Source organism: Pseudomonas chlororaphis (assembly GCA_001023535.1).
In the GTDB taxonomy this organism is placed as follows: Bacteria; Pseudomonadota; Gammaproteobacteria; order Pseudomonadales; family Pseudomonadaceae; genus Aquipseudomonas; species Aquipseudomonas chlororaphis_E.
Genome location: CP011020.1, coordinates 1,142,289 through 1,372,974, shown reverse-complemented (window position 1 = coordinate 1,372,974; position 230,686 = coordinate 1,142,289). Strand labels below are relative to the sequence as shown.

General features: G+C 63.6%; 196 protein-coding genes and 2 tRNA genes (2 of these 198 only partly in view). 101 read left to right on the top strand and 97 right to left on the bottom strand.

The features are described from left to right. A protein-coding gene (locus VM99_05905) for a type II secretory protein pull (protein AKJ97614.1) crosses the window boundary here: on the top strand, positions 1–199 show its 3' portion. Its footprint begins 908 nt before the window's first position; 199 of the gene's 1,107 nt are visible here — the last part of the coding sequence; the start codon falls outside the window, past its left edge; it ends in the stop codon at positions 197–199. Beyond that, positions 196–645, top strand: a complete 450-nt coding sequence (locus VM99_05900) for a type II secretory protein PulM (protein ID AKJ97613.1) — start codon at positions 196–198, stop codon at positions 643–645. The genes VM99_05905 and VM99_05900 overlap by 4 nt, the downstream gene beginning before the upstream one ends. Before the next feature lie 162 nt (positions 646–807). On the opposite strand, the gene VM99_05895 is transcribed toward VM99_05900, so the two are convergent. Continuing rightward, on the bottom strand, positions 808–2,085 hold the full coding sequence (locus tag VM99_05895) for a membrane protein (protein ID AKJ97612.1): 1,278 nt from the start codon (positions 2,083–2,085) through the stop codon (positions 808–810). Between the two features lie 119 nt (positions 2,086–2,204). On the opposite strand from VM99_05895, the gene VM99_05890 reads away from it, so the two are divergent. Further along, on the top strand, positions 2,205–3,107 hold the full coding sequence (locus VM99_05890; protein ID AKJ97611.1) for a LysR family transcriptional regulator: 903 nt from the start codon (positions 2,205–2,207) through the stop codon (positions 3,105–3,107). A 126-nt stretch (positions 3,108–3,233) separates the two neighbouring features. On the opposite strand, the gene VM99_05885 is transcribed toward VM99_05890, so the two are convergent. The 3 genes from VM99_05885 to VM99_05875 form a co-directional block, all read right to left on the bottom strand. Continuing rightward, positions 3,234–3,440, bottom strand: a complete 207-nt coding sequence (locus VM99_05885; GenBank protein AKJ97610.1) for a hypothetical protein — start codon at positions 3,438–3,440, stop codon at positions 3,234–3,236. Positions 3,441–3,538: 98 nt separating this feature from the next. Beyond that, a complete protein-coding gene (locus VM99_05880; GenBank protein AKJ97609.1) occupies positions 3,539–3,793 on the bottom strand; it encodes a hypothetical protein in 255 nt (84 codons plus the stop codon). A gap of 37 nt (positions 3,794–3,830) precedes the next feature. Next, positions 3,831–4,208: a hypothetical protein gene (locus VM99_05875; GenBank protein ID AKJ97608.1), complete on the bottom strand. Its 378-nt coding sequence runs from the start codon at positions 4,206–4,208 to the stop codon at positions 3,831–3,833. Between the two features lie 434 nt (positions 4,209–4,642). Between VM99_05875 and VM99_05870 the strand changes: the two genes are divergently transcribed. Both VM99_05870 and VM99_05865 read left to right on the top strand, forming a co-directional pair. Next, positions 4,643–5,239 (top strand): DNA-binding protein, encoded by a 597-nt coding sequence (locus VM99_05870; GenBank protein ID AKJ97607.1) that lies wholly within the window; start codon positions 4,643–4,645, stop codon positions 5,237–5,239. Then, positions 5,232–6,110, top strand: coding sequence for a membrane protein (locus tag VM99_05865; protein ID AKJ97606.1), 879 nt, complete (start codon positions 5,232–5,234; stop codon positions 6,108–6,110). Before VM99_05870 ends, VM99_05865 begins: the two co-directional genes overlap by 8 nt. A gap of 48 nt (positions 6,111–6,158) precedes the next feature. Here VM99_05865 and VM99_05860 read toward each other — a convergent pair whose 3' ends face one another. The 23 genes from VM99_05860 to VM99_05750 form a co-directional block, all read right to left on the bottom strand. Continuing rightward, complete coding sequence (locus VM99_05860) at positions 6,159–6,863, bottom strand: queuosine biosynthesis protein QueC (protein AKJ97605.1); 705 nt, start codon at positions 6,861–6,863, stop codon at positions 6,159–6,161. A 194-nt stretch (positions 6,864–7,057) separates the two neighbouring features. Further along, the gene (locus tag VM99_05855; protein AKJ97604.1) at positions 7,058–11,056 is read right to left on the bottom strand and encodes a hypothetical protein; all 3,999 of its coding nucleotides are present in this window, start codon (positions 11,054–11,056) and stop codon (positions 7,058–7,060) included. 150 nt (positions 11,057–11,206) lie between these two features. Continuing rightward, positions 11,207–11,653, bottom strand: a complete 447-nt coding sequence (locus tag VM99_05850; GenBank protein AKJ97603.1) for an excinuclease — start codon at positions 11,651–11,653, stop codon at positions 11,207–11,209. A gap of 41 nt (positions 11,654–11,694) precedes the next feature. Beyond that, positions 11,695–12,921 (bottom strand): 3-oxoacyl-ACP synthase, encoded by a 1,227-nt coding sequence (locus VM99_05845; protein AKJ97602.1) that lies wholly within the window; start codon positions 12,919–12,921, stop codon positions 11,695–11,697. Further along, entirely contained in the window at positions 12,921–13,649 is a 729-nt protein-coding gene (fabG, locus tag VM99_05840; protein AKJ97601.1) for a 3-ketoacyl-ACP reductase, read from the bottom strand. Before fabG ends, VM99_05845 begins: the two co-directional genes overlap by 1 nt. Continuing rightward, positions 13,646–14,113, bottom strand: a complete 468-nt coding sequence (locus VM99_05835; protein ID AKJ97600.1) for a 3-hydroxylacyl-ACP dehydratase — start codon at positions 14,111–14,113, stop codon at positions 13,646–13,648. Before VM99_05835 ends, fabG begins: the two co-directional genes overlap by 4 nt. Next, complete coding sequence (locus tag VM99_05830) at positions 14,110–15,306, bottom strand: 3-oxoacyl-ACP synthase (GenBank protein AKJ97599.1); 1,197 nt, start codon at positions 15,304–15,306, stop codon at positions 14,110–14,112. Before VM99_05830 ends, VM99_05835 begins: the two co-directional genes overlap by 4 nt. Further along, positions 15,303–15,800 (bottom strand): lipoprotein, encoded by a 498-nt coding sequence (locus VM99_05825; GenBank protein ID AKJ97598.1) that lies wholly within the window; start codon positions 15,798–15,800, stop codon positions 15,303–15,305. Before VM99_05825 ends, VM99_05830 begins: the two co-directional genes overlap by 4 nt. Then, positions 15,797–16,525 carry a methyltransferase gene (locus VM99_05820; protein ID AKJ97597.1) on the bottom strand — a complete coding sequence of 243 codons (729 nt, stop codon included), beginning with the start codon at positions 16,523–16,525 and terminating at the stop codon, positions 15,797–15,799. Before VM99_05820 ends, VM99_05825 begins: the two co-directional genes overlap by 4 nt. After that, on the bottom strand, positions 16,522–17,769 hold the full coding sequence (locus VM99_05815; GenBank protein ID AKJ97596.1) for an FAD-dependent oxidoreductase: 1,248 nt from the start codon (positions 17,767–17,769) through the stop codon (positions 16,522–16,524). Before VM99_05815 ends, VM99_05820 begins: the two co-directional genes overlap by 4 nt. Beyond that, positions 17,756–18,913 carry a sodium:proton antiporter gene (locus tag VM99_05810; GenBank protein AKJ97595.1) on the bottom strand — a complete coding sequence of 386 codons (1,158 nt, stop codon included), beginning with the start codon at positions 18,911–18,913 and terminating at the stop codon, positions 17,756–17,758. The genes VM99_05815 and VM99_05810 overlap by 14 nt, the downstream gene beginning before the upstream one ends. Further along, positions 18,910–21,246: a membrane protein gene (locus tag VM99_05805; GenBank protein ID AKJ97594.1), complete on the bottom strand. Its 2,337-nt coding sequence runs from the start codon at positions 21,244–21,246 to the stop codon at positions 18,910–18,912. Before VM99_05805 ends, VM99_05810 begins: the two co-directional genes overlap by 4 nt. Further along, complete coding sequence (locus tag VM99_05800; protein ID AKJ97593.1) at positions 21,230–21,823, bottom strand: membrane protein; 594 nt, start codon at positions 21,821–21,823, stop codon at positions 21,230–21,232. The genes VM99_05805 and VM99_05800 overlap by 17 nt, the downstream gene beginning before the upstream one ends. Next, positions 21,820–22,245, bottom strand: coding sequence for a thioesterase (locus tag VM99_05795; GenBank protein ID AKJ97592.1), 426 nt, complete (start codon positions 22,243–22,245; stop codon positions 21,820–21,822). The genes VM99_05800 and VM99_05795 overlap by 4 nt, the downstream gene beginning before the upstream one ends. Then, positions 22,238–23,782 (bottom strand): histidine ammonia-lyase, encoded by a 1,545-nt coding sequence (locus VM99_05790; GenBank protein AKJ97591.1) that lies wholly within the window; start codon positions 23,780–23,782, stop codon positions 22,238–22,240. Before VM99_05790 ends, VM99_05795 begins: the two co-directional genes overlap by 8 nt. Further along, positions 23,763–24,707, bottom strand: a complete 945-nt coding sequence (locus tag VM99_05785) for a glycosyl transferase (protein AKJ97590.1) — start codon at positions 24,705–24,707, stop codon at positions 23,763–23,765. The genes VM99_05790 and VM99_05785 overlap by 20 nt, the downstream gene beginning before the upstream one ends. Beyond that, positions 24,704–25,438, bottom strand: coding sequence for a glycosyl transferase (locus VM99_05780; protein ID AKJ97589.1), 735 nt, complete (start codon positions 25,436–25,438; stop codon positions 24,704–24,706). The genes VM99_05785 and VM99_05780 overlap by 4 nt, the downstream gene beginning before the upstream one ends. A gap of 146 nt (positions 25,439–25,584) precedes the next feature. Then, the gene (locus VM99_05775) at positions 25,585–27,264 is read right to left on the bottom strand and encodes an AMP-binding protein (GenBank protein AKJ97588.1); all 1,680 of its coding nucleotides are present in this window, start codon (positions 27,262–27,264) and stop codon (positions 25,585–25,587) included. Next, positions 27,261–27,806, bottom strand: a complete 546-nt coding sequence (locus VM99_05770) for a membrane protein (GenBank protein ID AKJ97587.1) — start codon at positions 27,804–27,806, stop codon at positions 27,261–27,263. The genes VM99_05775 and VM99_05770 overlap by 4 nt, the downstream gene beginning before the upstream one ends. Continuing rightward, positions 27,803–28,057: an acyl carrier protein gene (locus VM99_05765; protein ID AKJ97586.1), complete on the bottom strand. Its 255-nt coding sequence runs from the start codon at positions 28,055–28,057 to the stop codon at positions 27,803–27,805. Before VM99_05765 ends, VM99_05770 begins: the two co-directional genes overlap by 4 nt. A 9-nt stretch (positions 28,058–28,066) precedes the next feature. Beyond that, a complete protein-coding gene (locus tag VM99_05760; GenBank protein ID AKJ97585.1) occupies positions 28,067–28,324 on the bottom strand; it encodes an acyl carrier protein in 258 nt (85 codons plus the stop codon). After that, positions 28,305–29,114, bottom strand: coding sequence for an acyltransferase (locus VM99_05755; GenBank protein ID AKJ97584.1), 810 nt, complete (start codon positions 29,112–29,114; stop codon positions 28,305–28,307). The genes VM99_05760 and VM99_05755 overlap by 20 nt, the downstream gene beginning before the upstream one ends. After that, the gene (locus tag VM99_05750; protein ID AKJ97583.1) at positions 29,090–29,809 is read right to left on the bottom strand and encodes a 3-oxoacyl-ACP synthase; all 720 of its coding nucleotides are present in this window, start codon (positions 29,807–29,809) and stop codon (positions 29,090–29,092) included. The genes VM99_05755 and VM99_05750 overlap by 25 nt, the downstream gene beginning before the upstream one ends. A 361-nt stretch (positions 29,810–30,170) precedes the next feature. On the opposite strand from VM99_05750, the gene VM99_05745 reads away from it, so the two are divergent. Next, on the top strand, positions 30,171–30,941 hold the full coding sequence (locus VM99_05745; protein ID AKJ97582.1) for a cobalamin biosynthesis protein CobQ: 771 nt from the start codon (positions 30,171–30,173) through the stop codon (positions 30,939–30,941). A 117-nt stretch (positions 30,942–31,058) separates the two neighbouring features. On the opposite strand, the gene VM99_05740 is transcribed toward VM99_05745, so the two are convergent. Then, positions 31,059–31,481 (bottom strand): thioredoxin, encoded by a 423-nt coding sequence (locus VM99_05740; GenBank protein ID AKJ97581.1) that lies wholly within the window; start codon positions 31,479–31,481, stop codon positions 31,059–31,061. A 173-nt stretch (positions 31,482–31,654) separates the two neighbouring features. Next, positions 31,655–32,281 (bottom strand): hypothetical protein, encoded by a 627-nt coding sequence (locus VM99_05735; protein AKJ97580.1) that lies wholly within the window; start codon positions 32,279–32,281, stop codon positions 31,655–31,657. A 146-nt stretch (positions 32,282–32,427) separates the two neighbouring features. Here VM99_05735 and VM99_05730 point away from each other — a divergent pair, with 146 nt between their 5' ends. The 3 genes from VM99_05730 (at position 32,428) to VM99_05720 (ending at position 34,234) form a co-directional block, all read left to right on the top strand. Continuing rightward, on the top strand, positions 32,428–33,336 hold the full coding sequence (locus VM99_05730; GenBank protein AKJ97579.1) for a LysR family transcriptional regulator: 909 nt from the start codon (positions 32,428–32,430) through the stop codon (positions 33,334–33,336). A 203-nt stretch (positions 33,337–33,539) separates the two neighbouring features. After that, positions 33,540–33,836 carry a hypothetical protein gene (locus tag VM99_05725; GenBank protein ID AKJ97578.1) on the top strand — a complete coding sequence of 99 codons (297 nt, stop codon included), beginning with the start codon at positions 33,540–33,542 and terminating at the stop codon, positions 33,834–33,836. After that, positions 33,833–34,234 carry a transcriptional regulator gene (locus VM99_05720; GenBank protein AKJ97577.1) on the top strand — a complete coding sequence of 134 codons (402 nt, stop codon included), beginning with the start codon at positions 33,833–33,835 and terminating at the stop codon, positions 34,232–34,234. The genes VM99_05725 and VM99_05720 overlap by 4 nt, the downstream gene beginning before the upstream one ends. Before the next feature lie 37 nt (positions 34,235–34,271). Here VM99_05720 and VM99_05715 read toward each other — a convergent pair whose 3' ends face one another. From VM99_05715 to VM99_05700, 4 genes are all read right to left on the bottom strand, one after another. After that, positions 34,272–35,735 carry a hypothetical protein gene (locus tag VM99_05715; GenBank protein ID AKJ97576.1) on the bottom strand — a complete coding sequence of 488 codons (1,464 nt, stop codon included), beginning with the start codon at positions 35,733–35,735 and terminating at the stop codon, positions 34,272–34,274. Positions 35,736–35,772: 37 nt separating this feature from the next. Next, on the bottom strand, positions 35,773–39,135 hold the full coding sequence (locus tag VM99_05710) for a potassium transporter KefA (protein ID AKJ97575.1): 3,363 nt from the start codon (positions 39,133–39,135) through the stop codon (positions 35,773–35,775). 34 nt (positions 39,136–39,169) lie between these two features. Beyond that, entirely contained in the window at positions 39,170–40,912 is a 1,743-nt protein-coding gene (cvrA, locus tag VM99_05705) for a potassium/proton antiporter (GenBank protein ID AKJ97574.1), read from the bottom strand. Between the two features lie 310 nt (positions 40,913–41,222). Further along, positions 41,223–42,848: a chemotaxis protein gene (locus VM99_05700; GenBank protein AKJ97573.1), complete on the bottom strand. Its 1,626-nt coding sequence runs from the start codon at positions 42,846–42,848 to the stop codon at positions 41,223–41,225. A 255-nt stretch (positions 42,849–43,103) separates the two neighbouring features. On the opposite strand from VM99_05700, the gene VM99_05695 reads away from it, so the two are divergent. Both VM99_05695 and VM99_05690 read left to right on the top strand, forming a co-directional pair. Beyond that, complete coding sequence (locus VM99_05695; GenBank protein ID AKJ97572.1) at positions 43,104–43,334, top strand: hypothetical protein; 231 nt, start codon at positions 43,104–43,106, stop codon at positions 43,332–43,334. Then, complete coding sequence (locus VM99_05690; GenBank protein ID AKJ97571.1) at positions 43,331–43,633, top strand: ZapA; 303 nt, start codon at positions 43,331–43,333, stop codon at positions 43,631–43,633. Before VM99_05695 ends, VM99_05690 begins: the two co-directional genes overlap by 4 nt. Positions 43,634–43,768: 135 nt before the next feature. Here the strand turns inward: VM99_05690 and VM99_05685 are convergent, their stop codons facing one another. Beyond that, positions 43,769–45,571, bottom strand: coding sequence for an acyl-CoA dehydrogenase (locus tag VM99_05685; GenBank protein AKJ97570.1), 1,803 nt, complete (start codon positions 45,569–45,571; stop codon positions 43,769–43,771). A gap of 243 nt (positions 45,572–45,814) precedes the next feature. Then, positions 45,815–49,768 carry a transcriptional regulator gene (gene putA, locus VM99_05680; protein AKJ97569.1) on the bottom strand — a complete coding sequence of 1,318 codons (3,954 nt, stop codon included), beginning with the start codon at positions 49,766–49,768 and terminating at the stop codon, positions 45,815–45,817. 460 nt (positions 49,769–50,228) lie between these two features. On the opposite strand from putA, the gene VM99_05675 reads away from it, so the two are divergent. From VM99_05675 to VM99_05660, 4 genes are all read left to right on the top strand, one after another. Beyond that, complete coding sequence (locus VM99_05675) at positions 50,229–51,713, top strand: proline:sodium symporter PutP (protein ID AKJ97568.1); 1,485 nt, start codon at positions 50,229–50,231, stop codon at positions 51,711–51,713. 306 nt (positions 51,714–52,019) lie between these two features. Beyond that, entirely contained in the window at positions 52,020–54,077 is a 2,058-nt protein-coding gene (locus VM99_05670; protein ID AKJ97567.1) for a type IV secretion protein Rhs, read from the top strand. Then, positions 54,074–54,811, top strand: a complete 738-nt coding sequence (locus VM99_05665; protein ID AKJ97566.1) for a hypothetical protein — start codon at positions 54,074–54,076, stop codon at positions 54,809–54,811. The genes VM99_05670 and VM99_05665 overlap by 4 nt, the downstream gene beginning before the upstream one ends. A gap of 48 nt (positions 54,812–54,859) precedes the next feature. Next, positions 54,860–55,699 (top strand): lactate dehydrogenase, encoded by an 840-nt coding sequence (locus VM99_05660; protein AKJ97565.1) that lies wholly within the window; start codon positions 54,860–54,862, stop codon positions 55,697–55,699. 75 nt (positions 55,700–55,774) lie between these two features. Here the strand turns inward: VM99_05660 and VM99_05655 are convergent, their stop codons facing one another. The 7 genes from VM99_05655 to aceE form a co-directional block, all read right to left on the bottom strand. Then, on the bottom strand, positions 55,775–56,467 hold the full coding sequence (locus VM99_05655; protein ID AKJ97564.1) for an RES domain-containing protein: 693 nt from the start codon (positions 56,465–56,467) through the stop codon (positions 55,775–55,777). Then, positions 56,461–56,865, bottom strand: coding sequence for a hypothetical protein (locus VM99_05650; protein ID AKJ97563.1), 405 nt, complete (start codon positions 56,863–56,865; stop codon positions 56,461–56,463). Before VM99_05650 ends, VM99_05655 begins: the two co-directional genes overlap by 7 nt. A 124-nt stretch (positions 56,866–56,989) precedes the next feature. Next, entirely contained in the window at positions 56,990–57,652 is a 663-nt protein-coding gene (locus VM99_05645; GenBank protein AKK01700.1) for a peptide methionine sulfoxide reductase, read from the bottom strand. 78 nt (positions 57,653–57,730) lie between these two features. Continuing rightward, positions 57,731–60,424, bottom strand: coding sequence for a diguanylate cyclase (locus tag VM99_05640; protein ID AKJ97562.1), 2,694 nt, complete (start codon positions 60,422–60,424; stop codon positions 57,731–57,733). Between the two features lie 194 nt (positions 60,425–60,618). Beyond that, positions 60,619–62,010, bottom strand: a complete 1,392-nt coding sequence (locus tag VM99_05635) for a phosphodiesterase (GenBank protein ID AKJ97561.1) — start codon at positions 62,008–62,010, stop codon at positions 60,619–60,621. A gap of 316 nt (positions 62,011–62,326) precedes the next feature. Then, a complete protein-coding gene (locus VM99_05630) occupies positions 62,327–63,970 on the bottom strand; it encodes a dihydrolipoamide acetyltransferase (protein AKJ97560.1) in 1,644 nt (547 codons plus the stop codon). 11 nt (positions 63,971–63,981) lie between these two features. Further along, a complete protein-coding gene (gene aceE / locus VM99_05625) occupies positions 63,982–66,627 on the bottom strand; it encodes a pyruvate dehydrogenase (protein AKJ97559.1) in 2,646 nt (881 codons plus the stop codon). A 382-nt stretch (positions 66,628–67,009) separates the two neighbouring features. Here aceE and VM99_05620 point away from each other — a divergent pair, with 382 nt between their 5' ends. The 14 genes from VM99_05620 to VM99_05555 all read left to right on the top strand — a co-directional run bounded on the left by VM99_05620 (position 67,010) and on the right by VM99_05555 (position 85,286). Continuing rightward, positions 67,010–69,949: a bifunctional glutamine-synthetase adenylyltransferase/deadenyltransferase gene (locus VM99_05620; GenBank protein ID AKJ97558.1), complete on the top strand. Its 2,940-nt coding sequence runs from the start codon at positions 67,010–67,012 to the stop codon at positions 69,947–69,949. Positions 69,950–70,249: 300 nt separating this feature from the next. After that, positions 70,250–71,284, top strand: coding sequence for an ADP-heptose--LPS heptosyltransferase (locus VM99_05615; GenBank protein AKJ97557.1), 1,035 nt, complete (start codon positions 70,250–70,252; stop codon positions 71,282–71,284). Between the two features lies 1 nt (position 71,285). Beyond that, the gene (locus VM99_05610) at positions 71,286–72,344 is read left to right on the top strand and encodes an ADP-heptose--LPS heptosyltransferase (protein ID AKJ97556.1); all 1,059 of its coding nucleotides are present in this window, start codon (positions 71,286–71,288) and stop codon (positions 72,342–72,344) included. After that, positions 72,344–73,468 carry a glucosyltransferase I RfaG gene (locus VM99_05605; protein AKJ97555.1) on the top strand — a complete coding sequence of 375 codons (1,125 nt, stop codon included), beginning with the start codon at positions 72,344–72,346 and terminating at the stop codon, positions 73,466–73,468. The genes VM99_05610 and VM99_05605 overlap by 1 nt, the downstream gene beginning before the upstream one ends. Beyond that, positions 73,465–74,271 carry a heptose kinase gene (locus VM99_05600; GenBank protein ID AKJ97554.1) on the top strand — a complete coding sequence of 269 codons (807 nt, stop codon included), beginning with the start codon at positions 73,465–73,467 and terminating at the stop codon, positions 74,269–74,271. Before VM99_05605 ends, VM99_05600 begins: the two co-directional genes overlap by 4 nt. Next, the gene (locus tag VM99_05595) at positions 74,271–75,005 is read left to right on the top strand and encodes a heptose kinase (GenBank protein AKJ97553.1); all 735 of its coding nucleotides are present in this window, start codon (positions 74,271–74,273) and stop codon (positions 75,003–75,005) included. The genes VM99_05600 and VM99_05595 overlap by 1 nt, the downstream gene beginning before the upstream one ends. After that, positions 75,002–75,754, top strand: a complete 753-nt coding sequence (locus VM99_05590; GenBank protein ID AKJ97552.1) for a lipopolysaccharide kinase — start codon at positions 75,002–75,004, stop codon at positions 75,752–75,754. The genes VM99_05595 and VM99_05590 overlap by 4 nt, the downstream gene beginning before the upstream one ends. Continuing rightward, positions 75,754–77,214 (top strand): serine/threonine protein kinase, encoded by a 1,461-nt coding sequence (locus VM99_05585; GenBank protein ID AKJ97551.1) that lies wholly within the window; start codon positions 75,754–75,756, stop codon positions 77,212–77,214. Before VM99_05590 ends, VM99_05585 begins: the two co-directional genes overlap by 1 nt. Positions 77,215–77,541: 327 nt before the next feature. Next, on the top strand, positions 77,542–79,299 hold the full coding sequence (locus tag VM99_05580; GenBank protein AKJ97550.1) for a carbamoyltransferase: 1,758 nt from the start codon (positions 77,542–77,544) through the stop codon (positions 79,297–79,299). Beyond that, on the top strand, positions 79,283–80,413 hold the full coding sequence (locus VM99_05575; GenBank protein AKJ97549.1) for a glycosyl transferase: 1,131 nt from the start codon (positions 79,283–79,285) through the stop codon (positions 80,411–80,413). The genes VM99_05580 and VM99_05575 overlap by 17 nt, the downstream gene beginning before the upstream one ends. Beyond that, positions 80,413–81,309: an acetyltransferase gene (locus VM99_05570; protein ID AKJ97548.1), complete on the top strand. Its 897-nt coding sequence runs from the start codon at positions 80,413–80,415 to the stop codon at positions 81,307–81,309. Before VM99_05575 ends, VM99_05570 begins: the two co-directional genes overlap by 1 nt. A gap of 8 nt (positions 81,310–81,317) precedes the next feature. After that, on the top strand, positions 81,318–82,721 hold the full coding sequence (locus VM99_05565; GenBank protein AKJ97547.1) for a GlcNAc-PI de-N-acetylase: 1,404 nt from the start codon (positions 81,318–81,320) through the stop codon (positions 82,719–82,721). An 84-nt stretch (positions 82,722–82,805) separates the two neighbouring features. Next, complete coding sequence (locus VM99_05560; protein AKJ97546.1) at positions 82,806–83,762, top strand: glycosyltransferase; 957 nt, start codon at positions 82,806–82,808, stop codon at positions 83,760–83,762. A gap of 420 nt (positions 83,763–84,182) precedes the next feature. Then, the gene (locus VM99_05555) at positions 84,183–85,286 is read left to right on the top strand and encodes a glycosyl transferase (GenBank protein ID AKJ97545.1); all 1,104 of its coding nucleotides are present in this window, start codon (positions 84,183–84,185) and stop codon (positions 85,284–85,286) included. Here the strand turns inward: VM99_05555 and VM99_05550 are convergent. Beyond that, positions 85,272–85,877 (bottom strand): toluene tolerance protein, encoded by a 606-nt coding sequence (locus tag VM99_05550; protein AKJ97544.1) that lies wholly within the window; start codon positions 85,875–85,877, stop codon positions 85,272–85,274. The two genes, VM99_05555 and VM99_05550, sit on opposite strands and share 15 nt — an antisense overlap. Positions 85,878–85,984: 107 nt before the next feature. Between VM99_05550 and VM99_05545 the strand changes: the two genes are divergently transcribed. From VM99_05545 to VM99_05525, 5 genes are all read left to right on the top strand, one after another. Next, entirely contained in the window at positions 85,985–87,157 is a 1,173-nt protein-coding gene (locus VM99_05545) for a polymerase (GenBank protein ID AKJ97543.1), read from the top strand. 15 nt (positions 87,158–87,172) lie between these two features. Beyond that, complete coding sequence (locus VM99_05540; GenBank protein AKJ97542.1) at positions 87,173–88,978, top strand: lipid transporter ATP-binding/permease; 1,806 nt, start codon at positions 87,173–87,175, stop codon at positions 88,976–88,978. A 210-nt stretch (positions 88,979–89,188) separates the two neighbouring features. Beyond that, entirely contained in the window at positions 89,189–89,893 is a 705-nt protein-coding gene (locus VM99_05535) for a sulfotransferase (GenBank protein ID AKJ97541.1), read from the top strand. After that, the gene (locus VM99_05530; GenBank protein ID AKJ97540.1) at positions 89,886–90,488 is read left to right on the top strand and encodes an adenylylsulfate kinase; all 603 of its coding nucleotides are present in this window, start codon (positions 89,886–89,888) and stop codon (positions 90,486–90,488) included. Before VM99_05535 ends, VM99_05530 begins: the two co-directional genes overlap by 8 nt. Positions 90,489–90,632: 144 nt before the next feature. Beyond that, entirely contained in the window at positions 90,633–92,054 is a 1,422-nt protein-coding gene (locus tag VM99_05525; GenBank protein ID AKJ97539.1) for a heptose 1-phosphate adenyltransferase, read from the top strand. 82 nt (positions 92,055–92,136) lie between these two features. Here VM99_05525 and VM99_05520 read toward each other — a convergent pair whose 3' ends face one another. The 4 genes from VM99_05520 to VM99_05505 form a co-directional block, all read right to left on the bottom strand. Continuing rightward, positions 92,137–93,102, bottom strand: a complete 966-nt coding sequence (locus tag VM99_05520) for a metal ABC transporter ATPase (GenBank protein ID AKJ97538.1) — start codon at positions 93,100–93,102, stop codon at positions 92,137–92,139. 33 nt (positions 93,103–93,135) lie between these two features. Further along, complete coding sequence (locus VM99_05515; protein AKJ97537.1) at positions 93,136–93,948, bottom strand: aldo/keto reductase; 813 nt, start codon at positions 93,946–93,948, stop codon at positions 93,136–93,138. Then, positions 93,945–95,120, bottom strand: a complete 1,176-nt coding sequence (locus VM99_05510; GenBank protein AKJ97536.1) for an FAD-dependent oxidoreductase — start codon at positions 95,118–95,120, stop codon at positions 93,945–93,947. The genes VM99_05515 and VM99_05510 overlap by 4 nt, the downstream gene beginning before the upstream one ends. Before the next feature lie 208 nt (positions 95,121–95,328). Next, positions 95,329–95,661 (bottom strand): multidrug DMT transporter, encoded by a 333-nt coding sequence (locus VM99_05505; protein ID AKJ97535.1) that lies wholly within the window; start codon positions 95,659–95,661, stop codon positions 95,329–95,331. A 102-nt stretch (positions 95,662–95,763) separates the two neighbouring features. Here VM99_05505 and VM99_05500 point away from each other — a divergent pair, with 102 nt between their 5' ends. After that, positions 95,764–96,654, top strand: a complete 891-nt coding sequence (locus VM99_05500; GenBank protein ID AKJ97534.1) for a LysR family transcriptional regulator — start codon at positions 95,764–95,766, stop codon at positions 96,652–96,654. Positions 96,655–96,676: 22 nt separating this feature from the next. Then, a complete protein-coding gene (locus VM99_05495; GenBank protein ID AKJ97533.1) occupies positions 96,677–97,957 on the top strand; it encodes a 3-deoxy-D-manno-octulosonic acid transferase in 1,281 nt (426 codons plus the stop codon). Positions 97,958–98,113: 156 nt separating this feature from the next. Here VM99_05495 and VM99_05490 read toward each other — a convergent pair whose 3' ends face one another. Further along, positions 98,114–99,553, bottom strand: coding sequence for a channel protein TolC (locus tag VM99_05490; protein ID AKJ97532.1), 1,440 nt, complete (start codon positions 99,551–99,553; stop codon positions 98,114–98,116). 436 nt (positions 99,554–99,989) lie between these two features. Here VM99_05490 and VM99_05485 point away from each other — a divergent pair, with 436 nt between their 5' ends. After that, positions 99,990–101,879 carry a thiamine biosynthesis protein ThiC gene (locus VM99_05485; GenBank protein ID AKJ97531.1) on the top strand — a complete coding sequence of 630 codons (1,890 nt, stop codon included), beginning with the start codon at positions 99,990–99,992 and terminating at the stop codon, positions 101,877–101,879. Between the two features lie 170 nt (positions 101,880–102,049). After that, a complete protein-coding gene (locus tag VM99_05480; protein AKJ97530.1) occupies positions 102,050–103,342 on the top strand; it encodes a nitrate reductase in 1,293 nt (430 codons plus the stop codon). On the opposite strand, the gene VM99_05475 is transcribed toward VM99_05480, so the two are convergent. Beyond that, the gene (locus tag VM99_05475) at positions 103,311–104,057 is read right to left on the bottom strand and encodes a lipoprotein (protein AKJ97529.1); all 747 of its coding nucleotides are present in this window, start codon (positions 104,055–104,057) and stop codon (positions 103,311–103,313) included. The two genes, VM99_05480 and VM99_05475, sit on opposite strands and share 32 nt — an antisense overlap. 213 nt (positions 104,058–104,270) lie before the next feature. Between VM99_05475 and nudF the strand changes: the two genes are divergently transcribed. From nudF to VM99_05420, 11 genes are all read left to right on the top strand, one after another. Beyond that, positions 104,271–104,888 carry an ADP-ribose pyrophosphatase gene (gene nudF, locus VM99_05470; GenBank protein AKJ97528.1) on the top strand — a complete coding sequence of 206 codons (618 nt, stop codon included), beginning with the start codon at positions 104,271–104,273 and terminating at the stop codon, positions 104,886–104,888. Continuing rightward, positions 104,879–105,331: a cytoplasmic protein gene (locus VM99_05465; protein ID AKJ97527.1), complete on the top strand. Its 453-nt coding sequence runs from the start codon at positions 104,879–104,881 to the stop codon at positions 105,329–105,331. Before nudF ends, VM99_05465 begins: the two co-directional genes overlap by 10 nt. A gap of 110 nt (positions 105,332–105,441) precedes the next feature. Next, the gene (locus VM99_05460) at positions 105,442–106,257 is read left to right on the top strand and encodes a serine/threonine protein phosphatase (protein AKJ97526.1); all 816 of its coding nucleotides are present in this window, start codon (positions 105,442–105,444) and stop codon (positions 106,255–106,257) included. Positions 106,258–106,536: 279 nt separating this feature from the next. Then, the gene (locus VM99_05455) at positions 106,537–106,797 is read left to right on the top strand and encodes a hypothetical protein (GenBank protein AKJ97525.1); all 261 of its coding nucleotides are present in this window, start codon (positions 106,537–106,539) and stop codon (positions 106,795–106,797) included. A 247-nt stretch (positions 106,798–107,044) separates the two neighbouring features. Next, on the top strand, positions 107,045–107,401 hold the full coding sequence (locus VM99_05450) for a hypothetical protein (GenBank protein AKJ97524.1): 357 nt from the start codon (positions 107,045–107,047) through the stop codon (positions 107,399–107,401). Positions 107,402–107,886: 485 nt separating this feature from the next. Beyond that, positions 107,887–108,495, top strand: coding sequence for an esterase (locus VM99_05445; GenBank protein AKJ97523.1), 609 nt, complete (start codon positions 107,887–107,889; stop codon positions 108,493–108,495). Positions 108,496–108,537: 42 nt separating this feature from the next. After that, positions 108,538–110,442 carry a DNA topoisomerase IV subunit B gene (locus VM99_05440; protein AKJ97522.1) on the top strand — a complete coding sequence of 635 codons (1,905 nt, stop codon included), beginning with the start codon at positions 108,538–108,540 and terminating at the stop codon, positions 110,440–110,442. Then, the gene (locus VM99_05435) at positions 110,442–111,428 is read left to right on the top strand and encodes a DNA topoisomerase IV subunit B (GenBank protein AKJ97521.1); all 987 of its coding nucleotides are present in this window, start codon (positions 110,442–110,444) and stop codon (positions 111,426–111,428) included. The genes VM99_05440 and VM99_05435 overlap by 1 nt, the downstream gene beginning before the upstream one ends. Then, positions 111,425–111,946 carry an aspartyl protease gene (locus VM99_05430; protein AKJ97520.1) on the top strand — a complete coding sequence of 174 codons (522 nt, stop codon included), beginning with the start codon at positions 111,425–111,427 and terminating at the stop codon, positions 111,944–111,946. The genes VM99_05435 and VM99_05430 overlap by 4 nt, the downstream gene beginning before the upstream one ends. Positions 111,947–111,956: 10 nt before the next feature. After that, positions 111,957–114,221 (top strand): DNA topoisomerase IV subunit A, encoded by a 2,265-nt coding sequence (locus VM99_05425; protein ID AKJ97519.1) that lies wholly within the window; start codon positions 111,957–111,959, stop codon positions 114,219–114,221. A 179-nt stretch (positions 114,222–114,400) separates the two neighbouring features. After that, the gene (locus tag VM99_05420; protein ID AKJ97518.1) at positions 114,401–115,108 is read left to right on the top strand and encodes a lipoprotein; all 708 of its coding nucleotides are present in this window, start codon (positions 114,401–114,403) and stop codon (positions 115,106–115,108) included. A gap of 252 nt (positions 115,109–115,360) precedes the next feature. Here VM99_05420 and VM99_05415 read toward each other — a convergent pair whose 3' ends face one another. Beyond that, a complete protein-coding gene (locus tag VM99_05415) occupies positions 115,361–116,878 on the bottom strand; it encodes a histidine kinase (GenBank protein ID AKJ97517.1) in 1,518 nt (505 codons plus the stop codon). Between the two features lie 133 nt (positions 116,879–117,011). Between VM99_05415 and VM99_05410 the strand changes: the two genes are divergently transcribed. Further along, positions 117,012–118,226, top strand: a complete 1,215-nt coding sequence (locus VM99_05410; protein AKJ97516.1) for a phosphoserine phosphatase — start codon at positions 117,012–117,014, stop codon at positions 118,224–118,226. 85 nt (positions 118,227–118,311) lie between these two features. On the opposite strand, the gene VM99_05405 is transcribed toward VM99_05410, so the two are convergent. The 4 genes from VM99_05405 to VM99_05390 all read right to left on the bottom strand — a co-directional run bounded on the left by VM99_05405 (position 118,312) and on the right by VM99_05390 (position 123,541). Beyond that, a complete protein-coding gene (locus VM99_05405) occupies positions 118,312–120,072 on the bottom strand; it encodes a molecular chaperone (protein ID AKJ97515.1) in 1,761 nt (586 codons plus the stop codon). A gap of 192 nt (positions 120,073–120,264) precedes the next feature. Next, on the bottom strand, positions 120,265–121,125 hold the full coding sequence (locus VM99_05400) for a phosphatidylserine decarboxylase (protein ID AKJ97514.1): 861 nt from the start codon (positions 121,123–121,125) through the stop codon (positions 120,265–120,267). A 19-nt stretch (positions 121,126–121,144) separates the two neighbouring features. Continuing rightward, the gene (locus tag VM99_05395) at positions 121,145–121,960 is read right to left on the bottom strand and encodes a thiosulfate sulfurtransferase (protein ID AKJ97513.1); all 816 of its coding nucleotides are present in this window, start codon (positions 121,958–121,960) and stop codon (positions 121,145–121,147) included. A gap of 42 nt (positions 121,961–122,002) precedes the next feature. Then, on the bottom strand, positions 122,003–123,541 hold the full coding sequence (locus VM99_05390) for a histidine kinase (protein AKJ97512.1): 1,539 nt from the start codon (positions 123,539–123,541) through the stop codon (positions 122,003–122,005). Positions 123,542–123,707: 166 nt separating this feature from the next. Here VM99_05390 and VM99_05385 point away from each other — a divergent pair, with 166 nt between their 5' ends. Together VM99_05385 and VM99_05380 are read left to right on the top strand one after the other, a co-directional pair. Beyond that, entirely contained in the window at positions 123,708–124,559 is an 852-nt protein-coding gene (locus tag VM99_05385) for a flagellar motor protein MotA (protein AKJ97511.1), read from the top strand. A 1-nt stretch (position 124,560) separates the two neighbouring features. Beyond that, positions 124,561–125,601 (top strand): flagellar motor protein MotB, encoded by a 1,041-nt coding sequence (locus VM99_05380; GenBank protein AKJ97510.1) that lies wholly within the window; start codon positions 124,561–124,563, stop codon positions 125,599–125,601. Between the two features lie 162 nt (positions 125,602–125,763). On the opposite strand, the gene VM99_05375 is transcribed toward VM99_05380, so the two are convergent. Next, entirely contained in the window at positions 125,764–126,795 is a 1,032-nt protein-coding gene (locus VM99_05375; protein ID AKJ97509.1) for a GTPase RsgA, read from the bottom strand. A 107-nt stretch (positions 126,796–126,902) separates the two neighbouring features. On the opposite strand from VM99_05375, the gene VM99_05370 reads away from it, so the two are divergent. Together VM99_05370 and VM99_05365 are read left to right on the top strand one after the other, a co-directional pair. Further along, entirely contained in the window at positions 126,903–127,445 is a 543-nt protein-coding gene (locus tag VM99_05370) for an oligoribonuclease (GenBank protein AKJ97508.1), read from the top strand. A gap of 269 nt (positions 127,446–127,714) precedes the next feature. Continuing rightward, complete coding sequence (locus VM99_05365) at positions 127,715–128,326, top strand: membrane protein (GenBank protein ID AKJ97507.1); 612 nt, start codon at positions 127,715–127,717, stop codon at positions 128,324–128,326. On the opposite strand, the gene VM99_05360 is transcribed toward VM99_05365, so the two are convergent. Continuing rightward, on the bottom strand, positions 128,308–129,387 hold the full coding sequence (locus VM99_05360) for an epoxyqueuosine reductase (protein ID AKJ97506.1): 1,080 nt from the start codon (positions 129,385–129,387) through the stop codon (positions 128,308–128,310). The genes VM99_05365 and VM99_05360 overlap by 19 nt on opposite strands. Before the next feature lie 63 nt (positions 129,388–129,450). Between VM99_05360 and VM99_05355 the strand changes: the two genes are divergently transcribed. The 12 genes from VM99_05355 (at position 129,451) to VM99_05300 (ending at position 144,538) form a co-directional block, all read left to right on the top strand. Further along, positions 129,451–130,950 carry a carbohydrate kinase gene (locus VM99_05355; protein ID AKJ97505.1) on the top strand — a complete coding sequence of 500 codons (1,500 nt, stop codon included), beginning with the start codon at positions 129,451–129,453 and terminating at the stop codon, positions 130,948–130,950. Continuing rightward, positions 130,938–131,408 (top strand): ATPase, encoded by a 471-nt coding sequence (locus VM99_05350; protein ID AKJ97504.1) that lies wholly within the window; start codon positions 130,938–130,940, stop codon positions 131,406–131,408. The genes VM99_05355 and VM99_05350 overlap by 13 nt, the downstream gene beginning before the upstream one ends. Continuing rightward, positions 131,408–132,838 carry an N-acetylmuramoyl-L-alanine amidase gene (locus VM99_05345; GenBank protein AKJ97503.1) on the top strand — a complete coding sequence of 477 codons (1,431 nt, stop codon included), beginning with the start codon at positions 131,408–131,410 and terminating at the stop codon, positions 132,836–132,838. The genes VM99_05350 and VM99_05345 overlap by 1 nt, the downstream gene beginning before the upstream one ends. Beyond that, the gene (gene mutL / locus VM99_05340) at positions 132,835–134,748 is read left to right on the top strand and encodes a DNA mismatch repair protein (GenBank protein AKJ97502.1); all 1,914 of its coding nucleotides are present in this window, start codon (positions 132,835–132,837) and stop codon (positions 134,746–134,748) included. The genes VM99_05345 and mutL overlap by 4 nt, the downstream gene beginning before the upstream one ends. After that, the gene (gene miaA, locus VM99_05335; protein ID AKJ97501.1) at positions 134,748–135,719 is read left to right on the top strand and encodes a tRNA delta(2)-isopentenylpyrophosphate transferase; all 972 of its coding nucleotides are present in this window, start codon (positions 134,748–134,750) and stop codon (positions 135,717–135,719) included. The genes mutL and miaA overlap by 1 nt, the downstream gene beginning before the upstream one ends. 91 nt (positions 135,720–135,810) lie before the next feature. Then, entirely contained in the window at positions 135,811–136,071 is a 261-nt protein-coding gene (locus VM99_05330) for an RNA-binding protein Hfq (GenBank protein AKJ97500.1), read from the top strand. Between the two features lie 12 nt (positions 136,072–136,083). Continuing rightward, positions 136,084–137,385: a GTPase HflX gene (locus VM99_05325; GenBank protein ID AKJ97499.1), complete on the top strand. Its 1,302-nt coding sequence runs from the start codon at positions 136,084–136,086 to the stop codon at positions 137,383–137,385. A gap of 85 nt (positions 137,386–137,470) precedes the next feature. After that, the gene (locus VM99_05320) at positions 137,471–138,649 is read left to right on the top strand and encodes a membrane protein (protein ID AKJ97498.1); all 1,179 of its coding nucleotides are present in this window, start codon (positions 137,471–137,473) and stop codon (positions 138,647–138,649) included. Next, a complete protein-coding gene (locus VM99_05315; protein ID AKJ97497.1) occupies positions 138,649–139,518 on the top strand; it encodes a membane protease HflC in 870 nt (289 codons plus the stop codon). The genes VM99_05320 and VM99_05315 overlap by 1 nt, the downstream gene beginning before the upstream one ends. A gap of 401 nt (positions 139,519–139,919) precedes the next feature. Then, the gene (hisZ, locus tag VM99_05310) at positions 139,920–141,107 is read left to right on the top strand and encodes an ATP phosphoribosyltransferase regulatory subunit (protein AKJ97496.1); all 1,188 of its coding nucleotides are present in this window, start codon (positions 139,920–139,922) and stop codon (positions 141,105–141,107) included. Positions 141,108–141,161: 54 nt separating this feature from the next. Continuing rightward, positions 141,162–142,454 (top strand): adenylosuccinate synthetase, encoded by a 1,293-nt coding sequence (locus VM99_05305; GenBank protein AKJ97495.1) that lies wholly within the window; start codon positions 141,162–141,164, stop codon positions 142,452–142,454. A gap of 149 nt (positions 142,455–142,603) precedes the next feature. Continuing rightward, positions 142,604–144,538, top strand: coding sequence for a chemotaxis protein (locus VM99_05300; protein ID AKJ97494.1), 1,935 nt, complete (start codon positions 142,604–142,606; stop codon positions 144,536–144,538). A 194-nt stretch (positions 144,539–144,732) separates the two neighbouring features. Here the strand turns inward: VM99_05300 and VM99_05295 are convergent. Together VM99_05295 and VM99_05290 are read right to left on the bottom strand one after the other, a co-directional pair. After that, positions 144,733–144,819, bottom strand: a tRNA-Leu gene (locus VM99_05295). Between the two features lie 177 nt (positions 144,820–144,996). After that, positions 144,997–145,083: transfer RNA gene (locus tag VM99_05290), tRNA-Leu, on the bottom strand. Between the two features lie 227 nt (positions 145,084–145,310). On the opposite strand from VM99_05290, the gene VM99_05285 reads away from it, so the two are divergent. The 14 genes from VM99_05285 (at position 145,311) to VM99_05220 (ending at position 164,277) form a co-directional block, all read left to right on the top strand. Then, complete coding sequence (locus tag VM99_05285) at positions 145,311–147,920, top strand: exoribonuclease R (protein AKJ97493.1); 2,610 nt, start codon at positions 145,311–145,313, stop codon at positions 147,918–147,920. Then, positions 147,917–148,678 carry a 23S rRNA methyltransferase gene (locus VM99_05280; GenBank protein AKJ97492.1) on the top strand — a complete coding sequence of 254 codons (762 nt, stop codon included), beginning with the start codon at positions 147,917–147,919 and terminating at the stop codon, positions 148,676–148,678. Before VM99_05285 ends, VM99_05280 begins: the two co-directional genes overlap by 4 nt. 291 nt (positions 148,679–148,969) lie before the next feature. Beyond that, entirely contained in the window at positions 148,970–149,398 is a 429-nt protein-coding gene (locus tag VM99_05275; GenBank protein AKJ97491.1) for a 30S ribosomal protein S6, read from the top strand. A gap of 28 nt (positions 149,399–149,426) precedes the next feature. Further along, positions 149,427–149,657, top strand: a complete 231-nt coding sequence (gene rpsR, locus VM99_05270) for a 30S ribosomal protein S18 (protein AKJ97490.1) — start codon at positions 149,427–149,429, stop codon at positions 149,655–149,657. Between the two features lie 37 nt (positions 149,658–149,694). Next, a complete protein-coding gene (locus VM99_05265) occupies positions 149,695–150,585 on the top strand; it encodes a membrane protein (protein AKJ97489.1) in 891 nt (296 codons plus the stop codon). Between the two features lie 18 nt (positions 150,586–150,603). Beyond that, the gene (gene rplI, locus VM99_05260; GenBank protein AKJ97488.1) at positions 150,604–151,050 is read left to right on the top strand and encodes a 50S ribosomal protein L9; all 447 of its coding nucleotides are present in this window, start codon (positions 150,604–150,606) and stop codon (positions 151,048–151,050) included. Between the two features lie 133 nt (positions 151,051–151,183). After that, on the top strand, positions 151,184–152,581 hold the full coding sequence (locus VM99_05255; GenBank protein ID AKJ97487.1) for a DNA helicase: 1,398 nt from the start codon (positions 151,184–151,186) through the stop codon (positions 152,579–152,581). A gap of 232 nt (positions 152,582–152,813) precedes the next feature. Then, positions 152,814–155,114 carry a hypothetical protein gene (locus tag VM99_05250; GenBank protein ID AKJ97486.1) on the top strand — a complete coding sequence of 767 codons (2,301 nt, stop codon included), beginning with the start codon at positions 152,814–152,816 and terminating at the stop codon, positions 155,112–155,114. A 202-nt stretch (positions 155,115–155,316) separates the two neighbouring features. Beyond that, positions 155,317–156,246 carry an NAD synthetase gene (locus tag VM99_05245; GenBank protein ID AKJ97485.1) on the top strand — a complete coding sequence of 310 codons (930 nt, stop codon included), beginning with the start codon at positions 155,317–155,319 and terminating at the stop codon, positions 156,244–156,246. Further along, positions 156,243–156,704 (top strand): lipoprotein, encoded by a 462-nt coding sequence (locus tag VM99_05240; protein AKJ97484.1) that lies wholly within the window; start codon positions 156,243–156,245, stop codon positions 156,702–156,704. The genes VM99_05245 and VM99_05240 overlap by 4 nt, the downstream gene beginning before the upstream one ends. A 167-nt stretch (positions 156,705–156,871) precedes the next feature. Further along, positions 156,872–160,165 (top strand): IMP dehydrogenase, encoded by a 3,294-nt coding sequence (locus tag VM99_05235; protein AKJ97483.1) that lies wholly within the window; start codon positions 156,872–156,874, stop codon positions 160,163–160,165. A gap of 224 nt (positions 160,166–160,389) precedes the next feature. Continuing rightward, entirely contained in the window at positions 160,390–162,876 is a 2,487-nt protein-coding gene (locus VM99_05230) for a molybdopterin oxidoreductase (protein AKJ97482.1), read from the top strand. Further along, a complete protein-coding gene (locus tag VM99_05225) occupies positions 162,876–163,769 on the top strand; it encodes a transglutaminase (GenBank protein AKJ97481.1) in 894 nt (297 codons plus the stop codon). Before VM99_05230 ends, VM99_05225 begins: the two co-directional genes overlap by 1 nt. Before the next feature lie 130 nt (positions 163,770–163,899). Continuing rightward, positions 163,900–164,277, top strand: coding sequence for an NUDIX hydrolase (locus tag VM99_05220; protein AKJ97480.1), 378 nt, complete (start codon positions 163,900–163,902; stop codon positions 164,275–164,277). Positions 164,278–164,330: 53 nt separating this feature from the next. On the opposite strand, the gene VM99_05215 is transcribed toward VM99_05220, so the two are convergent. After that, positions 164,331–164,513 (bottom strand): hypothetical protein, encoded by a 183-nt coding sequence (locus VM99_05215; GenBank protein ID AKJ97479.1) that lies wholly within the window; start codon positions 164,511–164,513, stop codon positions 164,331–164,333. A 67-nt stretch (positions 164,514–164,580) separates the two neighbouring features. After that, complete coding sequence (locus VM99_05210) at positions 164,581–165,168, bottom strand: LOG family protein (GenBank protein AKJ97478.1); 588 nt, start codon at positions 165,166–165,168, stop codon at positions 164,581–164,583. A gap of 350 nt (positions 165,169–165,518) precedes the next feature. Here VM99_05210 and VM99_05205 point away from each other — a divergent pair, with 350 nt between their 5' ends. Then, the gene (locus tag VM99_05205) at positions 165,519–165,965 is read left to right on the top strand and encodes an azurin (GenBank protein AKJ97477.1); all 447 of its coding nucleotides are present in this window, start codon (positions 165,519–165,521) and stop codon (positions 165,963–165,965) included. A 230-nt stretch (positions 165,966–166,195) separates the two neighbouring features. Here VM99_05205 and nadE read toward each other — a convergent pair whose 3' ends face one another. The 3 genes from nadE to VM99_05190 all read right to left on the bottom strand — a co-directional run bounded on the left by nadE (position 166,196) and on the right by VM99_05190 (position 169,296). Then, on the bottom strand, positions 166,196–167,023 hold the full coding sequence (gene nadE, locus VM99_05200; protein ID AKJ97476.1) for an NAD synthetase: 828 nt from the start codon (positions 167,021–167,023) through the stop codon (positions 166,196–166,198). A gap of 4 nt (positions 167,024–167,027) precedes the next feature. Continuing rightward, on the bottom strand, positions 167,028–168,254 hold the full coding sequence (locus VM99_05195; GenBank protein AKJ97475.1) for a nicotinate phosphoribosyltransferase: 1,227 nt from the start codon (positions 168,252–168,254) through the stop codon (positions 167,028–167,030). A 133-nt stretch (positions 168,255–168,387) separates the two neighbouring features. Beyond that, entirely contained in the window at positions 168,388–169,296 is a 909-nt protein-coding gene (locus VM99_05190) for a LysR family transcriptional regulator (protein ID AKK01699.1), read from the bottom strand. A gap of 166 nt (positions 169,297–169,462) precedes the next feature. Here VM99_05190 and VM99_05185 point away from each other — a divergent pair, with 166 nt between their 5' ends. From VM99_05185 to VM99_05150, 8 genes are all read left to right on the top strand, one after another. Further along, a complete protein-coding gene (locus VM99_05185; GenBank protein ID AKJ97474.1) occupies positions 169,463–170,953 on the top strand; it encodes an aldehyde dehydrogenase in 1,491 nt (496 codons plus the stop codon). A gap of 169 nt (positions 170,954–171,122) precedes the next feature. Further along, positions 171,123–172,406, top strand: a complete 1,284-nt coding sequence (locus VM99_05180; GenBank protein ID AKJ97473.1) for an FAD-dependent oxidoreductase — start codon at positions 171,123–171,125, stop codon at positions 172,404–172,406. A gap of 370 nt (positions 172,407–172,776) precedes the next feature. Continuing rightward, positions 172,777–173,913 (top strand): amino acid ABC transporter substrate-binding protein, encoded by a 1,137-nt coding sequence (locus tag VM99_05175; protein AKJ97472.1) that lies wholly within the window; start codon positions 172,777–172,779, stop codon positions 173,911–173,913. Between the two features lie 180 nt (positions 173,914–174,093). Then, positions 174,094–175,008 carry a branched-chain amino acid transporter permease subunit LivH gene (locus VM99_05170; protein AKJ97471.1) on the top strand — a complete coding sequence of 305 codons (915 nt, stop codon included), beginning with the start codon at positions 174,094–174,096 and terminating at the stop codon, positions 175,006–175,008. 2 nt (positions 175,009–175,010) lie between these two features. After that, the gene (locus tag VM99_05165; GenBank protein AKJ97470.1) at positions 175,011–176,291 is read left to right on the top strand and encodes a branched-chain amino acid ABC transporter permease; all 1,281 of its coding nucleotides are present in this window, start codon (positions 175,011–175,013) and stop codon (positions 176,289–176,291) included. Continuing rightward, positions 176,288–177,160 (top strand): ABC transporter, encoded by an 873-nt coding sequence (locus VM99_05160; GenBank protein ID AKJ97469.1) that lies wholly within the window; start codon positions 176,288–176,290, stop codon positions 177,158–177,160. The genes VM99_05165 and VM99_05160 overlap by 4 nt, the downstream gene beginning before the upstream one ends. Beyond that, a complete protein-coding gene (locus tag VM99_05155) occupies positions 177,157–177,873 on the top strand; it encodes an ABC transporter ATP-binding protein (protein ID AKJ97468.1) in 717 nt (238 codons plus the stop codon). The genes VM99_05160 and VM99_05155 overlap by 4 nt, the downstream gene beginning before the upstream one ends. An 856-nt stretch (positions 177,874–178,729) precedes the next feature. Continuing rightward, positions 178,730–179,494, top strand: a complete 765-nt coding sequence (locus tag VM99_05150) for a hypothetical protein (GenBank protein AKJ97467.1) — start codon at positions 178,730–178,732, stop codon at positions 179,492–179,494. Between the two features lie 133 nt (positions 179,495–179,627). Here the strand turns inward: VM99_05150 and VM99_05145 are convergent, their stop codons facing one another. The 7 genes from VM99_05145 to VM99_05115 all read right to left on the bottom strand — a co-directional run bounded on the left by VM99_05145 (position 179,628) and on the right by VM99_05115 (position 184,908). Continuing rightward, positions 179,628–180,761: an N-acylglucosamine 2-epimerase gene (locus VM99_05145; GenBank protein AKJ97466.1), complete on the bottom strand. Its 1,134-nt coding sequence runs from the start codon at positions 180,759–180,761 to the stop codon at positions 179,628–179,630. 179 nt (positions 180,762–180,940) lie between these two features. Next, positions 180,941–181,513, bottom strand: a complete 573-nt coding sequence (locus VM99_05140; GenBank protein ID AKJ97465.1) for a protein hupE — start codon at positions 181,511–181,513, stop codon at positions 180,941–180,943. 31 nt (positions 181,514–181,544) lie between these two features. After that, positions 181,545–182,159, bottom strand: coding sequence for an urease accessory protein UreG (locus VM99_05135; GenBank protein AKJ97464.1), 615 nt, complete (start codon positions 182,157–182,159; stop codon positions 181,545–181,547). Between the two features lie 9 nt (positions 182,160–182,168). Next, positions 182,169–182,843, bottom strand: a complete 675-nt coding sequence (locus VM99_05130; GenBank protein AKJ97463.1) for an urease accessory protein UreF — start codon at positions 182,841–182,843, stop codon at positions 182,169–182,171. Further along, complete coding sequence (locus VM99_05125; GenBank protein AKJ97462.1) at positions 182,840–183,340, bottom strand: urease accessory protein UreE; 501 nt, start codon at positions 183,338–183,340, stop codon at positions 182,840–182,842. Before VM99_05125 ends, VM99_05130 begins: the two co-directional genes overlap by 4 nt. 270 nt (positions 183,341–183,610) lie before the next feature. Further along, positions 183,611–184,243: a TetR family transcriptional regulator gene (locus VM99_05120; protein AKJ97461.1), complete on the bottom strand. Its 633-nt coding sequence runs from the start codon at positions 184,241–184,243 to the stop codon at positions 183,611–183,613. Between the two features lie 155 nt (positions 184,244–184,398). Further along, complete coding sequence (locus tag VM99_05115) at positions 184,399–184,908, bottom strand: hypothetical protein (protein ID AKK01698.1); 510 nt, start codon at positions 184,906–184,908, stop codon at positions 184,399–184,401. A 385-nt stretch (positions 184,909–185,293) separates the two neighbouring features. Between VM99_05115 and VM99_05110 the strand changes: the two genes are divergently transcribed. Further along, entirely contained in the window at positions 185,294–187,369 is a 2,076-nt protein-coding gene (locus VM99_05110; GenBank protein ID AKJ97460.1) for a hypothetical protein, read from the top strand. Between the two features lie 65 nt (positions 187,370–187,434). Here VM99_05110 and VM99_05105 read toward each other — a convergent pair whose 3' ends face one another. Then, positions 187,435–187,965 carry a bacterioferritin gene (locus VM99_05105; GenBank protein AKJ97459.1) on the bottom strand — a complete coding sequence of 177 codons (531 nt, stop codon included), beginning with the start codon at positions 187,963–187,965 and terminating at the stop codon, positions 187,435–187,437. 190 nt (positions 187,966–188,155) lie between these two features. Between VM99_05105 and VM99_05100 the strand changes: the two genes are divergently transcribed. The 3 genes from VM99_05100 to VM99_05090 all read left to right on the top strand — a co-directional run bounded on the left by VM99_05100 (position 188,156) and on the right by VM99_05090 (position 190,616). Beyond that, entirely contained in the window at positions 188,156–189,046 is an 891-nt protein-coding gene (locus tag VM99_05100; protein ID AKJ97458.1) for an alpha/beta hydrolase, read from the top strand. A 65-nt stretch (positions 189,047–189,111) separates the two neighbouring features. Further along, entirely contained in the window at positions 189,112–189,393 is a 282-nt protein-coding gene (locus tag VM99_05095; protein ID AKJ97457.1) for a phosphate starvation-inducible protein PsiF, read from the top strand. A gap of 209 nt (positions 189,394–189,602) precedes the next feature. Continuing rightward, a complete protein-coding gene (locus VM99_05090; protein AKJ97456.1) occupies positions 189,603–190,616 on the top strand; it encodes a membrane protein in 1,014 nt (337 codons plus the stop codon). A gap of 102 nt (positions 190,617–190,718) precedes the next feature. Here the strand turns inward: VM99_05090 and VM99_05085 are convergent, their stop codons facing one another. After that, complete coding sequence (locus tag VM99_05085) at positions 190,719–191,984, bottom strand: heat-shock protein (GenBank protein ID AKJ97455.1); 1,266 nt, start codon at positions 191,982–191,984, stop codon at positions 190,719–190,721. 295 nt (positions 191,985–192,279) lie between these two features. Between VM99_05085 and VM99_05080 the strand changes: the two genes are divergently transcribed. Beyond that, positions 192,280–193,218 carry a DNA-binding protein gene (locus tag VM99_05080; protein ID AKJ97454.1) on the top strand — a complete coding sequence of 313 codons (939 nt, stop codon included), beginning with the start codon at positions 192,280–192,282 and terminating at the stop codon, positions 193,216–193,218. A gap of 107 nt (positions 193,219–193,325) precedes the next feature. Continuing rightward, a complete protein-coding gene (locus VM99_05075; GenBank protein ID AKJ97453.1) occupies positions 193,326–193,625 on the top strand; it encodes a chaperone modulatory protein CbpM in 300 nt (99 codons plus the stop codon). A 157-nt stretch (positions 193,626–193,782) separates the two neighbouring features. Here the strand turns inward: VM99_05075 and ureC are convergent, their stop codons facing one another. From ureC to VM99_04965, 22 genes are all read right to left on the bottom strand, one after another. Continuing rightward, positions 193,783–195,483, bottom strand: coding sequence for an urease subunit alpha (gene ureC / locus VM99_05070; protein AKJ97452.1), 1,701 nt, complete (start codon positions 195,481–195,483; stop codon positions 193,783–193,785). Between the two features lie 124 nt (positions 195,484–195,607). Next, complete coding sequence (gene ureB / locus VM99_05065; protein ID AKJ97451.1) at positions 195,608–195,913, bottom strand: urease subunit beta; 306 nt, start codon at positions 195,911–195,913, stop codon at positions 195,608–195,610. Then, a complete protein-coding gene (locus VM99_05060; protein ID AKJ97450.1) occupies positions 195,910–196,443 on the bottom strand; it encodes an acetyltransferase in 534 nt (177 codons plus the stop codon). Before VM99_05060 ends, ureB begins: the two co-directional genes overlap by 4 nt. Before the next feature lie 6 nt (positions 196,444–196,449). Further along, the gene (locus tag VM99_05055) at positions 196,450–196,983 is read right to left on the bottom strand and encodes an acetyltransferase (GenBank protein ID AKJ97449.1); all 534 of its coding nucleotides are present in this window, start codon (positions 196,981–196,983) and stop codon (positions 196,450–196,452) included. Positions 196,984–196,991: 8 nt separating this feature from the next. Beyond that, positions 196,992–197,294 (bottom strand): urease subunit gamma, encoded by a 303-nt coding sequence (ureA, locus tag VM99_05050; GenBank protein ID AKJ97448.1) that lies wholly within the window; start codon positions 197,292–197,294, stop codon positions 196,992–196,994. 145 nt (positions 197,295–197,439) lie between these two features. Continuing rightward, positions 197,440–198,282, bottom strand: a complete 843-nt coding sequence (locus VM99_05045; protein AKJ97447.1) for an urease accessory protein UreD — start codon at positions 198,280–198,282, stop codon at positions 197,440–197,442. Positions 198,283–198,312: 30 nt separating this feature from the next. Beyond that, on the bottom strand, positions 198,313–199,011 hold the full coding sequence (locus VM99_05040; GenBank protein ID AKJ97446.1) for an urea ABC transporter ATP-binding protein: 699 nt from the start codon (positions 199,009–199,011) through the stop codon (positions 198,313–198,315). A gap of 115 nt (positions 199,012–199,126) precedes the next feature. Further along, entirely contained in the window at positions 199,127–199,999 is an 873-nt protein-coding gene (locus VM99_05035) for an urea ABC transporter ATP-binding protein (GenBank protein AKJ97445.1), read from the bottom strand. Next, positions 199,996–201,075, bottom strand: a complete 1,080-nt coding sequence (locus VM99_05030; protein ID AKJ97444.1) for an amino acid ABC transporter permease — start codon at positions 201,073–201,075, stop codon at positions 199,996–199,998. Before VM99_05030 ends, VM99_05035 begins: the two co-directional genes overlap by 4 nt. After that, the gene (locus VM99_05025) at positions 201,075–202,577 is read right to left on the bottom strand and encodes an urea ABC transporter permease (protein AKJ97443.1); all 1,503 of its coding nucleotides are present in this window, start codon (positions 202,575–202,577) and stop codon (positions 201,075–201,077) included. The genes VM99_05030 and VM99_05025 overlap by 1 nt, the downstream gene beginning before the upstream one ends. A gap of 158 nt (positions 202,578–202,735) precedes the next feature. Beyond that, positions 202,736–204,001: a branched-chain amino acid ABC transporter substrate-binding protein gene (locus tag VM99_05020; protein AKJ97442.1), complete on the bottom strand. Its 1,266-nt coding sequence runs from the start codon at positions 203,999–204,001 to the stop codon at positions 202,736–202,738. Positions 204,002–204,328: 327 nt separating this feature from the next. Beyond that, the gene (locus VM99_05015; protein AKJ97441.1) at positions 204,329–205,339 is read right to left on the bottom strand and encodes an ABC transporter permease; all 1,011 of its coding nucleotides are present in this window, start codon (positions 205,337–205,339) and stop codon (positions 204,329–204,331) included. Next, entirely contained in the window at positions 205,336–206,283 is a 948-nt protein-coding gene (locus tag VM99_05010) for an iron ABC transporter substrate-binding protein (GenBank protein ID AKJ97440.1), read from the bottom strand. Before VM99_05010 ends, VM99_05015 begins: the two co-directional genes overlap by 4 nt. Further along, positions 206,280–207,068 carry a histidinol phosphatase gene (locus VM99_05005; protein AKJ97439.1) on the bottom strand — a complete coding sequence of 263 codons (789 nt, stop codon included), beginning with the start codon at positions 207,066–207,068 and terminating at the stop codon, positions 206,280–206,282. The genes VM99_05010 and VM99_05005 overlap by 4 nt, the downstream gene beginning before the upstream one ends. A 200-nt stretch (positions 207,069–207,268) precedes the next feature. After that, positions 207,269–208,648, bottom strand: a complete 1,380-nt coding sequence (locus tag VM99_05000; protein AKJ97438.1) for a peptidase — start codon at positions 208,646–208,648, stop codon at positions 207,269–207,271. A gap of 191 nt (positions 208,649–208,839) precedes the next feature. Then, entirely contained in the window at positions 208,840–210,966 is a 2,127-nt protein-coding gene (locus VM99_04995) for a TonB-dependent receptor (protein AKJ97437.1), read from the bottom strand. A gap of 80 nt (positions 210,967–211,046) precedes the next feature. Beyond that, positions 211,047–211,439: a hypothetical protein gene (locus VM99_04990; protein AKJ97436.1), complete on the bottom strand. Its 393-nt coding sequence runs from the start codon at positions 211,437–211,439 to the stop codon at positions 211,047–211,049. Between the two features lie 56 nt (positions 211,440–211,495). Continuing rightward, positions 211,496–211,975, bottom strand: coding sequence for a copper chaperone (locus VM99_04985; GenBank protein ID AKJ97435.1), 480 nt, complete (start codon positions 211,973–211,975; stop codon positions 211,496–211,498). Positions 211,976–212,023: 48 nt separating this feature from the next. Continuing rightward, the gene (locus VM99_04980) at positions 212,024–212,422 is read right to left on the bottom strand and encodes a hypothetical protein (protein AKJ97434.1); all 399 of its coding nucleotides are present in this window, start codon (positions 212,420–212,422) and stop codon (positions 212,024–212,026) included. 403 nt (positions 212,423–212,825) lie between these two features. Continuing rightward, positions 212,826–213,554 (bottom strand): cobalt-precorrin-6X reductase, encoded by a 729-nt coding sequence (locus tag VM99_04975; protein ID AKJ97433.1) that lies wholly within the window; start codon positions 213,552–213,554, stop codon positions 212,826–212,828. Continuing rightward, positions 213,551–214,648: a cobalt-precorrin-6A synthase gene (locus VM99_04970; protein ID AKJ97432.1), complete on the bottom strand. Its 1,098-nt coding sequence runs from the start codon at positions 214,646–214,648 to the stop codon at positions 213,551–213,553. Before VM99_04970 ends, VM99_04975 begins: the two co-directional genes overlap by 4 nt. Then, positions 214,641–215,852 (bottom strand): precorrin-6Y C5,15-methyltransferase, encoded by a 1,212-nt coding sequence (locus VM99_04965; GenBank protein ID AKJ97431.1) that lies wholly within the window; start codon positions 215,850–215,852, stop codon positions 214,641–214,643. Before VM99_04965 ends, VM99_04970 begins: the two co-directional genes overlap by 8 nt. Positions 215,853–216,217: 365 nt before the next feature. Between VM99_04965 and VM99_04960 the strand changes: the two genes are divergently transcribed. The 4 genes from VM99_04960 to VM99_04945 are packed head-to-tail and all read left to right on the top strand — an operon-like array spanning position 216,218 to position 220,611. Further along, positions 216,218–217,567, top strand: coding sequence for an oxidoreductase (locus VM99_04960; GenBank protein AKJ97430.1), 1,350 nt, complete (start codon positions 216,218–216,220; stop codon positions 217,565–217,567). Beyond that, the gene (locus tag VM99_04955) at positions 217,560–218,186 is read left to right on the top strand and encodes a precorrin isomerase (GenBank protein AKJ97429.1); all 627 of its coding nucleotides are present in this window, start codon (positions 217,560–217,562) and stop codon (positions 218,184–218,186) included. The genes VM99_04960 and VM99_04955 overlap by 8 nt, the downstream gene beginning before the upstream one ends. Next, positions 218,186–218,917, top strand: a complete 732-nt coding sequence (locus tag VM99_04950) for a precorrin-2 C20-methyltransferase (GenBank protein ID AKJ97428.1) — start codon at positions 218,186–218,188, stop codon at positions 218,915–218,917. The genes VM99_04955 and VM99_04950 overlap by 1 nt, the downstream gene beginning before the upstream one ends. Then, positions 218,917–220,611: a precorrin-3B C17-methyltransferase gene (locus tag VM99_04945; GenBank protein ID AKJ97427.1), complete on the top strand. Its 1,695-nt coding sequence runs from the start codon at positions 218,917–218,919 to the stop codon at positions 220,609–220,611. The genes VM99_04950 and VM99_04945 overlap by 1 nt, the downstream gene beginning before the upstream one ends. Before the next feature lie 37 nt (positions 220,612–220,648). Here VM99_04945 and VM99_04940 read toward each other — a convergent pair whose 3' ends face one another. Continuing rightward, on the bottom strand, positions 220,649–221,299 hold the full coding sequence (locus VM99_04940; GenBank protein AKJ97426.1) for a hypothetical protein: 651 nt from the start codon (positions 221,297–221,299) through the stop codon (positions 220,649–220,651). Positions 221,300–221,530: 231 nt separating this feature from the next. Here VM99_04940 and VM99_04935 point away from each other — a divergent pair, with 231 nt between their 5' ends. Continuing rightward, positions 221,531–222,355 (top strand): hypothetical protein, encoded by an 825-nt coding sequence (locus tag VM99_04935; protein AKJ97425.1) that lies wholly within the window; start codon positions 221,531–221,533, stop codon positions 222,353–222,355. A gap of 119 nt (positions 222,356–222,474) precedes the next feature. Next, positions 222,475–229,554, top strand: a complete 7,080-nt coding sequence (locus tag VM99_04930) for a toxin (protein AKJ97424.1) — start codon at positions 222,475–222,477, stop codon at positions 229,552–229,554. 21 nt (positions 229,555–229,575) lie between these two features. Here the strand turns inward: VM99_04930 and VM99_04925 are convergent, their stop codons facing one another. Together VM99_04925 and VM99_04920 are read right to left on the bottom strand one after the other, a co-directional pair. Further along, entirely contained in the window at positions 229,576–230,172 is a 597-nt protein-coding gene (locus VM99_04925; GenBank protein AKJ97423.1) for a membrane protein, read from the bottom strand. 61 nt (positions 230,173–230,233) lie between these two features. Continuing rightward, positions 230,234–230,686 carry the final stretch of a histidine kinase gene (locus VM99_04920; protein ID AKJ97422.1) on the bottom strand. The gene runs 2,322 nt beyond the window's last position, so only the last 453 of its 2,775 coding nucleotides appear in the window; the start codon falls outside the window, past its right edge — the gene reads right to left on this strand; it ends in the stop codon at positions 230,234–230,236.

Below are 230,686 nucleotides of genomic sequence, written 5' to 3'. Positions count from 1 at the left end.
CGCCAGTCATGTCGAGGTGCAGCGCATCGACTTTCGCGCAGGCGAGGGCTGGAAGCTCCAACTGACGGCCAACAGTTTTGTCGAGCTGGAACAACTGCGCGAACGCGGCCAACAGAACGGTCTGCCCCTGATCCTGGGCAGTGCGAGCAAACAAGGCAATCGCGTGCAGGCCATCCTGACGCTGGAGAACGGTGGATGAACGTCAAGGCACTACAGAGGCTGAAACAAGCCTGGGCAGGCGTGTCGCGCCGTGAGCAAGGGTTGTTGCTGGGGACGGCCGGGCTGGTGCTGGTGACCGTGGGCTACACCTCGATCGGGCGCCCCATGGCGCAACGGCTTGAAGTCGCCGAGCGGCAGTACCGCCAACAGGCCGAACTGAGCGTGCGGATCCAGCGCGCGGCACCGGCCCGGGACACCGCGGACCGACCCTTGTCGGTGCGCGTCAATGACAGCGCCACGGCGGCAGGGCTAGACATCGCCGAGATGGAGGTCGATGGCGATGCGCTGCGACTCATGGTCACCGGTGACGCCAACCCATTGCTGCACTGGCTGGACCGCCACGAACGCGACGGCGCGGTGCTGCACGCGCTGACCCTGGAGGTGCGGGGGAAGGTGTTGGAGGCGCGGGTGGTGTTGGCACAATGATTGGTTGGAAAGAGGCGCCTGTGGCGAGGGGATTTATCCCCGTTCGAGTGCGAAGCGCTCGCCATTGGACTGCACTGCGGCGTAGAAACCGAGGCCGCTTCGCAGCCTGACGGGGATAAATCCCCTCGCCACAGGGACTGGGCCGATCCTGGCGGTGTCTGTCTAAACCGCCAGGTTACCTGGCAACACCGGCAACTTCGCCAGCTTCACCGCCACCCACAAGGCCACCACCAGCAACGCGCCGATGAACAGGCCGACCCCGTTCCAACCCCCCACGTGCCAGGCCACGCCGCCCGCCGTGCCGGCCACGCTCGACCCGGCGTAATAGCTGAACAGGTAAAGCGAGGAGGCCTGCCCCTTGGCGGTGAGGGCGCGGCGGCCGATCCAACTGCTGGCGACCGAGTGGGCGCCGAAGAAGCCGAAGGTGAACACCAGCATGCCCGGGATCACCAGCATCAGCGACGTGGCCATCGTCAGTGCGAGGCCGGCCAGCATCAGCGCGATGGTTGCCCAGAGCATCTTGCGCCGCCCCAGCTTGTCCGCCAGCGCGCCGACTTTTGCCGAGCTGTAGATACCCGACAGGTACACCACCGACAGCAGTCCGACGAAGGCCTGGTCCAGATGATAAGGCTCGGCCAGCAGGCGGTAGCCGATGTAGTTGAACAGGGTCACGAAGGCGCCCATCAGGACGAAGGCTTCAAGGAACAGCAGCGGCAGGCCAGCGTCGCGAAAGTGCTGGGTAAAGCCGTCGAGCAGGCTGCGCGGGTGCAGCGAGCGGGGCCGGAAATTGCGCGACTCCGGCAGGATCCGCCAGAAGACCGCCGCGGCGATCAGGGCCAGGCCGCCAATCACCAGCATCGCGGTGTGCCAACTGACGAAGTCGATCAGCACGCCGGTGATCAAGCGTCCGCTCATGCCACCGATGGCATTGCCGGCGATGTACAGCCCCATCGCCAGGCCGATGTGCTTGGGGTGGATCTCTTCGCTCAGGTACGTCATCGTCACCGCGGCCAGCCCGCTCAGCGACAGCCCCACCAGCGCACGCAGCAGCAGGACGCCGTGCCAGGTCGGCATCATGGCGCTGGCTAGGGTGCACAGGGCGGCGGCGAACAGGGCGGCGACCATCACCGGCTTGCGGCCGATGCGGTCGGAAATCGGGCCGGTGATCAACAGGCCGATGGCGAGCAGGCCGGTCGCCACCGAAAGGATCAGGCTGCTTTGCGCCGCGTTGACGGCAAACTCCTTGGACAACAACGGCATCATCGGCTGCACGCAGTACAACAGGGCGAACGTCGCGAAGCCGCCGCAAAACAGCGCCAGCACCGTGCGCATGAACATCGGCGTGCCTTTCTCGATGTAGATGTCCTTCAGTTCAGTGACGACGTCATCCTGTACGCGGGGGGGAATTTCATGGGCCAGTGGCGCGACAGCAGTTTTCACGGTGGACCTCGCAGGAGCACGATCAGGCAGGCAGTGAAAAAAGCATATAGCCGGCTAATGTTTCTATCCAATATATTGTTCGACCTGTTTAAGACGTTTTGCGACTTGTTAGGTGGACCATGGAACTGCGTCACCTGCGTTACTTCATCGCCGTGGCCGAAGAACTGCATTTCGGCCGTGCCGCCTTGGCCCTCGGCATCTCCCAACCACCCCTGAGCCAGCAGATCCAGGCGCTGGAGCAGGAAGTCGGTGCGCGTTTGTTCGAGCGCACCAATCGCCGGGTCGAGTTGAGCGAGGCCGGCCGATTGTTCCTCGACGAGGCGCGGCGGGTGCTGGCCCAGGTCGACAAGGCCGCCGACGTGGCCCGTCGCGCGCAGTTAGGCGAGCTGGGCGAACTGAAGATCGGCTTCACCTCCTCGGCGCCGTTCAACTCGACGATCCCCCAGGCGCTGTTCACGTTCCGCCAGCGCTTTCCCGCCGTGCACCTGAACCTGCGGGAAATGAGCAGCACCCAGGTGGCCGACGGTTTGATGGAGGGGGAGATCGAGGTGGGCATCATGCGACCGTTGCCGCTGCCCGAGTCCCTGAGCGAGATCGAACTCAGCCGCGAGCCGCTGGTGGCCGTGCTCAGCTCCAAGCACCCGCTGGCCCAGGGCAGCGATGCCGGGCTGTTCCTGTCGGCGCTGGCCCAGGAGCCGTTCGTGTTCTTTCCTCGCAGCTACGGCAGCGGTCTCTACGCGCAATTGCTGAGCCTGGCCCGCGACGCCGGTTTCAGCCCGCACTTCGCCCAGGAAGCCGGCGAGGCGATGACCATCATCGGGCTGGTGGCAGCGGGGCTGGGTGTTTCGGTCTTGCCCGCCTCCTACCAGCGCATGCGCATCGACGGCGTCGTCTACCGCCCGCTGCTCGATCCGGCGGCGGTGTCGGCGGTGTGGCTGGTGCAACGCAAGGACCAGCGCTCGCCGATGGCGCGGGCGTTCGTGGCGTTGTTGACCGGTGGTGGGGATGGTTCTATTGCGTAGGGTGAGTGCTAACGGCTCCGTAAACAGACTGTGTGAAAACGCACTGACGGTGGTTCCAAGCAAACGCCCTTTTCGTGAGCATGACGTGTGACATATCGGCGCTTAGCCTCAGTGCAGCGCAGTCGCTCATTTTCGCCTGGTAAATGCGGTCGCCCTAGCATCGGCAGTGACCGTCAGTTCGTCTAGCGCTTTATCAAATTCCAATCGCACCAGATCCAGCTTGGCGACGTAGACATCGATAACGTGAACCAGGTGATCCTCGGATATCAACTCTTCCAGCGATACCGGAAACAGGCTCGTCTGACTGCGGGACTGTCCCTTGATGTAGGCCATAACGAAAAATGCTCCGTATCTTTCGATACGGAGCATTTTTTTGAGCACCGGGCAGATTGCTAGGTTTTCACACAGTCTGCAAAGGCGCGCTTTCTTTTTTATTCCATCATCTGCGTCTGCAATCGTCGCCCAACAACGTCCAGTAAATCACAGCCTTCGCGTAGCGAAACGACCAGCACGCGCGCCAATTCGCTGTAGGGGCCCTCTTCAAACGCCAGACTTTCAAGTAGCTGAGTCGCCACACGTACCCGGTCGGCCGCTGTTTCATGCAACACGTCCAGCGGTGCCTGCGTGTCGATCAGTAGCGAAGCGGACGTGCAATCGATGCCGGTGATGGGGATGTACCTGTCCATAACAACAAACCTCCATGGCCTGGATAAATGGCACGGCTTAGCGTTGGCCGGCTAAAGAAGCTTCTGATAATTCCTGGGGAGGATCCAAATCATCGAGTGCTCGATTCACCAATAACTCGCACAGGACGGTGAGTTGCTGCATAGCCAAGGCGACGTTACGGCGGGGGCCGTTCAATTGGTCTGCAAGATCGCTGGCCATGACGCTCAATGAGGCGAGATTTTCACTGGCGTGGCAGAGCAGGGATTCAGTGTCGACGTTCGCAATCACGGTGAACACGTTGTTCACCGGATCGGGGCGCTCTTGATCATGTAGGCGTGCGTTGGCGAGGGTGTCATGGCCTTTGTGGGTGGAGGAAATATTGATGGTGTTGATGGATTCCGGGGATTCGGGGTCCGTCGCGGTGACCTTTCTCATCACAGCAGCTCCTTGCAAGGTTAAGAAGACGTCAGTCTCACTACTCAATCGAGATCTTTGGCATCCATGCATGAACCGACGGTGTGAATTTTATTACCAGAAAATTTTAAGTAATTAATCAAAAAAATTAACATCAGTGTAAAAAAATGATTCTTTGGTGGGTCTTAGAAGCTGTGTTGATTTAGGCGGTCGAGCTGGGGTGGCGATTAATCGCGGCGTTGCATCCTTATGTCTGAAAGTGCATTCCGTAATCAGTGTAAGAAAGCTCTGTTGATTGTTTAATTGGAGTAAACAAGTGGGGTGGCGTGGAGGGATGGATTTCACATTCTGGTTTTTTCTCTTGGGCTGGATGTGTAGTATGCCGATCCTGGAAAATCGCCTCGTAGCCAGTCCAGTGAAGATTTCTGCGGCTATAGGGAAATGGTGAAGTTTATATGTACAGAAAAGACAGGACAGAGAAGTTAAAAAGTAATATTAGATATCTTATAAAGAGTCGTGGCGAAACGCAGCTCTCACTGTGCAATGCAAGCGGTCTGACTAGGACGACTATCTATAACATTCTCGAAGGGCGTGTGGTTAATGTGCAACAGTCTACTGTTCGCAAAATATCTGATTTTTTTGGAGTTTCTTATCACGAAATAGAAACTGTTGACTTCGAGGCTAGAGAGGTTATTGAAAGCACTATTTCTCTGCACGGGAACATGAATCCAGCAGCAGTGCCAGTGATCCGGGAGAGCTTGCTGTTGCAGAACCTTGACAAAAGAATTGGTGAGCTGGCTGTTTCGCACCCTTTAACGTATTACTTTGGCTCAGCCCGCAATTTGATAGCCGTCCTTTTGGAATCAGATATTGCCGGAAAAAACGAGGCAGGGAACCTGCTGATCATAAGCAAGGGGGGTGTTCATGGCGCGGGCGAAAAGTTGGTCTGCCATAAACTGACTAAAAAGTTGAATATCGTAAGCGAGCCGAGTTTTGAGTTAGATGGATTTTATGTCATTGGAGCCGTTATTGAGGAGAGATTCAATGGTTAGTGGTGGGGATGCTGGAAGTGCCAAGTATAAGCTTTTAGGGTATGAAAGCAGTAAAGGTTTGGCGGTCATCATGGTGATTACTACCGGGAGGGTAGTGAAGGTAAAACTCGACGAGCTCTTGGGAAGCCACTTGATTGATGAATTGAGCAAGTCTGAGATAAAAGACATCTACAGAAAGTTTTATTCTGGAGGGGCTGCTGTAACCGCTTATGAGATTAAGGATCGCCATGAGCGGTCTTGGTTAGCCTACGTCGCCCTGAACCTGATGCTGTTTGCGCTCTATGTCTTTACCAATGTGTCAGCAGCAAAGCTTGTTTATATAGAGCGTTTTGATGTGGTGGTGACACCTGGAGTATTTCTTTACCCGCTGACTTTTTTGGTGGTCGATGTATTGAATGAGTCATTTGGGCTCAGGTTGGCGCGTAAGGCAATTTTTTTTGCCTTTATCAATAATGCATTTATCCTGGTTTTGTTGAGTATCACCGGTTGGCTACCTGGATTGCCCGACTGGAAGTTAGAAGGAGCCTATGGTGAGGTGATTACGCATGTGTCGTCTGCGCTGATCGCATCTTCTGTCTCGTTTCTTTTTTCTGAATATGCCAACTCCTATCTGCTAAGCAAAATCAAAAATCTGACTCGATCAAGATTTCTTTTTTTTAGGGTGTTTTTCAGCACTTTTTTTGCGGCGATCATAGACAGCTTTATATTCTGCTTCATTGCATTCTACGGCACGATGAAGAACGAAGATATTTTGGCCATCGTTTACGTTCAGATAGTTATAAAAGTGGCTTTCGCCTTTTTTAATGTGTTGCCCGCCTATGGGGCCAGGAAATTATTCAGGCATTATGCGGTTGGAACTCAAGCGGCATGACGTCGAGGGGATGGGCGTTAGCCCAATCCCCTACGTACTCGGCACTCACTACAACGCTAGCTTGCTTTTCAAACTGTCCATCACCTTTTCTCCGTTCTTCAAGAACTGCTCCCGGCCGTTCGCGCGAAGGCTACAGGCGTCGCAACTGCCGCATCCGTGTCCCTTGATCCCGTTGTAGCAGGTCAGTGTTTCTTGATGGACCAGTTCCAGCTGGTTGTGATAATCGGCCAGCGCCCAGGTTTCTGCCTTGGTCAGCCACATCAGGGGTGTTTCGATGCGCAGTTTATAGTCCATGCCCAGCTCAACGGCCCTGTTCATAGCCTTGATGAACCCGTCACGGCAGTCTGGGTAGCCGGAGAAATCCGTTTCGCAGACACCTGTGATGACGGCCTGGGCGCCTACCTGATAAGCGTAGATGGACGCCAGTGTCAAAAACAGAATGTTTCGGCCGGGAACGAAGGTGGTGGGTAGGCCGTGAGGGGCACTGTTTGCTGGCGGGATGGGGATGTGGTCGCGGGTCAGGCTGCTGATGGCCAGGTCGTTGAGCAACGAGGTATCCAAGATTTTGTGTGCGGTGACGCGTAGTTTCTTGCAAAGCTGGCGAGCCACTTCGATCTCAGCGCGATGGCGCTGGCCGTAATCAAACGTTATGCAATGGATTTGTTCGTATCGCGGTAACGCATGAATGAGACAGGTGGTCGAATCTTGGCCGCCGCTGAAGACAATGACGGCTTTGGAGGTGAGTTCGTTCATCGGCTTGTCCCGATAGGGTTGAAGAAATGACCCTAGCTCGGAGGGTCAAAATCGTCCTGTAGGAAGTTTCTGAAAATACCCACTCCATATTCTGTATTTGAGTCCTCCTCTGCAGGCGATGCTGTTTGAAGCGAGGCCCCCGCGACGAAAGCCCTGACCAAAAGGACTTTTTTGCGGGGGCACGCTTGCAGGGGTCAACCTTCCCAGACCGTCGCAGGTCCGTTGACGTGGTAGTCGTAGAACCCCTGGAGTGTCCAGGTATCGCCCTTGCGTTCAAACGCGGCGCGCCAGGCGCCCTTGCCGCCGCCCGGGGTCAGTTGGGCCATGGTGTACCAGTAGTAGCGGTTGATCTTCTTGGTAGTGATCCGTCCCGCACGAATATCTTCCGTGATGACGTTCACCCTGGTTTGAGCGGCCTGCGAGAAGGTGGCGTACGCCATCTGGGCTTCAGCCAATGGGCTGTTGGTGACGGTGAACTTGTCCGGTGCCGGCGACGGGGCGGGCAAGGCCGTGGAGGGCTCGGCGGACGTTGTGCCTTCCACTTTGTGGCTTCGGGCCTGGGTCACGAGTTCGATGTCGAAGGGTTCGTAGTTGGCCAGTGTTCGGCTGAAGTTGGTGATGTCTTCCCCGGTGAGCAGTGTGACGTCGCGTTGTGCCTGGCCTTTGTTGGCGATGATGTAGGGCACTCGATTGTTGCGGATCTCGGTCAGCAGCCCGGGCTTGTGCCTACGCTGCTTTTCTTCGCGCAGGGCGGTGATCAGCTCGTTGTAGTATTGCGCCGAGTTCGTGTAGCTGTCCCGGGCCGACTGTGCTTCTGGATTATTGCCGGGCAATCGCGCCTGCACGTGGGCCTCCAGCCTGGCTTCCACGGCATTCAGCATCTCCCGGGTGTCGTTCGCGATCTTGTCCATGGCCGCTTTCTTCTTTCCGCCTTTGGAGGTGAACGTCATGAAGATGGCGCCGGTGATGTTGTCGGTGATGACCGTTGTATGGACCTGGATCCGGTCTTCGGTGAAGAAGATATTCTTGTGCGTCATTATCGTGTCGTAGATTTTTATTTTCTGGGCTTCGCTCAGGGTAACGCTGGAGACGTTGGTCTCGATGCTCTCGCAACTGAGCACGACGATGCTCCAGGTGTTCATCTTGTCCAGCAGGTCCCGCAGGCTGGCCCTGCGTTTGGCCAGATCACCCTGGCTGCGGGTCCAGTCGGTTATCTGGGTACGGTAAGCGTTGATGTCGGCGACACCGACGTCCGCCATGCTCTCGCGGAGTATGCGTTCGGCCAGCGCTTCGGGCATCGAGTCGAAAATGGCCTTTGCGGTGCTGACGGCTTCACGGGTGGGGTAGCGATTCATCACCAGTACGGCCTCCACCAAGGCGGCGCATGTACGCTGCTGCGGTGTTTCCGGCGGACGCCCGAACAGGCTCAGGAACGGGCCGCCGCCCCTGAGCCGATCGCGCTCCACCACGCGCCAGCGGTCATTTTCCCAAACGACCGTTCGCTGATTCGAGCGGTTGTCCGGCGCATAGATGATCCGTTCGCCGGCCTGGACCGCCGTTTTGTAATAGCCATCCCCCAGCATCAGGTAGCCCTGGCCATCAGCGCCCCTGTACCGGTGGCGCCCCTCGGCAATCAACCCGTGCCCGTCGAAGCCGTTGAGGCGGAAGGGTTCCAGCTCCGGATCCGGTAGCCGCGGCAGGGACGACAGCGTCGGGCGTGCCTGCCGACGGCGCCCGGCGCGGGCCATGATCAGGTCCTGGCCGGCTTCGGCGATGACCTCGCCCAGCCCCGCGATAAAGTCAGTGGTCCATTGGTGAACGCTACCGCCTTCGTCATCGATGGCCGACACCGCGGCACCGCCCACCATGGTTGGCAGGATCGCGCGACCCAACAGACCGCCGAGCCGTCCCACCGGGAACATCGACATGGCGCCGGTCAGCAGCATGACGGCGTTCCGACGCCCTTGCTGTGCAAACGCGCTGTCGCGCTCGGCATTGCTCACCGTCAGCATCTGCGTGGTCTTGATCGCGTGGGTGATCTGCGTTTCGTGCAGCACCTTGAACAGGTCGGCCTCCACCGTGGGGGCGGCGATTTTCTTCGCGAAGTCATTCTGTGCCCGGTCCTTCGTCCAGGCGAAGACAGAGCGCGTGACGGTCTTGATTTTTTGCTCGAACGTCAGGTTTTCCGACAGCGGCACCAGGCTGGCAAGCTGCTCGGCCTGTTCCAGTAACGGCAACTGCGCAATCAGCCAGCGGGTCATCTGCGGTGTGGCGGTGAGGGTCTGCACCACGCTCGCTTCCAGCGTCCGGCTGCTCGCCGCGTCGACGTCCCTGAACACCTTGCCGTCGGGAGCGCCCGGTGTGTAGAGCGTCAGCGAAGGGCGACTGGCGAGTGACTTGACCCCGAACGCCAGCACGTCTTTCAAGACGCTGTCGCCCCACTGCAGTTGACGAACCACCGCCTCATGCCCGCCGACCTTGCCACGGCCTTTCGCCGTGGGGCTGTCCAGCGCCGCCAGCACCAATTTGAGCCCGGTATTGTCGCGGTCATGCCGCAGGTCGCCGGAAATGTGTGCCGCCCACACCTGTGCGCGCATCTGCTGCGCTTTCAGGGCCATCCAGGGCGCTTGGCTCTGCCAGGCGGCCACTTGCACTTCGGTCGGCAGGCGGGCGCCCACATTGGCCCTTTCGATGACCTCGACAATCTGCGCGAAGCTCAGCGGCCCATCCACGGTGGTGTGAGGCGCATTGCGTTCTTCCAGCGTCAGGTTGGACATTGCCCATTGCGTCAAGGAGCGACGATCATCGACGACGCCCCTGACACTGCCTTGGGATACTCCGGACCCAAACGGTGAGCCGCCGGTCGGGGCGTGGGGGTCGATCACCTCTTTGCGGATGCTCAGCGACACGTCGTCGGGGTCGACCGGCGAGTATTTCTCGCGAATGAAACCGGCCAGCAGGGCGCGGGTGCGGGCGCGAAGGGCATCCGGAGTGGCCAGTGCCACCGGGTCTGGCGCGGGCGGTTTGTCCGCCAGGGTGGTTTGCACGGCTTGGGTCGCTTCCCACCACGCCAGGCGATCGCCGCCGGTGACGTGAGGGTTGCCGTGCAACCAGTCGTCGAGCTTGTTCAGCCCCAGCCGCAATTCGCGTTCGTCCATGGCCGCGGCCAGGTCCAGCCGATTGCCCAGTTGCGCGGCGGCGTCCAGCCTGCCCAACCAGGTGCCGATCTCCTGTGTTTGTTCCGGGCCGCCGAGGAACACGCTGGCGACGGCGCTCTTTTGCTCCGTCCGCAGTTCGCTGACCAGGCGGGCCAGGAAATTTTCGGTGATGGGGGCCATTTCGATCTCGTCTCCGGGGTTGCCGTCTTCCTTCAGGCTGGCCTTGAGCGCCGCCAGGTCGTCGTGGATGTGCAGCGGCTCGCCGGGACGGTACAGCAGCGCGCCGCCCGACTCGTTGGGGTCTGCATGTTGGGTCAGCACCACGGCCATGGGCACCGGCACGCTGACCGCCCACCCGGACGGGATCACGCTCAGACTGTGGACGCCGGGACGTTGGTGTTCCGGCATCCGTGCCCGCGACGCTGCGTCCGGTGCCGGCAGCGTGCGCTCCGTCAACGCCTTGTGCATCGAGGGGCGCAGTGTTGCGTCCAGCTGGTGCAGGTCTGCCTGGGCCCTGAGTTGCAGGGCCAGCTCGGTGGCCAGCCATTGGCTGATGCTCAGGCCCTGGCTGAAATCGGCGGAGCTGGCCCAGAAGTCGTCCAAGGCCTGGGTCAGCAGTTGAATGCACGACGCCGGGGGTAGGCTGATCAGGTGCTTGAGGTTGGCCAGGGCTTGGGAGGTGGGCCGGGTGTGATGCTGATCGATGACGAGTTCGATGTCGCTGGCTTCGTCGAAGAATGCGCGCGTATCCAAGCGCCCGGCGATCGCCCGCTCGAACAGCGTATCGAGGCGGACCGTGGTCTTGATCCCGTCCTGCTGCCGGCAGACGAACAGGTCCTGGGCGGTGAGGTGGTCGGACAGGTCGGGGAGGACGCGGCGCAGCCCGTCATTCAGGTGCCGGGCCAGCACTGTCGAGGAACGTGGCATGGCGCCGTTCAGGCGAATCATCCGCTGCTGCGAGGCCTCCAGCAGGTTTATCAGCGGGGCGCTCGGGTCTGTCGGGCTATCGGCCCGCGAGGGGGTGGTGTCCAGCATGTTGTTCTTCCTGGGAAAGTGTTCGGAAGAACAACCTATTGAAGCGCGGAGAGCGCCGGGCGGTAGATAGATACCGCCCGGCGCGGCGCCAGGCAAGCTAGCAAGGGCTGATCATTCCCACGCGGAGCGTGGGAGTGATCAACGCAGGGCTTACTGGACTTTTGCCAGGTCTCCTTTCAGCGCGACCCCGGCCATGATTGCGCCGGCGTGGCATTCGTAGGTGGTCGGGTCCTTGCGTTCGTTGCTCTTGTAGAAGCTGACGATGTTGGTCACGGCGTTGGCGCCAGCGTTCTTGGCCGCCTGGTGCAGGCTGATCAGGGCCGATTGCAGGACCCATTCGCACGCCACTTCGTCGGACTTGTTGAAGGCGTTGGTCTTCTTGTTGGTCACGGCACCGGGGCTGATCACGGTGACGTTGCCGGCCGGCTTGTTACCCGCCAGGTAGAACTTCACGCTGCCGTCGATCTTGCCGGTGCGGATGGCTTCGGCGACAACCTTGTCGAACGGCAGGAACAACGCGGTATCACGGGCCTGGCTGATGGCCGGCAGGGTGCTGAGCAACAGGGCGGCGGTAACGGCGATTTTCTTCAGCGACATCATGGTCTCCTTGACGGGGGTAACGGGAAGTTGAATCCGATTCAGCGCCAGCGGCGGAAAATCAGCGAAGTATTGACCCCGCCAAAGGCGAAGTTGTTGTTCATCACGTATTCATGGCTCATCGGCCGGAACGCGTCGCGCAGATAATCAAGCTTGCCGCATTCGGGATCAACCTCGTCGAGGTTGAAGGTGTGTACGTAGAGGTCGCGGTTGAGCATTTCGATGCTGAACCACGATTCCAGCGCGCCGCAGGCGCCCAGGGTGTGGCCGAGGAAGCTTTTCTGCGAGCTGATGGGCATGCGTTCGCCAAACAGGCTGCTGGTGGCCAGGGTTTCGGCGATGTCGCCCTGTTCGGTCGCGGTGCCGTGACCGTTGACGTAGCCGATGGCAGCAGGCGCCAGGCCCGCGTCTTCCAGGGCCAGTTCCATGGCCCGGCGCATGGTGCTCAGTTCGGGACGGGTGGCGTGCTGGCCGTCGGCGTTGCTGCCGAAGCCGACGATCTCGGCGTGGATCCGCGCGCCCCGGGCCAAGGCGTGCTCCAGTTCTTCGAGCACCAGCATGCCGGCGCCTTCGCCGATCACCAAACCATCGCGGCCCTTGTCGTAGGGGCGCGGGCTGGTTTGCGGCGCGTCGTTTTTCAGGCTGGTGGCGTAGAGCGCGTCGAAGACCATCGCTTCGGTCGGGCACAGTTCTTCGGCGCCGCCGGCGAGCATCAGTGGCAGGCGTCCGAACTTGATCGCCTCATAGGCATAGCCGATGCCATGGCTGCCACTGGTGCAGGCACTGGACGTGGGGATCAGGCGCCCGGTCAGGCCGAAGAAAATGCTGATGTTGGCCGCCGTGGTGTGGGGCATCATCCGCACGTAGGAGTTGGCATTCAGGCCTTCGGCCACGCTGTTGAGCAGCATGTTGCCAAACGCCTTGATCTCGTCGGTGCTGCCGGTGGACGAGCCGCAGGACACGCCCATGCGCCCGTCCTTGATCGACTCGTCGCCCAACAGGCCCGCATCGGCCAGGGCCTGTTCCGCCGCGGCCACCGCCAGGCGTGAAACCCGGCCCATGCTGCGCAGTTGCTTGCGCGTCCAGTGGGCCGGGACCTGGAAGTCGTCGATCGGCCCGGCCAGGCGGGTGTTCAGTTCGGTGAAGCGGTCCCACTCTTCCATGTGCCGGATGCCGCTGCGGTTGGCGGCGAAGTTGGCGGCGATGGTTTCCCAATCGCTGCCCACGGAGGTGATGCCGGCCATGCCGGTGACAACGACGCGCTTCATCAGCACAAGCCTCCGTTGACGGCCAGGACCTGCCGGGTGATGTAGCCGGCTTCGGCGGACATCAGGAAATTCACCGCGCCAGCCACTTCTTCCGGGGTGCCCATGCGCTGGGCGGGGATCATCTTCATCAGTTCTTCCACGGGTACGTTTTCATCGAGCATGGCCGTGTCGATCAGCCCGGGCGCGACGCAATTGACGGTGATCTTGCGCTTGGCCAGTTCGATTGCCAACGCCTTGGCCGCGCCGATCAAGCCGGCCTTGGAGGCGCTGTAGTTGACCTGGCCGCGATTGCCGATCAGCCCCGATACCGAGGTCATGCACACGATCCGCCCGGCAGCGCGCCGACGGATCATCGGCATCATCACCGGGTGCAGCACATTGTAGAAACCGTCGAGGTTGGTGCGCATCACCGTGTCCCAGTCGTCTTCGCTCAGGGCCGGGAAGGCGCCGTCGCGGGTCAGCCCGGCGTTGAGCACCACGCCGTAGTAGGCGCCGTGGGCCTCGACATCGGCCTCCAGGATGGCCTTGCAGGCGGCGCGGTCGCTGACGTCGAATTGCAGCACCCGCGCCTGGCGGCCCAGTGCCTGGATGTCGGCCTGGACGGCTTCGGCCTCGGCGCGGCCGCTGCGGCAATGCAGCACGATGTCGTGCCCGGCCTGGGCCAGGCGCAGGGCGATGGCGCGGCCGATGCCACGGCTGGAGCCGGTGACCAGTACGGATTCAGTCATGGCAGGTTTCCTGTTGCGGACGGTTCGTTGAGGTAATGGGCGGCCTGGGGTGGGCGGAACACGTTCAAGCGGGCGGTGGCATGGATGCCGGGCGCATGGATATGGCATTCGAACACGCCCATGCCGTTGTCGTCTTCCAGCGAGCGCACACCGTGGATGGCCAACTCGGTGCCGACTGGAAAGTGCTCGACGTTGCACTCGAACTTGCGGGTGCCGAGCAGGAAGCCCAGCGCCACGGCATCGCCGCGCTGGCGCGCATGGCAGCCGGCAAACGCGGCCACGCTCTGGGCCATCAGTTCGATGCCGACCCAGGCCGGCAAGGCGCCGTCGTCGCGACTGAACAGGCCGCCAGGCTTGACCAGGGTACGGGTATGGATCTGCTCGTCATCGAAGGCGACGACCCGGTCGATCAGGATCATGTCGCCGGCGTGGGGCAGCAGTTCGGCGAGCGGCCAGTCAATCATGGGGCGTCTCCGATAATCAGGCTGACGTTGTTGCCACCGAAGGCGAATGAGTTGCTCATCAGGCGGCGCGGGAAAGTCGGGTTGAGGCGGCTGTCGGCCTGGGTCAGGTCCAGCGCCGGCAGCTCGGGATCGGCCTGGCCGTCCCAGACGTGCGGTGGCAGGGCCTGGGCGGTGTTGTCGGCGCTCAGGGCCAGCCAGCAGAACGCCGCTTCCAGGGCCCCGGCGGCGCCGAGGGTGTGGCCGGTCAGGGGCTTGGTGGACGAGCAGGGCACGCCTGCCGGAAACAGCCCGGCCACGGCCTGGCTCTCCATGGCGTCGTTGTGTTGGGTGGCGGTGCCGTGCAGGTTCAGATAGTCGATCTGGCCGGCGTCGAGGCCGGCGCTGCGCAGGGCTTTTTCCATGGCCTGGCGGGCACCGCGGCCGCTGGGCTCCGGGGCGGAAATATGGTGGGCATCGGAACTGGCGCCATCGCCCAGCAGGGCAATCGAGGGGCCAGCGCCGGGCGTCCTGCTCATCAGGAACAGCACTGCCGCTTCGCCAATGTTGATGCCGCTGCGGTTCACCGAAAACGGATTGCAGCGCTCGCTCGACACCGCTTCGAGCGCCGAAAAGCCGTTGAGGGTCAGCTTGCACAAGCTGTCGACCCCGCCGCAGATCACCGCATCGCACAGGCCCAGGTCCAGCAGGCGGCGCGCGCTCATCAAGGCGCGAGCGCTGGAGGTGCAAGCGGTGGAAATCACGTAGGACGGACCGCCCAGGTCGAGCCAGTCGGACAGGAAATTGGCCGGCGCGCTGAGTTCCTGTTGCTGGTAGTCGTAGCCCTCTGGAAAGCGCTGCTCGCGCAGGTAATGGGCGATGCCCTGGCTGGCTTCGTCGATGCCCGAGGTGCTGGTGCCCAGCACAATGCCGATGCGCGCGCGACCGTAGGCCTCGATGGCCCGGTCGATGTCAGGGCGGATCTGCAAGCCAGCTTCCAGCAGCAGCTGATTGTTGCGGCTGTTTTGCGCGGCCAGTGCCGGGGGGATGGCCGCGAGCTCGCCCGTCACCGCGGCGACCGGCAATGCCCGTTCAGCGACCCAGCCGGCTTCGACGCGCACGCCCGAGCAGTCGCCGGCAAACAGGTTGCGCGCCACGGTGCGCTTGTCGCGGCCCAGGGCGCAGATCACGCCCAGGGCATTCAAATAGGCGGTCATGGCGCGTTCTCGGTCAACGGTGTGATGCGGTAGTGCAGGCCTTGGGGCAGGCTCAGGTCAAAAGCCTGCGGCTGCTGGTAGCGCACCTGCCAGCGAGGGTCGAGGCTGCGTTGCGCTCCCTGCTGCCGGGCGCTCGGGTAGTTGCCGGCCAACTCGGCGGCAGGCGTCAGGGCGAACAACAGGGCGGCGAACAGCTCGCGGGCCTCGGCGTTGGGCGGCAGCAGGCCGTCGGCTTGCCACGCGCCATCGACCAGGCGCTGACGGGCCACCGGAATGCCCAGCGGGTCCATCATCGACCATCGAATGCCGGTGCTTTCGCGCTGGATCACCAGCAACCAGTCCAGGCGTTGCCCGGCCAGTTGCCGTTCGATGTGCAATTGCATCGGGAGGGCCAGGGTTGGCGTCTGCTCGGGCAGCGGCACACGGCTGGCGCAGGCGCCGAGCAACAGCAGGCAGCCGACCAGCAGGGCGTTGCGAAAGGCGGTGCGGATCATTCGCCGGCCCCTTCGAGCGGCTTGCGGGCTACCACGTTGACTAGGGTTTCCTCACGTTCGCCGAACGGCTTGGGGCGGCGCAGGCCAAAGCGCTCCAGCAGGCCGAAGTCCTTGGCGCGACTCCACCACAGGTACGGGTAGGAGACGTTGGCTGGCTCGAACTGGAAACCCTGGTGGCGGATCATGTCCAGGTATTGCGCGGCGCTTTTCTGCACGTGCATGGGGTGCCGGAACAACCAGCGGATCACCCAGGTGTCGATGTAGGCTTCGGTGGATTCGGCGAACATCAGGTAGCCGCCGGGCTTGAGCACCCGATGGAACTCGGCGAGGGCCTTTTCCTGTTCCACCAGGTGGTGGAAGGTCTGGTGGCAGAACAGCAGGTCGACGCTGGCATCCGGCACCGCCAGTTGCGCGCAGTCGCTGCCGATCAGCTCCACGGCCATGCCCTGGCGCGCGGCTTCCTCGGCACTCAGTGCTAGGCTGTGGGGGTCGGCGTCGACGCCGATCAGGCGCTGCGGTGCGAACGCCTGGCGCAGGTACTGGAACGACTTGCCCTGGCCGCAGCCGGCGTCCAACAGCACCGGGGCGGTTGGCAGCGGACTGTTGAACAGGCCGCGCAGGTCATTGATCGCCACCCGCAGCACGTGGTGTTGCCAGGTGTGGCTGCGCAGGAACCAGAACCCGAAGCGGGTCTCTTCTACGTAGTTGTCGCTCAGGTAGTTCATGGTGTCGGGCTCGCGCAGATGTCCGAGAGCATGCGCAGGCGGCGCTTGGGCTCGCTGACGAACGGGTTGCGCTCATCCCAGGCGTAGCCGGCCAGGATCGAGCTGATCATGCGGCGAATGTCGGCCGAGCCTTCGGTGTAGAAAATCACGTCCTGGAAGGTGCCGGCGTACCAGCCCTCGACATAGCAGCGGAAGGTGTCGACGCCGCGCTTGAGGGGCTCGGCGAATTCGCCTTGCCAGTCCACGGTTTCGCCTTGCAACTGGCGATGCAGCACGTCGGCGGCCATGCTCGCCGAACGCATGGCGATGGTCACCCCTGAGGAAAACACCGGGTCGAGGAACTCCGCCGCGTTGCCCAGCAGGGCGAAGCCCGGGCCATGCAGGGCTTTGACATTGGCCGAGTAACCGCCGATGGTCCGCGCCGGGGTGTCCCACACCGCGTTGCGCAACACGCCGGCCAGGCTCGGGGTTTCGTCGATGAAACCGCGCAGGCAGGCATCGAGGTCGTCGGTGCGGCCGGCGAAATGCTCCGCGGCCGCCACCACGCCCACCGAGCAGCGTCCGTCGCTGAACGGAATGGTCCAGAACCACACGTCGCGCTGGGTGGGGTGGGTGGTGATCAGGATTTTTTCCCGGTCGAACGTCGGCGCGTCGATGCGATCCTCGATGTGAGTGAACACCGCTTGGCGCACCGGGAAGTTCGACGGCGCTTCCAGGTCCAGCAGACGTGGCAGGACCCGACCGTAGCCACTGGCATCGAGGACGAAATCGGCCTGCACCCGGTACTCGCTGCCGTCTTCGCGCTGCACCGCCAGTTGTGGCCGGTCGAGGCTGAAATCGGCCTGGGTGATGGCTTGGCCATAGCGGATCTCCACGCCTTGCAGCGCGGCCTGGTCGGCCAGCAACTTGTCGAAGTCGGCGCGTTGCACCTGGAAGGTCGTGGGTTTGCCGGCGCTGAACGTGTCACCGAAATCGAAGGCGCTGTAGCGCTCGCCCCAGGCGAATGCCGCGCCATTCTTGCGCTGGAACCCGGCGGCATTGACCGCCTCGAGCATGCCGGCTTCCTCGACGAAATCCAGGCAGTGGGACAGCAGGCTCTCGCCAATGGAGAAGCGTGGGAAATGCTGGCGCTCGATGACCAGCACGTCGTGGCCCTTGCGCTTGAGCAAGGCGCTGGCGATGGCGCCGGAAGGGCCTGCGCCGATGATGACGACCTGTCGACGTTCCATTTCAACTGTTGGCACGGGGGCTCCTGGCCGGGGCGGCAATCAAGGGTAGACGGTGGAAGCCGGCGACGGCCGGCAGCAATGTCGCGATCAGCCCCATCAGCATCAGCGTGAAGTACAACGCCGGGCTGATGAGCTGTTGTTGCAAGAGCAGGTTGAGGAACACGATTTCACTCAAGCCGCGGATATTCAGCAAGACGCTTTCACGCCAGCGACTGGCACCGGCGAACGACGCGCCGGCCCATCCCAGCCCCAGCCAGTTGCCCAACAGTTTGCTGGCAATCGGCAACAGCAGCAACGCCGCCAGTTGCAGGGCGCCGAGGCTGTCGAGGACGCTGTGGACGTTGATCTGGACGATGCCGAACGTAAGGATCAGCGGGATGGCCAGGTAGGTCTGCAAGCCCTGCATCCAGGCCGCGTTGAGCGGCAGCACCAGCGGCACCTTGAGCGCGGCCATGCACAGCAGGTAGCCGATGCCGACGATCAGCGCGTTGAGCCGGTAATGCTCAGCCACCACCAACAGCGCGAAGAACAGGCCGCTGTGCAGCAACGGCTGGCGCAAGCCCAGCAGGCGCAACACCAGCGGCAGGCAGGCACCGGCCAGAGGCAGCAACAGGCTGCCCAAGTGCAGGCTACCCTGGGCCAGGCCGAACAGGCTCCAGCAGGCCAGGTCGATGAGGATCGCCGTTTGCACCAGCCGCCGGGTAGCGGCAGGCGGGTAGTCGATGTGGCGCAGGTACAGGTACAGCACGGGGATCGCGGTAATTGCGAACAGCAGGCCCACGGCCAGGGAGCTGATCCAGGGTTGTGCTGGCAATAGCCAGAGCGCCGTCGCCAGGCCGCAGGCAAACGGCACGGCGAAGCTCGGCAGGGCGATCTTCACGCTCTGACGGTCCAGGCGCAGGTCGATCACGTCGCTGAGGATGTGCCCCAGCAACACGGCAAACGCGAGGCTGTAGAGGTTCTTCAGCCACAACGGCGACACCAGTTGTGCGCCGCTGAGTTGCCAGCCGGGCTCGACCCAGAAATACATCAGCAACGGCAGGCCAAGGCTTGCCAGCAGCAACTGGCTGACGATCGGGATCAGCCCGAACCGCCGGCCCAGGCGCGTGGCGGCGGCAAACAAACCCAGGGCCATGAGCCAGAACAGCAGGATCATCATGACGCGGGCTCCAGGACGGCATTGTGGGCCCGGTGCCCGGCCCATGGCGCGAGCATGAAGCTGAAGGCCAGCCCCAGGCTTACCGCCAGGCCGAAGTTGCTCACCGCCGGGGTGCTGGACAGCGCCAGCAGCCCGAACGACAGCCAGGTGGTGACCGCCGCCAGCAGGGTGCCCAGCAGGCTCACGGCGGCGCCACCGATCTGTTCGCGCATCAGGATCGCGTAGTCGACGCCGATGGCCGTCACCAGCAACAGGCCGAACAGGCTGAACAGGGTCAGCGGCTGCCCCAGCCAGCCGAGGCTCGCCAGGCTGCACAACGCCGCCAACAGCGGCAGGGCGACGATGCGCAAGGCTGCGCCAAGGCCGAAGGGCCAGATCAGTACCAGCACGATCAGCGCGCAGGAGGCCAGTTTCAGCTCGGCGGCGCTGATCTGCGTGGCGGCAAAGACCCTATTCAGGTCGTCCAGGCGATCCACCAGTTGCACGCCGGGCAGGTCCACGGCCTGTACCCGCAACAGCGCGGCGTCGTTCAAGCCTTGCAGGCTGATCATGGCCGCCACGCCCTGGGCGGTCGGGCCGAGCCAGAGGGTGCGGTACGGCTCGGCCAACGGTCCGGTCAGCGCGGCGTCGATGTCTTGCACTGGCAGCGCCTGCAATTGCGCCAGCTCCGCCTGCAGTGCCGCGACCGGCACGCCGAGGTCCAGCAACGGTTGCCAGAACGCCGGCAGCCGGGCCAGGGCCTCGCGGACTCTCTGCTGTTCGGCCGGCGGGCTGACCAGTTGGTTGAGCGACAGGTAGCCCTGGAGTTTTTCCAGGCCGACGAGCTGGTCCAGCCGTTCGTTGAGGGCGGTCTGGCGCTCCAGCAACTGGGCCTGGTTGTCGGCGCGAATCAGGAAGAACTGGCTGGTGGGTTGGAACCCGGTGATGCGCGCCACCTCGCGGGCCTCGTCAGTGAGGTGCTGGGGCGTACCGATCCACTGGCGAATGTCGTTTTTCGTCGACAGGTGCCAGAGGCCGCCGGCACAAAAGACCAGCAGCAGCCCCAGCAGAATGGGCGTGGCTACCCGCGCCAGCAAGGCTTCGCGGGCCTGGAGCAGGCACTCGCACAGCCGCAGCGGCCATTGGGCGGGGCGCAGGTCGGCGCCCTTGAGCAGCGCGGGCAGCAGGCACACCGCGCTCAAGTAGGCACCGAGCAGCCCGGCGGCGGAAAACAGGGCGATCTGGGTCAGGGCCGGGAACGGTGTCCAGGCCAGGGCCAGGTAGCCGATGCAGGTGGTGATCAGGCTCAGGCTCAACCCTGGCAGGGTCAGGCGCAGGGCCGGCCAACTGCGCCATGGCTTGAGGCTCCAGCTCTTGGACAGGTAGTGCAGCGGGTAGTCGACCGCCACGCCGATCAAGCTGGAACCCAGCACCAGGGTCATGACGTGCATGCGGCCGAACAGCGCCACGCACGCCACGGTGCCGAACAGCATGCCGACCAGCACCGGCACGAACGCCAGCCACACCCGCAGGCGTCCGAAGGCGAGCAACAGCAGCAACAGGATGCCCACCGTGGCGCCACCACCGACCCAGGTGATTTCCCGGGAGGCCTGTTGCTGGCCGGCGGCGGCATACAGCAGGCCGCTGGCCGCCAGCAGTTGGCCCTGGGCCTGGGTCGCCTGATCGCGGCTGCGTTGCAGCAGGTCGGCCACTTGCAACGGCAGGTTCATGTCGAAGGCGTTGCCGCGGGTGCGGGCCCGCAGCATCACCCAGCTTTTGCCGTCGGCATCGGCGACCAGCGCGCCGCTGCCCACGTCCAGTTGGATGGCGCCGCGCTGGGGTTGGCTGTTCTGGATACGGCCGGTCAGGCCCAGCCAATCGTCCTGGCTGGGCACCAGGCTGAAGCCGCTGAACGGGTCGAACAACGCCTGCACCCGTTGCTGGATGAACGCCTGGGGTTGGTCGATCAGTTGCTGCCGGTCCGCCGTCGACAGCATCGCCAGGCGTCCGTCCAGCAACTGTGTGCGCAGCGCAGGCAGGTCGGCCTGTAACGTCCACTGGACCTTGTCGAACAGGCCGCTGGCCTGCCACTGCTGGCCGAGCGCTTGCGCCAGGGCGATGGCGTGCGGGCGGTCAGCGTGACCGACCAGCACCAGCACTTCGCGGTTCAGCGGTTCTTGCATGCGTTGCTCGGCGACGAGCTCCAAGGCATCGGGCGAAACGCCCGGCACCAGTTCCATCAGGTTGGCCGACAGCGGCGCGCCGTGGCGCCATTGCCAACCGGCAAGCGCCAGCACCGCCAGCAGCAGGATCAGGAACAGCCTTGGAAGCCTGCGTTCACTTCGCAAAGTCATGTTGCTCCGCTTCGCTCAAGGGTTGCGTGGCGACGCTGTCCTGCATGCGCAGCACCGTGCGGTCGCCCTGGGTCTCCATCAGCTCGATGCGCTGTACCAGTTCGCCGCCTTCGATGTTGATCTGGTTGAACACCTGCTTGAGCAACACCGAACGCGGGGTCAGGGTGAGCTTCCATTGCTGCGGCTCGCCCGCCAGGCTCAGTTCGAAATCCCGTAGCAGGCCACTGCTGTCGCCCTGCAGGACCGCCAGGAACAGCCGGTTCTGTTCGGCGCCAGCGCTCTTGTTTGGCAGCATTTGCCAGGCATTGCCGTCTCGTCGGGCGATGCCTTGGGCGGTGATGCGGTAGTCCTGTTGCAGCGGGGTTTGCAGCAGCCAGAGCAGGCCGTGGTTTTTCGCCAGGACGAAGCGGCCCTTGCTGATCAGCGGCTGGGGCAGGGCGCGCAGGTGTTTTTCCTGGATGAACGGGCCGTGGATCACCTCCGGGCGGGCCAGTTGCTCGCTCAACTGTTGCAGGTCGAACGCCTGGGCCAAAGGCGACAGGCAGCACAGCAACAACCAGGTGCACAGGCGTTTCATGGCAGCATCCTTTCAACGGCTTCGACGAAGACCCGCGGCGAGGCCAGCAGCATTTCACGGCTGGCGATCTCCACCGCCACCTGCACCGAACTGGCCCGCGTCAGGCGTTCGCCGGTGCTGGCGTCGCTGATCAGGTAATTGATCTTCAGACGGTTTTCCCATTCCACCAGGCTGGCGCGTACGGTCAGCGTCTGGCCGAACACCGCGCTGCGCATGTAGCGCAGTTGCAGGTCGATCACCGGCCACGCGTGGCCGGATTCGAGCATGTCGTTGTAGTTGTGGCCGATCTGGTCGAGCAAGGCGCAGCGGGCCACTTCCAGGTATTTGACATAATGGCCGTGCCAGACCACGTTCATCGAGTCGACGTCGAAAAACGGCACGACGACCTGTGTCTCTACGTGCAACACACCCTGACTACGCATGCAGCCTCCAGTGTTGCTCGGCGATGCGTTGCAGGCACAGGCGCAGTTCGCCTTCCAGGGCACGGTCTTCGATCACCGGGGCGAAATCCTCGGCCAGTTCGGCGTGCATGGCGGCCAGGGCCGGCGGCAGCGGTCGTGCGTCTTCGGCACGGCTGCGCAGCCACACGCCCTGGTGGGCCGCCAGCAGCGTGGCGGCGGCGACCTGTTCGGTCAGTTCCAGTACCCGGATCGCGTCCCGGGCGGCGATGGTGCCCATGCTCACCTTGTCCTGGTTGTGGCATTCGGTGGAGCGCGAGAACACGCTGGCCGGCAGGGTGTTCTTCAAGGCTTCGGCGGTCCAGGCGCTGGTGCCGATCTGCACAGCCTTGAAGCCATGGTTGAGCATCGCCCGGTCGGCGCTGGCGCCCGACAGGTTGCTCGGCAGGCCATGGTTGTAGCGCTCGTCCACCAGCAGGGCGAGTTGCCGGTCGAGCAGGTCGGCGACGTTGGCCACCAGGTTCTTCAGGCTGTCCATGGCGAAGGCAATGTGACCGCCGTAGAAATGCCCGCCGTGCAGCACCCGTTCGGCTTCGGCGTCGATGATCGGGTTGTCGTTGGCGCTGTTGAGTTCGGTCTCGATGAACGCGCGCAGCCAGTTCAGACTGTCGGCCAGCACGCCGAGCACGTGGGGCGCGCAGCGCAGGGAGTAGCGGTCTTGCAGGCGATGTAGCGGCGCGGTCGGTGCGTCGATCGCCAGGTCCTGGCGCAGCCACGCGGCGACCTGCATCTGCCCCGGGTGCGGCTTGGCGGCGAACAGGCGTTCGTCGAAGTGCTCCGGGTTGCCTTGCAGGGCGACGACGTTCAACGCGGTGATGCGGGTGGCCAGTTGCAACAGGTAATCGGCCCGGGCGAAAGCCAGGCACGCCAGCCCGGTCATCACGGCGGTGCCGTTCATCAACGCCAGGGCTTCCTTGGGGCGCAACACCAGTGGGGTCCAGCCCAGTTCGCGGTGCACATCGGCGGCCTGCCGACGTTCGCCCCGGAACATCACCTCGCGTTCGCCGGAGAGCGTCGCTGCCACGTAGGACAGTGGCGTGAGGTCGCCGCTGGCACCGACCGAGCCCTCTTCCGGAATCAGCGGCAGGATGTCGTGTTCGAGAAAGGCCTGGAGGCGCTCCAGCAATTCGATCCGCACCCCGGACACACCGTGGCACAGCGACTGCAAGCGTGCGGCCAGCACCGCGCGGGTGGCCTGGGCGTCCAGCAGCTTGCCCAGGCCGCAGCCGTGGAACGTGTAGAGGTGACGCGGCAGGGCCTCGACATGGTGCAGCGGCACCGCCACTACGCAGGAATCGCCGTAGCCGGTGGTCACGCCATAAATCACGCCTTCCTTGTCCAGCAGGGAGTCGAGGAACTGCGCGCCCTTGGCGATGCGCTGGCGGAATGCCGGGTCGTCCTGCAACTGCGTCGGCGCCTGACGGTTGGCCAGGGCCAGCACCTCTTCGATGCGCAAGGGGCGTTCGCCAAAGATTACCGGCTCAAGAGTGGGCATCGTCATCGGTCTTCCAGAAAGGGTAAAAGTTGAACCACTGTTGGGGCCCCTGGAGGCAGAATTGCGCCAGGCGCTCGGCGTAGCGGCCGGCCCAGTGGGCGATCACTTGCTCGCGTTCGCTGCGTTTCCACACCACGGCTTCGGCAAAAGGCTCGAGGGTGACGCGGTAGCGCCCCTCGTGCTTGAGGCACATCAGCAGGTTGACCGGGCATTTGAGCAGGCCGGCCATCAGCCACGGTCCCTGGGGAAAGGCGGCCGGGTGGCCCATGAAGTCCACGGTCACGCTGCGTCCGCCGTGCAGGGGCACGCGGTCGCCGGCAATCGCCAGCCACTCGCCGCGCTCCAGGCGCTCGCTCAGTTGCAGCATCACGGCCGGGTCCAGCTCGCTGACCTGGATCAGGCGCAGGTGCGTGGCGCCGGCTTCGCCCAGCAAGCGGTTGAATTGCTCGGCGTGCTTGGTGTGCACCAGCACGTTCATGGTGACCTTCTCGCCCAGCTCGGCCAGGGCCCGGCACATTTCCAGGTTGCCCAGGTGCGCGCCCACCAGCATCTGCCCACGGGCGTCACGCAGGTGATTGCGCAGCAGCGCGGTGTCGACGATCTCGATCTGCTCGATGCTCAGCTTGCCGTTCCAGACATCGAGCTTGTCGAGCAGGGAGTCGGCGAACGCCATGAACTGCCCGAACACCCGCCGGCGGGTCGGACGCAGTTCGGGACGCGCGCTCCATTCGGCCAGGCGTTGCTGGTATTGCCAGGCGGCCTGGCGAGCGCTGCGGCCGAAAATGAAGAAGTACAGCACGATGCCGTAGAGCACCGGCGTCAGCAGGCGCCGGCCCAGGACCTTGGCGGCGAACGCGGTGAGTTTCATCAGCCAGAAGCTGCCGCGCTCCTGGCGGTCGGCCCAGTGTTGTTTGTCCGCGTCGAGGCTCATGCCCGCCACCGTCGCCAGAGAATCAGCGGCAGGCGCACCAGCATGCCGAAGAACAACCGGGTGTGCATGCTGGAGATCAGCACGTTGTCGTGGAACAGGCGAAAGTGCGAGACACCGTCCTGGGGGTAATGCACCCGGGTGTGCAGCCAGCGCATCGGTTGGTTGCGCCAGGCCAGGCGCACCAGGATGTCCGAATCGAAATCCATGCGCTTGCCGATGTTGGCCGAGCCGATCAGCGCCAGCGTCGGGGGCAGCGGGTAGACCCGGAAGCCGCACATGGAGTCGCGGATTTGCAGGGACAGGCTGTTGATCCAGACCATCACGTGGGTCAGGTAGCGTGCGTACAGCCGGCCTTTCGGCACGCTGGCATCGTAGTGCGGGTAACCGCAGATCAGGGCGTCGGGGTAGGCGCGGGACTGTTCGATGAAGGTGTTCACGTCGCCGAGGTCGTGCTGCCCGTCGGCATCCACCTGCAAGGCGTGGGTGAAGCCCAGGCGTGATGCTTCCCGCAGCCCGGTCATGACGGCGCCGCCCTTGCCCTGGTTGACCGCCAGCCTGACCAGATGCACCCGCTCATCCTCGGCCAGGCGTTCCAGCACCGCCGCACAGGACGGGCTGCTGGCGTCGTCCACCAGTACGCAGGGCAGGCCATGGGCGAGCAACGCCTGGACCACCGCCGTGATGGCGGTTTCGTGGTTGTAGACGGGGATGACGGCGCAGGGGTTATGCATGGTTCCTGGCCTCCGACGTTCCCCTGTGGCGAGGGAGCTTGCTCCCGCTGGGCTGCGTAGCAGCCCCCCGCTTTTCTGAAGTGAGCGCTGCGCACTCGAGCGGGAGCAAGCGCCCTCGCCACGGGGCAGTGATGCAGACATGCGAGTCAGTCATCAGCCGCCCCCAGCACAATCCGCCCGCTGGAGCACGCCGCCGTATCGTTGCGGTAGGCGAAGTACAGCTTGCCGCGTTCACCGTCGAAACGCAGGTGCAGCTGGAGTTCATCGCCGGGGCGCACCAGTTGCTGGAACTTGAGCACTTCCATGCCGGCGAACCGGGGTGGCAGGTCCAGCAGTTGCCGGCCCAGGCTCATGGCCCAATCGACCTGCACCACCCCCGGCAGTACCGGTGCGGTGGGGAAGTGGCCGCTGAAGTAGGCCAGGTCCGGCGGCACCCGCAGTTGCAGGTTCCACTCACCGTCGCTTTCGACCTGGGCCAGTACTTCCGGGGCCTTGGGACGGGGTGCCAGCAGCAACGCTTCGACTTCGGCCTGGGGCAGCTTGCCCTGGGCATTGAGCGGCATCTGCCGCAGCCAGCGCCAGCGCCGTGGCAAGGCCAGGGTTTCGCAATGTTCGCCCAGGTGGCGGCGCAAGCCTTCGGTCACGGCGCGGCGGCCCTGGTTGCGCAAGGTGCGCAGGCCGGTTTCGCTCAACACCACCAACGCGCCGAGGGAGGCACGATTTTCCTGCACCACCCCCAGCCGGGCTTCGCTGACCCAGTCGTGGGCCACCAGGGCCTGTTCCAGCATCGGCAGGGAGATGCGTTTTTCTTCGAGCTTGACGATCCGGTCCAGCCGCCCGAGCAGCTCGAAGCGTCCATCCTCGGCGATTCGCGCCGCGTCGGCGCTGTGTTCCACGTGCCCGGCCGGCAAGTAGGGCGAGGCGATCAGCAGCGCGCCGTCACTGTCCTGGCTCAGTTCGACGTCGGCGAAGGGTTGCCACAGCTCAGCGCCCTGGCGCCAGGCGATGCCGCCGGTTTCAGAACTGCCGAAGATTTCCGTCGGCCATTGTCCCAGGCGCTGCTGCAAGCTGTGCGCGGCGTCGGACGGCAGCGCGCCGCCGGAAGAAAACACCCGGCGCACGGCGCTCAGGGCTGTCCAGTCGAGGTTGTCGCCCATGCGCTTGAGCAGCGCCGGGCTGGCGACCCAGGCAAAAGCCGGATGCTCGCGGCTGGCGCGTTGCAGGTCTTCCGGGAACGCCAACTGTCGACGCACGAACGTGCGCCCGGCGCAAAGTGGCCACAACACGCGGAACAGCAAACCATAGATATGCTGGGCGGCGACGCTGCCGATCATGCAGGCCGGGCCGAGCTCGGCGCCCCACAGTTGCTCCAGGGCGTGGACCTCGTTGCTCAACTGGCGCAGGGTTTTCTCGATGCGCTTGGGCTCGCCGCTGGAGCCGGAGGTGCACAGGCTCAGCCAGCAGCGGTCCAGGTCCAGCGGGGCGGCGGTCATCGGCGCCTGTTGCACGTCATCGGGGTGAGTGTCGCCGGGCTGGTCGGTCAGCCACAGGTCGACCTCCGCCGCCCAACGCTGGCGGGTCTGCGCTTGCAGGTCGGCGGGCAACAGCACGCGCACTCCGGCGCGCCAGGCACCGAGCAGGGTGATGGCGAGGTCGGCGGCGTCCTCCAGGTGGACGGCCGCATGTCGCACGCCCCGGGCTTGCAGGCCAGCGGCCAGGCGCAGCGCGGCGTCGCGCAGTTGCGCATGATCCAGTGCCGGGGCGACCGCGACGGCACGCTCCGGCTGAGCCTCGAGCAGCATCTGCTCAAGTGTTATCCAATTCATGGGCGGCCTCTTACCCGTTGTCGTATGAGCCATTCAATGGCAAACAGCAGCCCCATCAATCCGTAGGAAATCAGGCCGGTGTACAACATCCACCAGCTCAGCGGCGCCCAGAGGGTCAGGGCAGCGGCGAGCAAACCGTTACACAGGAAAAACACGCACCAGGCCCACGTGACCTGACGCGTATACACCACGGCCCGGGCTGGCAACTGCGGCTCGCGCAGGCGGGCCAGGCGTTCGATCATCGGCGGACCGTACTTCAGGCTCAGGGCGAACAGCCCCAGCATGAACGCGCTGATCAGCACCGGGTACCAACGCAGCAGGGCCGGGCTGTCGAACCACGCGAGCAAGGCACAGAAGCCGATCGCCGTGGCCGCCATCCAATGGCTGCCGGGCCCGCCCCTGCCGAGCAGGGCCCGTGCCAACCACAAGCTACCCAGCAGCAGTCCGAACTGCCATGGGGCGAAGTGCTCCATGCCGAAATACACCGCAAAGGGGTACAGCAGGCCCGCCAGCAGCAGGCTGAGGCCAATCAGCCGGGTCATGCGGCCGGTTGGACCAGTCGATAGACCGCCTCGACCACGTCGTTGACGGTGCGCACCGACTTGAATTCCTCGGCGGCAATCTTCTTGCCGGTCTGGCGCTTGATGTGATCGATCAGGTCGACCGCGTCGATGCTGTCGATCTCCAGGTCCTGGTACAGGTTCGATTCCAGGGTCACGCGATCGGGGTCCAGCTCGAACAGCTCGACCAGAGCATCGCGAAGGGTGTTGAAAATGTCGTCACGAGTTTGCATGGTCCGGTCTCAGGGGCGTTTTGCAGTGACGAAGGCCGCAAGGCTTGCCACATTGCTGAAATGGTTACGGGTGTCCTTGGCGTCGGCGTCGATCTTGATGCCGTACTGTTTCTGGATCGCCAGGCCAAGCTCCAGGGCATCTACCGAGTCCAGGCCCAGGCCTTCGCCGAACAGGGTCTGGTGGTCGCCAATGTCGTCGATGCCGATGTCTTCCAGGCCGAGGGCGTCGATGATCAGCTGTTTGATGTCACGGTGCAGATCGCTCATCTTCGGCGAGCTCCTTGATGAAATAGTGATGCAGAAAATCGTTGAGCCTGCGCGACGCTTGCGGCGGCGGGCCGAGCGCGGCGAATGCCTGTGGGTCTATATCGGCACCGACCCGGAAACTGAAATGCACGCGGCGCGCGGGAATGCGATACCAGGGTTCGGCCTTGGTCAGGGTGGTGGGGCTGACCTTGATGGTCACGGGCGTGAGGATTTTCGCACCCCGCAGCGCGATGGCGGCCGCGCCCCGATGAAATGCCGGCGCTTCGCCTGGCTGGGTGCGGGTGCCTTCGGGGAAGACGATCAGGGTCTGGCCCTCTTGCAGGGCGTTGCTGGCGGCATCGAGCATGTCCATGCTGCCGTCGTTGCTGATGTACTGGGTCGAGCGCAGCGGGCCGCGGGTGAAAGGGTTGTCCCACAGACTTTGCTTGACCACGCAGTTGGTGTCGCGCACCAGCCCGATCAGGAACACCACGTCGATCAGCGACGGGTGATTGGCGATGATCATCTGCCCGGGCCGGCCGAGTCGTTCGGCTCCGTCGATCTGGTAGGTGAGCACCCCGGTGCGGGCCATGAAGCGGATAAAGCACCAGAACAATCGCCCGACCGTGCGGCGGGCTCTGTGCCGGTGGGCCTGGGCATCGCCGGGCAGGCAGGCGAGCAACGGGAACACTAGCAGGCGCAGGCACAACCCGCCAAACCCGAACAGGGCAAAGCTTGCGGCGGTCGCGACCAGGCGCCAATAGTAGGCGTCGCGTTGTTTACCGGTCACCGGTTGCGTTGCCAGGTCCATAGACGATTCTTCCAGGCATGTTGGCAGGTGGTTTGGTGGTTCAGCAGCGTACGCACCAGGTCCAGGGCATGGGGCCACTCGCTGCCCGGCGGTTGTCCGTCCTGGGCGGCGAGGTCCAGTTGCCAGTCGTCGCCGCGGGTCAGCAGCAGTGCCAGCGCGTAGGGGAACGGTACGTCGTCGACCCACGGCGCATAGACCTGCGGCGGTTGTTCTTCGGTGATCACCAGCAATACCGCCGGCGCCCCTTCGTTCAGCAACGCGGCGGCTTCCAGCACGCCGTGCTCCAGCCCGTCGCCAGTGGCGGCCAGGGCAGTCATTTCGCTGGTTTCGCCCCGCATGATCGACCACAGCCCGATCACGGCGTTGTGCACCGACAAGCTGAACTGGGTCGGCGACAAGGGTTGGTCGGCCGCCAGGTCCTTGAGAATCTCAAATGTGCGTGGGGTTTCGCCGTGGCGGGAAATAAAGACCAACGGCAGGTCCGGCCGGTCTTCGGCCAGGGGCCAGCCGACACTGAAGGCCATCCGCGCCAGGCGGCTGAGGCGCCGGCGCTGCATGGCGGGCAGGAACGACACGTCCGGGGCGGCATCGCTGGCGGCCAGCACGACCGGCTGTCGGCTCCACGCCTGCCAATCGTCCACGCTTTCGAGCCCAGGGGCCCACGCGCGCCATTGGGCGATGTTGAAGTTGATCAAAAGCGTTCACCCCACCCCTGCGGGCTTTTTATTTGTCACGGTCAGCGATCTGACCCGCGTCCAACCCTGCACGGTCCTGCGACCCAAGTGGCGCGCATTATCCCGGTGCGGTTGGCTTGTAGCAAATACTGGTTACATTTTGCCCAGCAAAATGTACCGGTTGGTCCGCTTAATGTGAGGGACGGCTCATTCTGGTGATCGGAGCCCGCCTGTCTGCCGGTGTTTTCTGTCATTCCCGGCGCTTATGGACGTCGCCTTGTTGGAAAAAGCCACTGATGCTGTAGTCCTTCTACGTAGAAGGTAGCGAAGCGGGGCTGCGGCCAACTACACTCGGGAATCTTTGATACACGGAGGTCTTGTCATGCGGCGTGTGGTGTTCAATCAGAAAGGTGGCGTGGGCAAGTCCAGCATCGCCTGCAATCTGGCGGCGGTCAGCGCCAGCGAGGGTTATCGCACGCTGTTGGTGGACCTGGATGCCCAGGCCAACTCCACCCAATACCTGACCGGCCTGACGGGCGACGACATTCCCATGGGCATCGCCGACTTCTTCAAGCAGACCCTGTCGTCCGGGCCCTTCTCGAAAAAGAACAAGGTGGACATCTACGAAACCCCGTTCGACAACCTGCACGTCATCACCGCCACCTCTGAGCTGACGGACTTGCAGCCCAAGCTCGAGGCGAAACACAAGATCAACAAGTTGCGCAAACTGCTCGAAGAGTTGGAGGAGGACTACGACCGGATTTACCTGGATACGCCGCCGGCGTTGAACTTCTATGCGGTTTCTGCGTTGATTGCCGCCGATCGTGTATTGATACCCTTCGACTGCGACAGCTTCTCCCGGCAGGCCTTGTATGGCCTGCTGGCGGAAATCGAAGAGCTCAAGGACGACCACAACGAGGGCTTGGAAGTCGAAGGCATCGTGGTGAACCAATTCCAGGCCCGCGCCAGCCTGCCCCAGCAGATCCTGGACGAACTGATTGCCGAGGGCCTGCCGGTGCTGCCGGTGTACCTGAGCAGTTCGGTGCGGATGCGCGAGTCCCACCAGGCCAGCCTGCCGCTGATCCACCTGGACCCACGGCACAAGCTGACCCAGCAGTTCGTCGAGTTGCATGGGATGCTGGAAAGCGCCTGAATCCGAGCATAACCCTCTGTGGGAGCGGGCTTGCTCGCGAATGCGGTGTATCAGCCACCCAAGCTTTGGATGACATAGCGTATTCGCGAGCAAGCCCGCTCCCACAATGAGGTGGCTTCAAATCCCCTGGCTGCGCAACCAGGCCATCAGTTGCGGCAACGGGAACGCCCCGCTCTGGCGCGCCACTTCCCGACCGTCCTTGAACAGAATCAGGCTGGGAATCGAGCGGATTCCCAATTGCGCCGATAACGCCTGGTTGGCCTCACTGTCGAGCTTGGCCAGCCGGCATTTGCCCACCAGTCGCGCGGCGGCTTGCTCGAACACGGGGGCGAAGGCCTTGCACGGCCCACACCAGTCGGCCCACACATCCACCAACAACGGCAGGTCGCCCTTGATCTGGCTGGCATAATCGCCTTGCTTGAGTTCGAACGGTTCGCTCGACAGCACGGGGGCCTTGCACCGCCCGCACTTGGGCTGGTCGCCGAGGCGTTCGGCGGGTATGCGGTTGAGCCCGTTGCAGTGGGGGCAGGGGATCAGCATCAGGTCAGTCTCCCGGAAAAATCATTGGCACAGATTGAACACTATATAGAAACCACCGAAAACCCATGTGGGAGCGGGCTTGCTCGCGAAGGCGATGTATCAGACACCTGGATGTCGACTGATACACCGCCTTCGCGAGCAAGCCCGCTCCCACATTGTGTACGACGTCGCTGTTATTTAGCGTTGGTCAGTGTGTTGTAGCTGGTCATCAGGTTGCGGTAGTCCGGGATGTGGTTGGAGAACAACGTCGCCAGCCCTTCCACGTCGTTGCGCCAGTCGCGATGCAGCTCGCAGGCCAGGCCGAACCAGGTCATCAATTGAGCGCCGGCGGTGGACATGCGGTCCCAGGCCGAGTCACGGGTCAGCTCGTTGAACGTGCCGGAGGCATCGGTGACCACGAACACCTCGAAACCTTCGGCCAGGGCCGACAGCGCCGGGAAGGCCACGCAGACTTCGGTGACGACGCCGGCGATGATCAGTTGTTTCTTGCCGGTGGCCTTGATCGCCTTGACGAAATCTTCGTTGTCCCAGGCGTTGATCTGGCCGGGGCGGGCGATGTACGGCGCATCCGGGAACAGGTTCTTGAGTTCAGGCATCAGCGGGCCGTTGGGGCCGGTTTCGAAGCTGGTGGTAAGGATGGTCGGCAGCTCGAAGTACTTCGCCAGGTCGGCCAGGGCCAGCACGTTGTTCTTGAAGCGGTCCGGGTCGATGTCGCGCACCAGCGACAGCAGGCCGGCCTGGTGGTCCACCAGCAGAACGGCGGCGTTGTCTTTGTCCAGGCGGTTGTAGGAAGTGGTCATGGTGAATCCTCTCAAGTTTGGGTGCCGATCGGTTCGGCGTGATTAACGGGTGTGAAGGTGTTCCTAAGCGATGGATATAGATTAAAAGCGACACCTTTGATGCGCTAGACTGCAAAAATCCGCCTTAGCGTTCTATTTGGAGAACGATCATCGAAGACCTCAACACGCTGTACTACTTCACCCAAGTGGTGGAGCACGGTGGTTTCGCCGCCGCTGGCCGGGCGCTGGACATGCCCAAGTCGAAGCTCAGCCGGCGTGTTGCCCAATTGGAGGAGCGGCTCGGCGTGCGGTTGATCCACCGCACCAGCCGCCACTGCACGCTGACGGAGATCGGCCAGGCCTATTACCAGCGTTGCCTGGCAATGCGGGTCGAGGCCGAGAGCGCGGCCGAAGTGATCGAGCGCAACCGCTCCGAGCCCCAGGGCCTGGTGCGCATCAGTTGCCCGACGGCGTTGCTCAACAGCTGGGTCGGGCCGATGCTGACCCGCTATATGCTCCAGTACCCGCGGGTGGAGCTGTTCATCGAGAGCACCAACCGCCGGGTCGACCTGATCCACGAAGGGTTCGACATTGCCCTGCGGGTGCGCTTCCCGCCGCTGGAAAACACTGACATGGTCATGAAGGTGCTGGGCAACAGCACCCAATGCCTGGTGGGCAGCCCGATGTACCGCGAGCGCTTGTCGTCACCCGCTTCCCCGGCGGACCTCAATGGGCTGCCCAGCGTGCATTGGGGCTCGGCGCAGCGGGAATACCAGTGGGAGCTGTTCGGCCCGGACGGCGCCAGTGCGTTGATTCGTCACGCACCGCGCATGGTCACCGACGACCTGCTGGCCCTGCGTCACGCCGTGCTGGCGGGCGTCGGCATCGCCCACCTGCCCAACGTGGTGGTGCGCGAGGACCTGGCGGCCGGTCGCCTGGTGGAACTGGTGCCGGGTTGGACGCCCAAATGCGGGATCGTCCACGCGATCTTCGCCTCACGGCGCGGGTTGCTGCCGTCGGTGCGTACGCTGATTGACTTCCTGGCCGAGGAATTCAGTCGCAGTGACATGGCCTAGCGCAGAACACAGGGCGTGTTCGATGGGTTGCAGGTGTGCGCAAGTCTCACACCTGCTCACATTTTCAGCCGGAGGGTGGCGTCTGCGGTCGCTAGGCTGAAGTTGCACTTTGGCAACCGCTTGTCTACTCGGGATTATCGCGATTTGCGATGAGCTCGATCTATGTTTAACTCCTCTATAGCAAAGTGCGATAAGGACATTGCATGCATGTGATAACTGAGAAGCGTATCTGGGAGGCCAAGGAGCGATGGCCACATTCAGCCAGCGCGTTGGATCAATGGTATCGGTTGATCAAGCGCAACAATCCGATCGATTTTGCAGCGATGAAGTCGATTTTTCCTGCCATCGACAAAGTCGGGCCGCTCCATGTGTTCGACATCGGTGGCAATAAATTGCGATTGATCGCCGTGGTTCGCTATCGGGCCCGGCGTTTGTACATCAAGAGCGTGTTGGACCATCAAGCGTACGATAAAGGTAAGTGGAAGGAGGAAAAGGGATGAGTGCACTGATTGAGCAAGTCGCCGCCCATTGGGAGTTTGTGTCGCCTCTGCTGCGCAAACCCAGGAGTGAAGACGATTACGATCGGCTGGCCGGGGCCTTGGATGAATTATTGGAGCGGATCGGCGAAGACGAAACCCATCCACTTATGAGCCTGGTGGACATCATCGGCGAATGGATCGAGGCATGGGATCATCAGCATCGTCCCATGCCCAAGGCCAGCGGCGTCGAGACGTTGCGTTATCTGATGCGTGAACATGGGCTGAACCAGAGCGACCTGCCTGGGGTAGGTACCCAATCGGTGGTGTCGGAGGTGCTGAGCGGCAAGCGCCAACTCAACGTGCGGCAGATCCGTTGGTTGGCCGAGCGTTTCGGCGTCTCGGTGGAAACCTTTATCTGACGGGGTTATGTGATGCCATTGCTACTGTGGAACGGCATCACGAAGAGCAACTGATCTCCAGGTGCTTGCCCCACTCCGGCGGACGTTGCGCGTAGCGGTCCATGCCCGGTTGTGCTTCGAACGGTTTGCTCAGCACCGTGTGCAGGCGGCGGACTTCGTCGTAGTCGCCGGCCTCGGCGGCATCGATGGCGTTTTGCGCCAGGTAGTTGCGCAGCACATACAGCGGGTTCATCGCGTGCATGCGGGCCTGGCGCTGGGCCTGGTCCGGCGCACCGTCACGGCCGACGCGGGCGACGTACAGTTCGCCCCAGGCGTCGAAGCCCTTGAGGTCGACAAAGTCATCACGCAGTTGCGCGATGGCCTGTTCGGGGTCGTGCTCACCCAGCCGGCGAAAGAACAGGCTGTAGTCGACGCCGCTGTTCTGCATCAATTGCAGCAGGCGCTCCACCAGTGCCTGGTCGTCCTCTTCGGCGCAGGTCAGGCCCAGGCGGCGGCGCATCAGGTCCAGGTAGTGGGCCTGGTACAGCGGCAGGAACAGGCTAAGGGTTTCGCGCAGGGCTTCGACGCTGATGAAAGGCGTCAGGGCCTGGGCCAGGGCGCTGAGGTTCCACTGGCCGATGGGCACCTGGTTGCTGAATGAATAGCGGCCCTGGTCATCGGAATGGTTGCAGATGAAGTGGGCGTCGAAGTCATCGAGGAAGGCGAACGGCCCGAAATCGAAGGTGATGCCCAGGATCGACATGTTGTCGGTGTTCATCACGCCATGGCAGAAGCCGTAGGCCTGCCATTTGGCAATCAGCTCGGCGTTGCGCTCGACGATTTCGCGGAACATCGCCAGGTACGGCTCCGGCTGTTCACGGCATTCGGCAAAGTGCAGGTTCAGCACGTGCTCGGCGAGGGCCGCCTGTAGCTCGGGCTTCTTGGTGTAGTAGAAATACTCGAAGTGACCAAAGCGCACATGGCTGGGGGCCAGGCGCAGGACCATGGCGGCGCGCTCCTGTTTTTCGCGCCAGACCGGGGTGTCCGAGCCAATCACGCACAGCGCGCGAGTGGTGGGGATGCCCAAGGCGTGCAGGGCTTCGGAAGCGAGGAATTCGCGGATCGACGAACGCAGCACCGCGCGGCCATCGCCCATCCGCGAGAAAGGGGTCTGGCCGGCGCCCTTGAGGTGCAGGTCCCAATGCTCGCCGGCTTCGTTGTACACCTCACCCAGCAGCAGCCCGCGGCCATCGCCCAGTTGCGGGTTGTAATGGCCGAACTGGTGCCCCGAATACACCATCGCCCGAGGCTCGGTCTCGGCCCACAGCTTGTGCCCGCCGAACAGCTCGGCGAACAACGATGACTGGGCTTCGGCCGGGTCCAGGTCGAGCAACGCCATGGCGGCCGGGCTGGCGACGACCAGCCGGGGATTGTCGATCGGCTCGGGCAGCACATGGGCCGAGAAACCGTCGCCCAGGCGGGCGAAGCGGTTGTCGAAGGTCAGGGTTTCCAGCGTTTTCATGGCCGTCTCCGGCGCGATGCCTCAAGGCACCCCGCGATCAGTCGAGTGTCTGTTGCGGTGGTTCGGGGACCGGCTTGATGCTGGCGACGGTCGAAGGCACGGGCGAGAGCGTCTTGTTGTCGGGCTCGGCCGGGACCAGCTTGTACTCCTGGCCGTGCAGGTTCTTCAGGTAGATCTCCATCTGCCGGAACGAAATGTTGATGTGCTCTTTCTTGAATTCGCGGTTGATGAAGCGGTTGATCTCGTCCAGCACCGGGTTGCGGTCACCGAGGTCGCGCACGTGCATGCGCAACTCGTGGTCCAGGGTGCTTTCACCGAAGTTCAGGAAGTACACGATCGGTTCCGGCTCCTTGAGCACCCGTGGGTTTTCGCGGGCGGCCTTGAGCAGCAGTTCGCGGACACGGTCCAGGTCCGAGCCGTAGTCGACGCCCAGTTTCAGGGTTACCCGGGTGACGGTGTCGGTCAGCGACCAGTTGATCAGTTGCCCGGTGATGAAGGTCTTGTTCGGGACAATGATGTCCTTGCGGTCGAAGTCGGTGATGGTGGTGGCGCGAATGCGGATCTTGCTGACCGTGCCCGACAGGTTGCCGATGGTGATGGTGTCGCCGATGCGCACCGGGCGCTCGAACAGGATCATGATCCCGGAAATGAAGTTGGCGAAGATTTCCTGCATGCCGAAGCCCAGGCCCACCGACAGCGCGGCCACCAGCCATTGCAGTTTGTCCCAGCTCACGCCGAGGGTGGAGAGGGTGGTGACGAAACCGACACCGGCGATCACATAGGACAGCAGCGTGGTGGTGGCATAGGCGCTGCCCTGGGCCAGGTTCAGCTTCGACAGCACGAAGACTTCCAACAGGCCCGGCAGGTTGCGGGCCAGGGCGAACGTGATGCCGATGATGATCAGGGCGCCGAGCATGTCGCCGATGCTGATGGGCACCATGCTCATGTTGGCGCCGGTGCCGCTGGTGTATTCGTAGAGGGTGATGTTGTCCAGGTACGAGAACACGCTGATCAGGTCCGACCAGACCCAGTACAGCGCGGCCATGAAACCGCCCAGCAGAGCCAGGCGAATCAGGCGCAGGGACTGTTCGTTGACCTTTTCGATGTCCAGCGTCGGTTCCTCGACCACCGCCTCGCCGTCGCCGGCTTCCTTGGCGGCCTGGCGCTTGGCCAGGGCGCGCTGGTAGGCCAGGCGCCGCGCCGCCACCGACAGGCCGCGCACGAACGTGGCTTCGATCACCAGCCAGAACATCAGCAGGTACAGGGTGTTGATCAAGCGGTCGCTGAGCTTCAGCGCGGTGTAGTAGTAGCCGAAGCACACGGCCACGAACAGCGCGATCGGCAAGGCCGTGAACATCACCCCGACGGCCTTGCGAAACAGCGAGGTGTTCTTGTGCGTCGGGCTGCTGAGCAGCAAGCGGCTGAGCAGCCACGCCATCAGCGCGTAGCAGGTCAGCACCACCGGCATGCCCAGCACGTCGTCGGCCAGGGCCGCCGGTTGCAACTCGGCCACCGCCACCACGGCCACCAGCGCCAGCACCACCAGCCCGAGGCGGCGGATCCAGCCTTGCAGGAATTCGACCTGGGGTTTCTCCCAGCGGAAATGCAGCTCGGCTACGCCGCCCGGCGCCAGCACTCGATAGGCGGTGTAGAACACCAGCCAGGCCTGGCCGATCTGCAACAGCGCCGCGCCAAGGTTGGCGTTCTGGCCGCGGGCGTCGATCTGCAGGGCGTAGCCGCACAGCGCCAGTGCCAGAGCCACCGGCATTGCCAGCAGAATGTTGATCAGGATCGCCTGGGGGGTATGCAGTTGGCTGTCGCGCTTGAAGTGGCCGACGTCCTGGTGAACCTTGTTCAGGCGCGCGTACAGGCTCTTGCGCCGCCACAGCAGGGCACCGATCAGCAACGCCAGGGGCAGGAACAGCAGCGGCCGTTGAGTCAGGCCGTCGGCCAGTTCGCTGAGGCTCGAGGCCCAGGGCAACGAATCGACCTGTTTTTCCAGCCGCGCCGGCACTGCGCGCAACCATTCCAGGTCCAGCGGCTTGTTGCTGGGGATCCAGAACATCTGCTCTTCGAGGGTGGCCCGCAGGTTCTGGGCGGTGCTGAGCAGTTGCTTCTGGTTGAGCTGCAAGGTGATGGATTCGTTGAGGACCGCGCTCAGCTCACGGTTCAGTCGCTCCAGCAGGTCCACGCGGGTCAGGGCCAGGTCCAGCAGGGTCTTGCGCAGTTGCGGCGTGACCTGCTCCGACGGTTGCGACGCCAGCAGGCTGTCGACATAGGCGCTGGGGTTATTCAGCAACTCGCGCTGCTGGCTGACTTCGAACTGGTACAGGCGGATGTCGGCGATCTGGTCGGCCAGGTTCTGATCCAGCTTCAGCCGGGGCAGGGTCTGGCGCTGCTTGTAGAGAATCTTGGAGAGCAGCAGGCTGCCCTTGAGCACGCTGATCTGCTCGTCCAGGGCCGCGTCGGTCTGGGTGACGCTGTCGAGCAGTTGCTTGGTTTGCAGGTTCTGCTGGGTGACTTCGTTGAGGCGGTCGGTGCTCTTGAGCAGGTAGTCGGAAAGCTTCAGGTTGGCGGCGCTTTCGGTGGCCAGCAGGCTGCTGCTCCCGGCTTTCTGGGCCTCGATGGATTGCTGGGTCACCGTCTCCTGGGATTGGGCCAGGCGCTTCTGGTTGATCAGGTTTTGCAGGTCCTGGATTTCCTGCTCCATGCGGTCGATCTTTTCCGTGAGCAAGTCATGCTGGCCGTTGCCCAGGTCCTGCAACTGGCTATTGCCGGCCAGTTCCTGGCGGCGCAACGGGATCAGGGCGTTGAGCGCGGCCAGTTCGGCATTGAGTTGGTCGCGCTGTTCGCCGCTCAGGGGCTTGCCGGCGTCCCGGCCGGCTTTGAGGATGGCGTTGATTTGCTGGATGCGGGTCTGGCTGCTGGAAATTTCAGCCTGGGCGCGCTCGGGGCGGGTCTGGGCGGTGATGATCAGGCTGTTGGCGTCGGCCAGGGCTTTTTGCAGATCGCCCTGCTGGGTGGAGCGCTCCGCGAGCATCTGTTCGAGCTGGGGGATCGGCAGGTTGGCGTAGCGTTGCGCCACCGGCACCACGCTGGTGCCCTTGAGCCGGGCCAGTTCGCGCTGGTTTTCGATGTTCTGTTTCGGCGCGTTGGCCAGTTGTTGCTTGAGGGCGTGCAGCTTCTGTTCGTAGTCCGCCTTGTTGTTCAGCTGGGTCAGGGTGCCTTGCAGCACCGCTTGCAAGGCCTTCTGGTCGGCTTCCGGCAGCTTGCGGTCGGCGATCTTGTCCAGGTTGGCCTGCACCGACTCACGGGCGGGCACTTCGGCAGCTTGCAGGGTGCAGACGGAGAGACTCAGGCCCAGCAGGGCGGCGGCGAAAAAGGAGCGCAGGGTAGGCATAGAGACCGGTCGAGCAAGTGAGAGTGGGAGCAGTTTAGAGGAACAAGCCGGGACCCGGGCGACTTCCTTCGGGGAATCTGACGCCCACTTTGCCGATCTTGTTCCCGTCCATGGCCGCGACGGTCCACAGGGTATTGTTCCAGTCCACCTGGTCGCCGACCACCGGCGCGCCGCCAACTTTCTGGGCAATGAAACGGCCCAGGGACATGTCCGGATCGATGCCGTCGAGCTTCAGCCCGTACAGCGCCGCAACCGCAGCCAACTGGGCATCTCCTTCCAGTACGAAGTCGCCGAAAAAGCGCAGATCCAGGCCCCGTTGCGGTGCCTGGCTGAACAGTTTGCCAAGGGCCGGCAAGTCGTGTTCGTGGCCGATGACACACAGCAAATCACCGACTTCCAACACCGTGCTACCCGACGGATGGAGCAGTTGCTGGCCGCGAAACAGCGCTGCGATGCGGGTGCCTTCGGGCATTTTCAGGTCTCGCAGGGGCGAGCCGATGCACCATTTTTCCTTGCCCAGGCGGTAGATGAACAGCTCCCACTCGCTGGTGACGTGGACTTCCAGTGCGGCCCGGGAAATCGGCAGCGGCTCGGGTGGGACAGTGACATGCAGCAACTTGGCGACCCATGGCAGGCTGGTGCCCTGCACCAGCAGCGACACCAGCACGATGAAGAACGCCAGGTTGAAGTACAGCTGGGCGTGGGGCAGGCCGGCCATCAATGGGAACACCGCCAGGATGATCGGCACCGCGCCGCGCAGGCCGACCCAGGAAATGAACGCTTTCTCGCGACCGTGGAACGCCCTGAACGGCAGCAGGCCCACCATCACCGACAACGGGCGGGCGAACAGGATCATCCACAGGGCCAGGCCCAGGGCGGGCAGGGCGATCGGCAGCAGGTCGTGGGGCGTGACCAGCAACCCCAGCACCAGGAACATGCCGATCTGGGCCAGCCAGGCCATGCCGTCGAGCATGTGCAGGATGCCGTGGCGGCTGCGCACCGGGCGGTTGCCCAGCACCAGGCCACACAGGTACACCGCGAGGAAACCGCTGCCGTGCAAGGCGTTGGTCAGGGCGAATACCGCCAGGCCGCCGCTGATCACCAGGATCGGGTAGAGACCGTTGGCCAGGTGGATACGGTTGACCAATTGCAGCATCAACCAGCCACCGCCCAGGCCGAGTACCGCACCGATGCCGAACTCGCGCACCAAGTGTCCGAGCAGGCTCCAGTGCAGGCCGGTTTCGCCGCTGGCGAGCATGCCGATCAGGGTGACGGTCAGGAACACCGCCATGGGGTCGTTGCTGCCAGACTCGATCTCGAGGGTGGCGCTGACCCGCTCGTTCAGGCCCTTGCCGCCCAGCAGCGAGAACACCGCCGCGGCGTCGGTCGAGCCGACGATGGCGCCGATCAGCAAGCCTTGGATCAGGTTGAGGTTGAACAGCCACGCCGCCGCCAGGCCGGTCAGCCCAGTGGTAATCAGCACGCCTACCGTGGCCAGCGACAACGCCGGCCAGAGCGCCACCCGAAAGCTCGAGACCCGCGTGCGCAAGCCGCCGTCCAGGAGAATGACAGCCAGGGCGAGGTTGCCGACCAGGTAGGCCGTGGCGTAGTTGTCGAACAGAATACCGGCGCCGTCGATACCGGCTGCCATGCCCACGGCCAGGATGATCACCAGGATCGGGATGCCCAGGCGGGACGAAAGAGAACTGACCAGAATGCTCGCACTCACCAGCAACGCGCCGATCAAGAACAGGCTGTTGATGGTCGTCGCAGTCAAAGGCAGTACTCCGGAAAAGCTTAAGGGCTGACACAGACTGACCATGCAGTCTGCGTGCCAGCGATTCTAACCTGTTGAAATGCGCTGCTGTCAAAAAAGCTTTTGAACGAGGGAGCGATGAAACCTTGGATAGCCATCTGCGGCCATGGGATTGGTACTGCCCTTTGTGGCGAGGGGATTTATCCCCGTTGGGCTGCGAAGCAGCCCCAAAATCTTTGCTGCCATACAAATCGATGGCGAGCGCTTCGCACTCGATCGGGGATAAATCCCCTCGCCACAGGAAGCTCTCGCCACAAAGGCAGATAGGGTCTTAAAGACTGAAGCGCCCCACCATGCTGTTCAGGTCGACGGCCAGGCGCGACAGTTCGGCACTGGCGGCGCTGGTCTGGTTGGCGCCGGTGGCCGATTGCACCGACAGGTCGCGGATGTTCACCAGGTTGCGGTCGACTTCACGAGCTACTTGCGCCTGTTCTTCGGCGGCGCTGGCGATCACCAGGTTGCGTTCGTTGATCTCGACGATGGCGGTGTTGATCGTGTCCAGGGACAGGCCGGCGCCGCGGGCGATGTTCAGGGTCGACTCGGCGCGCTCGGTGCTGTTGCGCATCGAATCCACGGCCTGTTCGGTGCCGTTCTGGATGCTGCCGATCATGCGTTCGATTTCGCTGGTCGACTGCTGGGTGCGATGCGCCAGGGCGCGCACTTCGTCCGCCACCACGGCGAAACCACGACCGGCTTCACCGGCACGGGCGGCTTCGATGGCCGCGTTGAGCGCCAGCAGGTTGGTCTGATCGGCCAGGCCGCGGATCACGTCCAGTACTTTGCCGATGTCCCGGGATTCGTCGGCCAGGTTGCCGATCAGCGTCGCGGTACTTTGCACATCGGCGCTCATGCGTTCGATGGCACCGACGGTTTCCTGCACCAGGTCGCGGCCATCGCCAGCGGAGGTGGTGGCATTCTTAGAGGCCTCGGAGGTGCTGACCGCATTGCGGGCCACTTCTTCCACGGCACTGGTCATCTCGTTGACCGCGGTCGCGGCCTGCTCGATTTCGTTGTTTTGCAGGGTCAGGCCACGGGCGCTTTCGTCGGTGACGCTGTTGAGTTCTTCCGCGGCGGAGGCCAGTTGCGTGGCCGAGCCGGAGATGCGCTGCAAGGTGTCGCGCAGTTTGTCCTGCATGGTCGCCATCGCCCGCAGCAGGCGACCGGCTTCGTCGCTGCCATCGACCAGCACGGGCCGGGTCAGGTTGCCCTTGGCGATTTCTTCGGCGGCTTGCAGCGCGCTGCCAATCGGCCGGGTGATGCTGTTGGTCAGCAGCCAGGCGAACAGCAGGGTCAGGCCGGTGGCGATGACCAGCAGCGCGACGACCCAGGTGAACGCCGTTGAATACTGTTGCACAGCGCTCTGGTTGAGGTGCTCGGCCTGCTGGTTGTTGATCTCCATCAGGCGGTTGATCACCACGTTGATGGCATCGGAATTGGTCAGCAGCTCAGTGTTGAGCAGCGTGCGCAGCTCATCGATCTGGTTATTGCGCGACAGGGTCTTCATCCGCTCTTCGAGCTGACGGTATTGCCCCAGCAGTTGCACGTATTGCTCGTAGGCGGCCCGTTCTTCCGGGGCGCTGATGAGCTTTTCATAGGTGGCCTGGGCGGCCCGGATCTGCTGGTTGCGTTGTTCGAACAGCTCGTAGGTTTTTTGCTGGATGTCCGGTTCGCGGTTCACCAGCAGACGATAGGACAGCACCCGCAGGCGCAAGGTGAGCTGGGTGAACTCGTCCAGGGCCTTGATGCTGGGCACGCTGTTCTGGACGATGTTCTCGCCGGACGTGCGGATCTTGCTCATCTGGGCCAGGGCAAACACCCCGAGGATCAGCATCAGGGCGCCGATCAGGGCAAACCCCAGGAACGCCCGCGGGGCGATATTCATATTACGTAGAGACATGGAAAGTACCGGATGGAAGCGCTTCCGTGCGGGCTGTGACGGATATACCGGACTTATCGGTCATGCACCTGAAGTCTTGAGGGCGCTGCGGGCTTTTGTCGCGGCTCAAGGGCGGTGGCGCGACGAAGGGTAGGAACCAGATCCCTGAATCGCAGTCTCTAAAACTCGTCAGCGAAGCACCGCTGCCCGTAACCGTGGCGTCGCCGATGACTTTTCTTTATCGTACGCGCCCCCTGAAAAACCCTGGAAATCAATATGTTGGAAACATCCCTCAGCCAGCTGGAGCAACTGGTCAATGACCTGGTGCAACAGAATCGCCACCTCACTGGCCTGAACGAAACCCTGAGCGCGGACCTCGCCAGGGCCAAGGATGAAAACGAGAGTCTGCAACTGAGCCTGATGGAGCAGGAAGAACTGCACGGCACCGCCGCCGCCCGCATCCAGGCCTTGATCGAGCGCGCCAGCGCCGGTCCTGTCAGCGCATGAGGCACGGCGCCGAGGGGGTGACGGTCATCTCGATCCTGGGAGAGGATTATTCGATCAAGGCTCCGGCCGGGCAGGAACAGGCCTTGCTGGACGCGGCCGCGATGCTCAAGGCTGCGCTGGCCGATACCAAGCGCAAATACCCGACGCTGATCGGTGATCGCTTGTTGGTCCTGGCGGCCATGAACCTGTGTTCGCAGCAGATCGATATGCAGAAGCAGCATCAGGCGGAGCTTGAGCGGTACCAGGAGCAGGTCAGCGCCACGGTGGATGTCATTTCCAAAACCATTCAGCAGGCCTGAAGGGTTCGATGATTCCTGTGGGAGCGGGCAAGCCCGCTCCCACAGGGGAAATGCGTTCACTCAAGAACAGGTCGGCTTTAAGGCCGCCTTCGTGAGCAGGCTCACTCCCCAGAGAATTGGAAAGCGCCCCCAGCCTCAGAACCACTCATCCCGCATTTCCAGGCAAGTCCCATCCCGCGCTTCAAGCAACGCCAATTCATGATGACAACCCGGCACCTCCCACGTCAGGAAGTAGCGCGCCGCCTGCAGCTTGCCTTTATAGAAGTCCTGGTCCACCGCAGTGCCTCTGGCGAGGCCTTCCTCGGCGCGAATCGCCTGTTCCAGCCAGCGCCAGCCAATCACCATATGGCCAAACACCTTGAGGTACAGCGCCGAGTTGGCCAGGCTGCTGTTGACCTTGCCCTGGGCCAGGTCTGTCAGCAGCCCGAGGGTGACGGTCTGCAGGCGCGCCACGAGGGCTTCCAGTGGTTGGCGCAACGGCGTCAGCGACGGGTGTGCCTGGGCGCGCTCGGTGGTGTCGGCCACCAGGCGGATCAGTTGCTTGAGACCGGCGCCGCCGTTCTGCGCCAGTTTGCGCCCCAGCAGGTCCAGGGACTGAATGCCGTGGGTGCCTTCGTGGATCGGGTTCAAGCGGTTGTCGCGGTAATACTGTTCCACCGGGTATTCGCGGGTGTAGCCATGGCCGCCGAGAATCTGGATCGCCAGTTCGTTGGCCTTCAGGCAAAACTCCGAGGGCCAGGATTTGACGATGGGCGTCAGCAGGTCCAGCAATTCATGGGCCTGCCGGCGCTCGACTTCGCTCTTGAGGGTGGTGGTGTCGTCGAACAGCCTCGCTGCGTACAGGCCGAGGTCGAACGAGCCTTCGACGTAGGCCTTCTGGGTCAGCAGCATGCGGCGCACGTCGGCGTGCTGGATGATCGCCACCGGGGCGGTGGTCGGGTCCTTGCTGTCGGGGACCCGGCCCTGCGGACGTTCGCGGGCGTATTCGAGGGAATACAGGTAACCGGCGTAGCCGAGCATGACCGCGCCCATGCCGACGCCGATCCGGGCCTCGTTCATCATCTGGAACATATAGCTCAGGCCGTGGTGCGGTTTCCCGACGAGGTAACCGACGCACTCGCCGTTGTCGCCGAAGTTCAGCGCCGTGGAGGTGGTGCCGCGCCAACCCATCTTGTGAAACAACCCGGCCAGCAGCACATCGTTGCGTTGGCCGAGGCTGCCGTCGTCATTGACCAGGAACTTGGGCACGATGAACAGCGAGATGCCCTTCACCCCCGGCGGGGCGTCCGGCAGTTTGGCCAGGACCATGTGCACGATGTTTTCCGACAACGGATGATCGCCGCCGGAAATGAAGATCTTGTTGCCTTTGAGCCGGTAGGTGCCGTCGGCTGCCGGCTCCGCTCGCGTGCGAATATCCGCCAGCGACGAGCCCGCATGGGGTTCGGTCAGGGCCATGGTGCCGAAGAAGCGGCCGTCGATCATCGGTTGCAGGAAGCGTTGCTTCTGCTCCTCGCTGCCGAAGCTCTCGATCAGGTTCGCCGCGCCCATGGTCAGGAACGGATAAGAAGTGGACGCGGCGTTGGCTGACTGGAAATGCGCGAAGCAGGCTTGCGAGAGCAACGTCGGCAATTGCATGCCGCCAGCGTCGAAGCTGCGTGCGGCGTTCAGAAAGCCCGCTTCCAGGAACGCGTCCACCGCCGGCTTCACCTCGGGAATCAGCACGGCCTGGCCGTTTTCGTAACGGGGTTCGTTTTCGTCGTTCTTGCGGTTGTGTGGCGCGAAGTACTTTTCGGCGATGCTGCGGGCCGTGCCGATGGCGGCGTCGAAGGTCTCGCGATTGTGTTCGGCGAACCGCTCGCGCTGGGTCAGGCCCTCGGCATCAAGGACTTCATACAGCTCGAAAGCCAGATTGCGGGAACTGAGCAACGTCTCGGACATGGCGGCCTACCTTGTTTGGAATGGGCCGAGTCTAGGTGTGGGAATAGAGGTTGAACAGGATGATTGATGACAGTGATGGAGGGGCGAGGGGGACACTAATCCCTGGTGGGAGCAGGCTAGCTCGTGAAGGTGGTGTATCAGACGGATAGATGTCGACTGATACACCGACTTCGCGAGCAAGCCCGCTCCCACAGGGGATTTCGATGGCCAGGCACCCATTGCGGGCGCCTGGCTTGCAGCGGCTTAACCGATGGTCATCAGGCTGGCGTTGCCGCCCGCCGCCGCGGTGTTGACGCTCAGGGCGCGTTCGATCACCAGGCGTTCCAGCGCGATGCCGGTTTCCCCTTGTGACAGGCCGTGGACCCCGACGATGGCGCCGGCACGCTTGGCCACTTGCTGGCAAACGCTGCGCAGTTGATCCGAGTCACCGTGGTGCAGGACGGCGTCGAACACCACGTCGTCTTTGGTCCAGTCGGAAACCCGCTGGATGCGCGCCTGAATGTCCTTCGGCAAGCGTGCGAACAAGGCCTTGCTCGTGTCGGTTTCCGGCCACACCACCGAGCCGCCCACCGCCAGCACGGCCGCCAGCTGCGTCAGCAGGTCGCCTTCCACGTCGGCCAGGCACAGCACGTGTTCGCGCGGCAGGATCGCGTAGCTGTTGCGTTCGCCGGTCGGGCCGGTCAGCTGGCGGGTAATGCCGCTTTGCGACTGGGCCGCGAACTGCACGCACAGGGCGCTCAGTTCGGCGAGCTTGTGGCTCTCGGCCCAGGCTTGCAGGGCGGTCAGCGGCTTGCTCATGGCGTCGCGCAGGCGCAGGTCCGGTGCATTGAGGGCATCGCTGCGTACGAAGGACTGTTGGATCGCGTCGGTAGGACGAGTCGACAACAGGCGGTACAGGTACAACGGACCACCGGCTTTCGGCCCAGTGCCCGACAGACCTTCGCCGCCGAACGGCTGCACGCCGACCACGGCACCGACGATGTTGCGGTTCACGTAGACGTTGCCGGCGTGGACGTTGTCGATCACCTTGGCGATGGTCTCGTCGATGCGGGTGTGCACGCCCAGGGTCAGGCCATAGCCGGAGGCGTTGATCTGGTTGATCAACTGGTCCAGCTCCTTGCGCTTGTAGCGCACCACGTGCAGCACTGGGCCAAAGATCTCGCGCTGCAATTCGTCGAAGCTTTCCAGCTCGATCAGGGTCGGCATGACAAAGGTGCCACGCTTGCACTCGTCGCTGTCGGCGAGTGCCATCTGGTACACCGTGCGGCCCTTGTCGCGCATGGCCTGGATGTGTTTCTCGATGCCGGCCTTGGCCTCGGCGTCGATCACCGGGCCGATATCCACGCACAGGCGCTCGGGGTTGCCCAGGCGCGACTCGGCCATCGCGCCCTTGAGCATTTCGATGACGCGGTCGGCGGAATCTTCCTGCAGGCACAGGACCCGCAGGGCCGAGCAGCGCTGGCCGGCGCTGTCGAAGGCCGAGGACACCACGTCGATGACCACTTGTTCGGTCAGGGCCGAGGAGTCGACGATCATCGCGTTCTGGCCGCCGGTTTCGGCGATCAGTGGAATCGGGCGACCCTGGTTGTCCAGGCGACCGGCAATGTTGCGTTGCAGCAGGCGAGCGACCTCGGTGGAACCGGTGAACATCACGCCTTTGACCCGCTCGTCGCCCACCAGGCCGGCGCCGACGGTTTCACCGCGGCCCGGCAGCAGTTGCAGGACGCCTTCGGGGATGCCGGCTTCGAGCAACAGGCGCACGGCCTGTGCCGCCACCAGCGGGGTTTGTTCGGCGGGCTTGGCCAGGACCGGGTTGCCCGCGGCCAAGGCGGCCGCCACCTGGCCGCTGAAGATGGCCAGGGGGAAGTTCCACGGGCTGATGCAGACCACCGGGCCCAATGGGCGGTGGGCGTCGTTGGTGAAGTCGTTGCGCGCCTGCACCGCGTAGTAACGCAGGAAGTCCACCGCTTCACGCACTTCGGCGATGGCGTTGGCGAAGGTCTTGCCGGCCTCGCGGGCCAGCAGGCCCATCAATGGCTGGATCTCACCTTCCATCAGGTCGGCGGCACGCTCCAGGATCGCGGCGCGTTCGGCCGGTGGCGTGGCCTGCCAGATCGGCGCGGCGTTGAGGGCGCATTGGATGGCGTTGTCGACATCGGCGACGGTGGCTTCCTGGACATGGCCAACCACGTCGCGATGATCGGACGGGTTCAGCACCGGTGCCGGGGTCTGCTCGCTGGCGGCGCAACCGAGCATCGGCGCGGCTTTCCAGTCGTTATGAGCGGTGGCCAGCAGCGCGCAGGACAGCGAAGCCAGGCGATGCTCGTTGGCCATGTCGATGCCACTGGAGTTGGCGCGTTCACTGCCGTACAAGTCACGCGGCAGGGGGATGCGCGGATGCGGCAGGCCGAAACCACCTTCCAGGGTCGCCATCTGCTCGATGCTGGCGACCGGGTCGGCCACCAGTTCCTGGATCGAGATGGACTGGTCGGCAATGCGGTTGACGAACGAGGTGTTGGCGCCGTTTTCCAGCAGGCGACGAACCAGGTAGGCCAGCAGTGTCTCGTGGGTGCCGACTGGAGCGTACACGCGGCACGGACGGTTCAGCTTGCCTTCGGAAACCTTGCCTACAACTTGCTCGTACAGCGGTTCACCCATGCCGTGCAGGCACTGGAACTCATACTGCCCCGGGTAATAGTTCTGTCCGGCGATGTGGTAGATGGCCGACAGGGTATGGGCGTTGTGGGTGGCGAACTGCGGGTAGATGACTTCCGGCACCGACAGCAGCTTGCGGGCACAGGCAATGTAGGAAACGTCGGTGTACACCTTGCGGGTGTACACCGGGTAGCCTTCCAGGCCTTCGACCTGGGCACGCTTGATCTCGCTGTCCCAGTAGGCGCCTTTTACCAGGCGGATCATCAGGCGGTGACGGCTGCGGCGGGCCAGGTCGATCACGTAGTCGATCACATACGGGCAGCGTTTCTGGTACGCCTGGATCACGAAGCCGATGCCGTTCCAGCCGGTCAGTTGCGGCTCGAAGCACAGGCGCTCGAGCAGGTCCAGGGACAGCTCCAGGCGGTCGGCTTCTTCGGCGTCGATGTTCAGGCCGATGTCGTATTGCTTGGCCAGCAGGGTCAGCGACAGCAGGCGCGGGTACAACTCGTCCATGACGCGTTCGTACTGGGCGCGGCTGTAGCGTGGGTGCAGGGCCGAGAGCTTGATGGAAATACCCGGGCCTTCATAAATCCCACGGCCGTGGGACGCCTTGCCGATCGAGTGGATGGCTTGTTCGTACGAGGCCAGGTACTTCTGGGCGTCGTGCTCGGTGAGTGCCGCTTCACCCAGCATGTCGTAGGAATAGCGGAAACCCTTGGTCTCGAACTTGTTGGCATTGGCCAGGGCTTCGGCAATGGTCTCGCCGGTGACGAACTGCTCGCCCATCAGGCGCATAGCCATGTCGACGCCCTTGCGGATCATCGGCTCGCCGCTTTTGCCAATGATGCGGCTCAGGGACGACGTCAGGCCTGCTTCATTATGGGTGGCGACCAGCTTGCCGGTCAGCAGCAAGCCCCAGGTGGCGGCGTTGACGAACAGCGAAGGACTGTTGCCCAGGTGCGGCTGCCAGTTGCCGGTGCTGATCTTGTCGCGGATCAGCGCGTCGCGGGTGCCTTTGTCGGGGATCCGCAACAGGGCTTCGGCCAGGCACATCAGTGCCACGCCTTCCTGGGACGACAGGGAAAATTCCTGCAGCAAGCCCTGAACAATCCCGGCACGTCCGCCGGCACTCTTCTGATTGCGCAGTTTTTCAGCAATCGACGCGGCCAGCTTGTTGGTGGCCTCGGCCATTTGCGCGGGGAGGCGGGCCTGCTCGATCAGCATGGGCACCACTTCCGGCTCGGGGCGACGGTAGGCTGCGGTGATGGACGCGCGCAGCACCGATTGCGGCAGGATGCTTTCGGCGAATTCGAGGAAGCATTGGTGGGCGTGGTCGGCCTGGACCTCACCGGCATCGTCGCTGTCGGCACGGGTCGAACCGTTCAGCTCGGTCAGGGTTGCACCACCCTCGAGTTTCTCCAGGTAATTGAAAATTGCCTGCTTGATCAGCCAATGGGGCGTGCGATCAATCGAGGTTGCGGCGGCCTTCAGGCGTTCGCGGGTCGGGTCGTCGAGTTTGACCCCGAGGGTAGTGGTAGCCATATTTTTATCCTCATGTTTGCCACGATCGCGTGGCATCAGCTGGCGGCAAGATTAGCTGCGCGCCGAATGAGGTGCAACCGGGTGCAACCCTTTTTTGGATGAAATACTCGGCAGCTCATCAGGAAAGAATCTCCGATTTGCTGGTGTTGCACTTTATTGGTGCCCGATGCTCCGATTGCGCCGTCGCCTTTGCACTAAAACGGCGCAAAACCTGGTGTTTTTCCGATAAAACCGATCAGGTGCAACTTATTCGAGCGAAACTGGTTGCACCTAATTTCGTTTCTTGAATAGGATTCGCCGCCAAGGTGCAACCGGTTTCGACCGAGGAGCATCCGCCGATGGCTTTCCTGGGGAAACATCGGTCATACATTCGCGGGCCTGCCAATCGTCGCCATACTGTTCGTGTGGTCGACGCCTGCCTCTGCCACCGCAACATAAAAACAAAGCCAGGGCGTTATTCATGAGTGTTAGCAATCCAACCCTGATCACGTTCGTGATCTATATCGCAGCCATGGTCCTGATCGGCCTGATGGCGTACCGCTCCACCAACAACCTTTCCGATTACATCCTGGGCGGTCGCAGCCTCGGCAGCGTAGTCACGGCCCTGTCTGCCGGTGCCTCCGACATGAGTGGCTGGTTGTTGATGGGCCTGCCGGGCGCCATCTACATGTCGGGCCTCTCGGAAAGCTGGATCGCCATCGGCCTGATCGTCGGTGCCTACCTGAACTGGCTGTTCGTGGCCGGGCGGCTGCGGGTACAGACCGAACACAACGGTGACGCGCTGACGCTGCCGGACTACTTCGCCAGCCGTTTCGAAGACAAGAGCGGCCTGCTGCGGATCATCTCCGCCGTGGTGATTCTGGTGTTCTTCACCATTTACTGCGCTTCCGGCATCGTCGCCGGTGCCCGTCTGTTCGAGAGCACCTTCGGCATGTCCTACGAGACCGCGCTGTGGGCCGGCGCTGCCGCGACCATTGCCTACACCTTCGTCGGCGGTTTCCTGGCCGTGAGCTGGACCGATACCGTCCAGGCCACCTTGATGATCTTCGCGTTGATCCTGACGCCGATCATCGTGCTGCTGGCCACCGGTGGCGTGGACACCACGTTCCTGGCCATCGAGGCGAAAGACCCTGCGTCTTTCGACATGCTGAAGAACACCACTTTCATCGGCATCATCTCGCTGATGGGCTGGGGCCTGGGTTACTTCGGCCAGCCGCACATCCTGGCGCGCTTCATGGCCGCTGATTCGGTCAAGTCGATCGCCAACGCCCGTCGCATCTCCATGACCTGGATGATCCTGTGCCTGGGCGGCACCGTGGCGGTCGGCTTCTTCGGGATTGCCTATTTCTCGGCTCACCCTGAGGTGGCAGGTCCTGTGACCGAGAACCACGAGCGCGTGTTCATCGAGCTGGCCAAGCTGCTGTTCAATCCATGGATCGCCGGTGTCCTGCTGTCCGCCATCCTGGCGGCGGTGATGAGTACCCTGAGCTGCCAGTTGCTGGTGTGCTCCAGCGCCCTGACCGAAGACTTCTACAAAACTTTCCTGCGCAAGGGCGCTTCCCAGCTGGAACTGGTCTGGGTCGGCCGGGCCATGGTGCTGTTGGTGGCGTTGGTCGCCATTGCCCTGGCGGCCAACCCGAATAACCGCGTGCTGGGCCTGGTGAGCTACGCCTGGGCCGGCTTCGGTGCCGCGTTCGGCCCGGTGGTGTTGATCTCGGTGATCTGGAAAAACATGACCCGTAACGGCGCATTGGCCGGCATCCTGGTGGGCGCGATTACCGTGATCGTCTGGAAGCACTTCGAGCTGCTGGGCCTGTACGAAATCATCCCGGGCTTCATTTTCGCCAGCCTGGCCATCTATTTCGTCAGCAAGATGGGCTCGCCTACCACCGGTATGCTGCAGCGCTTCGAAGCGGCCGAGAAAGATTTCCGCCTGAACCAGTAAGGTGTTCAGCGAAGCCTTGATGGCTGGCTGAAGGTTGTATCGCAAAACGGCCCGTCTCTTGTGGAGGCGGGCCGTTTTTTTATGGCGGGTGTCCAGGGGCGGTGCATGGAGCCGGGTTGAAGGGGGCGCCGCTTTCGCGAGCAGGCTCGCTCCCACCGTTGAAGAATGTCTATCGGAAAATACTGCCTGTCTCGCGGCTTTTTCTACGTCTAGGTCGTAGGGCAAATCTGTTTTTCCGGGTGAGGGGGTTGTTCACCCGATGGTTCGTGCAGAATCGCCAGCCTTCATTCAGCAGAGGGACATCGGATGGTCGCACCTGCCCACTTGCCCCGTTTCACCCTGACGCTCGACGGCGTGCCCCATGCGCTCAAGGTGCTGGAATTCACAGGCAAGGAAGCCATCAGCCAGCCCTATCGCGTTGACCTGGAGCTGGTTAGCGAGCGGCCCGACCTGGCCCTGGAAGAACTCCTGCACCGCCAGGCCTTCCTGGGGCTAGACGATCATGGCCGGGGTCTTCACGGCCAGGTCTACAGCGTGGCCCAGGGCGACTCGGGCAAGCGCCTGACCCGTTACCGGATCACGCTGGTGCCGCGCCTCGCCTACCTGCGTCACCGCATCAATCAACGGATTTTCCAGCACCTGAGCGTGCCGGCGATCGTCGCCCGGATCCTCGGTGAGCACGGTATCCAGGGCGATGCATTCCAGTTCAGCCTCGGTGGCCAGTACCCCGAGCGTGAGTATTGCGTGCAGTACGCCGAGAGCGACCTGGCCTTCATCGAACGGCTCTGTGCCGAGGTGGGCATCCATTATCACTTCCGGCACAGCCCCGGCGGCCATCTGCTGGTGTTTGGCGACGATCAGACGGTGTTTCCCCGTTTGCCCGAGCCGACGCGCTATCTGCCGGGCAATGGCATGGCGGCCAGCGAGCCGACGATCATGCGCCTGGCGGTGCGGCTCGAAGCCCGGACCACTGCCGTGACGTTGCGCGACCACGACTTTCGCAAGCCCGGGCTGGTGCTGCAGGCTGATGTCGACAGCCAGCAACTGCCGGCGCTGGAGGACTATCGCTACCCCGGCCAGTTTGCCGATCGCGAGCAGGGCCGGCACCTGGCCCAGCGTGCACTCGAGCGCCACGGCGCCGACTACCAACTGGCGCAAGGGCACAGTGACCAGCGAGCCCTGGCCAGCGGGCACTTCCTGCACATACAGGGCCATCCTCGCGCGCCGTGGAACGATCTCTGGTTGCTCACGGCCATCACCCATCATGGCCGCCAGCCACAGGTGCTGGAGGACGCGAGCGATGACGGCCTGGAGGATTTCCAAGGCTACCGCAACACCTTCCATGCCACGCCCTGGGATGTGCTCTACCGTCCGCCCCTGGCGCAGGAAAAGCCCCGTGCCCACGGTTACCAGTCAGCCGTGGTGACCGGGCCTGTCGACAGCGAGATCCATTGCGATGCGTTCGGGCGGGTCAAGGTGCAACTGGTCTGGGACCGCGACGGCCAGGGCGATGAGCATGCCAGTTGCTGGCTGCGCGTGGCCTCCGGCTGGGCCCATGATCGCTATGGCGGGGTGATGATCCCTCGGGTTGGCATGGAAGTGCTGGTCGGATTCATCGACGGTGACGTAGACAAGCCGTTGGTGGTGGGTTGCCTGCCCAACGGCGCCAACCCGGTGCCGCTGGACCTGCCGGCGGACAAGACCCGCAGCATCCTGCGCAGCCAGAGCAGCCCGGGAGGCGGTGGTTACAACGAATTGCGTATCGAAGACCGCAAGGGCGCCGAGGAAATCTATCTGCGCGCCCAGCGCGACTGGACCCAGCACGTCTTGCATGACCAGCGGGTGCAAGTCGATCACGAGCGCAGCATCGTGGTCACGGGGGCGTCGCGGCACGAGCTCAAGGCTGATGAGCTGCGCACGACCCACGGCCGGCGCCAGGTTGAAGTCCGTCAGGACGATCACTTGCGGGTGATCGGCGAACGGCATATCCACGTGACCAGCCAGGCCCTCAGTGCTGCCCAGCAATACCATGTCGGTGCCGGCCAGCAGGTGGTGCTGGATGCCGGCGTCAGTGCGACGATCCAGGCCGGTGGTCATTGGATCAATATCGGTGCCGGCGGGATATTCAGTAGCGTGCCCATCGAAGTGGGCGGCGCGCCGATGGCCGTGATGGGCGCGGCGCCTGGCGTTTCCCGCGGCCCTGAGAGCCCGCTCGCCGCCGCGGCTCCTCGGCTGAGTCTTGGGCAAATCCTGAGCTTGCAAGGCCAGGCGCCGTTCTGTGAAGAATGTGAGCGATGCCGGATGGGCGTTTGCAGCATGCCGCCGGACCTTCATGGGCCCGCTGTTTTCCAGGTGCGCCCATGACGCCCCGTGCCTGGCTCCGAGACCACCCGTTGCGGGCATCCGAGCAACTGTTCGCCGTCGTCAGCAACGCCAGCGGCGCAGGGCCGCTGTCTGCCTGGAAGCGCTCGATGACCACGCCGGCAAGCCCGATCTGGGCGGGCACGCCGTACGCCGAGTGGGAATCGGTCATGCCATATGTAGGGCTTGTCACTCCGGACAGTGAGTTTCTTGATTGGATAGCGACCACCGATGCGCTCGATTGGGGCTGGCTGGCGGTGTCTTCTGCCAGCCAGCAAAGGGTTGCCGAACATCTGTGCGGGTTGACACAGGTGTTGTTGCCCGACGCCAAGGCGGTATTTTTCCGCTTCTGGGATGGGCGCTTCGTGCGGCCGATCCTGCAATCGGCGCACGTTGATGCCGCCGTGTTGCTGCCGGTGCTCAGCCGCTGTCTGATCAATGGCCAGCCGCTGGCGCTGCAAGGCAATGCCCGGTGTGAGGCTCGGGCGTTCCCATGGTGGACGGTGCCGGAGGCGTTGCTCAGGTCATTGGCTGATGGGTCGAGCGATTGCCTGCTGGATAACCTGCTCAGGTGGCTGGATGAAGCGCACCCGGACCTGTTCGAGCAGGTTGACGAGCGCATCCTGCGGCGCAAGGTTGCGCATTTCCTCAAGGCGCCCGGGCAACCGCTGAAGGCGGCATTGCTGCAATTTTTGGCGCTCGAACTGGGGGACCGCCCACTCGGCTGCGAACCCTGACGTTCGGCGCACTTCAAGGTAAACTCGTCGCCCTTCGCAGGAGCCGCCATGAATTATCGCCATGCCTTCCACGCCGGCAATCACGCCGACGTGTTCAAACACCTGACCTTGACCCGCCTCATCGCGCTGATGTCGCGCAAGGAGCAGCCCTTCGCCTACCTCGACAGCCACGCGGGCATCGGGTTGTACGACTTGCAGGGCGACCAGGCCAATCGTACCGGTGAATACCTGGAAGGCATCGCGCGGTTATGGGGCCAGGATGACCTGCCGCCGCTGACCGCCGATTACATGAAAGTCCTGCACGACATGAACCCGGACGGGCAGTTGCGCTACTACCCCGGTTCCCCGGAATTGGCGCGGCGCCTGACCCGTGCGCAGGACCGCGTGCTGCTCAACGAGAAGCACCCCGAAGACGGCGTACTGCTCAAGGACAACATGAAGGGCGACCGTCGCGTGGCGGTGCACTTGGGTGAAGGTTGGCATGTGCCTCGGGCGTTGCTACCGGTCCCGCAGAAGCGCGCCCTGATGTTGATCGACCCGCCTTTCGAACAGCTTGACGATATGCAGCGCTGCGCCGCCTCCCTCAAGGAAGCCATCGGCCGGATGCGCCAGACGGTGGCGGCGATCTGGTACCCGGTGAAGGATCAGCGCCTGTTGCGCCGTTTCTACCAGGACCTGGCTGGCACCGGCGCGCCGAAATTGTTGCGCGTGGAGCTGTTGGTCCACCCGCTCGCCACTCCCAACAGCCTGAACGGCTCCGGCCTGGCCATTGCCAACCCGCCGTGGGGACTGGAGGAAGAGTTGCGCGATCTGCTGCCGTGGCTGTCGAAAAAGCTCGGGCAGACCCAGGGTGGCTGGCAGATGGATTGGTTGATCGCCGAGCATTGATTCGTGTTGACGAGGCGCCAGGGCGGGCGCTTTCGCGAGCAATCTCGCTCCCACAAAGCCCTCCTGAAGCCCGGCTCAAGCCCCGGTGATCAGGTTGACGCTGGTGATTCGGCCGTTCCAGATCATCTCGTAGTGAGCGGCCTGAAGAATCGATGACACCGGGCGCGGGGTCATCAGCGCCCAGCAATGGCTACCCGGGTTGCGTACCGATCGGTAGCGCAGCCCCGGACAACCTTCGCGCTTGACGGCCTTGCCCAGCAGATGGGCGGTGCTGTAGTCATCCGGGTCATAGATGGGGTCTGTCATGGGCAAGATCAGCGCATCTTTCATCGCTGCGTCCGTGAAGTGGCAGGAAAGCTCGCGGAAGACAAAGCGTTCATAGTTGAGGCCCTGCACCTTCGACCAGTAGTGGTTCTGGTGGTACTGCACTTCGGCCAGCGCCGTTTCGGCGGTGTCGGCCAGGTACAACACGCCGAAGCTGCCGTCGCTGAACCGCGAACCGGCGGGATTGACGTGGGTGAACGGCGCCGTCGCGTAGGCGCAGCCCGGAATGCCGAAGGGGATTTCCTGGCGGGCGATCAGTTCCAGGCGTCCCACTTCGTTCTGCAACCTGGGGTTGGTCAGGGCCTGGATCCGATAAAGGACTTCGAACTCATCAGCGTCGGCCACATCGTCGAACAGGGCGATGGGCGGGAATTTGGAGTTCACCAGCCTATGGGCCGTCAGGGGCTCGCCGGGCCGTTCGGGCAGATCGACGGCCTTCACCATTGCGCGCCTCGCAACGCGTCGATCCTGCGAAACGTCTCGTAGAGGGAAATCATGTCGCCCCGGGCCATGATCTCCAGCGGGGCGTGCCCATTGAAAAACTCGTTCTCATTGGGCATCGCCGCAAAACCATAGACGTTTTCGGGGTTGTCGAAAATGAGGCGCAAGGCGCCGTGGATATTCAGCACCAGGCTGATGCGTTGCAACTGGTCGGAGTCCAGGCTGACGGACCAGTTGGTTTCACGTTGCTTGGCGCGTGTATAGGTGCTGCGGGAAATACGCAGGATCCGACAGGCCTGGTCACTGGTTGCCTGCCATTTTTCCAGGATGCCCAGCACCGTCCGAAGACCGGTCACGCACTCGTCCTTGGTCAAGGCTTGGGCTGAAAGAGCAGGGGTCATGACGATTACCTTTTTGGTCTGTAGAGCCAAAAGTAGCAATATGCAGTCTGTAGATCAAGTTTGCGGTCAAGTGCAAGGGAAGGGCGATGACCGGACACCTTCTTCCCTTGCATCGGGCTGGGGCTCAGTTACCCGCGAGGCTCGGCGGCATGCAGACGCCTGTGCCGCCAATCCCGCAGTAGCCCTCGGGGTTCTTCGCCAGGTATTGCTGGTGATACGCCTCGGCGTAGTAGAACGTCGGCGCCTCGTCGATCTCGGTGGTGATGTCCCCCAGGCCAGCCTTGGCCAGCTCTGCCTGGAACACTTGCTTGCTCTTCTTCGCGGCTTCCAGTTGCTCGGGCGTGGTGCAGTAGATCACCGAGCGGTACTGGGTGCCGATGTCGTTGCCCTGGCGCATGCCCTGGGTCGGGTTGTGCAGTTCCCAGAACATCGCCAGCAGGGCTTCGTAGCTGACCTTCTCCGGCTCGTAGACCACCAGCACCACTTCGCTGTGGCCGGTCAGGCCGGAGCAGACTTCTTCGTAAGTCGGGTTGGGGGTAAAGCCGCCGGCGTAGCCCACCGACGTGCTGTAGACGCCTTCGCGTTGCCAGAAGCGGCGTTCCGCACCCCAGAAGCAACCCAGGCCGAAGATGGCGAATTCGACGTTGCCTGGGAATGGGCCGAGCAGCGGGTTGCCGTTGACGAAGTGCTCGTCCGGCACCTTGATCGGGGTTTCGCGGCCGGGCAGGGCTTGTTCTTGAGTAGGGAGCACGTTTTTGTTCACCAGGATTTCCGAGCGCAAGACCATCATCAGTCCTCTCAGTCAGATTGAGTTGAGCGAGTTCACGCAATAAGACTGTCAGTGTGCCCGAGTGTTACATCGCTGTCAGTCAATTGGTCCGCGCGGGTAGCGCTTGAGCTTCTCGATCAGCTCGGCGCCGGGGATCGGCCGGTCGAACAGGTAGCCCTGGCCGACGTCGCATCGGTGGCGCCGCAGGAAGGCCAGTTGCTGGGCGGTCTCGATGCCTTCGGCCACGACCTTGAGCTTGAGGTTGTGGGCCATGGCGATCACCGCCGAGGTGATTTCCATGTCGTCCTGGTTGTCCGGGATCTCATGGATGAAGCTGCGATCGATCTTGATGATGTCGATCGGGAATTTCTTCAGGTAACTCAGGGACGAATAACCGGTGCCGAAATCGTCCATCGCCAGGGTCAGGCCCAGGCGCTTGAGCTGGTCGAGCTGCAGGTGGGTGTCTTCGGTGGCTTCCAGCAGCAGGCCCTCGGTCAACTCCAGTTCCAGCAGCCGGGCGGGCAGTTGCTCCTCCTTGAGGATGCTGGCGATGGAGGCGACCAGGTCCGGGTCGGAGAACTGCTTGGGCGACAGGTTGATCGCCACTTGCAGGTTGCCCAGGCCGGCGGCGGTCAGTTGCTTGCTCATGCGGCAGGCCTGGCGGGCGATCCACTTGCCGATGGGGATGATCAGGCCGGTTTCTTCGGCCACGCTGATGAACTGGTCGGGACGGATCATGCCCTTTTCGGGATGGTTCCAACGCAGCAGCGCTTCCATGCCCAGCAGTCGACCGCTGCGCAGGCATAGCTTGGGCTGGTAGAACACGTCCAGTTCGTTCTGGGTCAGGGCCCGGCGCAGGTTGTTTTCCACGAACAGCTTGTAGCTGGCCTCGGCGTTCAAGGCCTCGGTGAAGATCTGCACCTGATGCTTGCCGTTGGCCTTGGCCTTGTGCAGGGCGAGCCCGGCGTTGCGCATCAGGGTCTGGGGATCGCGACCGTGCAACGGTGCGCAGGCCAGGCCCACGGAGCCGGTCACGCTGATCAACTGGTTGTCGACGAACATCGGTTTGTCGAGGGTCATCAGCAACTGGCTGGCGACCTGCTGGCCGGCTTCCAGGTCCGTGTCGTCCAGCAGCACGGCGAACTCGTTACTGGCGAACCGCGCCAGGCTGCCGCTGGGGCTCAGGCTGTTGCGCAAGCGCCGGGCCAGGCTGATCAGCAGCTTGTCGCCGGTCTGGTGGCCGAGGCTGTCGTTGATGCGCTTGAAGTTGTCGATGTCCACCAGCAGCAGGCTGATGGGCGAATCGCTGTCCCGGGCGAAGCGTTCATCGAGGTTGCGGATGAACGCCGGACGGTTGCCCAGGTTGGTCAGGTTGTCAGTGTAGGCCAGGCGCTCGATACGCTGCTGGGCCAGCTTGGTCTGGGTAATGTCTTCGTAGATGCCGATGTAATGGGTCAGTTCGCGATTGTCGCCATAGACCTTGGAAATCGACAGCTGGCCCCAGTAGGGTTCCAGGTTCTTGCGCCGGCTCTTGAACTCGCCTTGCCAGCTGTTGCTCTGGGCCAGGGCGGACGGTGCGTCGAACAGCAGCTCGCTGAGATTCTCCAGGGCCGGCAGCTCGGACAGGCGCTGGCCGTGGACTTCCTCGGTGGAGTACTGGGTGATCGCCGTGAAGCTCGGGTTGACGTATTCCACCACGCCGTCGCAATTGACCAGCAGGAAGGCGTTGGCGCTCTGTTCCACGGCGCGCTGGAACAGGTGCAGGGCGCTGGTGGCGGTGCGTCGGTTGTGGTTGTTGATCACCTGGGCGAACTGGTCCGCCAGCTCACCGGCAAAGGCGATTTCGTCGGACTGCCAGGCGCGGGTGACGCCGACCTGTTCCAGGCACAGCACGCCCACCACCTGGCCGTCGATGCGCACGCTGGCGTCGAGGATGGCGTTGACGTCGCGGGCGCGCAGGTTCTCCGCCAGTTCCCGGGTGCGCGGGTCGCGCATGGCGTTGTGGGCATCGATGGCACGACACGATTGCAGCGCTTCCATGTAGTTGGGGTAGTCGCTGGCGTCGATGGCCGCTGGCAGGAAGTGCGCTTGGGAGGCTCGGTTGAAGGCGGTGATCGGCACCAGCTTGCCGTCTTCAAGGTTCCAGAGGCTGGCGCTGTCGATCTGATAGATGTCACAGGCACTGCGGGTGATGAGTTCGGCGGCTTCGAGCAGGGAGTTGTTAGCGCTGTAGCGTTGTCGGGTCAGCAGCAGGATCAGGTCCTGCTGGGCGCGTACCCGGTCCAGGTGCTGGAGTTGCTCCTGCTGGGCGCGCTGGTTCAACTCCAAGGCAATCTGCAGGCGCGAGTTCTGGGTTTCCAGGTCGACGGCCGGCAGGGACGGCTCGTCTTGCAGCAGGCTGTCCACCACCAGCAGGTAGCCGCGCAACAACTGACGATTGTGCTGCTTATAGGCTTCGCCCGTTTCCAGCAGGTTCATCGGGCCCTTGGCGGTGTGCAGCGTATAGCGGATCTGGTAATGCGAGTCTTGAGCCAGTTGTTCCTGGATGGTGTCATGCAACTGGTAGCGCGCTTCGGGTTCCATCAGGCTGGCGTAGGGCGCGCTGACCAGCGAACAGAGCTCCACCGCCGGCAGGCCGAAGTAGCGCTCGCAATTGGGATCGAGGAACAGCAGCGCCCAGCTCGCTTCATTCAGCCGTTCGAAACGCAGCATACCGAGCCGCGAGGGCACCGGTAACTGCGTCACTACCTCGGCCGCCATACGGCTGGCGGCATCGGGTTGGCTTTTCATGGGGAAACTCGCTTCGAAAATGCTGATCGCGCCGGGCTGACGCCCTCGTTCTTACGGACTGCCGCAAGGTTGCATCATTGCGGCACTGGCTGACAAGAGACATGAAGGCCAAGTGCTATAAACCTTTTATCGGCCGACGAAGGGATTTCTCCAGTCGCCAGCCGATCAGAGGGCACGCCAGGTGATGCCGTCCGTCACCGCAAGGGAATATCGACGGTCTGCACCGGGTTGCCGTCACGGTCGTGGAACGTGGCCTGGACGCTCTGGGCCGTGATGTTCAGGCGTGCGAAGTTATCCTGGCTGAGGACTTTGCTGGTCAGTTCGTAGCGATATTCTCCGTCGCCCGTGCGGGCCATGGGCTGGTCGAAGATAAAATCCGTGGCCTTGGCATAAGGCAGCAGCTTGCTGTTGCAGAACGGCGAGGCCACCAGGGTGTTGACTTCGAAATCAGGATCCTCGCTGTGTCGCAGGCGGCTGGTCATGGCGCCATGGACATCGCCCGAGATGAAGATCACGTTCCTGACCCGATGCTTGCGCAGGGTTTCCAGCAGCCGCAGGCGCTGTTGCGGGAAGGCCTGCCAGGCATCTCCATCATTGCGCTTGCTGTCGGGGTAGAACAGCACGCTGGTCACCACGAACTTGACCCGGGCGGGGCTGCCAACGAGCCATTGGAGCAGGGCCTGCTCCTGCTCTTCATCCAGGAGGCGGCGGTCATCTGCCGACAGGTTGCGTTGGGTACGGCTGTCGGTGACGAACCATCCGACGTCGCCGTGGGCAAACCGGTACCAGTAGCGTTTGAGCGACTTATCCAGCGTGCCGTTGGCCAAGCGTTCATGGGCCGGGCCATGGCTGGCCTGGTAAAGCGCGTACGCACTCATGGCGTTGGCATAGAGCACCTCGTCGTTGCCGGACCTGTTGGCGGGCCAGTTGTCTTCGATTTCGTGGTCGTCGAGGATCATGTAGGTGGGCACCTGCGCCATCAGTCGCCGGATGTGCGGCTGGGAGAATGCCGTGCGGTACTTGAAGAGAATGTCCTTGTAGGTCCGGTCAGGGGCCACCACGTTCAGGTCGTCGAGGTAGACCTGGTCCCCGGTCATCAGGACCGCGCTGATCGGCGGGTCGGCCTGGGCCACGACGCGGTTGATGCCGGCAAAGGTGCGGTCCCCGAGCGCGGGCCGCGAAGGCACGCCGGCGGTGATCCGCAGGTAGCGGCAGGAGCCGACGATATAGGCGCGCGGCAGGCCGGGCTCGTTGGTTGGCGTGCGCAGGCGATAGGTGTTCCTGGGCCATTGCAGCGGCAGTTCCTCAACGGTCCCTATGGTGTGGGTCGGGCTTAGCGGGCTGAACCAGCCTGCCTGGTATTCATAGGCCGTACCGGGCTCAAGGCCATCGAGCACGATGACATCGGACATGTCGCGGTAGGCCTTCAACTGGACGAAATGGCCCTTCGACCAGTGGGCGTCGCCCAGGCGCCGGTAGCGAACACCGGCGAATACCAGGCTGTTGTCATGATCGCCGCGCAAGAATATCCGCGCGTGATCCGTCGTGGTGTGGCCAACGATCGGGCCGACGGTGGGTATGAACATATTCGAATCCATTCGAAATGCAGCGTTTCAGTTAAGGAGGGTACGAGCGCAAGGGTGTCGCGCTGTGCCGATGCTAAGGCGCGAGGCGGGACAAATATCGACAGGCGAGGGGACGCAGGATGTGGGCAATGACTAACAGAGGGCGTAGTCAGTCAGGCGGGGAAGGGTAGGAAAGTTTGCCGGTGTACGGCGTGGCGCTTCAGCCCTGACGGCCAGGCAAAAAAAGCCCCGTCAAATGGACGGGGTTGAGGTACGAGCGTGGCGCTCGGAAAACAGCGGTGCGAGTGGCCCTTCCCTGGGGAAGGGCCACTCGGCGTTACAGCAGGATGGTACGAATGTCGCCCAACAGATCGCTCAGACGCTTGGTGAAGCGTGCAGCAGCGGCACCGTTGATCACGCGGTGATCGTAGGACAGCGACAGCGGCAGCATCAGCTTCGGCTGGAAGGCCTTGCCGTCCCAGACCGGCTGGATGGTGGCCTTGGAAACACCCAGGATCGCCACTTCCGGCGCGTTGACGATCGGCGTGAAGCCGGTGCCGCCAATATGGCCGAGGCTGGAGATCGTGAAGCAGGCGCCCTGCATGTCGTCGGCGGTGAGCTTCTTGTTTCGGGCTTTTTCGGCCAGGGCAGCGGCTTCGCCAGCCAGTTGCAGCAGGCTCTTCTGGTCGACGTTGCGGATGACCGGTACCAGCAGGCCTTCCGGGGTGTCGACGGCGAAGCCGATGTGCACGTACTTCTTGCGGATCACAGCCTTGCCGCTTGGAGCCAGCGAACTGTTGAAGTCCGGCAGTTCCTTGAGCAGGTGCGCGCAAGCCTTGAGCAACAGGGGCAGCACGGTCAGCTTCACGCCGGCCTTTTCCGCCACGGCTTTCTGCGCCACGCGGAAAGCTTCCAGCTCGGTGATGTCGGCCTGGTCGAACTGGGTCACGTGCGGAATGTTCAGCCAGCTGCGGTGCAGGCTCGACGCGCCGATCTGCATCAGGCGGGTCATGGCTACTTCTTCGGTTTCGCCGAAGCGGCTGAAATCCACCGCCGGGATCGGCGGAATGCCCGCGCCACCCGAGGCGCCTTCGGCCGGTGCGTTCTTGGCCTTCTGCATCATGGCCTTGACGTACACCTGCACGTCTTCTTTCAGCACGCGGCCGTGTGGGCCGCTTGGGCTGACAGCCGACAGCTCGACGCCGAACTCACGGGCCAGTTGTCGCACTGCAGGGCCTGCGTGAACCTTGGCACCGCTTGGCGCAGGGGTCGCGGCAGGGGCCGGTGCTGGCGCAGCCTCGGCCTTAGCGGCAGGGGCGGCAGCGGGAGCGGCTTCGGCCTTGGCAGCCGGCGCGGCGGCTTGAGCAGGTGCTGGCGCGGCAGGAGCAGCAGCGCCGGCCACTTTCAGCTTCAGGATCAGGTCACCGGTTCCGACTTCGTCTTCCAGCTTGATCTCGACGCTCTCCACCACACCGGCGGCGGGCGATGGGATTTCCATGCTGGCTTTGTCGGATTCCAGGGTGATCAGCGACTGGTCGGCTTCGACGGTGTCGCCGACCTTGACCAGGACTTCGATGATCTTGGCCTTGCCCGACGAACCGATGTCCGGGACATGGATGTCCTGGACAGACGCTTCGGCTGGTGCGGCCGCCGGTGCTGGGGCTGCTTCGGCAGCCGGTGCGGCAGCAGGCTTTTCAGCGGCGGCCGGGGCCGCTGCCGGCGCGGCCGCTTCAGGCGCCGCGGCGGCGCCCTCGACTTCCAGCTCCAGCAGTTCGTCGCCTTCTTTCAGGCGATCGCCCAGCTTCACTTTCAGGCTCTTGATGACGCCGGCCTTCGGCGCAGGCACTTCCATGCTGGCCTTGTCCGACTCGAGCGTCAGGATGCTCTGGTCGGCTTCGATACGGTCGCCGACCTTCACAAACAGTTCGATTACTTCACCTTCACCGCTGCCGATGTCAGGTACGCGAATGAGTTCGCTCACGAAAATTCTCCTCAGCAGTCCAGTGGGTTGCGTTTTTCTGGATCGATGCCGAACTTGGCGATGGCTTCGGCCACCACTTTCGGTTCGATATCGCCGCGGTCAGCCAGGGCTTCCAGGGCTGCCAACACAACGAACTTACGGTCGACTTCGAAGAAGTGACGCAGCTTCTTGCGGCTGTCGCTACGGCCGAAACCGTCGGTGCCCAGCACTTTGAACTCCTTGGAAGGAACCCACTGGCGGATCTGCTCGGCGAACAGCTTCATGTAGTCGGTAGAGGCAATGACCGGACCCTTACGGCCGCTCAGGCACTCTTCGACATAGCTCAGCTTAGGCTTCTGGCCAGGGTGCAGACGATTGCTGCGCTCCACGGCCAGGCCGTCGCGACGCAGTTCGTTGAAGCTGGTGACGCTCCAGACATCGGCACCGATGTTGAATTCCTCGCGCAGGATCTTCGCCGCCTCACGCACTTCGCGCAGGATGGTGCCGGAGCCCATCAGCTGGACGTGGTGCGCGGCTTCGCGGGTGTCTTCCTCGAGCAGGTACATGCCCTTGACGATGCCTTCCTCCACGCCGGCCGGCATGGCTGGCTGCTGGTAGGACTCGTTCATCACGGTGATGTAGTAGAAGACGTCCTGTTGCTCTTCGGTCATCTTCTTCATGCCGTCCTGGATGATCACCGCCAGCTCGTAGCCGTAGGTTGGATCATAGGTGCGGCAGTTCGGGATGGTGCCGGCCAGCATGTGGCTGTGACCGTCTTCGTGCTGCAGGCCTTCACCGTTGAGGGTGGTACGGCCGGCGGTGCCGCCGATCAGGAAGCCACGGGTGCGGCTGTCGCCAGCGGCCCAGGCCAGGTCGCCGATCCGCTGGAAGCCGAACATCGAATAGAAGATGTAGAACGGCAGCATCGGCTGGTTGTGGCTGGAGTACGAGGTACCGGCGGCAATGAAGGAGCTCATGGCGCCCGCTTCGTTGATGCCTTCCTCGAGAATCTGGCCTTTCTTGTCCTCGCGGTAGAACATCACCTGGTCTTTATCGACTGGCTCGTAGAGCTGGCCGACGGACGAGTAGATGCCCAGTTGGCGGAACATGCCTTCCATACCGAAGGTACGGGCTTCGTCCGGGATGATCGGGACGATGCGCGAGCCGATTTCCTTGTCCTTGACCAGTTGCGCGAGGATCCGCACGAAGGCCATGGTGGTGGAGATTTCACGGTCGCCCGAGCCGTCCAGGATCGCCTTGAGGGTGTCCAGTGGCGGGGTCGGGACGCTGAAGCTCTTGGCGCGACGCTGTGGCACGAAACCACCCAGCGCGGCACGGCGCTCGGCCAGGTAACGGGCTTCGGCGCTGCCTTCTTCAGGCTTGAAGAACGGCAGGTTTTCCAGCTCGCTGTCCTTGACCGGGATGTCGAAGCGGTCGCGGAACAGCTTCAGGCTATCGACATCGACCTTCTTGGTGTTGTGCGCGGTGTTCTTCGCTTCGCCGGCGCCGGTGCCATAACCCTTGATGGTCTTGGCCAGGATGACGGTCGGCTGCTCTTTGTGGTTGACCGCTTCGTGGTACGCCGCGTAGACCTTGTACGGGTCGTGGCCGCCACGGTTGAGTTTCCAGATCTCGTCGTCGGACAGATCGGCAACCATCGCCTTGAGTTCAGGCGTGTTGAAGAAGTGCTCACGGACGAACGCGCCGTCCTTGGCCTTGTAGTTCTGGTACTCGCCGTCGATGACTTCGTCCATGCGGCGTTGCAGGATGCCGTCGACGTCCTTGGCCAGCAGTGGGTCCCAGAAACGGCCCCAGATGACTTTGTTGACGTTCCACTGGGCACCACGGAACACGCCTTCGAGTTCCTGGATGATCTTGCCGTTGCCGCGAACCGGGCCGTCGAGGCGCTGCAGGTTGCAGTTGATGACGAAGATCAGGTTGTCCAGCTTCTCGCGGCCGGCCAGGGAGATCGCGCCCAGGGATTCCGGCTCGTCGCACTCGCCGTCGCCCATGAAGCACCAGACTTTCTGCTTGCCCGGCTCGATGAAGCCACGGGCTTCCAGGTACTTCATGAAACGTGCCTGGTAGATCGCCTGGATCGGGCCCAGGCCCATGGAAACGGTCGGGAACTGCCAGAAGTCAGGCATCAGCCAAGGGTGCGGGTACGAGGACAGGCCGTTGCCGTCCACTTCCTGGCGGAAGTTGTTCATCTGGTCTTCGGAGATACGGCCTTCCATGAACGCACGGGCGTAGACGCCGGGCGATGCGTGACCCTGGAAGTAGATCAGGTCGCCGCCGTGTTCATCGGTCGGGGCCTGGAAGAAATAGTTGAAGCCGATGTCATACAGCGTCGCGCTGGAAGCGAAGCTGGAGATGTGACCGCCCAGGTCAGAATCTTTCAGGTTGGTGCGCATGACCATGGCCAACGCGTTCCAACGTACCAGCGAGCGAATGCGGCGTTCCATGAACAGGTCGCCAGGCATGCGTGCTTCGTGGGTCACGGGGATCGTGTTGCGGTACGGCGTGGTGATGGCGTAGGGCAGTTGCGAGCCGCTGCGGGTCGCGAGTTCACCCATACGGGTCATCAGATAATGAGCACGGTCTTCGCCTTCTTTGTCGAGAACCGATTCCAGGGCGTCCAGCCATTCCTGGGTTTCGACGGGATCGAGGTCTTGCATGGCTTGCTCCAGGGCGGAAAGGCTACCAGAATCGGTTGCCTGAGTTTGCGACTGGCCTTGTGGGCAGACGATATAAATTCTTGGATTGCCGAAGGTAGATTCGACGGCGTGTAGTTTTACTACAAATCGTTGGCCGTTTCAGCTTTTCGAATGTATAGACGAGTAGTAAAACTACACAAGAGCGGCTTATGGCCCCTCGTTTCGTTGTGAGAATAATCGTTACTGTTGGTCTTTACCCAACTCGAACAGGTAAAAACTTGATGTCGGCTGCCAATAAAATCAGATTTTCAGCTATTTATCATCTTTGTTCGACAGTCGATCAGGTAGTGGTTTTTGAAAAAACACTACATCCAGCCTTCCCCGCGCCGATCAAGGATAGACCATGAGCCTGCCCTCGCTTGCCGAAGTACCGGTCATTCTCCAGTCATTGGTCAGTCGGGCCGAGGAGTCGTTCCGTGCGGCGGTCGCTTCGCTCGACGACGACCACGGCCTGTCGAGCTGGACGCCGCAGCACTGGGAGGCATTCCGGCGCGTCGCTGCCGCCAGTGACTTTGTCATCGAGCAAAGTGTGCGTGACCCGGCGATGCTGTTGGCGCTGGTGCGCAGCGGCGAGCTGGACCGCGGCTTCGCCCCCGGCGAGATGCGTGCGCAGATTGGTGCCGCGGTCCAGGCTGCCGAGACCGAAGACGAACTGGGCCGCGTCCTGCGTCGCCAGCGCACGCGCCAGCAGGTGCGGATCATCTGGCGCGACCTGACCCGCCAGGCCGACCTGGTGCAAACCTGCCGCGATCTCTCCGACATGGCCGATACCTGCATCGACGAGGCCTACCATTGGTTGTACCAGCGCCTCGCCCAGCAGTTCGGCACCCCCACCGGGCGGCGCAGCGGCGAGCCGCAGCAGATGGTCATTCTCGGCATGGGCAAGCTGGGGGCGGTGGAGCTGAACCTGTCGTCGGACATCGACCTTATCTTTGCCTACCCGGAGGGGGGCGAAACCGTCGGCGTCAAGCGGCCGCTGGATAACCAGGAGTTCTTCATCCGGGTCGGCCAGCGCCTGATCAAGGCCCTGGACCCGATCACCGTCGACGGTTTCGTGTTCCGCGTGGACATGCGCCTGCGTCCTTATGGTTCGGCCGGCGCACTGGTGCTGAGCTTCAATGCCCTGGAGCAGTATTACCAGGACCAGGGGCGCGACTGGGAACGCTACGCCATGATCAAGGCGCGCGTGGTCGCGGGTGACCAGGTGGCCGGTGCGCAGTTGCTCGACATGCTGCGTCCGTTCGTTTATCGCCGTTACCTGGACTTTTCCGCCATCGAAGCGCTGCGCACCATGAAGCAGCTGATCCAGCAGGAAGTGCGGCGCAAGGGCATGGCCGACAACATCAAGCTCGGGTCGGGCGGGATTCGCGAGGTGGAGTTCATCGCCCAGGCGTTCCAGCTGATCCACGGCGGTCGCGACCTGAGCCTGCAGCAGCGCCCGCTGCTCAAAGTGCTGGGCACTCTCGAAGGCCAGGGGTATCTGCCGACCAAGGTGGTCGACGAGTTGCGCCAGGGTTATGAATTCCTGCGTTATACCGAGCACGCGATCCAGGCCATCGGCGATCGCCAGACCCAGATGCTGCCGGACAGCCCGCAGGACCAGGCGCGGATTGCCTTCATGCTGGGGTTTGCGCACTGGCCGGCGTTCCATGAGCGGTTGATGTATTGGCGCGAGCGGGTGGCCTGGCACTTCGGCCAGGTCATTGCTGACCCTGACGAAGACGAGGGCAGTGAGAGCGAAGTGGTGGTGGGCGGCGAATGGCTGCCGTTGTGGGAAGACAGCCAGGATGAGGAGGCGGCCTGCCGCCAGTTGGAGGCGGGCGGTTTCAGCGATGCGGCCAAGGCCCTCAAGGCCCTGGCTGTCTTGCGCGGCAGCCCGCAATTGCGAGCGATGCAACGCCTGGGGCGCGAGCGTCTGGACGCCTTCATTCCGCGCTTGCTGGCCCAGGCGGTGGAGCATGCCAACCCGGACCTGGTGCTGGAGCGCGTATTGCCGCTGGTCGAAGCGGTGGCGCGCCGCTCGGCTTACCTGGTGCTGTTGACGGAAAACCCCGGCGCCCTGCGGCGCTTGCTGACCTTGTGCGCAGCGAGCCCGTGGATCGCCGAGCAGATCACGCGTTTTCCTTTATTACTCGATGAGCTGCTCAACGAGGGGCGCTTGTTCAAGCCGCCGCTGGCGCCGGAGCTGGCCGCCGAGTTGCGCGAGCGCCTGACGCGGATTCCCGAGGATGATCTTGAACAGCAGATGGAGGCGCTGCGGCATTTCAAGCTGGCGCACCGCCTGCGGGTGGCTGCATCGGAAATCGCCGGCAGCCTGCCGCTGATGAAAGTCAGCGACTACCTGACCTGGTTGGCCGAGGCGATTCTCGAACAAGTGCTGGCCCTGGCCTGGCGCCAGACGACCGCCAAGCATGGCGTGCCGTTGCGCACCGACGGCAGCTTGTGCGATCCGGGCTTCATCATTGTCGGTTATGGGAAAGTCGGCGGCCTTGAATTGGGGCATGGTTCCGACCTGGACCTGGTCTTCATCCATGACGGCGATCCGCAGGCCGAAACCGACGGGCCGAAGCCGATCGATGGCGCCCAGTTCTTCACCCGGCTTGGCCAGCGGATCATTCACTTGCTAACGGCCCAGACCAACTCCGGGCAGCTCTATGAAGTGGACATGCGCTTGCGTCCGTCCGGGGCGTCGGGGTTACTGGTCAGCTCCCTCGGGGCGTTTGCCCGTTATCAGGAAAATGAAGCCTGGACGTGGGAGCATCAGGCACTGGTGCGGGCCCGGGTGCTGGTGGGCAGCCAGGACGTGGGCTTGGCATTTGAAAATGTCCGCGCCCAGGTCCTTGGGCGCAAGCGTGACTTGTCGATGTTGCGCCAGGAGGTCAGCGAGATGCGCGCCAAGATGCGCGATAACCTTGGCAGCAAGGCCACCGCTGCCGGAACCGCGGCAAATGCCTTCGAGGCCACGGCGCCGTTCGACCTCAAGCAGGACGCCGGAGGTATCGTCGATATTGAATTTATGGTGCAATACGCGGCCCTGGCGTGGTCCGAGGAACACCCGTCGTTGCTGCGCTACACCGATAACATCCGCATTCTGGAAGGGTTGCAGGAGGTCGGGTTGATGCCGGCCGAAGACGCCACCTTGTTGCGCGAGGCCTACAAAGCCTACCGCTCCGCCGCCCACCGCCAGGCCCTGCAGAAAGAGGCCGGGGTGATTGCAGGCGACCAGTTCGTGGATGAACGCCGGCAGGTGCTGCGGATCTGGCGGACGTTGGGGTTGAATTGAGTACTGATTGATGTGGGAGCGGGCTTGCTCGCGAAGGCGGAGTGTCAGGCGAAGTAGAGGCTGCATGTGCCAGCCTCTTCGCGGGCAAGCCCGCTCCCACAGTTGGATTGGCGGTGCTTCACCGCACTTGAGGCGAATGAAGACCCCTTGTGGGAGCGGGCTTGCTCGCGAAAGCGCAGTGTCAGGCGAAATAGATGTTGGATGTGCCGGCCCTTTCGCGAGCAAGCCCGCTCCCACGGTGGATTGCAGTGTCTTTAGGCGGGGAGGCGTAGGCCTCCCCGTAGCGTTTTTGGAAACCACATGAATATTCTGATCGTTGGGCCCAGTTGGGTCGGTGACATGGTGATGGCGCAGACACTGTTCCAGTGCCTGAAGCAGCGCCACCCGCAGTGCGAAATCGACGTCCTGGCCCCCGAGTGGAGTCGGCCGATCCTGGAGCGCATGCCACAGGTACGCAAGGCCTTGAGCTTCCCGCTCGGCCACGGCGCGCTGGAGCTGGCGACTCGGAGGCGCATCGGCAAGTCCCTGGCCGGCCAGTACGACCAGGCGATCCTGCTGCCCAACTCGCTGAAGTCGGCGCTGGTGCCATTCTTTGCCGGCATCCCCAAGCGCACCGGCTGGCGCGGCGAGTTCCGCTACGGCTTGCTCAATGACGTGCGCACGCTGGACAAAGAGCGTTATCCGCTGATGATCGAGCGCTTCATGGCCCTGGCCTACGAGCGCGGGGCCGAGTTGCCCACGCCGTATCCGCGCCCCAGCCTGGCCATTGACCCGGTGAGTCGCGCGCAAGCCCTGGCCAAGTTCGGCCTGAGCCTGGACCGCCCGGTGCTGGCCCTGTGTCCGGGCGCCGAATTCGGCGAATCCAAGCGCTGGCCGGCCGAGCACTACGCCCAGGTCGCCGAGGCGAAGATTCGGGAAGGCTGGCAGGTCTGGCTGTTCGGCTCGAAAAAGGATCATCCGGTGGGCGAGGACATCCGTTCGCGGCTGATCCCGGGGCTGCGCGAAGAGTCGGTGAACCTCAGCGGCGACACGTCCCTGGCCGAAGCCATCGACCTGCTGTCCTGTGCCGATTCGGTGGTCTCCAACGACTCCGGCCTGATGCACGTGGCCGCGGCCTTGAATCGCCCGTTGGTGGCGGTCTACGGCTCCACCTCGCCGGGCTTCACCCCGCCGCTGGCCGACCAGGTCGAAATCGTGCGCCTGGGCCTGGAATGCAGCCCATGCTTTGACCGCACCTGCCGCTTCGGGCACTACAACTGCCTGCGCCAGCTCATGCCGCAGTCGGTGAACGAGGCCCTGGAGCGTTTGCAGGGCACACCCGTGGAGGTCGAGTAACTTGCGGGTATTGCTGATCAAGACCTCCTCGCTGGGGGATGTGGTCCACACGTTGCCAGCCCTGACCGATGCGGCGCGGGCGATCCCCGGGATCAAGTTCGATTGGGTGGTGGAAGAAGGCTTCGCCGAGATCCCGACCTGGCACCCGGCCGTGGGCAAGGTCATCGCGGTGGCGATCCGTCGCTGGCGCAAGAACCTCTGGCAAACGATCAAGAGCGGCGAGTGGCGACGCTTCAAGCAGAGCCTGCGCGCCGAAAAGTACGACCTGGTCATCGACGCCCAGGGCCTGTTGAAAAGTGCCTGGCTGACCCGTTACGTCAAGGCGCCGGTCGCCGGCCTGGACAAGGATTCGGCCCGCGAGCCCATCGCCGCGCGCTTCTACGATCGCCGCCTGGCGGTGGCCCGCGGTCAGCATGCGGTGGAGCGCGTGCGCCAGTTGTTCGCCGTGGCGCTGGGGTATGATTTGCCCCGGACCCAGGGCAGCTACGGCCTGAATGTCGATCGCCTGGTTGAATTGCCGCGCAAGTACCCTTATGTGGTGTTCCTGCACGGCACGACCTGGGAATCCAAGCACTGGCCCGAGCTGTATTGGCGCCAGCTCACCGAGCGCATGGGGCAGTTCGGCGTGGTGGTGAAGCTGCCGTGGGGCAACCCGTTGGAGAAGGCCCGGGCCGAGCGTATCGCCAAGGGCCTGCGCAATGTCGAAGTGTTGCCGAAGCTGAACCTGGGTGGCATGGGCAAGGTGCTTGCCGGCGCCCAGGCCTGCGTGGCAGTGGACACTGGTCTCGGGCACCTGGCTGCGGCCCTGGACGTGCCGACGATTTCGCTGCTGGGCCCCACCAACCCGATTCTGACCGGCGCCTATGGCAAGGGCCAGGTTCACCTCGCCAGCGATTTTCCCTGTGCACCCTGCATGCAGAAGCAGTGCACTTACCCGCCGACCGCCGAAGATGCCCGTCGGTTTGACCTGAAACGCGAGCAGCCCCTGTGCTTCACGCGTCTGAACCCCGAGCGTGTGGCCAGCCACCTGAGCACGTTATTGGCTGAGGAGCCGCGCTGATGCAATTGGCTTTTGTCCTTTACAAGTATTTCCCGTACGGAGGCTTGCAGCGTGACTTCATGCGCATCGCCCTGGAATGCCAGCGGCGAGGTCACCAGATCCGCGTCTACACGCTGATCTGGGAAGGTGACGTCCCGCCGGGTTTCGAAGTGCTGGTGGCGCCGGTCAAGGCGTTGTTCAACCACCGGCGCAACGAAAAACTCAGTGCGTGGATGGAGGCCGACCTGGCCAAGCGCCCGGTGGACCGCTTGATCGGTTTCAACAAGATGCCCGGCCTGGACGTGTATTACGCCGCCGATGGCTGCTTCGAAGACAAGGCGCAGAACCTGCGCAATTCCCTGTATCGGCGTTGGGGCCGTTACCGGCATTTCGCCGAGTACGAGCGGGCGGTGTTCGCCAGGGATGCCAGGACCGAAGTGCTGATGATCTCCGAAGTCCAGCAGCCGTTGTTCATCAAGCACTACGGCACGCCATTGGAGCGCTTCCACTTGCTGCCGCCGGGCATCGCCCAGGACCGCCGCCGGCCCGCCGATGCCGATGAGATCCGCGCCGCGTTCAGGGCCGAGTTCGAGTTGGCCGATGATGAGCTGCTGCTGGTGCAGATCGGCTCCGGGTTCAAGACCAAGGGCGTGGACCGCAGCCTCAAGGCCCTGGCCGCGTTGCCTGCCGAGTTGAGAAAACGGACCCGGCTGTTTGTAATCGGCCAGGACGACCCCAAGGTATTTCAATTGCAGAGTGCCGCGCTGGGGCTCGGTGACAACGTACGGTTCCTCAAGGGCCGTAGCGACATCCCGCGTTTCCTGCTCGGGGCCGACCTGTTGATCCATCCTGCGTACAACGAAAACACCGGTACCGTGCTGCTCGAAGCGTTGGTGGCCGGGTTGCCGGTGCTGGTCAGCGCGGTGTGCGGGTACGCCCATTACATCGCCGAGGCCGACAGCGGCCTGGTGCTGGACGAGCCGTTCGAACAGGCGCAGCTCACCGAATACCTGGGGCGTATGCTCAGCGATGCCGACGCCCGGGCGGCGTGGAGCCGCAATGGCCTGGCCTTCGCCGAGACGGCTGACCTCTACAGCATGCCGCAGCACGCGGCCGATGTGATATTGGCGGAGCAAGCGCAATGAAACTGATGCTGGCCGAACCGTTCAAGCGCCTGTGGGCCGGGCGCGATGCGTTCGTCGAAGTCGAGGCGCTCCAGGGCGAGGTCTATCGTGAACTCGAAGCCCGGCGCACCTTGCGCACGGAGGTGGACGGCCACGGTTTTTTCGTCAAGATCCACCGTGGCATTGGCTGGGGCGAGATCTTCAAGAACCTGCTCACCGCCAAGTTGCCAGTGCTCGGTGCGGGGCAGGAGTGGGCCGCGATCCAGCGCCTGCAGGAAGTCGGCGTACCGACCATGACGGCCGTCGCCTACGGCGAGAAGGGCCGCAACCCGGCTGACCAGCACTCGTTCATCGTCACCGAAGAACTGGCGCCGACGATCAGCCTCGAAGATTTCAGCATCGACTGGGTCAAGCAGCCGCCGCAACCGGCCCTCAAGCGTGCCCTGATTGCCGAAGTGGCGCGCATGACCGGCATGATGCACCGCGCCGGGGTCAACCACCGGGACTGCTACATCTGCCACTTCCTGTTGCACACCGACAAGCCGGTGACCGCCCAGGACTTCAAGCTCTCGGTAATCGACCTGCACCGTGCCCAGACCCGCGCGGCGATCACCCGACGCTGGCGCAACAAGGACCTGGCCGCGCTGTATTTCTCGGCGCTGGACATCGGCCTGACCCGCCGCGACAAGCTGCGCTTTCTCAAGGGCTATTTCCAGCAGCCACTGCGCGAGATCCTCACGCAGGAGGCGGCCCTGCTGAGCTGGCTCGAAGGCAAGGCCAACAAGCTCTATGCCCGTAAGCAGCGGTATGGGGACGCGCTCTGATGTCGGGTTGGAAACTGGAACCTTCCTATGCCGAGCTGGCGCAGGACTTCGGCAGCCTCGACGCGGTGTTTGCCTTGCAAGGGGAGCGGCTGACCCGCGACCCGCTGTCGGAAGTGATCCGGGTGCAACGCAATGGCGTGAACTATTACGTCAAGCGCTACGTCGGGGCTGGCAAGGGCTTGCGTCGTTACCTGGGCAAGCCACGGGTCAAGTCCGAATGGCAGAACCTCAAGCGTTTCGCCAAGTGGGGGATTCCCACCGCCGAAATCGTGGGCTGGGGCCTGGAGCGACATGGCGCCACTTACGCCCGCGGTGCGATGATTACCCGCGAGCTGCCCCGCACCGAGGACCTCTCGGCGCTGGCCGAGCGGCATGATCCGCGGCTGGGCGACCGTGCCTGGGTCGACGGCGTGAGCCGGCAACTGGCCGCCTATACGCGGACCATGCACGATCATCGCTTTACCCACAACGACCTGAAGTGGCGCAACCTGCTGATCGATGACCGCTCGCGGCTGTTCCTGATCGACTGTCCGAACGGCGATTTCTGGCGCGGCTTCTGGCTCAAGTACCGTATCACCAAGGACCTGGCCTGCCTGGACAAAGTGGCCAAGTATCATCTGTCGGCGACCCAGCGGCTGCGCTTTTACCTGCAGTACCGCCAGCGTGACCGGCTCGACGCGTGCGACAAGAAGCGCATTCGTCACGTGGTGAGATTTTTCGAGGGGCGTGAATGACTGATTTCCTGGCCGCTGAAGACCGTGCGCTGCTGCAGCGTCACGGCCTGGACAGCTTTGATGCGCTTTGGGCGCGGCAACTGGACGCGGTGGACGAACCCAACACCTCGGGCGAGGGCTGGAGCAGCGTGTTCCGGCTGGACCTGGAGGGCCAGGGGTATTACCTCAAGCGTCAGAACAACTACCTGACGCGCACGCTGTCGCACCCGTTTGGCGAGCCGAGTTTCTCCCGGGAGTTTCGCAATATCAGTCGTTATCGCGAGTTGGGAATCCCGGCGTTGCAGGCGGTGTTCTACGGTCAGCGCAAGGTTGACGGCCAAGTGCGGGCGATCCTGCTGACGCGGGCCCTGGACGGCTGGGATGACCTGGATTCTCTCTTGCAACGCTGGCCGAGCCTCACGGCAGCGCAGCGCACCACCATCCTGCAGGCTTGCGGCCAATTGGCGCGGCGCCTGCACGGCATGCGCCAGGTGCATGGCTGCTTCTACCCCAAGCACATCTTCCTGCAAGCCACCGCCAGCGGCTATCAGGCGCAACTGATCGACCTGGAAAAGACCCGGCCGCTGCTGTTCGGCCAACGCGATCGGGTCAAGGACCTCGAACCCTTGCTGCGGCGCGCGTCCGTCTGGAATGAAGGCGAAGTTCGCCAGTTGCTGTCCACTTACCTGGATCAGCCCCAGGACGCCGCGCTGGTGGACAATTGGTTGACCCGCCTGACCGCCCGGCGCAGCCACAAGGAAACCCGCTGATGCAGTTGTCCGAATTGAAGAGCGCCGGTCGCCGCCCAGCCCTGCCTTTGAGCCTGGAACTGGCCGATGCCGCCGGCCCGGCGCAATTGCAGTTGCTGTCGTTGTTGCGGGTGTTGCCGGGGCAGCGTTACGTCGGTGCCGGTATCTGGCGCGGTCGGCCGGTGCTGGCCAAGCTGCTGGTGGGCAGCAAGGCGCCCCGGCACTTCCAGCGGGAACTGCAAGGCGTGCGCTTGTTGGCCGAGCAGGGGTTGACGACGCCGTTGTTGTTGGCCGATGGCCTGAAGGACGGCGAGGGCGGCTGGCTGCTGTTCGAATTGCTCGAAGGCGCCGAGAGCCTGGGGGACGCCTGGAAACAGGTCGAGCCGCTGCCCTTGCTGGCCGACGAACAGGCGACGGTACTGGCCGAGGCCCTGGGTGCGATTGCGCAACTGCACGGCAAAGGGCTGTGGCAGGAAGACCTGCACCTGGACAACCTGCTGCGCCACGGCGGCCAGCTCTACCTGATCGATGGCGCCGGCATCCGTGCCGAAACGCCCGGGCAGCCGTTGTCTCGGCAAAAAGTGCTGGAGAACCTGGGGGTGTTCTTCGCCCAGTTGCCCAAGTCCCTCGAACCGTTCACCGAAGAGCTGTTGGTGCATTACCTGCTTGGCAACGCCGAACACGCGCTGCCCATGGAAGCGCTGCAAAAACAGATCGACAAGGTGCAGGCCTGGCGCCTGAAAGACTTCCTGGACAAGGTCGGGCGCGAATGCAGCCTGTTCAGTGTGCAACGCGGGCCCTTCGGCCTGCGGGCGATCCGGCGAGACGAAGAGGCGGCGATGCTGCCGGTGTTGGAGCGTGCGGACGCCTTGCTTGACCAGGGCCACCTGTACAAGACCGGTGGGGCGGCGAGCGTCGGCAAGGTCGAAGTGGATGGCCGGGTCCTGGTGATCAAGCGCTACAACATCAAGAACCTGGCCCATTGGCTCAAGCGCTTCTGGCGCCCCAGCCGGGCCTGGCATTCCTGGCGCGAAGGCCATCGACTGGCGTTCCTCGGCATCGCCACGCCCAAGCCCCTGGCATTGCTGGAGAAGCGTTTCCTGTGGCTGCGCCGGGGCGCTTACCTGGTGACCGAGCACCTGTCGGGGCCAGACATCATCGAACGCTTCGCGCCGTACATCGACAACGGCGACGCGCCCGAGCCCGAGCTGCTGGCGCTGGACCAGTTGTTCGCCAGCCTGATCCGCGAGCGCATCAGCCACGGTGACCTCAAGGGGCATAACCTGTTCTGGCAGCACGACCGCTGGGCCCTGATCGACCTCGACTCGATGTGCCAGCACCGCACCCACGCCAGCTTCGCCCAGGCCTACGCCCGCGACCGCGCCCGCTTCATGCGCAATTGGCCGCAGGACAGTGCGTTGCATCGGCTGATCGACCAGCGGTTGCCGCAGACGATCGATAGCAGCTCGCCCGTTCTGTAAACCAATGAACCAGTCGGCGAACCCGTGGCGAGGGAGCTTGCTCCCGCTGGGTTGCGCAGCAGCCCCAAAGCCAGTCGGCACGGTGCGCCAGAAAAAACTGGGCAGACTCTACGACTGCTGCGCAGCCGAGCGGGAGCAAGCTCCCTCGCCACGGATGCGACGCTTAGCCAGCTCAATAGGCTGGATGGACGCCTGCCATTCACCGCTAGAGGCTTACCCGCGCTTTTACGCTATAATCCCGCCCTTTAGCTGCCCTACGCCCCGGCGAGCGGCACATTCATTTTTCGCGGCGCTTGTCGCCCGTATGCAGAAAAGAGGCTAGACCCTGTGGCATTGACGATTCTTGGCCTGTCCGGCGCCCTTAGCCATGATCCTTCCGCAGCGCTGTACATCGACGGCAAGCTGATCGCGGCGGCCGAGGAAGAGCGCTTCGTACGCGATAAACATGCAAAGAACCGCATGCCCTACGAGTCGGCGAAGTTCTGTCTGGAACAGGCCGGTATCAAACCGTCCGACGTCGATGTGGTGGCGATCCCCTTCGCCCCGATCAGCCTGTTCGGCGAAGCGCGCTGGCACTACGCCAAACGCTACTGGTACGCCCCGGACCGTGCCCTCGACGCGATCTTGATGGGTAACCGTCGCTACAAGCGCTATCGCCGCAAGATCGTCTGGTGCCTGGAGCAACTGGGCTTCGATCCGAAAAAGATCAAGATCGAGCCGGTCGAGCACCACCTGGCCCACGCTTCCAGCGCCTATCACTGCTCGGGTTTCCAGGAAAAAACCGCGATCCTGGGCATCGACGGCAAAGGCGAATACGCAACCACGTTCTTTGGCTACGGCGAAAACGGCAAGATCCACAAGATCAAGGAATTCTACGACCCGGATTCCCTCGGCGGCCTGTATGGCGCGATCACCGAATTCCTGGGCTTTGAAATGCTCGACGGTGAGTTCAAGGTCATGGGCATGGCGCCGTATGGCGACGCCACCAAGTACGATTTCTCGCGCCTGGCCTCGTTCGAGAACGGCGAGCTGGTGATCAACACCGACTACGCCAACGTGATCGGCCTGCGCCGCTATAAAGAGAAGGGCAAGGGCTTCTACTTCTCGCCGAAGCTGATCGAATGGCTCGGCCCGAAACGTGAAGGCGACATCGCCGACGAGCCATATATTCACTACGCTGCCAGCATGCAGGCGCTGTTCGAGAAGCTCGCGCTGCAGATGATCGACCACTACTTGGGCGACGTGCTCAAGGAAACCGGCAAGCTGGCGTTCGCTGGCGGCTGCGCGCTGAACGTCAAGCTCAACCAGAAGATCATCGCCCGCGACGACGTCAAGGAACTGTTCGTGCAACCGGCTTCCGGCGACGCCGGCACCGCGGTGGGCGCGGCGGCCTACGTGTCCCATGCCCGTGGCGTGCCGGTGGAGAAGATGGAACACGTCTACCTCGGCCCGGCCTACAGCAACGAAGACGTGATCGCCGCGTGCGCTCGTCATCCGAGCAAGCCGACATGGCGCAAGATCGACAACACCCCGGAGCGCATCGCCAAGATCATGGTCGACGGCAACCCGGTGGCCTGGTTCCAGGGGCGCATGGAGTTCGGTCCACGGGCCTTGGGCGGTCGTTCGATCATCGGTTGCCCAAGCGCCAGCGGCGTGGCCGACCGGATCAACGAGCAGATCAAGTTCCGCGAGCGCTGGAGGCCTTTCTGCCCGTCGATGCTCGACACCGTTGCACCGCAGATGATCAAGGTCGACCACCCGGCGCCGTTCATGACCTTCACGTTCGAAGTGGCCGAGGAATGGAAAACCCGCGTGCCGGAAGTCGTCCATGAAGACGGCACTTCCCGGGCCCAGGTGCTCAAGCGCGAATACAACCCGCGCTACTACGACATGATGAAGGCCCTGGAAGTGCTGACCGGCAACGGCGTGTCCCTGAACACCTCGCTCAACCGTCGTGGAGAGCCGATGATTTGCTCGCCGACCGATGCGTTGAACATGTTTTATGGTTCCGACCTGCAGTACCTGATCATGGAAGACATTCTGGTGGTCAAAGACGGCGTGGACGCTTATGACACGCTCGGCTGAGCGACATGTGCTGCAGTTCTGCCACGGCTATGACGGGCCGTTCCTCGACTGTGCCCGTCAATACGCCAGCTTGTTCGCCGGCACCGGCTATCGCGTGACCACGGTGTTTCTGACGGGGGCGGCGGATGCACAGGTCGCCGCCGGTTGCGCCTCGGACGAGGTGCTGTTCATGGAGTACAGCTCCAGCGCTGTTCGCGGCCTGAAGCTGGGCGCCATCGCCGACCTGCGCAAGATCGCCGCGTCGCGCAATTTCAGTTTCTGCATTGCCCATCGCTTCAAACCCATTTACATCGCCCTACTGGGCACCCGCCTGCCGGTGATCGGCGTGCACCACGCCTTTGGTGACTACCAGCGGCGTACGCGCCGGCTGTTCGCCCATCTTTTTCGCAAGCGCCTGAGTCTGCTCGGGGTTTCCGATGCGGTGCGTGACGACATGCGCCGCTGCTTGCCGGCATGGCCGGCGGCCCGGATCCAGACCCTCTACAACCGCATCGACCTTCAAGCCTCACAGGCAGCCCTGCTTGCCCGGGATGACGCGCGGCAGACTCTGGGGCTGGACAAGGACGCCTGGATTGTCGGCAACGTCGGTCGCCTGCACCCGGACAAGGACCAGGCTACGTTGCTGCGTGGCTTTGCCGCCGCGCTGGCGTATCTGCCGGCCAACAGCCAGTTGGCGATCCTCGGCAAGGGCCGCCTGGAGCAGGACCTCCGGGCGCTGGCGCTGGAGTTGGGCATTGCCGACCGCGTGCTGCTGCTTGGCCAGGTGCCCGAGGCGCGGCGTTATTTCCGTGCGTTCGATGTGTTTGCCCTGAGTTCCGACCATGAGCCATTCGGCATGGTGCTGCTCGAAGCCATGGCCGCCGGCGTTCCGCTGCTGGCCACGGCGTGCGGCGGCGCGAAGGAAGTGGTCGAAGGCGTGGGCATCCTGTTCCCGTTGGGCGATGCCGAGCACATGGCCCAGGGGCTGCAACACCTGGCGGCCATGGACGAGCACCAGCGTCGCCAGTGTGCCGAGTTGATGTTCGACCGTTTGCGCGAACGCTTTTCGGACCGCGCCGTACGCGACACCTTCTGGCGCTTGCCTCAAGTCATCGAACTGGCGCCGAGGGCCTGATGCTCAACCGATTCCAAGGCTGGCGCGAGCGCGGCTGGACGGCTGTAGACGCGTCGATCTACGCCCAGGCCTGGCACCGCTACGGCGGCAGCGTCGCCACCCATCCACTCGTGGTCGAACGCCTGGCAGGCCTGGCCGGGATTGCCGTGCGCTACCTGGCCTACGAACACGATGGCGACCTCAAGGCGGCCATTGCGACCTGGGGGCAAGACCTGGCGTTGTCCAAGGACGTGCTCAAGCGCAACGGCAAAAAGGGCCTGTTCGACCTGGGCAACGCCGAGCTGATTCTGCCGGCGGCCCCTGATGCCCAGGCGCCCCTGCGCCATCGCGCGCGCTATTTGTCGGCGCTCAATGAGGGCCGCTTCAGTGGCTTGAAGTTGCAGTCGGAACAGCTGGCCATGGCGCGCACGCCGGAAGAGCTGTCCAAGAAATTTCGCTACAACCAGCGCCGTGAGCTGCGTCTGCTGGAAGAGGCGGGCGGTGTGGTACGACCTGTCGAAGCGTTTTCCAGTGCGGACCTGGCCTCGATCTATTGCGATCTGTTCCTGCGTCGCTGGGGCTTTGCGGCCACCGGGGCCGAGCGCATGGGCGAGGTGATCGAGTTATTGCGCGAGTGGCTGATCGGTTCGGTGATTTTCCTCAATGATGCGCCGATCGCCATTCAACTGGTGTACCGCGTGGAAGCACCCGAGTGGATCAGCGTCGAGTACATCAACGGTGGCGTCGATCCGCAGACCCGTGAATTCAGCCCCGGCAGCGTATTGAGTTTCCTCAACACCCAAAGTGCCTGGGAACATGCCCGGGCCGCGGGCAAGCCGTTGCGTTTTTCCTTCGGCCGCGCGGACCGCGAATACAAGGATCGCTGGTGCAACCCTGTGCCGGTCTTTACCGTATGAACCCACCGATGAGTCGCAAGCAGCAGTTGCTCAAGCGTCACCGCCGCAACAAGCGCGTGGGGTTGCTGCTTGCCCTGGTGGTGCTGGTCCTGCTTGGCGTGCTGGTGGCCTGGTGGCTGCCGCTGGTGCTGGCGGTGCTGGGCTGGGTCGCCCATGAGGCCTGGTTCGCCGACCATCTGTTCTACTCGCCCAAGGACGACTACCAGTACAACTTCCCGCCGTTCACCCAGCAACCGAAGGTGCACCTGAACGCCGGTCGGCTGCGGCTGGATGACGGGGTTATCCTGGACGATGGTGCGACGCTGGTCCTCGGCTTGCAGGTCAAGAGTGCTTGGCTGGGGCGGTTTTTCGACCCGGTCGTCGAACTGTCGGGCGGCGACTGCCCGGATCGGCAAACGTTCGAGCGCGGCGTCAACGGCCTGCGCTACCTGAACCTCAGCGAGCAGGGCCCTGCGCTTTCCCGCGGTGAGTTGCGCCTGCGCGGGCGTTTCTGCCGCTTGCTGGGCGAACCGACGCTCTGGTCGTTCACGCCGCCTGAATTGCAGCACCGGCGCGTCATGGTCATCGCCCCCCATGCCGACGATGCGGAACTGGCGGCCTATGGGTTGTACAGCCGGGCCGACGAAGCCTGGATCGTGACGTTGACCGCCGGTGAAATCGAAGCCGAGCATTATCAGCAGATGGGGCTGGACCGTGTCGAGGCGGCGCGGCTCAAGGGGCGCCTGCGGGCCTGGGATAGCATCGCCGTGCCGCGCTGGGCCGGGGTACCGCAAGAGCACTGCGTGCAATTGGGTTACTTCTGCCTGCAACTGGCGGCCATGCAGGCCGCGCCGAGCCAGCCCCAGGGGTCTCGTGAGGCAGACCTGAGCGATACGCGGCCGTTGCGCCAGCTCAACCCTGTTGTCCTGCCCGGCGATACCGACGGTGCACCGACCTGGAACAACCTGCTGGCCGACTTGCGCGCGTTGTTGCTGATGGCGCGGCCCGAGGTCATTGTGTTGCCGCACCCGACCCTGGACCCACACCCCGACCATCTCTGCGCCCATCATGCCGTCCGGCAAGCCCTTGAAGGCCTGGAGTGGCAGCCCGGCACCGTGTTGGGCTACGCCAATCACCTGCATGACAATGATCGCTGGCCCATGGGCGATGCCGGTAGCGGCATTGCATTGCCGCCGTGTTTCGAGTCAGCCGGGCCAATGGAACCGGTCAGCCTGCCGTTGGCGCTGGCCGACCAGCGCGACAAGGCCATGGCGCTGGGCATGATGCATGACCTGCAGCCACGCGCGCCGTTCAAGCGCCGCCTGCGTCGTGGCATCCAACGCCTGTTGGCGGGGCGCAAGGGCTCCGTGTATGGCGAGAACGAATTCTTTCGCAAGGCTGTGCGTCGCCATGAACTGTTCTGGCGACTGTAAGGGCCCAACGCGGGGTGCCCGTGCGCGATGGCGCGCCGGTGTCCCCGGTCATCCATCAAGTCGTTCGCTGCCGCAAGGAAGACGATGAAAGTTCTATTTCTGGTGCAGAAAGAGCAGCGGGCCATCCTGGACCGACTCTACGAAGGCGTGGCCGCTCATTGCGAGTGTGACCTGCGCTGGCTCGACAGCCAGGAGCAACGCAACCTGCGCAAATACTTCCGCCACCACGTGGAGGTGTCGCGCTATGACCGGATCGTGTTTTTCCTGCGCTTCAAGCAGGAAATCCGCCAGGTCGCCTTCATCCGCACGATCCCTAACCTGGTGATCCTCGAACACGACGCCTACCAGAACTACATCCCGTGCAAGTACACCGGCAAGTTCAGTGCGCATTACCGGCAACTGCCCTGGGTGCGAGTGATCAGTTCCGGCTTCATGGTCGCCGAACGCTTGCGTGGCGAAGGCTTCGACGCGGTGTTCGTGCCCAAGGGCTACGATCAGGCGTTGTTGCAGGACCGGGGCCGGGAGCGGGATATCGAGCTGGCCTTCGTCGGCAGCACCAACAGCGTCGCCTACAGTGGCCGCAAGGCGCTGCTTGATGAGCTGGGACGCGTCGAGCCGTTGGTGGTGACCCGGACCAAATCCGGCGAGGAGTACTGCGAGACCCTCAATCGCATCCGCTTTTTCGTCAGTGCCGATGTCGGCATGGGCGAGTTCATGATCAAGAACTTCGAGGCCATGGCCTGTGGCTGCGTGCTGCTGGCCTTTGACCAGGGCGCCGACGAGGCGCGCGCGCTGGGGTTACAAGACATGCACAACGTGGTCTTGTACAAGGACATCCCGCAGCTCCAGGAAAAGCTCGCCCGGCTGCGCGCCGATCCCGAGTTGGCGAAACGCGTGGCGCGCAATGGCCAGCAGTTGGCGCTGGACCAGTTCAGTTTTGCCCGCATAGGCCAGAAAATCGTTGAAACAATGGAGCCGCCCCTGCGGCCTCGTGCACCCTTGAGCATGCTGGCAAAATGGCGCCTGCGGCTGGGCATTTGAGGGTGCCCGTTCTGTCATCCGGTTCGGGGCCCGCTCGTCCAGCCATGGGCGGCTTGTCTCGCTGTTCGCCGATCTGCGGCCAGCTCCAATGGCCGGGCTTGTTCTTCAGCCGGGACCTGCGGTGGAAGGAAGATCGGCGTTGCGCCCCCTTTGCCGGCTTCGTCGGCGAAAAGCCTGCCCACTTCGCTATGTGCAGCCGAACTTGACGGCGGTCATGCTGGAAGGGGATGCTGTTTTACACACCGGATTCGGGGTTCACGTGGAGTGCCCGCGGAGCGTCAATGCAAGGCACATCGCCAGCGCCGCGAGCAAGTCAAGCTGTCCCTGGTTCTCTTGCTCGGAGTCTGCATTGGCTGGCTTATCAATTACTGAACGCTGCAAAGCTCGAATACCGGTCCGTGATAAAGGGTTTCCGGCTTGATGAGCATTATCAATGTCATGTGGGCGGGCGGCGCGCCGTTCGCTTCGGTACACAAGGTTCATCATCAGATCCTTTCGCGAATGGAGCCGGCGATGCCTGTCAAGACCTGGCTCTTGCAGGGGTCGGCAGCGGCCTGCCAGGTCGACGTCGGCCCGGCGCGTGAATGGAGGCTGACCTCTGCGCGGCTCAAGGGCCGCCATATCTGGCGCCTGTTCAAACCCCTGATGCACAGCCGTTTCCGCCAGGCATTGCTCGACAGCGATGCCCGGGTGGTGTTGCTCGACGGGGTGGGCGTGGCCCGGGCGCTGTTGCCGGTTCTCAAGGACATGCCGCAGATCCGTGTGGTGGTGATCTTCCACGGTGCGACGCGCCTGAGCATCGCGGCCCGGGAGCTGCTGCGCGGGTTCCCGGTTTCGCGCCTGACCCTGGCGGCGGTCTCCGAGACCCTGGCAACGTCGCTCCAGCAAACGTTGGGCATCCCGGTGACGGCGCTGCGCAGCGCCTTCGACCCGGCGGCCTTCCGGTCCGCGCTCCTGTCGCGCGAAGAGGCACGTGCTCGGCTGGGGTTGCCTGGCACCGGAGGGCGGGTGTTCGGTGCGGTGGGGCGGTTGGTGAGCAACAAAGGGTTCGCCAGCCTGCTCGAGGCCTTTGGCCGGGCGGCGGCCGACCATCCGGACTGGCGCCTGGTCATCGTTGGCGAAGGTCCCCGGCGCCCTGCGCTACAAGCGCGGATGGCCCAGCCGGACCTGGCTGGCAAGGTCTTGCTGACCGGGCATCTGGAAGACGTCGCCAGGCTCTACAAGGCCTTTGATTGGGTGCTGATCCCGTCCCTGGACGAGGGCCTCGGTCTGATTCTCCAGGAGGCGGTGCTGGCCGGCACGCCGGTTTTGGCCAGCGAACTGGCTGTTTTCCGGGAGCAGTTGGGCGACACCGGCTGGTATGCGCCGATCAACGACGAGGGCGGGTGGAGCGAGGCGATCACCCGGGCTGCGCAGGTTCCGGTCGATAAGGTCGCGGCGGCCCAATACCAGGCCCTGGCGCCAGAGGAGGCCTGGCTGAGTTTCAGCCAGACGGCCCGGCAATTGATCTCAGGCGGCCAATAGGGCGTTTTCCAATGCCTGCATTGGAAAGCTCCCGTTCAGGTTCTCTCGGGCAATATAACGCGCGAAATGCTGCAAGTTGCGCCGCGCCAGGTAGCGAGGCAACGGCGAGCGCAGGAAGCGCATGTCAGCCACGTCGATCAATCCCCATTCGTTTTCAGGCGTCACGACGATGTTGCCCAGGTGCAGCGAGCGAAAGTAGATGCCACTGGTGTGCAGGCGGCGGATCAACTCGACCAGCGCCGGCAGCGCTTGTTGCCAGTTGAAATTTTCCTGGTTCGACAATTGCCGCAGGGTTTTGCCCGGCAAGGGTCGGTACAGCACGGCCGTCATGCCGGGCTTGTCCAGAGTGTAGGAGGCCAGAACCTGGAGTGTCGGCACGCCGAGTTTTTGCAGGCGCACGGCGTTATTGATGAATCGCGTTGAATACGGCCGTAAAAGAGCCGAAGAAAAAAGCCGCTTGCGGCGGAACAATTTGAGAATATTCCCATCCTGCAGCAGATAGACTTTTGGGCCGTAGCTGTCGGCCTCCAGAATGCTGGCGCCTTCAATCAATTGATTCAAAGCGGCTTGGGGAAGCCGTGAGGATTGCATCGTAGGGAAACCTTGTTGATAGAACCGGTGCCGTGGCGGGCCATGATGCCCAAAAGTTCACGTTTTAACCATGCCGGTTTGGCCGGCGGACCGTTTAGGAGCGATAGATGCACACAACACGTTGGGCTCAGGGATGGCTGGCCCTTGGCTTGTTATGGTTTTTGCTGGCGATAGCCCTGGCACCGACCAATAAAGTCTATCAACAGGGGTTGGTTGCGTTCGTCTGGTTGCCGGCGATCGTCTTCGCCTGGCCGGCCCGTCACCGGTTGTTGGAGGTGTGGCGCGCGCAGCGCCTGATGTACACGGCATTGCTGGGATTGATGGCCTGGGCGTTGATCAGCCTGGCCTGGTCCGAGGCGGCGGAGCCGGTGCGGGAAGTCAAACGGTTGCTCTATATCCTGGTGTTCCTGTTGTTCTTCCCGATTCTTGCCGATGGCCGGCCTGAGCGAGTGATGCGCCTGATGCAATGGGGGGGCGTGGGGCTTGCGCTGACGGCCTTGATGGCCATCGTCCAGTTCTACGGTATCAAGCACAATCCATGGAATACCCGTCTGGAAGGGTTGGGGGAGTTGTCCCATCCGATCCTGGGCGGCTACGTGATCGGTTTGACGGCAGTCTGGATGCTCCACTGGGTGCCTCGGCGTATCGGGCTGCAGGTGCTGTGGGCGGTGGCCCTGGCTTTGCTCGGGGTGTTCGTGGTGATGAGCCAGAGCCGTGGTGCGGCGCTGGCGTTGCTGCTCAGCGTCCTGGCCATGCCGATCTACTGCCGTGACCAGCGCGCCCGGGTGATCGCGGCGGCAACCCTGGTGCTGGCAATGTTCACCTTCTGGCTGCTCGAGCCGCTGGTGATGGCGCGCGGCGCTTCCTATCGGCCCGAGATCTTCATGTCGAGCCTGCACATGATCGCTGAACACCCATGGGGTGGGCTGGGAGCGGGGGCGGACTACCGGGTGCTCAGCAACGGCATGACATTCGATCACGCCCATAACCTGTTCAGTCATATCGCCATCCTGCTCGGTTTGCCTGGGCTGCTGTTGTGGTGCATCGTCTGGTTCGCCGTGCTGCGTGAAGCCTGGCGAACCCGGGACAGCCTGCTGGGCCGGGGCGTGCTTGGCATGTGGGTGTTCTCGTTCCTGGCGATGCAATTCGATGCCTCGAGCCTCACCGGAACGCCACGCGCCGAATGGTTCATCAGCTGGCTGCCGATCGGCCTGGCCGGCGTTTTGACCTGGGCGCGGGCCAAGTCCGGCGGCTGTGATAAAATTCCGCGTTCTTCCTAACCAGTGAGCTCGACGATGAGTGACGCACCGCCCAAAGCGGAACAGGATTCCAGCCTGAAGATCTATTTTCGGCTGCTGGGATACGTCAAACCCTACGCGGGCATTTTCCTGCTGAGTATCGTGGGTTTCGTGATATTTGCTTCCACCCAGCCCATGCTGGCCGGGATCCTCAAATATTTCGTCGACGGCTTGAGCAACCCCGATGCGGTGCTCTTCCCTAACGTGCCCTACCTCAAGGACCTGAAACTGTTGATGGCGGTGCCGCTGCTGATCATCCTGATCGCGGCGTGGCAGGGCCTGGGGTCGTTCCTGGGCAACTACTACCTGGCCAGGGTGTCCCTGGGGCTGGTCCACGACTTGCGGGTCGAGTTGTTCAACAAGTTGCTGGTGTTGCCCAACCGCTATTTCGACACCCATAACTCCGGGCACCTGATTTCCCGCATCACGTTCAACGTGACGATGGTCACCGGGGCCGCCACCGACGCCATCAAGGTGGTGATTCGTGAAGGCCTCACCGTGGTGTTTCTCTTCATGTACCTCGTGTGGATGAACTGGAAACTGACGCTGGTGATGCTGGCGATCCTGCCGCTGATCGCGGTCATGGTCAGCAGCACCAGCAAGAAGTTTCGCAAGCAAAGCAAGAAGATCCAGGTGGCCATGGGCGACGTGACCCATGTCGCGTCCGAGACCATCCAGGGCTATCGCGTGGTGCGCAGCTTCGGTGGCGAGGCCTACGAGCAAGAACGCTTTGCCCGTGCCAGCCAGGGCAATACCGATAAGCAGTTGCGCATGACCCGCACCGGCGCGGTCTATACGCCGATGCTGCAACTGGTGATCTACACCGCCATGGCGGCGCTGATGTTCCTGGTGCTGTTCCTGCGCGGCGACGCCACGGCCGGTGACCTGGTGGCCTACATCACCGCCGCCGGCCTGCTGCCCAAGCCGATTCGCCAGCTCTCGGAAGTCAGCTCCACCATCCAGAAAGGCGTGGCCGGTGCCGAGAGCATCTTCGAGCAACTGGACGTCGAGCCGGAAATCGATTCCGGTACGGTCGAGCAGGAGCGTGTCAGCGGTCGCCTGGACGTGCGCAACCTGAGCTTCACCTACCCCGGTGCCGACCGTGAGGTGCTCAAGGACATCAGCTTCACTGCCGCCCCTGGGCAGATGATTGCGCTGGTGGGCCGTTCGGGCAGCGGCAAGTCGACCCTGGCGAGCCTGATCCCGCGTTTCTACCACCACGAGGTCGGCCAGATCCTGCTCGACGACGTGGAGATCGAAGACTATCGCCTGCGCAACCTGCGTCGGCACGTCGCCCAGGTGACCCAGCATGTCACGCTGTTCAACGACACGGTGGCCAACAACATCGCCTACGGCGACCTGGCGGGAGCGCCCCGGGCGGACATTGAAAAAGCCGCCGAGGATGCTTATGCGATGGACTTCATCGCCCAGTTGCCCAATGGCCTGGACACCGAAGTGGGTGAAAACGGCGTGCTGCTGTCGGGCGGCCAGCGCCAGCGCCTGGCGATTGCCCGGGCCCTGCTCAAGAATGCGCCGCTGCTGATTCTCGACGAGGCGACGTCGGCGCTGGATACCGAGTCCGAGCGGCATATCCAGGCCGCGCTGGACCAGGTCATGAAAGGCCGTACGACCCTGGTCATCGCGCACCGGCTGTCGACCATCGAGAAGGCCGACATGATCCTGGTGATGGACCAGGGCCGCATTGTCGAGCGCGGCACCCACGGCGAACTGCTGGCCCAGAACGGCTACTACGCGCGTCTTCACGCCATGGGGCTGGATGCGCCAGCCCATAATATTGCCTGACCCTCAGGCCCGCCCCGGTGCCGATGTCGGTTGGCACCGGCCCACGGTGTAAGGGCGGGCTTGTCCCCTCGGGTTTGTATCGAAGCCGTTACCAGGCTTGACCAAACCACCATAAAACGGCGACCCGCGCTTGGTAAGGTTTTGCCCACAGAACTTTCCTGAACGCACTTCAGCGATCGAGGGGGCCATCCTTCTCGCGTGGGTATCCGAATGCTGCAACGCTATCTCTGGAAGCTGCTGCCCAAGGCGCAGCGGTCCTTTCTGTTGGGGCGCCTGTCGGTGGTCGACCGCCAGGTCGTGAACAAGTCGATGTCGGCCAACTGCCATTTCCCCGAAATCTTCGCCGAGCGCGCCTGCCTGTTCATCCATGTGCCAAAATGCGCCGGCAGTAGTGTTTGCGCCGGCTTGTTCGAAGGCTATACCCCCGGACACCTGCCGTTGTACTGGTACGAGCAACAGTTTGCGCGGCAGTACGCCGACAGCTTCAAATTCGCTTTTGTGCGTGATCCGCTGGAGCGGGCATATTCAGCCTATGCTTTCCTGCGGGGCAATACGCTGGGGCAACGCGATCACGCGGCGCAGGCAATGGTGAGGCATTACCGCGATTTCGATGACTTCGTCGCCCGCTGGCTGCACCCGGAAAACATCACCCGGCAACTGCATTTCGCTGCCCAGACGGATTTTCTCACCGACTCCCTCGGCCATCTGGCGATGGATTTCATCGGTTATCAGGAACACCTGGGGCGCGATTATCGCCAGCTATACGAACGTCTCGGCGGCCGTGCGACCTTGCCCCATGTGAACCGCTCGCAGCAGCGCGCCGCGGTGCCGGTACGGGACCTGTGCTCGGTACGCACGCGCCGCCTGGTGCGGCGGGTGTACCAACGTGACTATGAGATGCTCGGCTATGAATGAAACGTCAAAGGTATTGCAGGCGCAGATACGTCCTTGCGCGCCGGCGCTCACGCCCCAGGATCGGGCCGCGATCAAGGCCCAGCGTCCACGCTGCATCTGGCTGACCGGGCTGTCCGGGGCGGGCAAGTCGACGCTGGCCAATGCCTTGGAGGTACAGCTCAACCGGCAGGGCCTGCACACGGCCCTGCTCGATGGCGACAACCTGCGTCAAGGGTTGTGTCGAGGCCTGGGCATGGATGCCGAGTCACGCAAGGAAAACATCCGGCGCATCGGCGAGGTGGCGCGGTTGATGGTGGATGCCGGCCTGATCGTCATCGTCGCGGCGATCTCCCCGTTTCGCGCCGACCGCGAGACGGCCCGGCAGTTGTTCCCGGAAGGCACCTTCGTGGAGGTCTACGTCAGCACCCCCCTGGACGTCTGTGCCCAGCGCGACCCCAAGGGCTTGTACCGCGAAGCCCGCGCCGGGCGAATCAAGAACTTCACCGGGCTCGACAGTCCCTACGAAGCTCCGCTCGCCCCGGACTGCCAGATCGACACCAGTGAAACGGCGTTGGCCCAGGCCTGCGAGCGGTTGTCGGCGTTGCTGCAACGCTGATCGGGCGGGCAAACTTGCATCGCGTCGCGCCTCCGAATGGGGGCGCGCATCGACGAGTGAAAGTAGTGGCACACAGCCATGAATCAGCCTTCACCAACCCTGTGCTAATATCGCGCCCCTGTTCATTTTGTATGTGGGATCTCCATGAAGTTGTCCATGCCGCGATTCGATCAAGCCCCTGTATTGGTGGTCGGCGATGTCATGCTCGACCGCTACTGGCATGGCGGTACCTCACGGATTTCCCCCGAGGCACCGGTACCGGTGGTGAAGGTCGAGAACATCGAGGACCGCCCCGGTGGTGCCGCCAACGTTGCCCTGAACATCGCCGCGCTGGGCGCACCGGCTTCACTGGTGGGCGTGACCGGCGACGATGAGGCCGCCGACAGCCTGACCAACAGCCTCAAGGGCGCGGGCGTGCGGGCGACCTTCCAGCGCATTGCGCACCAGCCGACCATCGTCAAGCTGCGGGTCATGAGCCGTCACCAGCAACTGCTGCGCATCGACTTCGAAGAACCGTTTTCCACCGATCCCCTGGCCCTCGGCGGGGAAGTCGAGAGCCTGCTCGATGGGGTCAAGGTGCTGGTGTTGTCCGACTACGGCAAGGGTGCGTTGAAAAACCACCAGGTGCTGATCCAGGCCGCCCGTGCCCGTGGCATTCCGGTCCTGGCCGACCCCAAGGGCAAGGATTTCTCCATCTACCGTGGCGCCAGCCTGATCACGCCGAACCTCAGCGAGTTCGAAACCATCGTCGGCGGTTGCGTCGATGAGCACGAGTTGGTGAGCAAGGGTGCCCAGCTGATGCAGGATCTGGACCTCGGCGCCTTGCTGGTAACCCGTGGCGAGCACGGCATGACCCTGCTGCGTCCCGATCATCCGGCGTTGCACCTGCCGGCCCGGGCCCGCGAAGTGTTCGACGTGACGGGCGCCGGCGACACCGTGATCTCCACCCTGGCGGCGGCCATCGCCGCGGGTGAGGAACTGCCCCATGCGGTGGCCCTGGCGAACCTGGCGGCGGGGATCGTGGTCGGCAAGCTGGGCACGGCGGCCATCAGCGCCCCGGAATTGCGGCGTGCCATCCAGCGCGAAGAAGGCTCCGAGCGCGGTGTGCTGGGCCTGGAGCAACTGCTGCTGGCGGTTGACGATGCCCGAGCCCATAACGAGAGAATCGTCTTCACCAATGGCTGCTTCGACATTCTTCACGCGGGCCATGTGACCTACCTGGAACAGGCCAGGGCCCAGGGCGATCGTCTGATCGTCGCGGTCAATGACGATGCCTCCGTGAGCCGTCTCAAGGGCCCGGGCCGGCCGATCAACAGCGTCGACCGGCGCATGGCGGTCCTGGCCGGGCTGGGGGCGGTGGACTGGGTAATCAGCTTCAGCGAAAGCACGCCGGAAAACCTGCTGCGCCAGGTCAAGCCGGATGTGCTGGTCAAGGGCGGTGACTACGGGATCGACCAGGTCGTGGGTGCGGACATCGTCGCGGCCTACGGCGGCACTGTGAAAGTGTTGGGGCTGGTGGAGAACAGCTCGACGACGGCGATTGTGGAGAAGATCCGCAACAACTGATGCGTCAGGCAAAGCGCAGAATCTGTGGGAGCAAGCTCGCTCCCACAGGGCCCATTGTCCAGCCAGAAAATGGGCATCAGGTTTAGCGAGCCGTCTTGCGCGGCACGATCTTCTTGAACAATTGCCGGGCCTTGCCCTTCAGTCGGGTCAGTCCCGATTCCTTGCCCGGTGGCGCCAAGCCTTGCTGGCGCAACCAGTCCTTCCAGCGAATCCGCTCGTCACGCACCAGCCAGCCGTCCTGCCGGGCAAAACTTTCCGCCAGGTACAGCCCCCGGGTGCTGGCCGGGTATAACTGGTCCTTCTTCAAGGTATACAGCTCCGGCAGCGGTTGCCCATCCTGCAGCGGCATCAGGTACAGATCCGGCCTTTTGCGGTCCAGGCGCGCCACCAACTGGTCGCCCTCCAGGCGCTCATCCACATGGAACAGGCTCAGGGACTTGGCTTCCTTGGGCACGTCCAGGCGCAGGTCATAGATCAATTGCAGGGACGCCGTGGGCAGGTGCACATAGGCCCGAGGCCGTTCGATCAGTTGCAGGTTCGCGCTGCGCACCGGCCTCGCGGAGCCCGACAGCGGCGTCAGGCGGAACGGCAGGGCTTCGCGATAGTGCAGGGCGCTGGCGTAGGGGGCCGGCAGCCAGGTGTCGTTGAAGCGTCCGCCGAGCCAGCCTTCCGGGGTTTCCAGCAGGCATTCCTCGGCGATTTCGCTGATGGCGGTGAGCAGCGGCAGGTTCAGCTCGTGGGCCGGGACGTAGCCGGAAATCAACTTGAGCACCACATCGCCACGGTCCTGCCGGCGCTGGCGCACCAATACCCAATAGTCACGATTCTGCCAATGCACGGTCAGGCGCACCGAAACGCCCAGGTTGGCCAGCTCCAGGGAAAAGCGTTCGGCGTCGGCCACGGTGACAGGACGGCGGCGCTGCAGGGTCTGGGCGAAATTCATCGGCATCCCGACGCTCTGGTAAGCCAGGCCTTCGGGCGTCGCTTCGACAAACAGGGGCAGGGTCTTGAAGTTGCTTGGGTTCTTGCGGATGAGCGTACGCGGCATGTCGACTCCTTCTTCATGCCGCGTCAAGCGGCGTCAGTTCTCACGCAGGACCTTGGCAACGGTCGCGACGTTATGGGCGAGGTGCAGCGGATTAATGGTGCCGACAATAGCACTGGCGACCCCAGGATGTTCAAACAACAGTTCGAAGCTGGCCCGGACCGGGTCCACGCCGGGGCTCAGGCAGACATGGCCGCTGGCCAGGGCTTTCTTGACCAGGATCGCCTTGCCGTGAGCGTTGGCGTAGTCAATGACCGCCTTCTCGGCCTGTTCGTTCAGATTGTAGGTGACCATCGCGCAATCGCCTTGCTCCAAGGCTTTCAAGCCGCCTTCGACGGTCTTGCCGGAAAAACCGAAGCCGCCGATCTTGCCTTCGCGCTTGAGCGCCGCGAGGGTCGGGTAAACCTCGCTGTCGTTGAGAATCGCCAGGTCATTGCCGTCGGAATGCACCAGCACCAGGTCGATGTAGTCGGTTTCCAGGCGCTTGAGGCTGCGTTCCACCGAGCGTCGGGTGTGGGCGGCGCTGAAGTCGTGGCGCGACTGGCCGTCGCTGAATTCCTCGCCGACCTTGCTGACAATCACCCAGTCCTGGCGCTGGCCGCGTAGCAACGGGCCGAGGCGTTCTTCGCTCTGGCCGTAGGCCGGCGCAGTGTCGATCAGGTTGATGCCCAGGTCGCGCGCCAGCTTGAGCAACATGCGCGCCGCCTCGTCATCGGGGATCTGGAAGCCGCTGGGGTACTTGACGCCCTGGTCGCGGCCGAGCTTGACCGTGCCCAGGCCCAGCGGCGAGACCTGGGGGCCGTTATGGCCCAGCGGCCGGTAGAGGTCGTGCAGGGTCGGTTGGCTCATGGCAGCAGTTGCTCCCACGCCGGGACGCCCATGGGCGGTTTCGGCAACGCCGGCAACGGCGCCGCTTGATGGGGTTCGACACCGTCGCGTTGCAGCGCGCTGATCACCCGGTCGGCGAAGTCCGGGGCCAGGGCCAGCTTGGTCGGCCAGCCCACCAGCAGGCGATCCTGCTCGGCGAGAAAGGCGTTGTCCGGACGGGTCAGGCCGGTTTGCAACGGTTCGGCGCGGTCGACCCGCAATGTGGCCCATTGCGCGGTGCTGAGGTCGATCCAGGGCAGCAACTGGCCGAGCTCTTTCTGGGCGGCGGCGATCTGCGCGGCGGGCTCGCGGGCCACGCCATCGCCTTCGGCGAGGTCGCCTCCCAGGTACCAGACCCACTGGCCGTCGGCGGCCGGGTGGGTGGTTACGGTGACGCGCGGCTTCGGCCCGCCTCCCAGGCAGTGGGCGTAGAGTGGCTTGAGGCTCGGTCCCTTGACCAGGACCATGTGCAGCGGTCGGCGCTGCATGGCCGGCTGGTCCAGGCCCAGGGCGCCGAGCAGGTCGGCGGTGCCGCCGCCGGCGCTGAGGACAATGCGCTGGGTGCGGATCTCGCGGTCGTCCACCTTCAAGCCCACCAGTGCGCCGCCCTCGCGCAACGGCTCGATGCGCTGCCCGGCCAGCAAGCTATCGCCGGCCAGCTCCGCCAGGCGCTCGATCAGGCTGGGAACGTCCACCACCAGTTCGGCCAGGCGATAGACCTTGCCCTTGAAGCGCTTGTCTTGCAGGGCCGGCGGCAGTTGTTCGCCCTTGACCTGGTCGACCCGGCCGCGCACGGCCTTGCTGGCGAAGAAACTGGTGAGGTTGCCGGCCAGGGTGCCGGGGGACCAGAGGTAATGGGCATCCGACAGCATGCGCACGCCGGAGAGGTCCAGCTCGCCTTCGCCCTTGAGGGCTTCACGCCAGCGGCGCGGCATGTCGGCGATGGCTTCCGAGGCACCGGTCAGGGCGCCGTGCAAGGCGTACTTGGCGCCGCCGTGGATGATGCCCTGGGATTTGACGCTCTGCCCGCCGCCGAGGCTGGCGCTCTCCACCAGCACGGTCGAAAAGCCCAGGCGACGTAGACGTGCATTGAGCCAGAGGCCGGCGACTCCAGCGCCGACAATCAGAACGTCGGTGGAAATAACGGATGGCATGCAGCGACCTCAGTGAACAAGACGAGGGCGCAGTATACAGACTCGATGCTATTGGGATTTGTTGAGCATCAACATCAAAGGCGGCTGCCCCGTGGCGAGGGAGCTTGCTCCCGCTTGGGTGCGAAGCGCCCACCAGGAAGACCGCGTTGCGGCCCAGCGGGAGCAAGCTCCCTCGCCATAAAAAGCTGTTCACCGCAGGTTTGTGTGTTCAGTGCCCGGCCGTCTTGGAGAACAGTTGAATCACCACCACCCCCAGCACAATCAGCGCCATCCCCAGCATCGCCGGTACATCCAGCTTCTGCCCATAGATGAACAACGCCGCCACGCTGACCATGACGATCCCCATCCCGGCCCACACCGCGTACGCCACGCCCACCGGCACCGTGCGCACCACCAGAGTCAGCATCCAGAAGGCAATGCCGTAGCCGGCGATCACCAGGATCAGGGGTAGAGGTGTGCTCAGGCCTTTCACCGCTTTCATCGAAACGGTGGCGATCACTTCCGCGCAAATGGCGATAGCCAGGTAGTAGTAAGCGTTCATGGGCAGTCCTCGGTCAGCGTTGCGTCTTTCGATGGCGCCATTCTAGAACCTGGGCAGATGCGGTAAAGTCATTACCTATCTGTATAAGAGATAGGTTGCGCCATGCCTGTGCAGTGGAATCTGGAACAAATACAGTTATTCGTGGAAGTCGCCGAGAAGCGCTCGTTTTCTGCCGTGGCACGGGACCGGCGCAAAGCCCAGTCGGCCATCAGCAGCGCGATCGCCTGGCTGGAAACCGACCTGGGGGTGAGCCTGTTCGAGCGCAGCAGTGGCCGGCAGCCGACGCTCACCGAGGCCGGCGAGGTCTTGCTGGAGGAGGCTTGGGAGGTCTTGCATCAGTGCGAGCGCCTCAACGGCCGGGCACTGGCGCTGATGCGTGGCCAGGAAGCCTCCCTGCGTCTGGCCCAGGACGAAGCCATGCCGTATCAACCGGTCATCGACAGCCTGGCGGCGCTGGCCGAGCAATTCCCAACCCTTGAGGTGCAACTGGCCAGCGCCGCCCAGGGCGACGTGGCGCGCAAACTGGTGGAGCGCCGCGCGGACCTGGGGTTGTTGTTCTACCACGACCAGATCCCCGAAGCCCTGGAGCGCCGCGTGTTGGGCAGCGTCGAGATGGTCACCGTGTGCGGCAAGGGGCATCCGCTGGCCAGCCACGCCTATGTGTCCTGCCGAGAGATGGCCCGGCACCGGCAGTTGCTGATGGCGACCCAATCCAGTGTCTACCCCGGCAGCGAGCAGGCCAGCCCGCAGGTCTGGCGCGCCGACAGTTTCTATGTGTTGGCCGAATGGCTGAGAAGTGGCCTGGGGTGGGCCTGGTTGCCACGGCACGTCGTGCAGTACCCGGCGTATTTGGGCGACATGGTGGAGCTCAACAGCGAGTGGACCCCGCCGGCCCTGGTGGTGGAGCTGGTCTGGCGCCGCGACGAACCTTTGGGGCCGGCGGCGCGCTGGCTGGCGGAACGTTTTGCCGTGCAGTTGCAGGCGATCGGCTGAAAAACCGATAAACTCCGCCGCCATGAACAGAACTCTCTATAGCGCATTGTTTTATCTGGGGCTGCCACTGGTAGCGATTCGGCTGTGGCTGCGGGCTCGCAAGGCGCCGGCGTATGCCCGGCGCATTGGCGAGCGTTTCTCTCGGGGGCTGCCGGCGATGGCGCCGGGAGGGATCTGGGTCCATGCCGTTTCGGTGGGCGAGAGCATTGCCGCCGCACCGATGATCCGCGCCTTGCTGCAACGTTATCCACAGTTGCCGATCACGGTCACCTGCATGACCCCGACGGGATCGGAGCGGATCCAGGCGTTGTTCGCCAACGAGCCGCGCATCCAGCACTGCTACCTGCCGTACGACTTGCCGTGCGCGGCCAGGCGTTTTCTCGACCAGGTGCGTCCGTGCCTGGCGGTGATCATGGAAACCGAGTTGTGGCCCAATCACATTCACCAGTGTGCCCGCCGGGGCATTCCCGTGGCGTTGGCGAATGCGCGATTGTCGGAGCGTTCGGCCCGAGGCTATGCGCGCTTCCCCGGGCTCACTCGGCCGATGCTCGCCGAGATGAGCCTGTTCGCCGTCCAGACCGAAGCCGAGGCCGAACGTTTCCGGCAACTGGGCGCCCGGACGGAGACCGTCGAGGTCACGGGCTCGATCAAGTTCGACCTGGCCATCGACCCGCAACTGCTGGAAAACGCCGGCGCCTTGCGGCGTCAGTGGCAAGCCATGGAGCGCCCGGTGTGGATCGCTGCCAGTACCCATGAAGGGGAAGATGAGGTGGTGCTCGACGCTCACCGCCGGCTGCTCGACAGTTATCCCGATGCGTTGCTGATCCTAGTGCCGCGTCATCCCGAGCGCTTCGACGCCGTGCACCAGCTCTGTGAAAGTCAGGGCTTCGCCACGGTCCGGCGCTCCAGCGCGCAACCGATTACCGCCCAGGCTTCGGTCTTGCTCGGCGACACCATGGGCGAGCTGCTGTTTCTCTATGCGTTGGCCGACAGTGCGTTTGTCGGTGGCAGCCTGGTGGCCAACGGCGGACACAACCTGCTTGAGCCGGCGGCGCTGGCGAAGCCGGTGCTCAGCGGGCCGCACCTGTTCAACTTCCTCGACATCGCCGCGCAATTGCGCAGCGCCGGTGCGTTGCAGGAGGTCGAGGATGCCGAGAGCCTGGCCTTGGCGGTGCAACGGCTGTTCGAGCTGCCCCGCGATGCCCAGCGCATGGCCGAGGCGGGATTGAAGGTGATGCGGGCCAACCAGGGTGCGTTGCAGCGGTTGCTGGACGGGTTGGGGCGGTTGATTTCCGACCGGTGATCGTTGCCTTTGGCGAGGGGATTTATCCCCGCTGGGGCGCGAAGCGCCCCCTTTCAAGCCATCTGACACACCGAGTTGTCAGGTTTGGGGCTGCTACGCAGCCCAACGGGGATAAATCCCCTCGCCACAGGGAACCGTTGCCTGTTAAACGGGTGGTTACTGCGCCGGCCGTGAACGCAACTGCTGCGCCGCGGCCTGCGCCAGGTCCGGCGGCAGGAAGTCCTTGTCCGGGTTGTAGTCGGGCTTGAGGTAGCGCGACAGGTCTTGCAGGTCGGCCGGGCTCAAGGTGCCGGCGGCCTGCTTGAGGCGCAGGTTGTCGAGGATGTAGTCGTAACGGGCGTTGTTGTAGTTGCGCACCGAGGTGTACAGCTGGCGCTGGGCATCCAGCACATCGACGATGTTGCGCGTCCCCACCTGGTAGCCGATCTCCGTGGCTTCCACCGCGCTCTGGTTGGAAATGATCGACTGGCGCCGCGCCTGGACCTGTTCCACGTCGGTGTTCACCGCGCGGTGCAGGTTGCGGGTGTTTTCCACCACCTGGCGGCGCAAGCCTTCGCGCTGCTGCTCGGTCTGGGTGAGTTGCGAGTAGGACTCGCGCACCTGGGAGCTGGTCAAGCCGCCGCTGTAGATCGGAATGTTCAGTTGCAACGCCAGGGTGCGCTGTTCGACGTCACCGCCGTACGGTTGGCCGAACGCGTTCGGGTTGCTGAAGCCCAAGGCATCGTTGTCGCCTTTTTCGTACCTTGCCACGGCGTCCAGGGTCGGTGCGTGGCCGGCCTTGCGCTGGCGCAAGGTGTCTTCGGCCGCGGTGACCGCATAGTTGCTGGCCAGCAGGTTGAGGTTCTGCTTGGCGGCCGTGTCGACCCAGGCCTTGGCATCGTTCGGTGCCGGCGGCAGGATCGGCAGCGTGTGGACGATGCCCTGGATCGAGTTGTACTGGCGGTTGGTCAGGGTGATCAACGCCTCGAAGGCATCCTCGACCTGGCGCTGGGCAAGGATCCGGTTGGCGCGCGCAGTGTCGTAGCTGGCCTGGGATTGCAGGACGTCGGTCTTGTCCGACAGGCCCACGTCAAAGCGTTCGTTGGACTGGTCGAGCTGGCGCTTGAAGGCGGCTTCCTCGGCCTTGGTCGAGGCCAGGTTGTCCTGGCTGCGCAGCACGTTGAAATAGCTCTCGGCGCTTTGCAGAATCATGTTCTGCTCGGTGGCCGACAGTTGCAGCGAGGCCTGTTCATTCACCGACTTGGCGGCCTGGAACTGGAACCAGCGATCGGCCCGGAACAGCGGCTGGGACAGCGTGGCCTGATACGAGCGAGCGCTGCGGGTGGCAACGGCGGCCGGCTGGTCGATGTCGGTGCGCACGTTGGCCACTTCGGCGCCGCCGGACAGGTTGGGCAACAACCCGGCACGCGCCTGGGGCACCACTTCCTTCTGGGCGCCATACTGGGCGCGGGCGGCGGCCAGGTCGGCATTGTTGTCCACCGCTTCCTGATACACGCTCACCAGATCGGTTTTGGTGGTCAAGGGCGCTTCGGCAGCCCAGGCCAGTCCATTGGACGCACAAGACACGGCGAGGGCCAGTGAGAGTTTGCGCAGCATGAGGCGATCCCTATTTCACGGATGAGTGCGCACTAAAGAGGCGCGGCGTAGCGAGTGTAGTTGCGCGCACGCACGGCAACAATCCTGTATATGCGCCATTCATCACGGCTTTTGCCCAGGTGATGGCGTTCCGCGGGAGTTGTGTCTAGACTGGCCAGGTTCTTGTCGGGGTGCCTTGCTATGAGGCTGAGATCGAATAATTTCGGATCCCGTTGAACCTGATCAGGTTAACGCCTGCGTAGGGAACAAGATTTCTCGTCACCCGGCGAGTCCTCTTGTGCTTCGTCCGGGATGTGGTTCGATCATCGGCTTTCGATCTTCGAGCACGCTCCGCAGCAAGCACAGCATCCGCACCGTCGTGCGCGATTGCGTCCATTCGCTACAGGTTCGCTCCGACAAAAATCCACTGCCTGGATGTGTGTCTGGAGAGCCCGTGATGACGACAAAATCAAAAAACGCGATCAACCTCAGTGATTCGGCCCAGGTCGATCAGCAATCGGTTCAGCCCTTTACCCGCTCGCAAAAAATCTATGTCCAAGGCAGTCGCCCGGACATCCGCGTGCCCATGCGCGAAATCAGCCTCGACGTGACCCCGACCGACTTCGGCGGTGAGATCAACGCGCCGGTGACCGTGTACGACACCTCGGGCCCCTACACCGACCCGAACGTGATCATCGATGTGCGCAAAGGCCTGGCCGACGTGCGCTCGCCGTGGATCGAGGCCCGTGGCGACACCGAGCGCCTGGCCGGCCTGAGTTCCAACTTCGGCCAGCAGCGCCTGGCCGATCCCGAACTGACCCAACTGCGCTTCGCCCACGTCAACAACCCGCGCCGGGCCAAGCCGGGCGCCAACGTCAGCCAGATGCACTACGCGCGCAAAGGCATCATCACCGCCGAGATGGAATACGTCGCCATCCGCGAAAACATGAAGCTGGAAGTGGCCCGCGCCGCTGGCCTGCTGGACCAGCAACACGCCGGCCACAGCTTCGGTGCCAGCGTGCCGAAAGTCATCACCCCGGAATTCGTCCGCGACGAAATCGCCCGTGGTCGCGCGATCATCCCGGCCAACATCAACCACACCGAACTGGAACCGATGATCATCGGCCGCAACTTCCTGGTGAAGATCAACGGCAACATCGGCAACAGCGCGCTGGGTTCGTCCATCGAAGAAGAAGTGGCGAAGCTGACCTGGGGCATCCGCTGGGGCTCGGACACGGTCATGGACCTGTCCACCGGCAAGCACATCCATGAAACCCGCGAGTGGATCATCCGCAACTCGCCGGTGCCGATCGGCACCGTGCCGATCTACCAGGCCCTGGAAAAAGTCGGCGGCGTGGCCGAAGACCTGACCTGGGAGTTGTTCCGCGACACGCTGATCGAACAGGCCGAGCAGGGCGTCGACTACTTCACCATCCATGCCGGCGTGCTGTTGCGCTATGTGCCGATGACCGCCAAGCGCGTCACCGGCATCGTCAGCCGTGGCGGCTCGATCATGGCCAAGTGGTGCCTGGCGCACCACAAGGAAAACTTCCTCTACACCCACTTCGAAGACATCTGCGAAATCATGAAGGCCTACGACGTCAGCTTCTCGCTGGGCGATGGCCTGCGTCCGGGCTCGATTGCCGACGCCAACGACGAAGCGCAGTTCGGTGAGCTGGAAACCCTCGGCGAGCTGACCAAGATCGCCTGGAAGCACGACGTGCAATGCATGATCGAGGGCCCGGGCCACGTGCCGATGCAACTGATCAAGGAAAACATGGACAAGCAGCTCGAGTGCTGCGACGAGGCGCCGTTCTACACCCTCGGCCCGTTGACCACCGACATCGCGCCGGGCTATGACCACATCACCTCCGGCATCGGCGCGGCGATGATCGGCTGGTTCGGTTGCGCGATGCTTTGCTACGTGACCCCGAAGGAACACCTGGGCTTGCCGAACAAGGATGACGTGAAGACCGGGATCATCACCTACAAAATCGCTGCTCATGCGGCCGACCTTGCAAAAGGTCACCCCGGCGCGCAGATCCGCGACAACGCCTTGAGCAAGGCACGCTTCGAGTTCCGCTGGGAAGACCAGTTCAACCTCGGCCTGGACCCGGACACCGCGCGTTCGTACCACGACGAAACCTTGCCGAAGGACTCGGCCAAGGTCGCGCATTTCTGCTCGATGTGCGGGCCGAAGTTCTGTTCGATGAAAATCACCCAGGAAGTGCGCGAGTACGCGGCCAACCAGCGCATCGAGGCGGTGGATGTGGAAGTCGCCCAAGGGATGGCGGAACAGGCCGAGCGGTTCAAGCAGGAAGGCAGTCAGCTTTACAAGAAAGTGTGATGTGAGCTGGAGGCGGTGGTGTCCTTGCCGCCGCCTTCGCGAGCAAGCTCGCTCCCACAGTGGATCACTGGTGCACACAGATTTTTGTGCTTACCCCGATCCCCTGTGGGAGCGAGCTTGCTCGCGAAAGCAATCGCCAGAACAACAAGTATTCATCTGAGATAGCACCTTTGAACATCCAACCCAGCACCTACTCCCCCGACATCGCCGTCCCCCTGGACAAACGCGTCTTCGGCGCCCGCGATCTGTTTTCCCTGTGGTTTTCCCTCGGCATCGGCCTGATGGTCTTGCAGGTCGGGGCCTTGCTGGCGCCGGGCCTGGGCCTGAGTGGTTCGTTGCTGGCGATTTTCCTTGGCACGCTGGCGGGCGTACTGCTGCTTGCGGCGGTTGGGGTGATCGGCAGCGACACCGGCCTGTCGGCCATGGCCGCCCTCAAGCTCAGCCTCGGCAGCAAGGGCGCAAGCGTGCCGGCGCTGTTGAACCTGTTGCAGTTGATCGGCTGGGGGTCGTTCGAAATCATCGTCATGCGCGACGCCGCCAGCCTGCTCGGCGCCCGGGCCTTCAGCGAAGGCAGCCTCGGGGCGAATCCGCTGCTGTGGACCTTGTTCTTCGGTGCCCTGGCAACCTTACTCGCGGTGAGCGGGCCGCTGACGTTCGTGCGCAAGGTCCTGCGCAAGTGGGGCATCTGGCTGTTGCTGGCGGCGTGCACCTGGTTGACCTGGAACCTGTTCGCCAAGGCCGACCTGGCGGCGCTGTGGGCCCGGCCCGGTGACGGCTCGATGCCGCTGGCCGTGGGGTTCGACATTGCGATCGCCATGCCGTTGTCGTGGCTGCCGCTGATCGCCGACTACTCACGCTTCGGCCAACGCGCCCGGAATGTCTTCGGCGGCACCGCCCTGGGCTTCTTCATCGGTAACTTTTGGCTAATGAGCCTGGGCGTCGCCTACACCCTGGCGTTCGCCCCGAGCGGTGAGGTCAATGCGCTGTTGCTGGCGCTGGCGGGTGCCGGATTGGGTATTCCATTGCTGCTGATTCTGCTGGACGAGTCGGAAAACGCCTTCGCCGACATCCATTCGGCGGCGGTGTCCAGCGGCATGTTGTCGGGGCTTAAGGTCGAGCACCTGGCGTTGGCGATTGGTCTGGTCTGTACCTTGATCGCCTGTTTCGCGCCGTTGGCCCAGTATCAGAATTTCCTGTTGCTGATCGGCTCGGTGTTCGCGCCGCTGTTCGGCGTGGTGCTGGTGGACCACTTCATCCTGCGCAAACGCAGCAGCCAGGTGGCATCGGCCGCGTTGCGCTGGCCGGCACTGTTGGCCTGGCTGGGTGGGGTGAGCACGTATCACCTGCTCGCCAATGTCTACCCGGACATCGGTGCGACCCTGCCGTCGCTCATGCTGGCAGGGCTGCTGCAACTGCTGCTGAGCCGGGCGTTCAGCTACGGCCGGGAAACAGCTCGGGCTTGAGGATGCCGTTGAGGCGCGGGTAGGCGATCTTCAGCTCGATGTGGCCCAGGGCGTAGGGCGCGATGGTGCTGGTTTCATACTTGAGGATCACCCCGCCATAGGTCAGGGCGATGTGCGGGGTTTTCTGGAAGGACCACTGTTTCAGGAAGTCCGGTTCCTGATCCAGCTTGGTGCTGATCAACCAGCTGTTGTGGGCGACCTGGGCGGCTTTCCAGAATGCTTCTTCCTGGCCCGGCAGCAGCATGTCTGCCAGGGTCAGCACTTTGTGCTGCTGGCGCGAATAGTTGATGAAGCCGCGTCCCGGCGTGCCGTGGGCGCCGCCGGTGTCCAGGTAGCTGGACAATTCGATGATCACCAAGCCGTCATGCTGCTCACGTACCTTGGCCTGCAAATAGCTGCTGGTGCGCGGCGCCGCGGTGCGCAGGAACTGCTCGCGGTAGGCGGCCAGCGTGGGCGCGACCGGGGCGTCCGGGGTGGTGCGAGTCATTTGCAGCAGGCGTTTTTCAATGAGGCTGTCCAAGGCCGGCTCGGCAGGAAAATGCACGGTGTCGATGTTCACCAGCGGGCAGTCGGCGCTGGCGCAGCCCGGCTGCAATTGTTCCGAGGCGTCGCGGGTGGTTTCCAGCGGGGCGCGGTAGTTGGGTTGGAACAGGCTTTGGCAGGCCCCCAGCGTCAGGGCAATGGCGGCCAGCGAGGCAATTCTGAAAAGCGACATGGGCGTCCTTCGTGGAACAGGGAAAGGCGAAAAGTTACCCGCTTCGACTGTCAGCAGGGCAATCAGTTCGCCACTAAGCTCATTAGAGTGATTTTGCGCCTGGCCGTCCATCCCGATGACGGGAAAGGGGCTGCATCAAAGGGTACGGGCGCGTTAGGATGGCGCGAAGCCGAGGTTGGAACCTCGTATTGATCACCGCAAACGAGGACAGTCATGACCGATTTCGCCAACACCACCCCGAGCGCCGTGGACATCGTCAAGCGCGAGAACTGCTTCCAGGGTTTCTACAAGCTCGATCGTGTCCGCTTGCGCCATGAGTTGTTCGCCGGTGGCATGAGCCGTGAAATCAGCCGTGAGTTGTTTGTGCGCCATGACGCGGTGTGCGTATTGCCATATGACCCGCTGCGCGATGAAGTGGTGTTGATCGAACAGTTTCGCGTTGGCGCCATGGACAAGGCCGCCAACCCCTGGCTGGTAGAACTGGTGGCGGGCCTGATCGACAAGGACGAGCAACCGGAAGAAGTTGCTCATCGCGAGGCGCAGGAGGAAGCTGGGCTGGTCTTCGCGGCGTTGTGGCCAATGACCAAGTATTTTCCCTCGCCGGGCGGCAGTGATGAATTCGTGCATCTTTTCCTGGGGCGCTGCGACAGCACGGGGGCCGGCGGCCTGCATGGCCTGGAGGAAGAAGCCGAAGACATCCGCGTGAAAACCTGGGCTTTTGAAGACGCCTTGCAAGCGGTGCGCGACGGGCGTATCTGCAACGCAGCCAGCATCATTGCCCTGCAATGGCTGGCCTTGAACCGCGATGAAGTGAGGGGGCTATGGTCCTGAGCAAGCTGCGCGATCGTTATCGCGTCGACCTGGTAGGGCTGCAAGCAGCCTGCGAGGCCAACTACGCCCGCCTGATGCGCCTGTTGCCCGACATGCGCAACGACCCGGCGCCGCGGCGTATCGCGGTGACCCATGGCGACCAGATGCTCGGCGTGCTGGCCCTCGAGGTGCTGCAAACCTGCCCCTACACCACCACGCTGCAGGTGCGCCAGGAGCACAGCCTGCCGTGGCTGCCGGTGCCGCAACTGGAGGTTCAGGTCTATCACGACGCGCGCATGGCCGAAGTCGTGAGCGCCGAGCATGCACGACGCTTTCGCGGCATCTATCCTTACCCCAATGCCTCGATGCACCAGCCGGATGAAAAAGCCCAGTTGAACCTGTTCCTGGGGGAGTGGTTGAGTCATTGCCTGGCGCTGGGTCACGAATTCGAAGTGGTTCGCTAGCGGGTGTCCTGTCTGTGAACCGGTTCCGGTTCGCGGGTTTCCCCTTTCGACTATCCCCAGCATAATTGCGGCTTCATCCAACGGCGCGAGTACGCCTGGGAGTGAGCGATTTGCCGAGCGTATCCACCTTGACCACCGCTGACGCGGCGTTGCTGGTCCAACTCTCCGACAGCCACCTGTACGCCGAGGCTGATGCCTCGTTGCTGGGCATGAACACCCGGGACAGCCTGCGGGCGGTCATCGACCTGGTGCTCGAACAGCAGCCGGAGATAGATCTGCTGCTTGCCACGGGCGACTTGTCTCAGGACGGTACGCTGCAATCCTACGAAGCATTCCGCCAGATGAGCGCGAGGATCGACGCTCCGGCGCGCTGGCTGCCGGGCAATCACGATGAGCCGCAGGTGATGCTCCAGGCGGCGGTCCAGAGCACATTGCTCGATCCGGTGGTGGACATTGGCAACTGGCGCGTGACGATGCTCGACTCCGCCGTGCCCGGATCGGTGCCGGGGTTTTTAGCCGAAGAGCAACTGATTCTGCTGGCCAATGCCCTGAGTGAGGCGCCGGAGCGGCATCATCTGGTGTGCCTGCATCATCATCCGGTTTCGATTGGGTGTGCGTGGATGGAGCCCATCGGGTTGCGTAATCCTGAGGCGCTGTTTGCGGTGTTGGATCGGTTTCCCCAGGTGCGGGCGGTGCTGTGGGGGCATGTGCATCAGGAGATTGATCAGGTGCGCAATGGGGTGAGGTTGTTGGCTTCGCCTTCGACCTGTATTCAGTTTGAGCCTGGTTCTGTGGATTTTGCGGTGGGGGAGCAGGTGCCGGGGTATCGGTGGTTGCGGCTTTTGGCGGATGGGCGGTTGGAGACGGGGGTTGAGCGGGTGGTTGGGTTTGAGTTTGCGGTCGACTATGGGGCCAATGGGTATTGAGTTTTTCTGTGGGAGCGGGCTTGCCCGCGAAGGCGGCCCAGTGATTGGCTTGGGTTTTGTTGATTGAGTACATATCCATTGGTGCGGTAACGGCTACTTCTGGTTCCGCCCTTACGGCGGGTTACTTTTGGCAAACGCCCCAAAAGTAACCAAAAAGGCTTGCCCCTCCACTCGGTGCCTCGCCTAGGCTCGGCATCCCCTCACTCCGGCATTGCTCCGTGGGCCCGCCGCGAAGGGCCATCCATGGCCCAGCGCGGCTAACCCGGCATCCATGCCGGGTTGCCCACTGCGCAATGCCTGCGTTCGGCCGTCGTGGTTAACGGGGCCTTCAAGATCAAAAGCAAAAAGCAAAAAGCAAAAGCAAAGCAAGGCGGCCTTGTGGCCGGCCTGTTCTTGCGGCTGACCTTGGTTCCCTGTGGGAGCGGGCTTGCCCGCGAAGGCGGCTTTACGGTCGACCTGCATCTGTGGGAATGGTCGGACCTCCGCGCAGATTTTTCCGACGAGCTCTGGCGGTTGCCGGGTGGGAAGGGTTATCGCTAACCTTTTTCGGTCGCTGCAATCAGCGACCGGGCCTGGAAAACCCGAAGAGTAAAAGGCGTAACAGCGCACCACGTGAGATACTGCCGTGCTTTATCTGTGCAGTTCTGCGTTATGGCGGCTGTGCGTGGGAGACTTTCGAGTCTGCCGGGTTTTCCTTTTACCTCGGTTTTTCCAGCCCTCGCATAGCTGCCACCTCTCGACTGGAAAACGAGATGTGGCGGTTCCACTTGGTAAAAGGAACCTCACCATGTTCAAAGTTACCCCCAATCCCCCAAAAACCGATCCCACCGCACCCCACGCCGGCTTCGATGCCAAGAAACTTGACGAAGCCGCCGAACGCGCCCTCAACTTCTACCTCGCCCCAGAACCCCAGGCCAAAAAGAAACCATCCCCCGGTCAGCTATTCACCGTCGTCGAAAACCTCGATAGCGAAACCCTCCTGGCCAACCTCAGCGAAACCCTGGCCTCGGCCAATGCGATGCTCAGCGACCTGGCCTTCAATCTGGAAGGCCCCAACCGGCATATAGCCTTCGGCGTCCAGCAGATGGTCGAACTGAGTGAGCTGCTGGCAAACCGAGCACTTGATGTCGTCGATCCCCGATAGGCCAGACAACATTTGCTTTTGCTTTTGCTTTTGCTTTTGCTTTTGCTTTTGATCTTGAACGCCCCATTAACCACAAGGGCCGAACGCAGGCGTTGCGTAGTGGGCATCCCGGCATGGATGCCGGGATAGCCGCGCTGGGCCATGGATGGCCCTTCGCGGCGGGCTCACGGAGCAATGCCGGAGTGAGGGAACACCGAGCCTTGGCGAGGTGCCCAGCGGTGGGGCACAGACTTTTTGGTTACTTTTGGGGCGTTTGCCAAAAGTAACCCGCCGTAAGGGCGGAACCCTAAGCAGCCGTTACCGCAGCAACGGATATGTACCCGGAAATCCAAGTCGACCACGACACAGCCATCGCGAGCAAGCTCGCTCCCACAATTGGATCGGAGTACAGCTGATAGAGATGGGCCGACGATAAGGCCAAATCCCCCAAACCGCCACAAACTCCCTGTAAACTCCGGCCTTTGCCCTCGACACAGGAAGTTGGCATGTCCGCTTCGATCCTCTACATCCACGGCTTCAACAGCGCCCCAGCCTCGACCAAGGCCCGTCAACTCATCGACGTGATGACCCGCCTGGGCCTGGGCGATCAGTTGCAAGTGCCAGCCCTGCACCACCACCCCCGCGAAGCCATGGCCCAATTGGAGCAGGCAATTGCACAACTGGGCCGTCCGCTGCTGGTCGGCAGCTCGCTCGGCGGCTACTATGCGACTCACTTGGCCGAGCGCCACGGCCTCAAGGCATTGCTGATCAATCCGGCCGTCAGCCCCCATCGGATGTTCGATGGCTACCTGGGCACGCAGAAGAATTTGTACACCGATGAAACCTGGGAGTTGACCCACGACCACGTCACGACCCTGGCCGCGTTGGAGGTGCCGGCGCCCCAGGATCCGCAGCGGTATCAGGTATGGTTGCAAACCGGTGATGAAACGCTGGATTATCGCCACGCCCAACAGTATTACCGCGCCTGTGCGTTGCGCATCCAGGCCGGCGGCGACCACGGTTTCCAGGGGTTTGCCCAGCAGCTGCCGGCGCTGCTTGGTTTTGCCGGCATTGGCGCCGATTTGTACCAGGCGATCGACTTCACCTCGCTGTGAACCATCGCCCCTTTTTCATTTGAACACTGACGACGAGACCCCATGGCCACTCCCAGCGCTAGCTCTTATAACGCAGACGCCATCGAAGTCCTCTCGGGCCTCGACCCGGTGCGCAAGCGCCCCGGCATGTACACCGACACCAGTCGGCCGAACCACCTCGCCCAGGAAGTCATCGACAACAGCGTCGACGAAGCCTTGGCCGGGCACGCGAAATCGGTACAGGTCATCCTGCACGCCGACCATTCGCTGGAGGTCAGCGATGATGGCCGCGGCATGCCGGTGGACATCCACCCCGAAGAAGGCGTGTCGGGCGTCGAGCTGATCCTCACCAAGCTCCACGCCGGCGGCAAGTTTTCCAACAAGAACTACCAGTTCTCCGGCGGTCTGCACGGGGTGGGTATTTCCGTGGTCAACGCCTTGTCGACCCAGGTCCGGGTGCGGGTCAAGCGTGACGGTAACGAATACCAGATGACCTTCGCCGATGGCTTCAAGGCCACCGAGCTGGAAGTGGTCGGCAGCGTCGGCAAGCGCAACACCGGGACCAGCGTGTATTTCGCCCCGGACCCGAAGTATTTCGATTCGCCGAAGTTCTCTGTCAGCCGCCTCAAGCACGTGCTCAAGGCCAAGGCCGTATTGTGCCCAGGGTTGTTGGTCAGTTTCGAGGACAAGGCCAGCGGCGAGAAGGTCGAATGGCATTACGAAGACGGCCTGCGCTCTTACCTGGTGGACGCGGTCAACGGTTTCGAACGCCTGCCCGACGAGCCGTTCTGCGGCAGTCTGGCCGGTAACAAGGAAGCCGTGGACTGGGCGCTGCTGTGGCTGCCCGAGGGCGGCGAGAGTGTCCAGGAAAGCTACGTCAACCTGATCCCCACGGCCCAGGGCGGGACCCACGTCAACGGTTTGCGCCAGGGCCTGCTCGACGCCATGCGCGAGTTCTGCGAGTTCCGCAACCTGCTGCCCCGGGGCGTGAAGCTGGCGCCGGAAGACGTGTGGGAGCGCATCGCGTTCGTGCTGTCGATGAAGATGCAGGAACCGCAGTTCTCCGGCCAGACCAAGGAACGCCTGTCGTCTCGCGAAGCGGCGGCGTTTGTTTCCGGTGTGGTCAAGGATGCCTTCAGCCTGTGGCTTAACGCCAACCCGGAAACCGGCCTGGCGCTGGCGGAGTTGGCGATCAGCAACGCCGGTCGTCGCCTCAAGGCCAGCAAGAAGGTCGAGCGCAAGCGCATCACCCAGGGGCCGGCGTTGCCGGGCAAGCTCGCCGACTGCGCCGGGCAGGATCCGATGCGTTCCGAGCTGTTCCTGGTGGAAGGGGACTCCGCCGGCGGTTCGGCCAAGCAGGCGCGGGACAAGGAGTTCCAGGCGATCCTGCCGCTGCGGGGCAAGATCCTCAATACCTGGGAAGTGGACGGCAGCGAAGTGCTGGCCAGCCAGGAAGTGCACAACATCGCCGTGGCCATCGGCGTCGATCCGGGCGCCGAGGACATGAGCCAGTTGCGCTACGGCAAGATCTGCATCCTCGCCGACGCCGACTCCGACGGCCTGCACATCGCCACGCTGCTGTGCGCGCTGTTTGTCCAGCATTTCCGTCCGCTGGTGGACGCCGGGCATGTCTACGTCGCGATGCCGCCGCTGTACCGCATCGACCTGGGCAAGGACATTTATTACGCCCTGGACGAAGCCGAGCGCGACGGCATCCTCGATCGCCTGGTGGCCGAGAAGAAGCGCGGCAAGCCACAGGTCACCCGATTCAAGGGCCTGGGTGAGATGAACCCGCCGCAACTGCGCGAAACCACCATGGACCCGAACACCCGTCGCCTGGTGCAACTGACCCTGGATGATTTCGCGGCCACGACGGAAATCATGGACATGCTGCTGGCGAAGAAACGCGCTGGCGATCGCAAGTCCTGGCTCGAATCCAAGGGCGACCTGGCCGAGGTGCTGGCCTGATGCGCAGCGGTTTCGCCCTGGCGTTGTTGCTGTGGGCGGGGGCTGTGGTCGCAGAACCGGCACCGGAATTGAAGTTGCTGTCCGAGCACGCCGTCGAAGGCATGCGCGGCGGCAACCTGTCCGGGTTGGCCCTGTGTGGCAATGAAATGTGGACGGTGTCCGATCGCGACGATGACCGCATTTATCGCCTGGACACCTCCGATGGGAAGGTCTGGCAGGCCCAGGCGTTGACCATCGACGTGCCTGAGGTGCCCGACAACGGTTTGCCCTGGGGCTTGCGTTCGCGAATCTGGGCTGCATCGTTCCTGCGCGGTGGCGCGCTGGATTTCGAAGGCATCAGTTGCGACAGCGCCGGCAATCGCTACGTGGTCAGCGAGGCCTACGCGGCGGTATTGCAAGTGCCGCCGACCGGCGAGGCGTCCTGGTTGAAAATCGCCCCGACAATGATTCGCCAGGCCCGGGCCAGCGGCATGTTGTTGCATTTCAATGCGCTGTTCGAAGGTCTGGCGGTGAGCCCGGCCGGCGATCAGCTATGGCTGGCGGCCGAGCGTGAACGTCGTGGCCTGTTGCTGATCAAGCGCCAGCAAACGGTGTGGGATTGCGATGACAACTGCGTGTTGTTGAGCGAAGCGGGACTGGAGATGCAGCCGGCGCAGTTCCCCAAGGCCCGCCCGGTTTCCCGGGATTTCGCAGATATTTCATTGTTCAATGGCAAGCTGTTTACCCTGGAGCGCAACGCCTTCCAGGTCTGCCGGCGTGATCCGCAGAGCGCCAGGGTGGAGCGTTGCTGGTCGTTTGCCGCCGAGGCCTTGCAGGACAATCGCCGCTATTCTCAGGACTACGGTCTGGCCGAAGCGCTCGTGGTGGATGCCGAGGGCGCCTGGATCGGCCTGGACAACAACGACGGGCCACGGGCCGACGGCGAAGAGCGTCCGATTGTCTGGCGCTTTGCGGCGCCAGACGGCGGCTGGGATGCCGCGCCATGAGCCAACAGGCGCCGGGCAAGCGCGCCGGTCGGGTGTTGATGATCCTGGCCTGGTGCGCGGCCCTGTTCCTGGCGACACGCTTCTTTGCCCAGGTAGAGCAGCGTCAGCAGAACCCCAACACCCAGGTGTATTCGCAACGGGGCGAAGGGTTTATCGAAGTGAAGCTGGTGGGCAATACCCAGGGGCATTTCGTCGCCAGCGGCCATATCAACGGCCAGCCGGTGGATTTCATGCTCGACACCGGTGCCACGGATGTGGCGATTCCAGTGGAGTTGGCCGAGCGCCTCAAGCTGGAAAAAGGTTTCGGCGTGACGTTGAGTACCGCCAACGGTTTGAGCGAGGGCTATCGCACCCGCATCGACCGGCTGCAATTGGGTGACATCGTCTTGCGCGATGTCCGTGCCCTGGTGGCGCCAGGCCTGGGTGGCACGCAGGTGCTGCTGGGCATGAGCGCCCTGAACAAACTTGAATTTACCCAGCGCGACGGCACCATGCTGCTGCGCCAGACAACGAACTGATGAGGCCCGCATGAGCGACATTCTTGCAGACAGCTTAGACGGCGTAGAGCGCCGGTCGCTGGCTGACTTCACCGAAAATGCCTACCTCAATTACTCCATGTACGTGATCATGGACCGCGCCTTGCCGCACATCGGCGACGGCCTGAAGCCGGTCCAGCGGCGGATCGTCTATGCCATGAGTGAGCTGGGGCTGGACGCCGATTCCAAACACAAGAAGTCGGCGCGCACCGTCGGCGACGTGCTCGGCAAGTTCCACCCCCACGGCGACTCGGCCTGCTATGAAGCCATGGTGCTGATGGCCCAGCCGTTCAGCTACCGCTACACCCTGGTGGACGGCCAGGGCAACTGGGGGGCGCCGGACGATCCCAAGTCTTTCGCGGCCATGCGCTACACCGAGGCGCGGCTGTCGCGCTATTCCGAAGTGCTGCTCAGCGAACTGGGCCAGGGCACCGCGGACTGGGGGCCGAACTTCGACGGCACCCTCGATGAACCCCTGGTGTTGCCGGCCCGTTTGCCGAATATTCTCCTCAATGGCACCACCGGCATCGCCGTCGGCATGGCCACCGATGTGCCGCCGCACAACCTGCGGGAAGTCGCCACGGCATGCGTGCGCCTGCTGGACGAGCCCAAAGCCACGGTGGAGCAGCTCTGCGAGCACATCCAGGGTCCGGATTATCCGACCGAAGCGGAAATCATCACGCCGCGCGCCGACCTGTTGAAGATCTACGAGACCGGTCGCGGTTCGGTGCGCATGCGCGCTGTGTACCATATCGAGGACGGCGACATCATCGTCACCGCGCTGCCGCACCAGGTCTCCGGAGCCAAGGTGCTGGAGCAGATTGCCGCGATGATGCAGGCAAAACCGTCGAAAGCGCCGCAAGTGGCCGACCTGCGCGATGAATCCGACCACGAGAATCCTTGCCGCATCGTGATCATCCCGGTCAACAGCCGGGTCGATCATGAGGCGCTGATGCAGCACCTGTTCGCCAGCACCGACCTGGAGACCAGCTACCGGGTCAACATCAACATCATTGGCCTGGACGGCAAGCCGCAGCTCAAGAACCTGCGGGCGTTGCTGGTGGAATGGCTGGAATTCCGGGTCAAGACCGTGCGTCGACGCCTGCAATTTCGCCTGGACAAGGTCGAGCGTCGCCTGCACCTGTTGGACGGCTTGCTGATCGCGTACCTCAACCTGGACGAAGTGATCCACATCATCCGCACCGAGGAACACCCGAAGGCCAGCTTGATCGCGCGCTTCGACCTGAGCGAAATCCAGGCCGACTACATCCTCGACACCCGCTTGCGGCAGTTGGCGCGGCTGGAAGAGATGAAGCTGCGGGCCGAGCAGGACGAACTGCTCAAGGAACAAGCCAAGCTGCAAGCCCTGTTGGGCAGCGAAGCCAAGCTCAAGAAGCTGGTGCGCGCCGAATTGCTCAAGGACGCCGAAACCTACGGCGACGACCGCCGCTCGCCGATCGTCGAGCGCGCCGAAGCCAAAGCATTGACGGAGCACGACCTGCTGCCGAACGAGAAAGTGACCGTAGTGCTGTCGGAAAAAGGCTGGGTGCGCTCTGCCAAGGGGCATGACATCGATGCCACGGGGCTTTCCTATAAGGCCGGGGACGGTTTCAAGGCCTTGGCGGCCGGGCGGTCCAACCAGTTCGCGGTGTTTGTCGACTCCACCGGGCGCAGTTACTCGGTGCCGGCCCATACCCTGCCATCGGCGCGTGGCCAGGGCGAGCCGCTGACCGGTCGATTGACGCCCCCGCCGGGTGCAACTTTTGAATGCGTGCTGATGCCTGATGATGACGGGCTGTACGTGATTGCCTCGGACGCCGGGTACGGCTTCGTGGTCAAGGGCGAGGATCTGCAAGCCAAGAACAAGGCGGGCAAGGCGTTGTTGAGCCTGCCGAACAACGCCAAGGTCATCGCACCCCGGCCCGTGGCCGATCGCGAGAACAACTGGTTGGCGTCGGTGACCACCGAGGGCCGACTGCTGGTCTTCAAAATCAGCGACCTGCCACAATTAGGTAAAGGCAAAGGCAATAAGATTATCGGGATTTCCGGCGAACGGGTGGCGAGCCGTGAGGAATATGTCACGGATATTGCAGTGTTGCCGGAGGGCGCCACGCTTGTGCTGCAGGCTGGAAAGCGTACGCTCTCGCTCAAGGCGGATGATCTTGAGCATTACAAGGGTGAACGCGGTCGGCGCGGCAACAAGCTTCCGAGGGGGTTTCAGCGGGTCGATGCACTGCTCGTCGAAAACTTGAATTAGGCGTACTAGAGGGCTCGGTCTGCGATTAAAAGGCGCAGACCGACGCTTTGGCGCTGGAGTCGGAACGCATATTCACGGATGATAGGCCCTTTCAAGCGCCGGCGTGGCCGAGCGTTCTTCATAATGACCGAGTATTTTTTCACTGTGGCAGGCCTTGTGGCCGCCACCTGGATGGAACGATGACTGCTCTGCGCCTTCCTATTTTATGGCTCGCCGGCCTGCTTGGCCTGGCGGGTTGCAGCGTCCATCAGCCGGTGTCGCTGTATCAACTCGACAGCGGGACGCCCGCCCAGCCTGCGCAAAGCACAGGCATGGCGGTATTGCTGGGGCCGGTATTGATCGCCGATTACCTGCAACGCGAAACCCTGTTGCAACGCCAGCCAGACGGCAGCCTGCAGGCTGCCACGGACGGCCGCTGGGCCGGTAGCCTGTCTTCGGACATCGACCAATTGCTGTTGCGCCAGGTCGCCGGGCAACTGGACAGCCAGCGCGTGGTGCTGGCGCCGGCCACCCAGGGTTTCACCCCGGATGTCCAAGTGCTGCTGTCGATCACCCGCCTGGACTCGGGCAAGAGCCAGCCTGCGGTGCTCGATGCCCAGTGGCGGTTGATCGACCGTCGGGGCAAGGTTCGCGAGAACCGTATCGTGCATCTGCAAGAGCAACACGCCGGGACCACCGCGGCGCAAGTCCAGGCCCAAGGTGTACTGCTGCAACGCCTGGCCGAGCAGTTGTCCGTGTCCCTCAAGCCGTTGGCCAACCAGCCTCCGATCGTCGATACGCCGCGTAAAACCGCACCGACCCAGGCCAAGCCCGCTGCGCCGGAAAAATCGCCGAAAATCCCGATGGCCCTGCCGATTCGCACGGACATGGAAGTGTTCAGGTTCTGATGGCTGGATAGCCGTGAAGCAAGCCCGCGTTGATGCGGGCTTTGTTGTTTCTGGGGGAGGGGCTTCCACGCTTGTGCTGGCCCCTTCGCGGGCAAGCCCGCTCCCACAAGGTCCTTCATGACCACAGAACCTAATCCTGCCGAGGATTAAATGTGGGAGCGGGCTTGCCCGCGAAGAGGCCGGCGCGGCCCACAAAAAAGCCCGCAGACAATCACTCATCTGCGGGCTTCGTCATTCCAAAAGCGGCCGGGGTTAGGCCTGGCGCTCGTGCATCCGCGCCAGTTGCCGCTCCAGCAGCGACGGGTAAGGCTCCATCAGCCGTTCCACGCAGCATGCGCCTTCAGGGCTGGCGATGGGGCGGATACGGGCGCGTTGGCGGATCAACGCGTCGTCGTTGATCTTGCGCTCCACCAGCAGCAGGTTGCGGCTGTGTTGCGACAGCGCCAGGGCGTCCTGTGCGGTTTCGGTCAGCAGCAGGTCGATCTGGCTGAGGCCGAACAGGCCGTCACCCAGGGTCAGGCCCAATTGCAGTTGCAGGGTGATGCCGCTGTCCGCGACCTCGATCTGCAACTGGTGGCCCAGCGCCCGCAGCAACTCACCGCAGCAGATGGCGTTGGTCAGGTAGTCGTCACCACTGTCCTCGGTGTGGAACAGCATCAACGTGCTGCCGTCGTTCAAGGTGTGCAGTTCGCCCTGGTAGAGCGAGGCGGCCTGGTCGAGGCAGTCACGGTAGCGCTCGAGCAACTCCTTCAGGCGTGCCTGGGGCAGGCGTCGCAGTTGATCCTGGGCGCCCAGTTGCACGGCCAGTACGGCGCTGTGCTGGGGCAGGTTCGAGACGACGGGCTTGACGAGCGGCTTCGCTTCGCCGCTGATCGAATCGTCACGCAGGTCGGCGAAGGCGTCGTCGTCTTCATCGTCTTCGACCGTGCGCACCACATGGCGGGGCGCCGGTCTGGCGGCGGGCATCGGCGGGCTCTCGTCGAAGCCGGGATCGCGCAGGTTACGCACTTCGAAGCCCGGCTCGGCCTCGTCTTCGTCGACGTAGTCGAGCGCTTCGGGCTCGGGCACGGGGGCCGGCTCCGGAGCGAAGCTGGCGTGCAGTTGCCGGGCCAGGTCGCCGATTTCGTCCTGGCGCTGGGTGGCCGGGGTGTGTTCGTCGATGTCCCGCAGCCAGACGCGCAATTGCAACAGCGGCGTGGAGATGTGCCGGCCCAGGCGCAGGCTCAAGGCCAGGGCCAGCGCCAGCAGTATCGCGCTGAGGATGCCCATGCTTTGCAGGCTGATGGTCATCGGTTGCTGGAACTGGTCCATGTCCAGGCTGATGCGCAGTTGCCCGGCCGTCACGTCCTGGAAGGTGATCTTGCTCTGGTACATGCCGCCGGACTCGCCCAAAAGGCCAGGCTTGGGCCGCTGGCCGGCCTCGGCGAGGATGCGGTTGTCGACGCTGTAGATGGCCGCGTGGGCCACCAGCTTGTTCTTGGTCAGGTTGTTGAGCAGCACGTTGAGGCTGAGGATGTCGTTGGACACCAGCAACTCGGTGGCGGACGTGGCGGTCTGGGTCGTGAGGCTCTCACCCAGGGCATCGGCCTGCTCGTGCATCGCCTGCTTGAACTGCAGGCCCATCACGCAGGCATAGATGACCAGGGCCAGGGCGACCAGGATCACGTTATGGCTGGCAATGCGCAATGCAATCGGCACGCGACGGTGGCGCAGTGCACGGAAGATCAGCAGGAAGAAATTGTCGGTTTTGACTGGCGTGGGCCGGTTCACTGAGCTCGGCTCTTTGTCCGTGAAATTGACGCGCAGTATAGCGACAGCCCCATGACCGGCAAAGCACTGGCGGTGCCCGATGGTCACTGAATGTGGGTAGAATGCGGTTTTTTTCCACCTGCGGGGGTGCGCCTTGCGCGAAATCGTCCTGATAAACATCACTGGCAGCGACCGTCCGGGTCTGACTGCGGCCATTACCGGCGTTCTGGCCCAGGGTGGTGTGAACATTCTCGACATCGGTCAGGCGGTGATCCATGACACGCTGTCGTTCGGCATCCTGGTTGAAATCCCGGACGCCGAACACAGCAAGTCGGTGCTCAAGGACATCCTGTTCACCGCCTACAAGCTTGACCAGCAGGTTCGCTTCACCCCGGTTTCCGAAGCCGATTACCAGCACTGGGTCGCCGGCCAGGGCAAGAAGCGCCACATCGTGACCCTGCTGACCCGCAAGGTCACCGCCGAGCAGTTGCAGCGCGTCAGCTCGATCACCGCCAAATATGACTTGAACATCGACCACATCGACCGTTTGTCCGGGCGCATGCCCCTGGACACGCCGGACGACAAGGGCAAGGGCTGCATCGAGTTCTCCGTGCGCGGCGAACCGGCCGATCCCCAGGCGCTGCGGGCCGAGTTCCTCAGCGTGGCCCAGGAGCTGAACGTCGACATCGCCTTCCAGGAAGATTCGCTGTTCCGCCGTAACCGGCGCCTGGCGGTGTTCGACATGGACTCGACGCTGATCGAAGCCGAAGTCATCGATGAGCTGGCCAAGGCCGCAGGGGTGGGCGACAAGGTCTCGGCGATCACCGAGCGGGCGATGGCCGGCGAGCTGGATTTTCGCGCCAGCTTCAAGGAGCGCCTGGCGCTGCTGCAAGGCCTGGACGTCAGCGTACTGGACGCCATCGGCGCCTCCCTGCGCCTGACCGAAGGCGCCGAGACGCTGTTCGCCGAACTCAAGCGCCTGGGCTACAAGACCGCCATCCTTTCGGGCGGTTTCACCTACTTCGCCAAGCAGTTGCAGGCCAAGCTCGGCATCGACTACGTGTTCGCCAACGAGCTGGAAGTGGTGGACGGCAAGGTGACCGGCGTGGCCGTCGAGCCGATCGTCGACGCCCAGCGCAAGGCGGACCTGTTGCGTGAGCTGGCGCAAAAGGAAGGCTTGCGCCTGGAACAGACCATTGCCGTGGGCGACGGCGCCAACGACCTGCCGATGCTGGCCATCGCGGGACTGGGCGTGGCGTTCCGCGCCAAGCCACTGGTCAAGCAATCGGCCCGTCAGGCCATCTCGACCCTGGGCCTGGATGGGGTGCTGTATCTGCTGGGCTTCCGGGATCGCGACGGGCAGCTTTGAGACGGCGCTACACTGTTCCTTGTGCTGAGAGGATTTATCTGTGGTGAGGGGATAAATCCCCTCGCCACAGGGGCTGTGTCTGGCCTTAGAGCGACTTCCACAACGAATCGAAATCCCCCTCCGCTTCGCCGCCGCCCTGGGTGTCGCCTGCGTTCTCCTGGTGATAGGAAAACTGATTGAAGCTGTGAGTGCTGGTGATCCGGCGGTCCAGCCCGGCGCGGTGCTCCTGGCCGTTGGTGTTGATCAGCACGCGCTGGCCCTCCTGGAAGGGCAGGCGCGGGGCAATCATGGTGGGGGGCAGGTCGACGGCGCTGATCTCCGGCAGCAGCAGCCCGCGCAGGTAGTGGCCGTGCTCGTTCTCTTCGCGCACCAGTTGCAGGCCGCAGGGCTGGGCATAAGGTGCCACCAGCTCGATACCCATTTGCATGGCGCCGTTGCGCACCTGTCGGATCCAGCGCACGACGGCGATGCTCCAGGATTGATCGCTGGCGTCCCGGATACCGATCATTTCCCCGGCTTGCAGTTGCTCCGGCACCTCTTTCGGCCAGCCTAGGCAATACCCACCCGGGCTGTGGTTGATGATCGGCAGGTCATAGGTGGGAAAGTGATGCTGGCGGTCGGAACTGCTGCTGTCCTCATCGGATGGATTGGCCGGGTACTCGATTTCCTCATAGGGCAGCAGTTCGTTGTCTCCGTTGGGTGCGGCGTCGAAGGCCTGGCTCCAGGTGTCGCTGCGCTTGGTTGGCGCGGCTTCGAACCGGGCCTTGCGCGTGGTGGGTTTCTTCAGGATCTCGCTGAACGAGCGTTCACCGCCGAGGTAGTAGTGCAGCGCACTCATGCCCACGCACAGCGTCAATGTCCCGTTGCCTTCCATGCGCTGGAAGCTGCGCTCGGCCGCCTCGCCCCAGGCCGCCTGCAAGTGATTCAAGGTGTCGGTGTTCATCCCGGCCGGTACCGACAGGGCCGGGTCGGCCGGCTGTTCCAGGTGGGTGGCGATCATGCGCACCAATGGCTGCGGATCGAAGCCCTGCAATGTCGGTTGCTGCTCGGCCCTGAACTTGGAGCGGTAGCGTGGCCCGACATCCAGTTCCGCGGCGACGGCGAACAGGCTGGTGGCGTTGCTGGCAGGGTCGAGCCTGACCCACTGGCTCCACGCCTCCAGGGCTTCGGCCAGTCGCGCGATCTGGCCCTGGCGCAGCTGATTGCTGCGTGAGGCGCCCAGCAACAGAGCGACGATGTAGGTTTGCTCGGGGCTCAACTGGTGAACCTGGCTGGCCAGTTCGTCGCTCACGCTTTGTTGTTGCAAGCGGTGCTGGCAGGCAATCCGGTATAACTGGTGCAAATCGAGCCACAAGCCTTCAGGCACAGGGCTGTAGAGCTGGCTGGCGCGAATCAGCGGGCCATCGAGGGCGTGCATGGCGCGCTGCAATGCGGTGCTGAGCAGGCGGGCGCGGTCCTTGGTGTACTTGGATGCGATGCGCGCCACGATCTGCTTGTAACCCATCGCCAGCTGGGTTTGCAGGGCCTGGCAGAGGTTGACGATCTTGCGCGAGCGGTCATCCAGCACGATGGCCTGTTGCAGGAAGTGCCGCTCCAGGTGCTTGCAGACGTAATACACCTCGGGGCGCAGCAATTCGAGCAATTGCAGGCGATTGTCGCTGGGTGTGAGCAACTGGTTGAGTTCGCCAAGGGCCTGGTACAACAGGCGGGCGGTTTCGCCGATGTTGGCCTTGGGCAGGTCGGCGATCCAGCGCTTGAGGTCGCGCGGCGAGGCTTCGCAGAACGACAGGCGCGATTGCGTCGGGGACAGGACACGCAGCAACTGGAGAGGGCTGGTCTCATTCATGCCGTGGACGGGCTCCGGCGGGAAACAAACGTGATGTTCCAACTCTAGCAGTTGTAGCCGAAGGAGGTGCGCTATCTATGCTGGATACCCTGTGGGAGCGAGCTTGCTCGCGATGACGCCAGGACAGTCGCCATCGAGGTGACTGTTATATCGCCATCGCGAGCAAGCTCGCTCCCACATTTGATCTTTTACTCAGGCCTTTGGCAGTGCCAGGCCTTGGCCCATCTGCACCGGCGAACCGGCCACCAGGCTTTCAACCCATTTCACCTGGTTCGGCCCGAACAGCACGATGGCGGTGGAACCCAGCTTGAAGCGCCCCAGTTCGGCCCCTTTTTCCAGGTGGATCGGTGCACGGGCCGCTTCGTCGTAGCGGAACGTCTTCAGTTCACGCTTGGGCGGCGTGACCAAACCGGCCCAGACGGTCTCGATCGAGGCCACGATCATCGCTCCCACCAGCACCACGGCCATTGGCCCGCGTTCGGTGTCGAAGATGCACGCCACGCGTTCGTTGCGGGCGAACAGCTCCGGCACGTTTTCGGCCGTGGTCTGGTTCACCGAGAAAATCCGTCCGGGAATGTAGACCATCTCCCGCAGGGCGCCGGCCAGCGGCATGTGCACGCGGTGGTAGTCCTTTGGGGACAGGTAGATCGTGGCGAAATCACCGCCCATGAACGGCGCGGCATTGGCCGCATCGCCGCCCAGCAGCTCCAGCACGCTGAAGCTGTGGCCCTTGGCCTGGAACACCCGGCCATGCTCGATCGGGCCAAGCTGGCTGACCGCGCCGTCGGCCGGGCAGAGGATCGCGCCCGGGGTTTCGTCCAGCGGCCGCGCGCCGTCTTTCAGGGCGCGGGTGAAGAACGCGTTGAAGTGTTCGTAGGCGGTCAGGTCTTCCACCAGGGCCTGGGACATGTCCACTTGATAGCGCTTGGCGAACCACGCGGTGAAGGCATTCTTGAACCAGCGCACGCGGCATTCGGCAATGCAACCGGCCAGCCGCGACAGCAGGTGGTGGGGCAGCAGGTACTGAGAGAGGATGAACAAACGGTTTTTCATTAACGGTCCTTAAGAGCCTTCAACGTTCGATGGGGGTGTCGGGGTGATTGCCCCATTCGCCCCAGGAACCGGCATAGCCTTTGACCCGCGGATAACCGAGCGCCTTGGCCACAAGATAGGTGAAGCCAGAACGATGGTGGGTCTGGCAGTGGGTGATGATTTCTTTGTCTGGCGTGATGCCCAGTTGTTCGAGGATCTGCGGCATATCCTTGCGGATGCGCAGGCTGCGGGCCTGGTCCATGCCGGCCGTCCATTCGAAATTGACTGCGCCGGGAATGTGCCCGCCCCTGGCCGCGACGACTTTCTCGCCGGAGTACTCCAGTGGGCCGCGCGCGTCCCAGATGGCCAGGTCGGCGGCGCCGAGGCGGCTTTGCAGGTATTCGCGGGTGGCGGTTGGCGCGTCGTGCAACGTGAGGCTCACCGGGCTGGCGCCGGGCGCGGGTGCGTCGGTGGACACCGGCAGGCCCTCGTCCAGCCAGGCCAGCAGGCCGCCGTCGAGGTAGTGGTAATTGCCGTGGCCGATCACGTCCAACAGCCAGATGAACCGTCCGGCCCAACCGCCGCCTTCATCGTCGTACACCACGTACACCGCGTCCGGGTGGTGCCCGAGTTCGCCGAACAGGGCCTCCAGGTCGGCTTTTGCCGGCAACAGGCCCGGCGCCGGTGGCTGGCCCAATTGCGTGCGCTTGGGGTCGACGAAGCGGGCGCCGGGAATGTGCCCGGTGCTGTAGCGGGCGGCGCTGGTCAGGTCCACCAGGATCAGTTCGCGGGCGTCGAGGCGCGGCAGCAGCTCGCTCGGCTCGATCACCAGCGGCAAGCCAGAGAAGTCAGGCATGTGAGGTCTCCAGGGGCGCAAAGGGAAAGGATTGTAGCAAGTTCAACGGCCCCGGTTGGTAAAGGTGTGCAGGGCCCTTTCGATGCATTGCACGGTTTTGCCGAAGGCCTGCACGGTGACGTCCGAGAAAGGGCCGCCGCCCTGGTCCACGACGACGAGCATGATCACCCGGCCGTTGCAGGTCAGTGAGCGCAGCAGCAGGTGCTCGCCCTTGAACAGGGCGCGCAGGCCCGGCGGCAGTAACGCGGAGAACTGGGCATTGTTGTCCGGGTTCAGGCGTACCTGGGCCTGTTGGGCCAGCAACCGCTGCAAGACCTTGCTCTGGGCGATGGGGAAACTCATCGCCGCGACCTCTTTCGCCAGGCCGGCGGTTTGGTGCACGCGCACGCTGGTCTGGCTGCGGTCGGCCATCAGGATCATCACCCGGCGCATGCCGCAGGCCACCAGCACATCGCGAGCCGAACTGGTCAGGTGCATGGCGTTGCTGAACGGGCTCGGTTCCACCAGCAGGGCCGAGCATTGCTTGCGCCACTGGCTCAGGTCCGGGGCGCTGGGCGGGGGCGTCGACCGTTGGCCGGGCTGGACGCGGCGACTGCCCCAGGGCCAGATCAGGGCCTCGGCCGGGTGCCAGAGGTCTGGCATGGCGTGTTGCCGGGCGCTGTTGGCGGCTTGTTGGTGCAGTTGCTGCTGGACATCGTCCATTGAAATTTGCAGATACAAACTGGTGAGGTATTGCCAGCGGGCGATGTGGGGGGCGTCCCAGGCCTGGTGCGCGGAAAGGGCCAGGCCGTTGGCCAGCAGCACGGTGTTGGCCGGCTGATTGAGCCAGCGCCGCAGGGTCGGGTCATCGTCCAGGCGATTCTGCTGGCGCAATGGGTGCTCGCTGTCCCGGGCGATACGCAGCACTTTCACCAATTCGCGCCGTTCGTTGAGCAGCAAGCGGTAGCCTTGCACCACCCAGATCGGCAGGCGCCAGGCTTCGACCACGCCCAGGCAGATCTCCAGCAGGCCGACGCCGAACAGTTCGTGCTCGACCTGGCTGGCCGACTGGCCTTTATGGATGACCCGCAGCTCCCACTCCCCGAGCAGCCGCGGGTGCGTCAGGGCCAGGGGCCAGAGCGGCGAGAGGAACAGCAGGCTGCCCCAGTGGATGTCCTGCCACAACCGCGCCAGGCGGCTGGAGAAAAAACCGTTGGCCTGTTGCGTGGCGTGCTGGCTGATCAGTTGCAGCTGGCGCAGGGTCACGGGGATCTGCTGCTCGGGCAGCGAAGGCAGGCGCGCGAGCAATTGCTCGGTGCGCTTGAGGCCGAGGCGGTTGAGGGCGACTTCAAGGTTTTCCGCCGGTTCGGCGAGGCTGCCATGGGTGTGATGGTTGGCTTCGCGGATGACGCTCAGGGCCAGGGCTGGGCTTTCCTGCATCAGCTCGGCGATGTCGCGCAACGAGCGGCGGCTGTCGGCAAGCGCCTTGCAGACCAGGTCGTGGCTGGCCTGGGGCACCGGCAGGTGGACACCCTGGAGCAGCTTTACCCAGCCTTCGAGGGTGGACGGTCTTGGAGTCGGGACGTTCGATACATTAGCCATGGTTGGACGCGATCATCCCATGAATTATCTACGCCCGGAACGGGGCAAATTGGCTTTTCGCCGGAACTGGCTATAGTCTGGCGCAGTTTTGCCGATAAGTAGAAGAAGAGATTTTTCAGCTTCCGAATATGACCTTGAACCCGACTTAAATAAGTACTTTCTATCTATGGCTAAAATTATCGGCATCATTGTCGTGTTCGCGAGCGTGCTCGGCGGATACGTGCTCTCCCATGGCAAGATTGCCGCCCTGATCCAGCCCTTCGAGGTGATGATCATCGGCGGTGCGGCCTTTGGCGCTTTCCTGCAGGCCAACCCTGGCTATATGACCATGCACGTGATCAAGAAATCCTTGACCATGTTCAGCTCGCGCTTCACCCATACCTTCTACATCGAGGTGCTGGGGCTGGTGTACGAGATCCTCAACAAAAGCCGCCGCGAAGGCATGATGGCGATCGAAGGCGATATCGAAGACGCCGCCGCCAGCCCGATCTTCGCCAAGTACCCAGCCGTGCTCAAGGACGCCCGCATGACGGCGTTCATCTGCGATTACCTGCGGATCATGTCCTCGGGCAACATGGCGCCCCATGAGCTCGAAGGGCTGTTCGACATGGAGCTCTACAACCTGAAGGAAGACCTGGAACACCCATCCCACGCGGTCACCGGCATCGCCGATGGCATGCCCGGCTTCGGTATCGTTGCGGCGGTACTGGGGATCGTGGTGACCATGGCGTCCCTGGGCGAAGGCGACCAGGCGTCCATCGGCTTGCACGTGGGTGCGGCGCTGGTGGGTACCTTCTTCGGTATCCTGGCGGCGTATGGCTTCTTCGGCCCCCTGGCCCATTCCCTGGCCCATGACGCCAAGGAAGAACTGAACGTCTACGAGGCCATCAAGGCTTCCCTGGTAGCGTCTGCCTCGGGCATGCCGCCGTCGCTGGCGGTGGAGTTCGGCCGCAAGGTCCTGTACCCGGCGCACCGTCCAAGCTTCGCCGAGCTGGAACAAGCAGTTCGCGGTCGCTGATATGGAAAATAACCAGCCGATCATCATCAAGCGTGTCAAGCGCATCGCCGCTGGACACCACGGGGGTGCCTGGAAAATCGCCTTTGCCGACTTCGCGACGGCGATGATGGCGTTCTTCCTGGTGCTGTGGCTGCTGTCCACGGCCACCCCGGAGCAGAAAATCGCCATCGCCGGTTACTTCAAGGACCCGATCGGCTTCTCCGAAAGTGGCACGCCCTACATCATCGACCTGGGTGGTTCGCCGACCCTGGCGCCGGACAATACCCTCAACCCTGAAGTCAAGTCCCAGCCACAGCCCGACAAGGTGACGGTGGACACCGATCAGGTCGAGGGCATGGCCGAGCAGGTCGAGCGCGAGCGCCTGGAATTGCTGCTGCAGGAGTTGCAGAACAAGGTCGACGAGAACCCGCAATTGCAGAAGTTCAAGGACCAGATCCTGTTCGAGATCACGCCGAACGGCTTGCGCATCCAGATCACGGATGCCGAGAACCGGCCGATGTTCGACTCCGGCAGCGCGCGCCTGAAGCCTTATTTCGAGGACATCCTGCTGGCCATGGCCGACACCATCAAGGCGGTGCCGAACAAGATCAGCATCAGCGGCCATACCGACGCCAAGCCGTACGTCGGCAAGGGTGACTACGGTAACTGGGAGCTCTCTGCCAACCGCGCCAACGCCGCACGTCGCGCCCTGGTGGCTGGCAGTTATCCGGATGAGCAGGTGGCGCGGGTGGTCGGTTATGCCTCCTCGGCATTGTTCGACCGCAAGGACCCGTTCAACCCGATCAACCGGCGTATCGACATCGTGGTGCTGACCAAGAAGGCTCAAAAAGCCATCGAAGGTTCGCAAACCAACGACCCGGCGCCAGACCCTGTCCAGGGTCAGGGCGCCCCCGGTGAAGCCCCGGCAACGCCGTCAGGCGCGGCGGTGGACCCGAACGCGTTGCCGGCGGACCAGCAACCGGTGCCGGCCCACGAACTGCGCGAACGGTTGAACCTGTTTGACGATGCGGCGCCCAAACCGCCCGCAACGCCTGGGCAGTGACCCATGAAAAAGCCGACATGACTGTCGGCTTTTTTTTATCTTTCGCAATTCCCGTGGCGAGGGACCTTGCTCCCGCCGGGCTGCAAAGCAGTCCTTTTGGTGAGCGCTTCGCGCTCAAGCGGGAGCAAGCTCCCTCGCCACGGAAATTGTGTATTCCTACAGTCAGTAACTGCTGTCCGGCAAGCTGGCGATGATCGAGCGGTAGCTGTTCATCCGTTGTTGGTGCACGCGGCCTTCTTCCAGGGCCTTGAGCAGGGCGCAACCGGGTTCGCGGTCGTGCTTGCAGTCGCGGAAGCGGCAGGTACCGATCAACTCGTTGAACTCGATGAAACCGGCTTCCACATCGGCCCGGCTGACGTGGCCCAGGCCGAATTCGCGGATGCCCGGCGAGTCGATCAGTTCACCGCCGCCGGGGAAGTGGAACAACCGCGCGGTGGTGGTGGTATGGGTGCCCTGGCCGGACAGTTCGGAAAGCGGCCCGACACGGGTCTCGACCTCTGGCAGCAGGCTGTTGACCAGCGACGACTTGCCGACCCCGGACTGGCCGACGAATACGCTGATGCGCCCGTCCAGTTGCCGTTGCAACTGCTCCATGCCGTTGCCGTGGTGGGCCGAGACTTCCAGCACCGGATAGCCCAGGTCCCGATAGACCGACAGCAGGGCGTTCAGCGCCGGGGCGTTGTGCGCGTCGATCAGGTCGAACTTGTTGAGCAGCAACAACGGGCGGATGCCGGCATGTTCGGCGGCCACCAGGTAACGGTCGATCAGGTTGGCATGGGGCTCGGGCAACGGGGCGAACACGATGACGATCATGTCGACGTTGGCCGCCACCGGCTTGAGCTGGCCGCGGCTGTCCGGACGGCACAGCTCGGTGTGGCGCGGCAATTGCGCCACGATCACGCCGATGCCCTGGTTGCCGGCGCGCCAGACCACCTGGTCGCCGGTGACCAGTGCCGGCAGGTTGGCCCGCAGGTGGCAGCGGAACACCTGGCCGGCCAACTCGCCTTCGCGGGCCTCGACCTCGACCTGCACACCGAAGTGCGCGATCACCAGGCCGGTCTGTTCAGGGCCCAGGTCGCCACCCTCCAGGGCCTCGACAGCGCTGGATTCGCGCTTGGCGGCGCGGGCGGCGCGTTCGCCCTGGATCTTTTCGATGCGCCAGTTCTGACGACGATTGAGTTGGCGTTTGGCCATGGGTGTTCCGTATGAAGAAATGCAGCGATTAGGTAAAACGGCCGCGAGTTTAGCACGCCCGAGGGCCGGCCTAGGCTAAACTGCTGGGCTACGCCGAGGAGCCCCCCATGCAAAATCCGCAGAACCTGATCTGGATCGACCTGGAAATGACCGGTCTGAACCCTGACACCGACGTCATCATCGAAATGGCCACCATCGTCACCGACAGCGACCTCAACACCCTGGCCGAAGGCCCGGTGATTGCGATCCATCACAGCGACGAAATCCTCGCCGGCATGGACGAATGGAATACCCGCCAGCACGGCGGCTCGGGCCTGACCCAGCGAGTGCGCGACAGCAAGATCAGCATGGCCGAGGCCGAGGCCCAGACCATCGCCTTCCTGGAGCAGTGGGTGCCGAAAGGCAAGTCGCCGATCTGCGGCAATAGCATCTGCCAGGACCGCCGCTTCCTTTATACCCACATGAAATCCCTGGAAAGCTACTTCCATTACCGCAACCTGGACGTCTCCACCCTCAAGGAGCTGGCGGCCCGCTGGGCGCCGCACGTGCGTGACAGCTTCCAGAAGGGCGGCAGCCACCTGGCCCTGGACGACATCCGCGAGTCCATCGCCGAGTTGCAGCATTACCGCAAGCATTTCATCAAGTTCTGACCGGCCCCCAGCGGGATTGCTGTTGTGGCGAGGGAGCTTGCTCCGCTCTTGTGGCGAGGGGATTTATCCCCGTTGGGCTGCGTAGCAGCCCCAAAAACCTGATACCCCGTGTGTCAGGTCGCTTGGTCAGGCGTATCAGGGGCTGCTGCGCAGCCCAACGGGGATAAATCCCCTCGCCACGGGTTCCGTGTTGGGCATGTCGGAGCTGCCCTCTTTTGGTGCCTGTCCGAAATGGCTAGACTGCGCGCCCTCCTGCAAGGACCGCCATCATGTTGTTGATGCTTTACCTGATCGCCATCACCGCCGAAGCCATGACCGGCGCCCTGTCTGCCGGGCGTCGCGGCATGGACTGGTTTGGCGTGGTGCTGATTGCCTGCGTCACCGCGCTGGGTGGCGGCTCGGTGCGTGACGTGTTGCTCGGGCATTACCCGCTCACTTGGGTCAAACACCCGGAGTACCTGGTGCTGACCACCGCGGCGGCGATGCTGACGGTTTTCCTGGCGCGCTGGATGCGCCATCTGCGCTCGTTGTTCCTGGTGCTCGATGCCCTGGGTCTGGTGGCGTTCACCCTGATCGGCTGCATGACGGCCCTGGAAATGGGCCACGGCATGCTGGTGGCCTCGGTCAGCGGGGTGATCACCGGGGTGTTTGGCGGCATCCTGCGGGACATCTTCTGCAACGATATTCCACTGATCTTCCGTCGCGAGTTGTACGCCAGCGTCTCGTTTGCCGCGGCGTGGTGCTACCTGCTCTGTGTCTACCTGCAATTGCCGAGCGAACAGGCGATCCTCATCACCTTGTTCGGCGGTTTCCTGCTGCGGCTCCTGGCGATCCGCTTTCACTGGGAAATGCCGAAGTTCGTCTATAACGACGAGGTCTGACGTTGCGCGTGCTGGCGCAGCGCCCATTCGACATGTTCGCGCACCAGTTCCGAGGGGTAGTCGCGCCGCGCTTCCAGCGCCTGCAACACCGGGATGGTTGAGGGGGCGTTGCCCAGGCCGACCGCCAGGTTGCGCAGCCAGCGTTCGTAGCCGGCCCGCCGCAGCGGCGAGCCTTCGGTGCTGCTGAGAAACGTTTGCTCGTCCCACAGGAACAGCTCGGCCAGGCCGGCGTTGTCGAGGTTATGGCGCGGCTTGAAGTCGCTCTCGCCAGAGGGGCGGGCGAAGCGGTTCCAGGGGCAGACGATCTGGCAGTCGTCGCAACCGAACACTCGGTTGCCGATCAACGGTCGCAATGCCTCCGGAATGGCGCTTTTGAGCTCGATGGTCAGGTAGGAAATGCAGCGACGGGCATCCAGCACGTAGGGCCCGACGAAGGCGTTCGTCGGACAAATATCCAGGCAGGCGGTGCATTTTCCACAATGCTCGCTGGCATGGGGTGGATCTGTCGGCAGCGGCAGGTCGACGAACAGCTCGCTCAGGAAGAAGTAACTGCCGGCCTTGCGGTTCAGTACCAGGGTGTTTTTACCGATCCAGCCAAGCCCGGCCTGTTCGGCGATGGCTTTCTCCAGGACCGGAGCGCTGTCGACGAAGGCGCGATAACCGAAGGGGCCGATGACGGCCTGGATTTTTTCGGCCAGTTGTTGCACGCGCTTGCGGATCAATTTGTGGTAATCGCGGCCCAATGCATAACGCGAGACGTAGGCTTTTTCCGGTTGGCCGAGCATTTGCGCCATCTGGGTGTCGCCCGGCAGGTAGTCCATGCGCAGGGACACCACCCGTAGGGTGCCGGGCACCAGCTCTTCGGGGTGCGAGCGCTTGCTGCCATGGGCGCCCATGTAGTCCATTTCGCCGTGGTAGCCCGCTTCGAGCCAGCGTTGCAGGTGCAGTTCATGCTCGGCGAGGTCCAGGCCGCTGATGCCGACCTGCTGGAAGCCCAGCTCGCGGCCCCACTCCTTGATGGATTGGGCGAGGGCGGGGAGGTCTGTGGGGATGGCGGGCATGAGGCGAGAGAAACCGGAGCTGAGATGCGTATAATTCTGCCAGACATCGGAGCCCGAAGACGCATGCCGCACACTAAAGATGATTTTCCCGACGCGCTGTACAGCGCCGCGCAAGTGCGGGCCCTCGACGCGCAACTGATCGCGGCAGGCACCACGGGCTTCGAATTGATGCAGCGCGCGGCCCGCGCCACCTGGCGCGCAATCGTCCGGCGCTGGCCCGATGCCCGTGAGTTGACCGTACTTGCCGGTCACGGCAACAACGCCGGCGACGGCTACCTGGTTGCGACCCTGGCGCGCCGTGCGGGCTGGACGGTGCGGGTGCTGGCGGTGGGCGAGCCCCGGCGATTGCAGGGGGATGCCGCCAATGCCCACGCCGAAGCCATTGCCGTGGGTGTGCCGGTGGAGCCGTGGTCGGACGAATCCGAATTGCGCGGCGTGCTGCTGGACGCATTGCTCGGCACTGGCCTGAACGGCGAGGTTCGCGAACCGTATGTGCGTGCCATTGACACCATTAACGTCAGTGGCCTGCCGGTGGCGGCGGTGGACATCCCCTCGGGCTTGTGTGCCGACACTGGAAGGGTGCTGGGCACGGCGGTGACGGCCGACCTGACCGTCACCTTCATCGGTCTGAAGCTGGGGCTGTTCACCGGCGAAGCGGCGGACCGGGTCGGTGAGCCAGTGTTCAACGACCTGCAGGCCGACCCGGATCTCGTCGAATCGGCGCCGGTCAGCGCTCGACTGCTCTCGGCGCACAATCTGCCACGCCTGGCATCGCGCGCCGCCACCGCCCACAAGGGCAAGTTCGGCCATGTGTTGCTGATCGGCGGCGATCGGGGTTTTGGCGGCGCGATCCAGATGAGCGCCGAAAGCGCCCTGCGCTGCGGCGCGGGCATGGTGTCCATGGCCACCCGCAGCGAGCATGTAGCGTCGGCCTTGACGCGCTTGCCCGAGGTCATGGTGCAGGGCACGCATTCGGCCAACCAATTGATGGGCCTGCTTAAGCAAGCCAGTGTCGTGGTGGTCGGTCCGGGCCTGGGCCAGGCCGCGTGGGGGCGCAGCCTGTTGTCGGCGGCGGCCAATGCGCCGCTGCCGCAGGTCTGGGATGCCGATGCGCTGAACCTGCTGGGCAGCGGCGCTGTCAGTCTGCCGGGGGATTGTGTCATCACACCGCATCCGGGGGAGGCGGCGCGGTTGCTGGGGATATCCACGGCCCAGGTGCAGGCTGACCGTCCGGCGGCGGCCCGTGCGCTGAGCGAACAGTACGCCGCTACGGTCGTCCTCAAGGGCGCCGGCAGCCTGATTGCCAGCCCGGACGGTCGCCTGGCGGTGTGCCGCCAGGGCCATCCAGCCATGGCCACCGCTGGTCTGGGGGATGTCCTGGCCGGGGTGGTCGGTGCGTTGCTGGCCCAGGGCATGGAAGGGTTCGAGGCTGCCTGTCTGGCGGTATGGCTGCACGCCAATGCCGGTGCCCAGGCCGGTCAGTTGGGCCGGGGGGTGGCAGCGACCGACCTGATCCCGGCCATTCGTCAGTTGTTGGAGGAGCATTCACCGTGTCTGAAGTAACCCTGTACGTGGCGGACGAAGACGCCATGACGGAATTCGGTGCGCGCATCGCACGCACCACGGCGGGCCATGGCCTGATTTTTCTCGAAGGTGATCTTGGTGCGGGGAAAACCACCTTGTCCCGTGGCATCATTCGCGGCCTCGGCCACGTCGGCTCGGTAAAAAGCCCTACGTTCACCTTGGTCGAGCCCTACGAGATCGGCGACATACGCGCTTTTCATTTCGACCTGTATCGGTTGGTGGATCCGCAAGAGCTGGAATTTCTCGGTATCCGCGATTATTTCGAAGATGACGCCTTGTGCCTGATCGAATGGCCCGACAAGGGTGCAGGCTTTTTGCCAAAGCCTGACCTGACCATTACCATTGGCGCGCAGAATGGCGGGCGTTCGCTGAAACTGACGCCGCAAGGCTCGCGTGGCGAGTCGTGGTGTGCCGCGTTGGCATTGGAAAACTATTGATGATGGGGTTTGGTATGCGCTTTCGCGCGGTGGTTGCTGTCGTAGGACTGTTGCTTACGGCACTGGCCGTCGATGCTGTGGCCGAGACAAAGGTCAACAGCGTTCGCCTCTGGCGGGCGCCGGATAACACTCGACTGGTGTTCGACCTGACGGGGCCGGTGCAGCACAGCGTGTTCACCCTGACCGCCCCCGACCGCCTGGTGATTGACATCAATGGCGCCTCCCTGGGCGCGCCGCTGAACGTGGCCACCGCCAACACACCGATTACCGCCATGCGTTCGGCCCAGCGCACGCCCACCGACCTGCGGGTGGTCATCGACCTGAAAAAGGCCGTGACCCCGAAGAGCTTCACCCTGGCCCCCAATGCCCAGTACGGCAATCGGCTGGTGGTGGACCTGTTCGACAACCCGGCCGACGCCGCGCCGCCACCACCACCGCCGACCAATGTCGCCACGGTGCCTGCGGTGCCGGTGACCCCGGCCGAACCGGCTATCAAGTTGCCACCGGCACCGGCCGGCAAGCGCGACATCATCGTGGTGATCGACGCCGGCCACGGCGGCGAAGACCCAGGTGCCTCGGGCTCCCGTGGGCAGCGTGAAAAAGACGTGGTGCTGTCCATCGCCCGTGAGCTGCAACGCCAAGTCAACGGCATGAAAGGTTTCCGCGCCGAGCTGACCCGTACCGGCGACTACTTCATTCCGTTGCGCGGGCGTACCGAAATCGCCCGCAAGAAAGGCGCCGACCTGTTTGTCTCCATCCACGCCGACGCCGCACCTTCCGCGGCGGCATTTGGGGCGTCGGTGTTTGCCTTGTCCGACCGGGGCGCCACGTCCGAGACCGCCCGCTGGCTGGCCGACAGTGAAAACCGCTCCGACCTGATCGGCGGTGCCGGCAACGTCAGCCTCGATGACAAGGACCGCATGCTCGCCGGCGTATTGCTCGACCTGTCGATGACCGCCTCGTTGACCTCCAGCCTGAACGTCGGCCAGAAGGTCCTGAGCAACATCGGCCGGGTCACGCCGCTGCACAAGCAGCGCGTCGAACAGGCCGGGTTCATGGTGCTCAAGTCGCCGGATATCCCCTCGATCCTGGTGGAAACCGGCTTCATCTCCAACTCCAACGAAGCGTCGAAGCTGTCGTCGGCCAGCCACCAGCAGGCGCTGGCCCGTTCCATCAGCAGCGGTGTGCGGCAGTTCTTCCAGCAGAACCCGCCACCGGGTACCTACATCGCCTGGCTGCGCGATTCCGGCAAGATCGCCCAGGGCCCGCGGGACCATCGGGTCAGCCCGGGCGAGACCCTGGCGATGATCGCGGTGCGCTACCAGGTGTCGCCCGCCGCGCTGCGCAGTGCCAACAACCTCAAGAGTGACGAACTGAAGATCGGCCAGACCCTGACCATTCCCGGCAACGAAGTGGCGTCCAAGCAATGAGCGATGAAGTGATCGGCAGCAACGCCCGCATCGAGCTGCTCAGCCCGCGATTGGCGAACCAGATCGCGGCCGGCGAGGTGGTCGAGCGCCCGGCGTCGGTGATCAAGGAATTGCTGGAAAACAGCCTCGACTCCGGCGCCAAGCGGATCGATGTGGATGTCGAGCAGGGTGGCGTCAAGCTGTTGCGGGTGCGCGATGACGGCGGCGGTATCTCCTCCGATGACCTGCCGCTGGCCCTGGCGCGCCACGCCACCAGCAAGATTCGCGACCTGGAAGACCTTGAGCGGGTCATGAGCCTGGGGTTTCGCGGCGAGGCGCTGGCGTCCATCAGCTCGGTGTCGCGCTTGACCCTCACGTCCCGTACCCGCGACGCCGACCAGGCCTGGCAGGTCGAGACCGAAGGCCGGGACATGGCGTCCCGAGTCCAGCCGGCCGCCCATCCGGTGGGCACGTCGGTGGAAGTGCGCGACCTGTTTTTCAATACCCCGGCGCGGCGCAAGTTTCTCAAGGCCGAGAAAACCGAATTCGATCACCTGCAAGAAGTCATCAAGCGCCTGGCCCTGGCGCGTTTTGACGTGGCGTTCCATTTGCGCCACAACGGCAAGACCATCCTCAGCCTGCACGAGGCCCATGATGACGCGGCCCGCGCCCGGCGCGTGGGGGCGGTGTGCGGCGCGGGCTTCCTCGAACAGGCGTTGCCCATCGAGGTGGAGCGCAACGGTCTGCGGCTGTGGGGCTGGGTCGGGTTGCCGACCTTTTCCCGCAGTCAGGCCGACTTGCAGTATTTCTACGTGAACGGTCGGGCGGTGCGCGACAAGCTGGTGGCCCACGCGGTGCGCCAGGCGTATCGCGATGTGCTGTTCAACGGCCGGCACCCGACCTTCGTGCTGTTTTTCGAAGTCGACCCGGCGGTGGTGGACGTCAACGTGCACCCGACCAAGCACGAAGTGCGCTTCCGTGACGGCCGCATGGTCCACGATTTCCTGTATGGCACCTTGCACCGCGCCTTGGGCGATGTGCGGCCGGAAGACCAGCTCGCGGCGCCGGCCGCGGTGGGTGGCATGGTCCGGCCCACGGGGCTGGAGGCGGGCGAGTTCGGTCCCCAGGGCGAAATGCGCCTGGCGGCCAATGCGCTGCTGGAGCAGCCCCAGCCCCAGCCAAGCTACAACCCGGCCGGCAGCGGTGCCGGCAGCGGCTATCAATACCAATACACACCACGCCCGCAATCGACTGTACCGGCAGCCGAGGCCCAGGCGGCCTACCGCGAGTTTTTCAAGCCGCTGCCTGAAGCCGGTGCCACGGCCTTGCCCGACGGCCAGGGCGACATTCCGCCCTTGGGTTACGCCTTGGCGCAGCTCAAGGGCATCTACATCCTTTCGGAAAACGCCCAGGGCCTGGTCCTGGTGGACATGCATGCCGCCCACGAGCGGATCATGTACGAGCGGCTGAAAATCGCCATGGCCAGCGAAGGCCTCAGCGGCCAGCCACTGCTGGTGCCCGAATCCCTGGCCGTCAGCCAGCGCGAGGCCGATTGCGCCGAAGAGCACGTGGGCTGGTTCCAGCGCCTGGGCTTCGAATTGCAGCGCCTGGGCCCGGAAACCCTGGCGATCCGCCAGATTCCAGCTTTGCTGAAGCAGGCCGAGGCCAATCGGTTGGTCAGCGACGTGCTGGCGGACCTGATGGAGTACGGCACCAGCGACCGCATCCAGGCGCACCTGAACGAACTGCTCGGCACCATGGCCTGCCACGGCGCGATTCGCGCCAACCGGCGCCTGGCCCTGCCGGAAATGAACGGCCTGCTGCGGGACATGGAAAACACCGAGCGCAGCGGCCAATGCAACCATGGCCGGCCGACCTGGACCCAATTGGGCCTGGATGACCTGGACAAACTGTTCTTGCGCGGTCGTTGATGAGCCAGTTGCCACCCGCGATTTTCCTGATGGGGCCGACCGCCGCCGGCAAGACCGACCTGGCCATCGAACTGACCAAGGTCTTGCCCTGCGAGCTGATCAGCGTCGACTCGGCGCTGGTCTACCGAGGCATGGACATCGGCACCGCCAAGCCGTCCAAGGCGCTGCTGGCCGAATTTCCCCACCGCCTGATCGATATTCTCGACCCGGCCGAGGCCTATTCGGCGGCGGATTTTCGTCGCGACGCGCTCCAGGCCATGGCCGAGATCACCGCGCGCGGCAAGATCCCACTGCTGGTGGGCGGCACCATGCTGTATTACAAAGCCTTGGTGGACGGCCTGGCGGACATGCCAGCGGCCGATCCCGAGGTCCGCGCGCAGATCGAAGAAGAGGCCGCGCGCCTTGGCTGGCAGGTCCTGCACGCGCAATTGGCGCTGATCGACCCGGAATCGGCCGCGCGCATTCATCCCAACGATCCGCAGCGGCTCAGCCGGGCGCTGGAGGTTTATCGGGTCAGTGGCCTGAGCATGACTGCCCTGCGCCAGCGACAATCTGCGCAAAGTACTGAAGCAGCCGCTTCGGGACTGCAACAATTGCCCTATACTGTCGCGAATCTGGCCATCGCTCCGGCGAGCCGGCAAGTGCTGCACCGGCGAATTGAACAAAGATTCACATTAATGTTGGAACAGGGATTCATCGACGAGGTCGTAGCCCTGCGTAAGCGAAGTGACCTGCATGCCGGGGTGCCGTCTATACGTGCTGTGGGTTACCGCCAGGTCTGGGATTACCTTGACGGCAAGCTGACGTCAGCCGAGATGCAGGAGCGTGGGATCATTGCCACGCGCCAATTGGCGAAACGCCAGTTCACCTGGCTGCGCAGCTGGACTGACCTGCATTGGCTCGACAGTCTCGATTGCGACAATCTGCCACGCGCCTTGAAATACCTCGGGACCATCTCCATATTGAGCTGAGTCCTTGCAATTGCCGTCTATCCTTGGGGGTGTGACGGCCCAAGCCATCTGATTCCGATTTTTATTATTGATCCTTAAAGGAGTGCGGCACATGTCAAAAGGGCATTCGCTACAAGACCCTTACTTGAACACTTTACGTAAAGAAAAAGTTGGGGTGTCCATCTATCTCGTCAACGGGATCAAACTGCAAGGCACGATCGAGTCTTTCGACCAGTTCGTCATCCTTCTGAAAAACACCGTCAGCCAGATGGTCTACAAGCACGCGATCTCCACCGTTGTGCCAGTTCGTCCAATTCGTCTGCCTAGCGCAACCGAATCCGAAGGCGGTGACGCTGAACCGGGTAACGCCTGATAGGAGCCTCCTTTGTTCTTTGAGCGCCACGGTGGTGGTGAACGGACCATTCTCGTTCACCTGGATGGACAGGACCCTGAGGCGCGCGAAGATCCGCAGGAGTTTCAGGAATTGGCACTTTCGGCCGGCGCCGAGACCGTCGCGTTCTTCAACGTGCCGCGTCATCGGCCAACCGCCAAGTTCCTGATCGGCAGTGGCAAGGTCGAGGAGTTGCGCGACCTGATCAAGGCCGAGCACGTCGATTTGGTGATTTTCAATCACATCCTCACGCCTAGCCAGGAACGCAACCTCGAACGTGTCTTCGAGTGTCGCGTGATCGACCGGACCGGTCTGATTCTCGATATCTTCGCCCAACGCGCCCGCACCCATGAGGGCAAGCTCCAGGTCGAACTGGCCCAGCTTGAGCACATGAGTACGCGGCTGGTTCGCGGCTGGACTCACCTTGAGCGGCAAAAGGGCGGTATCGGCCTGCGCGGCCCGGGTGAAACCCAGTTGGAAACCGACCGGCGCCTGTTGCGGGTTCGCCTGCGCCAGATCAAGGGGCGCCTGGAAAAGGTCCGCAGCCAACGCGAACAATCGCGACGCGGCCGCAAGCGCGCGGAGATCCCGACGGTTTCACTGGTGGGTTATACCAACGCCGGCAAATCGACCCTGTTCAACAACGTCACCCAATCCGACGTCTATGCCGCCGACCAGTTGTTCGCCACGCTCGACCCGACCCTGCGCCGGCTCGACCTGGACGACCTCGGGCCGATCGTGCTGGCCGACACCGTGGGCTTCATCCGTCACTTGCCGCACAAACTGGTCGAGGCTTTCCGGGCTACGCTCGAAGAGTCGAGCAACTCCGACCTGCTGCTGCACGTGATCGATGCCGCCGAGCCGGACCGGATGCTGCAGATCGAGCAGGTGATGGTGGTGCTGGGCGAGATCGGGGCCCAGGACTTGCCGATCCTCGAGGTATACAACAAACTCGATTTGCTCGAGGGCGTGGAGCCGCAGATCCAGCGCGATGCCGACGGCAAGCCGCAACGGGTCTGGTTGTCGGCCCGCGACGGCAGCGGCCTGGACCTGCTCAAGCAGGCCGTGGCCGAGCTGCTCGGCGACGATCTGTTCGTGGGAACCCTGAAGTTGCCGCAACGTTTCGCCCGGCTGCGTGCCCAGTTCTTCGAGCTGGGCGCGGTGCAAAAAGAAGAACACGACGACGAAGGCACCTGCCTGCTGGCGGTGCGCCTGCCTCGATCGGAGCTGAACCGTCTGGTCAGTCGCGAAGGACTGCAACCGATGGAATTCATCGAGCAACACACTTTGCAATAAAAGCCTGAGAAAGCGGTGTCAGGCATTCTGTAGCATTGGTCGGCGCGCCGTGGGTGCGTCTTTGCTTTATCAGATGGAGAGCGCTATGGCTTGGAATGAGCCGGGTGGCAACTCGAACAATCAGGATCCTTGGGGTGGCAAGCGTCGTAACAACGGCGACCGCAAGGGGCCGCCGGATCTCGACGAGGCCTTCCGAAAGCTGCAGGAAAGCCTGAACGGTTTGTTCGGTGGCGGTAAAAAACGTGGTGATGATGGCGGCGGCCGTCCGGGCAAGAGCGGCGGTTTCGGCCTGCTCGGCATCGGTCTCGTCGTGTTGGCGGCTGTCTGGCTTTACAGTGCGGTCTATGTCGTGGACGAGCAGGAGCAGGCCGTGGTGCTGCGCTTCGGCAAGTACTACGAGACCGTCGGCCCGGGCCTGAACATCTATTTCCCGCCGATCGACCAGAAGTACCTGGAAAACGTCACGCGTGAACGTGCGTACAGCAAGCAGGGCCAGATGCTCACCGAAGACGAGAACATCGTCGAAGTGCCGCTGACCGTGCAGTACAAGATCACCAACCTGCAAGACTTCGTACTGAATGTCGACCAGCCGGAAGTCAGCCTGCAGCACGCGACCGAAAGTGCCCTGCGCCATGTGGTGGGTTCCACCGCCATGGACCAGGTCCTGACCGAAGGCCGCGAGCTGATGGCCAGCGAGATCAAGGAGCGCCTGCAACGGTTCCTCGATACCTATCGCACCGGTATCACGGTGACCCAGGTCAACGTGCAGAGCGCCGCGGCGCCGCGTGAAGTCCAGGAAGCCTTCGATGACGTGATCCGTGCCCGTGAAGACGAGCAGCGTTCGCGCAACCAGGCCGAAACCTATGCCAACGGCGTCGTGCCGGAAGCACGTGGCCAGGCCCAGCGCATCATCGAAGATGCCAACGGTTACCGCGATGAAGTGGTTTCCCGCGCCAAGGGTGAGGCCGATCGTTTCACCAAGCTGGTGGCCGAGTACCGCAAGGCCCCTGAGGTGACCCGTCAGCGCCTGTACCTGGACACCATGCAGGAAGTCTTCAGCAACACCAGCAAGGTCCTCGTGACCGGCAACAAGAATGGCCAGAGCAACCTGCTGTACCTGCCGCTGGACAAGATGGTCGAAGGGGGACGCAGCAGCGTCACCGCGCCACCTGTCGGCAGCACGTCGGCCGCCAGCAATGAAGCCAATGCCCGCGCGGCGGCGGACCTGCAGCAACAGCAAGCACGTACCAGGGAGAGTCGCTGATGAGCAATAAATCGCTGATCGCCCTTATTGTCGGTGTCGTCGTGGCGATCGCTGCCTGGAACTGCTTCTACATCGTGGCTCAGACCGAGCGTGCGGTGTTGCTGCAATTCGGTCGCGTGGTCCAGGCTGATGTCCAGCCGGGGCTGCATGTGAAAGTGCCGTACGTCAACAAGGTGCGCAAGTTCGACGCCCGCCTGATGACGCTGGATGCGCCGACGCAACGCTTCCTGACGCTGGAAAAGAAAGCCGTGATGGTGGATGCCTACGCCAAGTGGCGCGTGAAGGACGCCGAGCGTTTCTACACCGCGACCTCCGGCCTCAAGCAGATCGCCGACGAACGTCTGTCCCGTCGTTTGGAATCGGGCCTGCGTGACCAGTTCGGCAAGCGCACGCTGCATGAAGTGGTGTCCGGTGAGCGTGATGCGCTCATGGCCGACATCACCCGTTCGCTGAACTCGATGGCGGAAAAGGAGCTGGGTATCGAGGTGATCGATGTCCGGGTCAAGGCCATCGACCTGCCGAAGGAAGTCAACCGCAGCGTGTTCGAGCGGATGAGCACCGAGCGTGAGCGTGAGGCTCGTGAGCACCGCGCCAAGGGTAACGAGCTGGCGGAAGGCATTCGTGCCGACGCCGATCGTCAGCGTCGCGTGTTGCTGGCCGAAGCCTATCGTGAATCGGAAGAGGTTCGCGGTGATGGCGACGCCCAGGCGGCTGCGATCTACGCCAAGGCCTACGGCCAGGACCAGGAGTTCTACGGGTTCTACCGTAGCCTGCGTGCCTACCGTGAAAGCTTTGCGAACAAATCCGACGTCATGGTCCTGGACCCAAGCAGCGACTTCTTCCACTACCTGGAGAAGGCCAAGCCTTGATTCGACGTTGACCTGGGGGCTCCGCCCGGCGGCTAAAGCGTCGGGCGGGGTGATCCTTTGGGAAAACGTGTGTATGATGCGGCAGCCGGGAAATTCCCGGCTTTTTTGCGTCTGCACGTTCGATTGCGGTTTGAGGTGCAGGCGTCGGGTTGAACGACTCGACAGGTTTTCCGAGGAAAGTGCCGGACGAGGCTGCAATGCTGTTCATTCCTGGCGTCGATTAAAGTTCTGTGGCAAGGGAGCAAGCTCCCTCGCCACAGGATTCAATTGACCTTGACTGAGCGACACGACGCCATTCGTCACGTCGCCCTTGCGCGTGTTTTGCGCGCGGGCGGGGCATTTTCTGCTTCACTCAAGGCTTGCCCGAAGGCTGGCCGCCCGGACCATAGGGGAATGGCGTAATGGCAACGGTAGACCGCTGGCTGCTGCCAGATGGCATCGAAGAAGTACTGCCACCGGAAGCTGCGCGTATCGAAGTAGCGCGTCGGCAGGTGTTGGATCTGTTCCAGAGCTGGGGTTACGAGTTTGTCGTCACCCCGCATATCGAGTACCTGGAATCCCTGCTGACCGGCGCGGGCCAGGACCTGGATCTGCGCACCTTCAAGGTTATCGACCCTCAATCGGGCCGTCAGATGGGCTTTCGGGCCGACATCACGCCGCAAGTGGCGCGTATCGATGCCCACACCCTGCGCCGCGAAGGCCCCAGCCGCCTGTGCTATGCCGGCAGCGTGCTGCACGCCCAGCCACGTGCCTTGTCATCCTCGCGCAGCCCGATCCAGTTGGGTGCCGAGTTGTATGGCGATGCCAGCCCGAGCAGCGACGTGGAAGTCATCAGCCTGATGTTGGCCATGTTGCAACTGGCCGACGTGCCGGATGTCCACATGGACTTGGGGCATGTCGGTATTTATCGCGGCCTGGCCCGTGCGGCCGGCCTGTCTGGCGAAGTGGAGCAGCAGTTGTTCGATGCGCTGCAACGCAAGGCCATCGACGAAGTCATCAGCCTGACCGAAGGCCTGCCGGCCGATCTGTCAGGCATGCTGCGGGCGCTGGTGGACTTGTGCGGTGGTCGTGAGGTGCTGGCCGCGGCTCGCGAGCGCCTGGCCCACGCGCCGGCGCCGGTGTTGGCGGCGCTCGACGACCTGCTGGCGATTGCCGAGCGTCTGTCGGTGCGTTTCCCAGACCTGCCGCTGTATTTCGACCTGGGTGAGCTGCGCGGTTATCACTACCACACCGGTGTCGTGTTTGCCGTATTCGTGCCGGGTGTTGGCCAGTCCATCGCCCAGGGCGGGCGCTATGACGACATCGGTGCCGACTTCGGTCGCGCCCGTCCGGCGACCGGCTTCTCTACCGATTTGAAAACCCTGGTGACCCTGGGGCGTGCTGAGATCGAGCTACCGTCTGGCGGTATCTGGATGCCTGACAGTACGGATGCGGCACTCTGGCAGGCCGTCTGCCAGTTGCGCAGCGAGGGTCAGCGTGTCGTCCAGGCCTTGCCTGGGCAACCTGTGGCCGCCGCCCGTGAAGCGGACTGCGACCGGCAATTGATTCAGCAGAATGGGCTTTGGCAAGTATTGCCGCTGGCTTCTTGAGTTTTCTCGCCGGCCGCGGCCGGCACCAAGTTTGCGCGAATGAGGACAAGTGTTATGGGTAAGAATGTCGTAGTCCTGGGCACCCAGTGGGGTGATGAGGGCAAAGGCAAGATCGTTGATCTGCTGACCGAACATGCTGCCGCCGTAGTGCGCTACCAGGGTGGCCACAACGCAGGTCACACCTTGGTGATCGACGGTGAGAAGACCGTTCTGCACCTGATTCCCTCGGGCGTGCTGCGCGAAGGCGTCCAGTGCCTGATCGGCAACGGTGTGGTGGTTGCGCCCGACGCCCTGCTGCGGGAAATCATCAAGCTGGAAGAGAAAGGCGTACCGGTGCGTGAGCGCCTGCGTATCAGCCCGTCCTGCCCGCTGATCCTGTCCTACCACGTTGCACTGGACCAGGCCCGTGAAAAGGCTCGTGGCGAGCTGAAGATCGGCACCACCGGTCGCGGTATCGGCCCGGCCTACGAAGACAAGGTCGCGCGTCGCGGCCTGCGTATCGGTGACCTGTTCCATCGTGAGCGTTTCGCCGCCAAGCTGGGTGAGTTGCTGGACTACCACAACTTTGTCCTGGTCAATTACTACAAAGAGCCGGCCATCGACTTCCAGAAGACCCTGGATGAGTGCATGGAGTACGCCGAGCTCCTCAAACCGATGATGCTCGACGTCACGGCCGAACTGCACGAGCTGCGTCGTGCCGGCAAGGACATCATGTTCGAAGGCGCCCAGGGTTCGCTGCTGGACATCGACCACGGCACCTATCCGTACGTCACCAGCTCCAACACCACCGCCGGCGGTATCGCCACCGGTTCGGGTTTCGGCCCGATGTACGTGGACTACATCCTGGGCATCACCAAGGCCTACACCACGCGCGTCGGTTCGGGTCCGTTCCCGACCGAACTGTTCGACGATGTCGGCGCTTTCCTGGCCAAGCGCGGCCATGAATTCGGTGCGACCACCGGTCGTGCCCGTCGTTGTGGCTGGTTCGATGCGGTCATCCTGCGTCGCGCCATCGACGTCAACAGCATCTCGGGCCTGTGCCTGACCAAGCTGGACGTGCTGGACGGCCTGGAAACCATCAATATCTGCGTGGGCTACAAGAACCAGGACGGCGCTGTCATCGACGCACCGACCGACGCCGACAGCTACATCGGCCTGGAGCCAGTGTACGAGCAGATGCCGGGCTGGGCTGAATCGACCGTAGGCGCCAAGACCCTGGAAGAGCTGCCAGCGGCAGCCCGTAACTACATCAAGCGTGTCGAAGAGCTGGTCGGTGCGCCGATCGACATTATTTCGACGGGGCCTGACCGTAACGAAACCATCGTTCTGCGTCATCCTTTCGGCTGATAAGTCGTTGATGTAAATAGCAAAGGACCCTCATTTGGGTCCTTTGCCGTTTCTGCTGCCAGGCGGCATGACACTTGCTATGCAACTCCATTACAGGCAGCTCTTGATGAGTGCCATCAAATTAATGGCGTTTGGTAGAGGGATTTCACGTGTCGGCCGTTCTCTCACTGTTACAAAGCCGTTTACTGCGGCCCGTGTTCGTTACCCTCGGTATCGCCCTTTTGGTGCAGGTACTGGTGGCCGTCGCGCTGACCCGGAGCACTGTCACGGCGCTGGAAGCCGATCTCGGCGCGCGGTTGGGCGTAGACAGCCAGAAACTTTCGGCAGAGCTGGAGCAGGCCGGGCGTGAGGTCACGTCGAGCCTGGACAGCCTGTCCGCCAACACTCGCCAACGGTTGAATGCCGGGCTGTCCGCGCGTCTGAAGGACGAGCAAGCGCAGTTGCGTGGGACGTTGGAGAAAGACTTGCGCGATTCCGCCAATGATATGGCGCAACTCCTGGCTTCTGTCGCGCCCCGCGCCATGTGGGACAGCGATGTGCCGACCCTTTCCGAATTCGCCCGCCGGGCCCAGCGCAACCCCAATGTTTTGTTCGTCATTTACGACGACGCTGCCGGTGAACACCTGACTCGCTACCTGAACCGGGAAAACCCGATCAACAAGGCGTTGCTGGAGAAGGGCAAGGGCGAGCGGGCGCTGGACAGGGTGTTGGATGCGGCGAAGAGCGATCCTTCGGTGTATTACCTCGAAGCGTCGATCAACCCCAATGGCGTGGAGATCGGCAAGGTATTGATGGGGGTTTCCACCGCGTCCGTCGAAACCGACCTGAAGGCGCTGGACCAGCGCTTTTCGGCGTTGATCGCCAGCAGTGACCAGTTGGTGGGCGATAGCCTGAAAGGCGCGGCGGCCGACAGTGCCACCGCCATGCGCGGTCGGTTGCAATCGGCCCAGGCCACGGCCACGCAAATGCAGACCAACACTTCCAGTACGGTGCAGGAAGCGGCAAGCACCTTGCGCTGGCGCATCGGTCTCGGCCTGGCGTTGGTGGGCGCTGGTGTCCTGTTGCTGCTGGCCGTGGTGCTGGGGCGTCGGGTGGTCAATCGCCTCAAGCTGCTGATCGCGGCGATGAATGACCTGGCGGCGGGCGAGGGCGACCTGACCAAGCGTGTGCAAATCAACAGCAAGGATGAGATCGGCGACATGGCCTCGGCGGTCAATCGCTTTGTGGATAAGTTGCAACCCATCGTGCGCGAGGCCGGCGATGTCGCCCAGCGTACCGGCGTGGAAATCGGCGCCATGACCTTGCGCAACTCCGGCGCCGATGCGGCAGCCGGGATGCAGCGTGATGAGGTGGCCGAGAGCTTGCGGGCGCTGTCGCAAATGGCCGACGAAGCTCAATCGGAAAGCCAGGCGATGCAGGCGGCCTTGCAGCAGGTGGTGGAGATTCGCCAGGCCACGGACGAAAACACGCGCACCTCGGCGAAGGTCAGCGGTTTGATCGAGGCGTTGGCCGGGCAAGTGGACACCGGGGCGAAGGTGATCGAGCGGCTGGCGCAGCAGAGCGAGCAGATCGAGGTGGTGCTGACGGTGATCCATGGCATTGCCGAGCAGACCAACCTGCTGGCCTTGAACGCGGCGATCGAAGCGGCCCGGGCCGGCGAGACCGGACGCGGGTTTGCGGTGGTGGCGGATGAAGTGCGGGCGCTGGCGAGCAAGACCCAGAGCTCGACGGGTGATATTCAGGCGCACATCGTGGCGTTGCAGCAGGGGGCTCGTGAGGCCGTGGCGGCGATTGGTCTGGCGGGACGTCAGGCCAGCGAGGGGTTGTTGGTGTTGCGTGACAGTGCGCGCTTGCAGCAGACGGTGCAGACCTCCGTGGAGCAGGTGCATGCGGCCATCGGCCTGGCGACTCAGGCCGCAGCTCATCAGGCCCAGGGCGCGCAAGCGGTGCGCGGGCGCGTGGAAACCATCCATGTCCAGGCCGAGAAGGCGGCCCAGGCCGTGGTGGAGACCACCGCCAGCGGCAAGGTGCTCGACAGCCTGGCTGCGCAGTTGAAGGCAAGCCTGGGGCAGTTCCGGGCCTGATCTCGCGGCTGGGCTGGCCTCATCGCGAGCAAGCTCGCTCCCACAAGGATCGCAGTGAACAGAGATCCACTGTGGGAGCGAGCTTGCTCGCGATAGCGATTTCAGCGACTCGGATATTTCCAGGGCCCAGAAACGCAAAAACCCGCTTTCGCGGGTTTCTGTGAGGTTCAAGGCCATGACCTTGAAGCTTGAATTGGTGCCCAGAAGAAGACTCGAACTTCCACGACCTTGCGGTCACCAGCACCTGAAGCTGGCGTGTCTACCAATTTCACCATCTGGGCAGCATCTTCAGCGTTGCCGCTGTTGATGTGGCGCACTATACGGAGCGCGTTTTGATCTGTAAACCCCTGTTTTTGTTTTAGTAATTGCCAGGGCGAATTTCAGGAGGGCAGAAATGCAAAAACCCGCTTTCGCGGGTTTTTGTGAAGCTTGCAGGCTCTTGGTCTGCAGCTTGAAATTGGTGCCCAGAAGAAGACTCGAACTTCCACGACCTTGCGGTCACCAGCACCTGAAGCTGGCGTGTCTACCAATTTCACCATCTGGGCAATATCGGCAACGTGTGTGCGTCGTCGATGGCGCGCACTATACGGAGCGTGTTTTTAACTGTAAACCCCCCTTGGTAAAAAAACCTGGAAATTTCACGAATGGCACGATCCTGAGCTGCAGCGCAGGGTCGAACGGCGTCGGAAACAGGATTCAGGTGCCTGAAATTTCCCGTTTCATTAAGCCTATGCCAAACTAACCCGCATATAGACAAGGTGAAAATTCTCTAATGGCCGATTGGCAGTCCCTCGATCCCGAGGCCGCTCGTGAAGCGGAAAAATATGAAAACCCTATTCCTAGCCGCGAACTGATCCTGGCGCATCTCGCCGATCGGGGTTCGCCCGCCAGCCGCGAGCAATTGGTCGAAGAATTCGGGCTGACCACCGAGGACCAGCTCGAAGCCCTGCGCCGCCGCTTGCGCGCCATGGAGCGCGACGCCCAGTTGATCTACACCCGCCGCGGCACTTATGCGCCGGTGGACAAGCTCGACCTGATTCTGGGCCGCATCGCCGGCCATCGCGACGGCTTTGGGTTCCTGATTCCGGACGACGGCAGCGACGACCTGTTCATGAGCCCGGCGCAGATGCGCCTGGTGTTCGACGGTGACCGGGCCCTGGCTCGCGTCTCCGGCCTGGACCGCCGCGGTCGTCGTGAAGGCGTGATCGTCGAGGTGGTGTCCCGCGCCCACGAAAGCATCGTCGGTCGTTATTTCGAAGAAGGCGGCATCGGTTTCGTCGTCGCCGACAACCCGAAGATCCAACAGGAAGTGCTGGTTACCCCGGGCCGCAATGCCGACGCCAAGGTCGGTCAGTTCGTCGAAGTGAAGATCACCCACTGGCCTACCCCGCGCTTCCAGCCCCAAGGGGACGTGGTGGAAGTGGTCGGCAACTACATGGCCCCGGGCATGGAGATCGATGTCGCCCTGCGCACCTACGACATCCCACACGTCTGGCCCGATGCGGTCATGAAGGAGGCTTCCAAGCTCAAGCCGGAAGTCGAAGAGAAGGACAAGGAAAAACGCATCGACTTGCGTCACCTGCCGTTTGTCACCATCGACGGTGAGGATGCCCGGGACTTCGACGACGCGGTCTACTGCGAAGCCCGGCCCGGCAAGCTGCGCCTGTTCTCCGGCGGTTGGAAGCTGTACGTGGCCATCGCCGACGTTTCCAGCTACGTGAAGCTCGGTTCGGCGCTGGACGCCGAAGCGCAGGTGCGCGGCAACTCGGTGTACTTCCCCGAGCGCGTGGTGCCGATGCTGCCTGAGCAACTGTCCAACGGTCTGTGCTCGCTCAACCCGCATGTCGATCGCCTGGCCATGGTTTGCGAGATGACCATCTCCAAGTCCGGCGAAATGACCGACTACTGCTTCTACGAAGCGGTCATCCATTCCCACGCGCGGCTGACCTACAACAAGGTCAGCGCGATGCTGGAGACGCCGAAACTGGCCGAGTCGCGCAAGTTGCGCGGTGAGTACAGCGAAGTGTTGCCGGATCTCAAGCAGCTTTATGCGCTGTACAAGGTGTTGCTGGCGGCGCGTCATGTGCGCGGTGCAATCGATTTTGAAACCCAGGAAACCCGGATCATCTTCGGTTCCGAGCGCAAGATCGCCGAAATCCGCCCGACTGTTCGCAACGATGCGCACAAGCTGATCGAGGAATGCATGCTGGCGGCCAACGTCGCCACCGCCGAATTCCTGAAGAAGCACGAGATTCCCGCGTTGTACCGGGTCCACGACGGCCCGCCGCCGGAGCGTCTGGAAAAACTGCGGGCGTTCCTCGGCGAGCTCGGCCTTTCCTTGCACAAAGGCAAGGAAGGTCCGACACCCAAGGATTACCAGGCCCTGCTGGCCAGCATCAAGGATCGCCCGGATTTCCACCTGATCCAGACCGTGATGCTGCGTTCGTTGAGCCAGGCGGTGTACAGCGCCGATAACCAAGGCCACTTCGGCCTGAATTACGAAGCCTACACCCACTTCACGTCGCCGATCCGCCGTTACCCCGACCTGCTCACGCACCGGGCCATTCGCAGCGTGATCCATTCGAAGATGAACACTCCGCACGTCAAGCGTGCCGGTGCGATGACGATTCCGAAGGCGCGCATCTACCCGTACGACGAAGCCGCCCTCGAGCAGCTCGGCGAACAATGCTCGATGAGCGAGCGTCGTGCCGACGAAGCGACCCGTGACGTGGTGAACTGGCTCAAGTGCGAATACATGAAGGATCGCGTCGGTGAGTCGTTCCCGGGCGTGATCACGGCCGTGACCGGTTTCGGCCTGTTCGTCGAGCTGACCGATATCTACGTCGAGGGCCTGGTGCACGTCACTGCGCTGCCGGCGGACTACTATCACTTCGACCCCGTGCATCACCGCCTGGCGGGCGAGCGCACCGGTCGCAGCTTCCGCCTGGGTGATACCGTTGAAGTGCGGGTCATGCGCGTCGACCTCGACGAGCGCAAGATCGACTTCGAGATGGCGGAAAAGACCATCAGCGCGCCGATTGGCCGCAAGAAACGCGGTGCCGAAACCTCCGCGCCTGCTGCCAAGGCCGCCGAGCCGGCATCGTCCCGCTCCGGGCGCGGGTCGGCCAAGGAAAAAGCCAGCGAGGCCTATCGTCCGAGCGATGCGGCGGCGAAGAACGCCGAAGTGCGCAAAAGCCGTGAAATGAAGCAGGCGTTGCTGGCTGAAGCCAAGAACGGTGGCAAAGGAGCGTCGGGCAAGGCTGGGCGTTCGGCACCGGACAAGGCCGCCAGCAAACCGAGCAAACACCGTAAAGGCCCGCCGAAAGCGGGCTCGGCCCCGGCCAAGAGTGGCGGGGCGCGTAAACCCAAGGCCAAGTCATGAGTCAGTTGGAAAAAATCTACGGCGTGCATGCCGTGGAAGCGCTGTTGCGTCATCACCCCAAGCGGGTCAAGCAGATCTGGCTGGCGGAAAGCCGCAGCGAGCCTCGGGTGCAAACCCTGGTCGAGCTGGCCAACGAAAACCGCGTGGCAGTCGGCCAGGCCGAGCGGCGCGAGATGGACGCCTGGGTCGAAGGCGTTCACCAGGGCGTCGTGGCCGAGGTCAGCCCGAGCCAAGTCTGGGGTGAGGCCATGCTCGAAGAGCTGCTCGATCGCACCGAAGGCGCGCCACTGTTGCTGGTACTGGACGGCGTGACCGACCCGCATAACCTGGGCGCCTGCCTGCGTTCGGCGGATGCCGCCGGCGCGCTGGCGGTGATCGTGCCCAAGGACAAGTCGGCCACATTGACCCCGGCGGTCCGAAAAGTCGCCTGCGGCGCCGCGGAGGTGATTCCGCTGGTGGCCGTGACCAACCTGGCGCGCACCCTGGAGAAACTCCAGCAGCGTGGCCTGTGGGTGGTCGGCACGGCGGGCGAGGCCGAGCAGGACCTCTACCAGCAGGACCTGACCGGCCCGACGATCCTCATCATGGGCGCCGAAGGCAAGGGCATGCGTCGCCTGACCCGCGAGCATTGCGACTACCTGGTGAAATTGCCGATGGCCGGTAGCGTCAGCAGCCTCAACGTCTCGGTCGCCACCGGGGTCTGCCTGTTCGAGGCGCTGCGCCAGCGTAGCGTCAAGGCGGCTGCTAAGAAGCCTTGATTCAAACCCGAGCCTGAATGTGGGAGCGGGCTTGCTCGCGAATGCGGTCTGACAGTCGACAGTGATGTGTCAGCGACACCGCTTCGCGAGCAAGCCCGCTCCCACATTGGTTTTGCGGTGTTGTTCAAATAATCACCAATTGCCTTGCGCCGCCCTCGACCCTTCTCTACAATTGCGCCCCTTGCTGTGATGGCAGGCACTTATGTGTCTAGCGTCCACAAGTCCATAAGTGTCATTCACTCCTTGTCTGACCGTTTTTGAGCGGCAGGCTACAACCCGTAAGGAGCATTCATGCGTCATTACGAAATCATCTTTTTGGTCCACCCGGATCAAAGCGAGCAAGTCGGCGGCATGGTTGAGCGTTACACCAAGCTGATCGAAGAAGACGGCGGCAAAATCCACCGTCTGGAAGACTGGGGCCGTCGTCAACTGGCCTACGCAATCAACAATGTTCACAAGGCTCACTACGTGATGCTGAACGTTGAGTGCACCGGCAAGGCCCTGGCCGAGCTGGAAGACAACTTCCGCTACAACGATGCAGTGATCCGTAACCTGGTCATCCGTCGCGAAGAAGCCGTTACCGGCCAATCCGAGATGCTCAAGGCTGAAGAAAACCGCAGTGAGCGCCGTGAGCGTCGCGACCGTCCTGAGCACTCTGACAGCGCCGATGGCGATGACAGCGATAGCGACAGCGACAACAGCGATAACGCTGACGAGTAATCCACGGACCTTTTAAGGAGCCAATCACATGGCACGTTTCTTCCGTCGTCGTAAATTCTGCCGCTTCACCGCTGAAGACGTGAAAGAGATCGACTACAAAGATCTCAACACCCTGAAAGCCTACGTATCCGAGACCGGCAAAATCGTTCCAAGCCGTATCACCGGTACCAAAGCTCGTTATCAGCGTCAGCTGGCCACCGCTATCAAGCGCGCCCGCTTCCTGGCCCTGCTGGCCTACACCGACAGCCACGGCCGCTGAGACCAGGTTCGTCGACGAGTAGTAAGGGATTGAATGCATGCGCGCCTTAGCTGACTTCATCATGCGGGGACGTGTGCAGGCCACGCTGGTCGTGGCCGGATCCGCGGCATTGCCGCTGTTGTTCTGGTTGAGTGCCGCCGCCGGATGCCTTGTGCTCCTGCGGCGCGGTTCGGACGCCTTGAGCGTCCTGGGTATCGGGTTGTTGTCGGCGTTGGTGAGCTGGCATTTCCTGAAGGACCCGACAACGCTCCTGGTGTTGATCGGGGCTAGCAGCCTGGCGTTGATTTTGCGCGCCGGGCATACCTGGAACCGCGTGCTGCTGTGCAGCGTGGCCGTGGGGTTGTTGTGTGCGGTGAGCCTGGGGACTGTGTTCAGTTCCATCATCGAATCGCTGGCGCAGACGTTCAAGGACGTGTTGCCGCTGGCGATGGGTGGGGTCTACGAGACATTCTCGGCAGACCAAAAGGCGTTTGTCACCGCCATGACTGCTCCGCTGATGATCATTTCGATAGCGTCTTCGTTGCAGATCTTTAGCGTGCTGTGCCTGATGCTTGGGCGCTATTGGCAAGCTTCGTTGTACAACCCCGGTGGTTTCGGTCGCGAGTTTCGCGCCGTCCGATTCCCCAAAGGCGTGGCGCTGTCACTGCTGGCCGTCATGTGTGTGGCTCCGTTCTTCGGGCTGCATGCACTGATCCTGTTGCCGTTGTGCAGTGTGCCGCTGATCTTCGCCGGTCTGGCCCTGGTTCATGGGCTGGTGGCGCAGAAACGACTGGCCAGTTTCTGGCTGGTGGGGATGTACGTGACGTTGTTTCCTTTCATGCACTTGCTCGGTCCGTTGCTCGTGGTCCTGGCCATCGTTGACAGCCTGATTGATTTTCGCGGTCGGATGGCGTCGAAAGACGCCGACAACGCGAACGGTGAAGGTTAAAAGTTAGAGGATTTTCACATGCAACTGATCCTTCTGGAAAAAATCGCCAACCTGGGCAACCTGGGCGACAAAGTAAACGTTAAGGCCGGCTACGGTCGTAACTACCTGCTGCCTTTCGGCAAAGCCACCGCTGCGACCGCTGCCAACCTGGCTGCGTTCGAAGAGCGTCGCGCTGAGCTGGAAAAAGCCGCCGCAGACCGTAAGGCATCGGCTGAAAGCCGTGCTGCCCAACTGGCCGAGCTGGAAGTGACCATCACTGCCACCGCTGGCGACGAAGGCAAGCTGTTCGGTTCGATCGGTACTCACGACATCGCTGACGCACTGACCGCCTCCGGCGTTGAAGTCGCGAAAAGCGAAGTTCGTCTGCCGAACGGCACCATCCGCAACGTGGGTGAATTCGACGTCGCCGTGCACCTGCACGCTGAAGTTGAAGCCACCGTACGCGTTGTCGTGGTAGCAGCCTAAGCAGTACCTCTCGGCTGGCACCCTTGGGTACTAGCCGGTAACATCGGGCACGATCCTGTCTACAGGTCGTGCCCTTTGTCTTTCTGCAAGTCCGATTTTCATCACCCCTGCGTTTCCAAAGAATCAAGTGGCCATGAACGAAATCACCGCTCCCGAGCAATACGATCTGCAAACCGCTGCCCTGAAGGTGCCGCCGCACTCCATCGAGGCCGAACAGGCCGTGCTCGGTGGCTTGATGCTGGACAACAACGCCTGGGAACGCGTGCTCGATCAAGTCTCCGACGGCGATTTCTACCGGCATGACCACCGCCTGATTTTCCGAGCGATCGCCAAGCTGGCCGATCAGAACATGCCGATCGACGTCGTGACCCTGGCCGAACAACTGGACAAGGAAGGGCAGACGTCCCAGGTGGGCGGCCTCGGTTACCTCGGCGAACTGGCGAAAAACACGCCGTCTGTCGCCAACATCAAGGCCTATGCGCAGATCGTCCGCCAGCGCGCGACCCTGCGCCAACTGATCGGCATCAGCAACGAGATCGCCGACAGCGCCTTCAACCCGGAAGGGCGTACCGCCGAAGAGATCCTCGATGAGGCCGAACGGCAGATCTTCCAGATCGCCGAGGCGCGGCCAAAGACCGGCGGTCCGGTCAGCGTCAACGACTTGCTGACCAAGGCCATCGACCGGATCGATACCCTGTTCAACACCGACAACGCCATCACCGGGCTGTCCACCGGCTACACCGACCTCGACGAGAAGACCAGCGGCTTGCAGCCGTCCGACCTGATCATCGTCGCCGGCCGTCCGTCCATGGGTAAGACCACCTTCGCGATGAACCTGGTGGAAAACGCCGTGCTGCGCAGCGACAAGGCGGTGCTGGTGTATTCCCTCGAGATGCCAGGCGAATCGTTGATCATGCGTATGCTGTCGTCCCTGGGTCGCATCGACCAGACCAAGGTCCGTTCCGGCCAACTGGAAGATGACGACTGGCCGCGCCTGACGTCGGCGGTCAACCTGCTCAATGACCGCAAGCTGTTCATCGACGACACCGCCGGCATCAGCCCGTCTGAAATGCGCGCCCGGACCCGTCGCCTGGTGCGCGAGCACGGTGACATTGCGCTGATCATGATCGACTACCTGCAATTGATGCAGATTCCCGGCTCCAGCGGCGACAACCGGACCAACGAGATTTCCGAGATCTCCCGCTCCCTCAAGGCCCTGGCCAAGGAGTTCAACTGCCCGGTGGTGGCGCTCTCCCAGTTGAACCGCTCCCTGGAACAGCGTCCCAACAAGCGCCCGGTGAACTCCGACTTGCGGGAATCCGGAGCGATCGAGCAGGACGCCGACGTCATCATGTTCGTGTACCGGGACGAGGTGTATCACCCCGAGACGGAGCACAAGGGCATCGCCGAGATCATCATCGGCAAGCAGCGGAACGGCCCGATCGGCTTCATCCGCCTGGCGTTCATCGGTAAATACACCCGGTTCGAGAACCTGGCGCCGGGTAGCTATAACTTCGACGATGATGAGTAAGACCTTCTTTTTTTGAAGGGCTGCAATACTCCTTGTGGGAGCGGGCTTGCTCGCGAAAGCGGTGGCTCAGGAGACATTGATGCTGAATGTCCGTCCGCTTTCGCGAGCAAGCCCGCTCCCACATTGGTTTTGCGATAAGCCCGACCATTTCCGACCATAGCCGTCGGACTTGATCATTTTTTGTGCTATATTTCGCCCCCGCGATTTTTCACCTTTTATATCGGTCATCGACATGCAAGCAGCCAAGCCGTTATTTGACTATCCCAAGTACTGGGCCGAATGTTTCGGCCCAGCGCCATTCCTGCCCATGAGCAGGGAGGAGATGGATCAGCTCGGCTGGGATTCGTGCGACATCATCATCGTGACCGGTGATGCCTACGTCGACCACCCGTCGTTCGGCATGGCGATCATCGGCCGTTTGCTGGAAGCCCAGGGCTTTCGCGTGGGGATCATTGCCCAGCCGAACTGGCAGTCCAAAGACGACTTCATGAAGCTCGGCGAGCCCAACCTGTTCTTCGGCGTCGCGGCCGGCAACATGGACTCGATGATCAACCGCTACACCGCCGACAAGAAGATCCGTTCCGATGACGCCTATACCCCCGGCGGCCTGGCGGGCAAGCGTCCGGACCGTGCGAGCCTGGTCTACAGCCAGCGCTGCAAGGAAGCCTACAAGCATGTGCCCATCGTGCTCGGCGGCATCGAAGCGTCCCTGCGACGCATTGCTCATTACGATTACTGGCAGGACCGGGTGCGCAACTCGATCCTGATCGACGCCAGCGCCGACATCCTGCTCTACGGCAACGCCGAGCGGGCCATCGTCGAGGTCGCCCAGCGCCTGTCCTATGGCCACAAGATCGAAGACATCACCGATGTGCGCGGCACTGCGTTCATTCGCCGTGACACGCCCAAAGACTGGTACGAAGTCGATTCCACGCGCATCGACCGTCCGGGCAAGATCGACAAGATCATCAACCCGTACGTGAACACCCAGGACACTGCGGCCTGCGCCATCGAGCAGGAGAAGGGGCCGGTTGAGGACCCCAGCGAAGCCAAGGTCGTACAGATCCTGGCCAGTCCGAAGATGACCCGCGACAAGACCGTGATCCGCCTGCCTTCGGTGGAGAAGGTGCGCAACGACGCGGTGCTCTATGCCCACGCCAACCGCGTGCTTCACCTGGAAACCAACCCGGGCAATGCCCGCGCCCTGGTGCAGAAGCACGGCGACGTCGATGTCTGGTTCAACCCGCCGCCCATTCCGATGACCACCGAGGAAATGGACTACGTGTTCGGCATGCCCTACGCACGTGTCCCGCACCCGGCCTACGGCAAGGAAAAGATTCCGGCCTACGAGATGATCCGGTTCTCGGTGAACATCATGCGCGGCTGCTTCGGCGGCTGCACGTTCTGCTCGATCACCGAGCACGAAGGCCGGATCATCCAGAACCGTTCCGAGGAGTCGATCATTCGCGAGATCGAAGAGATCCGCGACAAGGTCCCGGGCTTTACCGGGGTGATTTCCGACCTCGGCGGCCCGACCGCGAACATGTACCGCATTGCTTGCAAGAGCCCGGAGATCGAATCCGCATGCCGCAAGCCTTCTTGCGTGTTCCCCGGCATCTGCCCGAACCTGAACACCGACCATTCCTCGCTGATCCAGCTGTACCGCAGCGCGCGGGCATTGCCTGGGGTGAAGAAGATCCTGATCGCTTCCGGCCTGCGCTACGACCTGGCGGTCGAGTCGCCGGAGTACGTCAAGGAGCTGGTGACCCACCACGTCGGCGGTTACCTGAAGATCGCCCCGGAGCACACCGAGGAAGGGCCGCTCAACCAGATGATGAAGCCGGGCATCGGCACCTATGACCGGTTCAAGCGGATGTTCGAGAAGTACACCAAGGAAGCCGGGAAAGAGCAGTACCTGATTCCGTACTTCATCGCCGCCCACCCGGGCACCACCGACGAAGACATGATGAACTTGGCGCTTTGGCTCAAGGGCAACGGCTTCCGGGCCGACCAGGTGCAGGCGTTCTACCCGTCGCCGATGGCCACCGCCACGGCCATGTATCACTCGGGCAAGAACCCGCTGCGCAAGGTCACCTACAAGAGTGACGGGGTGACCATCGTCAAGAGCGAAGAGCAGCGCCGTTTGCACAAGGCGTTCCTGCGCTACCACGACCCCAAGGGCTGGCCGATGCTGCGCGAAGCGCTGACGCGCATGGGCCGGGCCGACCTGATCGGGCCGGGCAAGCATCAGTTGATCCCGCTGCACCAGCCGGCCACCGACAGCTACCAGAGCGCCCGTCGCAAGAACTCGACGCCGGCCGGCAGCCACAAGGTGGGCAAGGACACCACCCGGATCCTGACCCAGCACACCGGCCTGCCACCGCGCGCCAGCGACGGCGGCAACTCGTGGGACAAGCGCGAGCAAGCCAAGGCCGCCGCGTTCGCCCGCAACCAGCAGGCCGCCAAGGAGCGCAAGGACGCGGCCAAGGGCAAGGGGCCGAAGCCGGCACGCAAGCCGGTCGTGCCACGCTGATTGCCACGTTGCACCGCAAACGCCAGCCTAAGTGCTGGCGTTTTGCTTTCTAGCGGCTGTGCTGCCCATTTGCTATCGTGGCCGCCGCCCCTGTTCCGGGCCATGAAGCCGGGTGATGCGCCGCGCCACAAGGTCTGTGCCGATCTTGCACAGAGGTTGTGTCGATAAGGCGCTCCCCCTCCGATCCTCAAGGACGATTCCCATGAGCAGCCCCTCAACCCCCGCCATTGGCATGGACTTCACGTTCTCCCAGTACATGGCCCGTCAACGCATCGAAGCCCAGGTCAACCTGCCGCGCCTGTTCGCGGCCATCGATGCGGACCCCAATATCGCCGGCGCAGGGGTGGTGTATATCGACTCTGAGTACAACGTGGTGACCCTGCGCGAGTTCAAGCCGATCTGCAGCATCGCGCCCAAGCGCGTGATTTTGCGCGAGGCCAAGAAGTACATCGCCCCGCAGCAGTTCATCGACCAGGTGAAAAGCAGCCCGCGGGAGTCGAAGCTCGGGGTGGAGGCGACCAATGCCGGCTTGTCCTGCGTCGCCGCCGTCATCGGTTGGGTGGTGGTGTTCAGTGGCAGCGTCGCCGTGCCCTTTACCGCTGGAGCCAGTGCCTGGGTGGTGGCCCTGGGCGTAGCTGCCGCGACGGCGAGTACCGCTCAATGTGTGATTGGCGGCGCGCGGGTCGCCAACGAACTGAACAACCCCACCGGCAATGATGAGATGAACGACGCCGACTGGTACAACATCGTCTCGCCGATCCTGGATGCGGTGTCCCTGGTGGGCGTGGGTGGCTCGGCCCTGACCACGGTTCGCCTGCTCAAGGCCAACAAGGCAGCCGCTACCGGAAAGAGCTGGTACCAGTTGCTCAAGGGGTTGAGCCGGCAGGAACGCAGCAAATTGACCAAGGAGTTGCTGACGCTCAAGGACCCGAGCCTGACCGCCAAGCTGCTCAAGTTGCAGCAGCGGGCCGGGGCCCTGCCCAAACGTTATTCGTCCGCCGAAATCAGACACGCGACGCTGACCCAGATCAAGGACGCCTTGGGGGGGGCCTTGGGTGTCATCGGGAGTTACACCAGCGACGGCCATGTGAAAACCGTGGCTGTCGGCCTGTACGAGGAGTTCACCGAATGATCGGCGGCGGATCGCTGAAGGGCTTCCTGGCCCGCTACTTCCCGGTGTTCATGGGCACCCTTTTGCTGGGCTGCTTTTGCGGGTCGATGCTGCTCTCGCTGGCCGGGACGACCTACTGGCGGGCCTTGGAACCCTCCACCAGGGCTGACTATGTCGGGTTCGGGACATTGGCCCTGGTGCTCGTCCTGGTGGGGGCCAATCTCCTGATCGTACGTGGGCGGGCCTGGGCCGTCTGGGGGGTCGCGGGGTATTTCCTGGCGTGCCTGGCCGCCGTGCTGCCGATGTTTGCCTACCGGCCGCACCAAGGCGTCTACCTGTTCGCCGTGCTACTGCCTCTACTGGGGTTGTTGTTGCTCAACAGCCAGCGCCACCGGGAAATGCGCCGCAAGCTGGTGGAGATTCGCCGCCAGCGCGAGTTGATCATCCAGGCCGCCAAGGGCCCGCGCTCCCGCCGCTGAGCCCACGTCCTCGCCACATTTATGTGCGGCCCTTTGCGCGAGAAAGCGGGCAACGTTCGGTTTTAGTGCTCTACTGCCTTGAGTAGACGAAGAAAGTGTCCGGCCTGCCTGCATGGCATAAGTCTTGCGCCGCTTTCGATAACGCCCAGGCTCGCAGGAGACACGCCGTGTCGATCCATGTTGCTTTGCACCACGTCACGCATTACCGCTACGACCGCGCCGTCGAGCTCGGGCCGCAGATCGTTCGCCTGCGCCCGGCGCCCCATAGCCGTACGCGGATTCTTTCCTATGCGCTGAAGGTCTCGCCCGACCAGCACTTCATCAACTGGCAGCAGGACCCCCAGGGCAATTACCTGGCGCGGCTGGTGTTTCCCGAGAAAACCGAGGAACTGCGGATCGAGGTCGACCTGCTGGCGGAAATGGCGGTGTTCAACCCCTTCGACTTTTTCCTCGAGCCTTATGCCGAGAAGATCCCCTTCAGCTACGCCGCCGATGAGCGCAAGGAGCTGGCCCCGTACCTGGAAACCCTGCCGCTGACGCCGCGGTTGCAGGCTTACCTGGAGGGCATCGACCGCACGCCGCTGCCGGCGGTGGATTTCCTGGTGGCGCTCAACCAGCGCCTGAGCGAAGACATCAACTACCTGATCCGCATGGAGCCCGGCGTCCAGACTCCGGAGCACACCCTGGAGCAGGCCTCCGGTTCTTGCCGCGACTCGGCCTGGTTGCTGGTGCAACTGTTGCGCAACCTCGGCCTGGCGGCGCGGTTCGTGTCCGGTTACCTGATCCAGTTGACGGCCGATGTGAAAAGCCTCGACGGCCCGTCCGGGACCGAGGTGGACTTCACCGACCTGCATGCCTGGTGCGAGGTCTACCTGCCGGGCGCGGGCTGGATCGGCCTGGATGCGACGTCGGGGTTGTTCGCTGGCGAAGGGCATATCCCGCTGGCGTGCAGCCCCGATCCGTCCTCGGCGGCGCCGATCAGTGGCCTGGTGGAACCGTGCGAGTGCGCGTTCAGCCACACCATGTCGGTCGAGCGCGTCTGGGAAGCGCCGCGGGTGACCAAGCCGTACACCGACGCGCAATGGCTGGCGATCCAGGCCCTGGGCCGGCAGATTGACGTGGATCTGCTGGAGGGTGATGTGCGCCTGACCATGGGCGGCGAGCCAACGTTCGTGTCCATCGACGACCCGGATGGCGCCGAGTGGAACACCGCGGCGCTCGGGCCGGACAAGCGCAGGCTGTCTGCCGAGCTGTTCGCTCGGATGCGCGACCACTATGCCCCCAAGGGCCTGGTGCATTTCGGCCAGGGCAAGTGGTACCCCGGCGAACAACTGCCGCGCTGGTCGCTCAATTGCTATTGGCGCCGTGATGGTGTGCCGATCTGGCACAACAGCGCACTGATCGCCGACGAGCAGCAGGACTACCAGGCTGACGGCGAGCTGGCGGGGCGCTTCCTGACCCGCGTCGCCGAGCGCCTGAACATTCCCGCGCGATTCGTGTTCCCGGCCTACGAAGACAATTTCTATTACCTGTGGCGCGAAGGCGCGCTGCCTTCGAATGTCACGGCCCAGGACCCACGCCTGGAAGAGCCTTTGGAGCGCGCGCGGCTGCGCAAGGTCTTCAGCCAGGGCCTGGACAAGGTGATCGGTCAGGTTCTGCCGTTGGCCCGCACCGCCAAGGGCGATCAATGGCAAAGCGGCCGCTGGTACCTGCGGGATGAGCACTGCCGGCTGGTGCCGGGGGATTCGCCCCTGGGCTATCGCCTGCCGTTGGCGTCGCAGCCCTGGGTCAAGGCGGCTGAGTTCCCGTTTATCCACGCCACCGATCCGAACCAGGATTTTCCTGAGTTGCCCGACACCGAACGGTTGGCGCAGCACGGCGAAGCGGCCGTCGACCCGGATCGTGCGCCGCCGGTCGATGTCTCGGCCGATTGGCTGACCCGCACCGCCCTCTGTGCCGAGGCCCGCGACGGCCGACTGTACCTGTTCATGCCACCGCTGGAGCGGGCCGAGGATTACCTGGAGCTGGTCAGCGCCATCGAGGCGACGGCGCAGGCACTGCACTGCCCGGTGCTGCTGGAAGGCTATGAGCCGCCGAGCGACCCGCGCCTGGGCAATTTGCGTATTACCCCCGACCCGGGCGTGATCGAGGTCAACGTGCAACCCTCGGCCACCTGGGACGAGTTGGTCGAGCGCACCGAGTTCCTCTATGAGCAAGCGCGGCAGACCCGCTTGACCACCGAGAAATTCATGATCGACGGCCGGCACACCGGCACTGGTGGCGGTAACCATTTCGTACTGGGCGGCGCGACACCGGCTGACTCACCTTTCCTACGGCGTCCTGATCTGCTGCGCAGCCTGATCAGCTACTGGCATAACCACCCGTCGTTGTCCTACTTGTTTTCCGGATTGTTCATCGGCCCGACGTCCCAGGCGCCGCGGGTGGACGAGGCGCGCAACGACGCGTTGTACGAGTTGGAAATCGCTTTTGCGCAGATGCCCCAGCCGGGGGAGGAATGCCCGCCCTGGCTGGTTGACCGGTTGTTGCGCAACCTGTTGATCGACGTGACTGGCAATACCCACCGCGCCGAATTCTGCATCGACAAGCTCTATTCCCCGGACGGTGCCACCGGCCGTCTCGGCCTGCTGGAGCTGCGCGCTTTCGAGATGCCGCCTCACGCCCGCATGAGCCTGGTCCAGCAACTGTTGCTGCGGGCATTGGTGGCGCGGTTCTGGCGCGAGCCCTATGCGCCGGCGAAATTGGCGCGCTGGGGCACCGAACTGCATGACCGATTCCTGTTGCCGCACTTCATCGAGCAGGATTTTGCCGACGTCATCAATGAGCTGAACGCTGCCGGCTACCCGTTGCGCGCCGAGTGGTTCGCCGCTCACCTGGAGTTCCGTTTCCCCAAGGTTGGCGATTACGCGGTCAATGGCATCGAGTTGCAGTTGCGCCAGGCCCTCGAACCCTGGCATGTGCTCGGGGAGGAGGGCGCGGCGGGCGGCACTGTGCGTTATGTGGATTCCTCCCTGGAGCGCTTGGAGGTCAAGCTCAATGGCCTGGCACCGCAACGTTATGTGTTGACCTGCAACGGCGTGCCGGTGCCGCTGCACCCCACCGGTCGGGTCGGCGAGTTCGTCGCCGGGGTGCGTTTTCGCGCCTGGCAACCGGCCAACTGCCTGCAACCGACCATTCCGGTGCAGGCGCCGCTGGTCTTCGATGTGCTCGACACCTGGACGCAGCGTTCCCTGGGCGGCTGCCAGTATCACGTGGCGCATCCTGGCGGGCGCAACTACGAGAGCCTGCCGGTCAATGCCAACGAAGCCGAGAGCCGGCGGATGGCGCGCTTTTTCCGGCTCGGGCACACGCCCGGGAAAATTCCGATACCGAGCCTGGCCGTGGATGACGAATTTCCGCTCACGCTTGATCTGCGGCGTTTCCATGGGGCCCCGAAAATGTAACGCACATCTCCTGTGGCGAGGGAGCTTGCTCCCGCTGGCTGCGAAGCAGCTCCTTTTTGTGAGCGCTTCGCACGGGTGCGCCAGCCCGGTCAAGCGGGAGCAAGCTCCCTCGCCACGATGGTTCAAGGCTGAAATAGGTTGCCAGGCCCAAGGCAACACACATCTATCCGCGCGTCATCTGCTTGCGCTAGTCTGATCCTTCATTGCCGTCTGCCGAGCTTTCCATGCCTGACCTGCTTGACCGTTACCCGCTGACGACGGGCACCTATCACGAATTGCTGGACGACAGCGGTGCGGTGCGCCCGCACTGGCGACGGCTGCTCGACCAATTGCAACGCAGCACGCCGGCCCAGTTGATCCAGCGCCAGGCCCTGCTGGCGCGGCAGATCCAGGAAAACGGCGTGACCTACAACGTCTACGCGGACCCCAAGGGTGCGGATCGGCCGTGGGAACTGGACCTGCTGCCGCACGTCATCGATGCCCAGGAGTGGAAGCACCTGTCGGCCGGCATCGCCCAGCGCGGCCGCCTGCTCAACGCCGTGCTGGCTGATCTGTACGGGCCACAGCGGCTGATCAGCGAGGGCCTGTTGCCGGCGGAACTGGTGTTCGGGCACAACAATTTCCTCTGGCCCTGCCAGGGCATTGCCCAGCCGGGCGCCAACTTCCTGCACCTGTACGCGGTAGACCTGGCGCGCACACCCGATGGCCGCTGGTGGGTCACGGCGGATCGGACCCAGGCGCCGTCGGGGGCCGGGTATGCGCTGGAAAACCGCATGATCGTTTCCCGCGCGTTTCCTGAGTTGTACCGTGACCTCAAGGTGCGGCACCTGTCCGGCTTCTTCCGGACCCTGCAGGAAACCCTGGCACGCCAGGCGCCCAGCGATGGCGAGGCGCCGTTGGTGGTGCTGCTGACGCCGGGGCGGTTCAACGAAAGCTATTTCGAACACCTGTACCTGGCGCGCCAGCTGGGATATCCGCTGGTAGAAGGCAGCGACCTGACCGTCCGGGACGCCACGGTCTACCTCAAGACCCTCAGCGGCCTGCGCCGGGTCCACGCCATCATGCGTCGGCTCGACGATGATTTCTGTGACCCGCTGGAACTGCGCACCGATTCGGCCCTGGGCGTGCCGGGGCTGCTGGAGGCGGTGCGCCAAGGCCGGGTGCTGGTGGCCAATGCCTTGGGCAGCGGCGTGCTGGAGTCGCCAGGGTTGTTGGGCTTTTTGCCGCAAATCAACCAGTACCTGTTCGGCGAAGCGTTGTTGCTGCCGTCGATCGCCACCTGGTGGTGCGGTGAGCCACCGGTGCTGGCCCAGGCCTTGGAGAAGTTGCCTGAACTGCTGATCAAGCCGGCATTCCCCTCGCAGAGCTTCAACCCGGTGTTCGGCCGCGACCTGAGCGAACAGCAACGCAGCCAACTGGCGGCGCGCATGCAGGCGCGTCCCTATGCGTACGTCGCCCAGGAGCTGGCGCAACTGTCCCAGGCTCCGGTCTGGCAGGCCGAGGACGGGCAGATCCAGCCCCGGGCCATTGGCATGCGCGTGTATGCGGTGGCCGGGAAGGACGATTATCGGGTGCTGTCCGGTGGCCTGACGCGCGTGGCCGCCGAGGCCGACGCCGAGGTGGTGTCGATGCAGCGCGGTGGCGCCAGCAAGGACACCTGGGTGCTGGCGGAGCAGGCACCGGGCGGCGAGCAGTGGGCCGCCCAGCGGACCGTAGGCGTCCACGACCTGGTTCGCCGTGACCCGTACCTGCCGTCGCGGGTGGTGGAAAACCTGTTCTGGTTCGGCCGCTACTGCGAGCGCTGCGACGACAGCGCGCGGCTGTTGCGGATCATGCTCGCGCGCTACGTCGACGGCGATGATCCGCAGGCCTTGCAGTCGGCGGTGGCCCTGGGCGAAAGCCTGATGTTGCTGCCCGACGAGGGCCAATTGCCCGAGCGGTTGCTGGCGGCCCTGCTGGGCGAGGACTGGTCGTTCAGCCTGCGCTCCAACCTGCAGCGCTTGCAGTGGGCGGCGTCCCAGGTGCGTGGGAAGTTGTCGCGGGAGAACTGGCAGGCGCTGGTTGAGCTGCAGCGCGAGGCCATGGAACTGGACACCGCCGAGCCGGATTTCGGCGAACTGCTGGACTTCCTCAACCGGCTGGTGATGTCCCTGGCGGCGTTGTCCGGTTTTGCCCTGGACGACATGACCCGCGACGAGGGCTGGCGCTTCCTGATGATCGGCCGGCGTCTGGAGCGCCTGCAATTTCTCAGCAGCAGCCTGGCGGCATTCCTGCGGGGCGAGGCCGTGTTCGATCAGGCCGGGCTGGAATGGTTGCTGGAGTTGGGTAACAGCAGCATCACCTACCGCTCGCGCTATTTGGCGGTGGCGCAACTGATCCCGGTGCTCGACCTGCTGTTGCTGGACGAGCAGAACCCCCATGCGGTGCTCTTTCAGTTGAAACTGGTGGCCCGCACCCTCAAGCGTCTCAACGATGACTTCGGCGCGCCCCGGGACGTTGCCTTGCCGGACCTGGTGACGCGCCTTTCACGCTTCGATTTGCGTTGCCTGGAAAACCCGTTGTTCGGCGAAACCAGCCTGCGCGCGGCGCTCGACGGGTTGGCCGACCTGCTCCAGGAAGTGGCCGATGTCAGCGGTCAGGTGTCCGATCGCCTGGCCTTGCGTCACTTTGCCCATGTCGATGATGTCAGCCAGCGCACGGTGTCCGTCTGATGAGCGCCCATTACCAGATTTTCCACGACACCCATTACCACTACGACAGTCCGGTTTCCCTGGCCCAGCAGCTCGCGCACCTGTGGCCACGGCCGTGTGAGTGGCAACGTTGTACCGAGCAGCAGTTGTTGATCAGCCCGGAACCGACCACCCGCCGCGATGAGCAGGACGTGTTCGGCAACCCATTGACCCGGCTGGCCTTCGAGCGGCCGCACGACGAACTGCAGGTCAACGCACGGTTGAGCGTCGAAGTGCTGGCCCGTCCTGAGCTGGATTTCAATATGTCCCCGGCCTGGGAGTCGACCTGCCAGGCCCTGAGCTACAGTGGCCGGCCGCTCACGGCCCCGGTGCTGGAGGCGTGCCGTTACCGCTTCGAGTCGCCCTATGTGCACCTCAAGCGCAGTTTCGTCGAGTTTTCCGTAAGCTGTTTCCCGCCGGGCCGGCCGTTGATGCTCGGGGTCCGGGCGTTGATGGAAAAGATTTTCCAGGAATTCACCTTCGACGCCGAAGCGACCCAGGTGGCGACGCCGTTGGTGGAGGTGCTGGAGCGGCGGCGGGGCGTGTGCCAGGACTTTGCCCACCTGATGCTGGCCAGTCTGCGCTCACGCGGGCTGGCGGCGCGTTACGTCAGTGGCTACCTGCTGACCCAGCCGCCACCCGGCCAGCCCCGCCTGATCGGCGCCGACGCGTCTCACGCCTGGGTGTCGGTGTATTGCCCGGTGCTGGGCTGGGTGGATTTTGATCCGACCAACAATGTGCAGCCGGCCCTGGAGCACATCACCTTGGCCTGGGGCCGCGACTTTTCCGATGTGTCGCCGTTGCGCGGGGTGATCCTGGGCGGCGGCAACCACGATCCCGAGGTGCGGGTGACGGTGATGCCGGTTGAGTCATAGGACGATCACTGTGTGGGAGCGGGCTTGCTCGCGCAAGCGGGTTGTCAGTCGATGACGAGGTCGCTGGCACACCGCCTTCGCGAGCAAGCCCGCTCCCACAGGCAAGGTATTCAATCGCGAGGAAAGCGTCATGTTCCCGGTTTCCATCAAAGGCGTCCTGCAATCCCCCGAAGGCCTGGTCGTGCTGATGCTCAATGAGCGAGACGAGTGGGAATTGCCCGGTGGGCGGATCGAGCTGGGCGAGACGGCGCCGCAATGCCTGGCGCGGGAGATCGCCGAGGAGCTGGCGGTCGATGTGAGCGTGGGCGAGCCGCTGGACACGTACCTGTTCGAGGTGATTCCCGGCAAGCACGTGTTCATCGCCACCTATCGCTGCCAGCTACAGGGTGGTTTCGTGCCGACGATCAGCCATGAACACAAGGAGATTGGTCTGTTCGAGCCGAGCCGGTTGCCGGCCAACCTGCCGCAGGGCTATCGCCAGTCGATTGGCCGGGCATTGGGTTCGTAAGGCCGGCAGCGGGGCTGCCGACCCAGGACACAGGACCGGCGGGCCAGGAGGGATCAGGCGTCAGACGCCGGGTCTTTCGGTGCGTCACCTTCGTCGGTGGTCATGTCGCTTTCGGCGTCGTGGCTCAGTGCCGCTTCTTCAGCCGAGGCTTTCTTGCGCTGCAGCTTTTCCTCTTTCTTCTGCTCCTTGGCCAGGTCTCTCTGACGTTTGGCGAAGGAATAATTGGGTTTGGCCATGGGCGTTCCTCTGGGGTCGAAGGGAGGTAGAGCGGCGCGTATTCTGCCCTGTATCGGGGCCGAGCCGTTAGCGGGGTTTTTGTTCGGCCCACTTCGGCTGCACCGAGGGTTGCCATTCGTCCAGCGCGTCGAGCAGGTCATGGGCCGATTCGCTCACTTGCAGCATGTCACGATGCGGCGCCCGGACGAAGCCTTCGCCGACGATGTGGTCGAGGAAACCGGTCAGTTTGCTGTAGAACCCGTTCACTTCCAGCAGGCCCAGCGGTTTGCCGTGATAGCCGAGCTGGCCCCAGGTCCAGACCTCGAACAACTCTTCCAGCGTGCCGAGGCCGCCGGGCAGGGCGATGAAGGCATCGCTGAGTTCGGCCATGCGCGCCTTGCGGGCATGCATGCCGTCCACCACCTCCAGGCGGGTCAGGCCGGCGTGGCCGATCTCCTTGTCCTTCAGGCTTTGGGGAATGATGCCAATGACTTCACCGCCGGCCGCCAGGGCCGCGTCGGCAACGATGCCCATCAGGCCGACGGCACCGCCGCCATAGACCAGTGTCAGCTTGCGCTCGGCCAACGCCTTTCCCAGGGCCTGCGCCGCTTCACGGTAGGCGAGATGGCTGCCGGTGCTGGCGCCGCAAAATACACAAACAGATGCAATGGACATGCTTTACTCCGTGGGTCGATGACCGTTGCAGAGTAAAGCCTCGTCACGGGTGTGCAAAGGCGCTTAAGGTCTTAGCCTTCGCGCTGGGGTTTTTCGTAGGTGCCACTGGCGCCGCAGGCGTAGGCGGCGAGCAAGCTGCACAACAGGCTGTTGAGGTTCATGGTGGACGCTCCAGAGGTTGATGGAGCCGATCATAGGACTGGCTCGTGCATCTGGCTGGTTGATTGTGTCCATCAGGCTGATAGCCTTAAGTTGTATACAATGTTTGATTCAGGTCATAGGAACTTGTCTGAAATTAAGGCAGTCTTCCCCTTTGAAGGAATTTTCTAACCATGCCTTGGAGATTCACGATGTTTGCCAAACTTGTTGCGGTATCCCTGTTGACGCTGGCCAGCAGCCAACTGATGGCAGCGGAGTGCAAGACCACGATCGATTCCACCGACCAGATGTCCTTCAGCAACAAGGCCATCGAAATCGACAAGAGCTGCAAGACATTCACCGTTGAACTGACCCATTCGGGCAGCCTGCCGAAAAACGTCATGGGCCATAACTGGGTCCTGAGCAAGGAAGCCGACATGCAGCCGATCGCGACCGATGGCCTGGGGGCTGGCATCGACAAGAACTACCTGAAAGACGGTGACGCCCGCGTCATTGCCCATACCAAAGTGATCGGTGCCGGTGAAACAGACTCGGTGACCTTCGACGTGTCGAAGCTCGATGCGGCTGAAAAATATGGTTTCTTCTGCTCGTTCCCGGGCCACATTTCGATGATGAAAGGTACTGTGACCCTGAAATAATTTCTGTGGGAGCGGGCTTGCTCGCGAAGGCGGCCGGACATTCAACATAAATGCCACAGATACACCGCCTTCGCGGGCAAGCCCGCTCCCACAAGGGATTGGCAGTGAACACAAATGCTGTGCACGCCGCAGCTTCCATGTGGGAGCGAGCTCGCTCGCGAAGACGGCGGCGCCATCACCGGGTGGTTGGCTGACCGCCCGCTGTCACGAGCAGGCTCGCTTTCACGCAATCATGGCGCGTACGGCAGGACCCGTTTGTGCTCGGTCTTGCGGTAGGTTTCGCAGATGATCCGGGCGGCGTCTTCGCGGATGGTCTTGCCATGCAGGAAGGCGTCGATCTCGCCGTAGGTCACGCCGTGGGCGGCTTCGTCGGGTTTGCCGGGGGAGAGGTCCTCGAGGTCGGCCGTGGGGACTTTCTCCACCAGCGATTCCGGCGCGCCGAAGTCACGGGCGATGGCCCGGACCTGGTTTTTCACCAGGCCGCTCAGCGGGGCCAGGTCGCAGGCGCCGTCACCGAACTTGGTGAAGAACCCCATCACGGCTTCGGCCGCGTGGTCGGTGCCGATCACCAGGCCATGTTCGGCACCGGCGATGGTGTACTGCGCCACCATGCGCATCCGCGCCTTGGTATTGCCCAGCACGAAATCCCGCGAGCCCGGTGCCTTGCCTTCGAAGGCCAGCACCTCTTTGGCCAGCGCCTTGACCGCCGGGCCGATGTTGACGGTGTGGCGTTCGTCCGGTTCGATGAAGTCCACGCAGGCTTGTGCTTCGTGCTCGTCGAACTGGGTTTCGTAGGGCAGGCGCACGGCGATGAACTTGTAGGCCGGGTTGCCGGTTTTCTCCCGCAGTTCACGCACCGCCCGTTGGGCCAGCAATCCGGCGGTCAGCGAATCGACTCCGCCGCTGATGCCCAGCACGAGGGACTTGAGCCCGGAATTGACCAGGCAATCCTGGATGAAGCCCACCCGCCGTGCGATTTCAGCCTTGAGGGCCGCGTCATCGGCGAACGGTGGCTGGACGTTGAGTTGTTCAGCAATCTCACGCTGTACGGCTTGCATGAATTCACTCCTTGCTAGAGGGGTCGATAAGGTCGGCAGGTACTTGGAAAACATGTCGCATGTAGGCGACGAAATTGGGGTCCTTGCAGTGGGTCTTGCCGGGCTCGTCGGAAATCTTGGCCACGGGTTGCCCGTCACAACTGATCATTTTAAGTACGATGCTCATTGGCTCTACACCTGCAATGTCGCAGGTCAGGTTGGTGCCAATACCGAAGCTGACATTAATGCGACCACGCAATGCGCGGAAAATCTCCAGGCATTTGGGCAGGTTCAGGCTGTCGGAGAACACCAGGGTCTTGCTCATCGGGTCGATGCCCAGCTTGTGGTAGTGGGCGATGGCCTTTTCGGCCCAGATCACCGGGTCGCCGGAGTCATGGCGCAGGCCGTCGAACAGCTTGGCGAAGAACAGGTCGAAATCCGCCAGGAATGCGTCCATGGTGATGCAATCGGTCAGCGCGATCCCCAGCAGGCCCCGGTACTCGCGCACCCAGCAGTCGAGGGCGGCGATCTGGCTGTCGATCAGCCGCGGGCCCAGTTGCTGGTGCGCCATGATCCATTCGTGGGCCATGGTACCCAAGGGTTTCATGTCCAGCTCCCGGGACAGGTGCACGTTGCTGGTGCCGACGAAACGTCCGGGGAAATCATGCTTGAGCACGTTCACCACTTCTTCCTGGACGCGGTAGGAAAAGCGTCGCCGGGTGCCGAAGTCCGCGACCTGCAGTTCGGACAACTCGTCGGCGCTGGCATTGGCGGTCAGCCAGTCGAACTTGCGGTACAGCTGCTCCCGCGCCTGTTCCAGGACTATTTCCCGGTAGCGATAGCGGTTGCGCACTTCGCTGACGATGGCCAGCAGCGGTACTTCGAACAGGATCACGTGCAGCCACGGCCCCCGCAGGCGGATGAACAGCTCGCCGTTGTCGATGCCGGTGTGCACGTACCGCAGGTTAAAGCGAAACAGGCCCAGGAAGCGCAGGAAGTCCGGCTTGAGAAAGCTGATGCGTTCCAGGAACCCCAATTGATCGGCGCTCAGGCTCAACTCGGCCAGGCGCTCGATCTGGAAGCGGATCTCCGCCAGGTAGGGGCGCAAGTCTTCGCTGTTGCGGCAACGAAACTCCCATTCGACTTCAACGTTGGGGTAGTTGTGCAGCACCGCCTGCATCATCGTCAGTTTGTAGAAGTCGGTGTCGAGCAGGTTCTGCACGATACGATCGGCAAATACACTCTCGCTCATGGCGGGTCTCCAGGCAGGTCGCTGCGTCGGGCAGCGGGGTGCAGCGGTTTGTTGAAAAGGTTAGTGGCGCATAACCTGGATGGGTATTGCCAGTGTTTTTTAGTCCCGCAGATCTTTGTGGCGAGGGATGCAGTTAATGTGGCAGATCCGGGTTGCCGATCTGTTCAAGCATCCATTCCACAAACGACTTCACCTTGGGCACCTCCGCCGAGTGCTCGGGGTAGGCCAGGTAATAGGCGCTGGTGCTGGGCATCGCGTGTTGCCAGGGGATGACCAGTTTGCCGTCGGCCAGTTCTTCTTCCACCAGAAAGCGCGGCAGCAGTGCCACACCGCAGCCGACCTGGGCGGCGCGGATGCACATGTAGAAGGTTTCGAAGCGTGGCCCGTGGTAGCTGTGTTCGGTGTGGTAGCCCTGGCTGTCGAACCAGTCGTGCCAGGCCTGTGGGCGGGAGGCGTTCTGCAGCAGGACCAGGTCGGCCAGTTGGGTCGGGTCGCTGAAGGGCCTTTCGGGCAGGCTGCCGGGGGCGCAGACCGGTACCAGTTCTTCGCTGAACAGTTTCAGGGATTCGGAACCGGGTCGTGAGCCCTGGCCGAAATAAAAGGCCAGGTCGCTGCGTCCTTGCAGCAGGTCGTCGGCTTCCTGTTCGCTGCACAGGTCCAGATGAATCGTCGGATGGCGCAGCCGCCAGCCCTTCAGGCGCGGGACCAGCCAGCGAGCACCGAAGGTCGGAGGCGTGGAAACCCGCAGGACTTCAGTGTCGCCGCCGTAGGAACGCAGGTAATGGGTGGACATCTCCACCTGCGTGAGGATTTTTCGCACTTCACCCAGGTACAACTCGCCGGCCGGCGTGAGTTGCAGGCGGCGGCGGACGCGCCGGAACAGCAAGTGTTGCAACAGTTCTTCCAGTTGCGCGACCTGCTTGCTGACGGCGCTCTGGGTCAGGTGCAGTTCTTCGGCGGCGCGGGTGAAACTCAAGTGCCGCGTCACCGCTTCGAAGCATTGCAGCGCCGTGATCGATGGCAAATAGCGTTTGTTGAGCATGGTGAGGCCTTGTTTCCGGTCGCTCTGCCTGGGCAGCATGAATAAACGGAATGATATCTCGCTTAATGGTCGTTTGTTGCCAAGTCTCGCGCCAGCTACAACTACAGTCCTGATCAGCCGTCTTCGTCCGGTTGCCGCCTATTGTCTTTTGCGTGAGGAATTTTCCATGGTTGCTGCATTGCTTGATCGTCTCGGTGTCGACTCGGCCCTGTACCAGAACGGCACCCAGCCGGTGCATTCACCTATCGACGGCAGCCGCATCGGCGCCGTGAACTGGGAAGGTGCCGCTGAAGTCGAGCAGCAGGTCAGCCGTGCCGAGCATGCCTTCGACCTGTGGCGCCAGGTGCCGGCGCCGCGCCGTGGCGAACTGGTGCGTCAATTCGGCGACCTGTTGCGCCAGTACAAGGCCGACCTTGGCGAACTGGTGTCGTGGGAAGCCGGCAAGATCACCCAGGAAGGCCTGGGTGAAGTGCAAGAGATGATCGACATCTGCGACTTCGCCGTCGGCCTGTCCCGCCAGTTGTACGGCCTGACCATCGCCTCCGAGCGCCCGGGCCACCACATGCGTGAATCCTGGCACCCGCTGGGCGTGGTCGGGGTCATCAGCGCGTTCAACTTCCCGGTGGCGGTCTGGGCCTGGAACACCACCCTGGCCCTGGTGTGCGGTAACGCGGTGATCTGGAAACCTTCGGAAAAGACCCCGCTCACCGCCCTGGCCTGCCAGGCGCTGTTCGAGCGCGTGCTGAAGAACTTCAGCGATGCGCCGCCGTACCTGAGCCAGGTGATCATCGGCGGCCGCGACGCCGGTGAAGCGTTGGTGGACGATCCTCGCGTGGCGTTGATCAGTGCCACCGGCAGCACCCGCATGGGCCGCGAAGTCGCGCCGAAAGTCGCCGCGCGCTTTGCCCGCAGCATCCTCGAACTGGGCGGCAACAACGCCATGATCCTCGCGCCGAGCGCCGACTTGGACATGGCCGTGCGCGCGATCCTGTTCAGCGCCGTCGGCACCGCCGGCCAGCGTTGCACCACGTTGCGCCGGTTGATCGCCCACGAGTCGGTGAAGGATGAAATCGTCACCCGCCTCAAGGCCGCCTATTCGAAAGTGCGCATCGGCCATCCGCTGGAAGGCAACCTGGTCGGGCCGCTGATCGACCAGCACAGCTTCGACAACATGCAGGATGCGCTGGAGCAGGCCCTGAGCGAAGGCGGGCGGGTGTTCGGCGGCAAGCGCCAGCTCGAAGACCAGTTTCCGAATGCCTATTACGTGTCGCCCGCCATCGTCGAGATGCCGGAGCAGAGCGACGTCGTGCGCCACGAAACCTTCGCGCCGATCCTGTACGTGGTCGGCTACAAGGACTTCGCCGAGGCCCTGCACCTGAACAACGCTGTGCCCCAGGGCCTGTCGTCCTGCATCTTCACCACTGACGTGCGTGAAGCCGAACAGTTCATGTCGGCGGTGGGCAGCGACTGTGGCATCGCCAACGTCAACATCGGCCCGAGTGGCGCGGAAATCGGCGGCGCCTTCGGTGGCGAGAAAGAAACCGGCGGCGGTCGCGAATCCGGTTCCGACGCCTGGCGCGGCTACATGCGCCGCCAGACCAATACCGTGAACTACTCGCTGGCGCTGCCGTTGGCCCAAGGGATTACCTTCGACTGAGGTTGTTAGGGGCGGATTTTCAATTCGTGGAGATCCTTTGTGGGAGCGAGCTTGCTCGCGATAGCGGTGCGTCAGTCACATAGCCGTTGAATGTGCCGCCGCTTTCGCGAGCAAGCCCGCTCCCACAGCTGAATGTGTAGGGGTTGGGTTTCTTTTTCGGAGTCTGGCAATGCCGTTACGCGAAGAATGTCTGTGGGAAAAACTGACGCCGCAAAGGCCTGAAAATACTTCGCTCACCGGGGAGATCACAGCCGATGTCTGCGTGATCGGCGCCGGCTTCACCGGGCTGTCGGCAGCCGTGCATTTGCTGGAGCAGGGCAAGCGCGTCGCGTTGCTGGAGGCCCATCGGGCCGGGCATGGAGGCTCGGGGCGCAACGTCGGGCTGGTGAACGCCGGCCTTTGGATCCCGCCGGACGAGATCGAGGCCGGGTTCGGCGAAGCGGTGGGCAGCCAGCTCAATCGCATGCTGGGGGCCGCGCCAGCCCTGGTGTTCAGCCTCGTCGACAAATACAACATCGATTGCCAGTTGCGCCGCGAAGGCACCCTGCACATGGCCCATAACGCCCGGGGCGAGGCTGACCTGCGCAGTCGCGAAGCCCAATGGAAGCGCCGTGGCGCCCCAGTGGAGCTGCTCACCGGGCAAGCCTGCGTCGAGGCCACGGGCACCTCGAAAATCGCCGCCGCCTTGCTCGACCGACGCGCCGGCACGCTCAACCCCATGGCTTACGCCAGCGGCCTGGCCAAGACGGCCAGGGACCTTGGCGGGCGGTTGTTCGATCACTCCCCGGTCACCCGCCTGGAGCGCCAAGGCCAGCGCTGGTCGGTGCAAACGGCCCAGGGCTCGGTGCTGGCCGAGCAGGTGGTGATCGCGTCCAACGCCTACACCGAAGGCGACTGGACCGAGCTGCGGCGCAACTTTTTCCCGGGCTATTACTACCAGGTCGCCTCGGTCCCGCTGACCGACGACGCGGCCCGGCGCATCCTGCCGGGCGGACAGGGTTCGTGGGACACCCGCCAGGTCTTGAGCAGCATTCGCCGGGACAAGGACGGTCGCTTGTTGCTCGGCAGCCTGGGCAATGGCAACCGCAAGCCGACCTGGTTCCTCAAGGCGTGGGCCGACCGGGTACAGCGCCACTATTTTCCCTATCTCAAGCCCGTGGAGTGGGAATGCACCTGGACCGGGTGCATTGCCTTTACCCCGGATCACCTGATGCGCCTGTTCGAGCCGGCCCCCGGGCTGGTGGCCGTGACGGGCTACAACGGGCGCGGGGTGACCACCGGGACGGTGGTCGGCAAGGCCTTCGCCGACTACCTTTGCCGGGGCGACGCGAAGGCGCTGCCGATCCCCTTCGCGCCCATGCAGCCGCTGGCCGGCGTGGGGCTGCGCAGTTGCCTGTACGAGGCGGGTTTTTCGCTGTATCACGCGGGCCAGTGCCTGCGGATCGTCATCTGAGTGTAGAAAAATGTTACCGCGCGCCGCGTTTTCCGGCGCAGCGGCTAGCCTGTTATGGTGCGGGTTGTAGCAGTTGCGCACCGCCAGTGTGCAGTTCGGTGACGCAGGATGTTACAGCGTGGTTGCACGTCGTTTCGTACGATGGTTGCAATGATGGCTCATGGAGGGTTTCACCCACATAAATGCAAGGTTGCACCTTGTGCGGTTTAGACGGTTGCACGCCCTATGAAAAAGGGCCCGAAACAGTCGAAATAACAATAAAGCAGCGACTTTTTTCAGAATAAAAAACCGATGGCACGGCCCTTGCTCTGAGCTTCTCAGTGAAATGAAGTCGCAGTGCCAACTAAAAAAAACCTTGGAGCACCACCTCATGTCCCAGACGTTTTACAAGAAAGGCTTCCTGGCCCTCGCAGTGGCAGCTGCGCTGGGTGTGTCCGCGTTTGCGCAGGCTGATGTGAAATTCGGTGTGGCGGGGCCAATGACGGGGGCCAACGCGGCCTTCGGCGAGCAGTACATGAAAGGTGCCCAGGCGGCCGCTGATGTCATCAACAAGGCCGGTGGCGTCAACGGTGAGAAAATCGTCCTGGTCGCCGGCGACGACGCCTGCGAACCCAAGCAGGCCGTGGCCGTGGCCAACCGCCTGGTGGACCAGGACAAGGTGATTGGCGTGGTCGGGCACTTCTGCTCGTCCAACACCATCCCGGCCTCCGAGGTCTATGACGAGGCGGGTGTCATCGCCATCACCCCAGGCTCGACCAACCCGGCAGTGACCGAGCGCGGCCTGAGCGCGATGTTCCGCATGTGCGGGCGTGACGACCAGCAGGGCATCGTGGCCGGCGACTACATCGTCGACGTGCTCAAGGGCAAGAAAGTCGTCGTGCTGCACGACAAGGACACCTACGGCCAGGGCCTGGCGGATGCCACCAAGGCACAGCTGGAGAAGCGTGGCGTGAAGGCCGTGCTGTATGAAGGCCTGACCCGTGGCGAGAAAGACTTCAGCGCCGTGGTCACCAAGATCCGGGCGGCCGGTGCCGACGTGGTCTACTTCGGTGGCCTGCACCCGGAAGCCGGCCCGCTGGTTCGCCAACTGCGTGAACAAGGCCTCAAGGACGTGAAATTCATGTCCGACGATGGCATCGTCACCGACGAACTGGTCACCACCGCCGGCGGCGCGCAATACGTCGATGGCGTGTACATGACCTTCGGCGCCGATCCGCGCCTGCTGCCAGACAGCAAGGCCGTGGTGGACGCTTTCCGGGCCCAGGGCGTCGAGCCTGAAGGCTACACCCTGTACGCCTACGCGTCGGTCCAGGCGCTGGCCGCCGGTTTCAACGGTGCCAAGTCCAACAAGGGCGAGGACGCGGCCAAGTGGCTGAAGGCCAATCCGGTGCAGACCGTCATGGGCAAGAAAGAGTGGGACGCCAAGGGTGACCTGAAGGTCTCCGACTACGTGGTCTACCAGTGGGACAAGGACGGCAAATACCATCAGTTGGAAAAACAGAAATAATTGAAGGGATAACGGCTTGTGGCGAGGGAGCTTGCTCCCTCACCACGATCGTCCTTCCCGGGCTAAGACCCACCTGTCTTTTCTCTCGAAAGCTGCGCACACATCGTGCCGCGTCGGCGGCTGAACCCCGGTCCGTCGCCGCGTTGTGCGTGCAGCCTTTCAAATGCGTGAGATCGCGTTATGGATGGTATTTTCCTGCAGCAACTGATCAACGGCCTGACCCTCGGGTCGGTCTATGGTCTGATCGCCATCGGCTACACAATGGTCTACGGCATCATCGGCATGATCAACTTCGCCCACGGCGAGGTTTACATGATTTCCGCTTACCTCGCGGCAATCAGTCTGGCTCTGCTGGCTTACTTCGGTATCGAATCCTTCCCGCTGATGATCCTCGGCACCCTGGTATTCACAGTCGTGGTCACCGGGGTCTACGGCTGGGTCATCGAACGCGTCGCCTACAAACCCCTGCGCAACTCCACCCGCCTGGCACCGCTGATCAGTGCCATCGGTATCTCGCTGATCCTGCAGAATTACGCCCAGATCAGCCAGGGCGCCCGCCAGCAGGGCGTGCCGACACTGCTCGAAGGCGCCATGCGCGTCGACATCGGCAGTGGTTTCGTGCAACTGACCTACACCAAGATCTTCATCCTGGTGGCGGCGTTTGCCGGGATGGCCCTGCTGACCTACATCATCAAGTACACCAAGCTGGGGCGCATGTGCCGCGCCACCCAGCAAGACCGCAAGATGGCCTCGATCCTGGGGATCAACACCGACCGGGTGATTTCCTACGTGTTCATCATCGGTGCCGCCATGGCGGCCCTGGCCGGCGTGCTGATCACCATGAACTACGGCACGTTCGACTTCTATGCCGGCTTCATCATCGGCATCAAGGCGTTCACCGCGGCGGTGCTCGGCGGCATTGGCTCCCTGCCTGGGGCGATGCTCGGCGGAATCATCCTCGGGATCTCCGAGTCGCTGTTCTCCGGTCTGATCAACTCTGACTACAAAGACGTGTTCAGTTTCTCGCTGCTGGTGCTGATTCTGATTTTCCGTCCCCAAGGCCTGTTGGGTCGCCCACTCGTGGCGAAGGTATAAGTATGTCTGCTGCCAATAAACCGATTGATATCAAACAGAGCGTCATCGACGCGATCCTGGCCGGGCTGATCTCGCTGATCGTGTTCGGGCCGATTGTCGGCGTGGTGCTCGACGGCTACAGCTTCAACCTGCAACCGGCCCGCGTCGGCTGGCTGGTGGCGATCGTGATGATCGGGCGCTTTGCCTTGAGCCTGTTCCTGCAAACGCCTCGGGGCCTGAAGGTGCTCCAGGGTTTCGAAAGCTCCGGCTCCGGCGTGCACGTCCTGCCACCGGACTACAAGTCGCGCCTGCGCTGGATCATCCCGGCACTGATCGTGATCGCCATCGTGTTTCCGTTCTTCGCCAACAAATACGTGCTCACGGTGGTCATCCTCGGGTTGATCTACGTGTTACTGGGCCTGGGCCTGAATATCGTGGTCGGCCTGGCGGGGCTGCTCGACCTGGGCTACGTGGCGTTCTACGCCATCGGCGCCTATGGCCTGGCGCTGGGTTACCAGTACCTGGGCCTGGGTTTCTGGACGGTGCTGCCCCTGGCGGCGATTGCGGCGGCGATGGCCGGCTGCATATTGGGGTTCCCGGTGTTGCGAATGCACGGTGACTACCTGGCGATCGTGACCCTGGGCTTTGGCGAGATCATCCGGCTGGTGCTCAACAACTGGCTGTCGTTCACGGGCGGGCCCAATGGCATGCCAGTGCCGTCGCCGACGTTCTTCGGCCTGGAGTTCGGGCGAAGGGCGAAGGACGGCGGGGTGCCGTTCCATGAGTTCTTCGGTATCGATTACAACCCGAACCTGAAATTCCTGTTCATCTACATCGTGCTGTTCATCGTCGTGATGCTGGTGCTCTACATCAAGCATCGCCTGACCCGCATGCCGGTCGGGCGTGCCTGGGAAGCCCTGCGCGAAGATGAAATCGCCTGCCGCTCCATGGGCCTGAACCACGTGCTGGTCAAGCTATCGGCGTTCACCATTGGCGCCTCCACGGCCGGCCTGGCCGGGGTGTTCTTCGCCAGCTACCAGGGGTTCGTCAACCCATCGTCGTTCACCTTCTTCGAGTCGGCGCTGATCCTGGCGATCGTCGTGCTCGGTGGCATGGGCTCGACCGTGGGCGTGGTGATCGCGGCGTTCGTGCTCACTGTGGCGCCGGAGTTGCTGCGCAGTTTCTCCGAGTACCGGGTGCTGCTGTTCGGCGTGTTGATGGTGTTGATGATGATCTGGCGACCTCGCGGCCTGATTCGTATCAGCCGTACCGGTGTGACGCCGCGCAAGGGGGTAGCGCCATGAGCGAAGTCGTACTTTCCGTAGAAAACCTGATGATGCAGTTCGGTGGCATCAAGGCCCTCAGCGACGTCAGCCTACAGGTCAAGCGCAACTCGATCTTCGCCCTGATCGGCCCCAACGGCGCGGGCAAGACCACGGTGTTCAACTGCTTGACCGGGTTCTACAAAGCTTCGGGCGGCAGGATCGAGCTCAACGTGCGTGGCGAGCGGACCAACGTCATCAAGCTGTTGGGCGAGGCCTTCCGGCCGACCGACTTCGTGTCGCCGAAATCCTTCGCCAGCCGGCTGTACTACAAGATGTTCGGCGGGACCCACCTGGTGAACCGCGCCGGCCTGGCCCGGACGTTCCAGAACATCCGCTTGTTCAAGGAAATGTCGGTGCTGGAAAACCTGCTGGTGGCCCAGCACATGTGGGTCAACCGCAGCCTGTTGGCCGGCATCCTCAACACCAAGGGCTACCGCAAGGCTGAAAGCGATGCCCTGGACCACGCCTTCTACTGGTTGGAAGTGGTGGACCTGGTGGATTGCGCCAACCGCCTGGCGGGCGAGCTTTCCTACGGCCAGCAACGGCGCCTGGAAATTGCCCGGGCCATGTGCACCCGTCCGCAGATCATCTGCCTGGACGAGCCGGCGGCCGGCCTCAACCCTCAGGAAACCGAAGCGCTGAGCGCGATGATCCGGCTGCTGCGCGACGAGCATGATCTGACCGTGGTGCTGATCGAACACGACATGGGCATGGTAATGAGCATTTCCGACCACATCGTGGTGCTGGACCACGGCAACGTCATCGCCGAGGGCGGTCCGGAGGCGATTCGCAACGATCCGAAGGTGATCGCGGCCTACCTGGGCGCCGATGAAGAGGAATTGGTATGAGTACACCGATCCTCGAACTCAAGGAACTGGACGTGTTCTACGGGCCGATCCAGGCCCTGAAGAAAGTCTCGATGCACATTGGCGAAGGCGAGACCGTGAGCCTGATCGGCTCCAACGGTGCCGGCAAGTCCACGCTGTTGATGTCGATCTTCGGCCAGCCGCGCGCGGCCGGCGGGCAGATCATCTACCAGGGCGTGGACATTACCCACAAGTCGTCCCACTACATCGCGTCCAACGGCATTGCGCAGTCGCCGGAGGGGCGCCGGGTGTTCCCCGACATGACCGTCGAGGAAAACCTGCTGATGGGCACCATTCCCATCGGTGACAAGTACGCCAGCGAAGACATGCAGCGCATGTTCGAGCTGTTCCCGCGGCTCAAGGAGCGGCGCAACCAGCGGGCCATGACGATGTCCGGCGGCGAGCAGCAGATGCTCGCCATCGCCCGGGCACTGATGAGCCGGCCGAAGTTGTTGCTGCTCGACGAGCCGAGCCTGGGGCTGGCGCCGATCGTGGTGAAGCAGATCTTCTCCACCCTGCGGGAGCTGGCATCCACGGGGATGACCATCTTCCTGGTGGAGCAGAACGCCAATCACGCCCTCAAGCTGTCGGACCGGGCCTACGTGATGGTCAACGGTGAAATCCGCCTGACCGGCACCGGCAAGGAACTGCTCGCCAACGAAGAGGTGCGCAACGCGTACCTGGGCGGGCATTGAGGCAGGGATTGCAATGAGGAAACCCGGCGCAATCGCCGGGTTTTTTTATCTTTCCAGTTCACCGCAAACACTGTGGGAGCGGGCTTGCTCGCGAAAGCGGTTTCCCATCCAGCACCCTATCGGCTGACTCGCCGCATTCGCGAGCGAGCCCGCTCCCACAATGGGATGTTCGGTCTGTCGGGCAATTGTGGAAAACCATTCTGAACCCTTGCCAAACCGCGACATAAAGTCGCCGCAAACAGTTGTTTTGTCACACTTTTGACTTGTCCCCGTTTGCTGTGGAACTGGCTGTGGGTAACGTGGGAGTAGCTGGCTGAAAGCCTTTGATTACGCGGCCTACAGGGCGGTGGTTAATTTCTGATCAGGTGTTTTTGATGGCGCGGCGGTGGCAGTTGTCAACACCTTTATGCGCTTGGGCGAGGCTGCGCAAAACGCTGGGCAAGCCTGTGGATAAGTCTGTGACTAAACTCTGGAAAGACCGCGCGAAGGGCCGTAGTTACTGGCTTGGAGCCATCGCCTAGTTGGCCGCTGGCTTATAGCAGAGATCCTGAACTGCACAACCGTTGTTGCGGGGTCAAGCGAAAAAAATTTCCAAACACCTCGCAAAGCCTTGTGCACAGCGGCCTGGGGCTTGTGCAGTTGCCCCCGGTTACTGTGGACGTGCCTGTGGATAAGGTGCGGGCAACCGGCTGTAGCCCTTATTCTGCGAGGCTTGGCGCCAGTTGGTTGTTTTATGATCAATGTTGGGGGCAATTGACGGGGTTTCACAAGCCTTGCCCCTGCCATGTCGGGGCGGGCATGCTGTGGGCCGATTTCCATTTCAATGAGCGGTTCAAGCCCAAGCAAGGAGAATACGATGTCCAACACCCTGTTTATCACCGGCGCGACGTCCGGTTTTGGTGAAGCCTGCGCCCGTCGTTTTGCCGAGGCCGGTTGGAAACTGGTGCTGACCGGTCGTCGTGAAGAACGCCTCAATGCCCTCTGCGCCGAGTTGTCGAAGCAGACCGAGGTCCACGGCCTGGTGCTCGACGTACGGGACCGCAAGGCCATGGAGGAAGCCATCGCCAACCTGCCGCCGTCGTTCGCCACGCTGCGCGGGCTGATCAACAACGCCGGCCTGGCCCTGGGCGTCGACCCGGCCCCCAAGTGCGACCTCGATGACTGGGACACCATGGTCGACACCAACGTCAAAGGGCTGCTCTACAGCACTCGCTTGCTGCTGCCGCGCCTGATCGCCCATGGCCGTGGCGCCGGAATCATCAACCTGGGCTCCATCGCCGGTAACTACCCGTATCCGGGCAGCCACGTGTATGGCGCGAGCAAGGCGTTCGTCAAACAGTTTTCCCTGAACCTGCGTTGCGACTTGCAAGGCACGGGCGTGCGGGTGAGCAATATCGAGCCGGGCCTGTGCGAAAGCGAGTTCTCGCTGGTGCGCTTCGGTGGTGACCAGGACCGCTATAACGCCACCTACGCCGGGGCCGATCCGATCCAGCCGCAGGATATCGCCGAAACGATTTACTGGGTGCTCAACACGCCGGCGCACATCAACATCAACAGCCTGGAGTTGATGCCGGTGAGCCAGACCTGGGCCGGGTTTGCCATCGAGCGCAACAAGGCCTGACCGATGAGTTGGGGGGGGCGGTTGATGGAAACCTGTGGCGAGGGAGCTTGCTCCCGCTGGACTGCGAAGCAGGCCCAGGATTTTGCGACTGCTTCGCAGCCGAGCGGGAGCAAGCTCCCTCGCCACAAACGCATTACGCCAGGCAGTCGGCCAACCCGAGATAGCAGGTCATGAGGTGATAGGGCGTGGTGGACGGCATGTCCCGCCGGCTGACGATGCCATCGGCATCCAGGCATTCGTTCCAGCCCTTGGCATGCAGGAAGTGTTGCTGCAGGGCCTTTAGCTGCGGCAGCAAAGCCTGCTGACCGTCCGCACGTAAGGTCAGTGCGCGCAGGTATTCGGCCTGGGCCCAGATGCGCTGGGTCGCGTCCCGCGGGGCGGCATGCGGCTCTAGGCTCAGCATCGCGCAAACCGCGCCGGACTTTCGGTCTACGCCACGTTGCTCGCTGTATTCGAAGCTTCGTTCAAGGGCCTTGCGCAGCTTGCCGTCACGCAACAAGGGCGACGATGCGAGTAAGTAATACCATTCGAACTGGTGCCCTGGCTCGAACCAGTTATCCACAGACTTGAGCGGTTTCTCCATCATCACGCCCAGCGTCGGTTCGATGAAGCGCTTGAGCATCCCGTCGCACAGGCTCGACAACGCTTGCTGCACGTGGGCGTCTTCGCGAACCGAAAGGGTGGCAAGAAACGCTTCGGCCAAGTGCATCAATGGATTTTGCAGCGGGCCCGATTCCAGGGTTGACCAGTCGCGCCCGAGGCTGGCTTCGTAGAGGCCGTCGCCGGTGGCAAAGCGTCGGGCGATGACCTCCAGGGCGGCGTTGAGCACCGACTCCACCAGTGGCTCGCGCACCTTGTCCCAGTAGTGGGCGCAGGCGAACAGGATAAAGGCGTGGGTGTAGAGATCCTTGCCGGTGTCCAGCGGCGCCCCTTGCGGGTCGATGCTGTAGAACCAGCCGCCGTGCTCGGCATCGTGGAAGTGCCGCTGCAGCGAACGAAACAGCGCGCTGGCCCGTTCCTCGGCCTGGGGCACTTCGCCAATCAGGCTGGCAAACACGTACAACTGGCGTGCACAGGCCATGGCGCGGTAGCGCTGGGGCGGCAGTGGCACATGGTGGGCGTCCAGGGATTCATAAGGCAATGCCAGTTCGCTGTTCCAGCCCGGGCCTTGCCACATGGGCACGATCACCTCGTGAAAATGCCGGCGCACCGTGGCGAACAGGGTGATCAATTCAGGCGGCAGGGCGGGGCGGGAAGCATCAGGCATTGGCGAGCGTCGTCACGGCTGGGGGCGATTGCGCGACATGGTAGCAGAGTGGCAGGGGCGAGCGATGCAGTGCCTTCAAGGGCCCCTTCGCGGGCAAGCCCGCTCCCACGATTCGACCGGCGTACGCGGACCTGTGGGAGCGGGCTTGCCCGCGAAAGCGGCCGTGAAGGCCCAGCCAGTCAACCTGCCAGTAGCCAGACCCCAGTCCCCGCCGAAGCGGCTCCGGCCAGCCGCACCAGTGGCGCTGCTGCCCGTGGCAATACACGCACCACCGCGAAACCGGCGCCATGCAGTACCGCCGTGGCTGCGACGAACCCTGCCGCGTAGGCCCAAGGGCTCGACATGTCTGGCAGCTCCAGTCCATGGGCCACGCCATGGAACAACGCAAACAGCGCCGTTGCCGCCATCGCCAGGCTCAGGGGTGGGCGCACTGCCAAGGCCACCGCCAGCCCGAGGGCCAGTACCGAGGCGGCGATTCCACTTTCCATGGCCGGCAGTTCCAGCCCTTCAAAACCCAGCAAGCCGCCGATCAGCATCGTGCCGACGAACGTGCAGGGCAGTGCCCAGCGTGCCGCGCCCTGTTGTTGGGCCGCCCACAAACCGACCGCCAGCATGGCCAGCAGATGGTCGAGGCCGCCAATGGGGTGGCCGAGGCCGGCGATCAGGCCATTGTCGCCATGGCCGGGGTGGGCGAAGGCCAGCGCTGGCGCCAGCAGCAGGGCAAGGGTGGCGAGGATGCGTTTGAATGTCATGAAGCGGCTTCCTTGTTGAAAAGTCGAAGAATCAGGCGGCGGTCAGCAGGCCTTGGCGTTCGATGAATGCGATGATTTCGTCCAGGCCCTGGCCGGTTTTCTGGTTGCTGAACACAAAGGGGTTGCCGTTGCGCATCCGCCGAGTGTCGCTGTCCATCATCTCCAGGGATGCGCCCACCAGCGGCGCCAGGTCGATCTTGTTGATCACCAGCAGGTCGGATTTGCAGATGCCCGGCCCGCCCTTGCGCGGCAGCTTGTCCCCGGCCGAGACGTCGATCACGTAGATGGTCAGGTCCGACAGCTCCGGGCTGAAGGTCGCCGAGAGGTTGTCGCCGCCCGATTCCACCAGGATCAGGTCCAGGCCCGGAAAACGCCGGTTCAACTGGTCCACCGCCTCCAGGTTGATCGAGGCGTCTTCGCGAATTGCCGTGTGCGGGCAGCCGCCGGTTTCCACGCCGATGATCCGCTCCGGCGCCAGGGCTTCGTTGCGCACCAGGAAATCGGCGTCTTCGCGGGTGTAGATGTCGTTGGTGACCACCGCCAGGTTGTAGCGCTCGCGCAGCGCCAGGCACAGGGCCAGGGTCAGGGCGGTCTTGCCGGAGCCCACCGGGCCGCCGATGCCGACGCGCAAAGGTTGTGTATTCATGTGTGTCTCCTAGGAACGGAACAGACGGCTGTACTGGCGCTCATGGGCCATGCACGCCAGGGACAGGCCAAACGCGGCGCTGCCGTGGTGATCGGGGTCGATACTTGAAGCGGTGTGTTGGGCCTGTTGCAGCAGCGGCAGCAGTTCGCTGGTCAGGCGCTGGGCGGCTTGCTGGCCCAGTGGCAGGGTTTTCATCAGCACCGCCAGTTGGTTCTCCAGCCAGCTCCACAGCCACGCGGCGAGCGCATCCTGGGGCGCGATATGCCAGGCGCGGGCCGCCAGCGCCCAGCACAGGGCCAGGTGCGGTTCGCTGTGGGCGTCGAGAAAGTGCCGTGCGGCGTCATCGAGTTCCGGCAAGCCGTTGAGCAACTGCTGCAGCGAGTAGCCCATCTGCCGGCTCTCTTGATACAGCTCACGGGTTTCCCGGCTGGCGCGGTGTCGGCCGCTGTGGTGCTGCAAGGCCTCCCAGTCGTCGGCGGCCGCCGCGGTGCAGTGGGCCAGCAGCAACGGCGCTTCGAAGCGGGCCAGGTTGAGCAGCAATTGGTCGCTGATCCAGCGCCGCGCGGCGTCGGGCGTGTCGACCTGGCCGTTATCCACCGCCATCTCCAGACCCTGGGAATAGCTGTAGCCACCAATGGGCAACTGCGGGCTGGCCAGGCGCAGCAGCGCCCAGGCCGGGTTCATGTGCGCACGCCGAACTGATGCAGGCGCGGCGCATAGTTGAACGCTTCTTCGCCATGCCGGGAGTGGTGATGGCCGCCGCCATAGGCGCCATGTTCCGGCTGGAACGGTGCTTCGATGGCTTCGGCGCTGGCGCCCAGTTGTTCGAGCATCGCCTTGAGTACGTAGTCGTCCAGCAGGCGCAACCAGCCGTCGCCCACTTGCAGGGCGACATGACGATTGCCCAGGTGATAGGCGGCGCGGGTCAGTTCAAAGGCATTGGCGCAGGTTACGTGCAGCAATTGTTCGGAGCGGGCGCAGACGCGCGCGACACGCCCGTCTTCGGCCTGCAGGCATTCACCGTCGTACAACGGCGGCTGGCCGCGCTCCAGAAACAAGCCCACGTCTTCGCCCTCGGCACTGAAACAGCGCAGGCGGCTTTTGCTGCGGGCGTCATAGGTCAGGTGCAGCTCGGCGTCCCAGTGGGGTTGAGTGTCGATTCTGCGATGAATCACCAGCATCGGCGTGCTTCCAGCAATGAGCGATGTGGTGTTTAGAGCAAGGGGCTTGCCAATCGAAGAGGGTGTAGGAAATAGCCGGGGGCGTTGGGCCAACGCTTTACCGTGGGCGATGTTTTGTTCCGGATTGGTGCGCGTCATGAGTGGGGCGCACTATTTTGTGGCGAGCGGCAAACCTGTGGGAGCGGGCTTGCTCGCGAAGGCGGCGTGTCAGTCGACGTCCATGTAGCTGAACCACCGCCTTCGCGAGCAAGCCCGCTCCCACAATGAGGATTATTCGGTGCTGCCCAAGCCTTGCCAGTGCTTGAGGCCGATGAAGATGAACCGCAATTGCTGGGTGATCTTGGCCTGGGGCGTGAGGTGTTCGGGTGGTGCTTCGACGGGTGGGTCGATGATGTCGGGCAGGGTGGCGAACACGCTCTTGACGATGAGGTCGGCCATCACGCTCAACGCGGCGTTGTTCAGGTGTTGCAGCTTGGGCATGAGCACCAGGTCGGCGGCAAGGTCGGAACTGATGTCCTCGCGCAGCCGTGCGATGGCCTGGCGCACGGGCAGGGAACCGCCATATTGCTCGCGGGCGAGGAACAGGAACTGCGAGCGGTTGGCCTGTACCACGTCGAGGAAGATCCGCACCGACGCGTCGATGATGCCGCCCATGACGAACTCGTTGTGGCGCACCAGGCGAATGGTTTCGCGGAAGGTCTGGCCGACTTCGCAGACCAGTGCCAGGCCCAGTTGGTCCATGTCGTCGAAGTGCCGGTAGAAGCCGGTGGGCACGATGCCTGCCGTCCTGGCGACTTCCCGCAGGCTCAGGCTGCCAAATCCCCGGCCGCACTCCATCAGGTGACGGGCAGCGTCCATCAGGGCAATTCGGGTCTGTTGTTTCTGTTCGGCGCGGGGCAGCATCGCAGGACTGACTTCCGAGTCATGGGAGCGACGCACTCTAGCAAATCGGCTTTGCCGACGTCGAACGATAGAAGGGGTTAACGCGGGGAAACGAGGGCTTTGAAAATCAAAAGCCCGATTGCAGGAATCGGGCTTTTTTCAAGGCCGCCATGGGCTTAGCTCACGGAGCCGTTGCGTTCGATCACACGGTCACCGCCATCGGAAGCGAGGGCTTCACCCAGTGGGGTGCGGTCGGAACCGTCGGCTGCGAGGCTTTCACCCAGTGGAGTGCGGTCGGAACCGTCGGCTGCGAGGCTTTCACCCAGTGGAGTGCGGTCGGAACCGTCGGCTGCCAGGCTTTCACCCAGTGGAGTGCGGTCGGAACCATCGGCTGCGAGGCTTTCACCCAGTGGGGTGCGGTCGGAACCGTCGGCTGCGAGGCTTTCACCCAGTGGGGTGCGATCGGAACCATCGGCTGCCAGGGACTGACCTTGTGGAGTGCGGTCGCCACCGTCCTGGACCAGGCCTTTTTCTTCCAGGCGATCCCGGCCACCTTCAGCGACTGTCTGGCTATAGACCGAGTGGCTGTCCTTGACTTGCGGAGTGGCCTGTTCGGAGGCTGGCAGTGCAAAAGCAGTCGAGGCCAGCAGTGAAAGGGACAAGCTCATCAGTAATTGGCGTTTCATGATCATTGCTCCTTGGGAGGGCGATAAAGTGGGTACGAGGGCAATGCTACTCTCGATAAGTCGATATAAAAGTTCATAAACGCAATGGTAATAATCAACGGAATTGATTGTTCTGGGCGAGGGCTCTAGGACGGGCGTTTCCAGGGTGCGGTTTTGCACCGCAGTGGGTATTTTGTACCCATCGCTGCGTCACGAATGGGCGGGTGCGGTAACAGTTTGCTGACGGATCGGTCAGCAATTCGAGGTTTTTTTAGGCCGACCGAGGCAGCGGTGTTAAACCTGTTGGCTGTTTTGCCAGTCTGACCTTTTATAACGAACAGGCTAAGGTTGGTCTTTTTTTCAGGCGCCGCCGTTCGGACGCCGACTTGTATCAGGAGCCCCGTGCATGACGCGCACCTCGAAAATCCTTGCCTGGAGTGTTGCCAGCCTTGTCGTCCTGCTGGCTGTGTTGGTGCTGGTGATCGTGTTCTTCGATTGGAACCGGATCAAACCCACGCTCAACGCCAAGGTGTCCGAGGAACTGCATCGCCCGTTCGCCGTCAACGGCAACCTGGCGGTGGTCTGGCAGCGTGAGCCGGAGGAAGGAGGCTGGCGCGCCTGGCTGCCGTGGCCCCATGTGGTGGCCGAGGATTTGAGCCTGGGTAACCCGGACTGGTCGAAAACCCCGCAGATGGCCACGCTCAAGCGCGTGGAATTGCGTATTTCACCCTTGGCGCTGCTGGGCCGGCGGGTGGTGATTCCCCGTATCGACCTGACGGAGCCCAATGCCAGCCTGCAGCGCCTGGCCGATGGGCGCGCCAACTGGACGTTCCAATTCGACCCGAAGGACCCGGACGCCGAGCCGTCCAGCTGGGCGGTGGACATCGGCGCCATCGGCTTCGACAAGGGCCACGTCACCCTCGACGACCAGACGCTCAAGACCCGCCTCGACGTGTTGATCGATCCGTTGGGCAAGCCCATCCCGTTCAGCGAGATCGTCGGCGACAAGGCCGCCAGGAAAGCCCAGGACCAGGGGGCAGTGCCGCAGGACTACGCGTTTGCCTTCAAGGTCGACGGGCACTATCACGGGCAGGCGCTCAGTGGTTCCGGCAAGGTCGGCGGCCTGCTGGCGTTGCAGGATGCCGCGCGACCTTTCCCGTTGCAGGCCCAGGCCAGGATCGCCGATACCCGCGTCGAGCTGGCCGGCACGCTGACTGACCCGATGAACCTGGGGGCACTCGATCTGCGATTGAAACTGGCCGGTAAAAGCCTTGCCCATCTCTATCCACTGACCGGCGTGACCCTGCCGGATTCACCGCCCTACGCCACCGACGGTCGCCTGATTGCCAAGCTCCACGAGCCGGGCGGGGCGCTGTTTCGCTACGAAGACTTCAACGGCAAGATCGGCGACAGCGACATCCACGGCAACCTCGCCTACGTCGCCGGCCAGCCACGGCCCAAGCTCAGCGGCGCGCTGGTGTCCAACCAACTGCTGTTCAGTGACCTGGCGCCGCTGATCGGTGCCGACTCCAACGCCGAGCAAAAGGCCCGGGGAGGCGCCAGCAAACAGCCGGCCGACAAGGTCTTGCCGGTGGAAGAATTCCGCACCGAGCGCTGGAGCGCGATGGACGCCGACGTGGAGTTCACCGGTAAACGCATTGTCCACAGCGCGCAGTTGCCGTTCACCGACCTCTACACCCACCTGGTGCTCAACGACGGGCAACTGAGCCTGGAACCGCTGCGCTTCGGCGTGGCCGGCGGCCGGCTCGATGCCCAGATCCGTCTCAATGGCCACACCCGTCCCCTTGAGGGCCAGGCGAAGTTGACCGCACGAGGCTTCAAGCTCAAGCAGTTGTTCCCCGGTTTCGAACCGATGAAAACCAGCTTCGGCGAGCTGAACGGCGACGCGGATATCAGCGGTCGCGGCAATTCGGTGGCGGCGTTGCTGGGCACCGCCAACGGCACGCTGAAAATGCTCATCAACGATGGCGCCATCAGTCGCGAGTTGATGGAGCTGGCGGGATTGAACGTCGGTAACTACGTGGTGGGGAAAATCTTTGGCGACAAGGAAGTGAAGATCAACTGCGCGGCGGCGGATTTCGACATCAAGACCGGCCTGGCGACCACCCGCCTGTTCGTGTTCGACACCGAGAACGCGATCATCTACATCGACGGCACGGCGAACATGGCCACCGAGCAACTGGACCTGACCATTTCGCCGGAGTCCAAGGGCTGGCGGCTGATTTCCCTGCGCTCGCCGTTGTATGTGCGCGGCCCTTTCGCCAAGCCTTCGGCCGGCGTCAAGGCGGTGCCACTGATGTTGCGTGGTGCCGGGATGGTGGCGTTGGGCGTGATCGCGGCTCCGGCCGCCGGCCTGCTGGCGCTGGTGGCTCCCAGCGGTGGTGAACCGAACCAGTGTGCGCCGTTGCTGGAGCAGATGAAGGCGGGCAAGGCGCCGGTGACGGTGAAGCCAACGCGCTAACCCGTGGCTTTGTGGTGGGGCCTAGGGCGTCTTCGCGGGCTTGCCCGCGAAGGGGCCGGTAAGGCTTACAGATCGGCCAGGATATCGGCCATGTCGTCGGCGTGCTCCTCTTCCTGGGCCAGGATGTCTTCGAAGATGCGCCGGGTGGTGGGGTCTTTTTCACCGATGTACTGGATGATCTCGCGATAGCTGTCGATGGCGATGCGCTCGGCCACCAGGTCCTCGTACACCATCTCCTTGAGGGTGTTGCCCGCCACATATTGGGCGTGGGAATTGCGGCTCAACAGGTCGGGGTTGAACTCCGGCTCGCCGCCCAATTGCACGATGCGTTCGGCCAGCTTGTCGGCGTGTTCGGCTTCCTGATTGGCGTGCTCGAGGAATTCGCTGGCCGCCAGGCTCGCCTTGAGGCCGGTGGCCATGTAGTAGTGGCGCTTGTAACGCAGCACGCACACCAGTTCCGTGGCCAGCGCCTCGTTGAGCAGGCGGATGACTTGCTGGCGATCGGCGCTGTAGCCCTCGGTCACGGCGCCGTTCTCTACGTTCTGCCGTGCACGTTCGCGCAGGGTGGTTACATCGGATAAGTGCATGTCGCTCATCTCGTTCTCCTGGAGGCTGATCCGGTTGGGAGCGTCACGCTCTCGGGGCGTGATCGCTTACAGGCTTGGGAGTGATGAGCGGGGCAAAAAGTTTTATGAAATGTGCCAACGCCTACAATCACGGTGATGCGTCATGAAGCACGCATAGACTGACCTTCCCCTCCATCGCTGAGCACAAGGATGTCCGCCCATGTCGCAACGCTGCGCCACTCGTTACCCGTTGGTACTGGTCCCAGGCATGCTCGGGTTCATTCGGCTGGTGCTGTACCCGTACTGGTACGGGATTGTCTCGGCGTTGCGCCGCGAAGGGGCCGTGGTCGTCGCGGTGAAGGTGTCGCCGCTGCATTCGTCCGAGGTGCGTGGTGAGCAACTGTTGGCGCGAATCGATGAAATCCTGCGCCAGACCGGTGCGCAGAAGGTCAATCTGATTGGCCACAGCCAGGGCAGCCTCACGGCCCGCTACGCCGCCGCCAAGCGCCCGGACCTGGTGGCCTCGGTCACGTCGGTGGCCGGCGCCAACCATGGCTCGGAACTGGCCGATTACCTGCAACGGCATTACCCCGCCGACAGCGCCAGGGGCCGTGTGCTCAGTGCGCTGCTGCGGCTGGTCAACGCCCTGATGAGCCTGCTGGAAACTGCCTACCACGGACCCAGGCTGCCGGTGGACATTGACGCGTCCCATGCCTCCCTCACGACGGCGGGCGTGGCCCTGTTCAACCAGCGTTATCCACAAGGGCTGCCGCCAACCTGGGGCGGACACGGCCCTGAAGAGGTCAACGGGGTGCGCTATTACTCCTGGTCGGGCACCTTGCAACCGGGCAAGACCGACAAGGGGCGCAACCTGTTCGATGGTACCCACCGCAGTTGTCGCCTGTTCGCCCGCACCTTCGTGCGCGAGGCCGGTCAATGCGACGGCATGGTCGGGCGCCACAGTTCGCACCTGGGCACGGTGATCCGCGATGACTACCCGCTGGACCATTTCGACATCGTCAACCAGTCGCTGGGGCTGGTCGGCAAGGGCGCCGAGCCGATCCGCCTGTTCGTCGAGCATGCCGAGCGCTTGAAAGCGGCCGGTGTCTAGTGGCCCGGGTTGTCTACACTGGATGCATCGCCGTCACGCTTGTGCGGCATTCAGGAGAAGACGTCATGAAAATGCTGCGTGTTCCTTTGTTGATGATCGGTTTGCTGCTGTGCTCCCAGGGCTTCGCCGCGACGGCGCAGCAGAACAAGATGACCACCTGCAACGCCGACGCCAGCGCCAAGGCGCTCAAGGGTGACGAGCGCAAGGCGTTCATGAGCACCTGCCTGAAGGCCGACTCGAGCACCCCGCAGGAGCGCATGAAAACCTGCAACGCCACGGCCACCACCCAGGCCCTGAAGGGCGATGCCCGCAAGGCATTCATGAGTGACTGCCTGAAGAAAAAATAGGCGGGGGCCTCTTCGCGAGCAGGTTCGCTCCCCGGCAGGTTTGCGTTGTGTGGCCCATTGTGGGGAGCGAGCCTGCTCGCGATGGGTCATCGAAGACGCAGCAAAAAATCCCCTGAACCTCGACCCGAATCGGCCGATACAATGCCTAGTGCTGTCGGCGGAAGGCTGGCAGACTGCCAATCCTTTCACGCCGTTTGCTTTGAGGCTGTATGCCAACGTTTTCTCAGCGTCATGTGTTGTTGGTGATCAGTTGGGTGATCATCTTCGGTGGGTTGTTGCTGGTGCTGCCGCTGCGCCTGTTGCCGAGCCTGCTGGCCGGGTTGCTGGTGTTCGAGCTCGTCAACATGCTCACCCCGCAGTTGCAACGGCTGATCGAGGGTCGGCGTGCCCGCTGGCTGGCGGTGGCGTTGCTGGGCACGCTGGTGGTCAGCGTGCTGACGTTGATTTTCGCCGGGGCCATCAGTTTCCTGCTCCATGAAGCGGAAAATCCGGGCGCCTCCCTGGACAAGTTCATGGCGGTGGTCGACCGCGCCCGCGGGCAGTTGCCGCCGTTCATCGACGCCTACCTGCCGGCCAGCGCCGCCGAGTTCCGAGTGGCGATCGGCGCGTGGATGAGCAAGCACCTGAGCGAGCTGCAGCTGGTGGGCAAGGACGCGGCCCACATGTTCGTGACGTTGCTGATCGGCATGGTGCTGGGGGCCATCGTCGCCTTGCAGCGCATCCCCGACCTGACCAAGCGCAAACCCCTGGCGGCGGCGTTGTTCGATCGCCTGAACCTGCTGGTCAAGGCGTTTCGCAACATCGTTTTCGCCCAGATCAAGATTTCCCTGCTCAACACCTTCTTCACCGGGATCTTCCTGGCGGTGGTGCTGCCGCTGTTCGGCATCAAGCTGCCGCTGACCAAGACCCTGATCGTGATGACCTTCCTGCTGGGGCTGCTGCCGGTCATCGGCAACCTGATGTCCAACACCCTGATCACCATCGTCGGCCTGTCGCTGTCGATCTGGGTCGCCGTGGCGGCGCTGGGTTACCTGATCGTGATCCACAAACTCGAATACTTTCTCAACGCCCGGATCGTGGGCGGGCAGATCAGCGCCAAGTCCTGGGAATTGCTCATGGCAATGCTGGTGTTCGAAGCCGCGTTCGGCCTGCCGGGGGTGGTGGCGGGGCCGATCTACTATGCGTACCTCAAGAGCGAGTTGAAGCAGATCGGGATGGTCTAGGACAGGAGTTACGAGCTGCAAGCTGCAAGCTGCAAGTAAAAGCCAGTCGTGCCGCATTACTGCTGTTACTTGGAGCTTGAAGCTCGAAGCTTGCAACTGGCTTTAGCCGTAACGCTTCATCGCCTCGATCGCCAACCCACTGCCAATGCTGCCGAAGATGTTGCCTTCGACATGCTTGGCCTGGGGCAGCATCGCCGAGACGCTGTTGCGCAGCGCCGGAATGCCGCTGGAGCCGCCGGTAAAGAACACCGTGTCGACCTGCTCGACGCCGACGTTGGCATCGCCGAGCAGCTGCGTGACGCTGGCGCGCACCCGCTCCAACAGCCCGTCGATGGCTGATTCGAACAGTGCCCGGCTCAGGTCCACGCTCAGGCCCGGCTCGATCCGGTCCAGGGCCACATGGCGTTGATCGGTGTGGGTCAGCTGGATCTTGGTTTCCTCGACTTCCATGGCCAGCCAGTGCCCGGCGCGCTGTTCGATCAACTTGAACAGCCGGTCGATGCCGCCGGTGTCCTCGATGTCGTAGCGCATGCTGTTCAGGGCGAGGGTGGATTTCTGCGCGTACACCGCGTTGATGGTGTGCCAGGTCGCCAGGTTCATGTGGTGGCTGGTGGGCATGTAGGCACCGCTTTTCATCCGGCTGCCGTAGCCGAACAGCGGCATCAGGCCCTGCAAGCTCAACTGCTTGTCGAAGTCGGTCCCGCCGATGTGCACGCCGCCGGTGGCGAGGATGTCGGCATGACGGTTGTCGTGGTTACGCCGTTGCGGTGACAGGCGCACCAGGGAGAAGTCCGAGGTACCGCCGCCGATGTCGACGATCAGCACCAGTTCTTCTTTCGCGATGGTCGATTCATAGTCGAAGGCGGCCGCGATGGGCTCGTACTGGAACGACACCTCCTTGAAACCAATCGCCCGGGCGACGTCCGCCAGGGTGTTCTCGGCTTCCTGGTCGGCCAGTTCATCGTCATCGACGAAAAACACCGGACGGCCCAGCACCACTTCTTCGAATTCCCGACCCGCGGCGGCTTCGGCGCGTTGCTTCAGTTGGCCGATGAACAGCCCCAGCAGGTCCTTGAATGGCATGGCCGTGCCCAGCACGCTGGTGTCGTGCTTGATCAGCTTGGAACCCAGCAGGCTCTTGAGCGAGCGCATCAGCCGGCCTTCGTAGCCTTCCAGGTACTCGTGCAGGGCCAGGCGGCCATACACGGGCCGACGTTCCTCAAGATTGAAAAAGACCACCGACGGCAGGGTGATCTTGCCGTCCTCCAGCTCGATCAACGTTTCCATGCCGGGGCGCAGCCAGCCGACGGTGGAGTTGGACGTGCCGAAGTCGATACCGCAGGCACGGGCCGGGGATGCGTTTTTCATGTCTTTGCGGTTCCAGCTAAAAAAACGGCCGCGCAGTGTATGCCAGTGCGGCCCGGATTCGAAGGCCGGTTATCCGCTAATTTGCAAACGCTGGCCTTGAAAGACCGCGCAATCCCCCCAAACTTGCTGGCATGGGCCTGGCAGCCACAGGGCGAGTACAAGAACCGCCACCGGCTGCCGATAAACTTCTGATGCGCCGCCCGGTCCCAATCTTGAGATCGGTCAATCCGCTGCCCGGTCATTCGGGCAGGCTGTGCGTGGCGGTGCGACATCGATAACGGATGGTGATGCTTAGATGGACTTCAAAGACTATTACAAGATCCTGGGTGTGGAGCCGACTGCGGACGATGCCACGATCAAGGCCGCCTACCGCAAGCTGGCGCGCAAGTACCACCCGGATGTGAGCAAGGAAAAGGACGCCGAGACCAAGTTCAAGGACGTTTCCGAAGCCTATGAAGCGCTGAAAAGCGCCGACAAGCGCGCGGAATACGACGACCTGCGCCGCTATGGCCAGCACGGCCAGCCGTTCCAGGGCCCGCCAGGCTGGCAGAGCCGTGGCGGCTTCGGTGGCCAGGACACCGGCGATTTCTCGGACTTCTTCAGTTCGATCTTCGGTAATCGCGGATCAGGTTTCGGTGGCGGACAATCAGGTCGCAGCGCCGGCCGTCGGGGACAAGACGTGGAATTGGAATTACCGATCTTCCTGGAAGAAACCCTCTCGACCGAGTCGAAGAAAGTCAGCTACCAGGTGCCGCAATACAACGCGGCGGGCCAGCACGTGAGCAACACCAGCAAGAGCCTGAACGTGAAGATTCCGCTGGGGGTGACCGACGGCGAGCGCATCCGCCTCAAGGGCCAGGGCGCGCCGGGCATCGGCGGCGGTGCCAATGGCGATTTGTACCTGACCATCCGCTTCGCCCCGCACCCCAAGTTCGACGTCGAGGGCCAGGACTTGATCATCACCTTGCCCCTGGCCCCGTGGGAACTGGCGCTGGGCACCGAAGTGGCGGTCCCGACCCTCACCGGCAAGATCAACCTCAAGGTCCCGGCCGGCAGCCAGAACGGCCAGCGCATGCGCGCCAAGGGCCACGGCCTGCGCAACAAGGCCGGCGAGCGCGGCTACCTGTTCGTGCAGCTCAAGGCGGTGATGCCCAAGGCCAGCGACGAGGCGGTCAAGGCCTTGTGGGCGGAGCTGGCGAAAAAGGCCGCGTTCGATCCGCGAGAGAATTTCTGACCGGCTCAATATAAAACCTGTGCCGAGGGAGCAAACGCCCTCGCCACAGTCAGATTTGTCATAAGCCTGGCTAGACTCGACAGTTGAAGCATTGGGAGAAGCAGACCATGAACAACCCGATCATTGAACTGAACCTGAAGGAATTCTGCGAGGCCGCGGCGTTGGCGGATGTCCATGTGATCGAAATCGTCGCCCATGGCATCCTCGAACCTCACGGCGCGGCACCGACCGACTGGCGTTTCACCGACTACGAACTGGTCCTGGCGCGGCGCGCGGCCAAGCTGCGGCGCGAGTTGGAACTGGAATGGGAAGGCGTCGCCCTGGCGCTGGACCTGCTGGAAGAAGTGCAACTGCTGCGCAACGAAAACCGCATGCTCAAACAGCGGTTGGGGCGGTTGGTGGAGTGATGCACACATTCCTGAGCCAGGTATAAACCTTGTGGCGAGGGAGCTTGCTCCCGCTTGGGGCGCGAAGCGGCCCTGAAAAAACGGGCCTGCTGCGCAGTCCAGCGGGAGCAAGCTCCCTCGCCACGGGTGTTCGGCCAAATACCCTGTCTGTTTCAGGTCAAAACAGAAAATACCGCTGCGCCATCGGCAGGACGTCCGCCGGCTCGCACCACAGCAGCACGCCGTCGGCCTTGACCTGGTAGGTCTGCGGGTCGACGTCGATGTTCGGCAGGTAGTCGTTGTGGATCAGGTCAGTCTTCTGCACGTCGCGGCAGCCTTTGACCACGGCGATTTTCTTCTTCAGCCCGAGCTGTTCCGGCAACCCGGCCTCGACGGCGGCCTGGCTGAGGAAGGTCAGGCTGGTGGCATGACGCGAGCCGCCAAAGCTTGCGAACATCGGCCGGTAGTGCACCGGTTGCGGCGTCGGGATCGAGGCGTTGGCGTCGCCCATCAGGCTGGCGGCGATCGCCCCGCCCTTGAGGATCAGCGTCGGCTTGACCCCGAAGAACGCCGGGCGCCACAGCACCAGGTCGGCCCACTTGCCCACTTCGATGGAGCCCACTTCGTGGCTGATGCCATGGGTGATCGCCGGGTTGATGGTGTACTTGGCGATGTAGCGCTTGATACGGAAGTTGTCGTTGCCTTCACCGTCGCCGGGCAGGGCCCCGCGTTGGCGCTTCATCTTGTCGGCGGTCTGCCAGGTGCGGGTGATGACCTCGCCGACGCGGCCCATGGCCTGGCTGTCGGAGCTGATCATCGAGAACGCGCCGAGGTCGTGGAGGATGTCTTCGGCGGCGATGGTCTCGCGGCGAATGCGGCTCTCGGCGAACGCCACGTCTTCGGCGATGCTCGGGTCCAGGTGATGGCAGACCATCAGCATGTCCAGGTGTTCGTCGATGGTGTTGCGGGTGAACGGCCGGGTCGGGTTGGTGGAACTGGGCAGCACGTTGGCAAAGCCGCAGGCCTTGATGATGTCTGGCGCGTGACCGCCGCCAGCGCCTTCGGTGTGGTAGGTGTGGATGGTCCTGCCTTTGAAAGCACCGAGGGTGGTTTCGACGAAGCCCGATTCGTTCAGGGTGTCGGTGTGGATCGCCACTTGTACGTCGTACTGGTCGGCCACGCTCAGGCAGTTGTCGATGGACGCCGGCGTGGTGCCCCAGTCTTCGTGCAGCTTCAGGCCGATGGCGCCGGCCTTGACCTGCTCGATCAACGGCTCCGGCAGGCTGGCGTTGCCCTTGCCGGTCAAACCGATGTTCATGGGGAAGGCATCCGCAGCCTGGAGCATGCGCGCCAAATGCCACGGCCCGGACGTGCAGGTGGTGGCGTTGGTCCCGGTGGCCGGGCCCGTGCCGCCACCGATCATGGTGGTGACGCCGCTCATCAGGGCCTCTTCGATCTGCTGTGGGCAGATGAAATGGATGTGGGTGTCGATGCCGCCGGCCGTGAGGATCATGCCTTCGCCGGCGATCACTTCGGTGCTGGCGCCGATGGCGATGGTCACGTCGGGCTGGATGTCCGGGTTGCCGGCCTTGCCGATGGCCGCGATGCGCCCGTCCTTGAGGCCGACATCGGCCTTGACGATGCCCCAGTGGTCGATGATCAGGGCGTTGGTGATCAGCGTGTCCACGACATCGGCGGCCAACAACTGGCCCTGGCCCATGCCATCACGAATCACCTTGCCGCCGCCGAATTTCACTTCTTCGCCGTAGGTGGTGAAGTCCTTCTCCACTTCGATCCACAGCTCGGTGTCGGCCAGGCGGACCTTGTCCCCGACGGTGGGGCCGAACATGTCAGCATATGCCTGACGACTTATTTTCATCTCATGGTTCCTCGGAACTGAGCCGCAAGCTTCAAGCTGCAAGCCTCAAGTAAAAACAAAGCGAAGGGGAGCGCCGCAAACCGCTGTTTCTTGCAGCTTGCAGCTAGAGACTTGCAGCTGAAGTCTACAAGTCGCCCATGATTCGTCCCGCGAACCCGTAAACTCGCCGCAACCCAGCCAGATCGACAAGCTCGACTTCCCGACTCTGCCCCGGCTCGAAGCGCACGGCGGTGCCGGCCGGGATGTTCAGGCGCATGCCGCGGCTGGCGGCGCGGTCGAAGGTCAGGGCGTCGTTGGTTTCGAAAAAATGGTAGTGCGAGCCGACCTGGATCGGCCGGTCACCGCTGTTGGCGACGGTCAGCGTCAGCGTGCGGCGGCCGACGTTGAGTTCGATGTCGCCGGGCTGGACCTGGTATTGGCCTGGAATCATTGCGGTTGTCCCAACGTCTTGAAGTAAATGGCGGTCGGCGAATAGGTGCCGTCCGGGGTCTGGCAGTAATCGGGCAGCTCGCCGACGCGGGTGTAGCCCATGGCACGGTAGAAGGCTTCAGCCTCTGAGCCCGCCGCGGTGTCGAGGTACAGCAAGCCGCGCTTGCACTGGCGCGCGCCGAGCTCCAGGGCATTCATCAACTGCTGGCCGAGGCCGCGGCGACGGGCCTCGCCGCGCACGAGCAGCTTCTGCACCTCGGCGCGGTTCAGCCCGTTGGGTTTCTGGCACAGGGCCAGTTGGACACTGGCCTGCACCTGCTCGTCCTTGACCACCACCCACAGCAGCAGGCTGCCCTGGTTGAGGCTGGCCTGGACCTCATCGAAATAGGCACGGGCCTGGGCGGCATCCAGGTCGGCCATGAACCCCACGCTGGCGCCATGGCCGACGGCGTCGAGCAACAGATCGATCAGGCCCTGGCGATAATGCGCAAAGCTTTCAGCGTGGACTCGACGCAACTGGGCGGCGTTCATCGGGGTTCACTCCTTGTTGGCAGCCGGCGCGGGCGCTCCGGGATTGAGGTTCAACTGCATGAAGGTCAGGTCCAGCCAGTGGCCGAACTTGGTGCCAACCTGGGGCATTTGCCCGGTGATGACGAAACCGGCCCGCTCATGCAGGCGGATCGAGGCGCCATTACCGCTTTCGATGGCGGCGACCATGATGTGCTTGCCGCAGGCCTTCGCGCGCTCGATCAGTGCGCTCATCAGCAGCGGGCCCAGGCCTCGGCCGCGCTGGTCGCTGCGCACGTACACCGAGTGCTCCACGGTGTGGCGGAAACCGTCGAACGGCCGCCAGTCGCCGAATGAAGCGTAGCCGAGCACATTGGCCTCGCCGTCGACGGCGACCAGCACCGGATAGCCTTGGGCGTGCCGGGCGGCGAACCAGGCCTGGCGATTGTCCAGGTCGACGGGCGCATCGTTCCAGATCGCGGTGGTGTTGAGCACGGCGTCGTTGTAGATATCGCGGATCGCCGGCAGGTCGGTGGGTTGGGCATCACGAACGTGGCTAGTCATGGCGGGCCTCAGGCGATGGGCTGGTGGACGGTGACCAACTTGGTGCCGTCGGGAAACGTCGCTTCGACCTGGATCTCCGGGATCATCTCTGCAATGCCGTCCATCACCTGCTCGCGGCTCAGCAACGTCGTGCCGTAATGCATCAGTTCGGCCACGGTCTGGCCGTCACGGGCGCCTTCGAGCAGGGCGGCGGAAATGTAGGCCATGGCCTCCGGGTAGTTGAGCTTCAAGCCACGGGCCAGCCGTCGTTCGGCGACGAGGCCGGCGGTGAAGATCAGCAACTTGTCTTTTTCGCGTGGGGTCAGGTCCATGTGCAATCCATAAGGGCAGATAAATAATTTGGGGCGGGATACTCATCCCTTGTGGGAGCGGGCTTGCTCGCGAAGGCGGACTCACATTCAACATTTGAGTTGGCTGACACGCCGTCTTCGCGAGCAAGCCCGCTCCCACAGGATCTCATGTGCTCCAGATCCGAGGGGGTACGGCTTCTCGTCCCAGCAATGCAGGCCTGAGCAACCGCCACAGCTCAATCAACCAGCCCCGCGCCAGCAACGCCTCGCTCGCCAGGCACCGCGCCACGACCAGCCCAGGCAATTGCGTCAGGTCGCCACGCACGGCGTGGCCCAGGGAGCGGCACTGTTCCAGCAAGTCGCCATCGATCTCACCGGTCACCAACAACGTGGCAAACACTGGATCGCCGCCGAGCCCGATGGGCGAGTCGAGCAAACCATCGCCGCCGACGATGCGCTGGCGCTCGTGCCAGAGCAAGCGGCCGTCGCGACGGATGTCCAGGTGCGATTGAAAATGCCCGAGGTCAAAACGCTCTCCGCTGGCCGGCCGGCCGAGGGCAACCATGTCCCAGTAGAACAAGCGCCCGTCGCCCTGCAGGTCGACGGTGGTGCTGAGCTCGGCCTGGGCCGCGCTGAATACGATGGTTTCCTGGGGCAGCCATTCCAGCGTCGCCCAGGCATCGACACTCAGCGCCAGGTGCTGGTACGCCGGGCTCGCGGCGCGGTACCACTTGGCCGCGCCGGGGCTGGTCAGTTGCGCCCAGGCGCCGGGGCCGACGTGGGCCCGGATGTCCAGGCGGTCGCCGCCGGCTATGCCGCCGGGCGGGTGGACGATGATGTGCTGGCACACCTCGGGGCCTTCGGCGTACAGGTGCTTCTGCACCCGCAACGGGCCGTGATGGCGGCGTTGCACCGGGCGTGTGCTGTCGCCGAAGCGGGCATAGCCCAGGTCCAGCTCGGCGTGCCAATGGGGGGTGAACAGGGCGGGCGCGGATACGGGTAGGTTCATGATTTCTGATTATCGTCAGGACGCTACAGACTAGATCGTAACCAGTCCGCGCACACCCTCGGCTTCCATGTTTTCTCCGCGGCCCTGCTGCACGATCTCGCCCCGGGACATCACCAGGTATTGATCGGCCAGCTCGGCGGCGAAGTCGTAGAACTGTTCCACCAACAAGATCGCCATGTCGCCCCGGGCGGCCAGTTTCTTGATGACCGCGCCGATCTCCTTGATCACCGAGGGCTGGATGCCTTCGGTGGGCTCGTCGAGGATCAACAGGCGCGGCCGGCTGGCCAAGGCCCGGCCGATGGCGAGCTGCTGTTGCTGGCCGCCCGACAGGTCGCCGCCACGGCGGTGTTTCATTTGCAGCAGCACCGGGAACAGCTCATAGATGAACGCCGGCACTTCCCGGGCCTCGGCGCCGGGAAAGCGCGACAGGCCCATGAGCAGGTTTTCTTCCACGGTCAGCCGGCCGAAAATCTCCCGGCCCTGGGGCACATAGGCGATGCCGGCATGGACCCGCTGGTGCGGCTTGAACGCGGTGATGGTTTTGCCTTCCCAATTCACCGCGCCTTCCTTGGCCGGGAGCAGGCCCATCAGGCATTTGAGCAGGGTGGTCTTGCCCACGCCATTGCGTCCCAGCAGGCACGTCACCTCGCCGACCTTCACGTCGAACGACAGGCCCCGCAGGATGTGGCTACCGCCGTAGTACTGGTGAAGGTGTTGGACCTGTAACATTTGAACTCCGTTCGTAGGGCTTCAAGCGGCAAGCTTCAAGCTTCAAGTAAGAGCGGGACGGTGTAGGACTTGCTTTCACTTGCCGCTTGAAGCTTGCGGCTCGAAGCTGGCCGATTCATCTTCCCAAATAAACTTCAACGACCCGTTCATCGGCTTGCACCTGCGCCAGCGACCCTTCGGCCAGCACGCTGCCCTGGTGCAATACCGTCACGTGGTCGGCGATGCTGCCGACGAAGCCCATGTCGTGTTCCACCACCATCAACGAGTGCTTGCCCGCCAAGGACTTGAACAGCTCGGCGGTGAAGTCGGTCTCGGCGTCGGTCATGCCCGCCACGGGTTCGTCCAGCAACAACAGTTGCGGGTCCTGGACCAGCAACATGCCGATCTCCAGGAACTGCTTCTGCCCGTGGGACAGCAACCCGGCCGCGCGATGCAGCGACGGGGCGAGGCGAACGGTGTCGAGCACTTCGCGGATACGGTCGTGCTGCTCGCCGTTGAGTGTCGCCCGCAGGCTGGCCCACACCGACTTGTCGGCCTTGAGGGCCAGCTCCAGGTTTTCGAACACGCTCAAGGCTTCGAACACCGTCGGCTTCTGGAACTTGCGGCCGATGCCGGCCTGGGCGATCTGCACTTCGCTCATGTGGGTCAGGTCGAGGGTTTCGCCGAACCAGGCCTTGCCGTGGCTGGGCCGGGTCTTGCCGGTGATCACGTCCATCAGCGTGGTCTTGCCCGCGCCGTTGGGACCGATGATGCAGCGCAACTCGCCGACGCCGATGTACAGGTTCAGGTCGTTCAAGGCCTTGAAGCCGTCGAAGCTGACGCTGATGTCTTCCAGGGTCAGGATCGTCCCGTGGCGGGTGTTCAGGCCCTTGCCGGCGGCCTGGCCGAGGCCGATGGCGTCGCGGCTGCTGCCCGAGTCCCGGTTGGCCTCGAGCGAGGGGTCGAGGACGGGTTCGAGCATGAACTCGGCCGTGGGTGTGATTCTCATGATTCGCCCCTTTTCTTCAGCAACCCGATCACGCCCTTGGGCAGATACAGGGTCACGAGGATGAACAACGCGCCGAGGAAGAACAGCCAGTATTCGGGGAACGCCACCGTGAACCAGCTCTTCATGCCATTGACCACGCCGGCGCCCAGCAACGGGCCGATCAGCGTGCCGCGTCCGCCGAGGGCGACCCACACGGCGGCTTCGATGGAGTTGGTCGGGGACATCTCGCTGGGGTTGATGATGCCCACCTGGGGCACGTACAGCGCACCGGCCAGGCCGCACAGCACCGCGCTCAGCACCCAGACGAACAGCTTGAAGCCGCGGGGATCGTAGCCGCAGAACATCAGGCGGTTCTCGGCATCCCGCAGGGCCGTCAGCACCCGGCCGAACTTGCTGCGGGCCAGGCGCCAGCCGATGAACAGGCTGGCCACCAGCAACAGCACGGTGGCCAGGAACAGCACTGCCCGGGTTCCCGGTTCGGTGATGCCAAAGCCCAGGATCGTGCGAAAGTTGGTGAAGCCGTTGTTGCCGCCAAAACCGGTTTCGTTGCGGAAAAACAGCAGCATTCCGGCGAACGTCAGCGCCTGGGTCATGATCGAGAAGTGAACGCCCTTGATCCTTGAACGAAAGGCGAAGAAGCCGAACACCAGCGCCAGCAGGCCCGGCGCCAGCACCACCAGGCACAGGGCCCAGAGGAAGCTGTCGGTGCCGGCCCAGTACCAGGGCAGCTCGCTCCACGACAGGAACGTCATGAAGGCCGGCAAGCCGTCGCCGGCGGCCTGGCGCATCAGGTACATGCCCATGGCATAGCCGCCCAGGGCGAAGAACAGGCCGTGGCCCAGGGACAGCAGGCCGGCGTAGCCCCAGACCAGGTCCAGCGCCAGGGCGACGATGGCGTAGCAGAGGATCTTGCCCACCAGCGTCAGGGTGTAGGCCGAGACGTGCAGCGGGTGGTCCGTCGCCAATAGCGACAACAACGGCAGGCTCAGCAGGGCTGCCAGGATCAGCACGCCGAGGGCCAGGGTGACTTTGGGGCCGGCCTTTTGCGCGGCCGTGAGCATCAGGGGCTGGTTCATCAGTCGATTACCCGTCCTTTGAGCGCGAAGAGGCCTTGCGGACGCTTCTGGATGAACAGAATGATCAACGCCAGGATGAGGATCTTGCCGAGCACGGCGCCGATCTGCGGTTCGAGAATCTTGTTGGCGATGCCCAGGCCGAACGCGGCGAATACGCTACCGGCCAACTGGCCGACACCGCCGAGCACCACCACCAGGAACGAGTCGATGATGTAGCCCTGGCCCAGGTCCGGGCCGACGTTGCCGATCTGGCTCAGGGCCACGCCACCGAGTCCGGCGATGCCCGAGCCGAGGCCAAAGGCGAGCATGTCCACGCGGCCGGTGGGCACGCCGCAGCAAGCGGCCATGTTGCGGTTCTGGGTCACGGCGCGCACGTTCAGGCCCAGGCGTGTCTTGTTCAACAGCAGCCAGGTCAGCGCCACCACGAACAGCGCGAAGGCGATGATCACGATGCGGTTGTACGGCAGCACCAGGTTCGGCAACACCTGGATCCCGCCCGACAGCCAGGCCGGGTTGGCCACTTCGACGTTCTGCGCGCCGAACACGAGGCGCACCAGTTGGATCAGCATCAGGCTGATGCCCCAAGTGGCGAGCAGGGTCTCCAGTGGGCGCCCATAGAGGTGGCGGATCACCGTGCGCTCCAGTGCCATGCCAATGGAGGCGGTGATGAAGAACGCCACCGGCAGGGCGATCAGCGGGTAGAACTCGATGGCATTGGGGGCGAAGCGCTGGAACAGGATCTGCACCACGTAGGTGGAATAGGCGCCGAGCATCAGCATCTCGCCATGGGCCATGTTGATCACCCCCAGCAGGCCGAAGGTGATCGCCAGGCCGAGGGCGGCGAGCAACAGGATCGAGCCCAGGGACATGCCGCTGAACGCCTGGCCCAGCAACTCGCCCACCAGCAGCTTGCGCTTGACCTGGGCCAGGCTGGTTTCGGCGGCGGTGCGCACGTTGGCATCGGTTTCGACGCCGGGCTCCAGCAGCCCTTCGAGCCGCGTGCGGGCCAGCGGGTCGCCGGTTTCACCCAGCAACCGGACGGCGGCCAGGCGCACGTTCGGGTTGGTGTCCACCAGTTGCAGGTTCGCCAGGGCCAGGCTCAGGGCGGCGTGCACCGCTTCGTCCTGCTCGCCGGCCAGTTGCCGGTCGAGAAACGCCAGTTGGGCCGGGCGCGCGCTTTTTTGCAGTTGTTGGGCGGCGCCCAGGCGCAGGCGTGCATCGATGGCCAGCAGTTGGTGGCTGGCCAGGGCGGTTTCGATCAGCCCGCGCAAGCGGTTGTTCAGGCGCAGGGTCTTGGGCTGGCCGTCGATCGTCAACTGGCCTTGCGCCAAGGCGTTGATCAACTCGACGCGTCCGGGCGCGGGTTGTGCGGCCCAGTCTTCCAGGAGCCTGGCCTGCTGGGTCGGGTTGGCGGCGACGAAGTCTTCGGCGTCACCGGCGTGGGCGGCCACTGGCAACAGCAGCACCAGGGCGAGGATGAGGCGGTAAAGGGCGGTGGGCATATGCTAGGCCTTGCGCAGTGCTTTTTGTGGGAGCGAGCTTGCTCGCGATAGCGGTGTGTCAGTCACTGTTCTTCTGGCTGATCCATCGCTATCGCGAGCAAGCTCGCTCCCACAGGGGTTGTGTGTCGGCCCGGGGATTGGGGCCGACACCCATGGGCTCAGTTACTCTTCACCGCATAGTCGGGCTTCTTGTCGTTGCCGGGGATGAACGGGCTCCACGGTTGGGCGCGGATCGGGCCTTCGGTCTGCCAGACCACGTTGAACTGACCGTCGGCCTGGATCTCGCCGATCATCACCGGCTTGTGCAGGTGGTGGTTGGTCTTGTCCATGGTCAGGGTGTAGCCCGACGGGGCGGCGAAGGTCTGGCCGGCCAGGGCTTCACGCACTTTGTCGACATCGGTGGACTTGGCTTTTTCCACCGCTTGGGCCCACATGTGGATGCCGACGTAAGTGGCTTCCATCGGGTCGTTGGTCACCGCCTTGTCGGCGCCCGGCAGGTTCTTGGCCTTGGCGTAGGCTTTCCAGGCTTCGACGAATTTCTTGTTCGCCGGGTTATCCACGGATTCGAAGTAGTTCCACGCCGCCAGGTTGCCCACCAACGGCTTGGTGTCGATGCCGCGCAGTTCTTCCTCGCCCACCGAGAACGCCACGACCGGCACGTCGGTGGCCTTCAGGCCCTGGTTCGCCAGTTCCTTGTAGAAGGGCACGTTGGAGTCGCCATTGACCGTGGAGATGACGGCGGTCTTGCCGCCGGCCGAGAATTTCTTGATGTTGGCGACGATGGTCTGGTAGTCGCTGTGGCCGAACGGGGTGTAGACCTCTTCGATGTCCTTGTCCGCCACACCCTTGGAATGCAGGAACGCGCGCAGGATCTTGTTGGTGGTGCGCGGGTAGACGTAGTCGGTGCCCAACAGGAAGTAGCGCTTGGCGCTGCCGCCTTCTTCGCTCATCAGGTATTCCACGGCCGGAATCGCCTGCTGGTTCGGCGCGGCGCCGGTGTAGAACACGTTCGGCGACATCTCTTCGCCTTCGTACTGCACGGGGTAGAACAGCAGGCCGTTGAGCTCCTCGAACACCGGCAACACCGATTTGCGCGACACCGAGGTCCAGCAGCCGAACACCACGGCGACCTTGTCCTGGGTCAGCAACTGGCGGCCCTTTTCCGCGAACAGCGGCCAGTTCGACGCCGGGTCCACCACCACCGCCTCGAGCTTCTTGCCGTTGACTCCACCCTTGGCGTTGATCTCGTCGATGGTCATCAGGGCCATGTCCTTGAGGGACGTCTCGGAGATCGCCATGGTGCCGGACAGCGAATGCAGGATGCCGACCTTGATGGTCTCGGCGGCCTGGACGGTCCAGGCCATGCCCATCGCGGCAATGCTTGCCGAGAGTGTAAAAGCCTTGATCAAGCTACGACGCTTCATGGTGCGATCTCCGTGGACTTATGGATTTTCTTGGTTGGCAGATGCGGACGCTGAAGGTGCTTTTGCAAGGGGTGTGCCCGGTCGGGAAAAGGCTTGGGAATACGGGGCGGTGCAGAGGGAAAAATGAGCGGGCGCACCACGAATGAGCGCTGTGTGGACGCGGGTGCGATCAGATGCGCCACGTTGGGGCGAAGCATTGCAGCCTTTGTGGGAGCGAGCTTGCTCGCGATAGCGGAGTGTCAGTCACATCTCTGCTAGCTGATCCACCGCCATCGCGAGCAAGCTCGCTCCCACAGGCCACTGTGCAAGCCGGGGAAGGAGGAGGGTTCAGCGCCGGCGCATCAACCCAATGAAGAACAGCCCGCCGATGGCCGCGGTGGCAACGCCGATCGGCAGGTCCTCGGGGGCGATCAAGGTGCGGGCGGCCACGTCCACCCACACCAGGAACAGGCTGCCCAGCAGCACGCAAGCGGGCAGCAGGCGGCGATGCTCGGCGCCCACCAGGCGCCGGGCGATGTGCGGGACCATCAGCCCGACGAAGCCAATCGAACCGCTGATGGACACCAGCACCCCGGTCATCAGCGAGGCGATCAGGAAGATCCACAGTCGCACTTTCGCGGCGTTCAGGCCCAGGGTCACGGCGGTCTGTTCGCCGGCCATCAGGGCGTTCAGCGGTCGGGCCATGCCCAGCAGCAACACCAGCCCCAGCAGCACGCTGGCGGCCGGCACGGCGAGCAGTTCCCAGCGCGCCAGGCCCAGGCCGCCGAGCATCCAGAACATCACCGCGGAACTGGCGCGGTGGTCACCCAGGAACAGCAGCAGGTTGGCCGCCGCCATCATCACGAAGGACACGGCCACGCCGCACAGCAGCAAGCGATCGCTTTCCAGGCGCCCCTGTCGGCTGGCGATCGCCAGCACCAGCAGCATGCTCAGCAACGCGCCGATGAACGCGGCAAGGGGCAAGGTCAACAGGCCGATGAGTTCACCGACATGCAGCACGACGATGACCGCCCCCAGGGTCGCCCCGGACGTGACCCCCAGCAGGTGCGGGTCGGCCAGCGGGTTGCGCGTGACCGCTTGCAGCACCGCGCCGATCAACGCCAGCCCCGCGCCCACCAGGGCGCCGAGCAGCAGGCGCGGCACGCGGATCAGCCAGACGATGTGTTCCTGGCCAGCGGTCCAATGCACGCTGCCTACGCCGAAGGCCTTGTTCAGCAGGATGTCCCAGACCACCGCCACGGGCACCCGCGCCGGGCCGAAGCCCAGGGACACCACGCACGACACCAGCAGCAGCGCCCCGAGGGCGATCAGTAGTGCGCCATAGCGACGGCTGTTCATTGGGCGTGAAAGCCCTGCGCCAGGGTTCGTACCGCCAGTACGTTATCGATGCCCGGCGTGGCCTGGACGTAGGGGATCACGATGAAGCGCCGCTGCTTGATGGCGTCCACCGATTGCAGGGCCGGGTGGTTCAGCAGGAACTGTTCCTTCTGCTGCGCGCTGACTTCGCCGTAGTCGACGATCACGATGACCTCGGGGTTGCGCTCGACCACGTTCTCCCAGTTCACCCGGGTCCAACTGGTCTCCAGGTCGTCGAGGATGTTGCGCCCGCCGGCCGCTTCGATCAGCGCCTGGGGCATGCCCAGGCGCCCGGAGGTCATGGCCCGGTCTTCGCCGCTGTCGTACAGGAACACACGGGGTTGCCGGGTGGGCAGGTGCTGGCGGATGTCGGCCACCTGGGCCTGCATCGAGGCGATCAATTGGTTGGCGCGATCCTGCACATCGAAGATCCTGCCCAGATTGCGCAGGTCGTTGTAGGTGTCGTCCAACGACGCGGCGGGGCGCTTCATCACGAACGCGCAGGACTCGGTCAGCTCGTACACGTTGATGCCCAGCGGTTGCAGCGTCTGCGGCGTCAGGTCGCCGCCCACGCGCATGCCGTAGTCCCAGCCGGCGAAAAAGAAATCCACGTCGGCATTGAGCAGGGTTTCCACCGACGGGTACTTGGCCGCCAGTTCCGGCAGGCCGTCGAGGATCTTCGCCATTTCGGGGGTCACCGACTTCCAGCCGCTGATACCGCTGTAGCCGACCATGCGGGGCTTGAGGCCCAGGGCGAGCATCATCTGGGTCATGTTGATGTCGTGGCTGACGGCATGCCGGGGGGCTTGGTCGAACACCACCTGGCGGTCGCAACTCTGGATCGTCAACGGGTAGTGGGTGGCGTCGGCCAGGGCCGGGGCGCTGCCCAGCAGCAGCGCGAGCAACAGCAGAAAACGCGAGGTCATGGTTGGGTTATCCAAGTGATTCGTGGGTAGCCGGACAAAGGGTGTTCGTCCACCAGGGCGTCGATGCCGAACACGTCGCGCAGTAGCTCCACGGTCAGCACTTGTGCGGGTGTGCCGCTGGCGACGACGCGACCGTGATCGATCACGTACAGCCGGTCGCAGAACGCGGCGGCCAGGTTCAGGTCATGGAGGCTGGCGAGGGTGCCGATGCCCAGCCCCTTGATCAGTTGCAGCAATTGCAGTTGGTAATGCGGGTCGAGGTGGTTGGTCGGCTCATCGAGGATCAGCAGTTGCGGCTGCTGGGCCAGGGCGCGGGCCAGGATCACCCGCTGCTTTTCACCGCCCGACAGCGTGGCGAATCCGTGGTCCTCGAAGCCTTCGAGCCCCGCCGAGGCCAGCGCGGCGAGGACCAGGCGCCGATCCTCGTGGCTGTCGCCGTCGAACAGGCCCTTGTGGGGCATGCGGCCCATGGCGACGACTTCCGCCACGCTCAGGCCGAAGGCGTCGGGAAACTCTTGCAGCACCACGGCGATGCGTTGGGCGCACCAGCGTGAGGATTGCTGCCAGACGTTGTGATGCGCCAGCGTGACCTCGCCGTGTTCCGGCCGACTGAAGCGATACGCGCAGCGCAGCAGGCTGGTCTTGCCGCTGCCGTTGGGCCCGATCAAGCCGACGAACTCCCCGGCCGCCACGTGCAACGTGACGTCACGCAGCTGGAACTGGTGATGGCAGTGGCCATGGCCCAGGGGCGTCCAGGCGAGGTGGGAGAGGGTCAGCGAGGTCATTTGTTCACTCGAAGTTTTGGGGGCGACACCGTTCCATTGTGGGAGCGAGCTTGCTCGCGAAGACGTCGGTACATTCAACATTGATATGACAGACACAAAGCCTTCGCGAGCAAGCCCGCTCCCACAGTTGACCTGTGTTCAGCTTGGACAGGCGGCGCGATTGTAGAGGTTTCGCGCCGCCTTCCGTTAACGCGGTGTCTTCAACTTGAAGATGAAGCCACCTCAGCCCGGCGATTGGCGCGCACCACCAGCCGATCCAGCAGCCACACCACCACCAGCGAGGCGCCCACCAGCGGAAACACCACCGCCAGGGCGAGCATGATGAAGACCCCGGTCTTCCAGGTCGGCAGCTCGTGACGCAAGGGCGGCACGCCGAACTTGCCCTGTGGCCGGCGCTTCCACCAGATCACCAGGCCACTGACGGCACTGAGCAGGATCATCAGGCAAATCAGCAGCACGAGGATCTGGTTCACCGGGCCGAACATCTTGCCCTCGTGCAGCATCACGCCGGTCTCGGTGGCGCGGGCGACCACGCTGTAGTGGGCCCAGCGCACATCGGCCAAGACCTTGCCGGTGTATTGGTCGACATGCAGCGTCGCGTCGTTGCGCGGGTCATCGGCGAACACGGCGATGGTGAACACGCCGGTCGATGTGGTCGGCAGGGTGATGCTGTAGCCCGGTTCCACGTTGCGCTCGCGGGCGATGTCCTGCACCGCTTGCAGGCTGACGGTCGGTGCGGCGGGGCCTTCGTGGGCGCCGCCGTGGTTCATGTGTTCGGCGTGGTCGCCGGACATCGGCATCGGGGTGTTTTCCATGGCCCAGGGCACGGTCTGGCGGTGGGCGTTGTTGAGGCTGCCCGCCTCGACGTCGGACTTGGGGACGTCGTTCCACATCGCCGCCGGGAAGCGGTTCCAGAGATCGGCGTATTGCTTGCCCCAGAAGCCGGTCCAGGTCATGCCGCTGAGCAGCATCACCAACAGCAAGGCCGCGCCCCAGAAACCGATGACCACATGCAGGTCGCGCCAGAACAAGCGGCCGCGGGCGTTCCAGCGAGGCCACAGCACGCCGGCCGACGACTGCCCGCGCGGCCACCACAGGAACAAGCCCGAGACCACCAGCACCACCCCCCAGCCGGCGGCCATTTCCACCAGACGGTCACCGACGGTGCCGATCAGCAACTCGCCGTGAATGGCCCGCGCCATGGCCTGCAGGTTGTTCTTGGCATCCTGTTCGCCGAGGACGTCGCCATGGTAAGGGTCGATGAACACGTTCAGTTCGCGGCCCTTGTCGATCACCACGAATTGCGCGCTGCGCTCGGCGTTGATCGGTGGCAGGTACTGTTTGACCTGGCCCTCGGGGTAGGCCTGGCGAACCTGCTTGAGCAGGTCATCCGCCGCCAGGGTGTGGTGTCCGGCCGGCACGTTCAACAGGCTGCCGTACATCAGTGGATCGAGTTGTGGCTTGAACAGGTAAATGATGCCGGTCAGGGCCAGCATCACCATGAACGGCGCCACGAACAGCCCGGCATAGAAATGCCAGCGCCAGGCCAGGTTGTAGAAATTCGGTTTCGGTTGGCTCATGAAAAAGCGCTCCGCGGGGCAAATTGGATTGTTATGTTGGGCGGTCAGTCAAGGTGGAAACGAACCCCGTGGGAGCGAGCTTGCTCGCGATTAGCAATGGTTCAGCTTGCATCGATGTTGGATGTACCTTCGCTATCGCGAGCAAGCTCGCTCCCACAGTGGTGTCCTTGCTGACAGATCTCCGGTGCTGGTTAGAAACTCATATCCACCTTGGTCCAGAGCGTGCGCCCCGGTTCGTTGATGGCTTGCGGGTCGCTGGCCGGGTAGCCGAACCCGGCGTTGCCGGCCAGGTTCAGGTGCTCGGCATAGGCTTTGCCGAACAGGTTGTCGACGCCGCTGCTGACCTTCCAGTGTTGATTGATGCGATAGGCGCCGTTGAGGGAGAAGACCCCGAACCCTGAGCTGGTGCCGTAGTCCTTGCCCACCACGTTGCCCTTGTTCTCATCAACCCGGTGCTGCGCCGCCACCACGCGCCACAGCGCACCGGCGCTCCAGCGGTCGGCGCTGTAGGTCAGGCCCAGGCGGGCATCCAACGGCGGCATTTGCGCCAGGGCGCTGCCGTCGCTGCTGTTCTTGCCCCAGGCGTAGGCCAGTGTCGCATCGGCCTTCCAGCGCTCGGTCAACTGATAGGCCGCGCCGAGCTCACCGCCCATGATCCGCGCGTCGATGTTCTCGGCCCGGGAGGTGCTGCCCATCATGCCGGGCGTGTAGTCGAACAGGATGTAGTCGCGCACCTGCCCGACATACGCCGAGGCCCAGGCTTCGAGGGTCTCGGTCTTGTATTGCAGGCCGACATCCAGTTGGGTGGTCTTCTCCGGCTTGATCGCGTCGAAGGCGTTGCGTGAACCGCTGGGGCCGGCGTTCGCCGAGAACAGCTCCCAGTAGTCCGGGAAACGCTGTGCATGCCCCAGGCCGGCGTAAACCGTCGTCGGGCTGTCCGCCAGGTCGTGCTCGTAGCGGACGAAGCCGCTGGGCAGGGAGTCGGCGCGGGTGTCGTCGGCGGTGGGATTGGGCCGGGCCATCATGCCGGAGCCGATGCTCTGCCGGTAATCCTTGGCCGAGGCCCGGTCAAGGCGGGCGCCGGTGACCAACCTGTCGCGGTCGGCGGCGTACCAGGTCAGCTCGCTGAACGCGCCGTAGTTGTGGAAGTCGGCATCCTTGGTGCGTGGTAGCTCTTTGTAGGTGTCGACGCCCATGCTGCTGCGTTGGCGATGTTCGTTGACCTGGGCGTCGAGGCCGCTGATCAGTTGCACATCGGCCCAGCGCCAGGTGGCCTTGATGCGCGCGCCGAGGGTGCGCCGGTCGACGTTGGAGGCCATGGGCCCGGCCATCATCCCGGTGCCGGACGGCGTGCGCAGCGTGTAGTTGTCCATCACATGGTCGGCGTAGTTGTAGTAGACCTGGGCCTCGACCTTGTCCAGCACCTCGCCCAGGTTCGAGCGTTCGAAACGCAGCCCGAGGCTTTCGCGCTTGAACTGCGAGCCATCCATGCCGCGCCCGGCGTAGCGCGCTTCGCCGTCGCCCTTGCCGGCGGTCAGCTCCAGCAGGGTATCGGCGTCGGGTGTCCAGCCCAGGGTGACGTCGCCGTTCCACTTGTCGTAGCGCGACGGCACCGTGTCGTTGTTGCCATCGCGGTAGTCGTCCGAATGGGCGGTGTTGCCGATCACCCGTACGTAGCCCAGCGACCCGCCCGCCGCGGCGTCCAGCACTTTGTCGAAGCGACCGTTGGAACCGGCCAGCACGCTGGCGTTGACCCGGGTGCCCAGTTCGCCGAACTGCTCCGGCTCGCGGTCGAACAGGATGGTCCCGGCGGACGAACCAGGGCCCCAGAGCACCGTCTGCGGGCCCTTGATCACTGTGAGCTTGTCGTAGGTTTCCGGCGAGATGTAGGACGTCGGCGCGTCCATCCGACCGGGGCAGGCCCCCAGCAGCATGCTGCCGTTGGTGAGGATATTCAGCCGTGAGCCGAACATGCCGCGCAACACTGGGTCACCGTTGGTGCCGCCGTTGCGCACCAGAGCGAAGCCGGGAATGGTCTTGAGGTAGTCACCGCCGTCGCTGGCCGGTACGGGCTGGCGTGGGTCCTTGGGGTTGGTGACGACGGTCAGGGGTGAGCTGGGCGCAATGGCGGTGATGACCGTCGGGCTCAGTTCTTCAACCTGGCCTTGATGATGATCGTGCTCATCGGCCAGGGCGTGAGGGGTCAGTAGCAAGCCGCACAGGGCGGCGACTGTGGAGGGTAAACGAACCCGTGGCTCATTCGGGGGGCAGTTGGCCTGGGCGGAGCCCAAAGCGATGCCGGCAGAAAACCTGGACATGATGATTCCATCGAACAGACGTAGACGACACGGTCGGGTGGCCTGTGGCTCTTGTGCGACCGGTTGGTGAGGTGTCGGGCTTACGCTGCGAGGGGTGGTGCGCGGGTGCGAGCACCCGGGAAGAACGACGGCCGGGCATGGCCCAGGCGGGGGGACGGGCTGGTGAAGGTCAGGGCCGGCGGCGTGTCGAAGACGCTGAAACCGTGGCCGCCAGGCAGCGCCGGGCAGTTGGACAGCAGGTTGCAATAGCCGCATTTCTCCCACAGCGCGTGATGCTCGCTTTGCGGCGGGCAGTGTTCGGCGGCGGGGGCTTCATGCCCGGCGTGGGCGCTCGCCGACATGTCCATGTCCATGCTCATGGTCATGGAGGAAGGCATGCGCTGATCCATCGGCATCGACTGGGAAACCAGTGGACCGATAAAGATCATCAGCATGGCGAACAGGCTGATCCAGCTGCCGCGTGTCAGGCTCATGGGCTGACGACGGGGCATGGGATGCCTGGCGCGGGACAAGGGCATGGGCGGTGCGATCAGTGCGTGTGGGCTTCGGTTTTAGTCCCGTCCGGGGCTTTCTTCTGCACCGCCACGTCGACCGTGACATCCCCGGCTTTCTCGAAATGCAGGGTCATGGCAAAGCGTTTGCCGTCGGTCAGCAGGCTGCGGTCCTTCAGGTCCAGCAGCATCACGTGATAAGCCATCGGGGCGAACGTAACGGTCGCGCCAGGGGCGATGGTGACGCTGGGCACCGGTTGCATCTTCATCAGGTCGTCTTGCTTCACATGCTCGTGAAGCTCGGCCTTGCCGGCGATCGGCGAATCGACGCCCAGCAGGGTGTCCGCGCTTGCGCCTGCGTTGTGGATCACGAAATACGCGGCCACGGTCGGCGCGTTGGGCGGCAGTTCCTGGGACCAGGGGTGGGCGATCTCGAGTTCGCCAGCCTTGTATTGATGAGCCTGGGCAAGGCCAACGGGAAGCAGCAGGGCAGCCAGCAGGATAAGACGGTTCAACATGGTGATTCTCCGGAATGATTCAGGACACGGTGTTGTCGTGCACAGCCATCACACCAGGGGTGAAGCGCGGGGGTTGAGGTTCGGCCATTGCTGGCGCGGCGTGGGGCTGTCGAGCGGGCGTTGGGAGGCGGTGCGGTGGGCCGGTTGCGCGTCCAGGTACAACTGCGGGACATGCCCGCTCAGAGCCGTCAGGACCGTCGAACCTGCGCAGCACCAGCAATGCTGCATGGTCGAGTGATCGTCGTTGCGTGGCGTGGCCTGTTCAAGCTTGCCCAGGGAAATCGCCATCATCTTGGTGCCGCTGGAGGAGCAGAAGCTGCCCCACAACAGCTGCTCGACCGGGGCCTCCGCTTTCGCCCCCGCATTGCCGGAAAGCGGCATGGCAAGCATGTTGAACAGCACTGCGAAGCAGGCGATCCAGGCAAATGCAAGCCGTTGTCGGGACATGGGCGAATCCGCTCGGTTGGGCGATCAGGTGGCGGTATTTAGCCTGATCGGGGGAGATAAGTAAAAAAGCCATGTGCGGTGTAGGGTCGCAGGGTTTGCATTAACAGTAGCAATAGTTTTGTAAGTGCATGCTGTTGTGGCGAGGGAGCTTGCTCCCGCTGGGGCGCGAAGCGGCCCTGAAATTGAACACCGCGGTCTATCAGGAAAAGAACGTTCGCCTGCTTGGGGCTGCTGCGCAGCCCAGCGGGAGCAAGCTCCCTCGCCACAGGGTTCAGATAGCAATGAAGACATTGCGAAGGATCATCCTCGCCATCTCCTGCTCTCCGTTCAAAAATAGAGTAGCGGCTTCATCCAGCAGAATTTTCGCGAACTCCGGATCACACTTGGCGCGACAATTGTGTGTTTATAGTCCGACCAAATGCCGCAGCCCCTGCAGCACCTGATCTGCCGTCTCGAACACCCGATCCACCTCCGGCAACACCGGCCGCTTCAACACCAGCACCGGCACTCCACGCTCGCGCGCCACTTCCAGCTTGGGTTCGGTGGCGGTGCTGCCGCTGTTCTTGCTGACCAGTACATCAATCTGCCGTCGCTCGAACAGTTCGCGCTCGCCTTGAATGTGGAACGGCCCGCGGGCGCCGATGACTTCGCAGCGTTCGTTGCCGGGGTACACGTCCAGGGCGCGCAGGGTCCAGAATTGTCCGGGGGGAATTTCGTGCAGATGTTGCAGCGGTTCGCGGCCGAGGGTGAACAGTGGGCGCTGGAAGGGTTGCAGGGCCTGGGTCAGTTCGGCCCAGTCGGCCACTTCGCGCCAGTCATCGCCGGCCTGGGGTTGCCAGGCCGGACGGCGCAGGGCCCAGCACGCAATGGCGCAGGTGCGTGCCGCCTGGGCGGCGTTGTGGCTGATTTGCGCGGCGTAGGGGTGCGTCGCATCCAGCAGCAGGTCGATACCTTGCTCGCGGATGAATTGCGCCAGGCCTTGCGCACCGCCGTAGCCGCCGACGCGTACCTGGCACGCCAGGTCGGTGGGCACGCGACCCACGCCCGCCAGGCTGTAGATGTGGGACGGGCCGAGGGTGCGAGCGATCGCCAGGGCTTCGGTGACGCCGCCCAGCAGCAGGATGCGTTTCATGTAAAGGCTCCGGCGTGGCCGACGATCCCGCCCTGGCGATCGATGGCAAAGACTTCGACTTGAACCTGCGCCGGCACCACGCTGCGGGCGAAGGCCAGGGCGTGTTCGCACACGGCGTCGCCAAGGGCGATGCCGGCCGCGCTGGCCATCGCCAGGGCTTGCTGGCTGGTGTTGGCGGCGCGGATGCCCTGCTGCAAGGCCTCGTCGGCACCGATCGCCGCGGCCCAACCCGCCAGTTGCGGCAGGTCGATGCTCGAATGACGGCTGTGCAGGTCCATGTGGCCGGCGGCGAGCTTGCTGATTTTGCCAAAGCCGCCGCAGAGGCTGAGCCTGTCCACCGGGACCTTGCGCACGTGCTTGAGCACCGCGCCGACGAAATCGCCCATTTCGATCAGGGCGATTTCCGGCAACTGGTAGACCCGGCGCATGGTGTCTTCGCTGGCATTGCCGGTGCAGGCGGCGATGTGCAGGTAGCCGTTGGTCTTCGCCACGTCGATGCCCTGGTGGATCGAGGCGATGTAGGCCGCGCAGGAGAACGGCCGGACGATGCCGCTGGTGCCGAGGATCGACAGGCCGCCCAGGATCCCCAGCCGCGGGTTCATGGTTTTCAGCGCCAGGGCTTCACCGCCCTCGACATTGACCGTGACTTCGAAACCGGCGGTGTAGCCGGTCTCTTCGGCCAGTCGGCCGAGGTGATCGCTGATCATTTTGCGCGGCACCGGGTTGATCGCCGGCTCCCCGACGGCCAGCACCAGCCCCGGCCGCGTCACGGTGCCGACGCCGCGGCCGGCGATGAAACGTACACCGGGCTCGGCGATCAAGCGCACCTGGGAAAACAATAGGGCGCCGTGGGTCACGTCCGGGTCATCGCCGGCGTCCTTGATCGTCCCGGCTTCGGCGCCTTGTTCGGTCAGCCGGCAGAACTCCAGGCGCATCTGCACCTGCTTGCCTTTGGGCAGTACGATGTCCACGGCATCGGCTTCGGTGCCGCGCAGCAGTAATCGAGCGGCCGCCAGGCTGGTGGCCGTGGCGCAACTGCCGGTGGTCAGGCCGCTGCGCAGGGGCGCGGGTTGTTCGGCGGTTTCGTCACGCATCGAGGGGTTTCGTCAGGTCCAGCAAGGTAATCGGCAACGCCTGGCGCCAGGTGTCGAACTCGCCCAGTGGCTGGGCCTGGGCGATGTGGAGCCGGGTCAGTTCGCCGCCGTGGCGTTCACGAAAGTCCATGAGGGTCATCTCGCTTTGCAGCGTCACGGCGTTCGCCACGAGCCGACCGCCGGGCTTGAGTTGCGCCCAGCAGGCATCGAGCACGCCTTCGCGGGTGACACCGCCGCCGATGAACACCGCGTCCGGGCGCTCCAGTCCTTCCAGCGCTTGCGGGGCCCGGCCGCGGATCAGGTGCAGGCCCGGCACGCCGAGGCGGTCGCGGTTGCGTTCGATCAAGCCTTGGCGGCCTTCGTCGGCTTCAATCGCCAGGGCCCGACAGCTGGGGTGGGCGCGCATCCATTCGATACCGATGGAACCGCTGCCGGCGCCGACATCCCAGAGCAACTCACCCGGCGTGGGGGCCAGGCGTGCCAGGGTCACGGCGCGCACATCACGCTTGGTCAACTGGCCGTCGTGCTCGAAGGCGCTGTCCGGCAACCCGGCCAGGCGCGACAGGCGCAACGCCGACGGCTCTGCCTGGCATTCGAGGGCGATCAGGTTGAGGTCTGCAACCGCCGCGTCGGGCCATTGGTCGGCAGTGGCGTCGATGCGCCGTTCCGCCGCGCCGCCGAGGTGTTCCAGCACGCTCATGCGGCTGGCGCCGAACCCACGTTCGCGCAGCAAGGCCGCCACGGCGGCGGGGCTGTGGCGGTCATTGCTCAGCAGCAGCAGCCTGACGCCGGTGGACAGGTGCGCATTGAGCGCCGCCAGGGGCCGCGCCACCAGCGACAGGGTGACCACCTCTTGCAGCGGCCAACCCATGCGCGCCGCCGCCAGTGAGCAGGAAGACGGTGCCGGGATGATCAGCATCTGATCCCCCGGGACCTGCCTGGACAGGCTGGCGCCGACGCCATAGAACATGGGGTCGCCACTGGCGAGCACGCACACCGGCTCGCCCTGTCGCGCCAGCAGTGAGTCCAGGGAAAACGGGTTGGGCCACGATGCCCGTTCGCCGCGGATGCACACCGGCAACAGCGCCAGCTGGCGAGGGCTGCCGACAATGTGCGAAGCCCGCAGCAGCGCATGGCGAGCCGTGCGGCCCAGGCCCTTGAAGCCGTCTTCACCGATGCCCACTACGGTCAGCCAGGGGGTCATCTCTGTTCCTCGAATCAGGTGGATGGGGTCGGCGAAGTCTCGCCCCCGCAAACCGGGCCGCCATCATACCGCGCGCCCTGATCAGCATGCGAACCCGTGGGAGCAAGGCTTGCCATCCGACATCAGCGTCTCAGCCAGCCCGCCTTCGCGAGCAAGCTCGCTCCCACACGGGATCTGTGGCGGACACACACATATCGAGTCTGCCAAATAACATTGTGGGAGCGGGCTTGCCCGCGAAGACGGCGGCACCTTCAACCGCGATGCCTCAGCCCGAACGCCCGGATTCTTGACGCCGCGGCGCACAATCCGACCGGCAAGCTTTTCATGCCCCCCGGCAAAGCAGGCATAATGGCGCTCCTTCGCCGATGCGGCGTGTCTCATTGACCGGTTGTCCCTTGAACGAACATCCATCCTCCAGCGTCATGCGTCCCTCGGGTTGTCCGGGGTTGCTGCGCGTCGTCCAGGCGCTGGACGGTGGGATCTGCCGGATCAAGCTCGACGGCGGCGCCATCCAGGCCGACCAGGCCGAGGCCGTGGCGGCGGCGGCCGAGCGGTTCGCCGGTGGGGTGATCGAGGCGACCAACCGGGCCAACCTGCAGATCCGCGGAATCGGTGCCGAGCACGCCGCCCTGATCGAGTGCTTGCTCGCCGCCGGCCTTGGCCCACGCAAACCGGCCGGCGACGACGTGCGCAACCTGATGCTCAGCCCCACGGCCGGCATCGATCGACAGGCGCTGTTCGATACCCGTGCGCTGGCCGCCGAGATTCTCGTCACCCTGCAAACCCACGAACGCTTCCCGGAGCTGTCGGCCAAGTTCGCCGTGCAACTGGACGGCGGCGAGGCGCTGGCGATGCTCGATCACCATCATGACCTGTGGCTGTCGGCCTGGGTACGCGGCGACGAACCTTGGCTGGCGTTCGGGCTGGCCGGTTCGCCCCGGGACGAACCGGCCGGCGCCGTGCCCCTGGCCGAAGGGCACGGCCTGGTGGTGGCGGTGCTGGAGCTGTTCCTCGACCTGGCGCGCCCGGACCAGATACGCATGCGTCATCTGCTGGCCGAATGTCCCCACGCTGAATTCATCCAGCGACTGGCTCGCCGCATCTCGTTGCACCCGTGCAGCGGCTGGCGGCGAGGGGCGTCCAGCGATGGCCTGCACATCGGCATTCACGCCCAGCACGACGAACGCTGCTATGTCGGCGCTGCAGCGCCCCTCGGCCGGCTCGACACCGGCATGTTGCGCGGCGCGGCGCAATTGGCCCGGGAGCGAGGGGACGGCACGCTGCGCTTCACGCCCTGGCAAAGCCTTCTGCTGCCCAATGTCCGTCGCCAGGGCGCGGACGAGGTGCTGGCGCGTCTCGCAGGGTTGGGCCTGCTGAACGCGGTGGACCAACCCCTGGCACAACTGATCGCCTGCACCGGTTCCAGCGGCTGCGGCAAGGCGTTGGCCGACACCAAGGACGATGCCCGGCAGTTGGCCGGGTGGCTGCAACACCATGGCCGGAGCTTGAAGGTTCACCTGTCCGGGTGCCCGCGTTCCTGCGCGGCGGCCCACACCGCGCCCGTCACCTTGCTGGCGGTCGCCCCCGGTCGCTACGACCTGTATCTTCGCGACGCCACGCTGCCGGGTTTCGGCGCGTTGCAGGCGCACAATCTGACTATTGAAGCGGTCGGCCACTGGCTCGCCGCTCGCCCCCGGAGCCCCCTTGATGCTTGATTACATCCGCGACGGTCAGGAGATCTATCGCAACTCCTTCGCGATCATCCGCGCCGAGGCCAACCTGGCGCGCATTCCGGCCGACCTGGAGAAACTCGCGGTGCGGGTGATCCACGCCTGCGGCATGGTCGAAGCCGTCGACGGTCTGCAGTTTTCCGAAGGTGCCGGCACGGCCGGACGCCAGGCGCTGGCCGCCGGTGCGCCGATCCTCTGCGATGCGCGGATGGTCAGCGAAGGCGTGACCCGTGCCCGCCTGCCCGCCAACAACCCGGTGATCTGCACCTTGCGTGACGAACGCGTGCCGGCGCTGGCCCTCGAACTGGGCAACACCCGGTCTGCCGCCGCCCTGGAACTGTGGCGGCCACATCTGGAAGGCAGCGTCGTGGTCATCGGCAATGCGCCGACCGCGCTGTTCTACCTGCTGGAAATGCTCGACGCCGGCGCCCCGAAACCGGCGCTGATCCTGGGCTTCCCGGTGGGCTTCGTCGGCGCTGCCGAGTCCAAGGCAATGCTGGCGGCCAACAGTCGCGGCGTACCGTTCGTGATCATGCAGGGCCGGCTGGGCGGCAGCGCCATGGCCGCGGCCGCCGTCAACGCCCTCGCCACGGAGGTTGAATGATGCAGCAGCCTGGACGTCTGATCGGCCTCGGCGTGGGGCCCGGTGACCCGGAACTGATTACCGTCAAGGCCCTGCGCCTGCTGCGCGAGTCGCCGGTGGTGGCGTACTTCGTCGCCAAGGGCAAGAAAGGCAACGCCTTCGGCATCATCGAAGCCCATTTGCAGGACGCGCAAACCCTACTGCCGCTGGTCTACCCGGTGACCACCGAAGCGTTGCCGGCGCCGCTGTCCTACGAACAGGTCATCGCCGACTTCTACGACACCGCCGCTGAACAGCTGGCCGTGCACTTGGATGCCGGCCGCGACGTGGCGGTGATCTGCGAGGGCGATCCGTTCTTCTACGGCTCCTACATGTACTTGCACGATCGCCTGGCCGAGCGCTACGACGCCGAGGTCATTCCGGGCGTGTGCTCGATGCTGGGTGGTGCCTCGGTGCTCGGCGCGCCGCTGGTGTACCGCAACCAGAGCCTGTCGGTGCTCTCCGGCGTGTTGCCCCATGAAGAACTCAAGCGCCGCCTGGCTGACGCCGATGCGGCGGTGATCATGAAGCTGGGGCGCAACTTCCCCAAGGTCCGCCAGGTGCTCCAGGAACTGGGCCTCGATGGGCGGGCGCTGTATGTCGAGCGGGCGACCATGGCCAACCAGAAGATCGTGCCGCTGGATGACGTCGAACCGATGTCCTCGCCGTACTTCTCGTTGATCATCGTGCCGGGCGAACGGTGGCAGGGTTGATGACGTCCAGCGCTCCCGCCATCATCATCCTGGGGCCGGGCAGCCTCGCCACGGCCCGGCGTCTGCAGCAGTGCTACCCGCACGCCCTGATCCATGGCCTGGCCGGGCGGGTCGAAGGGGCGGACCGTTCCTACGCCGAGTTCGGCGCGACCCTGCGCGCGTTCTATCAACAGGGCACGCCGATCATCGCCCTGTGCGCCGCCGGCATCGTCATTCGCACCCTGGCGCCGCTGCTGCTGGAAAAAGGCCAGGAGCCGCCCGTGCTGGCGGTGGCCGAGGATGGCAGTGCCGTGGTGCCACTGTTGGGTGGCCTGGGCGGGGTCAATGTCATGGCCCGGGAAATCGCCCAGGCGCTGCAAGTGGCACCGGCGATCACCACCAGCGGCGAACTGCGTTTCGGCACCTGCCTGCTCAATCCGCCAAGCGGCTATCACCTCGGCGACCTGGAGCAGGGCAAGCGCTTCGTGTCCGACCTGCTGGCCGGGGCGTCGGTGCGTATCGACGGGGCCGCGCCGTGGCTGGACCCGGCACAGTTGCCCCAGCACCCACAGGCACGGTTGGCGATTCGCGTCGACAGCGCCGCGGGAATGCCGGCGGCGGACGAGTTGCGCATCTACCCGCGCACGGTCGTGGTCGCGCTGGCGGCGGGCGCGTCACCGGCCATCGCCGAGACCTTGGAGGAGGCTGGCCTGGCGGTGCAGTCGCTGGCCTGCCTGCTGGCGGCGGACAGCGACATGGCCCGTGGCGAATTGCATGACGCGGCGGCAGCCCTGAATGTACCGCTGCGGTTTGCGCCGGCCGAGGGCGATATTGGCCCATGGCTGGGGGCAACCCTCGGTCAGCCGGCGTCGGTCCGGGTGTGGGGCGAACGTGCCGTCGCGGTGGCCGAGCAGCCCGTCGACCCGCAGCGAATCGGTCGCCCGCGCGGGCGTCTGGCGGTGATCGGCCTGGGCCCCGGCGCTGCCGAGTTGATGGTGCCGGCGGTGCGCGCCGAGCTCGATCGCGCCACCGATGTGCTGGGCTACGAAACCTACGTGCGCATGGCCGGCCCTTTCCGGGCCGACCAGGTGCAGCACTGCACCGACAACCGCGAAGAAATGCAGCGCGCCCGCCACGCCTTCGAACTGGCAGCCCAGGGGCGTTCCGTGGTGGTGGTCTCTTCCGGCGATCCGGGCGTGTTCGCCATGGCCGCCGCCGTCCTCGAAGCGTTGCACGAGGCAACGGATGCCCGCTGGCACGCGGTCGACCTGCAGATCCTTCCCGGGGTCTCGGCCTCGCTGGCGACGGCCGCCCAGGCGGGCGCGCCGCTGGGCCATGACTTCTGCGTGATGTCGCTGTCGGACAACCTCAAGCCGTGGTCGATCATCGAAAAGCGCCTGGACCTGGCGGCCGAAGCGGACCTGGCCCTGGCGTTCTACAACCCGATTTCCCGATCCCGGCCCTGGCAACTGGGGCGGGCGCTGGAGATCGTCGCGCAGCATCGCACCGCGCAGACCCCGGTGGTGCTGGGCCGTGACATCGGCCGCCCGGGCCAGACCCTGCGGGTCACGACGCTGGGGCAGTTGACCCCGGACCAGGTGGACATGCGCACCATGGTGCTGATCGGTTCCTCCACCACCTGTGTGTTCCCGCGCAGCGGGGGCGGCGAATGGGTGTACACGCCGCGCTGGTATGGCGAAAAGCCCGGCGCGTGAGCCAATGGCCGGCGCAATCGCTTGATGCCCGGCCGCTTCATGGGGCGGTTTTCTTCAAGGTAAACCGGCGCATGCGGTGGGCCTCCAGGTGCTTTTTCATCAAGGTCCGCTTGGCCTCGAATTCGCGCCTGTCCAGTTGCAGGAAGGCCCGTTGCTGGACGATCGTTGCCGAGCGTTTCTCCCATTGCCAGAACAGGAACCGGCTGCGCCTGGTTTCAACCTTCAGTTCGAGTTTGTAAAGGGCGATGTTCAGGTGGCCCTGTGCGTCGTATCGCGCCGGGATGACCTGGAAGGTTTCTCCCTGGCGGGTTTCGCCATCGAAGGATGACAGGGCCCCGTGATCGGACTGCAAGTTGTCCAGCGTGTCGATCATCGCATTCGCCTGGCGTACATCTTTCATCGCGGCCGCGCTCTGTACCAGGAAGTCCGCCACGGAACCGGCGACGACATGGGCCGTGCGGGTGTTGATGGCGTCGCCGTACAGCGACCACCCGAGGAACCAGAGGGTGCGCACGTATTCTTCGAACCAGTCTTTGGCGGCGAGATAGCGGTGGTGGGCCAGGTCCGCCGATTTCGTCGCGATATTGTGGCAGTCGGCAAGGTCATCGTGCTCTTGCAGGTGCAAAGCGCCGATATAAGAAAATAAGTTCGGGCCTGTGACCAGTCCCGAGAAAGTTGCAGGGCTCATGAAGTTTGCTCCAGTACAAATAACAACGTGAGTAGGTTGCGATGTTTTTTATAGCGCAGCCTCCGCATTGTTTGAAATGATGGGAGGGTTTTATTTGAGAGTAAATATGAGCGGTCAAAACAATAATTGATCTACATACGTTGTAATCAGCTGGAGTTGTGGTTTTTTAAATGACTGAACTAGATTGTCGCTGAACCGCAGGAGCGGTCATCAACTCAATAAGGATATTGTATGAATACGTTGGAAAGTGAACTCGACATTGCCCATAGCATTGAATTGATCAGGGGCCGCTTGAACCGGCGCAAACCCCTGGCTTCCACCAGCCGACGCATGCGTCGCAGCGTCGGCGTGCAGCACGATGACAACCCGACCCGGGCGCTGGATGCGCTGATGCTGGGCGACGCGCTGCTGGGCTATGGCCACAACATGTCGCTCAACAACATGGCGATCATGGAAAACCTGATGACCATGGCAATCATGGAAGCCAACTATGAAGTCCCCACCGGCAAGAACACTCTGGCCTGGTATGACGCTTTCATCCAGTGCCTGCGCGACCTCGGCTGCTTCATCGCCGATGACGGCTATACCCGCTACTCCGAGCGTTCGACCCGGGTGGACATGGATTACGTGATCAGCGATATCGTCAAGGGCATCATCGATGGCGTGAAGGCCAGCGTCCCGGCGGTCTCGGTGCTCGGTGCCGTGGTGGACACCACCCTCGAAGGCCTGAAGAAAGACGACAAGACCCTCGCCTTGTACAACGGTCAGGTCAAGACCGCCGAAGGCGCGCGCCTGTCGGTCATCCCCTGCGAACAATTGGCCAATGGCGTGCTCATTGCCTCGTCGACGTCGATACGCCAGCACGGCACTTCCAGCAACGGCGGTGTTCTTTTTGTGAATTGGCAGGCTTCGGCGCGGGATATTTTTCGCGGCAAGTCGTTCGTGACATTCAATCCGGCCCGCTATGAAGAGTTTCGGGGCGAGATCGAAGAGTATCTTGGCGAACATCGTCGGCAAGTCTTGCGTCAACGGTTCAGTCGGCGCCGGTTGGCCTGATCATCCTCGCACTTCATAACTAACAGTTTTGCGTCGGCCTTGAATAACCGCTTGTTCATGCAGGCGGTTATTCAATGGCGGCTGACGGTGGATGAACGATACAGGGAAGTATTTACTTTATGAGTGGCGCCAATGATTCAATGGCCGAGGATTTTGTCAGTTTCCTGAATGTGTTCAAGTTGAAAGACCTTGAACATGCCTTGGCGGCCTACCAGGGCACCGATCAATATGATGCCGTGTTGCGTTATTACACCGGTTGCATCGCTTCGCTGGACAGCCCGCAGATGCTCGAGCCCTTGGGGTTGCTCAAGCAGGCGCTGGGCGCGTTGGGCGGCAACCGTCGCCAGCGCCGGGCCTCGGAGCCGTCGCCGCCGGCGAGCGCGGAAGAAAACCTCGGCAGCCTGACGCACATCTACCGCCGTGTGGAAGGGTTCGAGGCGCGCCTGCACAGCAGCCTGGAACAATTGAAACAGCCCGCCACCGAGGTGCCGAAGCACCTGCATTTTGCCTGGCTGGGGGGCGGCGTCGGTGCCATCCAGCGCGACTACATCAACCTCTGGCAGCAGGTGATGGCGCCCCAGGGGCACTCGCTCAGGCTCTGGTACGACAGCGATGCATTGCTGGCTTATGAAACCAACCGGATCATCGTCGAAGCAGCCAAGGCCCATGCCATGCTCGATGGTGGGGACGTCATTACCGATGCGATCGAACTGGGTGATCGCTATGAAGAACGCGCCATCGTCCTCAAGCAGCAGATGTACGCACATATCACCCAAGCGGTGGCAAAGGGCACCAGCGCCGACGCTGCGCGCATCGATTTGCTGGTTCGCGCCTATGGCCAGGATGAAGCACGACTGCGTGCCTTGAAGCGGGCCAATCAACAGAGTGTCGCGGCTTTGGGCGAAAGCGGCGTGATCTTGCGTGACCTGGGCAGTGGTGAGGTGTCGCTGCAACTGCAAGGGCTCTACCAGCGCGAGATCAGCCTGCGCGGTAATTTCGCGGCAGCGTCCGATATCGTGCGGGTCGAGGCGTTGTTCACCGAAGGGGGGCGATACGCCGACGTCGATAGCCTGCCGCCGCTGCTGGATCAACTCGGCGAGGTGGACATCCGGGCGTTCAAGACCGACGCGCGCCTGGGGGTGTTGCAACTGTTGCTGGATCACAACCCCGAGTGGATGCCGGGCCGCCAGGCCATACGCGATCGCTACACCGGCTATTCCAACCAGATTCCGGCGCAGTACCGTGCCGCACTGGAACGGTTTGCCGCCAGCCGACCCGAGCTCAAGCAGGTGTTCCGTACTCCGCTGGAGCGCCTGGCGCCCCTGGACGGGCTGCGGGCGGTTGCCCAGCGACACACCCTGAGCAATGCGTTCCTGATGGCCCACCCCGGCTCGGCCATGCTCGAAGCGGTGATCGAGCGGTTCCGGCTCAACTATGAAATCGTCGAGGCCACCGCGCGCCTGGCCGATGAACAGAACACCGGCCTGACCGATGTCGAGGGCTTGATCGCACTGGCGACCCAGGTCGCGACACAAGTGTTCGGCCCCTTGCATGAGCTGACGGCGGAAGATGAGTTGGCGGTGTCGCTCCTGGCTCACGCCGCCGCCACCTACTACAGCGATGGTCTCCGCCCGCAGAGCGAGGTGACGATCTACCTCACCGGGCCGGCCGCCATGCGCGACGGCATGACGGACTACGAGCGAGCGAACCTGACCCCGCGAACGGCCCTGGAGTGGCGCAGGCAGATGACCATCGACGCCGCCGACACGGTCAACCTGGCCACCGAGGAAGAGCTGGACCATTCCTGGAAAGAGAACCAGAACGACACCGTGCAATGGCTTGCCGATGAACAACAGCGCTGGCAGGACGGGCGATTCAAGGCCCGCTATCAGGGGGACCTCAAGCAACTGCTGCAGCACCGGACGCTGGAGTTCGACGATGGCTGGCCGCTGGTCGAGGGCCGGCACGTGTTATCGACCGAGTTGTTGCAGCACCTGGCCGATGAGCTGGGCGAGCCGTTCGTGAACAGGCTGAGCCAGGGCTATGACGGCGCGGTGACGTTCAACAAGGCCATCCCCCTTAGCTTCGATGAGCGCCAGGCGATCCGGGCCCAGGACGCGGTTGTATTGCCCCCCGCCTCGTTGGGCGATTCGCAGACCCGCCAGTTGTCCATCGACGAACTGCTGGGGCGGTTTGCCAAAGGAGCTTTCGAATTCGCCCAGTTGAGCCCGCTGCAACGCTTGCAGCTCGGTGCATTGGTGGGGGCCAAATCCCTGGACAACCGCAGCTTCGACGCGCTGCGGCCGCAGGTCGAGAACCTGGCCAACAGCCTCGTCGAACTGGGCACCGCCGGCCGTTACGCGACGATCGAGCGCTTGCTGTACCAGCACCAGGCACCGGCATTTCTCGCCGGGCTGGGCCACCCGGTGGATCCGCCGGCCCATGGTGAAACGGCCTTGGACTTGAAGAAAAACGCCCTGGAGCAACCGATGACGTTGCGCCAGTGGGGCCGCCTGGCGGCACGGATCCAGCAGGTGGCCAAGCTGGAATATCGCGATCGGATCGCCGAGCGCCTGGGCAATGTCCTCGATGTTTTCGACAACGCCGCGATCAAACTCGTGCCCCAGGACCTGCTGCTCCAGGGCTCGGGCGATAGGGTGGGCGGGCGGTGCTACCCGCTGGCCCTGGCCATGGCTGCCGCCCTGACAGAAGGCGCGTCGGCGGCCTATACCTTGCGCGGGCGGTTCTACCTCGGGGTGCTCGAACCCGAGGGCAGCGACTCGGTGACCTTCCTCAACAGCCTGGAGTCCTTGCGCGACGTACAGGTCGGCGACGTCGGCAGCGCCCTGGCGCGTTCGAGCCTGGACGAGGTGGTGCGGATTCTCAAGGCCCGGACCGCCACCAGCACGCTGATGCTCAATTCCGATAACCACGCGATGCTGGTGGCCAAAACCTTCGAGGGCGAGCAAGGCACTTATCACTTCTACGATCCCAATTTTGGCGTGTTCGAGTTCGAGCACCCGGCGCGGTTCGGGCAGGCGTTGAACCGGTTCTTCGTCCAACAGGGCATGGCCGGCCAATACGCGGCCTATGGCGATGCGGCATTGCCGACGTTCGACCTGATCGAGCTGGACGGCGCCCGGGTGTCCAGGCTGGCATTGCCGGGGGCGGTGCGAGTCGTCGACCTGCTGCAACCGGGCGGCTTGCCGGAGCAGTCGAAACCCCCGGTCAGGCAGCGGCTGGCCTCGGCCCGTGGGCAGTCGCTGATGAGCAACCCGCGCCTGGGCAGTTGCCTGTTGGCGCTGGACGGTCACGGCTGGGCGCGGCAGATGGCACAGGTGACGTCCGACCTGCGGCAGGCCAATCGATTGGCGCCCGGGCTGGTGCCGCTGTTCGACACCCTGGAGGTGACGACGGTGGGCGCCTATCGCATGAGTTTCATCGATCCGTCGAGCGCCGAGCACCTGGTGCAGGTCCGCACGGAGGACGCTCGCCTGCCGCGGATCAAACAGTATCTGGCGGAATGTTTTACCTCCCTGGCCAACCGGCCCGCCGTGCCGGTCGATCCCACCGAAGTGGGCGGCGTCCACACCCTGAACGCCGGCTTCGCCGTGCAGGCGCTGATGAACGCGCTGAGGGCCCAGGAAGGGCCCGACCGGCCGCTGTCCCTGGCGGTTCGCCTGCATGCCTATGTCAACTATGCGCAACTGGTGCACGGTAATGTGGCTGACATCGCCGGCCTCGTCGGCCTGGTCCGGCAGGCACTGGCCGAGGATCGGTTGATCGCCGACACCGTGGCGCCTGTGGTCAAGGCCGCCGTGGGCGGCAGCATCAGTGAAGCGACCAGTGGGCTGCTGCAACTGGCGAATGTCGGCTTCGACATCTACCAGTTGGTCACCGCCCAGGACGAGGTGGCCCGTGCCCAGTTCGGCACGCAACTGGCGTTCGACTCCGCCGGGCTGCTGTTGTCGGTGGGGGCTTATGCCGCCGGTGCCACCGCTGGCGCGGTGCTCGGTGGCACCGCCGTCATCCTGGGTGGCCTGGCGGTGGGCGTGGCCGCACTGGCCCAGGGCTTCGCCGGCATTGCCGAAGAGGCCCGGCAGGTCGGGCTGTTTTTCGATGACGTGGCGAAGGCCCATCTCCAGGCCTATCGGTACGAGGCGACCCACCGTGCCTGGCTGCCGCGGGCGTCGCTGATCGTCCAGGCGCTGGACCTGGCGAGCGGCGAACTGAGGCTGGACGGCCCGAAACTGTACCCGCTGCGAGACCATTTCGGTGTGCCGACGTTTGATGCCGATTACGCGCGGGCGATCGACATTCGCCGAGAACTGGCACTGCCGGAGCGCGTCCCGTTCACGGTGCCGGCCGGACAAGCCCTGGTCCTGCCGTGCACGCCGCAAACTTGCTACGGCTATGAATACAAGGCGCTGCCTTTCGCCACGCTGCGCCATGACCTCGGGTTCGATGTGGCGCGGCGCCTGGAGAAAAAGAACGCTGAGGGGCAATGGCTGTTCCTGTTTTCCTTCTATTCGTTTCCCAGCGAGTACATCCTCCATCGCCTGACGGTGCCGGCCTACCGGCCTACGGTGATCGACGTGCTGCTCGACGCCGTCGAGCGCTCGCTGGCGGTGCCGGTCATCCCGCCGGCCTGGCGCGACACCGTGACCTACCGGATCCAGGGGGGCGGCCAGCGGTGCACCGTGGCGCTCAATCCCGGCGTGAGCCTGACCCTCGAGTCGCCAGGGGCCCGCACCTCGAGTTGGGTGCTCGAGGCAGTCTGGGCCGAGGAAAGCGACGTACGCATTGAGCCTTCCGGGAAACTGTTCGTGGGGGGCGTATCGGTCACGTTCTCCGGGGCCGGTCGTCACCAGACGTTGCTGCGACTGCGCAACGACCAGGTGTTCCAGTTTGTGCTGGGCGAGCGTGAACTGGCCTTGGTGGAACAGGACGTGCCGCCGGGCATGGACCGGCAGGCGTTGCAGGCGCACCTCAAGGCCATGGCCCGCGCCCATCGCCTGGTGATGCCGTACACGCAGGTGCGCCATTACCCGATTCCGTTCGAGAAACCCGACGAACCGCGCACCACCACGGCCTGGTACGACGCAGGGCAGGACCGTTTCCTCTACATCCGCGACGAGGATGTGCTGGAGGCCGAGGACGCGTTGCTGGGCGCGGTGGCAGGCGGCTACGCCTGGTTCTACGAGCCGGAGAACTTCCTGATATGGCAGGTCGATGCCGCGACCGGGCTGCTCAGCCACCGGTATCGTTTGCTGGTCAATACCGGCGTGGCCGCCGGCGCCATGCGGATCACCCGCATCGAGGCTGACGCCCAGGGGGTGATTCACGTGGAGCAGCAAATCACCCGCCAGGACCGGGCCAGCGATGTGCTGGTCTATGTGATTCATGACGGGCAACTGGTGCTGAGCTCGATCATCCGCGACCGGGACAACGCGCTGGAAGCGCTGCTCAGCGCCCGTGACACGCTGGCCGACTGGTCGCAGGTGCTCGGCAGCTATCACGCCTTCGCGCCGGACAGCGGTGACCAAGCATTCGTGAATGTCGACTGGCAGCCGGCGGCGTTCGTGTCGGTGTGCTGGAAAATCCGCACCCATTGGCGCGACATGGCCTGGGTGCGCCGCAGCGACCGGTTGATCATCCGTCCCTCGACGAGCCCCGGGCACCGCTATCGCGGTTGGAACGACTCGATCAAGCACATGACCGACATGACCCTGCTCACGCCGGCCGGCGACGATGACGTGTTTGTCATCTACTACGCGCTCGACCAGACGCTGTGCCGCCAGCAGCGCTCGGCGACGGGGCAGCGGTCGCAGGCCTGGATTCAGCCGGAAAACCTCGAACATGTCGTCGCCGTCGAGAGTGGCTACGTGGCGCTGACCTCGCAGGGCCTGTTCTTCAACCTGACGGAACAGGGCCAACTGACGTTGGGCGGTGTCAGCGATGCGTGGCTCAAGGACCACCCGCGTTGGTGGCAGGCCTTGGCGCCGCTGGCCCGGCACTACGCGGCCGAACGCCTGGCCATCGTCGGGTTGCGCAACGCCAGCGGCGACGCGGCGTTGTGCGCCTGGTACCTCGGTGGTCGGCTGGTGCTGGCCGATCTGGGCTCGGGCCGGGAGGTGCGCCTGTTGGGCATGACCCCGGACAGCGAGGCGGCCTGGTTATTCGACGTGGCCAGTGGCGAAGTCCAGCGCCAGAGCTTTATCGACCCGCAGGGCCTGGAGGTCGCGTTTGCCGAAGGGGCGAAGCTGTTGCAGGCGGGCGCGCTGCCCGTGGCAACGCGCGAATGGGCGCCGTGTCAGTTTGCCGGGCTCACCGTCGAGGGAACGGGGTTGCGGGGTGTCACATTCGACGGCGTGGTGATGCGTTTGCGTGACCGGGAGCCGGCGATGATCTGCGGCGTCACCCAGGCCTGGGTCGCCACTCAGGTGGGCGAGCTGTCCGCAAACCTCAGGCGATTGGTGGACGGCCAGCCCCACGCCGCGCTGTTGTCGATCGAGACTGACGACAGCCTGAAGTGGCTGGTGGTTGAAACCGGCCGGATGATCCGCGTGCCGCGGGCCGCGATACCCGAGTCGTTTGCCGTGCTGGGCACTCGTCAGCGGCGCAACGTATTGCTGCACGAAGACAAGGATCGCCGGTTGTTGACCTATCCCGACCGGGCGAGCGCCGGGCCGCTCGATTATGTCCAGCGCAATGCCGAGGTGTTGGTTGTCGAGGGGGCGATGAAGGTCGATGAGGTTTTGCCGCTGTTGCCGGACGATGTCACTACCCTGGTCTTGCGCATGGGGCAGGGGGCGACCGGTTGCCGGTTGACCAAGGCGCTCTGGTTGAAACTCGAGTCAGTCATCCTCGACGGCTGGCATTTGCCGGATACCCCGGCGAAGCGTCCCGTCAGCCTGGTCTGGGAGGTGGATGAGCCGGACAGGCTGATGCTGAGCCTGGTCGAGGAACACCTGGTGATCATTGATCCGGACAGCGGGCACAGCGTGATCCTGCGTGACGCGAACGCTCGCGATGCCTCCGTGCGCAATAACCTGCAACTGGCGTTCGCAGAGGCGCGAAGGTATGCCGTCTCGACGTTGGTGCAGGTATTGCTCGCCTGGCGGGACCCCCAGGGCAGTGCAACGCTCAAGGCCCTGGCCAGCGCCTCGAAGGCGGTGGCCACTCACCCGGTGGATTGATCGCTTGCGCGGGCGCGGCCGTCAGGGGACCAGATAGCCCCTGACGCCGGTGAAGATAATCTGCGCGGCCAACGCACAAACGAACAAGCCCATCAGGCGGCTGACGATTTGCAGGCCCTGGTCGCCGAGGATCCGCTCGATGCGGCTGGACAGGTAAAGCACGACGCCGACGGTGAAACTGGCCAGGGCGATGCTGATGATGGCCATGAGTTTGTCGTCCCAGTGTGGCTGGCTCACGCCCATCACCAGCAGGGCGCCGATGGTGCCGGGGCCGACGGTCAATGGAATGGTCAGCGGGACGATGGTCACGTCCTGCTGGACATTGTCGGTCTGCACCGCCGATTTGCCCTGGGCCATGCCCAGCGCCGAGATGAACAGCACGCTGCCGGCGCCGATACGGAAGGCATCCACGGTGATGCCGAAGACACTGAAGATCACTCGCCCGAACAGGTACAGCAACACGCTGGACACCAACGTCGCGGTCGCGACCTTCCAGGCCAGGCGCCGCTGTTCCTTGCGCGAATAGCCACGCGTCAGGCCGATGAAGCACGAGAGCACGAAGAAGGGGCTGTAGAGCACCAGCATCTTCAGGTAAACGCTGAACAGCACGTGGAGCATGGTCGAGGCTCAGGCGAAGGGAGACGACGCGAGTCTAACAGGCGTTTTGCCGTCTGTCGGCTCAGGTCGTCTGCGCCGTGCGGTTCTGCTGGTCGCGCTGGGCCACCCAGTGCTCGATCAACTCGCGCAACTGCGACAGTTCCACCGGCTTGGCCATGTGCCCGTCCATCCCGGCCTGGCGCGCGCGTTCCTTGTGTTCGGCGAGGATGTGCGCGGTGAGCGCCACCACCGGCGTGCGGGTCCGCTGGTTGCCGACTTCCCAGGCGCGCAGCTGCTGGGTGGCGGAGAACCCGTCGAGGATCGGCATTTCGCAGTCCATCAGGACCAGGTCGTAGCGCTGCGCCTTCATGGCCTTGAGGGCTTCCTCGCCATTGCTGGCGGTGTCGGGTTGCAGGTTGAGCTTGCCGAGCATGCCCCGGATGACCTTGGTGGAAATACTGTTGTCCTCGGCCACCAGGATACGGAAGTCGCTGGGTACGATCACCGGCGCGGTAGGGCCGGTGTTGGCTGGCGG

What these genes read in the sequence shown, in the direction of transcription:
- VM99_05735 (AKJ97580.1), bottom strand. Translation starts at nt 32,281, where the DNA reads ATGACCACTTCCTACAACCGCCTGGACAAAGACAACGCCGCCGTTCTG.
- VM99_05010 (AKJ97440.1), bottom strand. Translation starts at nt 206,283, where the DNA reads ATGACCTCGCGTTTTCTGCTGTTGCTCGCGCTGCTGCTGGGCAGCGCC.
- VM99_05205 (AKJ97477.1), top strand. Translation starts at nt 165,519, where the DNA reads ATGTTTGCCAAACTTGTTGCGGTATCCCTGTTGACGCTGGCCAGCAGC.
- VM99_05315 (AKJ97497.1), top strand. Translation starts at nt 138,649, where the DNA reads ATGAGCAATAAATCGCTGATCGCCCTTATTGTCGGTGTCGTCGTGGCG.
- ureB (AKJ97451.1), bottom strand. Translation starts at nt 195,913, where the DNA reads ATGATTCCAGGCCAATACCAGGTCCAGCCCGGCGACATCGAACTCAAC.
- VM99_05575 (AKJ97549.1), top strand. Translation starts at nt 79,283, where the DNA reads ATGACACGCTCGGCTGAGCGACATGTGCTGCAGTTCTGCCACGGCTAT.
- VM99_05145 (AKJ97466.1), bottom strand. Translation starts at nt 180,761, where the DNA reads ATGCCTGATGCTTCCCGCCCCGCCCTGCCGCCTGAATTGATCACCCTG.
- VM99_05850 (AKJ97603.1), bottom strand. Translation starts at nt 11,653, where the DNA reads ATGTCGCTGAAGAAAATCGCCGTTACCGCCGCCCTGTTGCTCAGCACC.
- VM99_05565 (AKJ97547.1), top strand. Translation starts at nt 81,318, where the DNA reads ATGAGTCGCAAGCAGCAGTTGCTCAAGCGTCACCGCCGCAACAAGCGC.
- VM99_05720 (AKJ97577.1), top strand. Translation starts at nt 33,833, where the DNA reads ATGAGTGCACTGATTGAGCAAGTCGCCGCCCATTGGGAGTTTGTGTCG.
- VM99_04925 (AKJ97423.1), bottom strand. Translation starts at nt 230,172, where the DNA reads ATGCTCCACGTGCTGTTCAGCGTTTACCTGAAGATGCTGGTGCTCTAC.
- ureA (AKJ97448.1), bottom strand. Translation starts at nt 197,294, where the DNA reads ATGGACCTGACCCCACGCGAAAAAGACAAGTTGCTGATCTTCACCGCC.
- VM99_05745 (AKJ97582.1), top strand. Translation starts at nt 30,171, where the DNA reads ATGCGGCGTGTGGTGTTCAATCAGAAAGGTGGCGTGGGCAAGTCCAGC.
- VM99_05590 (AKJ97552.1), top strand. Translation starts at nt 75,002, where the DNA reads ATGACTGATTTCCTGGCCGCTGAAGACCGTGCGCTGCTGCAGCGTCAC.
- VM99_05765 (AKJ97586.1), bottom strand. Translation starts at nt 28,057, where the DNA reads ATGCAAACTCGTGACGACATTTTCAACACCCTTCGCGATGCTCTGGTC.
- VM99_05880 (AKJ97609.1), bottom strand. Translation starts at nt 3,793, where the DNA reads ATGGACAGGTACATCCCCATCACCGGCATCGATTGCACGTCCGCTTCG.
- VM99_05725 (AKJ97578.1), top strand. Translation starts at nt 33,540, where the DNA reads ATGCATGTGATAACTGAGAAGCGTATCTGGGAGGCCAAGGAGCGATGG.
- VM99_05085 (AKJ97455.1), bottom strand. Translation starts at nt 191,984, where the DNA reads ATGAAAAACGCATCCCCGGCCCGTGCCTGCGGTATCGACTTCGGCACG.
- VM99_05045 (AKJ97447.1), bottom strand. Translation starts at nt 198,282, where the DNA reads ATGAACCTACCCGTATCCGCGCCCGCCCTGTTCACCCCCCATTGGCAC.
- VM99_05530 (AKJ97540.1), top strand. Translation starts at nt 89,886, where the DNA reads ATGAATGAAACGTCAAAGGTATTGCAGGCGCAGATACGTCCTTGCGCG.
- VM99_05000 (AKJ97438.1), bottom strand. Translation starts at nt 208,648, where the DNA reads ATGAGCCAACCGAAACCGAATTTCTACAACCTGGCCTGGCGCTGGCAT.
- VM99_05375 (AKJ97509.1), bottom strand. Translation starts at nt 126,795, where the DNA reads ATGGCCAAACGCCAACTCAATCGTCGTCAGAACTGGCGCATCGAAAAG.
- VM99_05160 (AKJ97469.1), top strand. Translation starts at nt 176,288, where the DNA reads ATGAGCGAAGTCGTACTTTCCGTAGAAAACCTGATGATGCAGTTCGGT.
- VM99_05275 (AKJ97491.1), top strand. Translation starts at nt 148,970, where the DNA reads ATGCGTCATTACGAAATCATCTTTTTGGTCCACCCGGATCAAAGCGAG.
- VM99_05595 (AKJ97553.1), top strand. Translation starts at nt 74,271, where the DNA reads ATGTCGGGTTGGAAACTGGAACCTTCCTATGCCGAGCTGGCGCAGGAC.
- VM99_04970 (AKJ97432.1), bottom strand. Translation starts at nt 214,648, where the DNA reads ATGCGTGACGAAACCGCCGAACAACCCGCGCCCCTGCGCAGCGGCCTG.
- VM99_04935 (AKJ97425.1), top strand. Translation starts at nt 221,531, where the DNA reads ATGAATACGTTGGAAAGTGAACTCGACATTGCCCATAGCATTGAATTG.
- VM99_05805 (AKJ97594.1), bottom strand. Translation starts at nt 21,246, where the DNA reads ATGACTTTGCGAAGTGAACGCAGGCTTCCAAGGCTGTTCCTGATCCTG.
- VM99_05550 (AKJ97544.1), bottom strand. Translation starts at nt 85,877, where the DNA reads ATGCAATCCTCACGGCTTCCCCAAGCCGCTTTGAATCAATTGATTGAA.
- VM99_05790 (AKJ97591.1), bottom strand. Translation starts at nt 23,782, where the DNA reads ATGACGATGCCCACTCTTGAGCCGGTAATCTTTGGCGAACGCCCCTTG.
- VM99_05835 (AKJ97600.1), bottom strand. Translation starts at nt 14,113, where the DNA reads ATGATTGACTGGCCGCTCGCCGAACTGCTGCCCCACGCCGGCGACATG.
- VM99_05170 (AKJ97471.1), top strand. Translation starts at nt 174,094, where the DNA reads ATGGATGGTATTTTCCTGCAGCAACTGATCAACGGCCTGACCCTCGGG.
- VM99_05440 (AKJ97522.1), top strand. Translation starts at nt 108,538, where the DNA reads ATGGCCACTCCCAGCGCTAGCTCTTATAACGCAGACGCCATCGAAGTC.
- VM99_05060 (AKJ97450.1), bottom strand. Translation starts at nt 196,443, where the DNA reads ATGAACGCCGCCCAGTTGCGTCGAGTCCACGCTGAAAGCTTTGCGCAT.
- hisZ (AKJ97496.1), top strand. Translation starts at nt 139,920, where the DNA reads ATGGCAACGGTAGACCGCTGGCTGCTGCCAGATGGCATCGAAGAAGTA.
- VM99_05820 (AKJ97597.1), bottom strand. Translation starts at nt 16,525, where the DNA reads ATGAACTACCTGAGCGACAACTACGTAGAAGAGACCCGCTTCGGGTTC.
- VM99_05700 (AKJ97573.1), bottom strand. Translation starts at nt 42,848, where the DNA reads ATGTCTCTACGTAATATGAATATCGCCCCGCGGGCGTTCCTGGGGTTT.
- VM99_05665 (AKJ97566.1), top strand. Translation starts at nt 54,074, where the DNA reads ATGACGCCCCGTGCCTGGCTCCGAGACCACCCGTTGCGGGCATCCGAG.
- VM99_05330 (AKJ97500.1), top strand. Translation starts at nt 135,811, where the DNA reads ATGTCAAAAGGGCATTCGCTACAAGACCCTTACTTGAACACTTTACGT.
- VM99_05860 (AKJ97605.1), bottom strand. Translation starts at nt 6,863, where the DNA reads ATGAACGAACTCACCTCCAAAGCCGTCATTGTCTTCAGCGGCGGCCAA.
- VM99_05020 (AKJ97442.1), bottom strand. Translation starts at nt 204,001, where the DNA reads ATGAAGCGTCGTAGCTTGATCAAGGCTTTTACACTCTCGGCAAGCATT.
- VM99_05265 (AKJ97489.1), top strand. Translation starts at nt 149,695, where the DNA reads ATGCGCGCCTTAGCTGACTTCATCATGCGGGGACGTGTGCAGGCCACG.
- VM99_05585 (AKJ97551.1), top strand. Translation starts at nt 75,754, where the DNA reads ATGCAGTTGTCCGAATTGAAGAGCGCCGGTCGCCGCCCAGCCCTGCCT.
- VM99_05080 (AKJ97454.1), top strand. Translation starts at nt 192,280, where the DNA reads ATGGACTTCAAAGACTATTACAAGATCCTGGGTGTGGAGCCGACTGCG.
- VM99_05760 (AKJ97585.1), bottom strand. Translation starts at nt 28,324, where the DNA reads ATGAGCGATCTGCACCGTGACATCAAACAGCTGATCATCGACGCCCTC.
- VM99_05185 (AKJ97474.1), top strand. Translation starts at nt 169,463, where the DNA reads ATGGTTGCTGCATTGCTTGATCGTCTCGGTGTCGACTCGGCCCTGTAC.
- VM99_05110 (AKJ97460.1), top strand. Translation starts at nt 185,294, where the DNA reads ATGACGCGCACCTCGAAAATCCTTGCCTGGAGTGTTGCCAGCCTTGTC.
- VM99_05885 (AKJ97610.1), bottom strand. Translation starts at nt 3,440, where the DNA reads ATGGCCTACATCAAGGGACAGTCCCGCAGTCAGACGAGCCTGTTTCCG.
- VM99_05670 (AKJ97567.1), top strand. Translation starts at nt 52,020, where the DNA reads ATGGTCGCACCTGCCCACTTGCCCCGTTTCACCCTGACGCTCGACGGC.
- VM99_05870 (AKJ97607.1), top strand. Translation starts at nt 4,643, where the DNA reads ATGTACAGAAAAGACAGGACAGAGAAGTTAAAAAGTAATATTAGATAT.
- VM99_05025 (AKJ97443.1), bottom strand. Translation starts at nt 202,577, where the DNA reads ATGCCCACCGCCCTTTACCGCCTCATCCTCGCCCTGGTGCTGCTGTTG.
- VM99_05035 (AKJ97445.1), bottom strand. Translation starts at nt 199,999, where the DNA reads ATGAGAATCACACCCACGGCCGAGTTCATGCTCGAACCCGTCCTCGAC.
- VM99_05305 (AKJ97495.1), top strand. Translation starts at nt 141,162, where the DNA reads ATGGGTAAGAATGTCGTAGTCCTGGGCACCCAGTGGGGTGATGAGGGC.
- VM99_05450 (AKJ97524.1), top strand. Translation starts at nt 107,045, where the DNA reads ATGTTCAAAGTTACCCCCAATCCCCCAAAAACCGATCCCACCGCACCC.
- VM99_04980 (AKJ97434.1), bottom strand. Translation starts at nt 212,422, where the DNA reads ATGTCCCGACAACGGCTTGCATTTGCCTGGATCGCCTGCTTCGCAGTG.
- VM99_05250 (AKJ97486.1), top strand. Translation starts at nt 152,814, where the DNA reads ATGCAAGCAGCCAAGCCGTTATTTGACTATCCCAAGTACTGGGCCGAA.
- VM99_05345 (AKJ97503.1), top strand. Translation starts at nt 131,408, where the DNA reads ATGATGGGGTTTGGTATGCGCTTTCGCGCGGTGGTTGCTGTCGTAGGA.
- nadE (AKJ97476.1), bottom strand. Translation starts at nt 167,023, where the DNA reads ATGCAAGCCGTACAGCGTGAGATTGCTGAACAACTCAACGTCCAGCCA.
- VM99_05660 (AKJ97565.1), top strand. Translation starts at nt 54,860, where the DNA reads ATGAATTATCGCCATGCCTTCCACGCCGGCAATCACGCCGACGTGTTC.
- VM99_05635 (AKJ97561.1), bottom strand. Translation starts at nt 62,010, where the DNA reads ATGTTCATACCCACCGTCGGCCCGATCGTTGGCCACACCACGACGGAT.
- VM99_05255 (AKJ97487.1), top strand. Translation starts at nt 151,184, where the DNA reads ATGAACGAAATCACCGCTCCCGAGCAATACGATCTGCAAACCGCTGCC.
- VM99_05650 (AKJ97563.1), bottom strand. Translation starts at nt 56,865, where the DNA reads ATGACCCCTGCTCTTTCAGCCCAAGCCTTGACCAAGGACGAGTGCGTG.
- VM99_05795 (AKJ97592.1), bottom strand. Translation starts at nt 22,245, where the DNA reads ATGCGTAGTCAGGGTGTGTTGCACGTAGAGACACAGGTCGTCGTGCCG.
- VM99_05370 (AKJ97508.1), top strand. Translation starts at nt 126,903, where the DNA reads ATGCAAAATCCGCAGAACCTGATCTGGATCGACCTGGAAATGACCGGT.
- VM99_05120 (AKJ97461.1), bottom strand. Translation starts at nt 184,243, where the DNA reads ATGCTGCCCCGCGCCGAACAGAAACAACAGACCCGAATTGCCCTGATG.
- VM99_05675 (AKJ97568.1), top strand. Translation starts at nt 50,229, where the DNA reads ATGAGTGTTAGCAATCCAACCCTGATCACGTTCGTGATCTATATCGCA.
- VM99_05545 (AKJ97543.1), top strand. Translation starts at nt 85,985, where the DNA reads ATGCACACAACACGTTGGGCTCAGGGATGGCTGGCCCTTGGCTTGTTA.
- VM99_05525 (AKJ97539.1), top strand. Translation starts at nt 90,633, where the DNA reads ATGAAGTTGTCCATGCCGCGATTCGATCAAGCCCCTGTATTGGTGGTC.
- VM99_05830 (AKJ97599.1), bottom strand. Translation starts at nt 15,306, where the DNA reads ATGACCGCCTATTTGAATGCCCTGGGCGTGATCTGCGCCCTGGGCCGC.
- VM99_05165 (AKJ97470.1), top strand. Translation starts at nt 175,011, where the DNA reads ATGTCTGCTGCCAATAAACCGATTGATATCAAACAGAGCGTCATCGAC.
- VM99_05240 (AKJ97484.1), top strand. Translation starts at nt 156,243, where the DNA reads ATGATCGGCGGCGGATCGCTGAAGGGCTTCCTGGCCCGCTACTTCCCG.
- VM99_05285 (AKJ97493.1), top strand. Translation starts at nt 145,311, where the DNA reads ATGGCCGATTGGCAGTCCCTCGATCCCGAGGCCGCTCGTGAAGCGGAA.
- VM99_04965 (AKJ97431.1), bottom strand. Translation starts at nt 215,852, where the DNA reads ATGACCCCCTGGCTGACCGTAGTGGGCATCGGTGAAGACGGCTTCAAG.
- VM99_05780 (AKJ97589.1), bottom strand. Translation starts at nt 25,438, where the DNA reads ATGCATAACCCCTGCGCCGTCATCCCCGTCTACAACCACGAAACCGCC.
- VM99_05845 (AKJ97602.1), bottom strand. Translation starts at nt 12,921, where the DNA reads ATGAAGCGCGTCGTTGTCACCGGCATGGCCGGCATCACCTCCGTGGGC.
- VM99_04960 (AKJ97430.1), top strand. Translation starts at nt 216,218, where the DNA reads ATGCGGCGTGTCTCATTGACCGGTTGTCCCTTGAACGAACATCCATCC.
- VM99_05740 (AKJ97581.1), bottom strand. Translation starts at nt 31,481, where the DNA reads ATGCTGATCCCCTGCCCCCACTGCAACGGGCTCAACCGCATACCCGCC.
- aceE (AKJ97559.1), bottom strand. Translation starts at nt 66,627, where the DNA reads ATGCAAGACCTCGATCCCGTCGAAACCCAGGAATGGCTGGACGCCCTG.
- VM99_05395 (AKJ97513.1), bottom strand. Translation starts at nt 121,960, where the DNA reads ATGCCTGACTTCTCTGGCTTGCCGCTGGTGATCGAGCCGAGCGAGCTG.
- VM99_05420 (AKJ97518.1), top strand. Translation starts at nt 114,401, where the DNA reads ATGACTGCTCTGCGCCTTCCTATTTTATGGCTCGCCGGCCTGCTTGGC.
- VM99_05005 (AKJ97439.1), bottom strand. Translation starts at nt 207,068, where the DNA reads ATGACCTCGCTGACCCTCTCCCACCTCGCCTGGACGCCCCTGGGCCAT.
- VM99_05800 (AKJ97593.1), bottom strand. Translation starts at nt 21,823, where the DNA reads ATGAAACGCCTGTGCACCTGGTTGTTGCTGTGCTGCCTGTCGCCTTTG.
- VM99_05715 (AKJ97576.1), bottom strand. Translation starts at nt 35,735, where the DNA reads ATGAAAACGCTGGAAACCCTGACCTTCGACAACCGCTTCGCCCGCCTG.
- VM99_05555 (AKJ97545.1), top strand. Translation starts at nt 84,183, where the DNA reads ATGAGCATTATCAATGTCATGTGGGCGGGCGGCGCGCCGTTCGCTTCG.
- VM99_05600 (AKJ97554.1), top strand. Translation starts at nt 73,465, where the DNA reads ATGAAACTGATGCTGGCCGAACCGTTCAAGCGCCTGTGGGCCGGGCGC.
- VM99_05130 (AKJ97463.1), bottom strand. Translation starts at nt 182,843, where the DNA reads ATGAACCCGGCCTGGGCGCTGCTGCGCCTGGCCAGCCCGCAGTTGCCC.
- putA (AKJ97569.1), bottom strand. Translation starts at nt 49,768, where the DNA reads ATGGCTACCACTACCCTCGGGGTCAAACTCGACGACCCGACCCGCGAA.
- VM99_05825 (AKJ97598.1), bottom strand. Translation starts at nt 15,800, where the DNA reads ATGATCCGCACCGCCTTTCGCAACGCCCTGCTGGTCGGCTGCCTGCTG.
- VM99_05490 (AKJ97532.1), bottom strand. Translation starts at nt 99,553, where the DNA reads ATGCTGCGCAAACTCTCACTGGCCCTCGCCGTGTCTTGTGCGTCCAAT.
- VM99_05400 (AKJ97514.1), bottom strand. Translation starts at nt 121,125, where the DNA reads ATGAAAAACCGTTTGTTCATCCTCTCTCAGTACCTGCTGCCCCACCAC.
- VM99_05500 (AKJ97534.1), top strand. Translation starts at nt 95,764, where the DNA reads ATGCCTGTGCAGTGGAATCTGGAACAAATACAGTTATTCGTGGAAGTC.
- mutL (AKJ97502.1), top strand. Translation starts at nt 132,835, where the DNA reads ATGAGCGATGAAGTGATCGGCAGCAACGCCCGCATCGAGCTGCTCAGC.
- VM99_05775 (AKJ97588.1), bottom strand. Translation starts at nt 27,264, where the DNA reads ATGAATTGGATAACACTTGAGCAGATGCTGCTCGAGGCTCAGCCGGAG.
- VM99_05505 (AKJ97535.1), bottom strand. Translation starts at nt 95,661, where the DNA reads ATGAACGCTTACTACTACCTGGCTATCGCCATTTGCGCGGAAGTGATC.
- VM99_05540 (AKJ97542.1), top strand. Translation starts at nt 87,173, where the DNA reads ATGAGTGACGCACCGCCCAAAGCGGAACAGGATTCCAGCCTGAAGATC.
- VM99_05685 (AKJ97570.1), bottom strand. Translation starts at nt 45,571, where the DNA reads ATGTCCGAGACGTTGCTCAGTTCCCGCAATCTGGCTTTCGAGCTGTAT.
- VM99_05495 (AKJ97533.1), top strand. Translation starts at nt 96,677, where the DNA reads ATGAACAGAACTCTCTATAGCGCATTGTTTTATCTGGGGCTGCCACTG.
- VM99_05220 (AKJ97480.1), top strand. Translation starts at nt 163,900, where the DNA reads ATGTTCCCGGTTTCCATCAAAGGCGTCCTGCAATCCCCCGAAGGCCTG.
- VM99_04990 (AKJ97436.1), bottom strand. Translation starts at nt 211,439, where the DNA reads ATGAGCCTGACACGCGGCAGCTGGATCAGCCTGTTCGCCATGCTGATG.
- VM99_04930 (AKJ97424.1), top strand. Translation starts at nt 222,475, where the DNA reads ATGAGTGGCGCCAATGATTCAATGGCCGAGGATTTTGTCAGTTTCCTG.
- VM99_05150 (AKJ97467.1), top strand. Translation starts at nt 178,730, where the DNA reads ATGTCCAACACCCTGTTTATCACCGGCGCGACGTCCGGTTTTGGTGAA.
- VM99_05385 (AKJ97511.1), top strand. Translation starts at nt 123,708, where the DNA reads ATGGCTAAAATTATCGGCATCATTGTCGTGTTCGCGAGCGTGCTCGGC.
- VM99_05125 (AKJ97462.1), bottom strand. Translation starts at nt 183,340, where the DNA reads ATGCTGGTGATTCATCGCAGAATCGACACTCAACCCCACTGGGACGCC.
- VM99_04945 (AKJ97427.1), top strand. Translation starts at nt 218,917, where the DNA reads ATGACGTCCAGCGCTCCCGCCATCATCATCCTGGGGCCGGGCAGCCTC.
- VM99_05770 (AKJ97587.1), bottom strand. Translation starts at nt 27,806, where the DNA reads ATGACCCGGCTGATTGGCCTCAGCCTGCTGCTGGCGGGCCTGCTGTAC.
- VM99_04940 (AKJ97426.1), bottom strand. Translation starts at nt 221,299, where the DNA reads ATGAGCCCTGCAACTTTCTCGGGACTGGTCACAGGCCCGAACTTATTT.
- VM99_04995 (AKJ97437.1), bottom strand. Translation starts at nt 210,966, where the DNA reads ATGTCCAGGTTTTCTGCCGGCATCGCTTTGGGCTCCGCCCAGGCCAAC.
- VM99_05640 (AKJ97562.1), bottom strand. Translation starts at nt 60,424, where the DNA reads ATGAAAAGCCAACCCGATGCCGCCAGCCGTATGGCGGCCGAGGTAGTG.
- VM99_05435 (AKJ97521.1), top strand. Translation starts at nt 110,442, where the DNA reads ATGCGCAGCGGTTTCGCCCTGGCGTTGTTGCTGTGGGCGGGGGCTGTG.
- VM99_05785 (AKJ97590.1), bottom strand. Translation starts at nt 24,707, where the DNA reads ATGAGCCTCGACGCGGACAAACAACACTGGGCCGACCGCCAGGAGCGC.
- VM99_04975 (AKJ97433.1), bottom strand. Translation starts at nt 213,554, where the DNA reads ATGAAACGCATCCTGCTGCTGGGCGGCGTCACCGAAGCCCTGGCGATC.
- VM99_05115 (AKK01698.1), bottom strand. Translation starts at nt 184,908, where the DNA reads ATGAAACGCCAATTACTGATGAGCTTGTCCCTTTCACTGCTGGCCTCG.
- VM99_05100 (AKJ97458.1), top strand. Translation starts at nt 188,156, where the DNA reads ATGTCGCAACGCTGCGCCACTCGTTACCCGTTGGTACTGGTCCCAGGC.
- ureC (AKJ97452.1), bottom strand. Translation starts at nt 195,483, where the DNA reads ATGAAAATAAGTCGTCAGGCATATGCTGACATGTTCGGCCCCACCGTC.
- VM99_05040 (AKJ97446.1), bottom strand. Translation starts at nt 199,011, where the DNA reads ATGTTACAGGTCCAACACCTTCACCAGTACTACGGCGGTAGCCACATC.
- VM99_05210 (AKJ97478.1), bottom strand. Translation starts at nt 165,168, where the DNA reads ATGTCCATTGCATCTGTTTGTGTATTTTGCGGCGCCAGCACCGGCAGC.
- miaA (AKJ97501.1), top strand. Translation starts at nt 134,748, where the DNA reads ATGAGCCAGTTGCCACCCGCGATTTTCCTGATGGGGCCGACCGCCGCC.
- VM99_05190 (AKK01699.1), bottom strand. Translation starts at nt 169,296, where the DNA reads ATGCTCAACAAACGCTATTTGCCATCGATCACGGCGCTGCAATGCTTC.
- VM99_05055 (AKJ97449.1), bottom strand. Translation starts at nt 196,983, where the DNA reads ATGACTAGCCACGTTCGTGATGCCCAACCCACCGACCTGCCGGCGATC.
- VM99_05425 (AKJ97519.1), top strand. Translation starts at nt 111,957, where the DNA reads ATGAGCGACATTCTTGCAGACAGCTTAGACGGCGTAGAGCGCCGGTCG.
- VM99_05135 (AKJ97464.1), bottom strand. Translation starts at nt 182,159, where the DNA reads ATGAATACACAACCTTTGCGCGTCGGCATCGGCGGCCCGGTGGGCTCC.
- VM99_05390 (AKJ97512.1), bottom strand. Translation starts at nt 123,541, where the DNA reads ATGGCTAATGTATCGAACGTCCCGACTCCAAGACCGTCCACCCTCGAA.
- VM99_05535 (AKJ97541.1), top strand. Translation starts at nt 89,189, where the DNA reads ATGCTGCAACGCTATCTCTGGAAGCTGCTGCCCAAGGCGCAGCGGTCC.
- VM99_05090 (AKJ97456.1), top strand. Translation starts at nt 189,603, where the DNA reads ATGCCAACGTTTTCTCAGCGTCATGTGTTGTTGGTGATCAGTTGGGTG.
- VM99_05095 (AKJ97457.1), top strand. Translation starts at nt 189,112, where the DNA reads ATGAAAATGCTGCGTGTTCCTTTGTTGATGATCGGTTTGCTGCTGTGC.
- VM99_05465 (AKJ97527.1), top strand. Translation starts at nt 104,879, where the DNA reads ATGGTCCTGAGCAAGCTGCGCGATCGTTATCGCGTCGACCTGGTAGGG.
- VM99_05280 (AKJ97492.1), top strand. Translation starts at nt 147,917, where the DNA reads ATGAGTCAGTTGGAAAAAATCTACGGCGTGCATGCCGTGGAAGCGCTG.
- VM99_05015 (AKJ97441.1), bottom strand. Translation starts at nt 205,339, where the DNA reads ATGAACAGCCGTCGCTATGGCGCACTACTGATCGCCCTCGGGGCGCTG.
- VM99_05030 (AKJ97444.1), bottom strand. Translation starts at nt 201,075, where the DNA reads ATGAACCAGCCCCTGATGCTCACGGCCGCGCAAAAGGCCGGCCCCAAA.
- VM99_05245 (AKJ97485.1), top strand. Translation starts at nt 155,317, where the DNA reads ATGAGCAGCCCCTCAACCCCCGCCATTGGCATGGACTTCACGTTCTCC.
- VM99_05515 (AKJ97537.1), bottom strand. Translation starts at nt 93,948, where the DNA reads ATGAGCCAACCGACCCTGCACGACCTCTACCGGCCGCTGGGCCATAAC.
- VM99_05605 (AKJ97555.1), top strand. Translation starts at nt 72,344, where the DNA reads ATGCAATTGGCTTTTGTCCTTTACAAGTATTTCCCGTACGGAGGCTTG.
- VM99_05225 (AKJ97481.1), top strand. Translation starts at nt 162,876, where the DNA reads ATGAGCGCCCATTACCAGATTTTCCACGACACCCATTACCACTACGAC.
- VM99_05865 (AKJ97606.1), top strand. Translation starts at nt 5,232, where the DNA reads ATGGTTAGTGGTGGGGATGCTGGAAGTGCCAAGTATAAGCTTTTAGGG.
- VM99_05890 (AKJ97611.1), top strand. Translation starts at nt 2,205, where the DNA reads ATGGAACTGCGTCACCTGCGTTACTTCATCGCCGTGGCCGAAGAACTG.
- nudF (AKJ97528.1), top strand. Translation starts at nt 104,271, where the DNA reads ATGACCGATTTCGCCAACACCACCCCGAGCGCCGTGGACATCGTCAAG.
- VM99_05175 (AKJ97472.1), top strand. Translation starts at nt 172,777, where the DNA reads ATGTCCCAGACGTTTTACAAGAAAGGCTTCCTGGCCCTCGCAGTGGCA.
- VM99_05365 (AKJ97507.1), top strand. Translation starts at nt 127,715, where the DNA reads ATGTTGTTGATGCTTTACCTGATCGCCATCACCGCCGAAGCCATGACC.
- VM99_05755 (AKJ97584.1), bottom strand. Translation starts at nt 29,114, where the DNA reads ATGGACCTGGCAACGCAACCGGTGACCGGTAAACAACGCGACGCCTAC.
- VM99_05215 (AKJ97479.1), bottom strand. Translation starts at nt 164,513, where the DNA reads ATGGCCAAACCCAATTATTCCTTCGCCAAACGTCAGAGAGACCTGGCC.
- VM99_05655 (AKJ97564.1), bottom strand. Translation starts at nt 56,467, where the DNA reads ATGGTGAAGGCCGTCGATCTGCCCGAACGGCCCGGCGAGCCCCTGACG.
- VM99_05405 (AKJ97515.1), bottom strand. Translation starts at nt 120,072, where the DNA reads ATGAATGAGACCAGCCCTCTCCAGTTGCTGCGTGTCCTGTCCCCGACG.
- VM99_05430 (AKJ97520.1), top strand. Translation starts at nt 111,425, where the DNA reads ATGAGCCAACAGGCGCCGGGCAAGCGCGCCGGTCGGGTGTTGATGATC.
- VM99_05360 (AKJ97506.1), bottom strand. Translation starts at nt 129,387, where the DNA reads ATGCCCGCCATCCCCACAGACCTCCCCGCCCTCGCCCAATCCATCAAG.
- VM99_05195 (AKJ97475.1), bottom strand. Translation starts at nt 168,254, where the DNA reads ATGAGCGAGAGTGTATTTGCCGATCGTATCGTGCAGAACCTGCTCGAC.
- VM99_05615 (AKJ97557.1), top strand. Translation starts at nt 70,250, where the DNA reads ATGAATATTCTGATCGTTGGGCCCAGTTGGGTCGGTGACATGGTGATG.
- VM99_05075 (AKJ97453.1), top strand. Translation starts at nt 193,326, where the DNA reads ATGAACAACCCGATCATTGAACTGAACCTGAAGGAATTCTGCGAGGCC.
- VM99_04955 (AKJ97429.1), top strand. Translation starts at nt 217,560, where the DNA reads ATGCTTGATTACATCCGCGACGGTCAGGAGATCTATCGCAACTCCTTC.
- VM99_05510 (AKJ97536.1), bottom strand. Translation starts at nt 95,120, where the DNA reads ATGCCATCCGTTATTTCCACCGACGTTCTGATTGTCGGCGCTGGAGTC.
- VM99_05570 (AKJ97548.1), top strand. Translation starts at nt 80,413, where the DNA reads ATGCTCAACCGATTCCAAGGCTGGCGCGAGCGCGGCTGGACGGCTGTA.
- VM99_05180 (AKJ97473.1), top strand. Translation starts at nt 171,123, where the DNA reads ATGCCGTTACGCGAAGAATGTCTGTGGGAAAAACTGACGCCGCAAAGG.
- VM99_05710 (AKJ97575.1), bottom strand. Translation starts at nt 39,135, where the DNA reads ATGCCTACCCTGCGCTCCTTTTTCGCCGCCGCCCTGCTGGGCCTGAGT.
- VM99_05690 (AKJ97571.1), top strand. Translation starts at nt 43,331, where the DNA reads ATGAGGCACGGCGCCGAGGGGGTGACGGTCATCTCGATCCTGGGAGAG.
- VM99_05520 (AKJ97538.1), bottom strand. Translation starts at nt 93,102, where the DNA reads ATGCCGCGTACGCTCATCCGCAAGAACCCAAGCAACTTCAAGACCCTG.
- VM99_05695 (AKJ97572.1), top strand. Translation starts at nt 43,104, where the DNA reads ATGTTGGAAACATCCCTCAGCCAGCTGGAGCAACTGGTCAATGACCTG.
- VM99_05140 (AKJ97465.1), bottom strand. Translation starts at nt 181,513, where the DNA reads ATGACATTCAAACGCATCCTCGCCACCCTTGCCCTGCTGCTGGCGCCA.
- VM99_04985 (AKJ97435.1), bottom strand. Translation starts at nt 211,975, where the DNA reads ATGTTGAACCGTCTTATCCTGCTGGCTGCCCTGCTGCTTCCCGTTGGC.
- VM99_05485 (AKJ97531.1), top strand. Translation starts at nt 99,990, where the DNA reads ATGACGACAAAATCAAAAAACGCGATCAACCTCAGTGATTCGGCCCAG.
- VM99_05875 (AKJ97608.1), bottom strand. Translation starts at nt 4,208, where the DNA reads ATGAGAAAGGTCACCGCGACGGACCCCGAATCCCCGGAATCCATCAAC.
- VM99_05320 (AKJ97498.1), top strand. Translation starts at nt 137,471, where the DNA reads ATGGCTTGGAATGAGCCGGGTGGCAACTCGAACAATCAGGATCCTTGG.
- VM99_05810 (AKJ97595.1), bottom strand. Translation starts at nt 18,913, where the DNA reads ATGATGATCCTGCTGTTCTGGCTCATGGCCCTGGGTTTGTTTGCCGCC.
- VM99_05475 (AKJ97529.1), bottom strand. Translation starts at nt 104,057, where the DNA reads ATGTCGCTTTTCAGAATTGCCTCGCTGGCCGCCATTGCCCTGACGCTG.
- VM99_05645 (AKK01700.1), bottom strand. Translation starts at nt 57,652, where the DNA reads ATGGTCTTGCGCTCGGAAATCCTGGTGAACAAAAACGTGCTCCCTACT.
- VM99_05380 (AKJ97510.1), top strand. Translation starts at nt 124,561, where the DNA reads ATGGAAAATAACCAGCCGATCATCATCAAGCGTGTCAAGCGCATCGCC.
- VM99_05855 (AKJ97604.1), bottom strand. Translation starts at nt 11,056, where the DNA reads ATGCTGGACACCACCCCCTCGCGGGCCGATAGCCCGACAGACCCGAGC.
- VM99_05155 (AKJ97468.1), top strand. Translation starts at nt 177,157, where the DNA reads ATGAGTACACCGATCCTCGAACTCAAGGAACTGGACGTGTTCTACGGG.
- VM99_05560 (AKJ97546.1), top strand. Translation starts at nt 82,806, where the DNA reads ATGAAAGTTCTATTTCTGGTGCAGAAAGAGCAGCGGGCCATCCTGGAC.
- VM99_05900 (AKJ97613.1), top strand. Translation starts at nt 196, where the DNA reads ATGAACGTCAAGGCACTACAGAGGCTGAAACAAGCCTGGGCAGGCGTG.
- VM99_04950 (AKJ97428.1), top strand. Translation starts at nt 218,186, where the DNA reads ATGCAGCAGCCTGGACGTCTGATCGGCCTCGGCGTGGGGCCCGGTGAC.
- fabG (AKJ97601.1), bottom strand. Translation starts at nt 13,649, where the DNA reads ATGACTGAATCCGTACTGGTCACCGGCTCCAGCCGTGGCATCGGCCGC.
- rpsR (AKJ97490.1), top strand. Translation starts at nt 149,427, where the DNA reads ATGGCACGTTTCTTCCGTCGTCGTAAATTCTGCCGCTTCACCGCTGAA.
- VM99_05105 (AKJ97459.1), bottom strand. Translation starts at nt 187,965, where the DNA reads ATGAGCGACATGCACTTATCCGATGTAACCACCCTGCGCGAACGTGCA.
- VM99_05355 (AKJ97505.1), top strand. Translation starts at nt 129,451, where the DNA reads ATGCCGCACACTAAAGATGATTTTCCCGACGCGCTGTACAGCGCCGCG.
- VM99_05620 (AKJ97558.1), top strand. Translation starts at nt 67,010, where the DNA reads ATGAGCCTGCCCTCGCTTGCCGAAGTACCGGTCATTCTCCAGTCATTG.
- rplI (AKJ97488.1), top strand. Translation starts at nt 150,604, where the DNA reads ATGCAACTGATCCTTCTGGAAAAAATCGCCAACCTGGGCAACCTGGGC.
- VM99_05230 (AKJ97482.1), top strand. Translation starts at nt 160,390, where the DNA reads ATGCCTGACCTGCTTGACCGTTACCCGCTGACGACGGGCACCTATCAC.
- VM99_05445 (AKJ97523.1), top strand. Translation starts at nt 107,887, where the DNA reads ATGTCCGCTTCGATCCTCTACATCCACGGCTTCAACAGCGCCCCAGCC.